This window comes from Streptomyces purpureus, assembly GCF_014648195.1.
Taxonomy (GTDB): domain Bacteria; phylum Actinomycetota; class Actinomycetes; order Streptomycetales; family Streptomycetaceae; genus Streptomyces; species Streptomyces purpureus.
Genome location: NZ_BMQQ01000003.1, coordinates 58931 through 279115 on the forward strand (window position 1 = coordinate 58931; position 220185 = coordinate 279115).

The 220185-nt window shown below is 70.5% G+C and carries 198 protein-coding genes and 6 tRNA genes; 98 read left to right on the forward strand and 106 right to left on the reverse strand.

What is annotated here, in order from left to right:
- The coding region (locus IEZ01_RS34710; protein WP_229832727.1) for a precorrin-8X methylmutase at positions 1–356 on the forward strand (356 nt) is incomplete at its 5' end.
- The gene (locus tag IEZ01_RS05775) at positions 353–1894 is read left to right on the forward strand and encodes a precorrin-2 C(20)-methyltransferase (protein ID WP_189200287.1); all 1542 of its coding nucleotides are present in this window, start codon (positions 353–355) and stop codon (positions 1892–1894) included. The genes IEZ01_RS34710 and IEZ01_RS05775, both read left to right, overlap by 4 nt.
- Positions 1895–2028: 134 nt before the next feature.
- Here IEZ01_RS05775 and IEZ01_RS05780 read toward each other — a convergent pair whose 3' ends face one another.
- Complete coding sequence (locus IEZ01_RS05780; protein ID WP_019887964.1) at positions 2029–2559, reverse strand: hypothetical protein; 531 nt, start codon at positions 2557–2559, stop codon at positions 2029–2031.
- Between the two features lie 334 nt (positions 2560–2893).
- Here IEZ01_RS05780 and IEZ01_RS05785 point away from each other — a divergent pair, with 334 nt between their 5' ends.
- The gene (locus IEZ01_RS05785) at positions 2894–4720 is read left to right on the forward strand and encodes an acyl-CoA dehydrogenase (protein ID WP_189200289.1); all 1827 of its coding nucleotides are present in this window, start codon (positions 2894–2896) and stop codon (positions 4718–4720) included.
- Between the two features lie 155 nt (positions 4721–4875).
- On the opposite strand, the gene IEZ01_RS05790 is transcribed toward IEZ01_RS05785, so the two are convergent.
- A complete protein-coding gene (locus IEZ01_RS05790) occupies positions 4876–5295 on the reverse strand; it encodes a DUF6083 domain-containing protein (protein ID WP_229832729.1) in 420 nt (139 codons plus the stop codon).
- A gap of 178 nt (positions 5296–5473) precedes the next feature.
- On the opposite strand from IEZ01_RS05790, the gene IEZ01_RS05795 reads away from it, so the two are divergent.
- From IEZ01_RS05795 to IEZ01_RS05805, 3 genes are all read left to right on the forward strand, one after another.
- Positions 5474–6766, forward strand: coding sequence for a M18 family aminopeptidase (locus IEZ01_RS05795; protein ID WP_189200291.1), 1293 nt, complete (start codon positions 5474–5476; stop codon positions 6764–6766).
- A gap of 83 nt (positions 6767–6849) precedes the next feature.
- Positions 6850–7074 carry a DUF6458 family protein gene (locus IEZ01_RS05800; RefSeq protein WP_019887960.1) on the forward strand — a complete coding sequence of 75 codons (225 nt, stop codon included), beginning with the start codon at positions 6850–6852 and terminating at the stop codon, positions 7072–7074.
- 69 nt (positions 7075–7143) lie between these two features.
- On the forward strand, positions 7144–7515 hold the full coding sequence (locus IEZ01_RS05805; RefSeq protein WP_019887958.1) for a hypothetical protein: 372 nt from the start codon (positions 7144–7146) through the stop codon (positions 7513–7515).
- On the opposite strand, the gene IEZ01_RS05810 is transcribed toward IEZ01_RS05805, so the two are convergent.
- Positions 7512–9347, reverse strand: coding sequence for a thioredoxin-like domain-containing protein (locus IEZ01_RS05810; protein WP_189200292.1), 1836 nt, complete (start codon positions 9345–9347; stop codon positions 7512–7514). The two genes, IEZ01_RS05805 and IEZ01_RS05810, sit on opposite strands and share 4 nt — an antisense overlap.
- Before the next feature lie 64 nt (positions 9348–9411).
- Complete coding sequence (locus tag IEZ01_RS05815; RefSeq protein WP_229832730.1) at positions 9412–10683, reverse strand: trans-sulfuration enzyme family protein; 1272 nt, start codon at positions 10681–10683, stop codon at positions 9412–9414.
- Between the two features lie 64 nt (positions 10684–10747).
- Here IEZ01_RS05815 and IEZ01_RS05820 point away from each other — a divergent pair, with 64 nt between their 5' ends.
- Entirely contained in the window at positions 10748–12220 is a 1473-nt protein-coding gene (locus IEZ01_RS05820) for an aminotransferase-like domain-containing protein (RefSeq protein WP_019887953.1), read from the forward strand.
- Between the two features lie 123 nt (positions 12221–12343).
- Here the strand turns inward: IEZ01_RS05820 and IEZ01_RS05825 are convergent, their stop codons facing one another.
- A complete protein-coding gene (locus tag IEZ01_RS05825; protein WP_028797754.1) occupies positions 12344–13144 on the reverse strand; it encodes a carbon-nitrogen family hydrolase in 801 nt (266 codons plus the stop codon).
- A 154-nt stretch (positions 13145–13298) separates the two neighbouring features.
- On the opposite strand from IEZ01_RS05825, the gene IEZ01_RS05830 reads away from it, so the two are divergent.
- Entirely contained in the window at positions 13299–14123 is an 825-nt protein-coding gene (locus tag IEZ01_RS05830; RefSeq protein ID WP_019887949.1) for a maleylpyruvate isomerase family mycothiol-dependent enzyme, read from the forward strand.
- A gap of 55 nt (positions 14124–14178) precedes the next feature.
- On the opposite strand, the gene IEZ01_RS05835 is transcribed toward IEZ01_RS05830, so the two are convergent.
- Together IEZ01_RS05835 and IEZ01_RS05840 are read right to left on the reverse strand one after the other, a co-directional pair.
- Positions 14179–15480 carry an MFS transporter gene (locus IEZ01_RS05835; RefSeq protein ID WP_019887948.1) on the reverse strand — a complete coding sequence of 434 codons (1302 nt, stop codon included), beginning with the start codon at positions 15478–15480 and terminating at the stop codon, positions 14179–14181.
- Positions 15477–16118, reverse strand: coding sequence for a GntR family transcriptional regulator (locus tag IEZ01_RS05840; RefSeq protein ID WP_189200294.1), 642 nt, complete (start codon positions 16116–16118; stop codon positions 15477–15479). Before IEZ01_RS05840 ends, IEZ01_RS05835 begins: the two co-directional genes overlap by 4 nt.
- Positions 16119–16264: 146 nt before the next feature.
- Here IEZ01_RS05840 and IEZ01_RS05845 point away from each other — a divergent pair, with 146 nt between their 5' ends.
- A complete protein-coding gene (locus IEZ01_RS05845) occupies positions 16265–17467 on the forward strand; it encodes a DUF418 domain-containing protein (RefSeq protein ID WP_189200296.1) in 1203 nt (400 codons plus the stop codon).
- A gap of 93 nt (positions 17468–17560) precedes the next feature.
- Here IEZ01_RS05845 and IEZ01_RS05850 read toward each other — a convergent pair whose 3' ends face one another.
- From IEZ01_RS05850 to pdhA (IEZ01_RS05860), 3 genes are read right to left on the reverse strand one after another with little or no spacing between them, the layout of a single operon-like run.
- A complete protein-coding gene (locus IEZ01_RS05850) occupies positions 17561–18982 on the reverse strand; it encodes a dihydrolipoamide acetyltransferase family protein (RefSeq protein WP_189200298.1) in 1422 nt (473 codons plus the stop codon).
- Between the two features lie 11 nt (positions 18983–18993).
- Positions 18994–19974 carry an alpha-ketoacid dehydrogenase subunit beta gene (locus IEZ01_RS05855; RefSeq protein WP_019887943.1) on the reverse strand — a complete coding sequence of 327 codons (981 nt, stop codon included), beginning with the start codon at positions 19972–19974 and terminating at the stop codon, positions 18994–18996.
- A gap of 2 nt (positions 19975–19976) precedes the next feature.
- Positions 19977–21149 (reverse strand): pyruvate dehydrogenase (acetyl-transferring) E1 component subunit alpha, encoded by a 1173-nt coding sequence (gene pdhA, locus IEZ01_RS05860; RefSeq protein WP_019887942.1) that lies wholly within the window; start codon positions 21147–21149, stop codon positions 19977–19979.
- Positions 21150–21487: 338 nt separating this feature from the next.
- Between pdhA (IEZ01_RS05860) and IEZ01_RS05865 the strand changes: the two genes are divergently transcribed.
- Together IEZ01_RS05865 and IEZ01_RS05870 are read left to right on the forward strand one after the other, a co-directional pair.
- Positions 21488–22147 (forward strand): response regulator, encoded by a 660-nt coding sequence (locus IEZ01_RS05865; RefSeq protein ID WP_019887941.1) that lies wholly within the window; start codon positions 21488–21490, stop codon positions 22145–22147.
- A 160-nt stretch (positions 22148–22307) separates the two neighbouring features.
- On the forward strand, positions 22308–23309 hold the full coding sequence (locus IEZ01_RS05870; RefSeq protein WP_189200300.1) for a phosphotransferase: 1002 nt from the start codon (positions 22308–22310) through the stop codon (positions 23307–23309).
- A gap of 49 nt (positions 23310–23358) precedes the next feature.
- Here IEZ01_RS05870 and IEZ01_RS05875 read toward each other — a convergent pair whose 3' ends face one another.
- Complete coding sequence (locus IEZ01_RS05875; RefSeq protein WP_189200302.1) at positions 23359–25017, reverse strand: protein kinase domain-containing protein; 1659 nt, start codon at positions 25015–25017, stop codon at positions 23359–23361.
- A 293-nt stretch (positions 25018–25310) separates the two neighbouring features.
- Here IEZ01_RS05875 and IEZ01_RS05880 point away from each other — a divergent pair, with 293 nt between their 5' ends.
- From IEZ01_RS05880 to IEZ01_RS05905, 6 genes are all read left to right on the forward strand, one after another.
- Complete coding sequence (locus IEZ01_RS05880) at positions 25311–26939, forward strand: protein kinase domain-containing protein (protein WP_189200304.1); 1629 nt, start codon at positions 25311–25313, stop codon at positions 26937–26939.
- Between the two features lie 641 nt (positions 26940–27580).
- On the forward strand, positions 27581–27982 hold the full coding sequence (locus tag IEZ01_RS05885) for a hypothetical protein (protein ID WP_189200307.1): 402 nt from the start codon (positions 27581–27583) through the stop codon (positions 27980–27982).
- 95 nt (positions 27983–28077) lie between these two features.
- A complete protein-coding gene (locus IEZ01_RS05890) occupies positions 28078–28791 on the forward strand; it encodes a PadR family transcriptional regulator (protein WP_189200309.1) in 714 nt (237 codons plus the stop codon).
- Between the two features lie 98 nt (positions 28792–28889).
- Entirely contained in the window at positions 28890–29639 is a 750-nt protein-coding gene (locus IEZ01_RS05895; protein WP_019887935.1) for an ABC transporter ATP-binding protein, read from the forward strand.
- Positions 29636–32494 (forward strand): FtsX-like permease family protein, encoded by a 2859-nt coding sequence (locus IEZ01_RS05900; protein ID WP_189200311.1) that lies wholly within the window; start codon positions 29636–29638, stop codon positions 32492–32494. Before IEZ01_RS05895 ends, IEZ01_RS05900 begins: the two co-directional genes overlap by 4 nt.
- A gap of 109 nt (positions 32495–32603) precedes the next feature.
- The gene (locus IEZ01_RS05905) at positions 32604–33140 is read left to right on the forward strand and encodes a bacterial proteasome activator family protein (protein ID WP_019887933.1); all 537 of its coding nucleotides are present in this window, start codon (positions 32604–32606) and stop codon (positions 33138–33140) included.
- Positions 33141–33223: 83 nt separating this feature from the next.
- Here IEZ01_RS05905 and IEZ01_RS05910 read toward each other — a convergent pair whose 3' ends face one another.
- From IEZ01_RS05910 to pdhA (IEZ01_RS05940), 7 genes are read right to left on the reverse strand one after another with little or no spacing between them, the layout of a single operon-like run.
- Positions 33224–34222 (reverse strand): NAD(P)H-quinone oxidoreductase, encoded by a 999-nt coding sequence (locus IEZ01_RS05910; protein ID WP_019887932.1) that lies wholly within the window; start codon positions 34220–34222, stop codon positions 33224–33226.
- Positions 34223–34232: 10 nt separating this feature from the next.
- Positions 34233–35315 (reverse strand): potassium channel family protein, encoded by a 1083-nt coding sequence (locus IEZ01_RS05915; protein WP_019887931.1) that lies wholly within the window; start codon positions 35313–35315, stop codon positions 34233–34235.
- Positions 35312–37042 (reverse strand): molybdopterin molybdotransferase MoeA, encoded by a 1731-nt coding sequence (locus IEZ01_RS05920; RefSeq protein ID WP_189200313.1) that lies wholly within the window; start codon positions 37040–37042, stop codon positions 35312–35314. Before IEZ01_RS05920 ends, IEZ01_RS05915 begins: the two co-directional genes overlap by 4 nt.
- The gene (locus tag IEZ01_RS05925; protein WP_019887929.1) at positions 37039–37911 is read right to left on the reverse strand and encodes an NTP transferase domain-containing protein; all 873 of its coding nucleotides are present in this window, start codon (positions 37909–37911) and stop codon (positions 37039–37041) included. Before IEZ01_RS05925 ends, IEZ01_RS05920 begins: the two co-directional genes overlap by 4 nt.
- A 46-nt stretch (positions 37912–37957) precedes the next feature.
- On the reverse strand, positions 37958–39334 hold the full coding sequence (locus IEZ01_RS05930; protein WP_373287568.1) for a dihydrolipoamide acetyltransferase family protein: 1377 nt from the start codon (positions 39332–39334) through the stop codon (positions 37958–37960).
- The gene (locus tag IEZ01_RS05935; protein ID WP_189200317.1) at positions 39334–40344 is read right to left on the reverse strand and encodes an alpha-ketoacid dehydrogenase subunit beta; all 1011 of its coding nucleotides are present in this window, start codon (positions 40342–40344) and stop codon (positions 39334–39336) included. Before IEZ01_RS05935 ends, IEZ01_RS05930 begins: the two co-directional genes overlap by 1 nt.
- Positions 40341–41531, reverse strand: coding sequence for a pyruvate dehydrogenase (acetyl-transferring) E1 component subunit alpha (gene pdhA / locus IEZ01_RS05940; RefSeq protein WP_019887926.1), 1191 nt, complete (start codon positions 41529–41531; stop codon positions 40341–40343). The genes IEZ01_RS05935 and pdhA (IEZ01_RS05940) overlap by 4 nt, the downstream gene beginning before the upstream one ends.
- Positions 41532–41723: 192 nt before the next feature.
- Here pdhA (IEZ01_RS05940) and IEZ01_RS05945 point away from each other — a divergent pair, with 192 nt between their 5' ends.
- On the forward strand, positions 41724–42203 hold the full coding sequence (locus IEZ01_RS05945; protein ID WP_019887924.1) for an Lrp/AsnC family transcriptional regulator: 480 nt from the start codon (positions 41724–41726) through the stop codon (positions 42201–42203).
- A 44-nt stretch (positions 42204–42247) separates the two neighbouring features.
- Here IEZ01_RS05945 and IEZ01_RS05950 read toward each other — a convergent pair whose 3' ends face one another.
- A complete protein-coding gene (locus IEZ01_RS05950) occupies positions 42248–42841 on the reverse strand; it encodes a TetR/AcrR family transcriptional regulator (protein WP_019887922.1) in 594 nt (197 codons plus the stop codon).
- A gap of 4 nt (positions 42842–42845) precedes the next feature.
- Complete coding sequence (locus tag IEZ01_RS05955) at positions 42846–44351, reverse strand: 3-hydroxyacyl-CoA dehydrogenase (RefSeq protein ID WP_189200321.1); 1506 nt, start codon at positions 44349–44351, stop codon at positions 42846–42848.
- 178 nt (positions 44352–44529) lie between these two features.
- On the opposite strand from IEZ01_RS05955, the gene paaN reads away from it, so the two are divergent.
- Complete coding sequence (gene paaN, locus IEZ01_RS05960) at positions 44530–46224, forward strand: phenylacetic acid degradation protein PaaN (RefSeq protein WP_019887919.1); 1695 nt, start codon at positions 44530–44532, stop codon at positions 46222–46224.
- A 27-nt stretch (positions 46225–46251) separates the two neighbouring features.
- Here the strand turns inward: paaN and IEZ01_RS05965 are convergent, their stop codons facing one another.
- The 3 genes from IEZ01_RS05965 to IEZ01_RS05975 are packed head-to-tail and all read right to left on the reverse strand — an operon-like array spanning position 46252 to position 48901.
- The gene (locus tag IEZ01_RS05965; RefSeq protein WP_019887918.1) at positions 46252–46935 is read right to left on the reverse strand and encodes a TrmH family RNA methyltransferase; all 684 of its coding nucleotides are present in this window, start codon (positions 46933–46935) and stop codon (positions 46252–46254) included.
- Entirely contained in the window at positions 46932–48167 is a 1236-nt protein-coding gene (locus IEZ01_RS05970; RefSeq protein ID WP_189200323.1) for an HTTM domain-containing protein, read from the reverse strand. Before IEZ01_RS05970 ends, IEZ01_RS05965 begins: the two co-directional genes overlap by 4 nt.
- Positions 48164–48901 (reverse strand): DUF5819 family protein, encoded by a 738-nt coding sequence (locus IEZ01_RS05975; RefSeq protein ID WP_189200325.1) that lies wholly within the window; start codon positions 48899–48901, stop codon positions 48164–48166. The genes IEZ01_RS05970 and IEZ01_RS05975 overlap by 4 nt, the downstream gene beginning before the upstream one ends.
- Positions 48902–49031: 130 nt before the next feature.
- Here IEZ01_RS05975 and paaA point away from each other — a divergent pair, with 130 nt between their 5' ends.
- From paaA to IEZ01_RS06005, 6 genes are all read left to right on the forward strand, one after another.
- Positions 49032–50000: a 1,2-phenylacetyl-CoA epoxidase subunit PaaA gene (gene paaA, locus IEZ01_RS05980; RefSeq protein WP_373287569.1), complete on the forward strand. Its 969-nt coding sequence runs from the start codon at positions 49032–49034 to the stop codon at positions 49998–50000.
- Entirely contained in the window at positions 49997–50284 is a 288-nt protein-coding gene (gene paaB, locus IEZ01_RS05985; protein WP_019887914.1) for a 1,2-phenylacetyl-CoA epoxidase subunit PaaB, read from the forward strand. Before paaA ends, paaB begins: the two co-directional genes overlap by 4 nt.
- A complete protein-coding gene (gene paaC / locus IEZ01_RS05990; protein WP_019887912.1) occupies positions 50281–51003 on the forward strand; it encodes a 1,2-phenylacetyl-CoA epoxidase subunit PaaC in 723 nt (240 codons plus the stop codon). Before paaB ends, paaC begins: the two co-directional genes overlap by 4 nt.
- Positions 50997–51491 carry a 1,2-phenylacetyl-CoA epoxidase subunit PaaD gene (gene paaD / locus IEZ01_RS05995; protein WP_019887911.1) on the forward strand — a complete coding sequence of 165 codons (495 nt, stop codon included), beginning with the start codon at positions 50997–50999 and terminating at the stop codon, positions 51489–51491. The genes paaC and paaD overlap by 7 nt, the downstream gene beginning before the upstream one ends.
- Positions 51492–52547, forward strand: a complete 1056-nt coding sequence (paaE, locus tag IEZ01_RS06000) for a 1,2-phenylacetyl-CoA epoxidase subunit PaaE (RefSeq protein ID WP_019887910.1) — start codon at positions 51492–51494, stop codon at positions 52545–52547.
- A gap of 86 nt (positions 52548–52633) precedes the next feature.
- Positions 52634–53776, forward strand: a complete 1143-nt coding sequence (locus tag IEZ01_RS06005) for an acyl-CoA dehydrogenase family protein (RefSeq protein WP_019887909.1) — start codon at positions 52634–52636, stop codon at positions 53774–53776.
- A 14-nt stretch (positions 53777–53790) separates the two neighbouring features.
- On the opposite strand, the gene IEZ01_RS06010 is transcribed toward IEZ01_RS06005, so the two are convergent.
- From IEZ01_RS06010 to IEZ01_RS06035, 6 genes are all read right to left on the reverse strand, one after another.
- Positions 53791–54135: a rhodanese-like domain-containing protein gene (locus IEZ01_RS06010; protein WP_019887908.1), complete on the reverse strand. Its 345-nt coding sequence runs from the start codon at positions 54133–54135 to the stop codon at positions 53791–53793.
- Between the two features lie 39 nt (positions 54136–54174).
- A complete protein-coding gene (locus tag IEZ01_RS06015; RefSeq protein WP_373287570.1) occupies positions 54175–55005 on the reverse strand; it encodes a J domain-containing protein in 831 nt (276 codons plus the stop codon).
- A 114-nt stretch (positions 55006–55119) separates the two neighbouring features.
- Positions 55120–56568 carry a DUF2252 domain-containing protein gene (locus IEZ01_RS06020; protein WP_189200328.1) on the reverse strand — a complete coding sequence of 483 codons (1449 nt, stop codon included), beginning with the start codon at positions 56566–56568 and terminating at the stop codon, positions 55120–55122.
- A 207-nt stretch (positions 56569–56775) separates the two neighbouring features.
- Positions 56776–57453 carry a response regulator gene (locus tag IEZ01_RS06025; RefSeq protein WP_028797752.1) on the reverse strand — a complete coding sequence of 226 codons (678 nt, stop codon included), beginning with the start codon at positions 57451–57453 and terminating at the stop codon, positions 56776–56778.
- Positions 57454–57527: 74 nt separating this feature from the next.
- Positions 57528–59321 (reverse strand): sensor histidine kinase, encoded by a 1794-nt coding sequence (locus IEZ01_RS06030; protein WP_189200330.1) that lies wholly within the window; start codon positions 59319–59321, stop codon positions 57528–57530.
- A gap of 180 nt (positions 59322–59501) precedes the next feature.
- Positions 59502–59588, reverse strand: a tRNA-Leu gene (locus IEZ01_RS06035).
- Between the two features lie 395 nt (positions 59589–59983).
- Here IEZ01_RS06035 and IEZ01_RS06040 point away from each other — a divergent pair.
- From IEZ01_RS06040 to pknB, 6 genes are all read left to right on the forward strand, one after another.
- On the forward strand, positions 59984–60832 hold the full coding sequence (locus IEZ01_RS06040) for an FHA domain-containing protein (RefSeq protein WP_019887899.1): 849 nt from the start codon (positions 59984–59986) through the stop codon (positions 60830–60832).
- 10 nt (positions 60833–60842) lie between these two features.
- Positions 60843–61364, forward strand: a complete 522-nt coding sequence (locus IEZ01_RS06045) for an FHA domain-containing protein FhaB/FipA (protein ID WP_019887898.1) — start codon at positions 60843–60845, stop codon at positions 61362–61364.
- 179 nt (positions 61365–61543) lie between these two features.
- Positions 61544–63031 (forward strand): Stp1/IreP family PP2C-type Ser/Thr phosphatase, encoded by a 1488-nt coding sequence (locus IEZ01_RS06050; RefSeq protein ID WP_189200332.1) that lies wholly within the window; start codon positions 61544–61546, stop codon positions 63029–63031.
- A 27-nt stretch (positions 63032–63058) separates the two neighbouring features.
- The gene (locus IEZ01_RS06055) at positions 63059–64489 is read left to right on the forward strand and encodes an FtsW/RodA/SpoVE family cell cycle protein (protein ID WP_019887896.1); all 1431 of its coding nucleotides are present in this window, start codon (positions 63059–63061) and stop codon (positions 64487–64489) included.
- Positions 64486–65952: a peptidoglycan D,D-transpeptidase FtsI family protein gene (locus IEZ01_RS06060; protein WP_189200334.1), complete on the forward strand. Its 1467-nt coding sequence runs from the start codon at positions 64486–64488 to the stop codon at positions 65950–65952. Before IEZ01_RS06055 ends, IEZ01_RS06060 begins: the two co-directional genes overlap by 4 nt.
- Before the next feature lie 158 nt (positions 65953–66110).
- Positions 66111–68099: a Stk1 family PASTA domain-containing Ser/Thr kinase gene (gene pknB, locus IEZ01_RS06065; protein ID WP_019887894.1), complete on the forward strand. Its 1989-nt coding sequence runs from the start codon at positions 66111–66113 to the stop codon at positions 68097–68099.
- An 88-nt stretch (positions 68100–68187) separates the two neighbouring features.
- Here pknB and IEZ01_RS06070 read toward each other — a convergent pair whose 3' ends face one another.
- From IEZ01_RS06070 to IEZ01_RS06095, 6 genes are all read right to left on the reverse strand, one after another.
- Positions 68188–68865 (reverse strand): class E sortase, encoded by a 678-nt coding sequence (locus tag IEZ01_RS06070; RefSeq protein WP_019887893.1) that lies wholly within the window; start codon positions 68863–68865, stop codon positions 68188–68190.
- 40 nt (positions 68866–68905) lie between these two features.
- Positions 68906–70099 carry a class E sortase gene (locus tag IEZ01_RS06075; RefSeq protein WP_189200336.1) on the reverse strand — a complete coding sequence of 398 codons (1194 nt, stop codon included), beginning with the start codon at positions 70097–70099 and terminating at the stop codon, positions 68906–68908.
- Complete coding sequence (locus tag IEZ01_RS06080) at positions 70096–70734, reverse strand: aminodeoxychorismate/anthranilate synthase component II (RefSeq protein WP_019887890.1); 639 nt, start codon at positions 70732–70734, stop codon at positions 70096–70098. Before IEZ01_RS06080 ends, IEZ01_RS06075 begins: the two co-directional genes overlap by 4 nt.
- The gene (locus IEZ01_RS06085) at positions 70731–70892 is read right to left on the reverse strand and encodes a hypothetical protein (protein ID WP_019887885.1); all 162 of its coding nucleotides are present in this window, start codon (positions 70890–70892) and stop codon (positions 70731–70733) included. The genes IEZ01_RS06080 and IEZ01_RS06085 overlap by 4 nt, the downstream gene beginning before the upstream one ends.
- 72 nt (positions 70893–70964) lie before the next feature.
- Positions 70965–71642: a class E sortase gene (locus IEZ01_RS06090; RefSeq protein WP_189200338.1), complete on the reverse strand. Its 678-nt coding sequence runs from the start codon at positions 71640–71642 to the stop codon at positions 70965–70967.
- 14 nt (positions 71643–71656) lie between these two features.
- A complete protein-coding gene (locus tag IEZ01_RS06095) occupies positions 71657–72433 on the reverse strand; it encodes a DUF881 domain-containing protein (RefSeq protein ID WP_189200340.1) in 777 nt (258 codons plus the stop codon).
- Positions 72434–72573: 140 nt separating this feature from the next.
- Here IEZ01_RS06095 and crgA point away from each other — a divergent pair, with 140 nt between their 5' ends.
- Positions 72574–72831 (forward strand): cell division protein CrgA, encoded by a 258-nt coding sequence (gene crgA, locus IEZ01_RS06100; RefSeq protein WP_019887882.1) that lies wholly within the window; start codon positions 72574–72576, stop codon positions 72829–72831.
- A gap of 282 nt (positions 72832–73113) precedes the next feature.
- On the opposite strand, the gene IEZ01_RS06105 is transcribed toward crgA, so the two are convergent.
- Together IEZ01_RS06105 and IEZ01_RS06110 are read right to left on the reverse strand one after the other, a co-directional pair.
- Positions 73114–74013 (reverse strand): rhomboid family intramembrane serine protease, encoded by a 900-nt coding sequence (locus IEZ01_RS06105; RefSeq protein ID WP_189200342.1) that lies wholly within the window; start codon positions 74011–74013, stop codon positions 73114–73116.
- 110 nt (positions 74014–74123) lie between these two features.
- Positions 74124–74651: a peptidylprolyl isomerase gene (locus IEZ01_RS06110; protein ID WP_189200344.1), complete on the reverse strand. Its 528-nt coding sequence runs from the start codon at positions 74649–74651 to the stop codon at positions 74124–74126.
- 172 nt (positions 74652–74823) lie between these two features.
- On the opposite strand from IEZ01_RS06110, the gene IEZ01_RS06115 reads away from it, so the two are divergent.
- Complete coding sequence (locus IEZ01_RS06115; protein ID WP_189200346.1) at positions 74824–75549, forward strand: DUF5324 family protein; 726 nt, start codon at positions 74824–74826, stop codon at positions 75547–75549.
- Positions 75550–75605: 56 nt separating this feature from the next.
- On the opposite strand, the gene IEZ01_RS06120 is transcribed toward IEZ01_RS06115, so the two are convergent.
- From IEZ01_RS06120 to IEZ01_RS06130, 3 genes are all read right to left on the reverse strand, one after another.
- On the reverse strand, positions 75606–75968 hold the full coding sequence (locus IEZ01_RS06120; RefSeq protein WP_019887875.1) for a DUF6344 domain-containing protein: 363 nt from the start codon (positions 75966–75968) through the stop codon (positions 75606–75608).
- A gap of 243 nt (positions 75969–76211) precedes the next feature.
- Positions 76212–77159: an endonuclease/exonuclease/phosphatase family protein gene (locus IEZ01_RS06125; protein ID WP_229832732.1), complete on the reverse strand. Its 948-nt coding sequence runs from the start codon at positions 77157–77159 to the stop codon at positions 76212–76214.
- A gap of 254 nt (positions 77160–77413) precedes the next feature.
- Positions 77414–78403, reverse strand: a complete 990-nt coding sequence (locus IEZ01_RS06130) for a helix-turn-helix transcriptional regulator (RefSeq protein WP_189200348.1) — start codon at positions 78401–78403, stop codon at positions 77414–77416.
- Between the two features lie 157 nt (positions 78404–78560).
- On the opposite strand from IEZ01_RS06130, the gene IEZ01_RS06135 reads away from it, so the two are divergent.
- Positions 78561–79682, forward strand: coding sequence for an AraC family transcriptional regulator (locus IEZ01_RS06135; RefSeq protein WP_189200350.1), 1122 nt, complete (start codon positions 78561–78563; stop codon positions 79680–79682).
- Here the strand turns inward: IEZ01_RS06135 and IEZ01_RS06140 are convergent.
- From IEZ01_RS06140 to IEZ01_RS06155, 4 genes are all read right to left on the reverse strand, one after another.
- Positions 79655–80725, reverse strand: a complete 1071-nt coding sequence (locus tag IEZ01_RS06140) for an FG-GAP-like repeat-containing protein (RefSeq protein WP_308427135.1) — start codon at positions 80723–80725, stop codon at positions 79655–79657. The two genes, IEZ01_RS06135 and IEZ01_RS06140, sit on opposite strands and share 28 nt — an antisense overlap.
- Positions 80726–80727: 2 nt before the next feature.
- Complete coding sequence (locus IEZ01_RS06145) at positions 80728–81210, reverse strand: C40 family peptidase (protein WP_189200352.1); 483 nt, start codon at positions 81208–81210, stop codon at positions 80728–80730.
- Between the two features lie 145 nt (positions 81211–81355).
- Positions 81356–81664 carry a hypothetical protein gene (locus IEZ01_RS06150; RefSeq protein ID WP_019887868.1) on the reverse strand — a complete coding sequence of 103 codons (309 nt, stop codon included), beginning with the start codon at positions 81662–81664 and terminating at the stop codon, positions 81356–81358.
- A 5-nt stretch (positions 81665–81669) separates the two neighbouring features.
- Positions 81670–81864 (reverse strand): hypothetical protein, encoded by a 195-nt coding sequence (locus tag IEZ01_RS06155; protein WP_189200354.1) that lies wholly within the window; start codon positions 81862–81864, stop codon positions 81670–81672.
- Positions 81865–82153: 289 nt separating this feature from the next.
- Here IEZ01_RS06155 and IEZ01_RS06160 point away from each other — a divergent pair, with 289 nt between their 5' ends.
- Positions 82154–82570: a RidA family protein gene (locus tag IEZ01_RS06160; RefSeq protein WP_019887864.1), complete on the forward strand. Its 417-nt coding sequence runs from the start codon at positions 82154–82156 to the stop codon at positions 82568–82570.
- Between the two features lie 73 nt (positions 82571–82643).
- Here the strand turns inward: IEZ01_RS06160 and IEZ01_RS06165 are convergent.
- Positions 82644–82716: transfer RNA gene (locus IEZ01_RS06165), tRNA-Ala, on the reverse strand.
- 129 nt (positions 82717–82845) lie between these two features.
- Here IEZ01_RS06165 and IEZ01_RS06170 point away from each other — a divergent pair.
- Together IEZ01_RS06170 and IEZ01_RS06175 are read left to right on the forward strand one after the other, a co-directional pair.
- Positions 82846–83394: a helix-turn-helix domain-containing protein gene (locus IEZ01_RS06170; RefSeq protein WP_028797751.1), complete on the forward strand. Its 549-nt coding sequence runs from the start codon at positions 82846–82848 to the stop codon at positions 83392–83394.
- Between the two features lie 43 nt (positions 83395–83437).
- Positions 83438–84793 (forward strand): serine/threonine-protein kinase, encoded by a 1356-nt coding sequence (locus tag IEZ01_RS06175; RefSeq protein ID WP_189200356.1) that lies wholly within the window; start codon positions 83438–83440, stop codon positions 84791–84793.
- 47 nt (positions 84794–84840) lie between these two features.
- On the opposite strand, the gene IEZ01_RS06180 is transcribed toward IEZ01_RS06175, so the two are convergent.
- The 11 genes from IEZ01_RS06180 to dnaA all read right to left on the reverse strand — a co-directional run bounded on the left by IEZ01_RS06180 (position 84841) and on the right by dnaA (position 99251).
- Complete coding sequence (locus tag IEZ01_RS06180; RefSeq protein WP_040875160.1) at positions 84841–86181, reverse strand: hypothetical protein; 1341 nt, start codon at positions 86179–86181, stop codon at positions 84841–84843.
- Positions 86182–86487: 306 nt separating this feature from the next.
- Positions 86488–86622: a DLW-39 family protein gene (locus IEZ01_RS34715; protein ID WP_003958712.1), complete on the reverse strand. Its 135-nt coding sequence runs from the start codon at positions 86620–86622 to the stop codon at positions 86488–86490.
- Between the two features lie 168 nt (positions 86623–86790).
- Positions 86791–86864 (reverse strand) — tRNA-Ile (locus IEZ01_RS06190).
- An 87-nt stretch (positions 86865–86951) separates the two neighbouring features.
- On the reverse strand, positions 86952–87506 hold the full coding sequence (locus tag IEZ01_RS06195; RefSeq protein ID WP_028797750.1) for a DUF3566 domain-containing protein: 555 nt from the start codon (positions 87504–87506) through the stop codon (positions 86952–86954).
- 96 nt (positions 87507–87602) lie between these two features.
- Complete coding sequence (gene gyrA, locus IEZ01_RS06200) at positions 87603–90194, reverse strand: DNA gyrase subunit A (protein WP_019887857.1); 2592 nt, start codon at positions 90192–90194, stop codon at positions 87603–87605.
- Positions 90195–90235: 41 nt separating this feature from the next.
- Positions 90236–92311 carry a DNA topoisomerase (ATP-hydrolyzing) subunit B gene (gyrB, locus tag IEZ01_RS06205; RefSeq protein ID WP_229832762.1) on the reverse strand — a complete coding sequence of 692 codons (2076 nt, stop codon included), beginning with the start codon at positions 92309–92311 and terminating at the stop codon, positions 90236–90238.
- Positions 92312–92803: 492 nt separating this feature from the next.
- Positions 92804–93337: a DciA family protein gene (locus tag IEZ01_RS06210; protein WP_028797749.1), complete on the reverse strand. Its 534-nt coding sequence runs from the start codon at positions 93335–93337 to the stop codon at positions 92804–92806.
- A gap of 44 nt (positions 93338–93381) precedes the next feature.
- Positions 93382–94503 carry a DNA replication/repair protein RecF gene (gene recF, locus IEZ01_RS06215; RefSeq protein WP_019887854.1) on the reverse strand — a complete coding sequence of 374 codons (1122 nt, stop codon included), beginning with the start codon at positions 94501–94503 and terminating at the stop codon, positions 93382–93384.
- A 56-nt stretch (positions 94504–94559) separates the two neighbouring features.
- On the reverse strand, positions 94560–95438 hold the full coding sequence (gene gnd, locus IEZ01_RS06220; RefSeq protein ID WP_019887852.1) for a phosphogluconate dehydrogenase (NAD(+)-dependent, decarboxylating): 879 nt from the start codon (positions 95436–95438) through the stop codon (positions 94560–94562).
- A gap of 109 nt (positions 95439–95547) precedes the next feature.
- Positions 95548–96678, reverse strand: a complete 1131-nt coding sequence (dnaN, locus tag IEZ01_RS06225) for a DNA polymerase III subunit beta (RefSeq protein WP_019887851.1) — start codon at positions 96676–96678, stop codon at positions 95548–95550.
- 806 nt (positions 96679–97484) lie between these two features.
- Positions 97485–99251: a chromosomal replication initiator protein DnaA gene (gene dnaA / locus IEZ01_RS06230; RefSeq protein WP_078513348.1), complete on the reverse strand. Its 1767-nt coding sequence runs from the start codon at positions 99249–99251 to the stop codon at positions 97485–97487.
- Positions 99252–99622: 371 nt separating this feature from the next.
- Here dnaA and rpmH point away from each other — a divergent pair, with 371 nt between their 5' ends.
- The 9 genes from rpmH (at position 99623) to IEZ01_RS06275 (ending at position 106400) form a co-directional block, all read left to right on the forward strand.
- The gene (gene rpmH, locus IEZ01_RS06235; RefSeq protein ID WP_015659252.1) at positions 99623–99760 is read left to right on the forward strand and encodes a 50S ribosomal protein L34; all 138 of its coding nucleotides are present in this window, start codon (positions 99623–99625) and stop codon (positions 99758–99760) included.
- Positions 99761–99778: 18 nt separating this feature from the next.
- Positions 99779–100150 carry a ribonuclease P protein component gene (gene rnpA / locus IEZ01_RS06240; protein ID WP_078513347.1) on the forward strand — a complete coding sequence of 124 codons (372 nt, stop codon included), beginning with the start codon at positions 99779–99781 and terminating at the stop codon, positions 100148–100150.
- A complete protein-coding gene (gene yidD, locus IEZ01_RS06245; protein WP_078513346.1) occupies positions 100147–100473 on the forward strand; it encodes a membrane protein insertion efficiency factor YidD in 327 nt (108 codons plus the stop codon). The genes rnpA and yidD overlap by 4 nt, the downstream gene beginning before the upstream one ends.
- Positions 100474–100476: 3 nt before the next feature.
- Entirely contained in the window at positions 100477–101742 is a 1266-nt protein-coding gene (yidC, locus tag IEZ01_RS06250; RefSeq protein WP_019887846.1) for a membrane protein insertase YidC, read from the forward strand.
- 13 nt (positions 101743–101755) lie between these two features.
- The gene (locus tag IEZ01_RS06255; RefSeq protein WP_019887845.1) at positions 101756–102265 is read left to right on the forward strand and encodes a Jag family protein; all 510 of its coding nucleotides are present in this window, start codon (positions 101756–101758) and stop codon (positions 102263–102265) included.
- A 98-nt stretch (positions 102266–102363) separates the two neighbouring features.
- Positions 102364–103080 carry a 16S rRNA (guanine(527)-N(7))-methyltransferase RsmG gene (gene rsmG / locus IEZ01_RS06260; protein WP_019887844.1) on the forward strand — a complete coding sequence of 239 codons (717 nt, stop codon included), beginning with the start codon at positions 102364–102366 and terminating at the stop codon, positions 103078–103080.
- A 234-nt stretch (positions 103081–103314) separates the two neighbouring features.
- Positions 103315–104391, forward strand: a complete 1077-nt coding sequence (locus IEZ01_RS06265) for a ParA family protein (protein ID WP_078513345.1) — start codon at positions 103315–103317, stop codon at positions 104389–104391.
- On the forward strand, positions 104388–105488 hold the full coding sequence (locus IEZ01_RS06270) for a ParB/RepB/Spo0J family partition protein (protein WP_189200361.1): 1101 nt from the start codon (positions 104388–104390) through the stop codon (positions 105486–105488). Before IEZ01_RS06265 ends, IEZ01_RS06270 begins: the two co-directional genes overlap by 4 nt.
- 294 nt (positions 105489–105782) lie before the next feature.
- Complete coding sequence (locus IEZ01_RS06275; protein WP_019887841.1) at positions 105783–106400, forward strand: GNAT family N-acetyltransferase; 618 nt, start codon at positions 105783–105785, stop codon at positions 106398–106400.
- A 76-nt stretch (positions 106401–106476) separates the two neighbouring features.
- Here the strand turns inward: IEZ01_RS06275 and trxA are convergent, their stop codons facing one another.
- The 7 genes from trxA to IEZ01_RS06310 all read right to left on the reverse strand — a co-directional run bounded on the left by trxA (position 106477) and on the right by IEZ01_RS06310 (position 116127).
- Positions 106477–106821: a thioredoxin gene (trxA, locus tag IEZ01_RS06280; RefSeq protein WP_189200363.1), complete on the reverse strand. Its 345-nt coding sequence runs from the start codon at positions 106819–106821 to the stop codon at positions 106477–106479.
- A gap of 48 nt (positions 106822–106869) precedes the next feature.
- Entirely contained in the window at positions 106870–107844 is a 975-nt protein-coding gene (trxB, locus tag IEZ01_RS06285) for a thioredoxin-disulfide reductase (RefSeq protein ID WP_189200365.1), read from the reverse strand.
- Between the two features lie 124 nt (positions 107845–107968).
- Positions 107969–108868 (reverse strand): RsmA family anti-sigma factor, encoded by a 900-nt coding sequence (locus tag IEZ01_RS06290; RefSeq protein ID WP_189200367.1) that lies wholly within the window; start codon positions 108866–108868, stop codon positions 107969–107971.
- The gene (gene sigM, locus IEZ01_RS06295; protein WP_019887837.1) at positions 108865–109569 is read right to left on the reverse strand and encodes an RNA polymerase sigma factor SigM; all 705 of its coding nucleotides are present in this window, start codon (positions 109567–109569) and stop codon (positions 108865–108867) included. The genes IEZ01_RS06290 and sigM overlap by 4 nt, the downstream gene beginning before the upstream one ends.
- Before the next feature lie 144 nt (positions 109570–109713).
- Complete coding sequence (locus IEZ01_RS06300) at positions 109714–111441, reverse strand: protein kinase family protein (RefSeq protein WP_019887836.1); 1728 nt, start codon at positions 111439–111441, stop codon at positions 109714–109716.
- A gap of 117 nt (positions 111442–111558) precedes the next feature.
- Entirely contained in the window at positions 111559–113742 is a 2184-nt protein-coding gene (gene murJ, locus IEZ01_RS06305; RefSeq protein WP_019887835.1) for a murein biosynthesis integral membrane protein MurJ, read from the reverse strand.
- 45 nt (positions 113743–113787) lie between these two features.
- Positions 113788–116127 carry a DUF6049 family protein gene (locus IEZ01_RS06310; RefSeq protein WP_028797746.1) on the reverse strand — a complete coding sequence of 780 codons (2340 nt, stop codon included), beginning with the start codon at positions 116125–116127 and terminating at the stop codon, positions 113788–113790.
- Between the two features lie 182 nt (positions 116128–116309).
- Between IEZ01_RS06310 and IEZ01_RS06315 the strand changes: the two genes are divergently transcribed.
- Entirely contained in the window at positions 116310–117776 is a 1467-nt protein-coding gene (locus tag IEZ01_RS06315) for a CCA tRNA nucleotidyltransferase (RefSeq protein WP_189200369.1), read from the forward strand.
- A gap of 89 nt (positions 117777–117865) precedes the next feature.
- Here the strand turns inward: IEZ01_RS06315 and IEZ01_RS06320 are convergent, their stop codons facing one another.
- The 3 genes from IEZ01_RS06320 to IEZ01_RS06330 form a co-directional block, all read right to left on the reverse strand.
- Positions 117866–119146 (reverse strand): MFS transporter, encoded by a 1281-nt coding sequence (locus IEZ01_RS06320; protein WP_189200371.1) that lies wholly within the window; start codon positions 119144–119146, stop codon positions 117866–117868.
- A 108-nt stretch (positions 119147–119254) separates the two neighbouring features.
- Positions 119255–120337 carry an inositol-3-phosphate synthase gene (locus IEZ01_RS06325; RefSeq protein WP_019887831.1) on the reverse strand — a complete coding sequence of 361 codons (1083 nt, stop codon included), beginning with the start codon at positions 120335–120337 and terminating at the stop codon, positions 119255–119257.
- Between the two features lie 50 nt (positions 120338–120387).
- Positions 120388–121068, reverse strand: coding sequence for a PadR family transcriptional regulator (locus IEZ01_RS06330; protein WP_019887830.1), 681 nt, complete (start codon positions 121066–121068; stop codon positions 120388–120390).
- 526 nt (positions 121069–121594) lie between these two features.
- On the opposite strand from IEZ01_RS06330, the gene IEZ01_RS34720 reads away from it, so the two are divergent.
- The 3 genes from IEZ01_RS34720 to IEZ01_RS06340 all read left to right on the forward strand — a co-directional run bounded on the left by IEZ01_RS34720 (position 121595) and on the right by IEZ01_RS06340 (position 125764).
- Complete coding sequence (locus tag IEZ01_RS34720) at positions 121595–121771, forward strand: hypothetical protein (protein ID WP_019887829.1); 177 nt, start codon at positions 121595–121597, stop codon at positions 121769–121771.
- Positions 121768–124170, forward strand: a complete 2403-nt coding sequence (locus IEZ01_RS06335; RefSeq protein WP_019887828.1) for a transglycosylase domain-containing protein — start codon at positions 121768–121770, stop codon at positions 124168–124170. The genes IEZ01_RS34720 and IEZ01_RS06335 overlap by 4 nt, the downstream gene beginning before the upstream one ends.
- Before the next feature lie 112 nt (positions 124171–124282).
- Positions 124283–125764: a glycosyltransferase family 87 protein gene (locus IEZ01_RS06340; RefSeq protein WP_189200373.1), complete on the forward strand. Its 1482-nt coding sequence runs from the start codon at positions 124283–124285 to the stop codon at positions 125762–125764.
- A 13-nt stretch (positions 125765–125777) separates the two neighbouring features.
- Here IEZ01_RS06340 and IEZ01_RS06345 read toward each other — a convergent pair whose 3' ends face one another.
- The 3 genes from IEZ01_RS06345 to IEZ01_RS06355 form a co-directional block, all read right to left on the reverse strand.
- Positions 125778–126809 (reverse strand): alanine racemase, encoded by a 1032-nt coding sequence (locus tag IEZ01_RS06345; protein WP_019887826.1) that lies wholly within the window; start codon positions 126807–126809, stop codon positions 125778–125780.
- Between the two features lie 73 nt (positions 126810–126882).
- A complete protein-coding gene (locus IEZ01_RS06350) occupies positions 126883–128001 on the reverse strand; it encodes a lipid II:glycine glycyltransferase FemX (RefSeq protein ID WP_019887825.1) in 1119 nt (372 codons plus the stop codon).
- A gap of 140 nt (positions 128002–128141) precedes the next feature.
- Positions 128142–128456: a hypothetical protein gene (locus IEZ01_RS06355; protein ID WP_028797745.1), complete on the reverse strand. Its 315-nt coding sequence runs from the start codon at positions 128454–128456 to the stop codon at positions 128142–128144.
- A gap of 272 nt (positions 128457–128728) precedes the next feature.
- On the opposite strand from IEZ01_RS06355, the gene rpsF reads away from it, so the two are divergent.
- The 4 genes from rpsF to rplI all read left to right on the forward strand — a co-directional run bounded on the left by rpsF (position 128729) and on the right by rplI (position 130427).
- The gene (gene rpsF / locus IEZ01_RS06360; protein ID WP_004950685.1) at positions 128729–129019 is read left to right on the forward strand and encodes a 30S ribosomal protein S6; all 291 of its coding nucleotides are present in this window, start codon (positions 128729–128731) and stop codon (positions 129017–129019) included.
- Between the two features lie 74 nt (positions 129020–129093).
- Positions 129094–129666 (forward strand): single-stranded DNA-binding protein, encoded by a 573-nt coding sequence (locus IEZ01_RS06365; RefSeq protein ID WP_019887823.1) that lies wholly within the window; start codon positions 129094–129096, stop codon positions 129664–129666.
- A gap of 59 nt (positions 129667–129725) precedes the next feature.
- Complete coding sequence (gene rpsR, locus IEZ01_RS06370) at positions 129726–129962, forward strand: 30S ribosomal protein S18 (RefSeq protein WP_005315025.1); 237 nt, start codon at positions 129726–129728, stop codon at positions 129960–129962.
- An 18-nt stretch (positions 129963–129980) separates the two neighbouring features.
- On the forward strand, positions 129981–130427 hold the full coding sequence (gene rplI / locus IEZ01_RS06375) for a 50S ribosomal protein L9 (RefSeq protein ID WP_019887822.1): 447 nt from the start codon (positions 129981–129983) through the stop codon (positions 130425–130427).
- Between the two features lie 103 nt (positions 130428–130530).
- Here rplI and IEZ01_RS06380 read toward each other — a convergent pair whose 3' ends face one another.
- Complete coding sequence (locus IEZ01_RS06380; protein WP_019887821.1) at positions 130531–131868, reverse strand: MATE family efflux transporter; 1338 nt, start codon at positions 131866–131868, stop codon at positions 130531–130533.
- Between the two features lie 423 nt (positions 131869–132291).
- Here IEZ01_RS06380 and dnaB point away from each other — a divergent pair, with 423 nt between their 5' ends.
- On the forward strand, positions 132292–133779 hold the full coding sequence (gene dnaB, locus IEZ01_RS06385; RefSeq protein ID WP_078513343.1) for a replicative DNA helicase: 1488 nt from the start codon (positions 132292–132294) through the stop codon (positions 133777–133779).
- 75 nt (positions 133780–133854) lie between these two features.
- A complete protein-coding gene (locus IEZ01_RS06390; protein WP_189200375.1) occupies positions 133855–135225 on the forward strand; it encodes a serine hydrolase domain-containing protein in 1371 nt (456 codons plus the stop codon).
- 98 nt (positions 135226–135323) lie between these two features.
- Here the strand turns inward: IEZ01_RS06390 and IEZ01_RS06395 are convergent, their stop codons facing one another.
- On the reverse strand, positions 135324–135776 hold the full coding sequence (locus IEZ01_RS06395; RefSeq protein ID WP_189200377.1) for a GNAT family N-acetyltransferase: 453 nt from the start codon (positions 135774–135776) through the stop codon (positions 135324–135326).
- A 23-nt stretch (positions 135777–135799) separates the two neighbouring features.
- A complete protein-coding gene (locus IEZ01_RS06400) occupies positions 135800–136258 on the reverse strand; it encodes a MarR family winged helix-turn-helix transcriptional regulator (protein WP_019887818.1) in 459 nt (152 codons plus the stop codon).
- 140 nt (positions 136259–136398) lie between these two features.
- Between IEZ01_RS06400 and IEZ01_RS06405 the strand changes: the two genes are divergently transcribed.
- Positions 136399–137613 (forward strand): MFS transporter, encoded by a 1215-nt coding sequence (locus IEZ01_RS06405; RefSeq protein ID WP_189200379.1) that lies wholly within the window; start codon positions 136399–136401, stop codon positions 137611–137613.
- 18 nt (positions 137614–137631) lie between these two features.
- On the opposite strand, the gene IEZ01_RS06410 is transcribed toward IEZ01_RS06405, so the two are convergent.
- Together IEZ01_RS06410 and IEZ01_RS06415 are read right to left on the reverse strand one after the other, a co-directional pair.
- Positions 137632–138528: a GNAT family N-acetyltransferase gene (locus tag IEZ01_RS06410; protein ID WP_189200381.1), complete on the reverse strand. Its 897-nt coding sequence runs from the start codon at positions 138526–138528 to the stop codon at positions 137632–137634.
- 5 nt (positions 138529–138533) lie between these two features.
- Positions 138534–139070 carry a hypothetical protein gene (locus tag IEZ01_RS06415; RefSeq protein ID WP_019887815.1) on the reverse strand — a complete coding sequence of 179 codons (537 nt, stop codon included), beginning with the start codon at positions 139068–139070 and terminating at the stop codon, positions 138534–138536.
- 77 nt (positions 139071–139147) lie between these two features.
- Between IEZ01_RS06415 and IEZ01_RS06420 the strand changes: the two genes are divergently transcribed.
- Together IEZ01_RS06420 and IEZ01_RS06425 are read left to right on the forward strand one after the other, a co-directional pair.
- Positions 139148–139789 carry an HAD family hydrolase gene (locus tag IEZ01_RS06420; RefSeq protein WP_028797743.1) on the forward strand — a complete coding sequence of 214 codons (642 nt, stop codon included), beginning with the start codon at positions 139148–139150 and terminating at the stop codon, positions 139787–139789.
- A gap of 207 nt (positions 139790–139996) precedes the next feature.
- Positions 139997–141541, forward strand: coding sequence for a globin domain-containing protein (locus IEZ01_RS06425; protein ID WP_189200383.1), 1545 nt, complete (start codon positions 139997–139999; stop codon positions 141539–141541).
- Between the two features lie 29 nt (positions 141542–141570).
- On the opposite strand, the gene IEZ01_RS06430 is transcribed toward IEZ01_RS06425, so the two are convergent.
- The 4 genes from IEZ01_RS06430 to IEZ01_RS06445 form a co-directional block, all read right to left on the reverse strand.
- Positions 141571–142050 (reverse strand): NUDIX domain-containing protein, encoded by a 480-nt coding sequence (locus IEZ01_RS06430; protein WP_028797741.1) that lies wholly within the window; start codon positions 142048–142050, stop codon positions 141571–141573.
- Between the two features lie 61 nt (positions 142051–142111).
- Complete coding sequence (locus IEZ01_RS06435) at positions 142112–143008, reverse strand: LysR family transcriptional regulator (RefSeq protein ID WP_189200385.1); 897 nt, start codon at positions 143006–143008, stop codon at positions 142112–142114.
- Between the two features lie 227 nt (positions 143009–143235).
- Complete coding sequence (locus IEZ01_RS06440; RefSeq protein WP_189200387.1) at positions 143236–144378, reverse strand: cystathionine gamma-lyase; 1143 nt, start codon at positions 144376–144378, stop codon at positions 143236–143238.
- 2 nt (positions 144379–144380) lie between these two features.
- Entirely contained in the window at positions 144381–144761 is a 381-nt protein-coding gene (locus IEZ01_RS06445) for a phage holin family protein (RefSeq protein WP_019887809.1), read from the reverse strand.
- Positions 144762–144816: 55 nt separating this feature from the next.
- Between IEZ01_RS06445 and IEZ01_RS06450 the strand changes: the two genes are divergently transcribed.
- The 4 genes from IEZ01_RS06450 (at position 144817) to IEZ01_RS06465 (ending at position 147107) form a co-directional block, all read left to right on the forward strand.
- Complete coding sequence (locus IEZ01_RS06450; protein WP_019887808.1) at positions 144817–145134, forward strand: cupin domain-containing protein; 318 nt, start codon at positions 144817–144819, stop codon at positions 145132–145134.
- 193 nt (positions 145135–145327) lie between these two features.
- Positions 145328–145540 (forward strand): DUF5326 family protein, encoded by a 213-nt coding sequence (locus IEZ01_RS06455; protein WP_028797740.1) that lies wholly within the window; start codon positions 145328–145330, stop codon positions 145538–145540.
- A 268-nt stretch (positions 145541–145808) separates the two neighbouring features.
- Positions 145809–146579, forward strand: a complete 771-nt coding sequence (locus IEZ01_RS06460; RefSeq protein ID WP_078513342.1) for an IclR family transcriptional regulator — start codon at positions 145809–145811, stop codon at positions 146577–146579.
- 93 nt (positions 146580–146672) lie between these two features.
- Positions 146673–147107 (forward strand): SsgA family sporulation/cell division regulator, encoded by a 435-nt coding sequence (locus IEZ01_RS06465; RefSeq protein ID WP_028797739.1) that lies wholly within the window; start codon positions 146673–146675, stop codon positions 147105–147107.
- 15 nt (positions 147108–147122) lie between these two features.
- Here the strand turns inward: IEZ01_RS06465 and IEZ01_RS06470 are convergent, their stop codons facing one another.
- A complete protein-coding gene (locus tag IEZ01_RS06470) occupies positions 147123–148424 on the reverse strand; it encodes a YibE/F family protein (protein ID WP_189200389.1) in 1302 nt (433 codons plus the stop codon).
- 198 nt (positions 148425–148622) lie between these two features.
- On the opposite strand from IEZ01_RS06470, the gene thiC reads away from it, so the two are divergent.
- Complete coding sequence (thiC, locus tag IEZ01_RS06475) at positions 148623–150395, forward strand: phosphomethylpyrimidine synthase ThiC (protein WP_189200391.1); 1773 nt, start codon at positions 148623–148625, stop codon at positions 150393–150395.
- Positions 150396–150463: 68 nt separating this feature from the next.
- On the opposite strand, the gene IEZ01_RS06480 is transcribed toward thiC, so the two are convergent.
- The 3 genes from IEZ01_RS06480 to IEZ01_RS06490 all read right to left on the reverse strand — a co-directional run bounded on the left by IEZ01_RS06480 (position 150464) and on the right by IEZ01_RS06490 (position 153775).
- Complete coding sequence (locus tag IEZ01_RS06480; RefSeq protein WP_019887802.1) at positions 150464–151285, reverse strand: hypothetical protein; 822 nt, start codon at positions 151283–151285, stop codon at positions 150464–150466.
- Positions 151286–151433: 148 nt separating this feature from the next.
- A complete protein-coding gene (locus IEZ01_RS06485; protein ID WP_028797738.1) occupies positions 151434–152495 on the reverse strand; it encodes a metallophosphoesterase in 1062 nt (353 codons plus the stop codon).
- 173 nt (positions 152496–152668) lie between these two features.
- Complete coding sequence (locus IEZ01_RS06490; protein WP_028797737.1) at positions 152669–153775, reverse strand: LacI family DNA-binding transcriptional regulator; 1107 nt, start codon at positions 153773–153775, stop codon at positions 152669–152671.
- Positions 153776–154155: 380 nt separating this feature from the next.
- Between IEZ01_RS06490 and hisC the strand changes: the two genes are divergently transcribed.
- Positions 154156–155250 carry a histidinol-phosphate transaminase gene (hisC, locus tag IEZ01_RS06495; RefSeq protein WP_189200393.1) on the forward strand — a complete coding sequence of 365 codons (1095 nt, stop codon included), beginning with the start codon at positions 154156–154158 and terminating at the stop codon, positions 155248–155250.
- Positions 155251–155279: 29 nt separating this feature from the next.
- Here the strand turns inward: hisC and IEZ01_RS06500 are convergent, their stop codons facing one another.
- The gene (locus IEZ01_RS06500) at positions 155280–155654 is read right to left on the reverse strand and encodes a cyclophilin-like fold protein (protein ID WP_019887798.1); all 375 of its coding nucleotides are present in this window, start codon (positions 155652–155654) and stop codon (positions 155280–155282) included.
- Between the two features lie 202 nt (positions 155655–155856).
- Between IEZ01_RS06500 and IEZ01_RS06505 the strand changes: the two genes are divergently transcribed.
- From IEZ01_RS06505 to IEZ01_RS06520, 4 genes are read left to right on the forward strand one after another with little or no spacing between them, the layout of a single operon-like run.
- Positions 155857–157365, forward strand: coding sequence for a cytochrome ubiquinol oxidase subunit I (locus IEZ01_RS06505; RefSeq protein WP_019887797.1), 1509 nt, complete (start codon positions 155857–155859; stop codon positions 157363–157365).
- Positions 157366–157383: 18 nt separating this feature from the next.
- Positions 157384–158388 (forward strand): cytochrome d ubiquinol oxidase subunit II, encoded by a 1005-nt coding sequence (gene cydB / locus IEZ01_RS06510; RefSeq protein WP_019887796.1) that lies wholly within the window; start codon positions 157384–157386, stop codon positions 158386–158388.
- A gap of 16 nt (positions 158389–158404) precedes the next feature.
- The gene (gene cydD / locus IEZ01_RS06515; RefSeq protein WP_189200395.1) at positions 158405–162277 is read left to right on the forward strand and encodes a thiol reductant ABC exporter subunit CydD; all 3873 of its coding nucleotides are present in this window, start codon (positions 158405–158407) and stop codon (positions 162275–162277) included.
- A 20-nt stretch (positions 162278–162297) separates the two neighbouring features.
- Positions 162298–164016, forward strand: a complete 1719-nt coding sequence (locus IEZ01_RS06520) for a GAF domain-containing sensor histidine kinase (RefSeq protein ID WP_028797736.1) — start codon at positions 162298–162300, stop codon at positions 164014–164016.
- Between the two features lie 23 nt (positions 164017–164039).
- Here the strand turns inward: IEZ01_RS06520 and IEZ01_RS06525 are convergent, their stop codons facing one another.
- Positions 164040–164888 (reverse strand): Cof-type HAD-IIB family hydrolase, encoded by an 849-nt coding sequence (locus tag IEZ01_RS06525; protein WP_189200397.1) that lies wholly within the window; start codon positions 164886–164888, stop codon positions 164040–164042.
- 116 nt (positions 164889–165004) lie between these two features.
- On the opposite strand from IEZ01_RS06525, the gene IEZ01_RS06530 reads away from it, so the two are divergent.
- Positions 165005–165898: an LLM class flavin-dependent oxidoreductase gene (locus IEZ01_RS06530; RefSeq protein ID WP_189200399.1), complete on the forward strand. Its 894-nt coding sequence runs from the start codon at positions 165005–165007 to the stop codon at positions 165896–165898.
- Between the two features lie 49 nt (positions 165899–165947).
- Here the strand turns inward: IEZ01_RS06530 and IEZ01_RS06535 are convergent, their stop codons facing one another.
- From IEZ01_RS06535 to IEZ01_RS06555, 5 genes are all read right to left on the reverse strand, one after another.
- Positions 165948–166403, reverse strand: coding sequence for a hypothetical protein (locus IEZ01_RS06535; protein ID WP_189200402.1), 456 nt, complete (start codon positions 166401–166403; stop codon positions 165948–165950).
- Between the two features lie 64 nt (positions 166404–166467).
- Positions 166468–167010, reverse strand: a complete 543-nt coding sequence (locus tag IEZ01_RS06540) for an RNA 2'-phosphotransferase (protein ID WP_019887790.1) — start codon at positions 167008–167010, stop codon at positions 166468–166470.
- Positions 167011–167177: 167 nt separating this feature from the next.
- A complete protein-coding gene (locus IEZ01_RS06545) occupies positions 167178–168119 on the reverse strand; it encodes a MerR family transcriptional regulator (RefSeq protein WP_189200404.1) in 942 nt (313 codons plus the stop codon).
- Between the two features lie 205 nt (positions 168120–168324).
- Complete coding sequence (locus tag IEZ01_RS06550) at positions 168325–170088, reverse strand: SDR family oxidoreductase (protein WP_019887788.1); 1764 nt, start codon at positions 170086–170088, stop codon at positions 168325–168327.
- Entirely contained in the window at positions 170088–170930 is an 843-nt protein-coding gene (locus tag IEZ01_RS06555) for a M24 family metallopeptidase (protein ID WP_028797733.1), read from the reverse strand. The genes IEZ01_RS06550 and IEZ01_RS06555 overlap by 1 nt, the downstream gene beginning before the upstream one ends.
- A 235-nt stretch (positions 170931–171165) precedes the next feature.
- Here IEZ01_RS06555 and IEZ01_RS06560 point away from each other — a divergent pair, with 235 nt between their 5' ends.
- From IEZ01_RS06560 to lpdA, 5 genes are all read left to right on the forward strand, one after another.
- Positions 171166–172131 carry an ABC transporter ATP-binding protein gene (locus IEZ01_RS06560; RefSeq protein ID WP_019887786.1) on the forward strand — a complete coding sequence of 322 codons (966 nt, stop codon included), beginning with the start codon at positions 171166–171168 and terminating at the stop codon, positions 172129–172131.
- Entirely contained in the window at positions 172128–173024 is an 897-nt protein-coding gene (locus IEZ01_RS06565) for an ABC transporter permease (protein WP_019887785.1), read from the forward strand. Before IEZ01_RS06560 ends, IEZ01_RS06565 begins: the two co-directional genes overlap by 4 nt.
- Entirely contained in the window at positions 173021–173932 is a 912-nt protein-coding gene (locus IEZ01_RS06570) for an ABC transporter ATP-binding protein (protein ID WP_019887784.1), read from the forward strand. Before IEZ01_RS06565 ends, IEZ01_RS06570 begins: the two co-directional genes overlap by 4 nt.
- Positions 173933–173946: 14 nt before the next feature.
- Positions 173947–174666, forward strand: coding sequence for an ABC transporter permease (locus IEZ01_RS06575; protein WP_189200408.1), 720 nt, complete (start codon positions 173947–173949; stop codon positions 174664–174666).
- 169 nt (positions 174667–174835) lie between these two features.
- Entirely contained in the window at positions 174836–176239 is a 1404-nt protein-coding gene (lpdA, locus tag IEZ01_RS06580) for a dihydrolipoyl dehydrogenase (RefSeq protein ID WP_019887782.1), read from the forward strand.
- Positions 176240–176527: 288 nt separating this feature from the next.
- Here the strand turns inward: lpdA and IEZ01_RS06585 are convergent, their stop codons facing one another.
- The 9 genes from IEZ01_RS06585 to IEZ01_RS06625 form a co-directional block, all read right to left on the reverse strand.
- Complete coding sequence (locus IEZ01_RS06585) at positions 176528–177343, reverse strand: HAD family hydrolase (protein WP_019887781.1); 816 nt, start codon at positions 177341–177343, stop codon at positions 176528–176530.
- On the reverse strand, positions 177340–178617 hold the full coding sequence (gene serS / locus IEZ01_RS06590; RefSeq protein WP_019887780.1) for a serine--tRNA ligase: 1278 nt from the start codon (positions 178615–178617) through the stop codon (positions 177340–177342). The genes IEZ01_RS06585 and serS overlap by 4 nt, the downstream gene beginning before the upstream one ends.
- A gap of 606 nt (positions 178618–179223) precedes the next feature.
- On the reverse strand, positions 179224–180159 hold the full coding sequence (gene pheA, locus IEZ01_RS06595) for a prephenate dehydratase (protein ID WP_019887779.1): 936 nt from the start codon (positions 180157–180159) through the stop codon (positions 179224–179226).
- Positions 180160–180191: 32 nt separating this feature from the next.
- Positions 180192–181442 (reverse strand): iron uptake transporter deferrochelatase/peroxidase subunit, encoded by a 1251-nt coding sequence (efeB, locus tag IEZ01_RS06600; RefSeq protein WP_028797732.1) that lies wholly within the window; start codon positions 181440–181442, stop codon positions 180192–180194.
- A gap of 9 nt (positions 181443–181451) precedes the next feature.
- Positions 181452–183419, reverse strand: coding sequence for a copper resistance CopC/CopD family protein (locus IEZ01_RS06605; protein ID WP_189200410.1), 1968 nt, complete (start codon positions 183417–183419; stop codon positions 181452–181454).
- Between the two features lie 26 nt (positions 183420–183445).
- Positions 183446–183925, reverse strand: coding sequence for a copper chaperone PCu(A)C (locus tag IEZ01_RS06610; RefSeq protein WP_019887776.1), 480 nt, complete (start codon positions 183923–183925; stop codon positions 183446–183448).
- Complete coding sequence (locus IEZ01_RS06615; protein WP_019887775.1) at positions 183922–184617, reverse strand: SCO family protein; 696 nt, start codon at positions 184615–184617, stop codon at positions 183922–183924. The genes IEZ01_RS06610 and IEZ01_RS06615 overlap by 4 nt, the downstream gene beginning before the upstream one ends.
- Before the next feature lie 50 nt (positions 184618–184667).
- Complete coding sequence (locus IEZ01_RS06620) at positions 184668–185396, reverse strand: YcnI family copper-binding membrane protein (RefSeq protein WP_189200412.1); 729 nt, start codon at positions 185394–185396, stop codon at positions 184668–184670.
- Between the two features lie 99 nt (positions 185397–185495).
- Complete coding sequence (locus IEZ01_RS06625; protein ID WP_189200414.1) at positions 185496–186311, reverse strand: hypothetical protein; 816 nt, start codon at positions 186309–186311, stop codon at positions 185496–185498.
- A 206-nt stretch (positions 186312–186517) separates the two neighbouring features.
- On the opposite strand from IEZ01_RS06625, the gene IEZ01_RS06630 reads away from it, so the two are divergent.
- Positions 186518–187039, forward strand: a complete 522-nt coding sequence (locus IEZ01_RS06630) for an ATP-binding protein (protein WP_019887772.1) — start codon at positions 186518–186520, stop codon at positions 187037–187039.
- Between the two features lie 103 nt (positions 187040–187142).
- Here IEZ01_RS06630 and IEZ01_RS06635 read toward each other — a convergent pair whose 3' ends face one another.
- Both IEZ01_RS06635 and IEZ01_RS06640 read right to left on the reverse strand, forming a co-directional pair.
- Positions 187143–188603, reverse strand: coding sequence for an aminopeptidase P family protein (locus tag IEZ01_RS06635; protein ID WP_189200416.1), 1461 nt, complete (start codon positions 188601–188603; stop codon positions 187143–187145).
- A gap of 125 nt (positions 188604–188728) precedes the next feature.
- Entirely contained in the window at positions 188729–190234 is a 1506-nt protein-coding gene (locus tag IEZ01_RS06640; RefSeq protein WP_078513339.1) for a PP2C family protein-serine/threonine phosphatase, read from the reverse strand.
- 452 nt (positions 190235–190686) lie between these two features.
- On the opposite strand from IEZ01_RS06640, the gene IEZ01_RS06645 reads away from it, so the two are divergent.
- Both IEZ01_RS06645 and IEZ01_RS06650 read left to right on the forward strand, forming a co-directional pair.
- A complete protein-coding gene (locus IEZ01_RS06645) occupies positions 190687–191370 on the forward strand; it encodes a bifunctional DNA primase/polymerase (protein ID WP_019887769.1) in 684 nt (227 codons plus the stop codon).
- A gap of 274 nt (positions 191371–191644) precedes the next feature.
- Positions 191645–192232 (forward strand): hypothetical protein, encoded by a 588-nt coding sequence (locus IEZ01_RS06650; RefSeq protein ID WP_189200418.1) that lies wholly within the window; start codon positions 191645–191647, stop codon positions 192230–192232.
- A 261-nt stretch (positions 192233–192493) separates the two neighbouring features.
- Here IEZ01_RS06650 and IEZ01_RS06655 read toward each other — a convergent pair whose 3' ends face one another.
- From IEZ01_RS06655 to IEZ01_RS06665, 3 genes are all read right to left on the reverse strand, one after another.
- The gene (locus IEZ01_RS06655; protein WP_019887767.1) at positions 192494–193462 is read right to left on the reverse strand and encodes a DUF5926 family protein; all 969 of its coding nucleotides are present in this window, start codon (positions 193460–193462) and stop codon (positions 192494–192496) included.
- A gap of 386 nt (positions 193463–193848) precedes the next feature.
- Positions 193849–194454 (reverse strand): ATP-binding protein, encoded by a 606-nt coding sequence (locus IEZ01_RS06660; RefSeq protein WP_078513338.1) that lies wholly within the window; start codon positions 194452–194454, stop codon positions 193849–193851.
- Positions 194455–194544: 90 nt separating this feature from the next.
- A complete protein-coding gene (locus tag IEZ01_RS06665) occupies positions 194545–195351 on the reverse strand; it encodes a glycerophosphodiester phosphodiesterase (protein ID WP_189200420.1) in 807 nt (268 codons plus the stop codon).
- 237 nt (positions 195352–195588) lie between these two features.
- Here IEZ01_RS06665 and IEZ01_RS06670 point away from each other — a divergent pair, with 237 nt between their 5' ends.
- The 4 genes from IEZ01_RS06670 to IEZ01_RS06685 all read left to right on the forward strand — a co-directional run bounded on the left by IEZ01_RS06670 (position 195589) and on the right by IEZ01_RS06685 (position 199767).
- The gene (locus IEZ01_RS06670) at positions 195589–197070 is read left to right on the forward strand and encodes a S1C family serine protease (protein WP_189200422.1); all 1482 of its coding nucleotides are present in this window, start codon (positions 195589–195591) and stop codon (positions 197068–197070) included.
- A gap of 442 nt (positions 197071–197512) precedes the next feature.
- Positions 197513–197923 (forward strand): hypothetical protein, encoded by a 411-nt coding sequence (locus tag IEZ01_RS06675; protein ID WP_189200424.1) that lies wholly within the window; start codon positions 197513–197515, stop codon positions 197921–197923.
- 82 nt (positions 197924–198005) lie between these two features.
- The gene (locus IEZ01_RS06680) at positions 198006–199364 is read left to right on the forward strand and encodes a VanZ family protein (protein ID WP_189200426.1); all 1359 of its coding nucleotides are present in this window, start codon (positions 198006–198008) and stop codon (positions 199362–199364) included.
- A gap of 318 nt (positions 199365–199682) precedes the next feature.
- Positions 199683–199767, forward strand: a tRNA-Ser gene (locus IEZ01_RS06685).
- Positions 199768–199858: 91 nt separating this feature from the next.
- On the opposite strand, the gene IEZ01_RS06690 is transcribed toward IEZ01_RS06685, so the two are convergent.
- The gene (locus IEZ01_RS06690) at positions 199859–200737 is read right to left on the reverse strand and encodes a bifunctional DNA primase/polymerase (RefSeq protein ID WP_019887762.1); all 879 of its coding nucleotides are present in this window, start codon (positions 200735–200737) and stop codon (positions 199859–199861) included.
- 306 nt (positions 200738–201043) lie between these two features.
- Here IEZ01_RS06690 and IEZ01_RS06695 point away from each other — a divergent pair, with 306 nt between their 5' ends.
- The 8 genes from IEZ01_RS06695 to IEZ01_RS06730 all read left to right on the forward strand — a co-directional run bounded on the left by IEZ01_RS06695 (position 201044) and on the right by IEZ01_RS06730 (position 208863).
- Positions 201044–201349, forward strand: a complete 306-nt coding sequence (locus tag IEZ01_RS06695; RefSeq protein ID WP_189200428.1) for a hypothetical protein — start codon at positions 201044–201046, stop codon at positions 201347–201349.
- Positions 201350–201553: 204 nt separating this feature from the next.
- Positions 201554–202768: an acyl-CoA dehydrogenase family protein gene (locus tag IEZ01_RS06700; RefSeq protein ID WP_019887759.1), complete on the forward strand. Its 1215-nt coding sequence runs from the start codon at positions 201554–201556 to the stop codon at positions 202766–202768.
- Positions 202765–203652 carry a bifunctional MaoC family dehydratase N-terminal/OB-fold nucleic acid binding domain-containing protein gene (locus IEZ01_RS06705; RefSeq protein WP_019887758.1) on the forward strand — a complete coding sequence of 296 codons (888 nt, stop codon included), beginning with the start codon at positions 202765–202767 and terminating at the stop codon, positions 203650–203652. Before IEZ01_RS06700 ends, IEZ01_RS06705 begins: the two co-directional genes overlap by 4 nt.
- A gap of 1 nt (position 203653) precedes the next feature.
- On the forward strand, positions 203654–204763 hold the full coding sequence (locus IEZ01_RS06710; protein ID WP_189200430.1) for an acyl-CoA dehydrogenase family protein: 1110 nt from the start codon (positions 203654–203656) through the stop codon (positions 204761–204763).
- A complete protein-coding gene (locus tag IEZ01_RS06715; RefSeq protein ID WP_019887754.1) occupies positions 204760–205155 on the forward strand; it encodes a MaoC family dehydratase in 396 nt (131 codons plus the stop codon). The genes IEZ01_RS06710 and IEZ01_RS06715 overlap by 4 nt, the downstream gene beginning before the upstream one ends.
- Entirely contained in the window at positions 205152–206318 is a 1167-nt protein-coding gene (locus IEZ01_RS06720; protein ID WP_019887753.1) for a lipid-transfer protein, read from the forward strand. The genes IEZ01_RS06715 and IEZ01_RS06720 overlap by 4 nt, the downstream gene beginning before the upstream one ends.
- A 147-nt stretch (positions 206319–206465) precedes the next feature.
- Complete coding sequence (locus tag IEZ01_RS06725; RefSeq protein WP_189200432.1) at positions 206466–207020, forward strand: SigE family RNA polymerase sigma factor; 555 nt, start codon at positions 206466–206468, stop codon at positions 207018–207020.
- A gap of 193 nt (positions 207021–207213) precedes the next feature.
- On the forward strand, positions 207214–208863 hold the full coding sequence (locus tag IEZ01_RS06730; RefSeq protein WP_189200508.1) for a long-chain fatty acid--CoA ligase: 1650 nt from the start codon (positions 207214–207216) through the stop codon (positions 208861–208863).
- Positions 208864–208985: 122 nt separating this feature from the next.
- On the opposite strand, the gene IEZ01_RS06735 is transcribed toward IEZ01_RS06730, so the two are convergent.
- A complete protein-coding gene (locus tag IEZ01_RS06735; protein ID WP_189200434.1) occupies positions 208986–212888 on the reverse strand; it encodes a response regulator in 3903 nt (1300 codons plus the stop codon).
- A gap of 242 nt (positions 212889–213130) precedes the next feature.
- A complete protein-coding gene (locus IEZ01_RS06740; protein WP_019887745.1) occupies positions 213131–213568 on the reverse strand; it encodes an SSI family serine proteinase inhibitor in 438 nt (145 codons plus the stop codon).
- A 305-nt stretch (positions 213569–213873) separates the two neighbouring features.
- Between IEZ01_RS06740 and IEZ01_RS06745 the strand changes: the two genes are divergently transcribed.
- From IEZ01_RS06745 to IEZ01_RS06780, 8 genes are all read left to right on the forward strand, one after another.
- Positions 213874–213964 (forward strand) — tRNA-Ser (locus tag IEZ01_RS06745).
- 242 nt (positions 213965–214206) lie between these two features.
- A tRNA-Arg gene (locus tag IEZ01_RS06750) sits at positions 214207–214279 on the forward strand.
- A 169-nt stretch (positions 214280–214448) separates the two neighbouring features.
- Entirely contained in the window at positions 214449–215213 is a 765-nt protein-coding gene (locus IEZ01_RS06755) for a DUF2797 domain-containing protein (RefSeq protein WP_267907252.1), read from the forward strand.
- A 140-nt stretch (positions 215214–215353) separates the two neighbouring features.
- Positions 215354–215689, forward strand: a complete 336-nt coding sequence (locus tag IEZ01_RS06760; protein WP_019887743.1) for an antibiotic biosynthesis monooxygenase family protein — start codon at positions 215354–215356, stop codon at positions 215687–215689.
- Positions 215670–216653: an amidohydrolase family protein gene (locus tag IEZ01_RS06765; RefSeq protein WP_229832736.1), complete on the forward strand. Its 984-nt coding sequence runs from the start codon at positions 215670–215672 to the stop codon at positions 216651–216653. The genes IEZ01_RS06760 and IEZ01_RS06765 overlap by 20 nt, the downstream gene beginning before the upstream one ends.
- A 55-nt stretch (positions 216654–216708) precedes the next feature.
- Entirely contained in the window at positions 216709–217449 is a 741-nt protein-coding gene (locus IEZ01_RS06770; protein ID WP_308427140.1) for a response regulator transcription factor, read from the forward strand.
- A gap of 278 nt (positions 217450–217727) precedes the next feature.
- Positions 217728–219236 carry an MFS transporter gene (locus tag IEZ01_RS06775; RefSeq protein WP_189200438.1) on the forward strand — a complete coding sequence of 503 codons (1509 nt, stop codon included), beginning with the start codon at positions 217728–217730 and terminating at the stop codon, positions 219234–219236.
- Between the two features lie 29 nt (positions 219237–219265).
- On the forward strand, positions 219266–220033 hold the full coding sequence (locus IEZ01_RS06780; RefSeq protein ID WP_019887736.1) for a TetR/AcrR family transcriptional regulator: 768 nt from the start codon (positions 219266–219268) through the stop codon (positions 220031–220033).
- Positions 220034–220185: the final 152 nt, after the last annotated feature.

The following is a 220185-nucleotide window of genomic DNA, read 5'->3' on the forward strand; positions in this document are numbered from 1 at the left end:
TGATCTGCACGCTCTCCGACCCGTCCGTCCCGGCGCTCGCCGCCGAGTTGGGGACCACCCGCAGCGCGGCCGCGCTGGAGCTGTGGCGCGACCGCCTCGAAGGGTCCGTGGTCGCCATCGGCAACGCCCCCACCGCCCTCTTCCGGCTCCTGGAGATGATCGATCAGGGCGCGCCGCGCCCGGCCGCCGTCCTCGGCATACCGGTCGGCTTCATCGGCGCGGCCGAGTCCAAGGACGCGCTCGCCGCGCACGTCTCGGGCGTCGAGCACCTCGTCGTACGGGGACGGCGCGGCGGCAGCGCGATGGCGGCGGCCGCGATCAACGCGATCGCCCACGAGGCGGAGATCCAGGCATGAGCGGAAACATGAGCGGAAAGCTGTACGGCGTCGGGCTCGGCCCCGGCGACCCGAACCTGATGACGGTCGCGGCGGTGCGCGCCATCGAGTCGGCCGACGTCGTCGCCTACCACTCGGCACGCCACGGCCGGTCCATCGCCCGCTCGATCGCCGGCGCGCACATCCGTGAGGACCACATCGAGGAGCGGCTGATGTATCCGCTCACGGTGGAGACGACGGACCACCCCGGTGGCTACCGCGGCGCGCTCGACGACTTCTACGAGGAGGCCGCGGCGCGGCTGGCGAAGCACCTGGACGCCGGGCGCACGGTCGCCGTCCTCGCCGAGGGCGACCCGCTCTTCTACGGCTCGTACCAGCACATGCACAAGCGCCTGGCTCACCGTTACGACACGGAGGTCATCCCTGGCGTCACGTCGGTCAGCGCGGCAGCGGCCCGGCTCGGGAAGCCGCTGTGCGAGGCCGAGGAGGTCCTGACGATCATCCCTGGCACGCTGCCGGAGGACGAGCTGACGGCCCGGCTGGCCGCCACCGACTCGGCGGTCGTGATGAAGCTGGGGCGGACGTTCCCGACCGTGCGGCGCGCTCTGGAGCGGGCGGGGCGGCTGGAGGACGCGCGGTACGTGGAGCGCGCGTTCATGGCGGGCGAGCGTACGGAGCCGCTGGCCTCGGTCGACGCGGACAGCGTGCCGTACTTCTCGGTGGCGGTCCTGCCGTCCCGGATCGACGAGGTGGCGCCCGAGGAGCGGCCGCGCGGCGAGGTCGTGGTGGTCGGCACGGGCCCGGCCGGCGCGCCCTGGCTGACGCCCGAGTCGCGGGGTGCCCTCACCGGCGCCGACGACCTCGTCGGCTACACCACCTACCTGGACCGGGTGCCGGTCCGGCCCGGTCAGCGGCGCCACGGCTCCGACAACAAGGTCGAGTCCGAGCGGGCCGAGTTCGCCCTCGACCTGGCCCGCCGAGGGCGGCGGGTCGCGGTGGTCTCCGGCGGCGACCCCGGTGTCTTCGCGATGGCGACGGCGGTCCTCGAGGTGGCGTCGCAGCCGCCGTACACGGATGTGCCGGTACGGGTCCTGCCGGGGGTGACGGCCGCGAACGCGGCGGCGGCCAAGGCCGGGGCGCCGCTCGGCCACGACTACGCGACGATCTCGCTCTCCGACCGGCTCAAGCCCTGGGACGTGATCGCCGGGCGGCTGCGCGCGGCGGCCGCGGCGGATCTGGTCCTCGCGCTGTACAACCCGGGCTCCCGCTCCCGTACGCACCAGGTCGCGGCCGCCCGCGAACTGCTCCTCGAACACCGCTCGCCGACGACGCCGGTGGTCGTGGCCAGGGACGTGGGCGGGCCGGAGGAGTCGGTACGGGTGGTGACCCTCGGCGAGCTCGATCCGGCCGAGGTCGACATGCGGACGCTGCTGCTGATCGGGTCCTCGCAGACCCGGATGGTGACGCGCGGCGCGGGCGCTTCGGACGAGGCTGACGGGACTGTCGGGGCGGGCTCGACCATCGCCTGGACACCGCGGCGGTACCCCGAGACGCCGTAGAGGCCTGGACGACGTCGTAGCGCTGTAGCGCGACTCACGCCCGTCGGCGGCGTGCTCCCTTGGAGGATGGAGCACGCCGCCGACGGGCGTGTGCGTGTGCGCGTGGGCGCGTACGTGTGCGTCTGGTCAGCGCGTCACGTCAGGCTGGGAAGGTCGATGCCCAGGAGGTCCTCGATAAGGCTGAGGTCGAGGAGCCTGCCGAGGAGGTCACCGAGGTCGGGGAGAGCGATGTCCTCGTCCGTGGCGTCGTCGTCGGTGATCTCGTCGGTGATGTCGGCGAGGTCCTGCTCGATCTCGTCGGTGAGGTCCTCGTCGAGGTCGTCGAGTTCGGCGAGGTCGTCGCTGACGTCCGGCAGCACGTCGGCGGGCACCTCGCTCGGGGCGAGCTGGCGCATGTCCGCGACGAGTTTGTCGACGGCGGCCTGGATGCCGCTCATGTCGCCGGCGCCGCCGGTGGGGTTGGCGAGGATGGCGTCGACGTATTTGTCGATGCTCGCGTCCAGTGCGGCGAGATCGGCGTCGAGGTCGTCGTCGAGGTCTCTCGACGAGGTCGCGGGCCGCTCCGGCGCGGTGGCTGCGACGGCCGGCCCGGCGAGTCCGAGTACCAGCGCGCCCCCGCAGAGGGCGAGCGCCGCGGACGTGGTGACGGTGTGGAAGTTACGCATGCGCGCTCCCTTGGATCCCCCCTGGTGATCGCTTGCCTTCACCGTCGGGCGCGCGCCGGTCCCCCGCAAACGACCTGGCCCCTCCCCGCGGCCGCGCCACTACCTCTGACCTGGGGTGTTGGCTCGCGGTGGCGCCGGTGTCCGTTACATCCGAACGGGTAGCGAACCGGATACGGAGAGGTGCCACGGCGGACCGCGGTCATTGAGCCGCGTCACAGATCGCCCGATAGGGGTTGCTCTTATTACCGACGGGTAGCATCATCGTAGAAGTCTTAGCTACTTGCTGGTATGTGTACGAGGTCCCTGCCTCCCCGATCCTTACGGAGCCATCGCCATGGGGCACTACAAGTCGAATCTCCGCGACATCGAGTTCAACCTCTTCGAGGTACTCGGGCGGGACAAGGTGTATGGCACCGGTCCGTTCGAGGAGATGGACGTCGAGACCGCCAAGAGCGTCCTCGAAGAGCTCACCCGCCTCGCCGAGAACGAGCTCGCCGAGTCCTTCGCCGACGCCGACCGGAACCCCCCGGTCTTCGACCCCGAGACGAACACCGCCCCCGTACCGGCCAGCTTCAAGAAGTCCTACAAGGCCTTCATGGACTCCGAGTACTGGCGCCTCGGCCTGCCCGAGGAGATCGGCGGCACCACCTCGCCGCGCTCCCTGATCTGGGCGTACGCGGAGCTGATCCTCGGCGCGAACCCGGCCGTCTGGATGTACTCCTCCGGCCCGGCCTTCGCCGGCATCCTCTTCAACGAGGGCAACGAGGCGCAGAAGAAAGTCGCGCAGATCGCCGTGGAGAAGCAGTGGGGCTCCACGATGGTCCTGACCGAGCCGGACGCCGGCTCGGACGTCGGCGCCGGCCGCACGAAGGCGATCCAGCAGGAGGACGGCTCCTGGCACATCGAGGGTGTGAAGCGCTTCATCACCTCCGGTGAGCACGACATGGAGGAGAACATCCTCCACTACGTCCTCGCCCGCCCCGAGGGTGCCGGTCCGGGCACCAAGGGCCTGTCGCTCTTCCTCGTGCCGAAGTACAACTTCGACTGGGAGACCGGCGAGCTGGGCGAGCGCAACGGCGTCTACGCCACCAACGTCGAGCACAAGATGGGCCTCAAGGCCTCCAACACGTGCGAGATGACCTTCGGCGACAAGCACCCCGCCAAGGGCTGGCTGATCGGCGACAAGCACGACGGCATCCGCCAGATGTTCCTCATCATCGAGTTCGCCCGCATGATGGTCGGCACGAAGGCGATCTCCACCCTCTCGACGGGCTACCTCAACGCCCTCGAGTACGCCAAGGAGCGCGTCCAGGGCACCGACCTGGCGAACTTCATGGACAAGGCCGCGCCGAAGGTCACCATCACGCACCACCCCGACGTCCGCCGCTCGCTGATGACGCAGAAGGCGTACGCCGAGGGCATGCGCGCCCTGGTCCTCCACACGGCCGCCGTGCAGGACGAGATCCAGCTCAAGGAGGCCGCGGGCGAGGACGCGAAGGCGCTGCACGGCCTGAACGACCTGCTGCTCCCGATCGTGAAGGGCTACGGCTCCGAGAAGGGCTACGAGCAGCTCGCGCAGTCGCTCCAGACCTTCGGTGGCTCCGGCTTCCTGCAGGAGTACCCGATCGAGCAGTACATCCGGGACGCCAAGATCGACACCCTCTACGAGGGCACGACGGCCATCCAGGGCCAGGACTTCTTCTTCCGCAAGATCGTCCGCGACCAGGGCGCGTCCCTGAACGCGCTGGCCGAGGAGATCAAGAAGTTCCTCGCGCTCGGCACCGGCGGCGAGGAGCTGGCCGGCGCCCGCGACACGCTCGCCAAGGCCGCCGTGGACCTGGAGGCGATCGTCGGCGCGATGCTGACCGACCTCACCGCCACCGGCGAGGACGTCAAGAACATCTACAAGGTCGGCCTCAACACCACCCGCCTGCTGATGGCCTCCGGCGACGTCGTCGTCGGCTACCTGCTGCTGCGCGGCGCCGCCGTGGCCGCCGAGAAGCTGCCGAACGCGTCCGCCAAGGACAAGGCCTTCTACACCGGCAAGATCGCGGCCGCGAAGTTCTTCGCCGCCAACGTCCTGCCCGGCGTCTCGACCGAGCGCGCGCTCGCCGAGGCCGTCGACGGTTCGCTGATGGACCTCGACGAGGCCGCGTTCTAAGACGCCCTCCGTCGCTGTCCTTCGGTACGGCCCGCTCCCGGTACGCCGGGTGCGGGCCGTTCCCGTAGGACCCGGCGCAGGCCCGTGCCCGTACGTCACACGGGGCCGGGCCCGTACCCGTACGCCCGGCCCGTGCCCGTACCGGGACCCGTACGTCACCGCGCCCGGCAGAGGAAGAAGTGGGTCACCCGGCAGGTGTCCGTCGGTGACGCGCCCCGGAGATTGACGGCCGTGCCGTCGCCCGCGATGTACCAGCGCTCACCTCGCGGCACCCCGGCGACCGGCCGCTCGCCCGGTTCTATCGCCACCCAACGGCCGTTGACCGTCCGATGCCACAACGCCTGGGCTCCGCAGCGCCGGCACGTCATCGGGGAACCGGCCCGCTGCGAGGGCACCGAGACCCGCAGCGCCGCCGTGGTCACCGGCAGGATGTCCCCCAGTCGCACGGGATCGCGCTCCCGGCCGCCGGTGGCGGCCGTCGTGCACGACGAGCACAGGACCATCCCCAACTGCCCGTTCCACTCGGCGGCGGGAGCGTCGCAGGCGGCGCAGGCAGGGGCTGTCGCGGTCTTCACCAGGGCACCTCCGGTCACGATCGGTCGACTTCCCCGATACTGACAGGCACCACTGACAACGCCCCCGGCCAGCGCGAGCCCGGCCGCGCACGGGGCCCTCAACGCCCGCCCGCCCGGCGGTCCACGCAGTGACCGGAGTCATCCTCCGCCGTCGGTGGCCGCCCGTAAGGTGAACCCCATGAGCAGCGAACCCGCCCGCTTCGACCGCGGCCACACCGACGACCTGATGACCTTCCTCGCGGCCTCCCCGTCGCCGTACCACGCGGTGGCGAACGCCGGGGAGCGGCTGGAGAAGGCCGGCTTCCGGCAGGTCGAGGAGACCGCCGCCTGGGACGGGACCAGCGGCGGCAAGTACGTGATCCGCGGCGGCGCGATCATCGCCTGGTACGTGCCGGAGGGCGCGTCCGCGCACACCCCGTTCCGGATCGTCGGCGCCCACACCGACTCCCCCAACCTGCGCGTCAAGCCGCGGCCCGACATGGGCGCCCAGGGCTGGCGCCAGGTGGCCGTGGAGCTGTACGGCGGCACGCTGCTCAACACCTGGCTCGACCGCGACCTCGGGCTCGCCGGCCGGCTCACCCTGCGCGACGGCAGCCACCGGCTGGTGAACATCGACCGCCCCGTGCTGCGCGTACCGCAGCTCGCCGTCCACCTCGACCGTCAGGTCAACGAAGGTCTGAAGCTGGACCGTCAGCGCCACATGCAGCCCATCTGGGGCCTGGGCGACGTCCACGAGGGCGACCTGATCTCCTTCGTCGCCGACGAGGCCGGCGTGGACGCCGAGGACGTGGCCGGCTGGGACCTGATGGTGCACGCCGTCGAGCCGCCGACCTACCTCGGCCGCGACCGCGAACTGGTCGCCGGGCCCCGGATGGACAACCTCATCTCGGTCCACGCGGGCGTGGCCGCGCTCACCGCGGTGTCCGCCCGCCCGGACCTGGAGTTCATCCCGGTCCTCGCCGCCTTCGACCACGAGGAGAACGGCTCCGAGTCGGACACCGGCGCCCATGGCCCGCTGCTCGGCACGGTCCTGGAACGGTCGGTCTTCGCGCGCGGCGGCGGCTACGAGGACAAGGCCCGCGCCTTCGCCGGCACGATCTGCCTCTCCTCCGACACCGGCCACGCCGTGCACCCCAACTACTCCGAGCGGCACGACCCGACGCACCACCCGCGCGCCAACGGCGGCCCGATCCTGAAGGTGAACGTCAACCAGCGGTACGCCACCGACGGCAGCGGCCGGGCCGTGTTCGCCGCGGCCTGCGAGAAGGCGGGCGTTCCGTGGCAGACGTTCGTCTCCAACAACGACATGCCGTGCGGCACGACGATCGGCCCGATCACCGCGGCCCGGCACGGCATCGCGACGGTCGACATCGGCGTCGCGATCCTCTCCATGCACAGCGCCCGTGAACTGTGCGGCGCGGACGACCCGTTCCTGCTGGCGAACGCGCTGGTGGCGTTCCTGGAGGGGTGAGGGCGGGGAGCCGAGGCGTGTAGCGGACGGCCGCCCGGGTAGCCGAGGGTTCTACCCAACCAGCCGACAAGGAGGCGGGTTTCATGGGCCTGGGCGGCTGCATCATCCTCATCGCGGTGGGGGCCATCCTCACCTTTGCCACCGACTGGAAGATCGACAGTGTCAACCTCGACCTGGTGGGTCTGATCCTGATGGCGGTCGGTCTCATCGGGGTCGCGACGTTCACCAGCATCGCCCGGCGCCGGCGGGCGGTCGTCCCGCCGGTCGCGCCGACCGTCGTCGACCCGCACGAGGAACGGCGCTACTAGGACCGGGCCGGAGCGCGGTCGACGCGAGCGAAACATCTGCGAAAGCCGGCGCCTGAAACGCTGTCGGCCATGGTTCTGTTGGGACAGCAGACGGCGCTCGTACGGCACTCCGGTCCGCCGCGGAAGGCGCTCTTCACCTGGATCGCCGTCGCCGCGGCCCTCTGCACGGCCGTCGGGGCCGCGATCGCCTGGCGGTACAACGACCGGCCCCCGTGGGGCAGCGAGATCGCCTACGAGGCCGGGTACATCCACGCGACCCGGATCCGGCAGGCCGACGTCAAGGGCGACCGGGTGCCGGAACTGCTCGGCGGGGGCTGCGTACAGATGGAGTTCTACGGGGTGGGCGGCCAGAAGGCCACCCACGACCCGGGGGCGTGGGTGGCCGGCTGCCTGGACGGGGCGGCCGGCCGGCCCTCCAGCCACCAGGGCCTCGCGTACTAGACCGCGGGCTGCTCCTGGGCCTCGGGGGCGTCGAGACCGGCCAGGATCAACGGGAGCCGGTCCGCGCCCTGTTCGGTGACCTTCACCGGAACACCCCAGTCCTGCTGGTGGACATGGCAGGCGGGATACTCGTTGGCGGGGTCGTCGTCGCAGGACGCGGCCATCGCCGAGACGTGCAACACCCCTTCGGTGACCTCGGGGTTCAGCGTCAGCTCACGGAACAGGTCCGTTCCCGTGCCCTCGCCCGCCGCGAGCAGCTCGGGCGGCGTCGAGGAGACGAGGAGCCGGGTCGAGGGCCCGTACCGCTCGTCCAGCTTCTGCCCGGTCGGCGCCTGGAAGACGACGTCGAGCCGCAGCCGGCCGGGGGCGACCTCGGTCGCCTCGCGCCGGGTGCGGTGGGCGACGGCCTCCACGGTGACCGCCTCCTCGGGCAGCCGCAGCCGGGTCAGCCGGTGCCGGGCGGACTCGACGACGACGATGTCCTCGCCGACGAGGACCGCGTCGCTGGGCTCGCGCAGATCGGTGGCGAGGGTGGAGACCTCGCCGGTGGCCGGGTCGAAGCGGCGCAGGGCGTGGTTGTACGTGTCGCAGACGGCGACGGAACCGTCCGGCAGGGCGGTGACGCCGAGCGGGTGCTGGAGCAGGGCCTGGGCGGCGGGGCCGTCGCGGTGCCCGAAGTCGAACAGTCCGGTGCCGACGGCGGTGTGCACGGATCCGTCCGGCTCGATCCAGCGCAGCGCGCTCGTCTCCGAATCGGCGACCCACAGCCGGTCCTCGGTCGCGGCGAGCCCGGACGGCTGCGCGAACCAGGCCTCGGCGGCGGGCCCGTCGACGAGCCCTTCGTTGGTGGTTCCGGCGGCGACCTGGACGGAGCCGGCCTCGGGGTCGTACGTCCACAGCTGGTGCACACCCGCCATGGCGATCCACACCTTGCCCTGCCACCAGGCGACGTCCCACGGCGAGGACAGCGCCACCTCCAGGGCGGGCCCGGAGGTGGGCGAGCCCTGCCACCACTGCCGCCCGGTACCGGCGATCAGCTCGATCGCGCCGGTGGCGGGGTCGAAGGTGCGCAGCGCGTGGTGCACGGTGTCGGCGACGACGACCTTCCCGTCGGGCAGCAGGGCCAGCCCCTGCGGCTCGCGGAACTCCCCCTCCCCGATGCGCCGCAGGACCGTCTCGCCGTCGGGGGCGAGCTCGACGAGCTGGTGCCGGGTGGTGTCGGAGACGAGGTAGTTCCCGCTGCCGAGGACGACGGCCTTGCCGGGGAACCGCAGATCGCTCGCGACGGGCTCCGGCGGTACGTACGGCCCGTCCCCGCGCCGCAGCGTCCCCTTCGCCTCGTGCTCGGCCTCCAGCTCCTCGACCAGCGTGGCGATGGCCCCGGCGTGCCCTTCGCCGGCGTGCTGCGCGACGACGTACCCCTCGGGGTCGATGACGACCAGCGTGGGCCAGGCCCGCACGGCGTACTGCTTCCAGGTGGCCAGCTCGGGATCGTCGAGCACGGGGTGGTGCACCTCGTACCGCTCGACGGCGTCGACGACGGCGCTGTGCTCCGCCTCGTGCACGAACTTCGGCGAGTGCACCCCGATGACGACGAGGGTGTCGCGGTGCTTCTCCTCCAGCTCGCGCAGCTCGTCGAGGACGTGCAGGCAGTTGATGCAGCAGAAGGTCCAGAAATCAACAACAACGCACTTACCTCGCAGGTCGGCGAGGGTCAGCTCTTTGCCTCCGGTGTTCAGCCAGCCACCCTTGCCGATCAGCTCGGGGGCGCGGACACGGGCACGCTTGCGGGGTGCGGGCGCGGGGGTGGGCGCCGGGGCAGCATCGTTCATGCTTCAAGCTTGCCATTGGCCCATGAACGGCCGGTCTCGGCCGTACGACGCGGGGCGCCCGCCCTCAGGCTGCCTTCAGGGCCTGGTCGAGGGCGGCCGCGAGGTCCTGCCAGAGGTCCTCGACATGTTCGATGCCGGTCGAGAGGCGGACCGTTCCCGGGCCGATGCCCGCCGCCGTCAGGGTGGCCTCGTCCATCTGGCGGTGGGAAGTGCTCGCGGGGTGCATCACGAAGGTCTTCACATCGCCGAGCGACGGGCTGAGCGAGGCGAGCCGTACGGCCTCCACGAACGCGCGGCCCGCCGCACGGCCGCCCGCCAGGTCGAAGGAGATCACGCCGCCGCCCGCGCGCAGCAGGCGCCGCGCGGTGTCGTGGTCCGGGTGGCCGGCCAGGAAGGGGTGGCGGACGGCCGCGACGGCCGGGTGCGTGGCGAGGCGCTCGGCGAGGGTCAGGGCGTTGGCGCACTGGCGCTCGACGCGCAGCGCCAGGGTCTGCATGCCGCGCAGGGTCAGCCAGGCCGCGAACGGGTCCGTGGTGGCGCCCTGTTCGACGGCGTAGTGCCAGATCCGGCGGTGCAGTTCCGCGTCGCGGAAGACGGCGACGCCGCCGAGGACGTCGGCGTGGCCGGCGAGGTACTTGGTCGCCGAGTGGATCACGACGTCGGCGCCGTGCTCCAGCGGCCGGCACAGCAGCGGCGAGGCGAAGGTGTTGTCGACGACGCTCGGCACGCCTGCGGCCCGGGCCTCGGCGATCAGCGCGGGCAGGTCCGCGACCCGGGTGGTGGGGTTGGCGACGGTCTCCAGGTAGAGCAGCGCCGTGGTGGGGCGCAGCGCCTGCCGTACCTCCTCGGGGTCGTCGCCGGAGACGTACGTGACCTCGACGCCCCAGCGGGCGGCCAGGTCGGTCAGGACGGCGTAGGTGCCGCCGTAGAGGCAGCGCTGGGCGACGACGTGGCCGCCGGTGGAGACCAGGCCGAGGAGTACGGCGTTGATGGCGCCCATGCCGGAGGCGAAGGAGACCCCGGCGGCGCCGCCCTCCAGGCGGGTGACGGCCTCTTCCAGGGCTCGTACGGTCGGGTTGCCGAGGCGGCTGTACAGGAACGCCCCGCCGCCCTCGAAGGCCTCGGCCATCGTGTCGGCCTCCTCGAAGGCGAACACATGCCCCTGGTACAGGGGGACCCCGAGCGGCCGGCTTCCCTCGGGGATCCGCACCTGCGGCGGGTGGACGGCGAGGGTCTCGGTACGCGGGGACGGCAGAGGCGAGGGCGGAGACGACGGCAGAGGCGGCTTCGGCGGCTGGTTCGGCTGCGACGGCTGGTTCGGCTCGTGGAGGCTCATGGACGTAAGTCTGGGGAGAAAGGACTTGCCTCCACAGGCCCAATCCCAGCAGATTGGTCTGCCCATGGAACCAATCGACGATCTCGTCGGCCGTCTCGGCCGCTGGTCGGCGGGCCGCGGCCCGCTCTTCCTGTTGCTCGCCACCCGCCTGCGGCAGCTGATCGACGACGGCGTACTGCCGCCCGGCGCGCTCCTGCCGCCCGACCGGCGCCTGGCCGGCGCGCTCGCCGTGGGCCGTACGACGGTGGTCGCCGCCTACGACACCCTCCGCCAGGAGGGCCGGGTCGTACGCCGCCAAGGCAGCGGCACCCGGGTCGCGCCCGCCGTCCCCACCCCCGGGCCCCGGGTCGCCGAGACCTCCAACCCGCTCTTCCTGCACCTGCTCGACGCCCCGGACGACGTGATCCTGCTGAGCTGCGCCGCGCCCCTGGGGCCGCCGCCGGAACTCACGCGCGCGTACGCCACGATGACGCTGCCCGCCGACGACCTCGGCTACCACCCGGCGGGACTCGGCGCGCTGCGTACCGCTATCGCCGGGCGGTACCGCTCCCAGGGCGTCGCGACCGTGCCGGAGCAGATCCTCGTGACCACCGGTGCCCAGCAGGCGCTGTCGCTGCTGACCAGGCTGCTGGTCGCGCCGGGCGACGGGGTGCTCCTGGAGGCGCCCACGTACCCCGGCGCACTGGACCTCTTCCGCGAGGCGTCGGCCGGCCTCCTGCCCGTGGCCGTCGGCCCGGACGGCCTGGACGTGGACGCCGCGCTGCGGCTCATGGAACGGCACCGCCCGGTACTGGCGTACGTCGTCTCCTGCTACCAGAACCCCACCGGCGCGGTGCTCCCGCCGCTCAAGGGCCGCCGGCTCGTCGAACGGGCGGCCGCGCTGGGCGTACCGCTCGTCGACGACGAGGTCCTCGCCGATCTCACCCTCCCCGGTGGGGACGGGCCCGCGCCGTCGCCGCTCGCCGCGTACGAGGGCGGCAGCGGGGAAGGCGGCGTGATCGGTGTCGGGTCGCTCAGCAAGGTCGTCTGGGGCGGGCTGCGCGTCGGCTGGATCCGCGGCCCGCAGCCGCTCATCGCCCGCCTGGCCCGGCTGAAGGCCGTCCACGACCTCGGCAGCGACGTCCCCGCGCAGCTGGCGGCGGTACGACTCCTCGCGGGCTTCGCGCCGGTCCAAGCCGCCCGGACCCGTGCGCTGCGCACCGGCCACGACCATCTGCGGGCCGAGCTCGGGCGTCTGCTGCCGTCATGGACGTGCCCGCCGGCCGCCGGGGGCCAGACCCTGTGGGTACGGCTCCCCTACGGCGACGGGGTCTCCTTCGCGCAGGTCGCGTTGCGGCACGGGGTGGCGGTCCTGCCGGGCCGCACCATGGACGCGCTCGGCGGCAGCGGCCCGTACCTGCGGCTGCACTTCCTGCTGGGCCCCGAGGCCCTGACGGAGGCGGTACGCCGGCTGGCCCGCGCGTGGGAGGAGTACGAGCCGCAACCGGCGGCCCCGCACGCGGTGGCGCCGGGGGCGGTACCGGCGATCGTGGTGTGAGGGGCGGGGTCCGGCCCGGGGCCGGGCCGCCGTTACCTGTCAGCTGTCATCGGCCGACCGTTATCTGTCAGCTGTCATCCGTCAGCCGCGACCGGTCACCCGTCAACTGTCAGCCGTCACCTGTCAACGGGGCGTACGCGGCGGGGCCAGCCCCAGCAGGCGGTCCTTGAGCGCCGGGAACTGATCCCGGGTCACCGTCACCTTCTCCGGATCCAGTTCGACCCGCAGGGTCTCCTCGCCGGCGCCCGCCTCCGCCAGCACCTCGCCCCACGGGTCGACGACGATGCTGTGGCCGGCCTGTTCGACGTCCGCGTGGGTGCCGGCCGTCCCGCAGGCCAGCATGTAGGCCTGGTTCTCGACGGCACGCGCGCGTGCCAGCAGCGTCCAGTGGGCGCGGCGGCGCTCGGGCCAGCCCGCGGGGACGACGAACGCCTGGGCGCCAGCGTCCACCAGGCCGCGGAAGAGCTCGGGGAAGCGCAGGTCGTAGCAGGTGCCGAGGCCGAGGGTGAGGGCCGGGAGGCGTACGGTCGCGAGCTCCTGGCCGGGGGCCATCATCACGGCCTCGCCCTTGTCGAAGCCGAAGCGGTGGATCTTGCGGTAGGCGCTGACGAGCTCACCGGCGGGGGAGAAGACGAGCGAGGTGTTGTAGAGCGGGCCGTCCGGGTCGCGTTCCACGATCGAGCCGGCGTGCAGCCAGACGCCCGCGTCGCGCGCGGCCTTGGACATCACCTCGTGGGTGGGGCCCTCCAGGGGTTCGGCCTCGTCGGCGAAGGACTCGTACGCGAACGCCCCCACGGGCCACAGCTCCGGCAGGACGACCAGGTCGGCGTCCCGTTCCGCGCGTACGAGCTCGGCCACCCGCTCGCGGCGGTCGGCGACCGTTTCGTCAGGGTCTACAGCAATCTGGAGCAACGAGGCGCGCACACTACCACCGTCCTGGCATTCGAGCCGTCAACACGGCCTACGATCGTCACACGAAAGCACTGCCGGGGTGCCTTCGGGCAGCGTAACTTAGCGTCCGAGCCTCCCACGCCGTCTTGTTTTCAGCCCGCGCACCGCAGAACCGCCGAGGGGTCCCGTGACCGTCCATCCCAGCCTTCAGACCTACGCCGATGCCTGGACCCACTCCATCGAAGCGATAGCCGAGCTGGTGCAGCCGCTCGTGGAGGGCGAGTGGAACCGCCCCACGCCGTGCCCGGGCTGGTCGGTGCGGGACATCGTGTCGCACGTCATCGGCATGGAGTGCGAGATGCTGGGCGACCCGCGGCCGATCCACACCCTTCCCCGGGACCTCTACCACGTGCGCAGTGAGTTCGCTCGCTACATGGAGATGCAGGTCGATGTGCGGCGGCACCACACCGCTCCGGAGATGACCTCCGAGCTGGAGTACGTCCTCATCCGGCGGGCCCGGCAGCTGCGCAACGAGAACCGGCAGCCCGACCACATGGTCCGCGCGCCCCTCGGCTCCGAGCAGACCCTCGAAGTCGCCTACCGCATGCGGGCCTTCGACGTCTGGGTGCACGAGCAGGACCTGCGTACGACCCTTGGCAAGCCGGGCAACCTCGACTCCCCCGGCGCGCTGGTGACCCGGGACAACCTGCTCGCCGTGCTGCCCCGGGTGGTCGCCAAGGACGCGGGCGCGCCGGCGAATTCGGCGATCGTGTTCGATGTGCACGGGCCGGTGGAGTTCCTCCGTACGGTACGGGTCGACGCGGAGGGCCGGGGTTCGGTCGACGGGGCGCCGTCGCTGGGTCCGGCGGCGACGCTGGCCCTGGACTGGGAGACGTACGTGCGGCTGGCGTGCGGCCGGGTGAAGCCGGCGGCGGTGGCGGACCGGGTGAAGGTCGAGGGGGACGCCGACCTGGCGTGGGCGATCCTGGACAACTTCGCGGTCACGCCGTGAGGCATCACGCGGTCGTACGGCGTCCTGGCGCTGCGAGAGCCTGACGGGGCCCCCGCTACGCCGGGACGTGCACCGCCTCCACCCGGCTCGCCACGAGCCGTTCCCGTTCCAGGCGGACCGTGCGCGCCTTCAGCCGCAGGATCTGGGCGACGCCGAGGGCCTCCAGGACGAAGACGGAGGAGAAGGCGATGCGGTAGTTGTCGCCGGTCGCGTCGAGGAGGATGCCGACGGCGAGCAGGGTCGTCATCGAGGCGACGAAACCGCCCATGTTGACGATTCCGGAGGCGGTGCCCTGACGCTGCGGCGGGTTGGCGGGACGGGCGAAGTCGAAGCCGATCATGGAGGCGGGTCCGCAGGCGCCGAGGACGGTGCACAGGGTGATGAGCAGCCACATCGGGGCGTGGGTTCCGGGGTAGACGATGGTGGTGGCCCACAGGGCGGCTGTGACGGCTATGGTGCCCAGCGCCAGGGGCGCCCGTGCGGTGTGGTGCCGGGCGATGATCTGGCCGTAGACGAGGCCGACGACCATGTTGGAGAGCACCACAAGGGTGAGCAGTTCTCCGGCGGTCTCCCGGGACAGGCCTTGTGCCTCGACGAGGAACGGCAGTCCCCACAGCAGCAGGAACACCATGGCGGGGAACTGGGTGGTGAAGTGCACCCACATGCCGAGGCGGGTACCGGGCTCGCGCCAGGATTCGGCGATCTGACGGCGGACGAAGGCGGCGCCGGCGTGCTCGGCGGGGGCGGGTTCGTGGCCCTTGGGGTGGTCCTTGAGGAAGAGCAGCAGCAGGACGAGGACGACCCCGCCGGCCGCGGCGCTGCCCGCGAAGGCGGCGGTCCAGCCGACGCCGTGCAGGAGCCGGGCGATGACGATCGTGGAGACGAGGTTGCCGGCCATGCCGACGAGTCCGGCGAGCTGGGCGATCAGCGGTCCGCGGCGGGCGGGGAACCAGCGGTTGCCCAGGCGCAGCACGCTGATGAAGGTCATGGCGTCGCCGCAGCCGAGGAGGGCGCGGGCGGCGAGGGCCATGCCGTAGGAGGGGGAGAGGGCGAAGCCGAGCTGTCCGGCGGTGAAGAGGATCACGCCGAGGGTGAGGACCTTCTTGGTGCCGAGCCGGTCGACCATCAGGCCGACGGGTATCTGCATGCCCGCGTAGACGAGCAGTTGGAGGATGGAGAAGGTGGAGAGGGCGGAGGCGTTGACGTGGAAGCGGTCGGCCGCGTCGAGTCCGGCGACGCCGAGTGAGGTACGGAAGATGACGGCGACGAAGTAGACGGCGACGCCGACGCCCCAGACGAGGGCGGCCCGTCGGCCGCCGGGCGGATCTCCGGGCAGGGACACCGCCGCCGCACTCATCGTTCCTCACCCCTGACGAGGATCTTGACCCAGCTCAGGTGCCTGCGGACGCAGGTGGCGGCGCCTTCGACGTCGCCGGCCTTGATCCGCTCCAGGATCTCGGCGTGCTCGGTGATGTTCTTGGCGATGCGGTCGGGTTGGGACTGCATCACGGCGACGCCCATCCGCAGCTGGCGGTCGCGCAGCTGGTCGTAGAGGCGGGCGAGGATCTGGTTTCCGGCGTGGCGGACGATCTCGGCATGGAAGGAGCGGTCGGTGGCGGCGACTTCGGCGAGGTCGCCGGTGTCGGCGTGGTGCTGCTGCTCCTTCAGGAGTTCTTCGAGCCGGGTGATGAGGGAGGGTGGGGCGGGTACGGCTCGGCGGACGGCGAACTCCTCGACGAGGAGGCGGGTTTCGACGACGTCGGCGATCTCCTGCGCGGAGACGGCGAGCACGAGCGCGCCCTTCTTGGGGTAGAGCTTGAGCAGCCCTTCCATCTCCAGTTTGAGCAGCGCCTCCCGGACGGGCGTGCGGGAAACCCCTACGGCTTCGGCCAGTTCACCTTCGGTGAGGAGGGTTCCCCCCTCGTAGCGGCGGTCGAGGACGGCCTGCTTGACGTGCATGTAGACGCGGTCGGCGGCGGCAGGGGCGGAAGGCATGCGCACAGCATAGATACAAGTGAGGTACATGTCAGAGGCCCATCCACGATGTGGACGGCACACCCGCTCTGCTGCATCGAAGGATGTACGCCGCTTTCGTTCAGCCGCAGGACGAAGCGCCGCCCGCCCGCCGGGACGCTGGTGGCATGGCGAACACCCTCGGCTTATCCGCTGCTCCGGCGCCCCTGGCCCGCCGGCTTCCGCTCCTCGACGTCCTGCGCGGCGCGGCCATCCTCGGCACCCTCATGACCAACGTCTGGATCTTCGCGTCGCCGGGGTCGGAGTGGTCGGTGCTGAACGGGCTCGTCGATGTCGACCCGCTGCACGACCCCTCCGTGGCCAGCGTCGCCGAGTCCCTCTTCCGCTTCCTCGCCGACGGTAAGTTCCTCGCGCTGCTCACGATCCTGTTCGGCGTCGGGCTGGCCATCCAGTACGACTCCGCCGCCCGCCGGGGCGAGCCGTGGCCCGGACGGTACTGGCGGCGGGCCGCCTTCCTCTTCCTCGAAGGGACCGTGCACTTCCTGCTGGTCTTCGCCTGGGACGTGCTCATGGGGTACGCGGTCACCGCGCTGCTGGTTTCGCGGCTGCTGGCCCGCTCCGAACGGGTCCGCAACCGGGTGATGTGGACGGCGGCCGTGGTGCACCTGTCGCTGGTCTCGCTCGCGACGCTGGCCCTGGTGGCCGCCGGAGACGGCGGCGAGGGCGGGAACGGCGGGGAATCGGCGCTGTCCGGCGAGGTCGTGGACCTGTACGCGCACGGCAGCTACGCCGAGCAGATCGCCTTCCGGTTCTCCAACGCCATCGTCCTGCGCCTCGAACCCATCGTCTCCTTCGGTCTCCTGGTCTTCCTGTTCCTGCTCGGCATACGGCTGTACCGGGCCGGCGCCTTCACGGACACCGGCGCCGGGCGGCGCATCCGGGCCCGGATGGCTGCCTGGGGCCTGGGGCTCGGGCTGCCGCTGAACGCCGTCGTCACCCTCGCCGGGCCCGACTTCTTCGCGCTGGGCCGCTACGGCGCCGCCCCGCTGGTCGCGATCGGCTACATCGGGCTGATCGGCTGGGCCCTGGACCGGCTGCCCGTGCCCTCCGTCGTGACCGGGGGCCTGTCGGCGGTGGGCAGGACCGCCCTGTCCTGCTACGTCCTGCAGAACGTGCTCTCCACGCTCGTCTGCTACGGCATCGGGCTCGGCCTCACCGAGCACTTCGCCGGACAGGGGCCGTGGTGGGTGATGACCCTGTGGGCCACGATCTCGCTCACCCTGATCGCGGGCTCCTGGCTCTGGCTGCGCCGCTTCTCGCACGGCCCGCTGGAGTCCGTACAGCGCTGGGCCCTCACGCCGCGGCGGTGACACCCGCCCAGCACGACACCGACGGCCGTCCCCCCGCTGGGGGACGGCCGTCGGTGTTTCACGTGAAACAGCCTGCCGGGAGCGTCAGGTTCGTCAGCTCCAGGTCATCAGACGCTTCGGCTGCTCCAGGATCGCGGCGACGTCCGCCAGGAACTTGGAGCCGAGCTCGCCGTCGACCAGGCGGTGGTCGAAGGAGAGAGCCAGCGTGGTGACCTGCCGCGGCTTCACCTTGCCCTTGTGGACCCACGGCTGGAGCTTGATCGCGCCGACCGCGAGGATCGCGGACTCGCCCGGGTTCAGGATCGGCGTACCGGTGTCGACGCCGAAGACGCCGACGTTGGTGATGGTGAGCGTGCCGCCCTGCATGGCCGCCGGGGTCGTCTTGCCCTCACGCGCGGTGGAGACGAGCTCGCTGAGGGACCGGGACAGCTCCGGCAGGGTCTGGGCGTGCGCGTCCTTGATGTTCGGCACGATCAGACCGCGCGGGGTGGCGGCGGCGATGCCCAGGTTGACGTAGTGCTTGAGCACGATCTCCTGGTTGGCCTCGTCCCAGGCGGCGTTGATCTCCGGGTTGCGCCGGACGGCGACCAGGACGGCCTTGGCGATGAGCAGGAGCGGGTTGATCCGCAGCCCCGCCATGTCCTTGTCGGCCTTGAGTTCGTCGACCAGCTTCATCGTGCGCGTGATGTCGAAGGTGATGAACTCGGTGACGTGCGGCGCGGTGAAGGCCGAGCCGACCATGGCGGCGGCGGTGGCCTTCCGTACGCCCTTGATGGGGGTACGGGTCTCCCGCTCGCCGCCCGCGAGGACGGGGGCGGGCGCGGTCGGCGCCGGGGCGGCCGCGGGGACGGCGGCCGGTGCGGGGGCCGGGGCCTCGGCCGGGGCGGCCGCGGCGTGGACGTCCTCGCGGGTGATGATGCCGTCCGGGCCGGTCGGGGTGACCGTGGCCAGGTCGACGCCGAGGTCCTTGGCGAGCTTGCGAACCGGCGGCTTGGCCAGCGGGCGGGTGCCGGTGGCGGCGCCGGTGTGGCCGTTGAGCTCGCCCTGGATCGCCGCCGCTGCCTGCTCCGGGACGGAGACGGCGGCGCCCTTGCGGGGGCGGCGCTTGGTGGAGGTGGCGGCCACGCCGTAGCCGACGAGGACGGGCTGGCGACCCTGGGGCTCGGCCTCCTCGGCGGGCGCCGGGGCCGCCGGGGCCGGCTCAGAGGCCGGGGCCTCTGCGGCGGGCTGTACGGGCGTGGGGACGTCACCGCCGCCCACGTTCACCGAAATGATCACCTCGCCGACGTCGACGGTGGTGCCCTCGGGGAAGCGCAGCTCGTGCACGATGCCGTCGTAGGGGATGGGCAGCTCCACGGCGGCCTTGGCCGTCTCGACCTCGCACACCACCTGTCCGTCGGTGACGGTGTCACCGGGCTGGACGTACCACTTGAGGATTTCGGCCTCGGTGAGTCCCTCGCCCACGTCGGGCATCTTGAACTCGCGTACGGAAGACGCAGTCGTCATGATCGTCACGTCCTCTTCCCTCAGTACGCCAGCGAGCGGTCGACGGCGTCGAGCACCCGGTCCAGGCCCGGCAGGTACTCCTCCTCCAGGCGCGCCGGCGGGTACGGCGCGTGGTAGCCGCCGACCCGCAGGACGGGGGCCTCCAGGTGGTAGAAGCAGCGCTCGGTGATCCGGGCGGCGATCTCCGCGCCGGAGCCGAAGAAGACGGGGGCCTCGTGGACGACGACCAGGCGGCGGGTCTTCTCGACCGACTTCTGGATGGCGTCGAAGTCGACGGGGGAGACCGAGCGGAGGTCGAGGACCTCGACGGACTTGCCCTCTTCCTGGGCGGCCGCGGCGGCCTCCAGGCAGACCTTCACCATGGGGCCGTAGGCGGCCAGGGTCAGGTCGGTGCCGTCGCGGACGACGCGGGCCTTGTGGAGCTCGCCGGGGATCGCCTCGGTGTCGACCTCGCTCTTGTCCCAGTAGCGGCGCTTGGGCTCGAAGAAGATCACCGGGTCGTCGCTCTGGATGGCCTGCTGGAGCATCCAGTAGGCGTCGCTGGAGTTCGACGGCGAGACGACCTTGAGGCCGGCGACGTGGGCGAAGAGCGCCTCGGGGGACTCGGAGTGGTGCTCGACCGCGCCGATGCCGCCGCCGTAGGGGATGCGGACGACGACCGGCAGCTTGATCTTGCCGAGGGCGCGGGCGTGCATCTTGGCGAGCTGGGTGACGATCTGGTCGTACGCGGGGAAGACGAAGCCGTCGAACTGGATCTCGACGACCGGGCGGTAGCCGCGCAGGGCCAGGCCGATCGCGGTGCCGACGATGCCGGACTCGGCGAGCGGGGTGTCGATGACCCGGTCCTCGCCGAAGTCCTTCTGCAGGCCGTCGGTGACGCGGAAGACACCGCCGAGCTTGCCGACATCCTCGCCCATGATCAGGACCTTGGGGTCGGTCTCCAGGGCCTTGCGCAGCGACTCGTTCAGCGCCTTGGCGAGGGGGAGCTTCTGTACAGCCATGGTTACTTGGCCTCCTCGGGCGCGGAGTCGGCGAACGACGCCTGGTAGGCGGCGAACTGCGCGCGCTCCTCGTCGACGAGCGCGTGTCCGTCGGCGTAGACGTTCTCGAAGATCGCCATGTGGTCGGGGTCGGGCATGGCGCGGACGGCTTCGCGGACGCGCTTGCCGAGGGCCTCGCTCTCGGCCTCCAGCTCCTCGAAGAAGGCGGCGTCGGCGTGGCCCTCGTTCTCGAGGTAGGCCTTCAGGCGCAGGATCGGGTCCTTGGCCTCCCACGCGGCGCGCTCCTCGTCGGCCCGGTACTTGGTCGGGTCGTCGGAGGTGGTGTGGGCGCCCATGCGGTAGGTGAAGGCCTCGACGAGGGTGGGGCCCTCGCCGCGGCGGGCGCGCTCCAGCGCGGAGCGGGTGACGGCCAGGCAGGCGAGGACGTCGTTGCCGTCGACGCGGACGCCGGGGAAGCCGAAGCCCTGGGCGCGCTGGTAGAGCGGGACGCGGGTCTGCTTCTCGGTGGGCTCGGAGATGGCCCACTGGTTGTTCTGGCAGAAGAAGACGACCGGGGCGTTGTAGACCGCGGAGAAGGTGAACGACTCGGCGACGTCGCCCTGGCTGGACGCGCCGTCGCCGAAGTAGGCGATGACGGCGGAGTCGGCGCCGTCCTTGGCGACGCCCATGGCGTAGCCGGTGGCGTGCAGCGTCTGCGAGCCGATCACGATCGTGTACAGGTGGAAATTGTTGCTGTTGGGGTCCCAGCCGCCGTGGTTCACGCCACGGAACATGCCCAGGAGGTTGGTCGGGTCGACCCCGCGGCACCAGGCGACGCCGTGCTCGCGGTAGGTGGGGAAGACGTAGTCGTCGTCCCGCAGGGCCCGGCCGGAGCCGATCTGGGCGGCTTCCTGGCCGAGCAGCGATGCCCACAGTCCGAGCTCGCCCTGGCGCTGCAGGGCGGTGGCCTCGGCGTCGAAGCGACGGGTGAGGACCATGTCGCGGTAGAGCCCGCGCAGTTCCTCGGCCGTCAGGTCGATGTCGTACTCAGGGTGCTGGACGCGCTCCCCCTCGGGCGTCAGCAGCTGTACGAGCTGGGGCTCGGAACTCTGTGGCTTCTTCGCGCCCGCGCTGGCGGTGCGCTTGGTGCCGCTGCTGCGTCGCGGCTTGCGCGCGGCAGTGCTCTCCACGGTCACGTGCGTGCTCCTCCGTCTGTCCGGCCCCCGGGGTCCGCCGGGAACCAGTGCGGCTCGCCTGTATCCGTACCCGTGGCACGGGGTGGGTGCGACTCGGCCGGGAACAGGCGTGACAGGTGCCCCGGCGAGTGCCCTGTCACAGGCACGTTACCCAGTGCTTCGCATTACTGCGAAACCCCATTTGACCTGCGATTTTGCTTGGATTTCCAAGTAAATCGAGGAATGCGGGAACAGCAGCTGGTCAGAGCGCTGGTTACAGCCTTGCAGGCCGCCGGAACACCGGCACGTTATCCCGGTCACCCCGGGCACGGGAAGAGTGAATATGTGAGACTGACTCCGTGCGCGAAGAAGGAAAAATCACCGTATTTCTACTGGATGACCACGAGGTCGTCCGGCGTGGCGTTCATGAACTTCTCTCCGTCGAGGACGACATCGAGGTCGTCGGTGAGGCCGGCACGGCGGCGGATGCCCTGGTCAGGATCCCTGCGACGCGCCCTGACGTGGCTGTGCTCGACGTCCGGCTGCCCGATGGCAGCGGTGTGGAGGTGTGCCGCGAAATCCGGTCGTTGGACGATGGCATCAAATGTCTGATGCTGACCTCCTTCGCGGACGACGAGGCCCTCTTCGACGCGATCATGGCGGGGGCCTCGGGTTATGTCCTGAAGGCGATCCGAGGCAATGAGCTGCTGCAGGCCGTACGGGACGTGGCGGCGGGCAAGTCGCTGCTGGATCCGGTGGCGACCGCGCGGGTGCTGGAGCGCCTGCGGGACGGAAACAGCCCCAAGGGGGACGACCGGCTGGCGAACCTGACCGAGCAGGAGCGCAAGATCCTGGATCTGATCGGGGAGGGGCTGACCAACCGGGCGATCGGCGAGCGGCTGCATCTCGCCGAGAAGACGATCAAGAACTACGTGTCCAGCCTGCTGTCCAAGCTGGGCATGGAGCGGCGGTCCCAGGCCGCCGCGTATGTGGCGCGAATGCAGGCCGAGCGCCGCTGACCCAAGATCGCACGAAAGGGTGCGGGCGCCGCGGCGGGTGGACCGAGAAGCTTTCGATCTTATCTCCATGAGAATCGAACCCCAGTTCGTCACTGTACGTAAGATCGAGCACTTCGGGGAGCGACAATCGGACCACGTTCCGTGATCTAACATCTGGCGAGTGCCGCGCTCATATGCACCCTCCCCGCCCGTCCCCGCTCTGCTCCGCCGCTACGCCGACGCCGGCGAACCGCTCTCGTGCGAACCCGTCACCCTCGGCCTGCTGAACCGCGGCTACCGCCTCGCCACCACCCGTGGCGCCTATTTCCTCAAGCACCATCTCGACGGCGATCACGAGGCCATCGCCCGCCAGCACCGCGCCACCCAGCGGCTCCAGTCGCTCGGGGTGCCGGTCGCCCCGCCCCTGGAGGACACCGACGGCGGCACGGTCACGGTGATCGGCGGACGCTGCTACGCCCTGCATCCCTGGGTCGACGGCCGCCACCGCGACGGCGCGCAGCTGACGACCGTGGAGTCGCGGCGCCTCGGCTCACTCCTGGGGCTCGTCCACACCTGCCTGGAGCGGGTGATGGAGCCGGGCCCGCGCCGGCGCTACGAGAGCGCCGACCCCGCCGACACCTACGGCGTCATCGACGAACTCCTCGGCCAGGTGCGCGCCCGGGTGCCCCGCGACAACTTCGACGAACTCGCCGAACACCGCCTGCTGGAGCGGCGGATCCTGCTGCGGGAGCACGCCCACCGGCGTCCGCCGCCCGCGGACGCCGGCGGCTGGGTGCACGGCGACTTCCATCCGCTGAACCTGCTCTACCGGGGAGCGGAGCCCGCCGCCATCGTCGACTGGGACCGGCTCGGCGTACAGCCCCGCGCGGAGGAGGCGGTACGGGCCGCTGCCATCTTCTTCGTACGGCCCGCGGGTGAACTGGAGTTGCCGAAGGTACGGGCGTATGCGCGCGCCTACCGGCGGGCCGCCAGTGCGGACGCGGCCGAACTGGCCGCGGCGGTGCACCGGGTGTGGTGGGAGCGGCTCAACGACTTCTGGATACTGCGCTGGCGGTACCAGCTGCACGACCGCAGGGCCGACCCGCAGTTTCCTGCGGTGTCGGCCCTGGCGGTGTGGTGGACCCGTGAGTACGCGGCCGTGTGCGAGGCGTTCACCGGGTGACGCACGGGGTGGGGCACCCGGTGAGAGGCGTGGCGCCGCCGGCGTCGGGTCAGCCGCTGCCCGTGCCGGCGGTGGTGCCCTTGGTGTCGGCGCCGGCGACCGTGCCGGTGCTGGTGCCCGTGCCGCTGCTGGTCCCGGTGTTGGTGTTGCTGCCGTTGCCGCCCTCGGAGGTTCCCTCGGTCGTCCCCTCCGTGGTCCCTTCCGTGGTGCCCTCGGTGGTGCCTTCCGTGGTCCCCTCGGTCGTCCCCTCGGTGGTGCCTTCCGTGGTCCCCTCCGAGGTGCCCGTACCGCCCTCGGTCGTTCCGGGCGACGAGGAGCTGCTGCCGGACGGCGTCGGGGGCTCGGTCTTGGGGTCGGACGGCCTCACCGGCGGCGGGTTGTGGTTCCAGTCGTCGTCGCCCGTGGAGGGGTCCTCCGGCTCGTCCGACGGCTCCTCCGACTTCTCCGAGGGGCTCGGCGAAGTCTGCGGCGTGCTCGGGCTGGTGGAGATGGTCGGCTTGTTCGTCGTCCCGCCCGAGGGCTGCTGCGCCTTGTTGACGGCGTAGACGACACCGGCGGTGATCGCGATCAGGGCGAGGGCGACGAGCAGCAGCAGCTTGCCCCGGCCGTCCTTCCCGCCCTGGCGGGCGTAACCGCCGTCGTAGCCGCCGTCGTCCGGGTTCATCGGCGGCAGGATCGCGCCCTGCGAGGTGTCGCCGTGGACCGGGTGCCCCATGACGGCGGTGGCCGCGGCCGTACCGCCGACGGGGGTGCCAGCGGCGTCGTGCATGTCCACCGGGCCGGTGTTCCACATGCCCGTGTGGCTGCCCTGCTGCTGGAGTCTGTCCAGCCCGTACTGGACCAGTCCGCGCATCTCCTCGGCGCTCTGGAACCGGTCGTCCGGGTCCTTGGCGAGGGAGCGCATGACCAGGCCGTCGAGCTCCGGCGGGCAGCCGCCGGCCACCTTCGACGGCGGCACGGGCGCGTCCTGGACGTGCTGGTAGACCACCGACAGCGGGGTCTCGCCGGTGAACGGCGGCCGCAGGGCCAGCAGTTCGTAGAGGAGACAGCCCGTGGCGTACAGGTCGGAGCGGTGGTCGACGGCCTTGCCCAGCGCCTGCTCGGGCGAGAGGTACTGCGGGGTGCCCATGACCATGCCGGTCTGGGTCATCGTCGACTGCGCGCCGTGCAGGGCGCGCGCGATGCCGAAGTCCATCACCTTCACCGCGCCGCTGTTGGTGATGATGACGTTGGCGGGCTTGATGTCACGGTGCACGATGCCGTGCTGGTGCGAGTAGGCCAGCGCCTCCAGCACCCCGGAGACGATGATGAGCGCCTGCTCGGGGCCCGGTGCCTCCGCGCTGATCAGCAGATCGCGGATGGTGCGTCCCTCGACCAGCTCCATCACGATGTACGGCACCGGGTGGCCGCTCACGATGTCCTCGCCGGAGTCGTACACCGCCACGATCGCGTGGTGGTTGAGCCCCGCGACGGACTGCGCCTCACGGGTGAAGCGGGCCTTGGAGACCGGGTCCTCGGCGAGGTCCGCGCGCAGCAGCTTCACGGCGACCGTGCGGCCGAGCCGTACGTCCTCCGCGGCGAAGACCTCCGCCATGCCGCCGCGTCCGAGACGGTGCGTCAGCCGGTAGCGGCCGTCGCCGACCAGCCCGCCGACGCCCCATGACTCCGCATCCGACACGCCGCCGCCTGCTTCGGGTTCGGGTGCCATCAGTCCTCGCCGTCGTTTCTGTCCGCGTGCTGTGTTCGCCTGCGCGGTTTCGAGTGCTACGCCATGTCACGCTACAGGCTTCCTACGACACCCCGGTCCGAGATGGGCGGGCCATCCAACCGGTTCCCCGTACACCGGTGCAAATTCGGTCCGGTTCCGGTAACGCTTCCGAGACGCTTCTTGTGCGTACGGTCACGGAACGGGCACCCGGCTTGACGTGTCGGTGCCCTGGGGCAGACTTGGCCCGTAAATTAAGGATCATCGCCGCCACGCGCGCGTAGGGGGAAGCAAGAATGAGCCAGGACGGCGCACAGGGCCGCTACGCAGGCGGTTCCGTCGCGGGCGGCCGGTACCAGCTTCGCGACCTGCTCGGCGAAGGCGGCATGGCGTCGGTCTATCTGGCCTACGACAGCGCGCTGGACCGGCAGGTCGCCATCAAGACGCTCCATACGGAGCTCGGGCGTGAGCAGTCGTTCCGGGAGCGCTTCCGCCGTGAGGCGCAGGCCGTCGCGAAGCTGTCACACACCAACATCGTGTCGGTCTTCGACACGGGCGAGGACGAGCTCGACGGCTCGCTGATGCCGTACATCGTCATGGAGTACGTCGAGGGGCAGCCCCTCGGGTCGGTGCTCCAGGCGGACATCCAGTCCTACGGCGCGATGCCGGCCGACAAGGCGCTGAAGGTGACGGCCGACGTGCTGGCCGCGCTGGAGACCAGCCACGAGATGGGCCTGGTCCACCGCGACATCAAGCCGGGCAACGTGATGATGACCAAGCGCGGCGTCGTCAAGGTGATGGACTTCGGTATCGCGCGCGCCATGCAGTCGGGTGTCACCTCGATGACGCAGACCGGCATGGTCGTCGGCACTCCGCAGTACCTCTCGCCCGAGCAGGCCCTCGGGCGGGGCGTGGACGCCCGGTCCGACCTGTACTCGGTCGGCATCATGCTCTTCCAGCTGCTGACGGGCCGTCTGCCGTTCGACGCGGACTCGCCGCTCGCCATCGCGTACGCACACGTCCAGGAGGAGCCGGTCGCGCCGTCCTCCATCAACCGCTCGGTGTCCCCGGCGATGGACGCACTCGTCGCCCGGGCCCTGAAGAAGAACCCGAACGAGCGCTTCCCGAGCGCGGCCGCCATGCGCGACGAGTGCCTGCGGGTGATGTCGGCCGGGCAGACGGGCGCGCCGGTCATCGTGGCGGGCGGTCCGGTCAGCAGCGGCTCGGGCGTGGGCTCGGCGGTGTTCCCGCCGGTCGGCCAGGGCACCCCCGCGCCGGGCCCGCACAGCGTGCAGACGCCGTACCAGGCGCCGCAGACGCAGCCCCCCGGCCCGTACGGTCCGCCGACCCCGGCTCCGACGCCGAGCTACGGCTACCCGCAGGCCGCCCCGACCCCGGCGCCCGGCCCGGCGTACCAGACCCCGGCTCCGTACAGCACGATGCCGCAGCAGCCCGTCGCGCGGTCGGGCGGCGGCGCGGGCGGCGGGAAGCGGAACATGCCGGTCGTCGTGGGCGCGATCGTGGTGGCGCTGATCGCCGTCGGCGGTGTGATCACGGCGATCTCGATGAAGGGCGACAACACGGAGGCGGGCTCCGGCGGGAACACCGGCGGGACGTCGGCGGCGCCCGGTCACAAGGGCCCCGACCTGACGAAGACGATCGACAAGAAGGAGTGCACCGAGCCGACCGAGTCCAGTGAGGACCCGGAGAAGTTCGAGCTGCCCGACTTCCGCTACAAGAACATCCAGTCGGTGAAGGAGTGCGTCCAGGCCGCCGGCTGGAAGATCATGAAGCAGACGCCGGTCGACGAGGCCACCTACGGCGAGGGGACGGTCCTCAACCAGTTCCCGCCGGCGGACTCGGACGTGAAGAAGGAAGAAATCGAGCTGACGCTGGAGATCTCCACGGGCAACCCGCCGCAGTAGCGGACCCCGGGGCGCCGTCGGCACGGCAGGCCCGGAGAGCCCGAAAGACAACCTGGTCGAAGGCCCGGCGCGGATGAGGCGCGCCGGGCCTTCGCTGCGTTTTGCCTCATTTGGCCCTGTATCGGGCGCTCTTCACGAGATGCCGGAAGTGTTCCGGCGTGTGACGCTGAGCGGGAACCTCGGCGGCTCGGCAGGGAGGGGGTCACCCGGTGACTCCAGGACTCCGCAGGCGCGCGACGGCACGGTGGGCGCGCTGGTCGCTCGCTCCGGCGGTCGCGGCGCTGCTGCTGTCCGCTCCCCCCGTCGCGTACGGGGCGGAGAGCGGGCCGCCACCGAACGGGCCGCATACAGCACAGGGCGGACAGGCGACCGGGCGCGGGCCGGGGGCTGGGCAAGGGTGGGGGGCCGGGACGCGGGTGCCGGGGGGCGCGTCACCGACGGGGGCCGTGTGGGGCCCGGGGGCGGGATCAGGCGCTGGGGCCGGGGCCGCTTGGCCTTCCGTACCGGCGTCGGCATCCGCGACGACCTCCACCTCGGCATCGGCATCGGCGCCGGCATCGGAACCGGCCGGTGGCGTCACCGGCCCGCCGGCCGGGGCCGCCACGCCGCCGGGGGCCCGGCCCGCAGCCGGTCCGGCGGCCGTGTCCAGGAAGCCGAGCCCGCCCGCCGAGCCGTCCGTCTCCGCGTCGCTCGCGGGGCGTCCGGCCGGGGAGGGGCGCGTACGGCCGGGGCGCAAGCCGGCGTCTCTCCAGAGCGCGGTGCCGGTGCGCCCGTCCGCCCCCGAGGACCCGGTTGGTACCAGAACCGCAACAGAGGAGGACCGCGAGGAGCAGCCGGACGCGACCGCGGAAGCGGTACCGGAGAGGGAGGAGACGCCTGCCGTCTCACCGCCGGCGACGGCTCCCGCGGCGGCCCGGGCGCATCTTCCGCGCACCGTCGCCACCCCTTCCGACCGGCAGGTTCCTGTGCTGACACTGGGCGCGGGGCTCACGATGGTCGGTCTCGGCATCGGTTTCCTCGGGGTGCGGCTCAGGCGCCGCTGAGCGCTCGCGGCGCCCCGCGTCCTCCTTGCGACGGACCTCCGCGTTCCCTCTCAGGTCGGTTGTCCACGAGGACATACTCGGTATACATACTGAGTATGTCGATCCGCCACGGCCTTCTGGCCCTCCTCGAACGCGGCCCGCGTTACGGCTCTCAGCTCCGTACGGAGTTCGAGTCCCGGACCGGCGCGACCTGGCCGCTCAACGTGGGCCAGGTCTACACGACACTCGGCCGCCTGGAGCGCGACGGCATGGTCGCCCAGAGCGGCGAGGACGACGCCGGCCACGCCCTCTACACGATCACCGAAGCGGGCCGGGAGGAGCTCAGGACCTGGTTCGAGCGCCCCGTGGACCGCACCAGTCCGGCCCGCGACGAGCTGGCCATCAAGCTGGCCATGGCGGTCGGCGCCTCGGGCGTCGACATCCGGGCCGTGATCCAGTCCCAGCGCCGGCACACCGTGAAGGCGATGCAGGACTACACCCGGCTCAAGTTCCAGGCGATCAGCGCCCTGGAAGGCGGCGGTCGGCAGGAACGCGACGACGTGGCATGGCTGCTCGTCCTGGAACAGCTGATCTTCCAGACCGAGGCCGAGGCCCGCTGGCTCGACCACTGCGAGGCCCGGCTGATCCGGCTCTCCCTGGCCGCCGCGCGGTCCGGCCCGACCGCCGCGGCAACACCGGCTGCCTCGACCGCCGTGACTGCCTCGACCACTTCCACAACCTCGGCCCCGGCAACCGCACACGACGCTGTGGCCACACCGACAGCCACGCCCGAACCCACCGCCGAGGTGGGCCGGACCCCACGGCGCTGACGCCGCCCGCGTCACCACCCGTCAATCCGCTCCGTAAACCGCTCCGTACGTCCCGTACGTCCCGTACGTCGGCGTACGTCCAAGGGGGACCCCTCTCCATGTCCGAACGATCGCAGCAGGCACAGCAGCCCGTGCTGCAGCTGCAGCAGCTGACCCGCGTCCACGGCTCCGGCGCCACCGAGGTGCACGCCCTGCGCGGCATCGACCTCGACGTCTTCCCCGGTGAACTCGTCGCCGTCATGGGCCCGTCCGGGTCCGGCAAGTCCACCCTGCTCACCATCGCGGGCGGGCTCGACTCCCCCACCTCGGGGCGGGTGATCGTCGAGAACACCGACATCACCTCCGGCGACCGCAAGGTCCTCTCGGCGCTGCGCCGCCGCAGCATCGGCTACGTCTTCCAGGACTACAACCTCATCCCGGCGCTCACCGCCGCCGAGAACGTGGCCCTGCCGCGCGAGCTCGACGGCGTCTCCGCCCGCAAGGCCCGCGTCGAAGCCCTCGCGGCGCTGGAGGAGATGGAGCTCGGCCACCTCGCCGACCGCTTCCCCGACGAGATGTCCGGCGGCCAGCAGCAGCGCATCGCCATCGCCCGCGCCCTCGTGGGCGACCGGCGCCTGGTCCTCGCGGACGAGCCGACCGGCGCCCTCGACTCCGAGACCGGCGAATCGGTCCTCGCCCTGCTGCGCGCCCGCTGCGACGCCGGAGCCGCCGGTGTCCTGGTCACCCACGAGCCCCGGTTCGCCGCCTGGGCCGACCGTGTGGTCTTCCTGCGCGACGGCGCCGTCGTCGACCAGACCGTCCGCAGCGACGCCGACTCGCTCCTGACCGGCCAGGCGGGCCAGCGGTGACGAACTGGTTCCACTCCTGGCGCGCCGCGGTGCGTATCGCCCGCCGTGACGCCTGGCGCTTCAAGGGACGCAGCTTCCTCGTCCTCGCGATGATCGCCCTGCCCATCCTCGGTGTGAGCGCCGCCGACCTCACCCTGCGCAGCTCCGAACTCTCCACGCAGGAAAAGCTGGAGCGCTCCCTGGGCGCCGCCGACGCCCGCCTCTCCGACCCCGAACTCGGCGGCGCTGCGATCCTGCAGAGCCCGGACGCCGAGAACTACGCCCCCGCCAAGGACTACGAGAACGCGCCCTGGCCCAGTGGCGGCACCGATGTCAGCAAGGCCGTCCCGGCCGGTGGCACCACCCTGGTGGACAGCTCGGGCGGCGCCAAGCTGCGTACGGCGCACGGTCTGCTGCAGACCGAGATACGTGAGCTGAAGGCCGCCGACCCGATGGCCCGGGGCATCATGACCCTCCAGCAGGGCCACTTCCCCAAGAAGTCCGACGAGGTCGCCGCGACCACCGCGTTCCTGGAGGCCAGCGGCCTGAAGGTGGGTCAGACCCTGACGGCCCGTGGCTTCGACCGTACGTACCGCATCGTCGGCGCCTACGAACTGCCCAGCGACCTGAAGAACAGCCAGGTCAACGCGCTTCCCGGCGCCTTCCTCGCGCCGTACGGGAAGGCCCTCGAGGCGGCCGGGCTGCAGTCGCAGGGGGTCTCCACCACGTATCTGCTCAAGATCGACGGTGGTTTCACGTGGAACATGGTCGTGGAGACCAACAAGAAGGGCGTGCTGGTCGCGTCCGCGGCCGTTCAGCTCAACCCGCCCGCCGACGCCGATGTGCCGCTCTTCCAGAAGGAGGGGTGGAACAACTACGAGCTGAGCGCGGGAGCGCAGGCCGCCGCGCTCGCCGCCATCGGCACGGTCGTCGGTCTCGCCATGCTGGAGATCTGCCTGCTCGCCGGTCCCGCGTTCGCCGTGGGCGCCCGCCGCTCGCGCCGCCAGCTCGGGCTCGTCGGCGCCAACGGCGGTGACCGCCGCCACATCCGCGCCATCGTGCTGGCCGGCGGACTGGTCATCGGTGTCGCCGCGGCCGTCATCGGCACGGTCCTCGGCATCGTCCTCACCTTCGCCCTCCAGCCGGTCCTCGAGGACTCCATGGGCAAGCGGTTCGGCAGCTTCGACGTCCGGCCGCTGGAACTGCTCGGCATCGCCCTGCTGGCCGTCCTCACCGGTCTGCTCGCCGCGATCGTCCCGGCGATCACCGCCTCCCGGCAGACCGTCCTCGCCTCGCTGACCGGCCGCCGTGGCGTACGCCGCAGCAGCCGCGTCCTGCCCGTCGTCGGACTCGTCGCGGTCGCGACCGGTGCCGCCATCGCGCTGTACGGCTCCGTCGTCAGCGACCAGTTCGTCATCGTCGCGGCCGGCAGCGCCCTCGCGGAGCTGGGCGTCGTCGCTCTCACCCCCGCCCTGGTCGGCCTCTTCGGCCGGCTCGGCCGCTGGATGCCGCTGTCGCCGCGGCTCGCCCTGCGGGACGCGGTCCGCAACCGGGGCCGTACGGCTCCCGCCGTCGCCGCCGTCCTGGCCGCCGTCGCGGGCACCGTCGCCGTCGCCACGTACGCGGCGAGCAGGGACGCCCAGGACCGGGCCACGTACCGGGCCGAACTGCCCTACGGCGCGGTCTCCGTGATGATCGACGAGGACGGCGGCCGGGACGTCCCGGCCGTACGCGAGGCGGTGCAGCGGCACTTCCCCGTCGACCTGCGCGCCGATGTCGACCGGATCGCGGTCGGCAAGGCGAACTGCTCCTCGATGTACTCCGGCGAAAAGGGCTGCGGGCGCTACGAGATCGTCGTCCCGAAGGCCAACGTGTGCCCGCTGTGGGCTTCGACCACCGACGGTTCGGACCCCTCGGAGCGGTTCACCAAGGAGCAGCGGCGTGACCTCGCCAAGGACTGGCGCTGCGCGTCGAGCAACGAAGGCGGCGCCTACATCGAGGGCGGGCTGCTGATCGCCGACGCCAAGCTGCTGAAGATCCTCGGCATCAACGACAGCGCGGCCGAGAAGGCCCTCGCCGACGGCAAGATCGTCTCGTTCGACAAGCGCCAGCTCGACAAGGCCGGGAAGATCGGCATCAAGCTGATCACCGACACCGAGGCGGCCGACCGGGCCAGTGAGAAGGGCCTGGAGGCACCCGGCGAGACCAAGACGTTCGGTACGTACCTGATGCCCGACGGCACCAAGAGCTACGGCCTCTCCGGCGTCATCAGCCCGGCCACGGCCAAGGAGGCCGGTCTGCGTGCCGTCCCGTACGGTGCGTTCTACTCCACCGATCAGATGCCCAGCAGCGAGCAGCGGCAGAAGCTCGACGCGGAGATCGCCCGGATCGGCAGCGCCGCCAACCTCCACCTGGAGGAAGGATTCGTCAGCAAGAACAGCATCGTGCTGCTCGCCCTGACGGTCTTCGCCGGTCTCATCACCATCGGCGCCGCCGGTATCGCCACCGGCCTCGCACAGGCCGACGCCGAGGCCGATCTGAAGACGCTCGCCGCCGTCGGCGCGCCGCCGCGGGTCCGCCGTACGCTCAGCGGATTCCAATGCGGGGTGGTGGCCGCGATGGGTGTGGTGCTCGGGTCGGCGGCCGGTGTCCTGCCGGCGGTCGGGCTGCGCCTCACCGAGGAGCGCCAGGAGCTGAAGTTCTACCAGCAGGCCCTGGACGGGGGCTGGGGCGGCGTCAACCCGCCGCATGTGCCCATCGTCGTCCCGTGGGAGACGCTGGCGGCCCTGCTGGTGGCGGTCCCGCTGGGGGCCGCGCTGCTGGCCGCGCTGGTCACCCGCTCCCGTGGCGCGCTGGCCCGCCGCGCGGCGACCTGACGGGCCCGGGCGGCCGTAGGCCCCGGTAGTCGTGCCCCCGTGGGAGGGTGGATCACCGTCCCACGGGGGCACACCGTGTCTGACAGCATGTGTGCGAGAGAATGGCGGCATGGAGATGCCGAGGAGTGAACGGTCGCAGGAGAGCCCCCAGGTCCTGGTGGTCGGACAGGACGGGATGGCGATCGGCGGCGCCGACGACGAGTCGCGCGAGGTTCCCGTGACGGACATGGTCGAACAGCCGGCGAAGGTCATGCGCATCGGCAGCATGATCAAGCAGCTCCTGGAGGAAGTCCGCGCGGCTCCTCTGGACGAGGCGAGCCGGGTCAGACTCAAGGACATCCACGCGAGCTCCGTGAAGGAGCTCGAGGACGGGCTGGCGCCGGAGCTGGTCGAGGAACTGGAGCGGCTGTCCCTGCCGTTCACCGACGAGGCCATCCCCTCGGAGGCGGAACTGCGCATCGCGCAGGCCCAGCTGGTGGGTTGGCTGGAGGGCCTCTTCCACGGCATCCAGACGGCCCTGTTCGCCCAGCAGATGGCGGCCCGCGCCCAGCTGGAGCAGATGCGCCGGGCGCTGCCGCCGGGCGGCTCCCACGAGGACAGCGACGAACCGGGCCACGCCGGGGTGCGGTCGGGGCCGTACCTGTAGCCGTATCCGCCGGACGTGCGGGTCAGGGCCCTGGAGCATCGGCTCCGGGGCCCTGATCCCTTGTTGGGCTGGTTGGCGTTCGCTCAGGCCGGCGCGGGACCCTGCGGGGCCACCAGCAGGACCTTGCCCACGTGGGCGCTCGTCTCCACGGCGCGGTGGCCCTCCGCGGCGTCCTGGAGCGGCAGCGTGCGGTCGACGACAGGCCGGACCGCGCCCGCGCCGATCAGCGGCCAGACATGCTCCCGTACGGCCGCGACGATCGCCGCCTTTTCGTGCAGCGGGCGGCTTCGCAGCGTCGTCGCCGTGATCGCGGCGCGCTTCGCCATCAGGGCGCCGATGTTCAACTCGCCCTTCACACCGCCCTGGAGACCGATGACGGCCAGGCGTCCGCTGACCGCGAGGGCGCGTACGTTCCGGTCCAGGTACTTCGCGCCGACGATGTCGAGGATGACATCCGCGCCCGCCCCGTCGGTCGCCTTGCGCAGCTCCTCCACGAAGTCCTGCTCGCGGTAGTCGATCAGGATGTCCGCGCCCAGCTCGGCGCAGCGGGCCAGCTTCGCCGGGCTGCCCGCGGTGACCGCGACCCGGGCGCCGACGGCCTTGGCGAGCTGGATCGCCATGGTGCCGATACCGCTCGCCCCGCCGTGCACCAGCAGCGTCTCGCCCGGCCGCAGGTGGGCGATCATGAAGATGTTGGACCAGACGGTCGCGGTCGCCTCCGGCAGCGCGGCCGCCGCGACCAGGTCGACGCCCTCGGGCACGGGCAGCAGCTGGCCGACGGGGACGACAACCCTCTGCGCGTACCCGCCGCCCACCAGCAGGGCGCACACCTCGTCGCCGACGGACCAGCCGGAGACCCCGGGACCGAGCTCGGCGATGCGGCCGGAGCATTCGAGGCCGGGGTACGGGGAAGAGCCGGGCGGGGGATCGTAGAAGCCCTGCCGTTGCAGCAGATCGGCGCGGTTGACGGCGGTGGCCGCCACCTCGACGAGCACCTCGCCCTCGCCGGGCACGGGATCGGGCACCTCGGACCAGACGAGCGCCTCGGGGCCACCGGGTTCCGGAATCGTGATCGCATGCATGGCGGCGAGGCTACTCGGGCGGGGTGGAGAGCGACGGGACCGGTCGCGCGCGCACGATCGTGATCAGCCGGTCGGTGAGCTGGAGCGGGTTGGCGGCCGGGTCGTCGTAGCCGAGCAGCCGGTGTCCGCGCAGCACGCTCACCACCAGGTCGTCGGTCTCCCGGGGGCTCTTGCCGACCTCGCTCTTTATCACCGGCCGCTCGACCAGATCGAGGCCCGATCCCTGCTGGATCAGGTCCTCCATCACCGTGCCGGCGCTGGGGCTGAGGACCGACAGGCCGAGCAGGCGGCCGGCGGCGCTCGCGCTGGTGATGACGGCGTCCGCACCGGACTGGCGCAGCAGCGGCGCGTTCTCCTCCTCACGGACCGCGGCGACGATCTTCGCGCCGCGGTTGAGCTGGCGGGCGGTGAGCGCCACCAGTACGGCCGTGTCGTCGCGCTGGGTGGCAATGACGATCTGGCGGGCCTTCTGGAGCTCCGCGCGCAGCAGGACGTCGCTGCGGGTGGCGTCGCCGATCACGCCGACGAAACCGTCTGCGTTGGCGGCCTCGATCACCTTGCTGCTGGGATCGACGATGACGATCTGGTCCTTCCGGAGACCGGTCGCGCAGAGCGTCTGGATGGCGGAGCGGCCCTTCGTGCCGAATCCGACGATGACGGTGTGGTCGCGCAAGGTGGCCCTCCAGCGGTTCAGCCGCCACTCCTCCCGGGTCCGTTCCGTGAGGACCTCGAGTGTCGTGCCGACCAGGATGATCAGGAATAGCACCCGCAGCGGGGTCACCAGCAGCACGTTCACCAGCCGTGCGCTGTCGCTGTGGGGAACGATGTCGCCGTAGCCCGTGGTGGAGAGGGTGACGGTCGCGTAGTAGACGGCGTCGAGCAGGTCGACGCTGCCGTCGGCGTTGTCGTGGTAGCCGGCGCGGTCGAGATAGACGATGACGACGGTCAGTACGAGTACCCCGAGGGCCATCAGCAGCCGCTTGCCGACCTGCCGCAGCGGGCGTTCGACGAGTTTGCGGGGGATTTTGACCCGCGCGGTGTCGATGTGCTCGTCGGCGGTGCGCGCGATGGCGTCGTGGCCGTGAAGTTTCACGTGAAACACACCCCTTCGGCCGGCCCCGTCGACGTCGCCGACCCCGCCGACCAGGGTAGGTCGAGGATCTCCAGTTCGTCCCCTGGCCGGGCGCCTCCGGGCGGTACGACGGCCAGACCGTCGGCGGCGGCGATGCCGCGCAGCATGGCGGGCCCGTTGTAGTGCAGCGGCAGGACCCCGCCCCGGCGGTGGGAGACCGGCACAAGCCGGGTGTCGTACGGGTGCCCCTGGACCTCTTCGTGCACGGGCACCCGGTACGGCTCCGGCTCCGGCCGGGCGGCCAGGGCGCGCAGCAGCGGTGCGGCGAGGGTGAGCAGGCCGGAGACGGCGGCGAGCGGGTTGCCGGGCAGTCCGACCAGATGCCTGCCGTCGGTGAGACGGGCGAGCAGCATGGGATGACCGGGGCGCACCTTCACGCCGTCGACGAGCAGTTCGGCGCCGGCCTTGCGCAGCACCGGGTGGACGTGGTCGACGGGTCCGGCCGCCGTGCCGCCGGTGGTGACGACGAGGTCCGCACCGGAGCCGGTGACGGCCTCGTGGAGGGCGTCGGCGGTGTCACCGACGCGCCGGACCGCGATGACGTCGGCACCGAGCGCCCCCAGCCAGGGGCCGAGCATCGGACCGAGTGCGTCGCGGATGAGCCCGTCGTGGGGGAGGCCTTCGGTGAGCAGTTCGTCGCCGAGGACCAGTACCTCCACGCGGGGGCGGCCGGCGGTGAGCAGCTCGTCGTACCCGGCGGCCGCGGCCAGGCCGAGTACGGCGGGACTGACCACGGAGCCCGCGGGCAGCAGCGGATCGCCGGTGCGGCACTCCTGGGCGCGCGGCCGGATGTCCTGGCCGGGGACGACGTCCCGCAGGGCGTGGAGCCGGCCGGCGGCGTCGATGCGGGAGTGCTCCCTGCGGATCACGGCGGTGGCGTCCTGGGGGATCCGGGCGCCGGTCGCGATCCGTACGGCGGTGCCGTCGGCGAGGGGCTCGGTGGGCGCGTGTCCGGCCAGGACGGAGTCGTCCTGGCGCGGCTCCCAGGGCCCGGGTCCGGCGACGACCCAGCCGTCCATCGCGGAGGTGTCGAACGACGGCAGGTCGGTGAGCGCGACCAGCGGCCCGGCCAGCACGCGCCCGAGCGCCTCCGCCAGGGGTACGGCAACCGCCTCCCGCGCGCTCCCGCGCCCGGCCCGCGCGGCGACGGCCCGGGCCTCGGGCCAGGTCGTGGAGCGGTGCGGCGCGACCGCGGAGGGCGAGGCGGGGGACGGGGCGGCCGCGGGGGCGGGGCCGGCGCCGGCCGGTGTGCTCTCCGGGTCTCCTGCGGGGGCGGCGGGCTGGGACGTCTCGTTCCTCGGGCCGGTGGGGCGGCCAGGGTCGGACGCGTCCGCGTACGGGCGCCGATCCGCCGCTGCCGGGGCGGGCCCGAGCAGGGCGAGGGCGTCGTGCATGCCGTCGGAGTCGTGCGGGGCGAGGGGGTCGGTCAGGGAGACGTGGGGGGCGGGCAGGGACGCCTGGGAGCCGGGCAGGGACGGGTTGGGGCCGGGCTGGTGGGCATGGGGGCCGGGCTGGTGGGCGTCCAGGCCGTGGGCGGCGTGGGCGGCGCGAGGGTCGGTCAAGGCGTGGTCCGAGCCGTGCGCGGCCTGGGCGGCGTGGGCGGCGCGAGGGTCGGTCAAGGCGTGGTCCGAGCCGTGCGCGGCCTGGGCGGCGAGCCCGTTCTGGGGGGCGTGCTCCTGGGACGTCATCCGGCCTCGGTGCCCTTGGTGTCGCCCGGCTGTGACTCGGCCGCCCAGCGGTTGGCGAGCGCGGCGGCCTTGCGCGCCGCGTCGGCGACGGCTTCGGGGCCACCGCCCGCCCCGGCCAGCCCGGCCGCGTAACCGACCAGGAAGGTCGTCAGCGGCGCGGCGGGCCGCGCCACGCCGTGGGCGGCGTCACGGGCCAGATCGAGCAGCACGCCGGTGTCGACGTCGATCTCGATGCCCAGTTCGTCCTTGACTGCGGTGATCCATTCGTCCAGCACGTTCCCATGCTCCCTGATGCGGGCGCGGGCCGCGGCAATGTCCCCCCAGGTGTCGCAGTCGAAGGAGGCCAGGGGCCGGGCGGCGACCCGGACGATTCGGAGTTCCTGGGTCAGAAGCCGCAGCGGCAGCCCCGAGAGGCTGCCGTGTTCGGTGGCGGCGAGGGCCAGCTCCCGCCGGAGCGGCTCCGTCCGGTACGCCGCGACGAGCGGCTGGTCCCGGCCGTCCGGGTCCACGCAGAGCGCCGCTTCCGCGCCGGCCTCCCGCCGCAGGGCGTGGAGCAGGTCCGCCACCGTCTCCTCGCCCAGGAAGGGCAGGTCGGCGGAGAGTACGAGGACGGTGTCGGCCCGGGCCTGCCGGACCCCGGCGTCGAGGGCGGCGAGCGGTCCGCCGCCGGGCGGGTCCTCGCGGGCCCAGACGACGGGCCGGGCGGTAGGCCTTCGCCCGCCGACGACGACGGTGCGCCCGGCGGTCCGGCACGCGGTCAGGACGCGGTCGAGCAGGGCGCGGCCGCCCACGCTCAGCGCGGGCTTGTCCGCCCCGCCGAGCCGCTTCGCGGCGCCCCCGGCGAGCACAATGGCGTCATACGCGGTCACCCCAGCAGTATGGTCCGCGCCCCGCCCGCCGGGGGAGCCGGTGCGGCTAAAGCGTCCTCAGCAGCACCACCGGCTGTTCCACGCAGTCCGCGACGTACCGCAGGAAGCCGCCCGCCGTACCGCCGTCGCAGACGCGGTGGTCGAAGGTGAGCGACAGCTGGACCACCTGGCGGACCGCCAGTTCGCCCTGGTGGACCCAGGGCTTGGGGATGATCCGGCCGACCCCGAGCATCGCCGCCTCCGGGTGGTTGATGATCGGTGTGGAGCCGTCGACCCCGAACACGCCGTAGTTGTTCAGCGTGAACGTCCCACCGGTCAGATCCGCCGGCGTCAGCGTGCCCTGCCGGGCCACCTCGGTCAGCCGGGCGAACTCGTCGGTGAGCGATTCGGCCGAGCGGGCCTGCGCGTCGCGGACCACCGGCACGACCAGGCCGCGGTCGGTCTGCGCCGCGAACCCGAGGTGCACGGCGGGCAGCCGGACGATCTCCCGCGTGGCCATGTCGACCGTGGAGTTGAGCTCCGGGTGGCGGGCGAGCGCGGCCGTGCAGATACGGGCGAGCAGCGCCAGCAGCGAGACCTTCGGCCCGCCCGCCGCGTTCATCGCGGCGCGGGCCGCCATGAGTTCGGTGGCGTCGGCGTCCACCCAGCAGGTCGCGTCCGGGATCTCCGTACGGCTGCGGGAGAGCTTGTCCGCGACGGCGCCGCGTACGCCGCGCAGCGGGATCCGCTCGCCGGTGAGCCCGGCGCCGGCCGCCGGGGCGGTGGCTGCGGGCGGCGCGGTGACGGGTGCCTCGGCGGCGCGGATCGCCTGCTCGACGTCCGCCCGCAGGATCAGCCCGTCGGGCCCGGAGCCCTGCAAGGACCGCAGGTCGAGGCCCTTCTCCCGGGCGAGCTTGCGAACGAGCGGCGAGATCACCGGGACGGGCCCGGACGCCTCGCGCACCGCCGCTACGGAGGGCGCGGGGGCCGTGGAGGCTACGGGGGCTGCCGGAGCGACGGGAGCTGCGGACGTGGCGGGCCCGGTGAGGCTGGTGGGGCGTACCCGGCGGCGGCGGGCGGCAGGAGCGCCGGTGCCGTAGCCGACGAGCACATTGCCGGAGCCTTCGCCGGACGAGCCGGCAGCCGTCGGCGGGGCGGAGGCACCCTGGGGCGCCGCGCCGGGCGTTGCTCCGTCGACGGGTCCGACCGCCACGGTCAGCAGGGGCGCACCGACAGGCAGTTCGGTGCCCTCCTCGCCGAAGCGGGCGGTGACCACGCCCCCGTAGGGGCAGGGGACCTCCACCATCGCCTTGGCGGTCTCGACCTCGACGACGGGCTGGTCGATGGCGACGACGTCGCCGACGGCTACGAGCCAGCGCACGATCTCCGCCTCGGTGAGTCCCTCACCGAGGTCGGGCAGCTTGAACTCCAGGACCTGGGCCATCAGCTCCCCGCCTCCCACTGCAGGCGCGCAACCGCGTCCAGGACCCGGTCCACGCCAGGCAGGTGGTGCCGCTCCAGCATGGGCGGCGGATAGGGGATGTCGAAGCCGGCCACCCGCAGCACCGGGGCCTCCAGGTGGTGGAAGCAGCGCTCGGTGATCCGTGCGGCGATCTCGCCGCCGGGTCCGCCGAAGCCGGTCGACTCATGGACGACGACGGCCCGGCCGGTGCGCCGTACGGAGGCGCAGACGGTCTCGTCGTCGAACGGCACCAGCGAACGCAGGTCGACGACCTCCAGGTCCCAGCCCTCGGCCTGGGCGGCCTCGGCGGCCTCCAGGCAGACCGGCACGGACGGACCGTAGGTCACGAGGGTCGCGCTGCGGCCGGTGCGGCGCACGACCGCCTTGCCGATCGGCTCGACGGCGGTGGGCGCCTCGGGCGACCAGGCCGCCTTGGACCAGTAGAGCCGCTTGGGCTCCAGGAAGACCACAGGGTCGTCGGAGGCGATGGCCGCCCGCAGCAGCCCGTAGGCGTCCTCGACGGTGGCGGGGGTGACGACATGGAGCCCCGGAGTCGCCATGTAGTACGCCTCGGAGGAGTCGCTGTGGTGCTCGACGCCGCCGATCCCGCCGCCGTACGGCACCCGGATGACCATCGGCATCGGCATCGCGCCGCGCGTGCGGTTGCGCATCCGGGAGACGTGGCTGATCAGCTGCTCGAAGGCGGGGTAGGCGAAGGCGTCGAACTGCATCTCGACCACGGGCCGCAGCCCGTACATGGCCATGCCGACGGCCGTCCCCAGGATGCCCGCCTCGGCGAGCGGTGTGTCGGTGCAGCGGTCCTCACCGAACTCCTTGGCGAGGCCGTCCGTGACCCGGAAGACGCCGCCGAGCGTGCCGACGTCCTCACCCATCACATGGACGGTCGGGTCCTCGGCCATCGCGTCGCGCATGGCGCGCTGCAGCGCCTGCGCCATCGTGGCGGGCTTGGCCGCTGCCAGCGTCGTCGTCATCGCACATCACCTTCGGTGCCTGCCGAGGCGTCGTCGCCCGCGGCGTCCAGCTCGGCGCGCAGCTGCGCGGCCTGCTCACGCAGCTGGGCGGTCTGCTCGGCGTAGACATGGGCGAACAGGTCCATCGGGTCGAGGACCGGCTCGGCGTTCATCCGCTCGCGCAGCGCCGCGGCCATCGTCTCGGCGGCCTCGGCGGCCTGCCGCTTGCCTTCCTCGTCGAGCATCCCGCGCTCCGTCAACTCCCGCTCGAGGAGCAGGATCGGGTCATGGGCCCGCCAGGCCTCGACCTCGCTGTCCCCGCGGTAGCGGGTGGCGTCGTCGGCGTTGGTGTGGGCGTCGATCCGGTACGTCACCGCCTCCACCAGCGTCGGTCCGCCGCCGCGCCGGGCGCGGGCGACCGCCTCGGAGAGCACCTGGTGGACCGCGACGGCGTCGTTGCCGTCGACGAGCCGGCCAGGCATGCCGTATCCGACGGCCTTGTGGGCCAGGGAGGGGGCGGCGGTCTGCTTGGCGAGCGGTACGGAGATCGCGAAGCCGTTGTTCTGTACGAGGAAGACCACGGGGGCCTGCCAGACGGCGGCGAAGTTCAGTGCCTCGTGGAAGTCGCCCTCGCTGGTGCCGCCGTCGCCGACCATGGCGAGGGCGACGACGTCGTCGCCCTTGAGGCGGGCCGCGTGCGCCAGACCGACGGCGTGCGGCAGCTGGGTGGCCAGCGGCGTGCACAGCGGTGCGACGCGGTGCTCGTGCGGGTCGTAGCCGGTGTGCCAGTCGCCGCGCAGCAGGGTGAGCGCCTGGACGGGGTCGAGGCCGCGCGCGACGGCCGCGAGCGTGTCGCGGTAGGAGGGAAACAGCCAGTCGCGGTCCTCGAGGGCCAGCGCGGCCGCGACCTCGCAGGCCTCCTGGCCGGTGCTCGACGGGTAGACCGCGAGCCGCCCCTGCTTGGTGAGGGCGGTCGCCTGCGCGTTGTAGCGGCGGCCGCGCACCAGCTCGGCGTAGAGCCGCCGCAGCAGCTCGGGGTCGGCCGTGGCGACGGCGTCCGTGCCGAGCACCCGGTGGGGCTCGGCCTCGGGGAGCAGCGGCGCGGGGTCCGTGCGCGGCTTCCACGCCGGGGGCGGGGTGGGCCGGTAGGCACTGGCGGCACCGGGCAGCTCTTGGACTGTCGAACTGCTCTGTTTCAACGAGTCCACCTCCTCATGGGAGCGGGCATAAGACCCGAAGGCGGTGGGCGCGAGTGTGGCGCGCCTCACCTACCGATTGTTCGGTCGTGGACGCATTTTGGCTACAGGCGCCTCCAGCCTGTGGACAAACGGTTCTCCACAGCCTGGGATAGAGACAGGTCGTCCATGGCGGAGAGGTGGGGGGACATGGTGGATGAACAAATGGCCGACGGCTGGGAGGGGAGGCCTTCGGCGCGCCCGCTGGACGCGATCGACAAGGACATCCTCCGCATCCTGCAGACGGACGGCCGCGCGTCGATACGCTCGGTGGCCGAGCGGGTCCATGTGTCGCGGGCGAACGCCTACGCCCGGATCAACCGACTGATCGACGACGGGGTGATCCGGGGCTTCAGCGCCCGGGTGAACCACGAAAGGGCGGGGCAGGGCGCGTCGGCGTACATCACGCTGAAGATCGTCCAGAATTCCTGGCGCACGGTGCGCGAGCAGCTCCAGGCGCTGCCGGGGGCCGCCCACATCGCCCTGGTCAGCGGAGATTTCGACGTCCTGCTGCTGGTGCACACACCGGACAACCGCACCCTGCGGGAACTGGTCCTGACCAGGATCCAGTCGATTCCCGAGGTGCTCTCGACCCGCACCCTGCTGGTGTTCGAGGAGACGGACCTGGACCCCGAGCGGGACTAGACCCCGAGCGGGATCAGGCGCTCGGCAGTCCCGCCCGGGCCGGCTCAGAGGGCCGTACGCAGCCCGTCGAAGGCCAGGTGGACGACGGTGTCGGCCACCTGGGCGCGCTCGGCGTCCCCGTCCGGGTGCGGCCGGTACCACTCGACCAGCGAGTTGACCATGCCGAAGAGCAGCCGGGTGGCGAGCCGGATGTCGACATCAGCCCGCAGGTCGCCGTCGGCGACGGCCGCCTTGAGGAGTTCGGCCACCCGGTGGTCGAACTCGCGGCGGCGCTCCATGGCCCAGCGTTCGGTGGTGGTGTTGCCGCGGACGCGCAGCAGCAGCGTGACGTAGGGCAGCTCCGCGATCAGCACCTCGACGGTCCTGCGGGTGACGTACTCGACGCGCTCGACGGCCCGCCCCCGCACCGCACCCGGTTCGTCGAGGATGCCGAACAGGCCGTCGAGGGCGCGGCTGACGGCGCGCCGGAGCAGCTCCTCCTTGCCCGCCACGTGGTGGTAGATCGACGACTTCGAGATCCCCGCCGCCTTGGACAGGTGCTCCATGGAGGTGCCGTCGTAGCCGCGCTCGTTGAAGACCCGGACGGCGACGGAGAGCAGCGTCTCGGGGGTGTACGTGTCGCGCTTGGCGGTTGTCATGGACCTACTCGCTCTTCATCTCGACGTACGTCTGGCGGTAGAGCGCCAGGGAGGGGGCGTAACGGCCGGTGGGCACGCGCGCGTGGAGCTCGTCGAGCAGCTCGTGGGCCCAGCCGTGACCGAGCCTGCGGCCCCACTCGACCGGGCCGAGGGGGTAGTTGACGCCGAGCCGCATCGCCGTGTCGATGTCCTGCTCGGAGGCGACACCCTTGGCGACGGCGTCCGCGGCGAGGTCCACGAGCATCGCGACCGTCCGGGCGACGATCATGCCGGGTACGTCGCCGATGACGCTGACGTTCTTGCCGAGGGCCTGGAACAGGCCGATCGACTCACGCAGCGTCTCCCAGGCCGTGACTTCGGAGGCGGAGAGCGCGACCCGGGTGGCCTTGCGGTAGTCGAGCGCCAGGTCGAAGTAGACGACGTCCCGGAACTCGGCGGAGGTCTGGCCGTCGGCGAGCACGAGCTGCCCGCCGCCGGGCAGCAGGATGCGGGTGCCGCGGTCCTCGTCCTGCTCGTGCACCGTGATGCCGGCCTCGCGGCACAGGGCGACCAGCTCACCGGCCGGGCCGAGATCGCCCTCCACGGTGATGTGGGCGGGCGGCTCGGTCGCCGGAGCGGTGTGCGGCTCGGGAACCTCGGCTCCCTCGGCGTACGAGAACCAGCCCTGGCCCGACTTGCGGCCCAGGCGGCCCGACTCGACCAGCCGCCGCTGGGCGAGGGAGGGGGTGAACTTGGGGTCCTGGTAGAAGGACTCCCACACCGACCGGGTCACGGCCTCGTTCACGTCCTGGCCGATCAGGTCGGTCAGCTCGAAGGGGCCCATCCTGAAGCCGCCGCACTCGCGCAGGACGGCGTCGATGGTGGCGGGGTCGGCGCCGCGCTCCTCGTGGACCCGCAGGGCCTCGGCGTAGAAGGGCCGGGCCAGCCGGTTGACGATGAACCCGGGGGTGTCGGCGCAGCGCACCGGCGTCTTGCCCCAGGCCTTCGCCGTCTCGTACGCGCGCGTGGCGGCCGGCTGGGCCGTGGCGTGGCCGCTGACCACCTCGACGAGCGGGAGCAGCGGGGCCGGGTTGAAGAAGTGCAGGCCCACGAAGCGGTCGGGGACCCGCAGGGGGCCCGCGATGGCGGTCACGGAGAGGGAGGAGGTGTTGGTGGCGAGGAGGCAGTCGTCGGCGACGATCTCCTCCAGGGCCGTGAAGAGCTCCTGCTTGACCTCGAGCCGCTCCACGATCGCCTCGACGACGAGTGCGGCGTCGGCGAGGTCGGTGAGCGCGGCGGCCGGGTGGAGCCGGGCGAGGGCGGCGGACCGGGCGTCCGCGTCCAGCCCGCCCTTCTCGACGAGCCGGTCCAGGCGGCCGGCGATGGCCTCGGCAGCCTGCCGCGCCCGCTCGGGGAGGGCGTCGTAGAGCCGTACGGGATGGCCGGCGACCAGGGCGACCTGGGCGATGCCCTGCCCCATGGTGCCGGTACCGACGACGGCGACGGTACGGCTCTGCTCGATGGCGGTCATATGGATGATCCTCCCCTACCAGTTATCCACAGCTTCTGCGGACCCCCTTGTCCCGACCGATCGTTCGGTTACTCTAGCTCTGACCACCTTTGACTGCCCACCCGTCACACATCACCACCCATTCGTTGGGGAGCGCTTCGCGCGCGACTGATTTGGCTCACCGAGGAGTTGGTCCGTAATGGCCGCCGCTCAGCTGACCACCGACCGCCTGGCCGAGACCCACCGGCCCACGCTGGACCAGGCTCTCGAAACGATCCGTACGCGCGCGTACTGGTCGCCCCATCCGGAGCATCCGAAGGCCTACGGCGAGAACGGCTCGCTGAGCGCCGCCGACGGTCTCGCCGCCTATGAATCGCTGCTGAACAGCCGCTTCGAGCTGGACCAGCCGGGCACGGACGGCTGGACGGGCGGCGAGGTCTCCCCGTACGGCCCGGCGCTGGGCATCGAGTACCCGCACGCGGACATCGAGGTGCTGCTGCCGGCGATGCGCGCGGGCATGGCTGCCTGGCGGGACGCGGGGCCGGAGACACGGGCCCTGGTCTGCGTGGAGATCCTGGCCCGGATCAGTGCCCGCACCCATGAGTTCGCGCACGCGGTCATGCACACCAGCGGCCAGGCGTTCATGATGGCGTTCCAGGCGGGCGGCCCGCACGCCCAGGACCGCGGCCTGGAGGCCGTGGCGTACGCCTACGCCGAGCAGGTCCGCACCCCGCAGGACGCCGGCTGGTCCAAGCCGCAGGGCAAGCGGGACCCCCTGGAGCTGCAGAAGGCGTTCACGCCCGTCGCGCGTGGCATCGCGCTGATGATCGGCTGCAACACCTTCCCGACCTGGAACGGCTACCCGGGCCTGTTCGCCTCCCTCGCCACCGGCAACGCCGTGCTGGTCAAGCCGCACCCGCGGGCGGTGCTTCCGCTGGCGCTGACCGTGCGCGTGGCCCGTGAGGTGCTCGCCGAGGCCGGTTTCGACCCGAACCTGGTCGCGCTGGCCGTCGAGCGGCCCGGTGAGGGCATCGCCAAGACCCTGGCCGTCCGCCCCGAGATCCGGATCATCGACTACACCGGCTCCACCGCCTTCGGCGACTGGCTGGAGGCCAACGCACGCCAGGCGCAGGTCTACACCGAGAAGGCCGGTGTGAACACCGTCGTCGTCGACTCCACCGACGACTACAAGGGGATGCTGTCCAACCTGGCCTTCTCGCTGTCCCTGTACAGCGGCCAGATGTGCACCACCCCGCAGAACCTCCTGATCCCCCGCGAGGGCATCACCACCGAGCAGGGCCCGAAGTCGTACGACGAGGTGGTGGCCGACCTCTCCGCCTCGGTCGCCGGTCTGCTGGGCGACGACGCCCGGGCGAACGCGCTGCTGGGCGCGCTGGTCAACCCGGACGTGAAGACCCGGCTGGAGGCCGCCGCAGCGCTCGGCGAGGTGGCCCTGCCCTCCCGCGAGGTCGCGAACCCCGAGTTCCCGGACGCCGTGGTCCGTACGCCGGTGATCGTCAAGCTGGACGGCGCCAAGCCGGACGACGAGGCGGCGTACATGTCCGAGTGCTTCGGGCCGGTGTCCTTCGCCGTCGCCGTCGACTCGACGGCCGACGCCCTGGAGCTGCTGCGGCGCACGGTGCGCGAGAAGGGGGCGATGACGGTCGGCGCGTACACCACCTCGGCCGACACCGAGCGCGCCGTCGAGGAGGTCTGCCTGGAGGAGTCCGCGCAGCTCTCCCTCAACCTGACGGGCGGGGTCTATGTGAACCAGACGGCCGCGTTCTCCGACTTCCACGGCTCGGGCGGCAACCCGGCCGCCAACGCCGCCCTGTGCGACGGCGCGTTCGTCGCCAACCGCTTCCGAGTGGTGGAGATCCGCCGCCAGGCCTGACGTGCGCCCCCGTGCCCGGGCCGGTTCCTACCGGCCCGGGTCCGGGATGTCGGCGTAGCGCTGCACCCACGCGTGCATGGCGATCGCGGCCGCGGCGCCCGCGTTGATCGACCGGGTGGAGCCGAACTGCGCGATCGAGCAGACCATCGACGCGTGCTTACGGGCCTCCTCGGTGAGGCCCGGCCCCTCCTGGCCGAACAGCAGCACACAGCGGCGCGGCAGCTCGGTCCGCTCCAGCGGCACAGCGCCGGGCAGGTTGTCGATGCCGATGATCGGCAGCCCCTCGGCCGCCGCCCACGCCGTCAGCGACTCGGTGTCGGGGTGGTGGCGCACATGCTGGTAGCGGTCGGTGACCATGGCCCCGCGGCGGTTCCAGCGCCGCCGGCCGACGATGTGGATCTCCTTCGCCAGGAAGGCATTGGCGGTGCGCACGACCGAACCGATGTTGAAGTCGTGGCCCCAGTTCTCCACCGCCACATGGAAATCGTGGCGCCGGGTGTCGAGGTCGGCGACGATCGCCTCCCGCGTCCAGTACCGGTAGCGGTCGACGACATTGCGCCGGTCGCCTCCCGCCAGCAGCTCTGGGTCGTACGGCTCACCGCTCGGCCAGGGCTCAGGATGCGGGCCGACACCGATCTCGATGCCGTAGCCCTCGTCGTACTGGACCGGCTCCTGGCCGATGGACGGGTCCGTGGGGGTCTCGCTGCTCACCTGACGAGGGTAGGGCTACCGCCGTCGCCGTGTGCGGGGGCCTGCTCCTCCCACGGCGCGGGGCGCTCCTCGGGCAGCCGCCTGCCGCGTACGCGCGCGATCAGGCGCTCCCTGCCCTGGCCGGCCCGGGCACCCAGCCAGACCAGGAAGGCGGTCGGCAGGAACACGGCGTCGGCGGAGATCATCGCGAGCGAGAAGAAGGGCAGTCCGAGCAGGAGGGCGATGCCCGCGTGCTCCAGGATCATCGCGACGAGCAGGGCGTTCTTCACCCGCCGGTTGAACAGGGTGAAGGGGAAGGCGACCTGCACGAGCACGGTGCCGTAGGTCAGCAGCATCACGATCAGGCCGCTGGAGGCGAGCACGTCGGACAGGGCGGGCCAGGGGGTGAAGTAGTCGAGCTTGAGCGGGTAGTACAGCGCGGTGCCGTCCTGCCAGCGCGTGCCCTGGATCTTGTACCAGCCGGCCGTCGCGTAGATCAGGCAGACCTCGGCCATGATCACGGCCAGGGTGGCGTTGTGAAGGAGGTTGGCGAGGACGTCGAGCAGCACCCGCGGCTGACCGGGCGCGAAGCGGCACGCCACCCACCACAGCCCCTGAGCCACCCACAGGCCCCACAGCAGCACCAGCAGCCACGTCTCGCCGGTCCGGTCGATGTGGAGCGTCGCGGGCGCCAGGAAGCCGCCGAGGACCACCCAGAGCAGCGGGCCGACCCGGTCCGGCCGGCCCTCGCCCCGGGCGGCACGGCGGGCGTCCAGCGACCAGACCTGCGAGCAGCGGGTCAGCAGCAGGTAGAGGGCGACGAGGTGGACGACGTTGTCGCCGCCGTCGCCCATGAAGATGGACCGATTCTGCAGCGACAGGACACCGGCCATGAAGACGGCGGACGTGGCTCTGGTGCGCCAGCCGAGCATCAGCAGCAGGCTGGAGAGCACGGCGGCGGCGTAGACGATCTCGAACCAGACGGGGCTGTCCGACCACATCAGGACGGTGAACGAGTCGTTGGTGCCGATCAGCTCCCGGGCCATGTCCCAGCCCCAGGGGCTGTCGGGGCCGTAGAGCTCGCTGCGGTGGGGCAGCTCGCGCAGCAGGAAGATCAGCCAGGTCGCGGAGAAGCCGATCCGGACGACGGCGCTCTGGTACGGGCCGAGCGCGGTGGCCGTCACGCGCTGGATGGCGCCGGCGAGCCGCCGGCCGCGCGTCTGCGGCCGGGCGGGCCGGGGGTACGTGCTCACTGGCCGGCCTCCTTGCCGTCGCGTACGCCCGCGGGCAGATCCGCGGCGGTCACCGTCCACCAGGGGACGACCCGCAGGAAGGGGCGGGTGTCGATCTTCTCCTGGCTCCACGGGGGTGCGCTGACCGCGCTGGTCGAGGACCGCAGCTGGATCCGCTCGACCTTGCCGCCGAGGGCGTGCGCGTCCAGGCGCTGCATCACGATACGGCGCAGGTAGCGCTCGGAGAGCCGGCCGCGTAGTCCGTTGGGTTCGTTCTTGTCGTTGTGGCTGTTGACGTAGAAGTCCCAGCCGCGGCGGAGCTCGTTCTGCTCGGTGTGGCTGGGCAGCAGGCTGCCCCGGATCGCCGCGCCGTCCTCGGCGGACAGATCGATCCAGTCGGTGGTCCTGCGGGTGCCGCCGGCTCCGACGACCTCGGCGCGGACCTGGACCGAGATGTTCTGCTGGAGGGGGTTGGGGGCGAACAGCTTCCAGTTCTGCTCGAACTCCGGGTAGACCCAGCCGTCGATCGCCTCGCCGTTCTGCTTGGTCAGCGTGTTCGAGGGCGCGACGTGCAGAAACACCATCGAGACGTGGAAGCAGGCCAGGACCGCGACGACGGCCAGGGCGACGGCCGCGGTGACCTGGTAGGGGAGGGACAGGGCGGCTATCCCGGCCGGTGGGCCGTCGGCCGTTTCCGGCGAGCCGGCAGCTTCACCGCGCTCGCCGCGCCCGCCCTCGTCGTCGTACGCGTCCATCCCGCCCCGATCCCCATCGGCCCACAGCAGTTATCCACAGGGTTGACACCTTACGGGCCGCCGACCCACCATTGAAGTCATTCAACCGAACGATCGGTCGGTAGGGGTCTGCGATGAGGCGGTGGCGGCGGTGACAGCAGTGACGACGGACACGCAGGAAGCCGAGGCACAGGCAGCACACGAAGCGGCGTTCGACGCCGCCGTGGCAGCCGAGGAGCGCATCGAGCCACGCGACTGGATGCCGGACGCCTACCGCGCCTCCCTGGTGCGCCAGATCGCACAGCACGCCCACTCCGAAATCATCGGCATGCAGCCCGAGGCCAACTGGATCACCCGCGCGCCCACCCTGCGCCGCAAGGCGATCCTCATGGCCAAGGTCCAGGACGAGGCCGGACACGGCCTGTACCTGTACAGCGCGGCCGAAACGCTCGGCACCAGCCGCGACGAACTCCTCGACAAGCTGCACGCCGGCCGCCAGAAGTACTCCTCGATCTTCAACTACCCCACGCTGACCTGGGCCGACGTAGGCGCCATCGGCTGGCTCGTGGACGGCGCGGCGATCACCAACCAGGTCCCGCTCTGCCGCTGCTCCTACGGCCCGTACGCCCGCGCGATGGTCCGGATCTGCAAGGAGGAGTCCTTCCACCAGCGGCAGGGCTACGAATCACTGCTCGCCCTGTCCAAGGGGACACCGGAGCAGCACGCGATGGCCCAGGACGCGGTCGACCGCTGGTGGTGGCCCTCGCTGATGATGTTCGGCCCGCCGGACGGCGAATCCGCGCACTCGGCCCAGTCGATGGCCTGGAAGATCAAGCGCCACTCCAACGACGAACTGCGCCAGCGCTTCGTGGACATCTGCGTCCCGCAGGCCCAGGCGCTCGGACTCACCCTCCCCGACCCCGACCTGCGGTGGAACGAGGAGCGGGGGCACTACGACTTCGGCCCGATCGACTGGACCGAATTCTGGGACGTCCTCAAGGGCAACGGGCCCTGTAACGAGCAGCGGCTCGACAGGCGCCGCCAGGCACACGAAGAAGGCGCCTGGGTCAGAGAAGCAGCGGCGGCGTACGCCGCCAAGCACGGGGAGGCACGGGCATGACGACCGACGGTTGGCCGCTGTGGGAGGTCTTCGTACGCTCCCGCCGAGGGCTGTCCCACACCCACGCGGGCAGCCTGCACGCGCCGGACGCGGAGATGGCCCTGCGCAACGCCCGCGACCTCTACACCCGGCGCAACGAAGGCGTCTCCATCTGGGTGGTGCCCTCCACGGCGATCACCGCCTCCTCCCCCGACGAGAAGGACCCCTTCTTCGAGCCGTCGGCGGACAAGCCCTACCGCCACCCGACGTTCTACGAGATCCCGGAGGGGGTGAAGCACCTGTGACCACCGCCCCCACCACCCACGCGGCAGCCCTCGCCCTCGGCGACGACGCCCTCGTGCTCTCCCACCGCCTCGGCGAGTGGGCGGGCAACGCCCCCGTGCTGGAAGAAGAGGTCGCCCTCGCCAACATCGCCCTCGACCTGCTCGGCCAGGCCCGGGTGCTGCTCTCCCTCGTCGGGGACGAGGACGAGCTCGCCTACCTCCGCGAGGAGCGGTCCTTCCGCAACCTCCAGCTGGTCGAACAGCCCAACGGCGACTTCGCCCACACCCTCGCCCGCCAGCTCTACTTCTCCACCTACCAGCGCCTGCTGTACAGAGAGCTCGCCACCGGCGACACCCCGCTGACCGGTCTGGCCGCGAAAGCGGTCAAGGAAGTCGCCTACCACCAGGACCACGCCGAACACTGGACGCTCCGCCTCGGCGACGGCACCCCCGAAAGCCACCGGCGGATGCAGCAGGCCTGCGAGGCCCTGTGGCGCTACACCGGCGAGATGTTCCAGCCCCTCGACGGCCTCGACATCGACTGGCCCCAGCTGGAGGCGGACTGGCTCACCTCCGTCACCGGCGTACTGGAGCGGGCCACGCTGACCGTGCCCGAAGGACCCCGGACGGGCGCCTGGGCGGCCGGCGCGGGACGCCAGGGCCTGCACACCGAACCGTTCGGACGGATGCTCGCCGAAATGCAGCACCTGCACCGCAGCCACCCGGGGGCGACATGGTGACCATGACGCCGCTCGAGGAGGAACTGAGCCGCCTCGCCGGCTCCGTCCCCGACCCCGAGCTGCCCGTCCTCACCCTGGAAGAGCTCGGAGTCCTCCGGGGCGTACAGGTCCTCGGCCCCGGCAAGGTCGAGGTCGCCCTCACCCCCACCTACACCGGCTGCCCCGCCATCGAGGCGATGTCCTCCGACATCGAACAGGTCCTGCACGAACACGGCATCCCCGAGGTGTCCGTGGTCACCGTCCTGTCCCCCGCCTGGTCCACCGACGACATCAGCGACGAAGGCCGCCGCAAGCTCTCCGAGTTCGGCATCGCCCCACCACGCCACCAGAGCGCCGGCGCCCCCGTAGCCCTCACCCTCGCCATCCGCTGCCCCCACTGCGGCTCCACCGACACCGAGCTGCTCAGCAGGTTCTCCTCCACGGCCTGCAAGGCGCTGCGCCGCTGCGCCTCGTGCCTCGAACCGTTCGACCACTTCAAGGAGTTGTAGATGTTCCATTCGCTCCGCGTGAGTGAGGTCGAGCGGCTCACCGACGACTCGGTCGCCGTCACCTTCGAGGTGCCGTCCGAGCTGCGCGACACCTTCCGCCACATCCCCGGCCAGCACCTCGCCCTGCGCCGCGTCGTCGACGGCGAGGAGATCCGGCGCACGTACTCGATCTGCACCCCCGCCGCCCCGGCCGGCGAGGACCCGGCGCTGCGCGTCGGCATCCGGCTCGTGGACGGCGGCGAGTTCTCGACGTTCGCGCTCAAGGAGCTCGCCGTCGGGCACACCGTCGAGGTCATGGAGCCGATGGGACGCTTCGTCCTGGAACCCCGGCCCGGACACTTCGCGGCCGTCGTCGGCGGCAGCGGGATCACGCCCGTGCTGTCGATCGCCGCGACCCTGCTGGCCCGCGAACCGGAGGCCCGGTTCTGTCTCATCCGCAGCGACCGCACCGCCGCGTCGACGATGTTCCTGGACGAGGTCGCCGACCTCAAGGACCGCTTCCCCGACCGGTTCCAGCTGGTCACCGTCCTCTCCCGGGAGGAACAGCAGGCCGGCCTGCCCTCCGGCCGGCTCGACCAGGAACGGCTGACCGCGCTCCTCCCCACGCTGCTGCCGGTCGCCGAGATCGACGGCTGGTTCCTCTGCGGACCCTTCGGACTGGTGCAGGGTGCCGAACGCGCGCTGCGCGGGCTCGGCGTGGCGCGCAGCCGGATCCACCAGGAGATCTTCCACGTGGACGACGGCTCGGCACCCGCCGCGGTGGCGACCATGGCCCCTGAGCACGCCACGGTCACCGCGACCCTGCACGGCCGGTCGGGCACCTGGCCCGTGCCCGAAGGCGACTCGCTCCTGGAGGCGGTGCTGCGGGCCCGTTCGGACGCGCCGTACGCCTGCAAGGGCGGCGTCTGCGGGACCTGCCGGGCGTTCCTCGTGCGCGGCGAGGTCCGGATGGACCGCAACTTCGCCCTGGAGGACGAGGAGACCGACGCCGGATACGTCCTGGCCTGCCAGTCCCATCCGGTCACCCCGGAGGTGGAGTTGGACTTCGACCGCTGACCCCCGGCCCATTCCCTTCCCCTAGAACCTGTTCTATCTTGACGGTCCGTCAGGCACCGGTGGTTCGTGGGAGGAAGGACAGGGCTGTGGACTTCACCTTCACCGAGGAGCAGCAGGCGGCCGTCGAGGCGGCGAAGGCGGTCTTCTCGGGCGTCGCGCCCGACTCCGTACCGAGCCCCGCGCTCACTCCGGGCGCGGTCGCCGAGGAGCACGACCGGCCGCTGTGGGCCCGGCTCGCCGCGGCCGACCTGCTCGGCTTGGTCATCACCCCCGCCCACGGCGGCGCCGGACTCGACCCCATCGCGCTCTGCCTCGTCCTGCGCGAAGCCGCCAAAGCCCTGGCCCGCGTACCGCTCCTGGAACACAGCACCGTCGCCATGACCGTCGAGCGGCACGGCAGCGCCACGCTCAAGGACACCGTCCTCGGCCCCGCCGGCCGCGGCGAACTCGTCCTCACCGCCGCCGCGAACGGCCGCACCGGCCACGACCCCGCCGAACTTGCCGTCACCGCCCGCCAAGACGACCAAGACGGCCACGACTGGGTCCTCGACGGTGTCCAGACCGGCGTCCCCTGGGCCCACAGCGCCGACCTCATCGCCGTGCCCGCCCACACCGCCGACGGCCGCACCGTCCTCGCCCTCGTCCCCCGGGCCGCGCCCGGCCTCACCCTCGCCGACCAGTTCTCCACCAGCGGAGAGCTGCTCGCCGAGGCCCGCCTCGACTCGGTCCGCCTCCAAGGCCACGACGTGATCGACACCGTCGGCGCCTGGGAATGGCTCCGCGAACTGCTCGCCACCGGCACCTGCGCGCTGGCACTCGGCCTCGGCGAAGCGGTCCTCGGCCTGACGAGCCGGTACACCGGAACCCGCGAACAGTTCGGCCACCCCATCGCGACCTTCCAGGCCGTCGCCGTCCAGGCCGCGGACCGCTACATCGACCTGCGCGCCATGGAAGTCACCCTCTGGCAGGCCGCCTGGCGCATCAGCACGGACGCCCCCGGCGCCCTGCCCACCGCCGGCGACATCGCCGTGGCCAAGATCTGGGCATCCGAAGGCGTACGCCGAGTCGTCCAGACCGCGCAGCACCTGCACGGCGGCTTCGGCGCGGACACCGACTACGTCCTGCACCGCTACCACGCCTGGGCCAAGCAGCTGGAACTCTCCCTCGGCCCCGCGGCCGCCCACGAAGAGGCCCTCGGCGACCTGCTGGCCGCCCACCCCCTCGGCTGAGACGCCCGCGGCGCCTACAGGACGTAGGCCTGCTTGCCGTCGGCGGCGACCATCGGGCGCCCGGCGCCCTCCCAGGCCAGCATGCCGCCGTCGATGTTCACGGCGTCGATGCCCTGCTGCACCAGATACTGCGTGACCTGCGCCGAACGGCCGCCCACCCGGCACATCACATGCGCCCGGCGCCCGTCCGCGACAGCCTCGGTCACCTCACCGAAGCGGGCCACGAAGTCGCTCATCGGCACATGCAGGGCCCCCTCGACATGACCGGCCGCCCACTCGTCGTCCTCCCGGACGTCCAGCACCAGCCCGTCGGCCGGCACCGACGCGGCGTCCACGGAGGGCAGGGACGCGAAATTCATGGGATCAGGCCTTCTTCCGTCGTTACGAACCCAGAAAAACTACTGCACCAGCCCGGCCAGCTCGGCCTCCCGCTCGGAGACCTGGGCGAGAAGCTGCTCGGCGATCTCGTCGAGCAGCCGGTCCGGATCGTCCGGCGCCATGCGCAGCATCGCGCCGATGGCGCTCTCCTCCAGCTCACGGGCGACCACCGACAGCAGTTCCTTGCGCTGCGCCAGCCACTCCAGCCGGGCGTACAGCTCCTCGCTCTCGCTGAGCCGCGCCGCCTCGGGCGCTGGCCCGGCCGCCCACTCCTCGGTCAGCTCGCGCAGCAGCTCGGCGTCGCCGCGGCCGTAGGCGGCGTTCACCCGCGTCAGGAACTCCTCACGCCGGGCCTGCTCCTTCTCGTCCCTGGCCAGGTCCGGATGGGCCTTGCGGACCAGGTCGCGGTAGAGCTTGCGGGCCTCCTCGCCGGGCCGCACCCGCTTCGGCGGCCGTACCGGCTGCTCCGTGAGCATCGCCGCGGCCTCCGGCGAGAGCCCGTCGGCGTCCATCCACTCGTGGAAGAGCTCGTCCACGCCGGGCATCGGCAGCACCATCGCCCGCGCCTCCTGCGCCTTGCGCAGGTCCTCCGGGTCCCCGGTGCGGGCCGCCCGGGCCTCCGCGATCAGCGCGTCCAGCTCGTCGAGGCGGGTGTACATCGGGCCGAGCTTCTGGTGGTGCAGCCGGGAGAAGTTCTCCACCTCGACCCGGAAGGTCTCCACCGCGATCTCGAACTCGATCAAGGCCTGCTCCGCCACGCGCACAGCCTTCTCCAGGCGCGCCTCGGGCCGCTCATCCGCCTGGCCGCTGTCGATCACGGGTTCGTTCACGTCATCGCTCCGGGTCGTCACCGAACCAGCGTACGGGCCTCCCCGGGGGACGGGGGCCCGCCCCCGCCCCCCTCCCTCCCCCTCCCCCTTTTTTCGTCCCCCTCCCCCTGCTCCCCCCAGGCCTCGTTTTCGGCGTCAGACGCCCAGTTCCGCGGCGATGCGGCCGGTTCTGACCGCGGTGACGAGGTGCGTGTGGTCGGATTCGGTGCGGTCGGCGTAGGCGACGGCGAAGGTGGCGATCGCCTCGTCGAGCTCGTCGTTCTTGCCGCAGTAGCCGGCGATGAGGCGCGGGTCTGCGCTGTGGGCGTGTGCGCGGGCCAGCAGGGCGCCGGTCATGCGGCCGTAGTCGTCGACCTGGTCGGCTGCGAGGGCGGCGGGATCCACGCTGCCCTTGCGGTTGCGGAACTGGCGGACCTGGAAGGGTCTGCCTTGGACGGTCGTCCAGCCGAGCAGGATGTCGCTGACGACCTGCATCCGCTTCTGGCCGTGCACGACGCGCCGTCCCTCGTGGCCGGCGTCGGGTATCGGGAACCCGGCGGCCGCCAGGTGGGGCAGCAGGGCGGTGGGGCGGGCCTCTTTGACCTGGAGGACCAGTGGTTCTCCGCGGTGGTCGAGGAGGAGCACCACGTAGGACCTGGTGCCGACGCTTCCGGTGCCGACGACGCGGAAGGCGATGTCGTGGATCGTGTAGCGGGCGAGCAGCGGCAGTCGGTCTTCCGGCAGGGTCGTCAGGTATTCGCCGAGGGACGCGGCGACGGCGGCGGCTTCGGCGTCCGGTACGCGCCGCAGGACGGGCGGGGCGTCGACGAAGCGTCGGCCGGTGGCGCCGTCGGGGCCGGTGACGGCCTCGGTGGATCGTGCGGCGAACCGGGCGCTGGTGTTCTGCCGGGCTTTCTGCGAGACCCGTTCGAGGGTGCCGAGGAGGTCCCGGGCGTCGGTGTGGGAGACGAGTTCCTCGTCGGCGATGGCGTTCCAGGCGTCGACCACGGGCAGTCTGGCGAGCAGCCGCATGGTGCGCCGGTAGGCGCCCGCCACGTCGAAGGCGGCGGCCCGGCAGGTGTCCTCGTCGGCGCCCGCTTCCCGGCCGGCGAGGACGAGGGAGGTGGCGAGCCGCTTGAGGTCCCATTCCCAGGGGCCGAAGACGGTTTCGTCGAAGTCGTTGAGGTCGATGACGAGCCGGCCGCGGGCGTCTCCGTAGAGGCCGAAGTTGGCCGCGTGGGCGTCGCCGCATATCTGGGCGCCTATGCCGGTGACGGGGGAGCCTGTGAGGTCGTGGGCCATGAGTCCGGCGGAGCCGCGCAGGAACGCGAAGGGGGTGGCGGCCATTCGGCCGACCCTGATCGGGGCGAGTTCCGGGACGCGGTCCCGGCTGGATTCCTCGACGGCCCGGACGGCGTCCGGCCGGTCTGCGGGGAGGACGAGTTCGGCGTGTGAGGTGCGGGTGATCCGGTCCCGGAGGGCCTTGCCGCGTTCCTTGGGGGAGTCCGACGCTCCTGGCGGGGTGCGCCGTGCGAATCCGGCCACTGCCGGGATGCGCTCGGTGTCCGTTCGCTGTGCCGGTACCGCTGCCAGTGCCTCGCCCATGGGACCCCCCGTGACCTCGATCAACATCGACTGCCCTGACGGTACAGCCGGGGGGCCGAGGCCGTCTGCCCCTGTGGACAACGGGAGGATCCGGTCGGAAAATCGGGGCGCGCCTTGTGGAAAACTCGGCCGTTTTCCTGGTTGACCTGGGTCTTGCGCTCACCGGAGACCACCCTCACGGCCCGGTGCGCCGCCTCTCTACCGGCTCTACCGGCCTTCGTCGCGTACGACCCCGGCGTCCCGCGCCAGCAGCGCGGCCTGGACCCGGTTCTCGCAGCCCAGCTTCGCGAGGATCCGGCTCACATACGTCTTCACCGTGGCCTCGCTCATGTGGAGCCGTTTTCCGGCGTCCGCGTTCGACAGCCCTTCGCCGAGCACGGCGAGCACGTCCCGTTCGCGCTCGCTCAGCCCCGCCACCCGGGACCGGGCCTCCTCGCTGCGGGCGGCGGCGCGGCCGGAGGCCAGCTGCTCGACCACGTGCCGGGTCGCGGCGGGCGAGAGGTACGCGTCGCCCGCGGCCGTGGCCCGGACCGCGCCGATCAGCTCGGCCGGCGCCGTGTCCTTCAGCAGGAACCCGGCTCCGCCGTGCTCCAGCGCCCGCAGGACGTTCTCCCGCTCACCGAAGGTGGTCAGCACGATGACCCGGGCGTCCGGGACCGCCCTGCGCAGCTCCGGCAGGGCGGACAGCCCGTCGAGGACCGGCATCTGGATGTCGAGCAGCACCACGTCCGCCGCGTGGGCGCGGGCCTGTTCGACGGCCTCCCGGCCGTTCGCCGCCTCCGCGACCACCTCGATCTGCGGATCCGAGGTGAGGATCATCCGGATCCCGGCCCTGATCAGGGGCTCGTCGTCGGCGATCACGACTCTGATGCGCGGCCCTGCCACACCTACCCCCAACACCTACCGGTAACGGCGGGCCGGAGGCAGCGGCGGCCCCCCGGCCGCCGCTGCTTCCGACCTCAGCGCCTGACGTCGTACGACTTCTTCTCGATCAGCTTGCCGTCCTTGAAGCAGAACCGGAAAACCGGCTCCGTCTCGAAGGTGTCCGTGGTGGCCGAGGACATCAGCACCAGGCACTGCGACCCCTCCGGCTCCTTGGGTCCCTTGGAGCTCAGCCCGCTGGTCCAGATGGTGTCCCCGCTGGGCAGCCGGTCGCGCGCCTCGCTCTCGGCCGTGCCGACCGATATCGCCTCGTACTCCTTGGGATCGATCATGCCCTTGTTCATCGAACCCATCAGGAAGTAGATGCCGAACCCGCCGGCCACCATCAGCAGCACCAGCGCCGCGAACGCGATTCCGCATCCGATCGCCACGCCCTCGCCCCGGGTCCTTCCCCCGCGAATCGCCATCGCCAACTCCCGCTCCGTGATCGTCCAGTCCAAGCCAGGACCGCCCGCGCCCGGGCTCCAGTCCATGACGGGACCGGCCGCGCCGGGGCCGCCGCCCTTGGCACGACCACGGTCGCGGAGCGGGCGGGTCCGTGACTGCTGCCGGAAGTCGTCGGCCGCATCGACCAAAGGCGCGGCCTCGGCCCGGGACGCGGCCTCCACGACCCCGTACGGCAGGACGCCGGCGACCCGGAAGCCGCCGCCCGGCACAGGTCCGGCGTGGACCATGCCGCCGACGAGCCGGGCCCGCTCGTGCAGCCCGGTCAGGCCCTGGCCGCCGCTGACGACGTCTCCTGGGCTGCCCGAGGGGGCCGCGTTGACGACCTCGACGACGAAGGAGTCCGGTTCGTAGCGCAGCTCGACGCTGATCCGCGCCCCCGGAGCGTGTTTGTAGGCGTTGGTCAGCGCCTCCTGGGCGATCCGGTACGCGGCGTGGTCGGCGGCGGCGGCGAGCGGCCGGGGTTCACCGCTGCGGCGCAGCTCCACCCCGTGCCCGGCGACCCGGGCGGCGTGGGCGAGGCCGTCTATGCCGGCGATCCCGCGGGCGGCCCTGGCCGCCTCGTCGGCGGCGCCGGCCCCGGCGGGGTGGGGGGCCTCGACGCCGTCGCGGAGGATGCCGACGACCTCGCGCAGTTCGTGCATGGCGGTCACCGAGGCGTTGCGGAGCACGCCGACCGCGGTGCGCTGGCGCTCGGTCAGTTCTGGGTCGACCTCCAGGGCGCCGGTGTGGACGGAGATGAGGGCGAGTTGGTGGCCGAGGCTGTCGTGCATGTCCTGGGCGATCCGCTGCCGTTCGCGGAGCCGTACCTGCCCCTCCACCATCGCGCGTTCGCGCAGGAGTTGGGCGTTGCGCTCCTGGAGGGTGTGCAGGAGGGTCCGGCGCTGGGTCCAGTAGCGGCTCGCCAGGCCGGGTACGACGGTCGTCGCCAGGAAGTACAGGGCGTTGAGGAAGGCCAGGGTGAGGGCTTGGTTACGGTCCCAGGAGTGGACGAGGCTCACGCTGAGGAAGAGGGCGAACGAGGCGGTGAACGCGCCGAGTGCGCGTCCCGCGCCCGCGATGAACCGCCCGGACGACCAGCCGACGAGGATCAGCAGCATCGAGAAGCCGCCCAGGGGCGGCGTGAGCGCCCCGGTGATCACCAGTACGGTCGCGGGCAGTCGGCGTCGTAGCAGGGAGAGCACGGCGGCGGCCAGGGCGACGGCGGCCGGGCGCCATCCCTCGCCGCCGCTGATGTCTTCGATCCCGGCCGCGAGCAGCCCGATGAGGACGGCGAGTACCGCCTCCCCCGCGGTCTGCCGCCGCGACCACAGTTCGGGCGCCGCGAGCCACTGCCATGCGGCCCTGATCTTCGATGACACGTCCACGCTCGCACCCTAGGCAGCCGGCCGCCCGGGCTGCGGTCCTCTTTCGTCTCGTCCCGGTGCGACGAAGGTCGCGACCGGCGCACCGATCCGCGAAGTGAAGCAAGCCGCCCCGATGGCCCCCGATGGTCGCGGTGCACAACGCGGAAGCCCCGTAGGTCGATGACCTACGGGGCTTCCGTCTGGTGCGCGAGGGGGGAGTTGAACCCCCACGCCCTTGCGGGCACTGGAACCTGAATCCAGCGCGTCTGCCTATTCCGCCACCCGCGCATTGGGTGTGTCGTGTGGTTCCCGCATCTTTTCGCTGCGTTCGCCTGGCGACATCAGAAGATTAGCACGCTGCCGAGGGTGGATTCACATCCGTTGTTTCGGGCCCCCTCCCGGGGTGCAGCAGAACAGAGGAGAGTCGAGATCCCGGGAGGCACCGAAGGAACACCGCGGAAGTGAGTGAATGGGGAGGGGAAGGGGAGGGCCCGAGGAGAGCCGACGCCCCCGCTCCTCCAGACCTGACCCCGGGTGCGGGACACTGTCAGGAGGCCGCCTCTACGATCCGTGTGAGAGGTGACACTCGTCCACAGGGCAGAGAAGGGGAACCAGCCGATTTCCCGACGCGTGGATACGATCAGTAAGCAGTACCAGGACGGCAACGACGGAGGAGGTGCCCCATGGGAGTCATGAAGCGTTTCGAGCAGCGTCTCGAAGGTCTGGTCAACGGCACCTTCGCCAAGGTCTTCAAGTCCGAGGTCCAGCCGGTCGAGATCGCGGGCGCCCTCCAGCGTGAGTGCGACAACAACGCCACGATCTGGAACCGTGAGCGGACCGTTGTCCCCAACGACTTCATCGTGGAGCTGAGCGCTCCTGACTACGAGCGCCTGAGCCCGTACTCGGGCCAGCTCGGCGACGAGCTGTCGGGCCTGGTCCGCGACTACGCGAAGCAGCAGCGCTACACCTTCATGGGCCCGATCAAGGTCCATCTGGAGAAGGCCGACGACCTCGACACCGGTCTGTACCGGGTGCGCAGCCGTACGCTCGCGTCGAGTACGTCACAGCCGCAGGCGCCCGACCGCGCTCCGGCCGGTCCGGCGGCGCCGCACGGCCCGCAGCCGGGCCGTCCGGGCGGCTACGGCTATCCGCCGGCCGCGGCTCCGCCGATGCCTTCCGCGCCGCCTCCGGGCGCGCACCGTCCCGGCCAGGCGCCCGGCGCCGGCCGTCCTGGTGCGGTCTCCGGCGGGCAGGTGCGTCGCTGGATCGAGATCAATGGCACACGCCACCAGATCTCCCGCCCGACGCTGGTGCTGGGTCGCAGCACCGACGCCGATGTGCGGATCGACGACCCCGGCGTCTCGCGCCGGCACTGTGAGATCCGGACCGGAACGCCCTCGACGATCCAGGATCTCGGGTCCACCAACGGCATCGTGGTGGACGGGCAGCACACCACCCGCGCTACGCTCCGCGACGGCTCGCGGATCGTCGTGGGCAGCACCACCATCGTTTACCGGCAAGCCGAAGGGTGAAGCGGGGGCAATGTCAGAGCTGACCCTGACGGTCATGCGGTTGGGTTTCCTGGCCGTTCTGTGGCTGTTCGTTATTGTGGCCGTCCAGGTCATTCGCAGCGACCTGTTCGGCACACGTGTCACGCAGCGCGGTTCGCGCCGCCAGGACACGCGGCCGCAGCAGAACGCGCGCCAGGCGGCGCCCGCCACACCCCCGCAGCAGCGGGGGCAGCAGGGCGGTGGGCGGCAGCGCCGTGGTGCGCCGACCAAGCTGGTCGTGTCGGAGGGGACCCTCACGGGTACGACGGTGGCGCTGCAGGGGCAGACCATCACCCTGGGCCGGGCGCACGACTCCACGATCGTGCTGGACGACGACTACGCCTCCAGCCGGCATGCCAGGATCTACCCGGACCGTGACGGCCAGTGGATCGTCGAGGATCTCGGGTCCACCAACGGCACGTATCTCGACCGGACCCGGCTCACCACCCCGACCCCGATTCCGCTGGGCGCGCCGATCCGCATCGGCAAGACCGTCATCGAGCTGCGGAAGTAGTGCTACGTCATGAATGAGTGCGAGCGGAGCGAGCGAGCCGCGGCGGTCCCCACAGCGGACCGACCGGCCCTGGCGGCGGGCCTGCGGGTGCCGGCGGCGGGCCTGAGCGGGCTCCCGACCGGAGGGTGGGCAGTGTGGCTCGAGACCGGTTGTACCCGGACCCGACTGGCGAGGTGCGCATGAGTCTGTCCCTGCGCTTCGCCGCCGGTTCGCACAAGGGCATGATCCGTGAGGGCAATGAGGACTCGGGTTACGCGGGTCCGCGTCTGCTGGCCATCGCCGACGGCATGGGCGGCCAGGCCGCCGGTGAGGTGGCCTCGTCCGAGGTGATCTCGACGCTGGTCACGTTGGACGACGACGTGCCCGGCTCGGACATCCTCACGTCGCTCGGTTCGGCTGTGCAGCGCGCCAACGACCAGCTGCGGATGATGGTCGAGGAGGACCGTCAGCTGGAGGGCATGGGCACGACGCTCACGGCGCTCCTGTGGACGGGCCAGCGGCTGGGTCTGGTGCATGTCGGCGACTCGCGTGCGTATCTGCTGCGGGACGGTGTCCTGACGCAGATCACGCAGGACCACACCTGGGTGCAGCGGCTTGTCGACGAGGGCCGGATCACCGAGGAGGAGGCCACCACGCATCCGCAGCGTTCGCTGCTGATGCGCGCGCTGGGCAGTGGTGATCATGTCGAGCCGGATCTGTCGATCCGTGAGGTCCGTGCCGGTGACCGGTACTTGATCTGTTCGGACGGTCTGTCGGGGGTGGTGTCCCATCAGACGATGGAGGACACCCTGGCCAGCTACCAGGGCCCGCAGGAGACCGTCCAGGATCTGATCCAGCTGGCGTTGCGCGGCGGCGGCCCCGACAACATCACGGTGATCGTGGCCGATGTCCTCGACGTCGACGGCGGTGACACGCTCGCCGGGCAGCTGAACGACACCCCGGTCATCGTGGGCGCGGTCGCCGAGAACCAGGCGCAGCTGAACGACGGCGGGGCGATGCAGACTCCGGCGGGCCGGGCGTCCGGCCTTGGCCGGCAGGCGCCGCAGCCGCCGGCGGGCGGGTTCGGTCCGCCCGGCAGCGGGGACGACGTGGGCTACGGCGGGATGCCGCCGCAGGGCGCGTTCGGCGCGTACGCGGACGACGACTTCGTGAAGCCGCGTACCGGCCGCAAGTGGCTGAAGCGGTCCTTCTTCACGGTGCTGGCGCTGGCTGTGGTCGGCGGCGGTCTGTACGGCGGCTACCGCTGGACGCAGACGCAGTACTACGTCGGCGCGAATGACGATCATGTCGCGCTGTACCGGGGCATCAGCCAGGATCTCGCGTGGGTCTCGCTCTCGAAGGTCGAGAAGGATCATCCCGAGATCGAACTCAAGTACCTGCCGCCCTACCAGAAGAAGCAGGTCGAGGACACGATCACGGGCGGCAGCCTCTCCAGGGCGCAGGCCAAGATCGATGAGCTGGCCTCGCAGGCGACGGCCTGCAAGAAGGACGAGCAGCGCCGGGCGGCCGCCGACAAGGCGACCCCGCCGCCGCCGACGGACGGCGACGCCGCCCCGGCGAACGGCACGAAGCCGACCGACCCCAAGCCCACCGCAGCCGCTCCCTCTCCGGGCCCCACCCTCTCGGAGGAGGAGCAGAAGCTGGCCTCGAACTGCGGCAAGCAGTAAGGACCCGTAGGGGGGCCTTTCACCACCATGAGCGTTGTCACCAATACGACCACCATCGGCGCGATCGAGTTGCCGAGCCGGCGCAACACGGAGTTGCTGCTGCTCGGTTTCGCGGTCGTCATCCCGGTGTTCGCGTACCTGAACGTGGGCCTGGCCATCGACGGCAAGGTCCCGCCGGGCATGCTCGGTTACGGGCTGGGTCTGGGGCTGCTGGCGGGCGTGGCGCATCTGGTGGTGCGCAAGTTCGCGAAGTACGCGGATCCGCTGCTGCTGCCGCTGGCGACGCTGCTGAACGGCCTGGGGCTGGTGCTGATCTGGCGGCTGGACCAGTCGCCGCGGATCATCGCGCGGTACAAGACGTTCAGTCCGGACGCGCCGAACCAGCTGATGTATTCGGCGATCGGTGTGGCGCTGTTCCTGCTGGTGCTGATGTTCCTCAAGGACCATCGGGTGCTGCAGCGCTTCACGTACATCTCCATGATGGTGGCCATCGTCCTGCTGCTGCTGCCGCTGGTGCCGGGGCTGGGCGCGGATGTGTTCGGCGCCAAGATCTGGATCCGGATCGGGCCGTTCTCGATCCAGCCGGGAGAGTTCGCGAAGATTGTGATCGCGGTCTTCTTCTCCGGCTATCTGATGGTGAAGCGCGACGCGCTCGCGCTGGCCAGCCGCCGTTTCCTGGGGCTGTATCTGCCGCGTGGCCGTGACCTGGGCCCGATCCTCACGATCTGGGCGGTCAGCCTGCTCATCCTGGTCTTCGAGAACGACCTCGGTACGTCGCTGCTGTTCTTCGGCATGTTCGTGATCATGCTGTACGTGGCGACGGAGCGGACCAGCTGGATCGTGATGGGTCTGCTGATGGCGGTGGGCGGCGCGGTCGTCGTCGGCTCGTTCGCCACGCACGTGCAGTCCCGTGTCGCCGCGTGGCTCGACCCGTTCGAGTGCCTGAAGACGGCCCCCGAGAGGTCGAACATGGCGGCCGCGTGCGACCAGATGACGCAGGTGCTGATGTCGTTCGGCTCCGGCGGTGTGCTCGGCACCGGCCTGGGGCAGGGCAATTCCGACCTGATCGGCTTCGCCGCCAACTCGGACTTCATCTTCGCCACGGTCGGCGAGGAGCTCGGCCTGACCGGTGTGATGGCGTTCCTGCTGATGTACGGCCTGATCATCGAACGCGGTATCCGTACGTCCCTGGCGGCCCGCGACCCGTTCGGCAAGCTGCTCGCGATGGGTCTTTCCGGCGCCTTCGCGCTGCAGATCTTCGTCGTCGCCGGCGGTGTGATGGGGCTCATCCCGCTGACCGGTATGACGATGCCGTTCCTGGCGTACGGCGGTTCCTCCGTGATCGCGAACTGGGCGCTGATCGCCATCCTGATCCGTATCAGTGACACCGCCCGCCGCCCCGCGCCGGCTCCCGCCCCGTCCCCCGACGCCGAGATGACCCAGGTGGTCCGACCGTGAACAAGCCCCTGCGCCGGGTCGCGATCTTCTGCGGCCTGCTGGTCCTCGCCCTGCTGCTGCGGGACAACTGGCTCCAGTACGTCCGGGCCGACGAGCTCAACTCGCACCAGAAGAACCGCCGGGTCACGATCGAGCGGTACGCCAACGAGCGCGGCAACATCATCGTGGACGGCAAGCCGATCACCGGCTCCGTCGACTCCAAAGACCCGTACTACCGGTTCAAGCGGACCTACACCGACGGTCCGATGTGGGCGCCGGTGACGGGCTACGCCTCGCAGGCCTACGACGCCAGCCAGATCGAGAAGATCGAGGACGGCATCCTCACCGGCAACGACGACCGGCTCTTCTTCGACCGCACGCTGGCGATGTTCACCGGTGAGAAGAAGACCGGCGGCAACGTCGTGACGACCCTGAACGGCGCCGCCCAGAAGGCCGCCTTCAAGGGGCTGGGTGACAAGAAGGGCGCGGTCGCCGCGATCGACCCGAAGACGGGCCGGATCCTGGCGCTGGCGTCCACGCCGTCGTACGACCCGTCCTCCTTCGCCGGCTACTCCGGCAAGGACGAGAAGGCCTGGGTGGCGCTGGAGAACGACCCGGACAAGCCGAAGCTGAACCGGGCGCTGCGTGAGATCTACCCGCCCGGTTCCGTCTTCAAGGTGGTGACGGCGGCCGCGGCGCTGGAGCACGGCCAGGTCACCGACATCAACGCGGCGACCGACACCCCCGAGCCGTACAACATCCCGCTGTCGCGGGTGCCGATGAAGAACCACGCGCAGGGCTGCAAGAACGCCAGCCTGAACAAGGCGCTGGAGGTCTCCTGCAACTCCGTCTTCGCCAAGCTGGGTGACGAGGTCGGCCGCGAGAAGATGGTGGAGACGGCGGAGAAGTTCGGTTTCAACGCCGAGCAGTTCGTGCCGATCCGCGCGGTGGCCTCGGTCTACGACAAGAAGATGGACCGCGGTGGCAACGCGCAGTCCTCGATCGGCCAGTTCAACACCGCGACGACGCCGCTGCAGATGGCGATGGTGGCCGCGGCGGTCGCCAACGACGGCAAGCTGATGAAGCCGTACATGATCGACAAGCTGGAGTCTCCCAAGCTCGACGTGGTCAAGACGACCGAGCCGGAGGAGATGAGCCGGCCGATGTCGCAGAAGAACGCGCAGCTGGTGCAGCAGATGATGGAGAACGTCGTCAGCAACGGCACCGGTGGCAAGGCCGACGTCGACCGCCCCGGTGTCAAGGTCGGCGGCAAGACGGGTACGGCGCAGCACGGTGTCGGCAACAAGAAGCGCCCGTACGCGTGGTTCATCTCATACGCCAAGACGGACAGCGGCTCCCCGGTCGCCGTCGCCGTGATCGTCGAGGACTCGGCCGGCACCGCCCGTGACGACATCAGCGGTGGTGGGCTGGCCGCGCCGATCGCCAGGGACGTGATGGAGGCGGTTCTCGACAGCGGGAAGTGACGGCGGGCCGTTACGGGCGCGGTCGTGTACCGGTGTGGTATCAGGTGCCGGTCGCGGACGAAGCGGCTGCCTGTGGCCGGTAGCGTATGCGCGAACAGCACACCGCCGGATCACACACACGGGTGCGGTCGGGACAGACGGAGAGGGCTGGATTAGCTATGGAAGAGCCGCGTCGCCTCGGCGGCCGGTACGAGCTGGGCTCGGTGCTCGGCCGCGGTGGCATGGCCGAGGTGTACCTCGCCCACGACACCCGGCTCGGCCGCACCGTCGCCGTGAAGACGCTGCGGGCCGACCTCGCCCGTGACCCGTCCTTCCAGGCCCGGTTCCGCCGAGAGGCCCAGTCGGCCGCCTCGCTCAACCACCCGGCGATCGTCGCGGTCTACGACACCGGCGAGGACTACGTCGACAACATCTCCATCCCGTACATCGTGATGGAGTACGTCGACGGCTCGACGCTGCGGGAGCTGCTGCACTCCGGTCGCAAGCTGCTGCCGGAGCGGACGCTGGAGATGACGGTCGGCATCCTGCAGGCGCTGGAGTACTCGCACCGCGCCGGCATCGTGCACCGGGACATCAAGCCGGCGAACGTGATGCTGACGCGTACCGGCCAGGTCAAGGTCATGGACTTCGGTATCGCCCGCGCGATGGGCGACTCCGGCATGACCATGACGCAGACGGCGGCCGTCATCGGCACGGCGCAGTACCTCTCCCCGGAGCAGGCCAAGGGCGAGCAGGTCGACGCCCGCTCCGACCTGTACTCCACCGGCTGTCTGCTGTACGAGCTGCTGACGGTCCGGCCGCCGTTCGTGGGTGACTCCCCGGTGGCGGTCGCGTACCAGCACGTACGGGAGGAGCCGCAGCCGCCCAGCAACTTCGACCCCGAGATCACGCCCGAGATGGACGCGATCGTGCTGAAGGCGCTGGTCAAGGACCCGGACTACCGCTACCAGTCGGCCGACGAGATGCGGGCCGACATCGAGGCGTGCCTCGACGGTCAGCCGGTCGCTGCGACGGCGGCGATGGGCGCGGCCGGCTACGGCGGCTACCCGCCGGAGGACCAGCCCACCACGGCGCTGCGGCAGGCCGACCCGGCCGGGCAGACGTCGATGCTGCCGCCGATGGGCCCGGACGACGGCTACGGCTACGACGACCGTCCGGCGCGCCGCCGGCAGAAGAAGTCGAGCACGTCGACGGTCCTGCTGGTGCTCGCGGGCATTCTGGTGCTGGTGGGCGCGGTGCTGATCGGCCGCTCGCTGTTCGACGGCAAGGACGGCGCGGATCAGGTGGCGGTGCCACAGCTGATCGGCAAGACGGTGAAGCAGGCCGAGGAGCTGGTCGGCAATGCCGGGGTGAAGGTGGCCCAGTCCGGGTCGGAGCGCTGTGACCAGCCCAAGGGCAGCATCTGCAAGCAGACCCCGGCGGCGGACAACGGCGCGATGATGGACACCGGCGCGACGATCCAGGTGATCGTCTCGGAGGGTGCGCCGACGATCGAGGTCCCGGACGTCACGGAGAAGTCCGAGGAGAACGCCAAGCAGCTGCTCGAGGCAAAGGGCTTCAAGGTCGAGGTCAAGCAGGAGGAGTCGGACGAGGAGCAGGGCACGGTCCTGAGCCAGAACCCGACCGGTGGCTCCCAGGCCGAGAAGAACACCCCGGTGACGATCACGGTCGCCAAGAAGGCCCTGAAGACGGTTCCGCCGGTCGTCGGCTCGAACTTCGACTCCGCCAAGCAGCAGCTGGAGACGTTGAAGTTCCAGGTCGCCAGGGTCGACGTGGACTCGGACAAGCCGAAGGGCGAGGTCCTGGAGCAGGACCCGGCGGGCGACTCCAAGGCCGCCGAGGGCACGCAGGTGACGCTGAAGGTCTCCAAGGGCCCGGCGCAGCAGCAGGTGCAGATCCCGGCGGACATCGCCACGAAGAAGTACCGGGAAGTGAAGAAGATCCTGGAGGACATGGGTCTGGTCGTCACCCTGGCCCCGGGCTCGGTGGACAAGCCGGGCGCGACGGTCGTGACCAGCAACCCGGCCCCGGGTTCGACGGTCAACACCGGTACCTCGGTGGCCCTGCTCACCGCGGAAAGCGGGGACGGCGGGGACGGCAACGGAGGCACGATCTTCGGCCAGGGCTTCGGCCGCGGCGGGGACTAGGCCCAAAGCAGAAGGAAAGGGCCCCGGTATCCGTTCGACACGGATACCGGGGCCCTTTCCTTCTGCGTCGTGAGCGCGTGCCGCCCGGTCAGAGCCGGAGCTCGGCGGGCGGGGTGCGGTCGCGGTCGACCTTCTCCGTGCGTTCCAGCTCGCCCCAGACGATGTAGCGGTAGTCGGAGGTGTAGATCGGCGTGCAGGTCGTCAGGGTGATGTACCGGCCCGCCTTGGTCCTCCCCGATTCCTTCGGTATCGGGTCGAGGACCTTCACGTTGTACTTCGAGGTCTCCGGCAGCGTCTTGTAGACCTTGTAGACGTACCAGACGTCCTTCGTCTCAAAGACGATCGAGTCACCGTTCTTCAGCTTGTGGATGTTGTGGAACTTGGCGCCGTGCCCGTCGCGGTGTGCCGCGAGCGTGAAGTTGCCGCGCTTCGCCGACGGGAGGGCGGCGGCCACCGGGTCCGTGTAGTAGCCGGCGACGCCGTTGTTCAGGGTCTTGGGGTCGGTGCCCCGCTTGACCAGGACCTCGCCGTTGCCCATCGCCGGTACGTGCAGGAAGCCGATGCCGTCCTTGGTGTCGAGGGCGCCCGGGCCGCCGGCCCAGCGGTCGCGGACCTGGCTGATCTCCTTGTCGGCCGCCCGGTCGGCGATGACGTTGGTCCACCACAGCGAGTAGACGACGAAGAGGCCGAGCACCACACCCGCGGTGATCAACAGTTCGCCGAAGACGCTGATGATGCCGGCGATCCGGTCGCGCGCACGTGCCACTCTTCTGTCCCGTCGTTTCAGGCCCAGGGTTTCTGGGGTGTCAGCCTACGAGCGCGTCCGGTTTCCCCTTGCTGCGCGGGCGTTCCTCGACCATCTTGCCCCACACGATCATTCGGTACGTACTGGTGAACTCGGGGGTGCAGGTGGTGAGTGTGATGTAGCGGCCGGGCTGGGTGAATCCTGAGCCCGGCGGGACCGGGCCGATCACCGCGACGTTCGACGGTGAGGTCTGCGGGAGGATGCTCGCCATCGCGTAGGTGTAGTACGCGTCCTGGGTCTCAACCACGATCGGGTCGCCCGGGGAGAGCTGGTTGATGTAGCGGAACGGCTCGCCGTGAGTGTTGCGGTGGCCCGCGACCGCGAAGTTGCCCTGTTTGTCGGAGGGCATGGCGGTCTTGAGGGCGCCCTCGGAGTAGTGGCCGACCATGCCCCGGTCCAGGACCTGGGACTTGCTGATGCCTTCGGCGATCGGCACGACGACGTCAAGCTTGGGGATGTGCATGAGGGCGAAGCCCTGACCCGGCTCGAAGGCATCCGGTTTACGGCCCTTGGCCCAGTCGTCGGTGATGCGGTTCTTCGCCTTGTCGACCTCGAGACCGGCCTGCACATTGGTCCACCACAGCTGGTACGTGACGAACAGCAGCATCACCACGCCGAAGGTGATGAACAGCTCGCCGACGAACCGGCTGGCGATCACGCCGAGGCTCTCCTTGGCCGCCCGGGCGGCCCGCCGGGCCTCCACCCGGGTCAGCGGTCTCCCCGGGGCCGGATCGGGCGGTGGAGGGGCGGCGGCGCCCCTGCGGCCGCGCGCCTTGGCGGCCCTGCGCCGCTCGGCCCGCCCCGGCCCGAGGTCCGGCAGGGGCGCGGGCTCCGGCTCCGGGGCGGGGGCCGGATCGGGTTCGATTACCGGCTCCGGGCTCGGCCAGGGCTCCGGCTCCGGGGTCCCCTGGCCGTAGGCGTCCGGTTCGTACGGACCGGGGTCGTACGGACCGGGGTCGTACGGGCCCGGTGGTATCGGGTCGTAGGCCTGCGGCGCGGGCTCGTACGGCTGCGGGGCCGGCTGCCCGTACTGCTGCGGGGCCGGCTGCTCGTACAGCTGCGGGGTCGGCTGCTCGTACAGCTGCGGCACGGGCTGTACGGGCTCGTACGGCTCCTGCCCGTACGGTCCGGGGTCCGGCCGCTGGGGCTCCTGCGGGGGATTCGTCGCCCGGAACCACGGCGACCCCGTCGTCACGCGATTGCCTTGCCCACCACCGGCGCGAGCCCGGCCGATCGCTCGACCGCCCCCCGGTCGCCGCACTGCTCCAGCCAGTTGGCGAGCATCAGGTGGCCGTGTTCGGTGAGCACCGACTCGGGGTGGAACTGCACGCCTTCGACGGCCAGTTCACGGTGGCGCAGCCCCATGATGATGCCGTCCTCGGTGCGGGCCGTGACCTCCAGCTCGGCCGGCAGGTCGGCCGGCTCGGCCGCCAGGGAGTGGTAGCGGGTCGCGGTGAACGGCGAGGGGAGCCCGGCGAAGACGCCCTTGCCCTCGTGGGTGACCGGGGAGGTCTTGCCGTGCAGCAGCTCGGGGGCGCGGTCGACGACGCCGCCGTACGCCACCGCCATGGACTGCATGCCCAGGCAGACGCCGAAGACCGGGACACCGGTGTCGGCACAGTGCCGGACCATGTCGATGCAGACACCGGCCTGTTCGGGCGCGCCGGGGCCGGGTGAGAGGAGGACCCCGTCGAAGCCGTCCTGGGCGTGTTCGAGGGCCACCTCGTCGTTGCGCAGCACCTCGCATTCGGCGCCGAGCTGGTACAGGTACTGCACGAGGTTGAAGACGAAGCTGTCGTAGTTGTCGACGACGAGAATCCGCGCGCTCACTGGCCGTCCACCGTCACATCGTTGAACGGAAGCAGGGGCTCCGCCCAGGGGAACACATACTGGAACAGCACGTAGACAACCGCGAGGGCGAGCACGAGTGAGGTGAGTGCCTTCACCCACGCGTTGCCCGGCAGATGCCGCCAGATCCAGCCGTACATGACGTCCGCTGGTCCTTCCTGTGGTGTCCCTTCGGTACCGCACCAGACTAAGGGGCGAGAGGGTCTCGTGGGTCAGCTGTCCAAAGCTTCGGGTCTTCCGGCCGTCACGGGCCTGGTCGCGTCGAGGTGGGCCCAGACGATCAGCCGGTGGCTGCTGCCCCATTCGGGCTCGCAGGTGGTGAGGGTGAGGTAGCGGCCGGGTCCGGCGTAGCCGGAGGCGCGGGGGACGGGGTCGATGACGCCGATGTCGGTGGGGACGGTCCGGTAGGGCTTCGTGTCGACGCGGTACGTGAACCAGGTCGTGCCGTCGGTCAGGACGATCGCGTCGCCGGGGCGGAGCCGGGGGACGTCCTTGAAGGGGTCGCCGTGGGTGCGGCGGTGGCCGGCGACGGCGAAGTTGCCCCGTTCGCCGAGGCGGGCGGTGGGGGTGTAGTGGCCGAGTCCCTTCTTCAGGGTGGCGGTGCGGGTGCCTTCCAGGACGGGCCATTCCCAGTCCTTGCCGAAGCGGGGTACGTACATGACGGCGAGGCCCTTGCCGTCCTCGTAGGGCTTGGGTGGCGGGGGTCCCGCGGCGGGCTGCCGGGCGGGGACGTCCTGGCCGGCCCACTGGCGCTGGAGGGTGTCGAGCTGTCCGTCGGTGGCGGCGCCGGCCTGGACGCCGGTCCAGTGCAGGACGTAGACGACGAAGAGGAGGATCAGGGTGCCGGTGGTGATGCATGCCTCGCTGAAGGCCTTCACGACCAGTCGCACCGGGGCCTCCCGCGCTAACTCACCGGTTTCGCGTAGTGGAGATCCACTGTGCCCGAGTAGCCGGGAAGAGTCACCGCCTCGTGCTCGTCGACTTTCCAGCCGAGGCCGTAGGCCTTCACGTAGAGCTGGTAGTTCTGGATGGCCGGGGAGGCCGTGAGGGCCTTGTTGAGCGTCCGGGTGTCACCGACTGCGGTGATCTTGTAGGGCGGGGAGTAGACGCGGCCCTGGAGGATCAGGGTGTTGCCGACGCAGCGGACGGCGCTGGTGGAGATGAGCCGCTGGTCCATGACCTGGATGCCGGTGGCGCCGCCCTTCCACAGGGCGTTGACGACGGCCTGCAGGTCCTGCTGGTGGATGACCAGGTCGTTGGCCTGCGGTTCGGGGTAGCCGGGGGCGGCCTGGGCGCCGGGCGGGGCGTCGTTGAGGGTGACGGTGAGGCCGGAGCCGGCGACCTTGGTGGTGCCGGCGGCCTGCTCAAGGGCTGCGAGCTTGCGGTCCTCGGCCTTGGTGGAGCCGTCCTGGCGGCGGGCGGACTCGGCGGCGCGGTCGACCTCGGCGCGGACCGCGGCGGTGGACTTGTCCAGCTCGGCGTTCTTGTGGCTGCGCTCCTGGATCAGGTCGGAGAGGCGCAGCAGGGAGGCGTCCGTGCGAATGTTGGTGCCCTTGGCGGTGTTGAAGCTGGTGACGAAGATCAGACCGGCGAGGGCGAAGACGGCAGCGGTGAGCAGCCGGACGGGCCTCCAGAATGGACGCCGGACCGGCCCTTGGGGGGTGTCGGCAGAATTGCTCAACGTACCCTTCTCCTACTCGGCGCCGCGGAAGCACTACGCTAACGGACGCCCGGGGGAGGCAGAGATCCCCCTTGCTCCCGCCCCGGCGCCAGCCACATTTATCTGCGCGGTCACGCAGCGCATCGACAGGAGAGTCCCTCGTGCCGAAGTCACGTATCCGCAAGAAGGCCGACTTCACGCCGCCGCCCGCCGCGAAGCAGGCGACCAACATCAAGCTCACCTCGCGCAGCTGGGTGGCTCCGGTGATGCTGGCGCTGTTCCTGATCGGGCTTGCCTGGATCGTGGTCTTCTATCTCACCGACGGCACGCTGCCGATCAAGTCCCTGCGGAACTGGAACATCGTGGTGGGCTTCGGCTTCATCGCCGGTGGCTTCGGTGTCTCCACGCAGTGGAAGTAGCGGCCGCGGCGGCCTGTTGCCGGTAGCGGTCCGGCAGGCTGCCGGTCAAGCCTTGCCCTGAGGTTATCCACAGCGTTGTCCACACTGGGGAAAAGGTCAGACGATCTGTGGATAACTCACATGGCGTTGACGCCGGTGTGACTGCGGCGGCCTCTTGGGTGAATCGCTTCGCCCCTTGCCCCTCCTGGGAAAACCCAGTTCAGGGGCGAGGGGCGCAGCTGTTTCCGGCGCAGTGCACAAGATCCGCCACACGCTGTGGACAACTTTGGGGAAAGCTTGCGCTCAGCTGAGCGCGCCGGTCCTCAGGAGCACCATCACCACGTTCGCCAGCAGGATCAGCCCACAGGCCGTGTACTGCACCAGTCGGCGCCGCTCGCGCGGTGCGTGCACCAGGGCGGCGGCCACCAGCGCGCCGCCGACCAGGCCGCCGATGTGCGCCTCCCAGGAGATCCCGGGGCGGGTGAAGGTCAGCAGCAGGGCGAGGGCGACGAACAGCAGCACGGGCCCCATGTCGTGCGCGCGGCGGCGGGCGAGCACGGCCATGGCGCCGATCAGGCCGAAGACGACGCCCGAGGCGCCGAGCGAGGGCTGGTTCGGCGCGGCGATCAGATAGACGAGGGCGCTGCCCGACAGGCCGGAGAGCAGGCACAGGGCCGCGTAGCGGGCGCGGCCGAGCTCCGGCTCGACCATGCCGCCGATGACCCACAGGCCCAGCATGTTGAAGGCGAAGTGCATGAACTCCTGGTGCAGCACCGTCGCGGTCAGCAGCCGGTACCACTCGCCGTCGGCGACGCCGACGACCTCACCGAGGGCCGGGCTGAAGGCGTAGCCGATCAGCTCGGTCTCCGCGACGAAAACCTCACCGGCGGCGAGCACCGTCAGGAACACGGCGAGATTGATGCCGATGAGGATCTTGGTGACGAAGCGGGGGTCGGCGGCGATGGTGCCGCCGGCGATCGTGCGCGGCTTGTTGGCGTCGCGCGCATGGCCCGTACCGGATCCGCCGCGGACGCAGTCGGGGCACTGGAAGCCGACCGAGGCGGAAACCATGCAGTCGGGGCAGATCGGCTTCTCGCAGCGCGTGCAGCGGATACCGGTCTCCACGCCCGGGTGGCGGTAGCAGCTCGGCAGTGAATGCGCGCCGCCCTGCGGCTCCTGCCCACTGCCCGGCGCCTGCTCCATCGAGCTCCCCTTCTTCCTGCGGTCAGCCAGCACACCGCCCCGCTCATCCATACGGACGGGCGGGGCGAAAAGGTTCCCGGTCGGTCAGCGGGTTTCGGCCTGCTGGCCGGTCAGCGGGTCTCGATCTCGACCGACTCGATGACGACGTCCTGGACCGGGCGGTTGGTGCTCGGGTTGGTGTCGACGGCGGCGATCTCGTCCACGACCTTCCGGCCGGCCGCGGTGCTGACCTCGCCGAAGATCGTGTGCTTGCGGTTCAGCCAGGTGGTGGCCCCGACCGTGATGAAGAACTGGGAGCCGTTGGTGCCCGGGCCGGCGTTGGCCATGGCCAGCAGGTACGGCTTGTCGAAGGCGAGCTCGGGGTGGAACTCGTCGGCGAACTTGTAGCCGGGGCCGCCCGTGCCGTTGCCCAGCGGGTCACCGCCCTGGATCATGAACCCCTCGATCACGCGGTGGAAGACGGTGCCGTCGTAGAGGCGGTCCGTGGTCTTCTCACCGGTCTCCGGGTTGGTCCACTCACGCTCGCCGAGGGCCAGCTCGACGAAGTTCTTGACGGTCTTCGGAGCGTGGTTCGGCAGAAGCCGGATCTCGATGTCGCCCCGGTTCGTCTTGAGGGTGGCGTAAAGCTGCTCGGCCACGGTGCGCCTTCCGGTGAGTCTGATCGGTCGTCCTGACGTCTTCGACGTCCTCAGATCCTCGCACGATTGCCCCGGATGCCCGTCCCGCATGCCGGAGCCGGAGTCACGAGGCATGATTTCAAAATGGGTGGAAAGGCGAAATACCGACACCACCACCGAGGAGGAGGATCCCGTGACCCGCAAGGACAGCGTGCGCGCCGCGACCGCCACGGCCAAGGACAGCGTGCGTCATGCCGCGGACGTGGTGGCGCCCTACGCCGAGACGGCCAAGGACCAGGCTTCGCACTACGCGCATGAGGCGCGCGTGCGGCTGGGGCCGAAAGTCTCCATGGCGGCTCATCAGGCCGCTTGTCAGGCCAAGGCGCAGTATGGCGCCCATGTGGCACCGCTTGTTCCGGAGCGGATCGACGAGGCCGCGCACCGTGCCGCGGTCCGGACCCGCAGGGCCGCCCGTCAGGCGGCCGATTTCACCGTTCCGCGTGTCGAGCACGCGGTCGCCACGGCCCAGCCGGTGATGGCGGAGGCCGGATCGCGTTCCACCGCGGCACTGGCCGCGCTGCGCGGTCAGGTCACGGCGAAGGACATTCGTAAACTCGTCAAGATGCATGAACGCCGGGCCAGGGCCGGGCGTATCGGCAAGGGGCTCGCCGTCCTCGGCGTCCTCGCCGGCGGCGCCTTCTGCGCCTGGAAGTGGTGGGACAAGCAGGCCAACCCTGACTGGCTGGTCGAGCCGCCCGCGCCTACCGAGCTCTCCGAACGGGACACCATCTCCTCAGTCGACGGCACGGACCGTACCGAGCGGACCACGCTCGACCCTGAGGTGGAGGCGAAGCAGGCCGAATCCGATTCCGGGTCCGAGCCGGGGAAGGATTCCCCGAAGCGGGACGACCGCCGCTGAGTGCGACTGGGGATGTCCGGGGCTTCCGCGGCCGAGTGAGGCCGGGTGGGGCCTGCTCAGACCGCGGCGAGCGCCGGCTCGTCCAGGGCCGGGTCGGTCTCGGCCGGCCCGGCGGGCAGGTGACGGACCGAGGGCGAGGAGCCGTGCGCCTCGGCGCCGATGCGCTGCTTGATCGTGGGCGGCAGGGACCGGTCGCGGGGCATCGGCGCCCGGTACACCGCCTGGGCGGGTACGGGAGCGGCGGCGCGCTTCGACCGTACGGGCGCGGCGGGGGCGGTGGGGCTGGTGGGGCCCTCCGGGCGGCGTACGGGCGTCCGGAGGGCCGGGGCGGCGGTGCCCGTCAGGCCGACGGAGGCGAACAGGGCGACGAGAAGAGAGACGAAGGCGGTCCAGAACTGCTTGACCTTGACGGCGGCCATGGCTCCTCGCTTTCGATCGAGACCGGTTTATATGGCTTAGTTCGGGTTGCGCGATCTACATACCTTTCTCATGATGTGTACGCCTCCGGGGATTCCGGGGAGCGACGCCGTGCGCGCGCAGATCTTCCGATGAACACCACCCGTACGGCGCAGCCCGGGTGCGGAACCGGTCCCCCGGCTGTATCGCGGGTCCTGACTGAGCGGCCCGTCAGCCGTACACGACGGACCAGGGGCGGGCGCGGCTCAGAGGCGGATGCGGGACCCGATGGGGAGGTGGTCGCTGCCGGTGGCGGGCAGCGTCCAGACGTCCGTGACGGTCGCTTCCCTGGTCAGGACGTGATCGATCCTGGCCAGGGGGAAGGTCTCGGGCCAGCTGAAGGCGAAGCGGGAGCGCGGCCCGGTGACGTGCGCGGTGACCGGCCGGAGGCCGCGGTCGTCCAGGGTGCCGTTGAGATCGCCGAGGAGGATCACGCGGTCCAGCGGCTCGGCGTCGAGCGCCGCGCCCAGCAGGCCGGCGCTCTCGTCCCGCCAGGCGGAGCGCAGCCCGCCCGCCCCGATCCGTACGGACGGCAGGTGCGCCACGTAGACCGCGACCTCGCCGTGCGGGGTGCGGGCGGTGGCCCGCAGTCCGCGCTGCCAGCCGGCCGGGATGCCCTCGGGCTTGATGTCGAGGGGCCGTACGTCGCTGAGGGGGTGGCGGGACCAGAGGCCGACGGTGCCGGCGGTCGCGTGGTGGGGGTACTCCGCCGCAAGGGCCCGGGCGTACTCGGGCAGGGCGGCGGGGGTCAGCTCCTCCAGGGCGATCACGTCGGGCCTGGCCCGCAGCAGAGCGCGGGCGGTGCCGGAGGGATCGGGGTTCGCGTCGTCGACGTTGTGCTGGACCGCGGTCAGGTCGTACGGCCGGTCGGTGTGCGTGAGCGACGGTACGGCGAAGAGCACGCACCACGCCGCCAGGGGGACCAGCGCAGCCCCCAGCGCCACGGCCGACCGCCGCCGGGCCGCCAGGGCCAGCAGCACGGGCACGGCGAGCCCGAGCCACGGCAGGAACGTTTCCAGCAGGCTGCCCACCCGGCCGACCGCGTTGGGTACGGCACCGGGGAAGACCAGCAGAGCGGCGACGAGGACGGCCGCCACGGCAAGAACCACCGTGGCGCGACCACCTGCCCGCCGGCCGGCTCGGCATCCGTTCATATGGCTCCCCCCCCTGCGCCCCGGGCATACGAAGAGACCCCTCCCACCGCGTCGCGGATCGGAGGGGTCCTGCTTGTGGAGCCTAGGGGAGCCGGAGATCCCGCTCGATCCCGCCCCCGTGCTGACATGTCAGCACGCCCCCTTGATCGTTTGCGGTACGGAATCAGCTCCATACCATGGAGGCAACCTACCTGTGGAACATGGCCTTCTCATCACCTTCTGATGATGCGCTGATCACCCGATCGGCATCGGGGTCAGAGCCAACCGCGCTGGGCGGCCTTCAGACCTGCCTCGAAGCGGCTGGTGGCGTTCAAGCGCTCCATCAGGGCGGCCATCTGACGGCGTACGGTGCGCAGGGAGACGCCCAGGCGCTTGCCGGCGGCCTCGTCGGTCATGCCGGACGCCAGCAGCTTGAGCAGCTCCTGTTCCATCGGGGACACCCCGGTGGCCTCCGACGCGCTGCGGTGGTCCGAGCCGAGCGGGACGGCCGTCTCCCACGTCTGCTCGAAGAGCGTGACCAGCGGGGCCACGATCCCGGGTGCGCTCGTGCACAGGGCGCCCAGGCGGGTGTTGGCCGGGTCGATGGGGACGACGGCGGTCAGGCGGTCGAAGATCAGCATCCGTGGCGGCACGATCGGACTGGTGCGCACCTTCCCGCCGAGATCGCTGATCCAGCGTGCGTACGCAAGGGTGGCCGGGTCGTTCCTGGCGCTGTCCTGGTAGATGGTCGACAACTGCACGCCACGGGTCAGGGCGCGCTCGTCCAGCGGACGCGAGGCGTCCAGGCTCGCCTGCGACTGAGCGCCGCCCGGCTCGATGGCGAGGCATTCCTGGGTGAGGTCTCGCGCCAGCGCCTCCAGACGCTGCTGGATGGCGTCGAGACCGACCAGCCGCTCCGCACTGTCCACGACGGTGTTGGGCCGCAGCGTCGCGAACTCGGCGACGGTGCGCGCCATGGCCTCCCTGCTGCGGGCGAGTTCCGCCTGACGGCGGAGCAGGTCCGCCTCCTGACGGCGCAGCATCAGGTCGAAGCCGAACTCCGGGCTGACGGCCCGGTACATTCCCGGAGTCTCCCGGGAGGGCTGGAGCAGCTCCAGGGCCACCAGCCGGTCCAGGCAGTCGCGCACCTCGCTCTCGGACAGCGCCAGACGGTCGCTCAACTCGGCGACCCCGTCGGCCGGATGGCACAGCAGACCTCGGTAGACGGACTCCAGGGCCGGATCGAGGCCCATTTTCTTCAACACGTTCCCCCCAGGATCGTTGGCTCTGCAGGCCTTCGCTCTCGTGGGAGCCTCACCGACAGAACGATCCCCACGCTATTGCTGACAGGGCTGCCTGTCGCAGGGCACCACACGCCATCCAGGGGACCGTGCGCGCCAAGCTGCTCTATGCTCGGCAGCCGTGGTTTCACATGGACACCAGGGGACGACCTCCTCCGCTCTCACCCGACTGAACGTCAAGGCCGCGCATCTGCTCGGCGTACCCCCGAACGGGTATGGAAACCTGCTGGGTCTGTCCCCTGAGTACCTCGACGACGATCTGTGCCGGACCCCCACGGTCACGACCATCCGGATCGCGGAGCTGAGCACCGTCCGCACCCCCTGGACAGAGCTGTCCGCGCTGCTGGCGCAGCAGTCGGGCATCGGCACCCTGGGGGTCTGGGACTACCTGATCACCTCCGCAGCCACCCCGCTCGAAGGGATCCAGGACGCCTCGACCTACCTGGCCACCATCGCCGACGTCGGCACAGACACCCTGACCATCGACGAAGACGGCGATCAGATCACCATCAGCCATGTGAACGGGGCCGACCTGACTCACGAGGCGGCCAGCGCCATCCACGCCTTCGTGCTCAGCCTGTGCCAGCGGCGTCTCAGTGAAAGCGCACAGCGCCGCCTCGTTCCCGTCAATGTCGCCCTGGCCACCGAAGCGCCCCGGCGGCACGACACCCTGACCGAGCTGTACGGCACCCGCACCATCGACTTCGAAGCACCGGTCAGCTCGGTCACCTTCCTCTCCACCGAGCTGAAGCGCCCGAACCCGCACGCCCAGCCGGGCCTGTCGGCCGTGCTTCGAAGACACGCCGAGCAGACGCTCGCCTCCTCGATCCCCCTGCACAACTGGCTGGACGTCTTCCGCACCACCCTGGCCTCGGCCCAAGGCGAGACCGCTCCGACGCTGTCCACCGCGGCGCGGCGCATGGCCGTCAGCACCCGAACCCTCCAACGCCGCCTCGACGAACACGGCACCACATGGAGCGACGAAGTCGAGACCCTGCGGCGAGCCCGTGTCACACGGCTGCTCCACGACACCGATCTCGGCATCGACGCGATAGCCGCCCGAAGCGGCTACGCAGACGCCCGCGCCCTGCGCCGGGCCGTCCAACGCTGGCACGGCACCACACCCACCGCCTTGCGCCGCACCGGCCGCGTCGCAACGACCCCTGGGATCCGCCCAGGGCGGGTTCCAGGGGTCGGGAGTGGCGGAATCGTCGCTCAGAAGAGGAGCTCTCCGGCCGGGTAGCCGTAGCCGATCTGGGTGCGGGGGCTGTAGTAGCTCGCGCCGTCGCCCTTGTACAGCCACAGGACGCCGTCGTTGGCACGGCCCACGAGGTCCGCCTTGCCGTCGCCGTCGAGGTCGCCGGGCGAGGCGAGAGCGGTGTAGATCTGCCAGCCGGTGCCGATCTGGGTGCGGGGGCTGTAGCCGTTCGCGCCGTCGCCCTTGTACAGCCACAGGACGCCCGCCGTGTCCCGCGCGATCAGGTCCGCCTTGCCGTCGCCCGAGAAGTCACCCGGGGCGACCAGGACGTCGTACCCCTGCCAGCCGGTGCCGACCTGGACGCGGGTGCTGCCTGAGAACGTGCCGTTGACGGCGTCTGCCGGGTAGCGCCACAGGGTGCCGGTGCCATCGACGGCGACGACGGCCGAGCCGTCGCGGGCGACCAGCTTCATGCCGCTCCAGCCGGTGCCGACCTTGCAGGCGCCGGCGACGCTGCCGTCGGTGCGGCCCGCGTACCGGAAGAGCCCGCCGTTCGCGTCACGCCGGAAGACCGCACCGGCGTCGTCGGCGGAGGGCCCGCAGTCCGCCCAGTACGCGGCGCCGCGCACCAGCCTGTGGTCGGAGACCGAGGTGTCCTGGGGCAGGACGTCCGCCCTGGCGCCCTTGAAGTCACGGGCGGAGAGGAAGAGGTAATCGATCTTCGAGGTGCCGAAGGTCGGCTCGCCGCTGCGGCAGCGGGTGCGCCCGTCGGAGCAGGGGGTGCCGACGAAGTGGTCCTTGTCCGTCTCGTCGGCCTCGACGAAGGCACCCCAGCCGCCGTCGTCGATCCCGGGTTCGTAGAAGTACGAAGCCGTCTTCGTGCGCGGGCTGCCGTTGAAGTCGCCGCCGAGCACCACCGGGATGCCCGCGTCCTGCCACTGCCTGGCCTGCTCGGCGAGCTTGGCGGCCTCCTGCTCACGCAGGGTGGACTGGTTCCAGTAGAGGTGCACCGAGCAGGCCCAGTTGGCGCGGCTCTGTGTGTACGTCTTCACACAGGGCACCGTGATGGGCTCGTTCTCACCGCCCACGGTCAGGTCGGCCGGGCGTGTTCGATGATGTTGGCGACGGTGTGGCTGGAGTCGGTCCAGCCGGCGAAGAGCACGACGTGCGCGTTGATGTTGTTGAGCGCGTCACCCGGCTTGAGGTCGTCCAGGCTGGCCAGCTGCGTGGAGTAGTTCGGCAGGGTCCAGGTGGTGGCGCTCGTGGGCAGATGCCATGCCATGGACACCAGGCCGGAGCAGTCGGTGCGGTACGTGCGGCCCTGCGGGTCCTTGTAGTAGGCGCGCTGGCTGTACGGGACCCCCCGGTCCACCCTGTACTGGGCGCGCTGGATCATCTCGGTGCGGCTGATCGAGCCACCGACGGTCGAGGTGGCCGTCGCCGCGGCGGTGGCGGCGGGCGTCAGCTCAGGTGACGCGGCCTGGCTCGGGGCGGTGAGGCCGAGGACGACGGCGGCCAGGGAGGCGACGACCAGGGCGGAACGGGCGGAGGTACGACGTGCGGACGTGCGCAATCTCCTCTGGGACAGGCAGGTTGAAGACATGCAGGGGGACGCCACGGCACACGGAGGCGCGGGAAAGCACGGGAAGGCGTGGAAGCCGCGGGGAGAGAGGGACTCCGGATTCTCGGAGGTGGAGTGACGAGCGGGCCGCCGGGGCTCAGGCTCGGTCGTCGTGCTCCGGGTGCCCACCGAGCAGGGAGGGAAGGAGGGCCGCGTAGCCGTGCGCGGCGATCGGTCCACGCGCCCGGGCGAGCAGGTCCCGCGCGCAGTCGAGCGCATGGGTGTCCGAGTCGGCCCTGACGAAGAGCACGGCCTCCATGCCGGCCCGGATGGGGCGGACGGTGATGTGCTCAAGTCCGATTGACGGGACCGCGTGGGCCCACAACAGGTCGTGCAGGAGGGGGGAGAAACTGCCGGCGTCGCGGCCGACGGGCTCACCCTGGAGCATGGCGCTGACGACACGCACCGAGATCAGTCCCAGCTGATGACGTCGCCCTCGGAGGCGAGCACGACGACCGACGTCGGCCGCACGTCCGACCCGATGACGTCCTGCGCCACGCCAGAACCGGCGAGGGCGAGGGCGAGGGCGCCCATGCCGGCTGCGACGGAGCGGCCGGCGGAGCAACGAACGGTGAGGCGAGCGGTCAGGCGAGCTCTGCGGAACATCGGGGTCCTCCCAAAGACACGAACGACGGTCGAATGACGGCTTTCCGGTGCCGGACTGGCGGGATTCCGTTCCCGCAGCCCCTCTCGGTGATCACCATCCTGGCGCCCGTGGAAAGCCCCGGGGAAGGGCAGACGCATGGCACCAACGAGCCTGGCACCGAGGTGCCACGAGGTGCCGCGCGGGGCGCACAGGAATGGATCTCGACGCCCCGCGGCTGTCGTGAGTGGATCACGTCGGATGGCGCCCGCCACCGAATCCGCACAGGTTCCCTGAGGGAGTGTCAGCAGAATGTCCGTTACACAGCCCCCCGTCGAGCGGGTACGCGTCACAGCGGAACCCGACTGGTACGAGTCGGCCGGTATCTCTCTCGGTATCCGCGTCGGGAACCTGGTCTTCACATCGGGACAGGCCCCGGTCGACGCCCGGGGAGCCACGGTCGGCGCCGGCGACTTCGAGGCGCAGGCCCGCCAGGCTCTCGCGAACCTGTCGACGGTACTGACGAACGCCGGCTCCAGCCTCGCCGACGTGATCAAGGCGACCGTCTTCGTCACCGATATCGCCCAGCAGGACGTCTTCGCCAAGCTGCGCGCGGAACACTTCCCGGCGAAGCCCCACCTCGCGGAGTCGTTCGTGGAGGTCTCCTCGCTCGCCAACGCCGAGTGGATGATCGAGATCGAGGCGATCGGGCTCGTCCGGGGTGCCTGAGCAGACCGCACGGCAGGCATGAAAAACACCCCTTCCGAACCACGTTTCCGCAGTTCAGAAGGGGTGTAAGGAGTGGAGCCTAGGGGAGTCGAACCCCTGACATCTGCCATGCAAAGACAGCGCTCTACCAACTGAGCTAAGGCCCCGGAACGAGACCAGAGTACCGGGTCACCCCCTGTATCCCGCAAAAGGTTTGGGACTCCCGATGAACGACCACGCTCCGTAAGATGCTCGTCGAGGTTCGCAGTGGCGAACCGCAGGGATGGGGAGACGTGATGGATGCCACACAGCAGGAAGCCACCGCCAGAGCCAGAGAGCTCCAGCGCAGTTGGTACGGGGAGCCGTTGGGGGCGCTCTTCCGTCGGCTGATCGACGATCTCGGGCTGAACCAGGCCCGGCTTGCGGCTGTGCTCGGACTGTCCGCGCCCATGCTCTCCCAGCTGATGAGCGGTCAGCGGGCCAAGATCGGCAACCCTGCCGTGGTCCAGCGGGTCCAGGCCCTCCAGGAGCTGGCCGGGCAGGTCGCCGACGGCAGCGTCAGTGCCGCCGAGGCCACCGACCGGATGGACGAGATCAAGAAGTCCCAGGGCGGCTCGGTCCTGACCGGCACCAGCCAGACCACCAACAGCTCCGGTGCGCCGACCGTGCGCCGCGTGGTGCGGGAGATCCAGTCGCTGCTGCGCTCGGTCGCGGCGGCCGGGGACATCATCGACGCGGCGGACACCCTCGCACCGAGCCACCCGGAGCTGGCAGAGTTCCTCAGGGTGTACGGGGCCGGGCGCACCGCGGACGCCGTCGCCCACTACGAGTCGCACCAGAACTGAGAGAACGCCGGGCCGGAACGGAACTGGGAGCGGGCGCAGCGCCATGGGTGAGGTCTTCGCGGGTCGGTACGAGCTGATCGACCCGATCGGACGTGGTGGGGTCGGCGCGGTCTGGCGCGCCTGGGACCACCGCCGCCGTCGCTATGTCGCGGCGAAGGTTCTGCAGCAGAGCGACGCGCACACCCTGCTCCGTTTCGTCCGCGAGCAGGCGCTGCGCATCGACCACCCGCATGTGCTCGCCCCGGCCAGCTGGGCCGCGGACGACGACAAGGTGCTGTTCACCATGGATCTGGTGAGCGGCGGGTCGCTGGCGCACGTCATCGGGGACTACGGCCCGCTGCCGCCCCGGTTCGTCTGCACCCTGCTCGATCAGTTGCTGTCCGGGCTTGCCGCGGTGCACGCGGAGGGGGTCGTGCACCGCGACATCAAGCCGGCGAACATCCTGCTGGAGGCGACCGGAACCGGGCGTCCGCATCTGCGGCTGTCCGACTTCGGCATCTCGATGCGCAAGGGCGAGCCGCGCCTGACCGAGACCAACTATGTGGTCGGAACGCCCGGTTACTTCGCACCCGAGCAAATGCTGGGCGCGGAGCCGGACTTCCCGGCCGATCTGTTCGCGGTCGGCCTGGTGGCGCTCTACCTGCTCCAGGGTCAGAAGCCCGACGCGCAGGCGCTGATCGAGTATTTCGCCGCGCACGGCACCCCCGGGGCGCCGCAGGGCATTCCGGAGCCGCTGTGGCAGGTCCTGGCGGGCCTGCTGCAGCCGGACCCGGGGGCGCGGTTCCGTACGGCCACGGGGGCGCGTAAGGCGCTCACGGCGGCGGTCGAGATGCTGCCGGAGGCGGACGGGGACGAGGAGCCCGTCGAGGTCTTCGACCAGATCGGCCCGCTGCCTGCGGGCTTCGGCCCCACCGGCCCCGAGGCCGCGGCCAGGCCCGCGCCGGCCGCCCAGGCCGACGTACCCTCCGTGGCCGGCCCGGCCGTCGCCTCGCCGCCGCCCTCGCCGTCGGAGACGGGCAGCTTCCATCTGCCTCCGCCGCCCCAGCAGCAGCCGCAGCCACACCACCAGCAGCACACACCCCCCACGCAACCGGCCGCCCCGGTCACTCAGGTCCCCGCGCATTCGGCCTCCCCCCAACCCGCCGCGCCGGACTTCTTCCAGGCCCAGACGGCCGCGGTGCCGTATCAACAAGCTCCTACTCGTCAATACACCGCCCACGGCTCTCAGGTTCCCGTCCCCGCGACGGGAGTTCCGCCCGTCGCCCAGCCGCCGGTCGCCCAGCCACCCGCACCGGCCGTGGCGAAGCGGCCGGGACCGCCCCCGAAGGTGGCGATCCCGGTGCTGTTCGTCGCGCTGGTCTGTTTCGCGGTCGGTATCTGGGCGCTGACCCAGGCCTGACGGCACGGCCCCGGAGGACGAGGCCAAGCGGCCACGGCCAGGCCGGGCTACCAGCCGGCCGGAGGGCCGTACTGCTGCGAGCCGCTCTGCGGCGCCGCGGCGCCCGCCCGTCGCCGGGCCAACAGCATCCAGCCGCCGAGGCCGAGCACGAGCACGGTCCCCGCGCCGATCCCGGACGCCGCGATCAGCTTCATGGAGTCGCTGCGCGCCGCGCCGGGCCCGCTCTGCCCGCTCGCCGCGGCGTCCTGGTCGTCGTCGGTGACCTGGAAGATCCCGGCGGGACCGTCGTACGCGGGCGGTGCCTCGGCCTTCCCGTCGACGTTGATCCGCAGCGTCAGCGGCACGGGCTTGTCGCCGTACGACTGGGCGAGTTCGGGACTCAGCGTGGCCGAGAGGTAGTACCAGCCGGCGAACCGCATCGCGCTGACCTCGTCGGAGGAGTCGAAACGATTCTCGTAGGCGACCGGCGGCTTCGGGTCGAGCGACATCTGGCTCGGCCTGCCGTCGTACGACGCCGTCTTCTGGTCGACATGGCCGTGGGCCGGGTTGGTCAGCGTGAGCACCAGCGCGTTGCCGATGTATTTGCTGCCCGCGGAGCTGCTGCCGAGGGAGGCGGTGGCGTAGATCTGCTGTCCCCAGCGGACCGGAACCCGGTAGAACAGCGTCTGGCCGGGCTTGATGTCGTCACGCCACTCGCCCTGGGTCAGGCCGGTGGCGGTGTGGAAGCTGGTGCCGCCGGTCCGCTTCTGCGGGCCGCCGGCGGGCGGCGGGGGCGAGCTGGACGGCCAGCTGTCCGGCGCGTCGGTGGGGCCCGCCGCCTTCAGCGCGGGCTCGGCGACGTGCCGGATCTCCAACTGCCAGTCGTCAGCGGTGGAGATGGCCTTGCTGGTCCGCTCGACCAGGACGTAATAGGCGCCCTGCTTCTGGCAGTCGGTCTCGCCGGGCTCGATCGTGCGATGGGCGTAGGCGGCGAGGGGGCGGGTGTATCCGGCGGACTCGAAGCGGGCGTCCTCGCTGCCGCACTCCGTGCCGGAGCCGTCCTGCAGGCTCACCTCGATGCCGTCGCCGTACTCGGCCCTGCCGCCGGGCTTCGGCACGGCGACGACCGACACATAGGCGTTGGTGCGGTCGTCGAGGTCGACGCGGTAGTAGAGCTTGCCGTCCTTCGCGATCGTGTCCTTGTAGACCGATCCGGCCGCCAGGCTCTGCGCGTCGCTGTTCGACACGGCGCCCTTGACGGGCTTCGCCTCGCCGTCGAACTCGTACGGGCTCTCGCCGGCCGCCCAGGCCTGCCCCGGCAGCGCCACCGCGCACAGCGCCGCGCACACCACTGCGGACACCCTCGCCACGGCGGCCGTCCCCCGGCCCCTGCCGCGCTGCCTGCTCACGCGCCATCTCCTCGTCGTCTCCGTCGCCGCCCTGCGCCCTACCGGCGCGATCACCGCCCCCGCGATCAGGACGACCGCGCGGCCGTGCCGCGGCGGCCGCGGTGCCGGTCCATCCTGCCCCGCCCGTCCCACCGCTGTCTGCGCGCGAGGCCCATCATCAGCACCCCCTGACCGCGATCACTCGACTTTGCGCATGCAAGCCAGAGATTTGCGGAGTAGAACTCAAGGGGCTTCGGTCCCAGCTCAACGCGAAGCCCCGGCCCGCACAAGGCGCGGCCGGGGCTTCGTCAGCAGACTTGATGGGTGTTACACACCGGAACCTGCGGGCACGGAGTCGGTCGCCTCCGTCCACAGATCCTGCTCGGCGCGATCCGCCTGGATCTGGCGGTACACGAGGAGCCCGCCGATGGCGGCCAGTGCGACCAGGAGGAGCTTCTTCACCGCGCGACCTCGTCTTTCCTTGACGTAGGGGACTTCTGGCGCCCGACTATACACACCGACCGATATCGATTGGTGACCTACCGGGGGGTCAACTACCGCCCGTACGCAGCGCCACACCACAAAGCAATCGGCCCGGACGGAGAATTCCGTCCGGGCCGATCATGTCTGTGGGGCTAACAGGATTTGAACCTGTGGCCTCATCCTTATCAGGGATGCGCTCTAACCAACTGAGCTATAGCCCCGCCGCGCTCTGCGGTGTATGTCCCGCGCGCTGACCTCTGAAGATTAGCGCACGTCGGGGCCAGTCCCAAAATCGGTGGTCCGCGACCTCACTCGTCCTCGGCGAGCGTGAGCTCCACACCGCCCACGAAACCGGCCGACAGGTTGTAGATGAACGCCCCGAGCGTAGCCAGCGCTGTGGCGAGGACCACATCGATGACCGCGATCACCGAGGTGAACATGAGCACCCGCGGCAGCGACAGGAACGACTGCAGATCGAAGCCGTTGCTCTCGTTGGAGCCGGTGGCCTCGCTGATCGTGCCGCCGACCGTGGAGAAGACGCCCATGGCGTCCATGACCATCCACAGCACCGCCGCCGCCACGACCGTGCAGATGCCCAGCGCGATGGAGAGCAGGAAGCTGACCTTCATCACCGACCACGGGTCGGCCTTGGCGACCCGCAGCCGCGCCTTGCGTGTGCGCGGCGTCGTCTTCGCACCCGTACGCGGCCGGCGCACCGCCGAGGCGGCGGCGCCGCCCTGGCCGTCGTACGCCTGCGGCGGGTGATAAGGCTGGGCCTGCTGCTGCGCGGGCTCGCGCTCGCCGGGCAGCGGCCCGTTCGCGTACGTGTCGTACGAGGGGTTCGACCCCCGAGTGTCCGTCACCACAACCCCCTGGGAGTCCGTGGCGGGGCCACGGGCACCTTTCGCTCCAGCAGCTCCAGCAGCGGCCGATCCGGCGCCCGTGGCTCCACTCACGCTCTACTCCTCGTGCTCTCCGACCGAGGGCTCGGCGCCCTCGACGGCCTCGGTCTCGACACCTTCGGCTTCCTCGGCGCCGTCGACCTCTACGGCTTCGGCGCCGGCCTCGGCATTGCGTGCGATACCGACGACGGCATCGCGCTTGCCCAGGTTGATCAGCTGGACGCCCATGGTGTCACGTCCGGTCTCCCGGACTTCGTTGACTCGCGTACGGATCACACCACCGGAGAGCGTGATGGCGAGGATCTCGTCGGTCTCCTCGACCACCAGCGCACCCACGAGCGAGCCGCGGTCCTCGACGATCTTGGCGGCCTTGATACCCAGACCACCGCGACCCTGGACGCGGTACTCGTCGACGGCGGTGCGCTTGGCGTACCCGCCGTCGGTGGCGGTGAAGACGAACGTACCCGGCCGGACGACATTCATCGACAGCAGCTCGTCGCCCTCGCGGAAACTCATCCCCTTCACGCCGGACGTGGCGCGTCCCATCGGGCGAAGGGCCTCGTCCGTCGCGGTGAAGCGGATCGACTGCGCCTTCTTGCTGATGAGCAGCAGATCGTCCTCGGCCGACACCAGCTCCGCGCCGATCAGCTCGTCGTCGCTGCCGTCCTCCGTCTCCCGGAGGTTGATCGCGATGACACCGCCCGAACGCGGCGAGTCGTAGTCCTTCAGCGCGGTCTTCTTCACCAGACCGCCCTTGGTGGCGAGCACCAGGTACGGCACGGCCTCGTAGTCGCGGATCGCCAGGATCTCGGCGATCTGCTCGTCCGGCTGGAAGGCCAGCAGGTTGGCCACGTGCTGGCCGCGGGCGTCCCGGCCGGCGTCCGGCAGCTCGTAGGCCTTCGCGCGGTAGACCCGGCCCTTGTTGGTGAAGAAGAGCAGCCAGTGGTGCGTGGTGGAGACGAAGAAGTGGTCGACGATGTCGTCCTGCTTCAGCTTCGTACCGCGCACGCCCTTGCCGCCGCGCTTCTGCGAGCGGTAGTCCTCGGTCTTGGTGCGCTTCACATAGCCGCCACGCGTGATGGTGACGACGATGTCCTCCTCGGCGATCAGGTCCTCGATGGACATGTCACCGTCGAAGGGCACCAGCTTGGAGCGGCGGTCGTCGCCGAACTTCTCGACGATCAGCGCCAGCTCCTCGCTGACGATGGTGCGCTGCTTCTCCGGCGAGGCCAGGATCGCGTTGTACTCGTTGATCTTCGACTGGAGCTCGTCGTGCTCGGCGACGATCTTCTGGCGCTCCAGGGCGGCCAGTCGGCGCAGCTGCATCTCGAGGATGGCGTTGGCCTGGATCTCGTCGATCTCCAGGAGGCCCATCAGGCCCTCGCGCGCGACATCGACCGTGTCGCTGCGCCGGATGAGGGCGATGACCTCGTCGATCGCGTCGAGCGCCTTGAGCAGGCCGCGCAGGATGTGGGCGCGCTCTTCGGCCTTGCGCAGCCGGAAGCGGGTGCGCCGCACGACGACCTCGATCTGGTGCGTCACCCAGTGGCGGATGAACGCGTCCAGGGAGAGCGTGCGCGGCACGCCGTCGACGAGCGCCAGCATGTTGGCGCCGAAGTTCGTCTGGAGGTCGGTGTGCTTGTAGAGGTTGTTGAGGACGACCTTGGCGACCGCGTCCCGCTTGAGCACGATGACCAGGCGCTGGCCCGTACGGGAGGAGGTCTCGTCGCGGACGTCGGCGATGCCGCCGATCTTGCCGTCCTTGACGAGGTCGGCGATCTTCTGCGCGAGGTTGTCCGGGTTGGTCTGGTACGGAAGCTCCGTGACCACCAGGCACTGGCGGTTCTGGATCTCCTCGACCTCGACGACCGCGCGCATCGTGATGGAGCCGCGGCCTGTGCGGTACGCCTCCTCGATGCCCTTGCGGCCCACGACCAGCGCGCCGGTCGGGAAGTCGGGGCCCTTGATCCGCTCGATGAGCGCGTCGAGGAGCTCCTCGTGGGTGGCCTCGGGGTGCTCCAGCGCCCACTGGGCACCGGCCGCGACCTCGCGCAGGTTGTGCGGCGGGATGTTGGTGGCCATACCGACCGCGATACCGGCGCTGCCGTTGACCAGCAGGTTCGGGATACGGGCCGGCAGGACCGTCGGCTCCTGGTTGCGGCCGTCGTAGTTGTCCTGGAAGTCGACGGTCTCCTCGTCGATGTCCCGGAGCATCTCCATGGACAGCGGCATCATCTTGCACTCGGTGTACCGCATGGCGGCGGCCGGGTCGTTGCCCGGGGAACCGAAGTTGCCGTTGGAGTCGACGAGCGGCATCCGCATCGACCACGGCTGGGCCAGCCGGACCAGCGCGTCGTAGATCGAGGAGTCGCCGTGGGGGTGGTACGTACCCATGACGTCACCGACGACACGGGCGCACTTGTAGAAGCCCTTCTCGGGCCGGTAGCCGCCGTCGTACATCGCGTACAGCACACGGCGGTGGACGGGCTTGAGACCGTCCCGTACGTCCGGCAGCGCACGCGACACGATGACGGACATCGCGTAGTCGAGGTAGGAGCGCTGCATCTCGGTCTCGAGCCCGACGGGCTCGATCCGCAGCTGCTGCTCTTCCTCTTCGGTGGTGGTGGCGGGGGTGTTCTCGTCGGCCATTGCTGGTCGTCAGTCCTTTCGTACGGTCAGCTGAGACCGACTCAGATGTCGAGGAAGCGAACGTCCTTGGCGTTGCGCTGGATGAACGAGCGCCGCGCCTCGACGTCCTCACCCATCAGCACCGAGAACAGGTCGTCGGCCTGCGCCGCGTCGTCCAGGGTGACCTGGCCGAGCACGCGGTGCTCGACGTCCATGGTCGTGATGCGCAGCTCCTCGGCGTTCATCTCGCCGAGCCCCTTGAAGCGCTGGATCGAGTCTTCCCGGATCCGCTTGCCGTTCTGCTTGCCGAGCTCGACGAGGGCGTCGCGCTCCCGGTCCGAGTACGCGTACTCGAAGTCGTCGCGGCCCCACTTGATCTTGTAGAGCGGCGGGCGGGAGAGGAAGACGTGCCCGGCCTCGACCAGCGGCCGCATGAAGCGGAAGAGGAAGGTCAGCAGCAGGGTGTTGATGTGCTGGCCGTCGACGTCGGCGTCCGCCATCAGAATGATCTTGTGATAGCGGAGCTTGTCGATGTCGAAGTCCTCGTGGACTCCGGTACCGAAGGCCGAGATCAGCGCCTGGACCTCGGTGTTCTGCAGGATCTTGTCGACGCGGGCCTTCTCGACGTTCAGGATCTTGCCGCGGATCGGCAGGATGGCCTGGTACATCGGGTTACGGCCGGACTTGGCCGAACCGCCGGCGGAGTCACCCTCGACGATGAAGATCTCGCACTTGGTGGGGTCGTTCGACTGGCAGTCGGAGAGCTTGCCCGGCAGGGACGCCGACTCCAGCAGGCCCTTGCGGCGGGTCAGGTCGCGGGCCTTGCGGGCGGCCACGCGCGCGGTGGCGGCCGTGATGCCCTTGCGGACGATGTCCGCGGCCTCGTTCGGGTTGCGGTCGAACCAGTCCGTCAGGTTCTCGTGCACGACCTTCTGCACGAAGGTCTTCGCCTCCGTGTTGCCCAGCTTGGTCTTGGTCTGGCCCTCGAACTGCGGCTCGCCGAGCTTGACGGAGATGATCGCCGTCAGACCCTCGCGGATGTCCTCACCGGTGAGGTTGTCGTCCTTCTCGCGCAGCAGCTTCTTGTCGCGGGCGTAGCGGTTGACCAGGCCCGTCAGCGCGGCGCGGAAGCCCTCCTCGTGGGTACCGCCCTCGTGCGTGTGGATCGTGTTGGCGAAGGAGTACACACCCTCGCTGTACTGCGAGTTCCACTGCATCGCGATCTCGACCGAGAGCATGCGCTCCTTGTCCTCGGCCTCGACGTCGATGACGGTGGGGTGGATCAGCTCGCCCTTGCGCGAGTTCAGGTACTTCACGAAGTCGACGATGCCGCCCTCGTAGTGGTACGAGACGGTCCGCGCCGGCGCCTCCTCCGCGGTCTCCGCGGCGTCGGGGTCGTCGGCGTTCATCGTCGCCTTCGCCGACTCGCGCTCGTCGGTGAGGCTGATCCGCAGGCCCTTGTTGAGGAAGGCCATCTCCTGGAAGCGCCGCGAGAGCGTCTCGAAGGAGTACTCGGTCGTCTCGAAGATGTCCGGGTCGGCCCAGAACGTCACGGACGTGCCGGAGTCCTCGACCTCCTCGTGCTTGGCGAGGGGGGCGGTGGGGACGCCGAGCTTGTAGTCCTGCGTCCAGCGGTAGCCGTCCCGCTTGATCTCGACGGAGACCCTGGTGGACAGCGCGTTGACGACGGAGACACCCACGCCGTGCAGACCGCCGGAGACGGCGTAGCCGCCGCCGCCGAACTTGCCGCCCGCGTGCAGGACGGTGAGCACGACCTCGACGGCCGGCTTCTTTTCGACGGGGTGAATGTCCACCGGGATGCCACGACCGTTGTCGATCACGCGCACCCCGCCGTCGGGGAGGATCGTGACGTCGATCGTGTCCGCGTGGCCGGCGAGGGCCTCGTCGACGGAGTTGTCCACAACCTCTTGCACGAGGTGGTGGAGTCCACGCTCACCGGTCGAGCCGATGTACATGCCGGGACGCTTGCGGACCGCGTCCAGACCCTCGAGGACGGTGATCGCGCTGGCGTCGTACGACGAGGCGTTGACCTCGCCGTTCTCGCCGGCGGCAGTGGACGGAGTGTTCTCGTTGGGGTTGCCGGAATCGGCCACGAAGCGCCCTTTCTGGCACAGCACAAGCCGTTCTCCGGGCATGCGGGAGCGGCTGCGTCGTTCGACATGTTCCGCAGGGTGGCGGGATTATCGACCAGTCTACCGGTAGCGCCGACACGAATGGGGGTTTGCCGGTCCCTGAGTCCTCATGTGCCGCCCTGAGCGGGAGCGCCCCGACTCCCCATATTCGGGACGGGGCTCCAAGAGGCTCTGACGGCCACCTAGAGCTTCGAGCCGTTACCTGTTGTGGGCAACCGGCGCCGGGGTGGGAGAGGCGGGTGGTACGACGGCCCGGAAGCCGGGGAATCGGCCGGATCGGACGCCCTGATCGGGGGCTCGGCCGGGGATCGGTCGGGGCTCGGCGGGCTGCCTCTGTGAGGCGGGAGTGAGGGGATGTACGAGAGGTGCGGGCCGTCGCAGCTGTGGCTCAGTCGCGGCTGGGCTGTGGCTCACATCTCGCTCAGCTGTGGTTCAGCTGTGGACGGAAAGCCGTGGCCGCCTGAGGCCGGCCGTGGCTCAGCCGTAGGTGTCGCCGGGGCCGACGCTTCCGGGTGCGCGCAGCGGCCCGTACCCCCGCCGGGGGCCGCCGGGTCCGAGCACCTTGATCATCCGGACTGTCCCCTGCCCGAGGTCCTCGTTGAGCCGGGCCACCAGCCGGGGCGCCAGCAGGCGCAGCTGGGTCGCCCAGGCCGTGGAGTCGCACTGGACGGTGAGGACCCGCTCGTCCGGCTCCTCGTCGTACTTCAGGGGCACGCAGTGCTTGGCGAGATCGTCACCGACGATCTGCGGCCAGCGGCCCATCACGCCACCCACCGCGGCGGGCGTCTCCCAGCCGCGCTCGGTGATCAGCCGGTTGATCGCGGCGCCGAGCGCCATCGGGTCCCGGCCGTCCGCGCGCGCACCGGACCTGAGCCCGCCGCCGCGCTTGGCCTGCTTCTTCTGCTGTGCCGCGGCGCCGCGCGCCTTGGCCTGCTCCTTGGCGGCGCGCAGCGCCACGCGCGCGAGGTCGACGCCGGAGGTCTCGGCGGTACCGGGCGCCCCGGGAGACATGGGGGTCACGGAGGAGCCTGAGGGCAGGGGGGAGTGCTCGTCGTTCATACCCGCTCCACCGTCCCGCCCGCCACCTCGTACCGCGCCCCGGCCAGCACGCCGGGTACGTCGTCGTCGACCGCCGCCGTGACGAGCACCTGCTCGCCCGGGGCCACCAGCTCGGCCAGCCGCTCCCGGCGGCGTGCGTCGAGCTCGGCGAAGACGTCGTCGAGGACGAGGACGGGCTCATTGCCCTCGGCGCGCAGCAGGTCGTACGAGGCGAGCCGGAGCGCCAGAGCGTACGACCAGGATTCGCCGTGGCTCGCGTACCCCTTCGCCGGGAGCTCGCCCAGCTTGAGCAGCAGCTCGTCGCGGTGCGGTCCGACCAGCGTCACTCCGCGCTCGATCTCCTGCTTGCGTGCCTCGGCGAGCGCCGCGATGAGCTGCTCGTAGAGCTCCTCGCGGGTGTGGCCGGTGCCGGGGGCGGACGGCCGGTACTCCAGCAGAATCGGTCCGCCACCCGGTGCGAGCTGCTCGTACGCCTTGTCCGCCAGCGGCTGCAGGGTCGCGACCAGGTCCAGCCGCTGGGCCAGCAGCTCCGCCCCGACCCGGGCCAGATGCTGGTCCCACACGTCGAGGGTGGACAGGTCCATCGTCCGGCCGCCGTGCCGCCGTGCCATGGCGGCGGACTTGAGGAGGGTGTTGCGCTGCTTCAGAACGCGGTCGTAGTCGGAGCGCACGCCCGCCATCCGCGGCGACCGCGCCGTGATCAGCTCGTCGAGAAAGCGGCGGCGCTCGCCCGGGTCGCCCTTGACGAGGGCGAGATCCTCCGGGGCGAACAGCACGGTCCGTACAATCCCCAGCACGTCACGCGGCCTGACCTGCGACGACCTGTTGATACGGGCGCGGTTGGCGCGCCCCGGGTTGAGCTCGAGCTCGACCAGCTGGGAGCGTTCGCCCTGGGTGACGGCCGCCCGGATGACGGCCCGCTCGGCGCCCATCCGCACCAGGGGCGCGTCCGAGGAGACCCGGTGGCTGCCGAGGGTGGCGAGATAGCCGACGGCCTCGACGAGGTTGGTCTTGCCTTGTCCGTTGGCGCCCACGAAGGCGGTGACGCCCGGGTCGAGCGGGACCTCGACCCGGGCGTACGAGCGGAAGTCGGCCAGCGACAGATGCGTGACGTGCATGGTGTGCGCCGACCTTCCCCCGGCTGCTGTGCACCCCGGGGTGCACAGCCTGTGGATTACTTCTTGGACTCGACCGCGTGGCCACCGAACTGGTTGCGCAGCGCGGCGATCATCTTCATCTGCGGGGAGTCGTCCTGACGGGAGGCGAACCGCGCGAAGAGCGACGCGGTGATCGCCGGCAGCGGCACCGCGTTGTCGATGGCGGCCTCCACCGTCCACCGGCCCTCGCCGGAGTCCTGGGCGAAACCACGCAGCTGGTCCAGGTGCTCGTCCTCGTCGAGGGCGTTGACGGCCAGGTCGAGCAGCCAGGAGCGGATGACCGTGCCCTCCTGCCAGGAGCGGAAGACCTCGCGCACATCGGTGACGGAGTCGACCTTCTCCAGCAGCTCCCAGCCCTCGGCGTAGGCCTGCATCATGGCGTACTCGATGCCGTTGTGGACCATCTTCGCGAAGTGCCCGGCGCCGACCTTGCCGGCGTGCACGGAGCCGAACTCGCCCTCGGGCTTGAGCGCGTCGAAGATCGGCTGGACGCGGGCGACGTGCTCGGCGTCGCCGCCGTACATGAGCGCGTAGCCGTTCTCCAGGCCCCAGACACCGCCGGAGACGCCGCAGTCGACGAATCCGATGCCCTTGGCGGCGAGCTCCTCGGCATGCTTCTCGTCGTCCGTCCAGCGGGAGTTGCCGCCATCCACGACGATGTCGCCGGGGGAGAGCAGGTCCGCCAGCTCGTCGATGGTCGACTGGGTGGCGGCACCGGCCGGGACCATCACCCACACGACGCGCGGACCCTTGAGCTTGCCCACAAGCTCCTCGAGGCTGTGGACATCGGCGAGGTCCGGGTTGCGGTCGTATCCGATGACGGTGTGGCCTGCGCGGCGGATGCGCTCGCGCATGTTGCCGCCCATCTTGCCGAGACCGACGAGACCGAGCTCCATCAGAGATTCCTTAAGCGTCGTGTGCGGTTCGTACCCGCGTCCGAGCCTACGCCCGGACGCGGGTGCACACCTGTGGGGTCGGGCGCTCAGTCGGCGAGCCGCGGAGCGGTCAGCCGCTGAGCCGCACCGGCATGATCAGGTACTTGTACGCGTCGTCCGCCTCGGCGTCCACGGCCGGCTTGCCGCTGAGCAGCGCCGGCTTGGTGGAGGTGGTGAAGGAGAGCTGGGCGACCGGGGAGTCGATGGCGCTCAGGCCGTCGAGCAGGAAGGTCGGGTTGAAGGCGATCGAGATGTCGTCGCCCTCCAGCTGCGCGTCGACCCGCTCCACAGCCTGTGCGTCGTCGCTGGAGCCGGCCTCCAGGATGAGGACGCCCTGCTCGAAGCTGAGCCGCACCGGGGTGTTCCGCTCGGCGACCAGGGCCACGCGCTTGACTGCCTCGACGAACGGGGCGGTCTCGATCACCGCGACCGAGTTGAACTCGGTGGGGAAGAGCGTGCGGTACTTCGGCAGGTCGCCTTCGAGCAGGCGGGTGGTGGTCCGCCGGCCCGCGCCCTCGAAACCGATCAGGCCCTCGCCCGCACCGGAGCCGGAGAGCGCCAGAGTGACGGTGTCGCCGCTGGTCAGCGCCTTGGCAGTGTCCAGGAGGGTCTTCGCGGGCACCAGGGCGACGGCCGAGGCGTCCGGGGACTCCGGCTTCCACAGGAACTCACGGACCGCGAAGCGGTAGCGGTCGGTGGAGGCGAGGGTGACGGTGTCGCCCTCGATCTCGATCCGCACACCGGTGAGGACGGGCAGCGTGTCGTCGCGGCCCGCGGCGATGGCGACCTGCTGGGCGGCGGAGGCGAAGACCTCGCCGGGGACGGTACCGGTCGCGGTCGGCATCTGGGGCAGCGCCGGGTACTCCTCCACAGGCAGGGTGTGGAGGGTGAAGCGGGAGGAGCCGCAGACCACGGTCGCCCGTACACCGTCTGTGGAAATCTCCACCGGGCGGTTGGGGAGGGCGCGGCAGATGTCGGCGAGCAGGCGGCCGGAGACCAGGACCGTGCCGTCCTCCTCGACCTCGGCCTCCACCGAGACCCGCGCCGAGACCTCGTAGTCGAAGCTCGAGAAGCTGAGGGCGCCGTCCTCGGCCTTCAGGAGAAGGCCCGCGAGTACGGGCGCCGGCGGACGGGCCGGGAGGCTCCGGGCCACCCAGGCCACCGCCTCCGCGAGTACATCGCGCTCCACCCGGATCTTCACCGGAACCGCCTCCTGCTGTTGCTGGCTCTTCGTCGACTGGCGGGAACCAGTCTGACGTACGCCGCCGACAGTCGGTGCGGCTCGGGGTCAAGTCGCGACGAGAGGCACCAGAGGCTCCGGGCCCGAGTTGTGCACAGCCCCCTCTTCGAAGCGAATTCCCCGGTAACTCTAAGTGGGAGTAGTAGTAGGGCCTGTGGAAACCGTGGATAACGTCATCCACGCAGGTCAGACCCATTTTTTTGTCCACCGGGCCTGTGGGCGGTGCCGGTGGACAACCGGGTGCTTCTGTGGACACCGGAAAGTTCTGCACACCCGATGCACAGGCCACTGGGGTTTCTCCCCAGCGCCGTCCCCAGCTTTACCCACGTTCCCCACAGCCCAACCGTCTCCCTTGGTGTGACCGCTTTCACTCGGCACGGTGAAGCTGGGTGTTTCCTTGCCGAACAGTGGACAGCGGTGTGGAGAAGCTGTGGGCAACGGGCCGCCGCCTGTGGGCCGCCCGTGGACAACCGAGATCACACCCTGTGGACGAATCCTGTGTCCACAGGGTGTGGAGCATGCTTGGCCACAAATCCACACCCCTCTGACCTGGGATGATCAAATCTCCGCAGGGGGACCTGTGGACACGACCTGGACAACTCGGGAGTCCCCAGGCTGTGGATGGAAGATCATCCCCTGGTCTGTGGAGAACCTGCCTCGGCCTCGGCGTATTCGAACACTCTGAGGCGTGTACGCCTGTGCACAAAGGCGAAGGGCGCCCGGGGACGGTGTCCCTGGACGCCCTTCGAGGGGGTGCGGCGGCCTTGTCAGCCGTTCTTGATGCGGTTGGTGAGCTCGGTGACCTGGTTGTAGATGGAGCGGCGCTCGGCCATCAGCGCCCGGATCTTGCGGTCCGCGTGCATGACGGTCGTATGGTCCCGGCCGCCGAACTGCGCACCGATCTTCGGCAGCGACAGATCGGTGAGCTCCCGGCAGAGGTACATCGCGATCTGGCGCGCCGTCACCAGCACCCGGCTGCGCGACGATCCGCACAGGTCCTCGACCGTAAGACCGAAGTAGTCGGCGGTGGCGGCCATGATGGCGCTCGCCGTGATCTCCGGGGCGGCGTCCTCACCGCCCGGGATCAGATCCTTCAGCACGATCTCGGTGAGCCCGAGGTCCACCGGCTGACGGTTGAGGCTCGCGAAGGCCGTCACCCGGATGAGGGCGCCCTCGAGCTCACGGATGTTCCGCGAGATGCGCGAGGCGATGAACTCCAGCACCTCCGGCGGAGCGTTGAGCTGCTCCTGCACCGCCTTCTTGCGCAGGATCGCGATACGCGTCTCCAGCTCGGGCGGCTGCACGTCGGTGGTCAGGCCCCACTCGAAGCGGTTGCGCAGCCGGTCTTCCAGGGTCACCAGCTGCTTGGGCGGCCGGTCCGAGGAGAGCACGATCTGCTTGTTGGCGTTGTGGAGCGTGTTGAAGGTGTGGAAGAACTCCTCCTGCGTCGACTCCTTGCTCGCGAGGAACTGGATGTCGTCGACCAGCAGGATGTCCACATCGCGGTAGCGCTTGCGGAACGTGTCGCCCTTGCCGTCGCGGATCGAGTTGATGAACTCGTTGGTGAACTCCTCGGAGCTCACGTACCGCACCCGCGTGCCGGGGTAGAGGCTGCGCGCGTAGTGCCCGATGGCGTGCAGCAGATGGGTCTTGCCGAGCCCGGACTCCCCATAGATGAAGAGGGGGTTGTAGGCCTTCGCCGGCGCCTCGGCCACAGCGACCGCGGCCGCGTGCGCGAAGCGGTTCGACGACCCGATGACGAAGGTGTCGAAGAGGTATTTGGGGTTCAGCCGGGCGTGCGGTTCACCGGGGCCGGGGGCCTTGGCCGACTGCCCGCCGAGCGTGCCCGGACCGCCGCCAGGGGCGCCCGCGGGGCCGCCGGGGCCGCCGTGACGGGAGGGCTGGGAGTCGGGGAGCTCGGCCCGCTCCGGTCGCTGCGGTTCGTACGGCGACCGGTCGGAGGACTGCGGTCCCGGACCCCGGTAGTCGCGCTGCGGCTGCTGCGGACGCGGGCCCGCGTACGGGTCCCGCTCCTGGAAGCCGCTCAGCCGCTGCTGCTGCCAGGAGATGTCCTCCGTGGTGCGCGGCCATGCCCCGGAGTCGGGGCGCTGCTGCTGGTAGTCCGGGTAGGCGGGGCGCACGGTCGGCAGCCCGTCGTCGAGCGGCCGGTGGCTGTAGGTCTCGTACGAGTCCTGCTGCGGCCGCTCGTCGTAGCGCGGCTGCTGCTGGACCGGGGGCGCCGGGGCGGCGGGCGGCTCGCCGACCGAGTCGTCGACGGTGATCGCGATCCGGATCGGGCGGCCGCACTCGCGGCTGAGGGTGTCGCTGATCAGCGGAGCCAGCCGGCCTTCCAGGACGCGCTTGCCCCATTCGTTGGGCACGGCCAGGAGCGCGGTGTCGGCCACCAGGGCGAGCGGCTGGCAGCGCTCGATCCACTGCTTGTCCTTGGGCTCGATGCCTTGCTGGCCCTCGCCGAGCAGCTGCTCCAGCACGCGTGGCCACACTGCGGCAAGATCAGCAGGTACGTCAGCCACAGGGCACGCTCTCTCGCAGGTCCCACGAAGGTGTGGTTCTCGGGACGGGTCGGTTAGGGCAGGTAATGCCACAAAGGAAAAGATTCGGAGTTCAGTCACGGTAGTCGGGCCGACTGACGTGGTTCAAGTTGTTGTCCACAGCCTGTGCACAGCGGGACCCCCTGAGCGGTCGGTTTGACCGGATGGCGTAGCCGCGCGTACCGTAACCAGGTCGAGTTGTCGATGGCTGCTGCCGCCTGCCTCCGATGGGCAAAGATCATGGTCAATGATCGTGAAGCGGTGCACTCGGGCGTATTGCGAGCTACTCGTGGGCGCACGGTGACAGCCAGGCGATGTCCCGCCACCACACGAATCATTTCTGGAGCCCCCGAGTGAGCAAGCGCACCTTCCAGCCGAACAACCGTCGTCGCGCGAAGACCCACGGCTTCCGCCTGCGCATGCGCACCCGTGCCGGCCGCGCCATCCTGGCGAACCGCCGTGCCAAGGGTCGCGCGAGCCTGTCCGCCTAATCGCGTTCAGGTTGTGACGTGCTGCCTACCGAGAATCGGCTGAGGCGGCGCGAGGACTTCGCAACCGCGGTACGCCGAGGACGCAGGGCTGGCCGCCCTCTACTCGTCGTCCATCTACGCAGCGGTGCCACGGACCCGCACGCGCCTGGGGAGAGCGCTCCCCCGACGCGTGCGGGTTTCGTCGTGAGCAAGGCAGTAGGCGGTGCGGTCGTCCGTAACCAAGTCAAGCGAAGACTGCGCCACCTGGTGCGCGACCGGCTGCCCGAGCTGCCCCCCGGTAGCCTGGTTGTCGTACGGGCGCTGCCTGGAGCGGGCGACGCCGACCACACACAGCTGGCCCGAGACCTGGACGCCGCCCTCCAGCGGCTGCTGGGAGGGGGCGCGCGATGAAGTACCCGTTGCTGGCGCTGATCAAGCTGTACCAGTGGACGATCAGCCCGCTTCTGGGGCCTGTCTGCCGGTATTACCCGTCGTGCTCCCACTACGGATTCACGGCCATCGACCGGCACGGTGCGGTGAAGGGCACGGCTCTCACCGCCTGGCGCATCCTGCGGTGCAACCCGTGGTCGCCCGGTGGGGTCGACCACGTGCCACCACGTAAGCGCCCTCGTTGGCACGAACCGCTGCGCAACGCACTGCGCGGTGGCAAGGGCGGGCGCTCAGCCGAGACGAGCCCGGCCGCAGAGACCCCGCCCCATGCTCAAGGAGCCTGATTAGTGGACACGATTGCCAGTCTGTTCAGCTTTATCACCACACCCGTTTCCTGGATCATCGTCCAGTTCCACAAGCTGTACGGGGCGATCTTCGGCCCGGACACCGGGTGGGCCTGGGGTCTGTCCATCGTGTCCCTGGTGGTGCTGATCCGGATCTGTCTGATCCCGCTTTTCGTGAAGCAGATCAAGTCGACCCGGAACATGCAGGCGCTCCAGCCGAAGATGAAGGCGATCCAGGAGCGCTACAAGAGCGACAAGCAGCGTCAGTCCGAAGAGATGATGAAGCTGTACAAGGAGACGGGTACCAACCCGCTCTCCTCGTGCCTTCCCATCCTGGCGCAGTCCCCGTTCTTCTTCGCCCTGTACCACGTACTGAGCAAGATCGCCTCGGGTGAGAAGATCGGCGTCCTCAACCAGAGCCTGGTGGACAGCGCCCGTGAGGCGCACATCTTCGGCGCTCCGATCGCGGCGAAGTTCATGGACAGCCCGGAGAAGGTCGAGGCGCTCAACGCCTCCCTGACGGATGTCCGCATCGTCACCGCCGTCATGATCGTTCTGATGTCGGCGTCGCAGTTCTTCACCCAGCGCCAGCTGATGATGAAGAACGTCGACCTGTCGGTGAAGACGCCGTACATGCAGCAGCAGAAGATGCTCATGTACATCTTCCCGGTCATCTTCGCCGTGATGGGTATCAACTTCCCGGTCGGTGTCCTCGTCTACTGGCTGACCACCAACGTGTGGACCATGGGCCAGCAGATGTACGTGATCAACCAGAACCCGACCCCGGGCAGCAAGGCGCAGGCCCACTACCTGGACCGTCTGCTGAAGAGCGTCACCTCTCACAGTGAGGTCCGCGGCCGCCGCCGTCGCAATGTCGTCCAGGCGATCGTGGCCAAGGGCAGCGACCGCAACGACAACGAGCGTCGCTTCATCGCCGGGCTGGCCAAGGCCGGCTTCGCCGCCCAGGCCAACGGCACCGTCGAGAAGAGCACCGACGCCACGGCCGAGGCCGAGGCCGCCGGCGGCGCCCGCCGCCAGCAGCCCAAGCGTCAGACCAAGGCTCAGCGCCAGTCCGCCGCTGCCCAGCAGGGCGCGGCCAAGGGCGACGAGGCCTCCTCGGAGGAGCCCAAGACCTCGCTTGAGAAGGACGCGCCGCAGGACGCCAAGCCGAAGCCGGCGGGCAAGTCCCCCTCCGGCGCCGCACGCCAAGCCAAGTCCGGACAGCGCAAGGGCCAGCAGCGGTCCAAGCACCAGTCGTCCAAGAAGTAGAAGGAGTCCATCCGTGACGGAAGGCACCACCTCCGCCGCCGAGGGTGGCGACACCCTGACCCGCCTGGAGCAGGAGGGGGAGATCGCGGCCGACTACCTCGAGGGTCTGCTCGACATCGCCGATCTTGACGGCGACATCGACATGGACGTCGAGGCGGACCGCGCTGCGGTCTCGATCGTCAGCGACGCGGGCGGCCGTGACCTGCAGAAGCTGGTCGGCCGTGACGGCGAGGTCCTGGAGGCGCTCCAGGAGCTGACGCGCCTGGCCGTGCACCGGGAGACCGGGGACCGCAGCCGGCTGATGCTGGACATCGCGGGCTTCCGGGCCAAGAAGCGTGCCGAGCTGGCCGAGCTCGGTGCCCAGGCCGCCGACGATGTCAAGAAGTCCGGTGAGCCGGTCAAGCTGGCCCCGATGACGCCGTTCGAGCGCAAGGTCGTGCACGACGCGGTCGCGGCCGCGGGTCTGCGCAGCGAGTCGGAGGGCGAGGAGCCGCAGCGCTTCGTCGTCGTCCTGCCCGCCTGACCCTTCTTGTACTGTCGGCCCCGTCTGTTCGCAGGCGGGGCCGATCTTTGTCAGCCTGATATTCAGCCACCCCAGTGCGGTACGGAAGGACGGTTCCCGTGACGGAGGAAGCGGAGCTCCCCCAGGCGCCCGAACAGGCGCGGACGGTATTCGGTGAGTTCTTCCCGGAGGCCGTCCGGTACGCGGAGCTCCTTGCGGATGCCGGAGTCAAGCGCGGCCTGATCGGCCCGCGTGAAGTTCCGCGGCTGTGGGAGCGGCACCTGCTGAACTGCGCTGTGCTCTCCGAGGTCGTACCGGAGGGCGTCACGGTCTGCGATGTCGGCTCGGGAGCTGGTCTGCCCGGCATCCCGCTGGCGCTGGTCCGTCCGGACCTGAAGATCACGCTGCTTGAGCCGCTGCTGCGCAGGACGAACTTCCTCCAGGAGGTCGTCGAGCTGCTGGGCCTGGACCATGTGACCGTGGTGCGCGGCCGTGCCGAAGAGGTTCTTGGCACGCTGCCTCCGGTGCATGTGGTGACGGCGCGGGCGGTGGCTCCGCTGGACCGGCTGGCCGGCTGGGGCGTTCCGCTGCTGCGCCCGTACGGCGAGATGCTGGCGCTCAAGGGCGACACCGCCGAGGAGGAGATCAACGGGGCGAGGGCCGCGCTGAGCAAGCTCGGTGTGGTGGACGCCTCAGTGCTGCATGTCGGCGAGGGCGTCGTGGACCCGCTGTCGACGGTGGTGCGGGTGGAGGTCGGCGAGAGCCCCGGTGGCGTGCGGTTCGCCGCGAAGCGTGCCAAGGCCGCTCGGCCGAGTCGCTCACGTCGCCGCCGTTGACGCCTGGTTGATCCTCATACGTACGCATTTCGGAGTGTCGTGAGCGGGTGACACTGCGCCAGGGGCATCGTGTTTCACGTGAAACGTCGCTCACTGCTGCAGGGAATCATCAGCCGCGGCCGTGCGGCTGCCACGCCGCGCGGAATCAAACCACCCGCGAGGGTCATGGGGTTGTCCACAGAGGTGGATTCATCCACAGATCCACGGGCCTCGCTGGTTCACGACCCCGAAAGCATGGCAGGCTCTCCCCATCGAGAGCTTGAAGTCGAGGAGAGTGAATCCTTGCGGTCCAACGCCAACATCGCGGGACCGATGACCGACCCGGTCCCCGGTCCCCGCACCGAATCGGCGGGGGAGGATGTTTCACGTGAAACACCGCCTCCGATGGATGACACCCCCATTGGTCGTGCCGCCCAACTGGCGGTAGAGGCGCTGGGCCGTGCCGGCGAGGGGCTTCCCAGGCCTGCGCAGACGCGAGTGATGGTGGTTGCCAACCAGAAGGGCGGCGTGGGGAAGACGACCACCACGGTCAACCTCGCCGCTTCGCTGGCCCTGCACGGTGCCCGGGTTCTGGTGATCGACCTCGACCCGCAGGGAAACGCCTCCACGGCTCTCGGAATCGACCACCACGCCGAGGTCCCCTCGATCTACGACGTCCTGGTGGAGAGCAAGCCGCTCGCCGACGTGGTCCAGCCTGTCCCGGACGTCGAGGGCCTCTTCTGTGCCCCGGCAACCATCGATCTGGCCGGTGCCGAGATCGAGCTGGTGTCGCTGGTGGCCCGTGAGAGCCGGCTGCAGCGCGCCATCCAGGCCTATGAGCAGCCGCTCGACTACATCCTCATCGACTGCCCGCCGTCCCTCGGTCTGCTGACCGTGAACGCTCTCGTGGCCGGCGCCGAGGTGCTGATCCCCATCCAGTGCGAGTACTACGCGCTGGAGGGCCTCGGCCAGCTCCTGCGGAACGTCGACCTGGTCCGGGGGCATCTCAACCCGGCGCTCCATGTGTCCACGATCCTGCTCACCATGTACGACGGCCGCACCCGGCTCGCCTCCCAGGTGGCGGACGAGGTGCGCAGCCACTTCGGTGACGAGGTGCTGCGGACCAGCATTCCTCGATCCGTCCGGATCTCGGAAGCACCGAGCTACGGGCAGACCGTGCTCACCTACGACCCGGGCTCCAGTGGCTCGCTGTCGTATCTCGAAGCGGCCCGGGAGATCGCGCTGCGCGGAGTAGGAGTGCACTACGACCCGCAGCAGGCCCATCTGGGCAGCCAGAACAACCAGCGAAGCATGTCGGAGGGGATCCAGTGAGCGAGCGACGTAGAGGGCTGGGGCGTGGGCTCGGTGCCCTGATCCCCGCCGCTCCCCAGGAGCGCCCGGCGGCCGCGGTCGGAGCGGGCTCCACTTCTCCGGGTGCCATTCCCACCCTTACGGCGGAGCGGGGTGTCGCCGCGGCCAAGGTCGCGACTCTTCCGCAGAGCCCGCAGTCCCCGGATGCGGCGGTCATGGCGCCGGAGCCGGAGCCGGTTCCGCAGGAGGCCCCGGCGGGAGCGCACTTCGCCGAGCTGCCGCTGGACTTCATCACCCCCAACCCGCGCCAGCCTCGTGAGGTCTTCGACGAGGACGCGCTGGCCGAGCTGGTCACCTCCATCAAGGAGGTCGGCCTGCTCCAGCCCGTGGTCGTACGGCAGCTCGCTCCCGAGCGCTACGAGCTCATCATGGGTGAGCGTCGGTGGCGGGCCTGCCGGGAGGCGGGCCTGGAGCGGATTCCGGCGATCGTCCGCGCCACCGAGGATGAGAAGCTGCTCCTGGACGCGCTCCTGGAGAATCTGCACCGTGCTCAGCTGAACCCGTTGGAAGAGGCTGCGGCCTACGACCAGCTGCTCAAGGATTTCAACTGCACCCACGACCAGCTGGCGGACCGGATCGGTCGTTCGCGCCCTCAGGTCTCCAACACCCTGCGTCTGCTGCGGCTGTCGCCGCCGGTGCAGCGTCGGGTGGCGGCCGGTGTGCTGTCCGCCGGTCACGCCCGCGCGCTGCTCGCGGTCGACGACCCGGAGGCGCAGGACAAGCTGGCGTACCGGATCGTGGCCGAAGGGCTCTCGGTACGGGCCGTCGAGGAGATCGTGACCCTGATGGGCTCCGAGCCCACCGTGGCCACGAAGCCCAAGGGACCGAGGGCCGGTGCCCGTGTCTCCCCCGCTTTGAACGATCTAGCCTCGCGCCTCTCGGACCGCTTCGAGACCCGGGTGAAGGTCGACCTCGGGCAGAAGAAGGGGAAGATCGTCGTCGAGTTCGCCTCGATGGAGGATCTGGAGCGGATCCTCGGCACCCTCGCCCCCGGTGAGGGCCGGGTGCTGGAGCAGGGACTCTCCGAGCAGAACGCCGAGGAGGACGGCGAGCGCTGAGCCGTTCGTATGAGCTGAGGGCGGGTCGTGTCCGGTCGTTACCGGAACACGGCCCGCCCTTTGCTCTCGTACGGTATGCGGGTCATCGCCCGCTGGATACGATGCGTTGAGGTAGGCGCATCCGTCAGCCATCACAGAGGAAGGCGCGGGCATGCGAGAGGTGAGCCGCAGCCACATGGTGACAGCAGCCCTGGGACTGGGAGCGGTCGGTGGATTCATCGGCAGTCTGATCCAGGAGCGGAGCGCGCTGTCCGCCGCGCGTGATGCGGCCGGTAAAGGAAGTGAGGATCAGCCTTGGGCCGTCGGCTCGTACCGCTCACGCTGGACAACCTTCCGGACCTTCCCAAGCGCTGCCGCGCGTGTGTCTTCTGGGAGCTTGATCCGGTCAGCGGGGAAGCAGCGGTAAAGGCGGGCACGCCCGAACTGGAGAAGGAAGCGTGGATCTCCGCGGTCCTGCTGGAGTGGGGATCCTGCGGCCGGGTCGTCTACGTCGATGATGTGCCGGTCGGCTTCGTTCTCTACGCTCCGCCCGCTTATGTACCGCGCTCCTTGGCGTTCCCCACGAGTCCGGTGGCACCGGACGCCGTTCAGCTGATGACGGGCTGGATCATGCCGGGCTATCAGGGGCAGGGCTTGGGCCGGGTGATGGTGCAGACCGTTGCCAAGGACCTGCTGCGGCGGGGGTTCAAGGCCATCGAGGCCTTCGCTGACGCCCGCTGGAAGGAGCCTGCCTGCGTTCTGCCGGCGGAGCATTTGCTGGCCGTGGGCTTCAAAACGGTCCGCCCGCACCCCATCTATCCCCGGCTGAGGCTGGATCTGCGGACGACGCTGTCCTGGAAGGAAGACGTCGAGCTGGCGCTGGACCGTCTCCTGGGAGCCGTGCAGAAGGAGCCTGCCCTGCGGCCGCTGTAGCGTGCAGCATCAACGGCGACGGCCCGCCCCCGTTGGGGGGCGGGCCGATCGTGTTTCACGTGAAACAGCGAAGGCGTCAGGCCTTGGCCTCTTCGTCGATGAAGTCGGCGAGGTCGCGCAGGAGCGCGGCCTTCGGCTTGGCGCCGACGATGGTCTTGGCGACCTCACCGTTCTGGTAGACGTTCAGCGTCGGGATCGACATCACGCCGTACTTGGCGGCCGTGGCCGGGTTCTCGTCGATGTTGAGCTTGACGATCTCGATCTGGTCGCCGTGCTCGGCAGCGATGGCCTCGAGCGACGGGGCGATCTGGCGGCACGGCCCGCACCAGGCGGCCCAGAAGTCCACCAGGACAGGCTTGTCGCTCTTGAGGACGTCGTCCTCGAAGCTAGCGTCGGTCACGTTCTTCAGGGCGCCGGCCACGGCGGCCTCCTTCACTTCACGGGGTGTGGGGGTGGGGCGGGGGTGAGGTCAGACCACGGCGGTCTTCTCGGGCTCGGCGGCGTTCTCGCCATCGGCGAGCGCGGCCAGGAAACGCTCGGCGTCGAGCGCGGCGGAGCAACCGGTGCCGGCGGCGGTGATCGCCTGGCGGTAGGTGTGGTCCACCACGTCACCGGCGGCGAAGACACCCGGGAGGTTGGTGCGCGTGGAAGGAGCGTCGACCTTCAGGTAGCCCTCGTCGTCCAGGTCCAGCTGGCCCTTGAAGAGCTCGGTGCGCGGGTCGTGGCCCACGGCGATGAACAGACCCGTCGCCGGGAGCTCGGACAGCTCGCCGGTCTTGGTGTTGCGCAGCGTCAGAGCGGAGAGCTTCTGGTCGCCGTGGATCGTGGCGACCTCGCTGTGCCAGGCGAACTTGATCTTCGGGTCGGCGAAGGCACGGTCCTGCATGGCCTTGGAGGCGCGCAGGGTGTCACGGCGGTGGACGATGGTGACCGACTTGGCGAACCGGGAGAGGAAGGTGGCCTCCTCCATCGCGGTGTCACCGCCGCCGACCACGGCGATGTCCTGGTCCTTGAAGAAGAACCCGTCGCAGGTGGCGCACCAGGAGACACCACGGCCCGACAGCTCGTCTTCCTTGGGGAGACCGAGCTTGCGGTGCTGGGAGCCGGTCGTCACGATGACGGCCTTGGCGCGGTGGACGGTGCCGGCCGTGTCCGTCACGGTCTTGATGTCGCCGGTGAGGTCCACGGCGACCACGTCGTCCGGAACGAGCTCGGCGCCGAAGCGCTCCGCCTGGGCCCTCATGTTGTCCATGAGGTCGGGGCCCATGATGCCGTCGCGGAAGCCGGGGAAGTTCTCCACGTCGGTCGTGTTCATCAGCGCGCCACCGGCGGTGACTGCACCTTCGAAGACCAACGGCTTCAGCGACGCACGCGCCGTGTAGAGCGCAGCGGTGTAACCCGCGGGCCCGGAGCCGATGATGATCACGTTACGGACGTCGCTCACGGGTTTCTTCCTCGTCTCTGCAGACTGCCTACTGCCTACGGGGCCGGGTCAATGACTCTCACCCCACCCAACGGATCCTACGGGGCGAGCATTCCCGGACCGCCCGGAGGCGCGGCAGTGTGGGTCAGGAGCGAGGGTACGCGTGGCTCACCAGAACCTCCGCTTTGCCGGATCCGCCGGTGTCCACGCAGGTGGCGTCCACGACGTAGGCCTGGACCTGGCCGCTGTCCGTGGAGTGGGGGAGAACGACGAGATAGGCCTGTTCACCCTGATAGACGCCTCGCTCGATGCCCAGGGCGGCATCGTTGCGGCCGATGCCGGCCTGGATGCACGGCGGCACCGCCGGATCCTTGGCCAGCTTGCTCTTGTCGGGGCCGGTCTCGGCGGAGAAGGGGGAACCTCGATCCGATTCCTTGGTGGCCGGCGCCTCGTCGGCCGCGAGCAGCTCATCGACGCGGCTGGAGAGCTTCTCTCCGGCGAAGGTCAGGCTGTCGGGGGCGCTCACCGAGGTCTTGGTGTCGCCGGCGCTTCCGCCGGGGCCCTGGGTGGTCTGGAGGAGCAGCACGCTCACTCCGACGGCAGCCATGCCGAGTACGGCGCTCAGCGCGGCGACACGGCGACGCCGGGCCCGGTGCGGGCGTCCCGGGCCGGTGGCGGCGCGGGGGTGCCCGGCCGGGCGGGGGGCGGCCGGGATGGACGGCGCGGGACGAGGTTCGGGGGTCTCGGTCGATGTTTCACGTGAAACATCGACCGATGATTCGGGAGCGGTGGCGTCCAGGAGCGCCTCCGCGGCCAGAGCGGCATCGATGCGGCCGGCGATCTCGGCAGGCATACGGACAGGGCCGGGGAGGGTGCCGAGCAGGCCGCGGATCTCCTCCAGCGAGGTGCGTACATCGGCGCAGAGCGGGCAGCCGTCCAGATGGCGTCGTACATCGGCCGTGCGGGACGGCGAGAGCAGCCCTTCGGTGAGGTCGGAGATCTCCGAGACATCCGGGTGCTGAGTCGTGTCGGTCGTCGATGTCACGTGCGCCCACCTCCGCCCTTCACAGCAGCAGGACCACTTGGTCCCGTTTCCCTTGGTCCCGACACCGGTGGGACGGATGCCCCCGGCGTCCGGTTCCTTCCCCGGTCAGGACCGGCGCTATCCATGGAGTCGGCGCGCAGATGAGTGAGCATGGGCAGCAGCCTGGCCCGGCCGCGGGCACAGCGGCTCTTCACCGTGCCGGTGGGGACATCGAGGATGCGGGCGGCTTCCGCCACCGGGTAGCCCTGCATGTCCACCAGCACGAGCGCCGCCCGCTGGTCGGGAGGAAGCTTGGCCAGCGCCGCGAGAAGCTCCCGGTGGAGGTCCTGGCGCTCCGCAGGCGCCTCGGCGGACTCGTGGGGCTCCAGGAGCTGCTCGAGCCGCTCGGTATCCTCCACGGGCGAGGTCTTGCGCGAGGCGGCCTTGCGGGCCCGGTCGAGACACGCGTTGACCGTGATCCGGTGCAGCCAGGTGGTGACGGCGGACTGACCGCGGAAGGTATGAGCGGCCCGGAAGGCGGAGACCAGCGCGTCCTGCACGGCGTCGGCGGCTTCCTCCCGGTCCCCCAGCGTCCGCAGGGCGACAGCCCAGAGCCGGTCGCGATGGCGACGTACGAGCTCGCCGAAGGCATCCGGGTCGCCGGCGACGTGGCGCGCCAGCAGATCCTGGTCGCTGGCGCCCTCGGGGGCGGCATGCTCCAAGAGACCCTCCCCTGACCGCGATCAACACTGGGTACTGTCACACACCGGCGGTGCAATGATATGCGACCTGGTCAATGGGCCGACGGGGCGCGGCACGGCGCACGGCACCGCCTGGCCTCGACCGCGCGGCCCCGACCGCCCGGGTCAGCCGCGCACCGTGATCTCGGAGATCCCTCCACGGAAGTCGTTGGCGGAGCCGTCCGGAGCCAGCGACGTGATGTGGATCAGCACGTACCGGGTGCGCAGCGGCTTCTCCAGGGTCTTGTGGATCTCCTTGCCCGCCGGAGCGAGCTCGGTGAGGCGCTGCGGGAAGTCGGAGAGCGCGTGCTCGGCCTCCGAGGAGTCGGCGGCCGCGGCCAGGACTTCCACGGTCTGGCCGGGACGCTCCATCACCACATCGATCCCGGCGACGTTCTGCACGGATCCGAGGTCCACGACTATCCCGCTGCCCTGCTTCCGGTACGGGAGATTGCCGAAGTTCGCATAGCCCTTGTACTGGTTGGTGGTCCACGCGGTTTCGGGAGAACCGTCGATGGCCTGCGGTACCTGGTTCTCCTGTATGCCCGACCCGTCGGGCATGAACTCTTCCGCGTCCTTGATGGACAGCGGCTTGCCGGGCGCGGGAGTGCTCTGCGGCTTCTCGTCGCCGTTGGCGGGTGCCGTGTCCTCCGGGGTGGTCCTGTCCTTGCGCCCGTCCAGCAGGGTGTCCGCCACCTGCCAACTGCCCAGGCCGAGCGCGGCGATGAGCAGTGCGGAGACCGCCCACTTGAGGACCTTGCCGGCACGGCCCTGCAGCGGCGGTGGCGGGGGCGCCACGGGCTGGACGGTGGTGACACCGGGGCGGGGCTGCGGACGCCCGTAGGTGCCCTGCTGGTAGGTGGTGCGCTGGTACTCCGCCGGGGCGGGGAACTCGGGCTCCGGCGGACGGATCCGCGGCAGTGCGGCGACGGCCTTGGCCAGCTCGTCCGGTGTGGTGCACGGCGGTTCCTGGCGTGACGCGGTGGCTCCGTCGTTGGCCAGGGCACGCATGGCGATCTCGGCCAGGCCGCGGTGGACGCCCGCGCGCACCTGGTCGGGGGCGATGAGCCCGACACCCTTGGGAAGGCCCCGAAGGCCGTAGGCGTCGCTGTCGTACGGCCAGCGCTGGGTCAGCGCCGCGTACAGCAGGGCACCGATCGCTTCGGTGTCGGTGCGCTGCGGGCTGTCGGAACTGATCCCGCGCAGCGCGGCGTTCACGGCCAGTCCTCGGATGCGGTACTGGCCCGTCGAACTGCGCAGGACCGCGCTGGGCGTGAGCCGCAGGTGGGCCAGGCCTTCGCGGTGGGCGGCGGCCATGGCCTGGGAGACCTGGGTGACGAGCTGGTACGCGTCGTGCGGCCCCAGCGGTCCGGAAGCCAGGAGCCCGGTGAGCTCGGTGGCGTCCGGGAGCCATTCATGGACGACGTAGACGAGGTCGTTCTCCTCGACGGCGTCGAGGACCTGCACGAAGCGCGGGTCGCCGAGCAGCGCCGAGGAACGCGCCGCGGCCAGCACCGAGCGGGCCCGGGGATGATCCGCGCACAGCAGATGCACCCCGACGGCGCGGCGCAGTTTCTCGTCGACGGCTCGCCAACTGCTGAAACCGTCCAGACGGGTGACGCACTCCTCCAGCCGGTAGCGTCCGGCGAGTTTGTGGCCGCTGTGCAGTTCCGGGCTGCCCAGAGCCGGCTGCTCACCGCCGGGCTCGTCCTCGCCCTCGTCCTGCGCGGTCGGTTCCGCCGCGTCCTGCGCTTGTGCCACCCCGTCGGTCGCGGCCTTGTCCGCCTTGGCGGTCAGCGGGTCGTCCCCGCTGCTGTCGGCCACGTCGACGGCAGCCGTGCTACGTTCCGCCACCGTCGTTCCTGCCTCCCCATCCGTTGCGCATATTCAACGCCATGCCAATTGTGCCCACAGTCCGGCGCTATGCACGACACACGGCAGCCGACGAGGGTTGTGCGGGATGGTTGCGGTTCAGCGACCGAGCCGACCGCGCACCATGCCGACCATGGAGTTGAGCTCCTGGATGCGCATCCGCTTCGCCGCGACGAAGAAGACGGCGCCCAGCACCAGGCCGCCGGCGAAGAGCGCGGCGAGGGAGCCGAGTGCGCCTTCTCCGAGTGCGGTGAGGACACCGAAGCCGGCCGCGCCGCCGAGGACGGCGGCGGGCAGTGCGGCCAGGCAGAGCCGGGCGTAGGTGCGCAGCACATGCGCGCCGTCCAGGTCGCCGCCGAGCCGGTTGCGCAGCCGCCGCCAGGCAACTCCCACGCCCACCGCGTAGGCGAGGCCGTAGGCACCGGCCATACCGACGACGGCCCACTGGGCCGGCAGCACGAAGTAGCAGGCCGCGGAGACGGCCGCGTTGACCGCCGCCACAATGACTGTGTTGTAGAAGGGCGTCCGGGTGTCCTCGTAGGCGTAGAAGCCGCGCAGTACGACGTACTGCACGGAGTACGGGATCAGGCCGAGGCCGAAGGCCATGAGGATGAAGCCCATGCTCCGGGCGGCCTCGACGCCGCTGGAGGCGTAGAGCAGGGTGCACATCGGCACGCCGAGCGCGAGGAACGCGAAGGCCACCGGCACGATCGCGACGGCCGAGTTGCGCAGACCCTGGGAGATGTCGTCGCGGACCGCACCCGGGTCGTCGTCATGGGCGGCGCGGGAGATCCGGGGCAGCAGGGCGGCCATGACGGAGACCGTGATGATGGCCTGCGGCATGCCCCAGATCAGCTGGGCGTTGGAGTACGCGAGGAAGCCGGTTCCGTCCTTGCCGGACGCCTCGCCCGCGGCGGTGGCGAGCTGGGTGACGACCAGGACACCCGCCTGGTTGGCGAGCACGAACAGCACGGTCCACTTGGCGAGTTTGACGGTCTTGCCGAGGCCGTGGCCCTTCCAGTCGAAGCGGGGGCGAAAGCGGAAGCCCGTCTCGCGGAGGTAGGGGATCATCGCCAGGGCCTGGACCACCAGGCCGAGCAGGGTGCCGATGCCGAGGAGGCGGATTCCCTCGTCGGGGATGGTCTGGACGCCCAGCTGGGATTCGGCGGAGGTGCCGTAGACCCAGATGAAGAGGCCGAACGTGACGATCATGACGATGTTGTTGAGGACCGGGGTCCACATCATCGCGCCGAACTTGCCACGGGCGTTGAGGATCTGACCCATCACCACGTGCACACCCATGAAGAAGATGGTGGGCAGGCAGTAGCGGGCGAAGGTGACGGCGACGCTGTTGGCGGCCTGGTCGTCGGCGATGGTGCTCGACATCGCGCGGATCAGCAGCGGGGCCGCGAACACCGCGACGGCCACGATGGCGCCGAGGGCCACCATGACGAGGGTCAGCAGCCGGTTGGCGTAGGCCTCGCCGCCATCCGCGTCGTTCTTCATGGAACGGACCAGCTGCGGCACGAAGACCGAGTTGAGACCGCCGCCCACCGTGAGGATGTAGATCATCGTCGGCAGGGTGTAGGCGACGGTGTAGGTGTCACCGAGCAGGGCGGCGCCCAGGGCGCCGGTGATCACCAGGCTGCGTACGAAGCCGGTCAGACGGGAGACCAGCGTGCCGGCCGCCATCACGGCGCTGGACTTCAGCAGGCCCGAGGCCCGGCCTCCCGACTTCTTCGGAGCCGCCGGGGGCGGCGAGGCGGGTGCGGGGACCGGCGCGGGCGAGGAGGGCTGCCCAGGGGACTGCTGGTCGCGGTAGAGATGGGCGAAGGCGTCCGGCTCCGGCTGCTCCTCGCCGGCGCGGGTCACCAGGTCGTCGACGCCGGTGAACTGGACCGTCCGCGGGTCGTCGCCGTACGGGAGGTGGCGCGAGGGCCCGTCGGGCTCGGGCGCGGGCGTCTGGGCCCACACCCGCGGGTCCGGGGCGTGCTGGGGGGCCGCCGGCTGCTGGTAGAGCGGCTGCGGCTCGGGATACGTGCCCGGCGGCGGTGGGGGGTGGGCAGCGCGGTCGTACAGCGCCTCGCCCACCGGGTCCTGGGCGGACAGGTCCTGTGCCCGGTACGGATCGTGGCTGTAGGCGTCCTGGACGTACGGGTCCGGAGCGGGCGGTGATGACGGGTGGGGCACGTGGCCCGCTCCCGGTGCAGCCTGGGGCCCGGGGGAAGGCGCGGTGCCGCCGCCCGCGCCCTGCCCGCGGTCACCGTCGTACGGCGCGTTCATGGTTACCCCACCTCATCGTCCCCGGCCGACCGGCCACGACATCGCTCAACGGTCCACTTTCTCACCCGTGCCCGACGGGTCGCCGCTTTCGGGACCGGTGTCCGGTGTCGGGTCACTCGGCTGCCCGGGATCGGGGTCCTGGACGGGCCCGTCCAGTGCCACCGGATCGCCGTTCCCGGTCTCGGTCCCGGCCTCGGACTCCTCCGCCGCCTCTCGCTCGGCGGCGCGCTTGCGCTGGGTGTACATCCTGATGCCCGCGAGGACGAGCAGCAGGACACCGCCGGCGAGGACGAGCATCACGGTCGGGGTGATCTCGGAGACCTTCACGGTGAAGGTCATCGGACGACCGTAGGGCCTGCCGTCCGCGGTGAACAGCTGGGCCGTCATCGGCACGGGGCCGTTGGCGTTGGCGGAGGCCGTGAACTTCACCGACTGGCTGTGCCCGCCGTTGATCTTGACGGGCTGCTTGGCGACCGCCTTGCCGTCGTTGAGCTTCAGACGGGTCGGCTTCGTGGACTCCAGGTGCAGGACCAGGTTGTCGACGCCCTGCAGGAGCTTGTTCTGCACGGTCACCGGGATGGTGGCGCTGCGGCCGGAGAGCGTCAGGTCCGACTTCTCGATCAGCTGGACCTCGGTGGTCAGGCCCTTGAGGTCGTCGAGCACATCGGTGCGGTAACCGGCCGCCGCGGCGGGATCGCCGCGCCAGGACGCCGACATCTCACGACTGATCGCATTGCCGAAGGGCGTCACCACGCGGTACGCCGCGGTGAGGATGACCTTGAAGTTGTCCAGGGTCTCCTGGGTGGTCTTCATGTCGTGGAACGCCTGGACCGGCAGCTCCCGCTTGCGGAGCCGGTCCGGGTAGTCGGAGGAGCGGGGCACCCTCGTGGTGGCGTCGGCGTCCGGCTTCACGGCGGCGGCCGCGATCAGGTCGAGGGGCTCGGTCCAGCGCTGCGAGGACAGGCCCGCCATGGCGGTCGCCATGGTCTGCGCCTGGGCGGCGGACGGCATCCGCTGCGGGGCGACGACGATGCTGCGCTGCTTGTCCGGCACCTGCTGGGTGAGCGCCAGGCTCTGGGCGAGGAATCTCTGCACGGCCAGCGTGGAGGACTCCGCCTGTGCCATGTCGCCCTGGAAGGCGGTGGAGAGTGAGGCGTCCGAGACGATCGCGGTCCGGCCGCCGCCGATCGGGCGCGCGGCGGTGGGTGTGTACGACAGGTCGTCGCGGAGGCTGTCGCTGCGGGCGATCACCTTGTGCGCACCGGCCGACGTGGCCACGTCCACGATGGACGGGTCGATCGCGCCCTCCACCGGCCAGGCGAAGTCGGTGGACGGCTTGACGTGGAGGATCGTCTCGACGGTCGTCTCGGCCACGGCGGTCGCGGGCTGGAGATGCCTCAGCGAGCCGGAGACGTCCTTGCCCCGGTGGGCGAGGGAGGCCAGGTCCGGGTCGGCGAAGGGCAGCGCGACGACCTTGCGGCCCTCCACGGCCTTCTCCAGGGCGCTGAGCCACTGCTCGGCGACGGCCTGGTTCCTTCCCGCGACCTCGCCCGTGCCTTCCTTGACGCGGTAGTTCCTGGTCATCGCGTCGACGGTGGCGAGCAGGTCGGGGTCGATCACCCAGGTGACCGGGAGTTCCTTGCCCAGCGAGACCATCCGCTCCAGGCGCCCGCCGGGGGCGAGCTCGGCGGCAAGGTCGTCGTTGGCGAAGACCGGGGTCTGCTGGTCGTCGGAGCCCGTCTCCGCGGACAGGTGAGCCGAGGAGATCAGCGGCCACAGATAGGTCAGCTGGGTCTTCTTCTCCACCGCCTCGGGCTGCCAGGGCAGGAACGTGCGCTCGATGCCGAGGACCCGGTCCCCGCGCTGGCTCTGCGTCTGCCCGGACAGGGAGACACCGACCTGGTAGACGCCCTCGTCGTCGAGGCCGAGCTTGTCGACCGGGACGGCGATCGTGAAGTCCTCGCTGATCCCGGCGCCGAGCGGCGGCAGCTTCACGGTGTAGGAGTCGTCCAGCACGCCCGGGTCGCTCCCGGGCCGGAAGCCGGTGCGGGACGCCGCCTCGTCGATCGAGCTGCGGTTGCTCAACGGGGGACCCACACGGAGATCCACATGGCTGCCCGTGACGGTCTGCTTACTCTTGTTGGTGACCGTGCCGCTGATCGTGAGCGTGTCCCCCTTCACGGGGGCGCTCGGTGAGAACGTGTTCAGAGACACATCGACGGTGCGGGAGCCGGAGGGCTCCTCGGCGGCGGACGCGGGGGGCGCCGCGGGCCCGTTCAGCAGGCCGGCCAGCAGGGGCGCACCGGCGACCAGGGAGGCCGCGCGCAGCAGCCACCGGCGGGCAGGAGAGGGACCGTTGCCCTGGATGTCTGCCGCCTCGGCCACGCGTTCGCCCATCCCTCGTTGTTGTCAGTGGTGCCGGTGGTTGTCGGTTGCTGTGTCCACGCATGGTAACGAGGCACGCTGTGGCTAAGTGCCGCGGACTGCTCCACGTGATCACAAACAGGCCCGGGCCCCGGCGAAAACGCGGACGCTCCGGTCGGCCGGGGCACGTACCCTTTTCTGTTGTGCCGAACGCCAACGAAGACAACCTCACCGCACTGAGCCAGGTGCAGCGTCGAGCAGTCAGTGAGCTGCTGCGCGTCTCCCCTGTCGCCGACGATCTCGCCCGCCGTTTCCAGGAGGCCGGGTTCAGCCTCGCGCTGGTCGGCGGCTCGGTACGGGACGCCCTTCTCGGCCGGCTCGGCAACGATCTCGACTTCACCACGGACGCCCGCCCCGAGGACGTTCTGAAGATCGTCCGGCCCTGGGCCGACGCCGTCTGGGAGGTCGGCATCGCCTTCGGCACGGTCGGCTGCCAGAAGAACGCCCGGGTCGAAGGCGTCGAGCAGCGCTTCGAGATCGAGGTCACGACGTACCGGTCCGAGGCGTACGACCGCACCTCGCGCAAGCCGGAGGTGTCCTACGGCGACTCCATCGAGCAGGACCTCGTCCGCCGGGACTTCACCGTCAACGCGATGGCGGTCGCCCTCCCGGAGAAGGAGTTCATCGATCCGCACGGCGGTCTCGAAGATCTCGCCGCCCGGGTGCTGCGTACCCCCGGCACCCCGCAGGAGTCCTTCTCGGACGATCCGCTGCGCATGATGCGGGCCGCGCGCTTCGCCGCTCAGCTGGACTTCACGGTCTCGCCCGAGGTCGTCAGCGCCATGAAGGAGATGGCCGAGCGCATTGAGATCGTCTCGGCCGAGCGGGTCCGGGACGAGTTCAACAAGCTGATCCTCTCCGCCAACCCCCGTCAGGGCCTCGGCCTCCTCGTGGACACCGGCCTCGCCGGTCATGTGCTGCCCGAGCTGCCCGCCCTGCGGCTGGAGAGCGACGAGCACCACCGGCACAAGGATGTGTACGACCACTCGCTGATCGTGCTCGAGCAGGCCATCGACCTCGAAGAGGACGGGCCTGATCTGGTGCTGCGGCTCGCCGCCCTGCTGCACGACATCGGCAAGCCCCGCACCCGGCGCTTCGAGAGCGACGGACGGGTCTCGTTCCACCACCACGAGGTGGTCGGCGCGAAAATGACCAAGAAGCGGATGACCGCGCTCAAGTACTCCAACGAGCTGGTCAAGGATGTCTCGCGACTGGTGGAGCTGCATCTGCGCTTCCACGGCTACGGCACCGGTGAATGGACCGACTCCGCCGTGCGGCGCTATGTGCGCGACGCCGGCTCGCTGCTGTCCCGGCTGCACAAGCTCACCCGCTCGGACTGCACCACGCGCAACAAGCGCAAGGCTGCCGCTCTCTCCCGTGCCTATGACGGCCTGGAGGACCGGATCGCCCAGCTCCAGGAGCAGGAGGAGCTGGACGCCATCCGTCCCGACCTGGACGGCAACCAGATACAGGAGATCCTCGGTGTCGGCCCGGGTCCCGTAATCGGTAAGGCATACAAGTTCCTGCTGGAGTTGCGGCTGGAGAACGGCCCGATGGAGCACGACGCCGCGGTGGCCGCGCTCAAGGACTGGTGGGCGTCGCAGGAGTGAGCGAGGGCGGGTCATGTTTCACGTGAAACATGACCCGCACCCGATGAACGAGGGGCGATGTTTCACGTGAAACATCGCCCCTCGGCGTATCAGGCCCGGGGCTGGGCCGGTGGCCTCCGCCGAGTCCAGCGACAGAGCAGGAGTGCGGTCGCCGCATAGAGGAGGGCGACCATGGTGATCAGAGGGACCGACCTGCCGTCCGGCGGCAGCATCAGGGCCGCGACTCCGGCAGCGCCGACGAAGGCCACGTTGAACAGCACGTCGTAGAGCGAGAAGACCCGGCCCCGGTAGGCGTCGTCGACCGAGGTCTGCACCACGGTGTCGGTCGCGATCTTCATGCCCTGGGTGGTGAGCCCCAGGACGAAGGCGGCGATCAGCATCGGGGTGGGGGCGAAGGGCAGCCCCAAGCTGGGTTCCAGCAGGGCGGCAGCGGTGGCGCACAGGGTCATCCAGCCGAACGGTCCGAGCCGCCCCACCGCCCAGGGGGCGATGACCGCGGCCGCGAAGAAGCCGGCGCCTGATACGGCGACGGCCAGTCCGAGCAGGGCGAGACCCTCCTGCTCCGTCGAGGCCCAGGCGTGCCTGCAGAGCATGAGCACCGTCACCAGCAGCGCCCCGTAGCAGAAGCGCATCAGCGTCATGGCGGTCAGCGCCTGTGCGGCAGGCCGCCGCTCCGCCAGATGACGAAGGCCCGCCACGAGCCCGTGCGCGGTGGAGGCAAGCGCCGCCCGCAGTCGGGGCTGCAGCACCTCGGGATCGGGGCCGAGCAGCTCACGTGCCATCCGGAGAGAGGCGAGCGCGGCACAGAGGTAGAGCACGGCGCCCAGCAGAACCACGGCGGCGTCCGAGTCGTCGGCGGCCAGCCGCACCGCGAAGGCCAGCCCACCGCCGGCGGTCGCGGCGAGTGTGCCCGCCGTGGGCGACACCGAGTTCGCCATCACCAGCCGCTCGGCGTCGACGACCCGGGGAAGGGATGCCGACAGTCCCGCGAGGACGAAGCGGTTGACGGCGGTGACGGAGAGCGCCGAGGCGTAGAAGAGCCAGTCGGGCACCGAGACGAGGATCAGTACCGCGGTGCCGGTGGCGAGCAGGGCCCGGAGCAGATTGCCGTAGAGGAAGACCTGCCGCCGCTGCCAGCGGTCGAGCAGGACGCCGGCGAAGGGGCCGATCAGCGAGTAGGGCAGCAGGAGAACGGCCATCGCGGAGGCGATCGCGACGGGGGAGGTCTCCTTCTCCGGGGAGAAGACGACGTACGTGGCGAGCGCGACCTGGTAGACGCCGTCGGCGCACTGGGACAGCAGCCGTACGGCGAGCAGGCGGCGGAAGTTCTTCAGGCGCAGGAGTACGCGCAGATCACGTACGACAGGCATGTGGGCAAGCGTCACATATACGGAGAGTCCCCGGACACATTGTCCGGGGACTCTCCGAGGAAGAGCGGGGGAAGCGCGGGCGATGCCCGTGCCGTGCCGAGCTCTGGCTTAGCGCTCGACCTCGCCCTTGATGAACTTCTCGACGTTCTCGTAGGCCTCGTCGTCGAAGTACTGCACCGGCGGGGACTTCATGAAGTACGAGGAGGCGGAGAGGATCGGGCCGCCGATGCCCCGGTCCTTCGCGATCTTCGCGGCGCGCAGGGCGTCGATGATGACACCGGCGGAGTTCGGGGAGTCCCAGACCTCGAGCTTGTACTCGAGGTTCAGCGGGACGTCACCGAAGGCGCGGCCTTCGAGGCGCACGTACGCCCACTTGCGGTCGTCCAGCCAGGCCACGTAGTCCGACGGACCGATGTGGACGTTCTTCTCGCCCAGGTCGCGGTCGGGGATCTGGGAGGTGACGGCCTGCGTCTTGGAGATCTTCTTGGACTCCAGGCGCTCGCGCTCGAGCATGTTCTTGAAGTCCATGTTGCCGCCGACGTTCAGCTGCATGGTGCGCTCCAGGCGGACACCGCGGTCCTCGAAGAGCTTCGCCATGACGCGGTGCGTGATGGTGGCACCGACCTGCGACTTGATGTCGTCACCGACGATCGGGACGCCCGCCTCGGTGAACTTGTCCGCCCACTCCTTGGTGCCGGCGATGAAGACCGGGAGCGCGTTGACGAAGGCGACCTTGGCGTCGATGGCGCACTGCGCGTAGAACTTCGCGGCGTCCTCGGAGCCGACGGGCAGGTAGCAGACGAGAACGTCGACCTGCTTGTCCTTGAGGACCTGGGTGACGTCCACCGGAGCCTCGGGGGACTCCTCGATGGTCTGCTGGTAGTACTTGCCCAGGCCGTCGAGCGTGTGGCCGCGCTGGACCGTCACGCCCGTCGACGGCACGTCGCAGATCTTGATGGTGTTGTTCTCGCTCGCGCCGATGGCGTCCGCGAGGTCGAGGCCGACCTTCTTCGCGTCCACGTCGAAGGCGGCCACGAACTCCACGTCGCCGACGTGGTAGTCGCCGAACTGGACGTGCATAAGACCCGGCACCTTGGTCGCCGGGTCGGCGTCCTTGTAGTACTCGACGCCCTGCACCAGCGAGGCGGCGCAGTTGCCCACGCCGACGATGGCTACGCGAACCGAACCCATTCCGGTTGCTCCCTGTGTGATCTCGACGAAGCCCTGCAGGTCGCAGAGCCTCACTTGGTGGTGTCGTCGGACGGATCCGGCCGGGTACTGCCCCCGTGCCGGGGCAGGCCGCCCGTTTCTCCAGATGTGTTGTCCTGCTGAGCGGTGGCATCGGACCCGGATCGTCGATCCCGGCCTGCCCGCTCGCTCTCGATGAGCTCGTTCAGCCAGCGCACTTCGCGCTCCACGGACTCCATTCCGTGGCGCTGCAGCTCAAGCGTGTAGTCGTCCAGCCGCTCGCGCGTACGGGCCAGAGAGGCGCGCATCTTCTCCAGGCGCTCCTCCAGCCGGCTGCGGCGGCCTTCCAGCACCCGCATCCGCACCTCGCGCTCCGTCTGGCCGAAGAAGGCGAAACGGGCCGCGAAGTGCTCGTCCTCCCAGGCGTCCGGGCCGGCGTGGGTGAGGAGCTCCTCGAAGTGCTCCTTACCTTCCGGCGTCAACCGGTAGACGATCTTGGCGCGGCGTCCTGCGAGGGAGGCGGCGAGTGCGTCCTCCGGGGCGCTGCCCGGCTCCTCGATCAACCAGCCGTTGGCGACCAGCGTCTTGAGGCAGGGGTAGAGGGTCCCGTAACTGAACGCCCGGAAGATCCCCAGTGAGGTGTTGAGCCGCTTCCGGAGCTCGTAGCCGTGCATCGGCGCCTCACGGAGCAGCCCGAGGACGGCGAATTCAAGGATCCCGGAGCGCCTGCTCATTCGTCGCCTCCTCTGCCGTCCAGGACTCTTATGCCGCTCTGATGTATCGACTCGATACATCCCGACGATAGAACGGCGGTCCTGCTGCGACAAGAGGGGCTGTCGTGACCGGCGTCACATCGACAATTCGCAGTAATCGACTTGCCTGATTTGGGGTGAACTTCAGCGCTAGGTGGGTTTTGACCGTGCGTAGTCTGTGCGGCATGCAGACCACCGGGAACCATGCGACGGCAGGGGGCGTCAGTGCTCTCGGTGCCATGGCTGCACTGCGGATGAGCCCGTGGCCGGGCATGTCCGTATTCATTTCGGGGGGACCGGAACCAGCTGCCGTTTCCAGGCGTACTCGCCTGCCCGAGGAGTAGTCGTTCGATGAGCGAGCACCGTCGCAAACAGCCGCCGCAGCCGCAGGGCGGCGGACGTGCCGCGGCCCGGCGCGCAGCCCAGCAGCCGCAAGGCCGCCGGGCATCCCAGGCCCGGGACGTCAGTACAGGATCGCCCTCCGAGCCGTACGGTCAGGAGCGTCCCTATGGTGGCCGTGCCGAGGCCCGCCGCGCCGCGCAGCGTGGCGGACGCCGGCGCGCGGCCGAGGGAGGCGGCGTCGGTGCGGGTGGCGGCCGGCGCGGTGGCGGCGGTGGCGGCGGCGGTCACGAGAGCGGACCCGGTCGTGGCCGCGGCGGTCGGCCGCCCGGCCGGAAGCGGATGATCGACTATCCGCGGTACGGCAAGTACGGCTGGCGCCGCTGGGTGCCGTCGTGGAAGCTCACGTCCGGCCTGTTCCTCGCGTTCTTCGGCAGCCTGATGGGCGCGGCGACGCTCGCGTACGCCATGGTGGAGGTCCCCAAGGAGGATCTGGCCGCCAAGGCGCAGAACAACGTCTACTACTGGGCCGACGGCACGCAGATGGCCGCCACCGGCGGTGAGGTCAACCGCCAGATCATCGGGATCGACCAGATTCCGAAGGCCATGCAGAACGCGGTGGTCTCGGCCGAGAACAAGACCTTCTGGACCGACCCGGGTATCGACCCGATGGGTATCGGCCGTGCTGTGTTCAACATGGCCAGGGGTGGTCAGACGCAGGGTGGCTCGACGATCACCCAGCAGTATGTGAAGAACAACCGGCTCAACGACCAGTCGCAGACCCTGAGCCGGAAGATGAAGGAGCTCTTCATCTCCATCCGGGTCGGCAACGAGCTGGACAAGCCCGTGATCATGGCCGGCTACCTCAACACCTCGTACTACGGGCGTGGCGCCTACGGTCTCCAGGCCGCGGCCCGGACGTACTACGGCAAGGACGCCAAGGACCTGAACCCCAGCGAGTGCGCCTTCCTCACCTCGCTGCTCAAGGGCGCCACGTACTTCGACCCGGCCGGTGCTCCCGAGATCGACCGCAAGGCCACCCCCGAGGCCAACCTGGACCGGGCCACCAAGCGCTGGCGCTGGGTCCTCGACGAGATGGTCAAGGACAAATACCTCCCCGCGGCGGAGCGGGCGAAGTACGCGGCGTTCCCGATGCCCAAGAAGCCGCAGAAGAGCGCCCAGCTGAGCGGTCAGACCGGTTATCTGGTGAGCCTCGCCAAGGCCTACTTCATCAACAACAACGATCTCGGCATCGGGGAGAAGGAGCTCTCCCAGGGCGGCTTCGAGATCTACACGACCTTCGACAAGAACAAGGTCAAGAAGCTCGAGGCGGCGGTCAAGAAGGTCTACGACGCGCACATCGACCCTGTGAAGCGTCCCAAGACCGACACACACGTCCAGTTCGGCGGTGCCTCGGTGGACCCGCGGACCGGCGCGATCGTCGCGATCTACGGCGGTACCGACGCCACCAAGCACTTCACCAACAACGCGGACCAGACCGGTGCGCAGGTCGGATCGACCTTCAAGCCGTTCGTCCTGGCCGCGGCCATGCGCGACGGTGTGCGCAACCCTCAGGGCGAGCGCCGCATCCTCGACCCGGACAAGAGCCGTTACAGCGGCAAGAACAAGCTGAAGATCAAGAACTACGACGGCACGGTCTGGCACAACGAGGAAGGGAAGGAGTGGCTGCAGGTCAACGACGACGACGCGGACTACAAGGACATCGACCTGCGCTACGCCATGGTCCGCTCCGCGAACTCCCCCTTCGTGCAGCTGGGCATGGACGTCGGCATCGACAAGGTCCGCAATGCCGCCGTCGACGCCGGTCTCCTGGAGTCCTCGCTCGTCAAGTCCGACGTCCCCTCGTTTTCCCTCGGTATCTCCGACCCGAGCGCCATCCGCATGGCCGGCGCGTACGCGACCTTCGCCGCCAACGGCAAGCAGCGTGACCCGTACTCCGTGACCAAGGTCAAGAACCGCGGCACGGAGGTCTACAAGCACAAGGACGAGGCCGATGAAGCCTTCTCCTCCGCCGTCGCGAGCAATGTGACCGATGTGCTGCGGGACGTCGTCGAGCACCCCAAGGGCACCGGCCGCAAGGCCGCGATCCCCGGCCGGGACGTCGCGGGCAAGACCGGTACGACCGACGGCAACGAGTCCGCCTGGTTCGTGGGCTACACGCCGCAGCTGTCGACCGCCATCGACATGTACCGCTTCGACGACAACGCCGAGAACACCAAGCGTGAGTTCCTGGAGATGTTCGGCACGGGCAACCAGCCGAAGATCCACGGCTCGTCGTTCCCGTCCCAGATCTGGCACGACTACATGGTCGACGCGCTCGAGGGCGAGAAGGTCATCGAGTTCCCCGAGCCGGGGTCCCTGGACGACGCCGAGGCCGTCTTCGGTGGCGGGGCGTCCAGCCCGACCCCGACGCCGTCCATGTCGACCTCCCCGTCGCCGTCCGTGTCGACCTCGCCGTCCCCCTCGAAGTCTGCGTCCACCAGCCCCAGCCCCGGCAACTCCTGTGGTGTCTGGGACTTTGACTGCAACGACGGCGGAAACAGCAAGGGCGGTGCCGACAACGGCGGCGCTGACGGCGGCACAGCCGACGGCGGCTCCACCGGCGGGCCTTCGAACAGTCCGAGCCCACCCACCGGAGGCACCGACACCGGCGGCCCCGGCAACGGCAGCGCCGGCAAGAACGAAGGCACGAGCAGCGGCTTCTTCGGCGGAACGGAGAATTGACGCCGCTCCCGCCCCGCTGACCTGGGCCGTCGCCCCCGCCCCGTACGGAACGTACGGGCACGGGAGCGGCGGCCCTCGTCGTATCTCCGGCGCCGTACGGCAGGATGTCCCCATGCCGAGCCTGGAGAAGACGAGCCCGCAACAGGACCGTCCGGTCGTGTCCCCCACACAGAGGGACGAGGTCGCCGCCGCGGGCAGCGAGCTGTTCGGCGGCCCGCTCGGCCGCTGGGCCCGGCCGGGCGGCAGCCCGCTGACGCCGGTACGCGTGGTCGCACTGGTGGCGATCGGGATGTTTGCGCTCGGCATGGTGCAGAAGCTGCCCTGTTACAACTGGGCCTGGTTCCGCGGTGCCAGCTCGCAGTACACCCACGCCTGCTACTCGGACATTCCGCATCTCTTCATCGGACGGGGGTTCGCCGACGGGCTCATCCCCTACTTCGACCGGCTCTCGGGCGACATGGAGTACCTCGAGTACCCCGTGCTGACCGGCCTGTTCATGGAGGTTGCCGCCTGGCTGACCCCCGGTGGCACCGACATGATGCACCGCGAGCAGATCTACTGGCTGGTCAACGCGGGCATGCTGATGGTCTGCACCGCCGTCATGGCCGTCTGCGTTGCCCGGACGCATCGTGACCGCCCCTGGGACGGCCTCCTGGTGGCCCTCGCGCCCGCCTTCGCGCTGACCGCCACCATCAACTGGGACCTGCTCGCGGTCGCCCTCACCGCCGCCGCGATGCTGATGTGGTCGCGCGGTCGTGCCCTCGCCTTCGGCATCCTCATCGGGCTCGCGACCGCCGCCAAGCTCTACCCGGTCCTCCTGCTCGGGCCGCTGCTGCTGCTGTGCTGGCGGGCGGGACGATGGCGGGAGTACGGGACGGCGGTGCTCGGCGCGGCGGGTGCCTGGCTCGTGGTGAACGTGCCGGTGATGCTGCTCGCGCCCGAGGGGTGGAAGAAGTTCTACACCTTCAGCCAGGAACGCAATGTGGACTTCGGCTCCTTCTGGCTGGTCATCACGCAGCGCACCGGTGAGCCGATCGCGCCCGAGACGGCCAACACCTACGCGATCGTGCTGATGCTGCTCGCCTGCGCCGGGATCGCCGCGCTGGCCCTCATGGCCCCCCGGCGGCCCCGCTTCGCCCAGCTGGCGTTCCTGGTGGTGGCCGCGTTCATCCTGACCAACAAGGTCTACTCGCCGCAGTACGTGCTGTGGCTGATCCCGCTCGCCGCGCTGGCCCGGCCGCGCTGGCGGGACTTCCTGATCTGGCAGGCCTGCGAGGTCATGTACTTCCTCGGCATCTGGATGTACCTCGCCTTCACGACCAGCGGGAACAAGCAGGGGCTGCCCACCGACGGGTACCAGTTCGCGATCGTCCTGCACCTGCTCGGCACGCTCTACATCTGCGCGCTGATCGTCCGGGACATCCTCACGCCGGAGCGGGACAAGGTGCGCCAGGACGGCGCCGACGACCCGTCCGGAGGCGTGCTGGACGGGGCCGGGGACGTCTTCGGCCTGGGGCCGGCCGCCCACCCGCCCCGGCACGCCGCGCACGCCGTCGAGGGGCCGCGGGTGGATTGGGGCGCGGTCCGGGAGTAGCGGTGGGGAACGCTCAGCGCTCCACGATCCGGTCGAACTGCGTCGTGGTGTGCCGCAGATGGGCCACCAGCTCGTCGCCGACCTTGGGTTCCTGGGCGTCCGCGGGGACGAAGAGGATCGACACCTGCATGTGCGGCGGCTCGGCGAACCAGCGCTGCTTGCCCGCCCAGACGAACGGCGAAAGGTTCCGGTTCACCGTCGCCAGGCCGGCCCGCGCCACGCCCTTGGCGCGCGGCATCACGCCGTGCAGCGCCTTCGGAGCCTCCAGGCCCACACCGTGCGACGTGCCGCCGGCCACCACGACCAGCCAGCCGTCCGACGCGGCCTTCTGCTGGCGGTAGCCGAACCGGTCGCCCTTGGCGACCCGGGTCACGTCGAGGACCGAGCCGCGGTACTCCGTCGCCTCGTGGTCGCCCAGCCAGAGCCGGGTGCCGATACGGGCGCGGAAACGGGTCTGGGGGAACTGCTGCTGCAGACGCGCCTGTTCTTCCGCCCGCAGGTGGCTCACGAACATCGTGTGCAGCGGAAGCCGCGCGGCGCGCAGCCGGTCCATCCAGCCGATGACCTCCTCGACCGCGTCCGACCCGTCCGTGCGGTCCAGCGGCAGGTGCAGCGCGAACCCTTCGAGGCGTACGTCCTCGATGGCCGCATGCAACTGCCCCAGTTCGTGCTCTCCGATGCCGTGGCGCTTCATCGAGCTCATGCATTCGATGACGACGCGCGCGCCGACCAGGGCGTGCACGCCGTCGACCGAGGAGACCGAGCGGACGACCCGGTCCGGCAGCGGCACCGGCTCCTCGCCCCGCCGGAACGGCGTGAGGACCAGCAGGTCCCCGCCGAACATGTCCTTGACCTTCGCGGCCTCATAGGTGGTGCCGACGGCGAGCATGTCCGAGCCGAAGCGGGCCGCCTCGTCCGCGAGACGCTCGTGGCCGAAGCCGTAGCCGTTTCCCTTGCAGACCGGCACGAGGCCCGGGAACTGGTCGATCACGGACTTCTGGTGCGCCCGCCAGCGAGCGGTGTCGACGTAAAGGGAGAGCGCCATGGCCGGTCCGGAACCTTTCTGGTGGCTGCGGTGTATCAAAGATATGTACGAGAGCTACGAGAGTACGGAACCGTCAGCGGCGCGACATGTAGATGTCGAGCGCCTTGTGCAGCAGCTTGTTGAGCGGGAAGTCCCATTCGCCGACGTACTCGACGGCCTCGCCGCCCGTGCCCACCTTGAACTGGATGAGGCCGAAGAGGTGGTCGGACTCGTCGAGCGAGTCCGAGATGCCGCGCAGGTCGTAGACGGTCGCGCCCATCGCGTAGGCGTCGCGCAGCATCCGCCACTGCATCGCGTTCGAGGGCCGGACCTCGCGGCCGATGTTGTCCGACGCGCCGTACGAGTACCAGACGTGCCCGCCGACGACCAGCATCGTCGCGGCGGAGAGGTTCACGCCGTTGTGCCGCGCGAAGTACAGCCGCATGCGGTTGGGGTCCTCGTTGTTCAGGACCGTCCACATGCGCTGGAAGTACGAGAGCGGGCGCGGGCGGAAGTGGTCACGGATCGCGGTGATCTCGTACAGCCGCTGCCACTCGGCGAGGTCCTCGTAGCCGCCCTGGACGACCTCGACACCGGCCTTCTCGGCCTTCTTGATGTTGCGGCGCCACAGCTGGTTGAAGCCCTTGAGGACGTCGTCGAGCGACCGGTTGCCCAGGGGCACCTGGAAGACATAGCGGGGCTGTACGTCCCCGAAGCCGGCGCCGCCGTCCTCACCCTGCTGCCAGCCCATCTTCCGCAGCCGGTCCGCCACCTCGAAGGCGCGGGGCTCGATGTGCGTGGCCTCGACGTCCCGCAGCCGCTTCACGTCCGGGTCCTGGATGCCGGACTTGATCGCGGCCGCGTCCCAGCGCCGGATGACGACCGGCGGGCCCATCTTCACGGAGAAGGCGCCCTGCTGCTTGAGATGCGCGAGCATCGGCTGGAGCCAGTCGTCCAGGTTGGGGGCGTACCAATTGATGACCGGGCCCTCGGGCAGATAGGCCAGGTAGCGCTTGATCTTGGGCAGCTGCCGGTAGAGGACGAGGCCGGCGCCGACCAGCTCACCGTTCTTGTCGAACCAGCCGAGGTTCTCCGAGCGCCACTCGGTCTTCACGTCCGCCCACGCCGGGACCTGGCAATGGCTCGCCGAGGGCAGGCTCTGGATGTATGCCAGATGCTGCTCACGGCTGATGGTCCTCAGGGTCAGGCTCATGCGGGGCGCTCCTCGGCAGGTGTGTCCCCATGGGTACAGGGGCTCCGGCTCTCGCGCCGAAGCCTACTGTGACTGGGGATCGCCCCGGCTGGCCGCGTACGGTGCCGGGGCCGGGCATCCGAGGATCCGCCCCGTCCGCGCTAACCGAGGACACCGCCGAAGAGTCCGCCATGGGCCATGCCGAGGAAGAAGCCCACCGCCGACGCGCCCAGACCGATGATCAGGGGGAAGCGCTCGCGCGTCGTCTCCGAGATGTACTGCCCGTACGCACCGGTGATGATCCCGATCAGTCCCGTCCACGAGCTCAGCAGGTGGAGGTGGTGGAACATCGCCGTGATGAAGGCGACGGCGCCCAGTACCAGCGTGACCACGACCAGGGTGTCCTGGAGCGGGTGGGGCTTGCCGTCGGTGGCGAAGAGGGAGATGGACGACCGGGACCGCATTGCATGAGCCATGGGGCACCTCCAGGCTTAGCCGGCGGGCCGGGCATCCTAGTTCTGCCCGCACCCGATGTGTCCAGATTGCGGCCCGTGGCCTCAGGATTTCAACCGGAAGCCGCTGTGCGGGTACTCTGTACGGTCTGCACCGGTGTCTGCCCTTGTCCTGACCAGCAGCCCTCACTCGCTGAGGGGGATTGTCAGTGGCGGCGGATACCGTTGCTCACGCATCACGACCCTCCTGCCACGGAACGACCGTGGCCGCTGAGTCCAAAGGAGGTGGGTTCCACATGCGTCACTACGAGGTGATGGTCATCCTCGACCCCGATCTCGAGGAGCGCGCTGTCTCCCCGCTGATCGAGAACTTCCTCTCCGTCGTCCGTGAGGGCAACGGAAAGGTGGAGAAGGTCGACACCTGGGGCCGTCGTCGTCTCGCTTACGAGATCAAGAAGAAGCCCGAGGGCATCTACTCGGTCATCGACCTGCAGGCCGAGCCTGCGGTCGTCAAGGAGCTCGACCGCCAGATGAACCTGAACGAGTCGGTCCTCCGGACCAAGGTCCTCCGTCCCGAGACCCACTGAGCGCCTAGCTCAGAGGTCATCGGGTTCGAGTAGCAGCAAGCAGCCAGAAGCAATCCCGCCGAGAGGTTCATCCAATGGCAGGCGAGACCGTCATCACGGTCGTCGGCAATCTCGTCGACGACCCCGAGCTGCGCTTCACCCCGTCCGGTGCGGCGGTCGCGAAGTTCCGTGTCGCGTCCACCCCCCGCACCTTCGACCGTCAGACCAATGAGTGGAAGGACGGCGAGAGCCTCTTCCTCACCTGCTCGGTCTGGCGTCAGGCGGCGGAGAACGTCGCCGAGTCGCTCCAGCGAGGCATGCGCGTCGTCGTGCAGGGCCGGCTGAAGCAGCGGTCCTACGAGGACCGCGAGGGCGTCAAGCGCACGGTCTTCGAGCTGGACGTCGAGGAAGTCGGCCCCAGCCTCAAGAACGCCACGGCCAAGGTCACCAAGACCACCGGTCGCGGTGGCCAGGGTGGCTACGGTGGCGGCCAGCAGGGCGGCGGCAGCTGGGGTGGAAACTCCGGCGGTGGCCAGCAGGGCGGCGGCGGTGCACCCGCCGACGACCCGTGGGCGACCAGCGCGCCGGCCGGTGGCGGCCAGCAGGGCGGCGGGGGTAATTGGGGCGGAAGCTCCGGCGGCGGCTACTCGGACGAGCCTCCCTTCTAAGCCTTCGGGCCTGAGGGACAGCTCGTACCCCCACTTCTTGATCACACAGGAGATACACCATGGCGAAGCCGCCTGTGCGCAAGCCGAAGAAGAAGGTCTGCGCATTCTGCAAGGACAAGACCGCGTACGTGGACTACAAGGACACGAACATGCTGCGGAAGTTCATTTCCGACCGCGGCAAGATTCGTGCCCGTCGCGTGACCGGCAACTGCACGCAGCACCAGCGTGACGTCGCCACGGCCGTCAAGAACAGCCGTGAGATGGCGCTGCTGCCCTACACGTCCACCGCGCGCTAAGGGAAGGGTGACCGAAAAATGAAGATCATCCTCACCCACGAGGTCTCTGGCCTCGGTGCCGCCGGTGACGTTGTCGACGTCAAGGACGGTTACGCTCGCAACTACCTGGTCCCGCGTGGTTTCGCGATCCGCTGGACCAAGGGTGGCGAGAAGGACGTGGCGCAGATCCGCCGCGCCCGCAAGATCCACGAGATCGCGACCATCGAGCAGGCCAACGAGATCAAGGCCCAGCTCGAGGGCACGAAGGTGCGTCTGGCTGTTCGCTCCGGCGACGCCGGCCGTCTCTTCGGCTCCGTGACCCCGGCCGACATCGCCACGGCGATCAAGTCGGCGGGTGGCCCGGAGGTCGACAAGCGCCGCGTTGAGCTCGGTTCGCCGATCAAGACCCTGGGCTCGCACCAGGTGTCCGTGCGTCTGCACCCCGAGGTTGCCGCGAAGCTCGGCGTCGAGGTCGTCGCCGCGTAAGCGCTGCTCTGAGCAGAACAGAAGGGCCGCACCCCTGGGTGCGGCCCTTCTGTCATGCCCGCCGTGGTGGGGATGTTTCACGTGAAACCCCCCATGGATGGCGTCAGCGGGTGGCGCCGGTGACGATCCAGTTCCCCGACCGGGTCCGGGCCCAGAGGGTGGCCATCCGGACGGTCATCATCAAGGTCATCGCCCACCACAGCGCGGTCAGTCCGCCGCCGAGCGCAGGGACCAGCAGAGCCACGGGGGCGAAGACGGCGAGCGTGAGCAGCATTGCCCAGGCGAGGTAGGGGCCGTCGCCCGCGCCCATCAGGACGCCGTCCAGGACGAACACCACACCTGCGATCGGCTGCGAGAGCGCCACGACCAGCAGGGCGGGCAGCAGGGTGTCATGCACGGTGGTGTCGCTGGTGAAGAGCGGGATGAAGAGGGGGCGGGCCAGCACGATCAGCGCCCCGAGCGCGACGCCGGACAGGATGCCCCACTGCACCATTCGGCGACAGACCTGCCGGGCGCCGTCGGCGTCGTCGGCTCCCAGGTAGCGCCCGATGATGGCTTGACCGGCTATGGCGATGGCATCGAGGGCGAAGGCCATCAGGCTCCAGAGCGACAGGATGATCTGGTGGGCGGCGACGTCCGTGTCGCCCAGGCGGGCCGCGACGGCGGTGGCGATCATCAGGACAGCGCGCAGGGAGAGCGTACGGACCAGGAGCGGGACGCCGGCCTGGGCGCTGGCCCGAATCCCGGCGGCGTCGGGCCGGAGGGAGGCGTGGTGCCGTCGGGCGCCGCGGACGACCACCACCAGGTAGGCGGCCGCCATGCCGAACTGGGCGATGACCGTGCCCCAGGCGGAACCCGCGATCCCGAGGCCCGCGCCGTAGACCAGGCCCACGTTGAGTGCGGCATTGGCGGCGAAGCCCGCGATGGCGACGTAGAGCGGCGTGCGGGTGTCCTGGAGTCCGCGCAGCACGCCGGTGGCGGCGAGAACCACCAGCATCGCCGGGATGCCGAGGCTGGAGATGCGCAGGTAGGTGATCGCGTAGGGGGTGGCGGTGTCGGAAGTGCCGAAGAGGTCGATCAGCCAGGGAGCGGTGGGCAGGGTGAAGGCGATGACGGCGACGCCCAGCAGGAGGGCGAGCCAGATGCCGTCCATGCCTTGGCGGATGGCCGCGGGGAGATCGCCGGCTCCGACACGGCGGGCGACGGCGGCGGTGGTGGCATACGCGAGGAAGACGAAGACGCTCACGGCGGTGGTCAGCAGGGCGGCCGCGACCGCGAGGCCGGCGAGCTGAGGGGTGCCGAGGTGGCCGACGATGGCGCTGTCGACCATCAGGAACAGAGGCTCGGCGACGAGGGCGCCGAAGGCCGGGACGGCGAGGGAGATGATCTCGCGGTCGTGTTGCCGGCGGACGGCCTTGGGGGTCGCGTGGGCCTGGGTCATGGGGTCAATCTAATCTTCCACAGGTAAGAGATGCAATGGCCCTGTGATCCTTACTCAGGGCTAGGGTGCAGCTTCGGGTGTGCGCCGTTTGTTCTGATCTTGGTCTGGTGGGGAAAGTTTTTCTCCCCCACAGCCGGTGGATGTGAAAACAGCAGGTCAGGGCCGCTCTGTCGAGTCGGCTATGAGTTTGTCCACATGGCTGTCCCCCGGTCCGTGCACAGGATCCGCAGGGTTCTCCACAGCATCTGGTCCTTCACCCACAGGCCCTGTGGATAACCAGATTGGCTGACGGTGCCCGCGGGCCTACCGTGGTCCGGCGCCCGACGCACCAGAAGCGGAGTAGAGCCTCTCGTTTTGTCAGAGCCGTGGCGTAAGAAAGAGTGGCACGGTGAGGTCCGCGGTGCGGACGGAGGAGGTGGCCGGGTGAGCATTCCCGAGCCCTTGGACGACCCCTGGGCCGACACCGGTCCGGGTGACCGTCTGCCCGTCACCCGGCAGCGGGGCGAGAGCCGTGGACGCGGGCGGGGCAGGGACGACCAGCACGACCGGGGCGGCGACGGCGGCCCCTGGGACACCGGCTCGGCCGGCTTCGAGCGGGTGCCCCCGCAGGACCTCGACGCCGAGCAGTCCGTGCTCGGCGGAATGCTGCTCTCCAAGGACGCCATCGCGGACGTCGTGGAGATCATCAAGGGCCATGACTTCTACCGTCCGGCGCACGAGACCGTCTTCCAGGCCATCCTCGACCTCTACGCGAAGGGCGAGCCGGCCGACCCCATCACCGTCGGCGCCGAGCTGACCAAGCGCGGCGAGATCACCCGCGTCGGCGGCGCCTCGTACCTCCACACGCTCGTGCAGTCGGTGCCCACCGCGGCGAACGCGGCGTACTACGCGGAGATCGTCCACGAGCGGGCGGTGCTGCGCCGGCTGGTCGAGGCCGGCACGAAGATCACGCAGATGGGATACGCCGCCGACGGGGACGTCGACGAGATCGTGAACTCGGCGCAGGCGGAGATCTACGCGGTCACCGAGCAGCGCACCAGCGAGGACTATCTGCCGCTCGGCGACATCATGGAGGGCGCCCTCGACGAGATCGAGGCGATCGGCTCCCGCAGTGGTGAGATGACGGGTGTGCCGACCGGGTTCACCGACTTCGACTCGCTGACCAACGGTCTGCACCCCGGCCAGATGATCGTCATCGCGGCCCGACCCGCCATGGGTAAGTCCACGCTGGCGCTGGACTTCGCCCGGGCGTGCTCGATCAAGCACAACCTGCCCAGCGTGATCTTCTCCCTCGAAATGGGCCGCAACGAGATCGCGATGCGCCTTCTGTCGGCCGAGGCCCGGGTGGCGCTGCACCATATGCGCTCCGGCACCATGACGGACGAGGACTGGACGCGGCTGGCCCGGCGTATGCCGGACGTCTCGCAGGCCCCCCTCTACATCGACGACTCGCCCAACCTGTCGATGATGGAGATCCGCGCCAAGTGCCGTCGCCTCAAGCAGCGGAACAATCTGAAGCTCGTCGTCATCGACTACCTCCAGCTGATGCAGTCCGGCGGCTCCAAGCGCGCCGAGAGCCGCCAGCAGGAGGTCTCGGACATGTCGCGAAACCTCAAGCTGCTCGCCAAGGAGCTGGAGCTCCCGGTGATCGCTCTGTCGCAGCTGAACCGTGGCCCCGAGCAGCGTACGGACAAGAAGCCGATGGTCTCCGACCTGCGTGAGTCCGGCTCGATCGAGCAGGACGCCGACATGGTCATCCTGCTCCACCGCGAGGACGCCTACGAGAAGGAGTCGCCGCGGGCCGGCGAGGCGGACCTGATCGTGGCCAAGCACCGAAACGGCCCGACGGCCACGATCACGGTCGCCTTCCAGGGCCACTACTCGCGCTTCGTGGACATGGCGCAGACCTGATCCGCCGGCCACCCAGGGGCGGGACGCGCGGGAAATGCGGTCGACGTGGCCAGGGGCCGCGTATAGACCTGGGGCATGACTTCTGAAGCACTCCTGCCGAGTACGGAACGTGCCCTGTTGCACCGCGTCGCCCTTGCCCAGTCGGAGGGTCGGGCTCCCTCTTTCGTCGGGGCGGTGGGGCGGGACGGGCGGACCGTCTGGGCGGGTTCGCGCAGTTGTGTCGAGGGACACGCGCCCGACGCGGACACCCAGTACCGGATCGGTTCGATCACCAAGGTCTTCACCGCCGTCCTCGTCATTCGGCTGCGTGACGAGGGACTGCTCGATCTGGACGATCCACTGGAGAAGCACCTGCCGGGCACCGGTGTCGGCGAGGTAACGATCGCTCAACTCCTCACGCACAGCGCGGGCCTGGCGGCCGAGACGCCGTCGCCCTGGTGGGAGCGCACCTCCGCGACGCTCCGGCCGACGCTGGACGCCGTCCTGGGGGAGCGGCCGCTGGTGCATCCCGTGGGGCGGCGGCACCACTACTCCAACCCTGGCTACACACTGCTCGGTTCGCTGGTGGAGGCGGTGCGCGGGCGGTCCTGGGAGGAGTCGCTGCGGAGCGAGATCCTGGAGCCGCTGGGCCTGCACCGTACGAGCGTGCAGCCGCAGGCCCCGCATGCCGGGGGCTGGGCCGTGCACCCGTGGGCCGATGTGATGCTTCCCGAGCCCTCCGAGGACCTGGGGCTGATGGCCCCGGCCGGGCAACTGTGGTCCACGGCCGACGACCTGTTGCGTTTCGCGCTCTTCCTCGCCGAGGGGGACGACCGGGTGCTCAGCGCACGCTCCCTTCAGGAGATGCGTACGCCCGCGTCGCCCGCCGAAGCCGGTACGTGGGACGGCACGTACGGGCTCGGGCTCCAGATCGTCGGTGGGGCGGGGCGGACCCTGGTCGGGCACAGCGGCTCGCTGCCCGGCTTTGTCGCCGGTCTCTGGGTGAGCGTGGAGGAGGGCGTGGCGGGCGTCGCGCTCGCCAACGCGACCTCGGGACCGATGGCCGCGGTGGTGGCCGCCGAGCTCCTGGGGATCGTCGCGGACGCGGAGCCGCGCCTCCCCGAGCCCTGGCGCCCGCTGTCTGAAGTCGATCCGGAGCTCTTGGCGCTCACCGGCCCTTGGTACTGGGGCACCTATGCCTACGGTCTGCGCCTGGCCGCAGACGGCGGTGTGGCCCTGGAGCCGCTGCGCGGCGCGGGCCGTAACGCCCGGTTCCAGGCGCGGCCTGACGGCACCTGGAGCGGCCTCGACGGGTACTTCGCGGGGGAGACGCTACGAGTGGTGCGAAGGGAGGACGGTTCCGTGAGCCATCTGGATCTGGGGTCGTTCGTCTTCACCCGGGAGCCCTACGAGCAGGGCGGGGCGGTGCCGGGCGGGGTCGACGAGGGCGGCTGGCGCGGTCTCTAGGAAGAGGCCGCAGCGCGACGGCGATGTTTCACGTGAAACAGGGCGCCAGGGGAGCGATCCCCCGGCGCCTGTCGTACGACGGCCGCCTTGAACGACGCTCAGAGAGCCAGCTTGAAGCCCACGTGCGAGGCCGTGAAACCGAGCCGCTCGTAGAAGCGCCGGGCGTCGGCGCGCGAGGCGTTGGACGTCAGCTGGACCAACTGGCAGTCCTGCTTGCGGGCTTCGTCGATGGCCCACTCGATGAGCTGGGTACCCAGTCCCCTGCCGCGTTCGTCGGCGTGGATCCTGACGCCTTCGATGAGCCCTCGCGTCGTGCCGCGGAGTGACAGTCCGGCGATGACGGTCAGCTGGAGAGTGCCGACGATGCGCCCGTCGCGCACGGCGACGACCAGATGCTGGTTCGGGTCCTGCGCCAGATGCGCGAAGGCGGTGAGGTACGGCGCGAGATCGTCCGGCGACTCACGCTGGGCGCCCAGGGCGTCGTCGGCCAGCATGGCCACGATCGCGGGTATGTCGTGGGCGGTCGCCGGCCTGATCTCAAGATCGCTCATGGGTCGCAGGCTACGCGGCCTGATCACGCCGGCACATGGAGGTCTTCGACAACCCTGACGAGCGGTGCCAGAGCGGGGTTCTTGGCCGCCTCGTCGAGGGCCTCGCGCAGGGCCGTGTCGTTGGTGGGACGGGCCTCCGCGAGCAGCCGCTGACCGGCCGCGGTGACGTCGGTGTAGATGCCGCGCCGGTCGGTGTCGCAGAGATAGCGCGTGAGCAGCCCGCGGTCCTCCAGTCGGGTCACCAGACGGGTGGTGGCGCTCTGGCTGAGCACGACGGCGTCCGCGACCTGCTTCATCTGAAGGTGGCCGCCCGGGCCGTTGTGCTGGCGGCTGAGGACGTCCAGGAGCGAGTACTCGCGCATGCTCAGCCCGTGCCGGGTCTCCAGCGCACGCTCGATGTGGCTCTCGATCTTCCCGTGGAGCAGAGAGAGTGCGCACCAGCCCTGGGAGAGGGCGGTGAGTGCCGGGTCTGTCGCTGTCATGGGTCTCTCCTCGGTCCGGAGCGGCTGGCATCCAGAATAGACGACCACCGCAATAGCCCGCGCTTGCAATTAATCGGCGCCTGCAATTATTGTGGACGCTCGTAAGGCGCTAGCGCAAACTCCTGGGAAGGTGTAACCCCATGCCACTCGCGCTCCTCGCCCTCGCCATCGGGGCCTTCGGGATCGGAACCACCGAGTTCGTGATCATGGGTCTACTCCCCGAGGTCGCCGGCGACTTCCACGTCTCGATCCCCACGGCCGGGTACCTGGTCACCGGCTACGCCCTCGGTGTCGTCCTCGGCGCTCCGCTGATGACCGTGCTCGGCACTCGCATCTCCCGCAAGCGGATGCTGATGCTGCTGATGGGGCTGTTCATCGCGGGCAACGTGCTCTCCGCACTGGCCCCGACTTTCGAGCTGATGCTGGCGGGACGCGTCGTCGCCTCGCTCGCCCACGGCGCCTTCTTCGGCATCGGTTCGGTCGTGGCGGCCGACCTGGTCGCCCCTGAGAAGAAGGCCGGCGCCATCGCGATGATGTTCACCGGCCTGACCGTCGCCAACGTCGTCGGCGTGCCGCTCGGCACCTTCATCGGCCAGACCGCCGGCTGGCGGGCAACCTTCACCATCGTGGCCGCGCTCGGCGTCCTGGGTCTGGTGGGCGTCGCCAAGCTGGTGCCCGAGCAGCCCAAGCCCGAGGGCGTACGGATCCGCCACGAGCTGGCCGCGTTCCGCAACATCCAGGTCCTGCTGGCCATGGCCATGACGGTGCTCGGCTTCGGCGGTGTCTTCGCCGCGATCACCTACATCACGCCGATGATGACCGACGCCGCCGGCTTCGCCGACTCCTCCGTCACCTGGCTGCTGGTCCTGTTCGGCCTCGGCATGGTCGGCGGCAACCTCGTCGGCGGAAAGTTCGCGGACCGCGCGCTGATGCCGATGCTGTACATCTCGCTCGGTGCCCTCGCCCTGGTCCTGGGGCTCTTCACGGTCACCGCCCACAACAAGATCGCCGCGGCCGTCACCATCACCCTCATCGGCGCCCTCGGCTTCGCGACCGTACCGCCGCTGCAGAAGCGCGTCCTCGACCAGGCCTCCGGCGCCCCGACCCTCGCCTCGGCCGTCAACATCGGCGCCTTCAACCTGGGCAACGCCCTGGCCGCATGGCTGGGTGGCATCGTCATCGCCGCCGGTCTCGGAATCACTGCCCCGAACTGGGTCGGAGCCGTGCTCGCAGCCTCGGCGCTCGCTCTCGCGGTGCTCTCCAGCGCGCTGGAGCGCCGTGACGTCCGCCGGGACAGCCGGATCGTGGCCGCAGGCGTCCCGGAGCCGGTGGCCGTGCCGGCCGGCCGCAGCTGATCCGGCCGGCGAAGGGCGTCAGCCCGCCGCGACCGTGAGAGGAGCGAAGCGGCGGGTCCAGTCCCCGGGCAGGCCGGGGACGCCATAGGTCATCACCGCGTTGAAGGCGATCGGATCCAGGCCGTTCGCCTTCAGCCATGCCAGCAGCTCTTCGTGGCGTACGTCGATGTCCGTGCGCAGAGGCCGGTCGGTGTGCGCGGCGAGGGAGGCGACCAGTGCTTGCGCAGTGGCGGTGTCCCGGGCGATCAAGGGGCCGACGACGTGGGTCTCCATATTGGGCCATGCCGCGGCGAAGCCGGTGATCTCGCCGCTGTCCTCGGCCACCCGGAGCTGGTCCGTGAAGGCGGGCAGGCGGGTCAGCACATGGGTCCGGTCGAGTCCGAAGACCTCGGCGTCCAGGCGCAGAAGGGCGGGAAGATCCTCCGCGGTGGCCGGTCGGGTGGTGACTGGGGGAGCGGCGGCCACGGCGGTGAAGCGCCCCTGGACCATCTCCGCTCGCCCTGTCACGACGAAGCCGAGCTGCTCGTAGAGCGGGCGCCCGGCCGGGGTGGCATGCAGGGTGAGGGGTGTGTGCCCCGCCTCGGCCATGGCATGGCGCATCAGGCGGCGGCCGATGCCCTGGCGGGCGTACCGTTCGGCGACCAGGACCATCCCGACGGCGCCCAGCCCGAGCCTGGCGTGTGCGCCCGCGCCGGGGCCGTACGACGTGAGGACACAGGCCGTCGCCAGGCCCTTGCCCGACGGGTCGCCGATGCCGTATCCGGTGCCGGCCGCGAGCAGCAGGCTCCACTTGTGTTCCTCGCGTGGCCAGCCGCGGTTCTCGGAGAGGTCGGCACAGGCGGTGAGATCTTCCAGCGTCAGCCGGCGGATGGGGAGCGACAGAGGGGAGGGAGCGTCGGGCAGCGGTGTCGGCATGGTCTTCAGGCTGTCGGACGGGAAGATCCCACGTCCACCCGATTTCGCCGGACGGGAGACGCCGAAGAGGCGCGCAGCCGACGCCCACGTCGCGTGAGCCCCCATGGCTTGAGCACGGAGATCGCCGTCATGAAGAGATAGGCGGCCGTGGCCACGCTGGGCGCGGCGAGCAGGCTGCTGTCGGGTACTCCGGCGGCTGCGGCGCGGTCGATCTCCGGCCGCAGGGAGAAGATCGTGGCGCCCGCGGTGATCACCGTGAGCCAGAACTTGATCCAGACCCAGCGGTGCCGGGCCAGTCCCCAGGGCGTGCCGAGCGCCAGTACCAGCCCGCTGACCAGCGTCGTCAGAGCCACGGGTGCAAGCAGCCAGTCGCCGAAAACCTTCATGGCGCGATAGGCCGCCTCCGTCAGGGAGGAGTCGCGGGTGGTGTACGCGGTGGTGCCGAGCGTCAGCAGGCCGAGAGTGAGGCCCAGCCAGCTCACGGAGACGGCGACATGGACGACGAGGAGGGCCCGGCGGACCGGGCGCTGGATTGGTTTCACGTGAAACACCGTCCCGTCCCGGCCGGTCATCCCGCGTCTGACGCCGGGAGTAAGTGCACGTACTAGCCTCGGCGTACATGGCGACCTCGCGCAGACTGCATCTCTTCGACCTCGACGGGACCCTGATCCGCGGCTCGGCGGCCGCAGTGGAGATCTCGCGCCAACTCGGCCTGAGCGAAGAGATCGCCGAGCTGGAGCGGAGCTTCCTGCTCAAGGGCCTGGCGCCGGCCGATTTCGCCGTCCAGGCAAGGGAGCTGTGGGCCGAGCTGACCGAGGCGCAGGTCGTGGCGGCCTTCGAGGGTGCTCCATGGCTGCACGGCATACGCGAAGTGTGGGCGGAGATCAGGGCGGGGGGCGACTACTGCGCGGTCATTTCGCTCTCCCCCGACTTCTTTGTGGAACGGCTTCTGGACTGGGGCGTTCATGCCGCCCATGGGTCCCGCTGGCCTGCGGTTCCGTTTACCGCACCGGTGGATCGGGAGGGCATTCTCAACGCCGCGGCCAAGGTGAAGATCGCGGACCGGCTCTGTGCAGAGTTCGGGGTGACTCTGGACGACTGCGTTGCATACGGTGATTCCATGTCCGACGCGGAGATTTTCGCGGCGGTCCCGCAGGCAGTGGCGGTGAATGCGGACCACCATCTGTCCGGACTCGCCACGTTTACCTATATGGGGGGCGATTTGCGCGAAGTCTATGAACTGGTGCGTGGGCACGGATAGTTCATAGGCCCCTTGGGACGGACATGCCTTCAGGGAGCCCAGGACAGGGGCGTGAGGGGATGCAGCCTAACCGGAATGCGGGCGTGAATGCCCGGGATCTCCGCTTTCTGTTCGGCGCGAGGGCCAAGCCTGGCATCCTTCGAAGACGACAGCCATGGGCACAGTCATCAACGGACCGACTGAAAGATGTTCGAGGCGAGGCACACGATGGACGCTCCGACCACCACGTCGGCCGACAGCGGCACTCTCGACGACGGCAACGACAGCGGAAGCACCGGTAATTCCGGCGGGGGTTGGTTCACCCCGCGGAAACCGCCCACGCCGGCCGGTACGACGCCTCCGGCGACGGCAGCGGGAGCCGAGGACCGCGCGCGGCCCGACGACCGGGAGACACCGCCCCGAATAGCCATGCCGCGCCGCCCCGTCACCGCCATACGGCCGGTGGGCAGCGGCGCGGACCGCATACCGCAGAGCCCCTGGCCTGCCTCTGCGCAGCCGGAGCCCCGACCGGAGCCTGAGCCGCAGTCCGAGGCAGAGGCCCACCCCATACCCCGCCCCCGGAGCGAATCCCGACCGGAGCCGAGGCCGGAGCCTCAACCGGAGCCGAAGGCAGAGCCGCGGCCCGAGCAGGGCTCCCCCGACGCGATCCTCGTCCGCCGCACCCTTGCCGAGGTCGCCCCCGTCGCGGACAAGGTCACCTCGTACTTCTACGCGTTGCTCTTCGTCCGCCATCCCGAGCTGCGGTCCCTCTTCCCCGCCGCCATGGACGCCCAGCGCGACCGGCTCCTCAAGGCGCTGCTGACCGCCGCCGAGCACATGGACAACCCCGCCGTGCTCACGGACTACCTGCGGCACCTGGGCCGGGGCCACCGCAAGTACGGCACCCAGGCCTCGCACTATCCCGCCGTCGGCGAGGCCCTGATCGGCGCGCTGACCCGGTACGCGACGACCACCTGGGACGAGGAGAGCGAGGCCGCCTGGGTCCGCACGTACACGACCATCTCGCAGATCATGATCGACGCTGCCGCGGAGAACGAGCTGACCGCTCCGGCGTGGTGGCATGCGGAGGTGGTGTCGCACGATCTGCGGACCCCGGACATCGCGGTGGTCACCGTCCGGCCCGACCAGCCGTACCCCTTCCTCGCCGGGCAGTACACCTCCCTGGAAACGCCCTGGTGGCCCCGGGTCTGGCGGCACTACTCCTTCGCGTCGGCGCCCCGCCCGGACGGACTTCTCTCCTTCCACGTCAAGGCCGTCCCGGCCGGCTGGGTCTCCAACGCCCTGGTGCATCACGCCCGCCCCGGTGACGTACTGCGGCTCGGCCCGCCCGCCGGGTCGATGACCGTCGACCACTCCACCGACAACGGTCTGCTCTGTCTGGGCGGCGGCACGGGCATCGCGCCGATCAAGGCGCTCGTGGAGGATGTCGCCCAGCACGGCGAGCGGCGCGCGGTCGAAGTGTTCTACGGCGCGCGCAGCGACCACGACCTCTATGACATCGACACCATGCTCCGGCTCCAGCAGGCCCACCCCTGGCTCGCCGTGCGGACGATCGTCGACGACCGCGCGCACCGGTCTCTGCTGCTTCCGGACGCGGTGCGGGAGTACGGGCCGTGGGACGAGTTCGACGCCTATCTCTCCGGGCCGGTGGGCATGATCCGCAGCGGTGTCGACGCGCTCCGAGGCATCGGTATCCCCTCCGACCGGATCCGCCACGACTCCCTCGAAGAGCTGGTGGCGGCCGCCGACTAGCGGCGCGCCGTATCAGAGCAGGTCGGTCATCAGCCCAGGTCGGGCGCGTGCATCGCACGGACGCCCTCGATGTTGCCGTCCAGGTAGTGGCGCAGTGACAACGGGACGAGATGGACGGCGGCGATGCCGACACGGCTGAACGGCACCCGGACGATCTCGTACTCCCCACAGGGCTCGTCGACCTCGGGGCCGTGACGCTGGGCGGGGTCCATCGACTCCAGGCGGCAGACGAAGAAGTGCTGCACCTTCACGCCGGAAACACCGCCGTCGACGATGTGCTCGACGGTGTCGACGAAGCAGGGCACCACATCGCTGATCTTCGCCCCGAGCTCCTCGTGCACTTCGCGGTGGAGGGCGTCGACGACGGTGGCGTCCCCCGGCTCGACCCCGCCGCCGGGGGTCAGCCAGTACGGATCGACTCCGGGCTTGGTCCGCTTGATCAGGATGAGGTCGTCGCCGTCGAGCAGGATGGCACGGGCGGTGCGCTTGACCACTGGACGTTCGGTCATGGCATGAAAATGGCCCGTGGAAGGCCCTCTGAAACCCCTGGGAACCTTCCCGGTCGGTGTCTCACCAGTCGGCGGCCGCCCGCAGCAGCCAGTCGTGCGCCCGTGCGATGTGGGGCAGGGCGAGTGTCCCGGTGCGTACGACCAGGAAATAGGTGCGCAGCGGAGGGACGGGAGGGTCGAGGAGGGCCACCACACGTCCCTGCTCAAGGGCCTCCTCGCACAGATAGCGGGGCAGAACGGCGAGCCCGGCGCCCGAGGCGGCGGATTCCAGGACGGCGCGCAGGTCGGGCGCGATGACCGTGGCGGCCGCCGCGCATCTGGACTCGAAGACCGCTGCCCAGTAGCGGGCCACGAACGGCAGCGACTCATTCACCTCGACGACCGGCAGCTGGTCCAGGACGACGGCGCCCTTACGCAGCAGGACACCGGGCCCGAGGCGGGCCGCCCAGCGCGGCGAGGCGACCAGCAGATGCTCCTCGTCGCAGAGCGGGGTGGCGGTCAGCAGTCCCCCGCGGGGGCGGGTGGTGGCGATGGCCAGGTCGTGGTGGCCGGCGGCGAGACCCTCCAAGGCCTCCTCGGCGTTGCCGATGAGGGACGTGCGCAGGGCGAGCCCCTGGGAGGTCAGTGGGGTCAGGGCGGGCAGGGCGCGCAGGGAGGTGAACTCGGGCGGTCCGGCGAGATGGAGCGTACGGATGCCGCTCTCCTCGTCGAGACCGGTCTCCGCGATCTCCACCAGGGCGTCCAGGTGCGGGGCGGCCCGGTGGGCGAGTTCGTCGCCGATGGTGGTGGGGGTGACGCCGCGGGCCCGGCGCAGGAACAGGGGGCGGCCCAACTGGCGTTCGAGGGTGCGGATCTGGCTGGTGACGGCCGGCTGGGAGAGACCGAGAAGGGCGGCGGCCCGGGTGAAGGAGCCCGCTCGGTGCACCGTGACGAATGTGCGCAGCAGGGACAGATCCATGCCCGCCCCTCTCCTGGCTCCACGGTCCGGCCCCGGCTCCACGGTCCAAGGTCCAACGGCTGACGCCGACTCAGGACCGTCCAACTATAAATAAGTCGATAGGTCTCTGTCGCTACCGTGATTGGACACTGACGCTGAGTCAACTAGCCTTGTTCACGCGGTCTTCCACCGCGCGGAACCGGGCGGTCCGAGCCACGAGGGGGGAGGCTCGGACCGCCCTTTCGAGCCTACTTGTCGCTTTCAGCCGCCTCGTCGAGGGCGCGCAGGACGTCCGCCACCAGGTCCTGCGGGTCCTCCGCGCCGACCGAGAAGCGGATGAATCCTTCCGGCACGGCGTCACCGCCCCAGCGCCCACGGCGTTCCGCCGTGGAGCGCACACCGCCGAAGCTGGTCGCGTCGTCCACCAGCCGCAATGCGGCGAGGAACCGCTCGGCCCGGTCGCGGTCCGGCAGGACGAAGGAGACCACGGACCCGAAGCGCCGCATCTGCCGCGACGCCACGGGATGGGACGGGTCGTCAGGCAGGCCGGGGTGGCGCAGCCCGGTGACGTCCGCGCGGCCGCGCAGCGCCTCGGCGAGGGTGAGGGCGGTGGCGCACTGCCGGTCCACCCGCAGGGCGAGGGTTGCCAGCGACCGGTGGGCGAGCCAGGCCTCCATCGGTCCGGGGATGGCTCCGGCGATCTTGCGCCAGCGCCGTACCTCGGCCATCCGCAGCGGGTCCCGTCCGCTGACATGACCGAGCAGGATGTCCCCGTGACCCGTCAGCCCCTTGGTGTCGCTGGCGACGGAGAAGTCGGCGCCGAGCTCCAGGGGCCGCTGGCCGAGGGAGGTGGCCAGGGTGTTGTCGACCGCCACCAGGGCGCCGGCGTCGTGCGCCGCGTCGGTCAGCCGCCGGATGTCGCAGACGTCGAGACCCGGGTTGGACGGGGTCTCGAGCCACAGCAGGCGGGCGCCGTCGAGGACGGAGAGCTGGGCGTCGTCGCCGGTCGGAGCGGTGCGGACCTCCACTCCGTACGCCTCCAGACGCTCGCGCGCCAGCGGCAGCGCCTGGTAGCCGTCGGAGGGGAGGACGACCGCGTCGCCCGCGCGGAGCTGGGAGAAGAGGACCGCGGAGATCGCGGCCATGCCGGAGGCGAAGGCGACCGTCTCGACGGGCTCCCCCGGTCTGGTGGCGGGTGCCTCGAGTTCGCCGATGGCCTGTTCCAGGAGGGTCCAGGTCGGGTTCTCGTCGCGGCCGTAGGTGTACGGGCCGGTGGGGTCGCCGGGCAGGTGGTAGTGGGCGGCGAAGACCGGGCCGGGGAGGGTGGGGGCGTACTTCTCGGGGTCGGGCAGGCCCGCCCGTACCGCGCGGGTGCCGTCACCGATGGCCATGGTCAGTCCTTGCCGTCGGGGAGGATGACGTTCAGGGCCCACGACACGATCGAGATGATCAGACCGCCGAGCACCGCCGTCCAGAAGCCCTCGACATGGAAGCTCAGTTCCAGCTTGTCGGCGAGCCAGGAGGTGAGCAGCAGCATCAGGGCGTTGACCACCAGCGTGATCAGTCCGAGCGTGAGAATGAACAGCGGCAGCGTGAGCAGCTTCACGACCGGCTTGACGAGGAAGTTCACCACGCCGAAAACCAGCGCCACAAGAATGAGCGTCAGGGCCTGCTTGCCGGTGTTCTCGCCGGTGAGGGTGATGTCTGGGACCAGCCAGATCGCGACCGCCAGGGCACCCGCGTTCGCGATCGTCTTGACTACAAAATTCTTCATGTGTCTGATCGTGGCAGACATGATCGGGCCGAGCGCAGGGGCGGACGGACGAAAAATGAAGGCATTCCGACTGGACGAGCTGGAGGCGGAGCGCGCCGCGAACGAGGGCGCGTATCTGCAGTTCCTGCGCGAGCGCCATATGTCGGTGGGGCTTTACGCGCTGAACGCGGGCGAGCTCGATCCGCAGCAGCCGCACAACGAGGACGAGGTGTACTTCGTGGTCAGCGGCCGGGCGTCGATCACGGTGGGGACGGAGACACAGCAGGTCGGCCGGGGCAGCGTGGTGTACGTGCCGGCCGGGGTGCCGCACAAGTTCCACCATGTCACCGAGGACCTGCGGGTGATGGTGGTCTTCTCGCCGCCCGAGAGCTGACGCTCACCCGCTGCCGGTTGGAGTCCCGGTGGTGGGGGTTGTACCCCGGGAATCCCTAGGGGTTCGTTCAGGGGAGAGCAAGGGCTCCGAGCCGCCCGGAGCCCCCTGGCCGCCCCTAGCATCGAGGGTGTTCGGTGCGGAAGGCGCCGGGCGGACGCGCATGACTCATGGAGACGAGGTAAGGACCATGGCGGTGAAGGAGATTCTCGCGGGGATGCCCTGGTGGGTGAAGTGGGTGGCCATACCCCTCATCGCGGTGATGGTGTTCGGCGGAATGATCGTCAGCGTCGTCGGATTCTTCATCGGGCTCCTCTTCAAGGTCCTGGTCTTCGCGGCCTTGGTCGGCGGTCTCATTTACGTCGTACGGAAGTTCATGTCGTCGTCCACCTCACGCGGCGACTGGTGACGCGATCTCCTGGCTCCGCCGGGGCCAGGAGAGGCGTTAGCCCGGCCGGGGGAACGCCCCAGAAGAAACCGGTGCGGCCCTAGGGCGCTGCCATACAGTGGAAAACCGCTGGCGCCCGGGTGAAACAGGCATCGAAATAGAGCCCTGACCTGCGGTTGTACGACGATCCTGGCGGGTCCTCCTGTGGACCACACCAAGCGGCCGGCGCGCGGGGGAGGCCCCCGCGGGCGGGTGAATCATCACCCGTCGAAACGCCTGGGGGTGACCTTTGGCCACGGCTCAACAGACCGCTGCCCCTACCCTGATCGGCTCGGTGCAGCGTGCCCTGAGACTCCTGGAAGCCGTGGGCTCCCATGAGGACGGGGCCCCCGCCAAACAGCTCGCGCGCGAGGCGGGAGTCGCGCTTCCCACCGCGTACCACCTGCTTCGCACCCTGACTCATGAGGGCTATCTGCGCCGTGAGAAGGGTGTGTTCGTCTTTGGCGACGCGGCCGGTCGTCTGGCGGGCGGCGGAGCACTGCAGAATCGTCGCACCAAGATCGAGGACTCGCTGTCGCACTGGCGGGACGCGATCGGTGTCCCGGTCTATTTCGCCATCTACCGCGAGGGCGAGATCGAGCTCGTCGCCGTCGCGGACACCCCCGCCGCCCCCGCGGTCGACGAGTGGGCCGACTTCCGCGAGACCGGACACGCCCATGCGATCGGTCAGTGCCTGCTCAGTCAACTCGACGAGAAAAGCCGTCAAGACCACCTTGACCGCCATCCGGTGGAAGCCATCACGCCATATACGGTGCGTAACCGCCGGATGCTTCTGGAACGTTTGGGCGGTACGGGGCGGATGGAGCCCCTGGTGGAGCGTCAGGAATATGCGCTCGGCACGGTCTGTGCCGCGATTCCCATTACTGCGGGCTCCACAGCGGCCGCGATGGCGATTTCCCTTCCTCTCCACCAGCAGCACCGGTTGCTGCCTGCAGTTGAGCAGCTACGCAACGAAATCGGAAGACTCTTCAGCTCGCTCGCCTTCTCTATCAGTATCTGAAAAATCACTCCTTGTGATCTGTTAGTGGGTGCATCACGATGGCGTCAAGAGGGCAGGGGGGACCACATCTGCTTCTTCTAATGCGGGGTACACATGCGCGAGTCGGTTCAGGCTGAGGTCCTGATGAGCTTCCTCGTCTCCGAGGAGCTCTCCTTCCGGATCCCGGTGGAACTGCGGTACGAGATGCGAGATCCCTACGCGGTGCGCATGACCTTCCACCTGCCCGGCGACGCGCCTGTTACCTGGGCCTTCGGCCGTGAACTGCTTCTGGACGGCATCAACGCCCCGAGCGGGGACGGGGATGTGCGCATCGCGCCGACCGGCCCCGAAGACCTGTCCGACGTTCACATCCGGCTTCAGGTCGGCGCCGACCGGGCGCTCTTCCGCGCCAGCGCTCCGCCGCTCGTCGCGTTCCTCGACCGCACTGACAAGCTGGTGCCGTTGGGGCAGGAGTGCACGCTCGCCGACTTCGATGAGCACCTGGAGGAGGCGCTGGGCCGCATCCTCGCCGAAGAGAACGCCGGCTAGCGAAGCCGGCCACCCTCACTTCGCGCGGCGTCGCCGGCCGCCGCGCGACGTGCGTGGCTGGGATCCCGGCCGGTCGGCCGAGACGACCAGCGCGGCCAGCGCGGTGGTCACCGGCACCGAGGCGACCAGTCCGATCGAGCCCACCAGCGTCCGTACGATCTCCTGCGCCACCAATTCGCTGTTGGCCACGGTGCCCACGCTGCTCTGGGCGATCGAGAACAGCAGCAGCAGGGGCAGGGCAGCGCCCGCGTAGGCGAGGACGAGCGTGTTGACCACGGATGCGATGTGGTCCCGGCCGATCCTGATCGCCGCCCGGTACAGAGCCCGGGGCCCCATCGAGGGGTCCGCCTGGTGGAGCTCCCACACCGCGGACGTCTGAGTGACCGTCACGTCGTCGAGGACGCCGAGCGAACCGATGATGACGCCCGCGAGCAGCAGGCCGGACATGTCGATGTCCGGGTAGAGGCCGTGGATCAGGCCGGTGTAGTCGTCGGTGTTGCCGGTCAGCGAGGCCCAGCCGATGAACAGGGAGCCCAGCAGGCCGATCAGCAGCAGCGAGATCAGGGTGCCGAGGACCGCGACCGACGTACGGGCCGACAGGCCGTGGCACATGTAGAGCGCGATCAGCATGATCGCGCTGGCCCCGACCACCGCCACCACCAGGGGATTCGAGCCTTGGAGGATGGCGGGCAGGATGAAGAACGTCAGGACCAGGAAGCTGACAGCCAGCGCGATCAGCGCCATGACGCCGCGCATCCGGCCGACCACCACCACGGCCAGGGCGAAGATCGCGGCGAGGACCGCCATCGGGATCCCGCGGTCCACGTCCGTCACCGAGTACTGCAGGTCACGCGGCGCGTCGGGGGCGTAGGCGACCACCACGCCCTGGCCCTCCTCCAGTTGGCGCGGGGCGTCCGGCTGCACGATCTCGGTGAAGGTGCGGCCCTTGTCAGGGCCGGTGGTGACCTCGACCGTCGCCCTCGCGCACGTTCCCTGCTGGGCGTTGACCGCCTCGCGTCCCTCCGGTGTGGAGGTGTCGCCGGTCGGCGGGACCTGCGCGGCGTTCACCTCCTTGCAGTCGACCCGCACGACCTTGGTGACCTTGCCCTGCTGGGTCTGGCGGTCGAAGCCGACACCGGTGCGTTCGTGTGCCGGGGTGCCGCCCGGCCAGAGGAGCGCCACGCCCACCAGTACGGCGGTGGCGAAGGGGATCAGGACGGCGGCGATGACCTTGCGCAGGTGCCGTGAGACGGGTGCCGCCGGCCCGTGGCTGTGCGTGTGGCCGTGGGGTTCGGGAGTCCGCTGCGAAGAAGTCACCGACCGATCATCGCAAGAACGGAGGGGCCCCTCTGTTCAGCACGCCAGGAAGGACGCTAGCGTGGTGGCACCTTTGCACACGCGGGAGCTCGGAGCACCGGGCTGAGAGGGCGCTGATCACCGTACATATGTACGGGAGGAGGCTGCGCCGACCGCCGAACCTGTTACCGGGTAATGCCGGCGTAGGGAGTAGGTCTCATGACCATTCAGGATGCACGCACGCCTGCCGCCGATCAGGCCGAGCGGAAGCCGGGCTGGCACAAGGGGTACATCGAGGGCTCGCGCCCCGACCTCCGGGTGCCGGTCCGGCAGGTGCACCTCACCAACGGCAAGGACGTGACGCTGTACGACACGTCCGGGCCGTACACCGACCCCACCGTCGACACCGATGTCCGCCGGGGCCTGCCGCCGCTGCGGGAGAACTGGATCATCGGGCGCGGCGACACCGAGGAGTACGCCGGCCGCCCGGTCCGCCCCGAGGACGACGGCATCAAGCACACCTCGCCGCGCGGTGGCCTCAAGAACCTCGACGCGGTCTTCCCGGGACGGCCGCGGCTGCCGCGCCGGGGCCGGGACGGCCAGGCCGTGACCCAGCTCGCGTACGCCCGCCGGGGGGAGATCACCCCGGAGATGGAGTACGTCGCCATCCGCGAGAACGTCTCCCCCGAGGTCGTACGAGAGGAGATCGCGGCCGGGCGCGCGGTGCTGCCGGCCAACGTCAACCACCCGGAGATCGAGCCGATGATCATCGGCAAGCGGTTCCTGGTGAAGGTGAACGCCAACATCGGCAACTCCGCCGTCACGTCCTCCATCGAGGAGGAGGTGGAGAAGATGACGTGGGCGACCAAGTGGGGCGCCGACACCGTCATGGACCTCTCCACCGGCCGGAACATCCACACCACCCGCGAATGGGTGCTGCGCAACTCCCCCGTGCCGATCGGCACCGTCCCCCTCTACCAGGCGCTGGAGAAGGTCGACGGCAAGGCCGAGGAACTGACCTGGGAGATCTACAAGGACACGGTCATCGAGCAGGCCGAGCAGGGCGTCGACTACATGACCGTCCACGCCGGTGTCCTGCTGCCGTACGTGCCGCTGACCGCACGCCGCAAGACCGGCATCGTCTCCCGCGGCGGCTCGATCATGGCCGCCTGGTGCCTCGCGCACCACAAGGAGAACTTCCTCTACACGAACTTCGAGGAGCTCTGCGAGATCCTGGCGACGTACGACGTCACCTACTCGCTGGGCGACGGGCTGCGTCCCGGCTCGATCGCGGACGCCAATGACGCCGCGCAGTTCGCGGAGCTGAAGACGCTGGGCGAGCTCAACACGATCGCCAAGCGCCACAACGTGCAGACCATGATCGAGGGCCCCGGGCATGTCCCGATGCACAAGATCAAGGAGAACATCGACCTCCAGCAGGAGATCTGCGAGGAGGCGCCGTTCTACACGCTCGGCCCGCTGACCACGGACGTCGCCCCGGCGTACGACCACATCACCTCCGGTATCGGCGCCGCGATGATCGCCTGGTGGGGCACCGCGATGCTCTGCTACGTCACGCCCAAGGAGCACCTGGGCCTGCCCAACCGCGACGACGTGAAGACCGGCGTCATCACCTACAAGATCGCGGCTCACGCGGCGGACCTGGCCAAGGGCCACCCGGGTGCCCAGGAGTGGGACGACGCCCTGTCGGACGCCCGCTTCGAGTTCCGGTGGGAGGACCAGTTCAATCTGGCGCTCGACCCGGACACGGCCCGGGAGTTCCACGACGAGACGCTCCCGGCCGAGCCGGCCAAGACCGCCCACTTCTGCTCGATGTGCGGTCCGAAGTTCTGCTCGATGAAGATCTCGCAGGACATCCGGCGCGAGCACGGCGGCGATCTTCAGGCGGACCAGATCGAAGCAGGAATGGCGGAGAAGTCCAAGGAGTTCGCCGCCGCCGGCAACCGGGTCTACCTGCCGCTCGCGGAGTAGGCCCTTCTCCGGCCCAGTGGTTCCACGGGCCGGATGTTTCACGTGAAACATCCGGCCCCGAGGACCGGTCATTCCGGCTGGTGCTCGGGGCCGCCGAAGTCGGGACTGGTGAAGTCCGGGCTGGTGAACATCGGCCGGGTGCCGGTCGCGCCTTCGCTCGGGCTGGAGAAGTCCGGTCCGCTGAACCCGACCTTGGGAATCCGGCTCATCGGCCGCGGGGGTGCCGATGAACCCGGATCGGCGCTCGGATCGGCCAGCGCGGCGCGCAGGAACGGGACTATGCCCCGCTCCAGGAGCGCGATGCGCCAGGCCTCGCGGGCCCGGGACACCTCGTCGGGCTCACCGCCCGGCTCCTGCGCGGGCACCTGGGTGGCGCCGTTGCGCAGGGCCGTGACGAGCAGTCCGACCGCGGCGGCCAGGATGCCCACCGCGGTGACGGCGCCGAAGAACCAGCCGGTGGCCAGCAGGGTGTCCGCGAAGGCCGGTGGTTCGTCGAGAGCCTTCAGCAGATAGCCGACGAGCAGAAAGATCAGCGCGGCCGTACCGGCGAGGACCGGAGCGAGCACGGTCACGACTGCGCCGAGCCCGGCGCCCGTACCGTCTACGGACTCGCCGCCCGACGAGGTCCGTGCCGAGTCCAGTGCGCTCCCGCCGGACGGCGCACGCAGCTCCTCGCGGACCTTGACGAAGTGGTCGTACTCCGCGGCGGCCGACGAAGTGATCAGCGTTGTCGCGTTCAGTGCCATGGTGCGTAGCTGTTCGGTGTTGAGCCGTTCGCCGACCGCGGCGAGATCCGGACGGTCGTGTGCGTTACGCAGTGCGTCGTCGAGGATGCGCTCGAACTCGGCGCGGTCCTCGGTCAGCAGGTGCGGAGCCACGTTCATGTGCATCCCCCGATGCTCCGTAGGGCCTGTGTGCCCGCGGACCGCGGGCAGTTGGGCGGAAACGGAGGAGAGCCTGCTACGGATAAGCCGATGGTAGAGCGGTTACCGCAGGGGGTGACAGGGGGTTTCCGGAAATCGCCTTTCCCCGCTCCGCTCAGTGACGCAGGGGGAGTTGGACGACCAGCAGCTTTCCGGCCATGGTCACGCCGCCGTCCATCGCGATGGCGAGACCGTCGGCGTACACATGCGGCTCCTCGACGATCGGCCGGGCGGCCTCGCCCTCGGCGTCCTCGGTGCCGACCTCACCCAGCAGGTACGGGATGGGGCTGTGACCGTGCACCACCCGCCCGCCGCCGTAGGTCGACAGGAGCTCCTGCACGGCCTGGGGGCCGCCTTCGTCGCGGAAGGCGAAGCGCTTGGTGAACTTCCGGAAGAGGTCCCAGCACTCGTCGGCGTCGCCGCGGTTGAGGATCTCGTGGACGGTCTCGTTGACGTCCTCGATGGTCGAGCCGTAGTCGAGGTAGGCGGTGGTGTCGGAGTGCAGCAGGAGATGGCCGTCCTCCTCCACCACGGCGTCCAGCCGGGACATCCACTGGAGGTGGACGTCCTGGAGGCGGTCCATGTCGTGCTTCTGTCCGCCGTTGAGGAGCCAGGCGGCCTGGAAGGTGGCGGTGCCGGCGCCGGAGTTCACCGGGGTGTCGGCGAAGCGCTTGGCGCCGATGAGCAGCAGCTCGTGGTTGCCCATCAGGGCCTTGCAGTAGCCGCCGGCCGCGGCGGCCTCGGCGGACAGCCGCATGACGAGGTCGATCACGCCGATGCCGTCGGGGCCCCGGTCGGTGAAGTCGCCGAGGAACCAGAGCCGGGAGTTGCCGGCCGCCCAGTTCCCGTCGGCGTCGATCAGCTCCTGCTCACGCAGGGCGGCGACGAGTTCGTCGAGATAGCCATGGACGTCGCCCACCACGTAGAGCGGGCCGAGGCCCTCGGGGGCGACGGGCACCTCGGAGGGGGAGACCCTCACCTGCACGGTGTCACCTCGGTTGATCACCGGAAGGTCCCGCGCGGTGGGGGTGTAGCCCTCCGGGAACTGGTCGTCGGGGAAGGCGTCGCCAGGGTGGCCGACGTGTCCCTGCACGGGCACGCGCGCGTACGGCGGTACCCGGAAGTCACGCAACGTGGCCGTCCGCACCACGGCTTCCTGCCCGGCCCCCTGAGTCATCGACCCCTCCACCACCGTCGTGACGCCCTGCACACGTGGACCGGCCTGGTCGGGGTCGTCCACGGTGTCGTGCGCCCATCATAGGAATGAGGCTCCTCCTGTGTGACGCACCAGGGGTGGTGAATCATGGTCCACCCCTGGTTCACCGGTTGTTTCGCCCCAATTGAGAAGGTCTAGTCCTGCGAAGGAGACCGGGGCGGGCTGACCGTCGTCCGTGGCGAGCGTCTCTGCGAGGACGTCCGGACGATGAGTTCGGTCGGTATCACCTGCTCGACCGGGCCGTCGGTGTCGATCCCCTCGATGGCGTCGATGAGGAGCTGGACGACGGCGGTACCGATCCGGCGTGGTTTGAGCGAGAGCGTGGTGATGGGCGGTTCGGTGTTCGCGTAGACCGTGGACTCGCTGCAGCAGACCAGCAGGAGATCGTCGGGGACGCGCAGGCCGTACCGGCGGGCGGCGGCCAGCAGATCGGTGCCGTTCGGGTCGAAGAGACCGTAGACGGCGTCGGGGCGGTCGGGGCGGGCGAGGAGCCGGTCGGCGGCGACGGCGCCCGCACACGGGTCGTGCGCGGGGTAGGCCTCGTAGACAGGGTCCTGTCCGACCCGCTCGCACCAGTTGAGGTAGGCGGTGGTGGACAGGCGGGTGTACGTGTCGGTGGTGGTGCCGGTGAGCAGACCGATCCGGCGGGCGCCGGCGGCGGCGAGATGGTCGAGCAGGTCGAGGACGGCGGCTTCGTGGTCGTTGTCGACCCAGGCGGTCACCGGGAGGGTGCCGGCCGGGCGTCCGTCGGAGACGACGGGCAGGCCCTGGCGGACGAGCTCGGTGACGACCGGGTCGTGGTCGGAGGGGTCGATGACGACGGTGCCGTCGAGGGCGACGTTCGACCAGACGTCATGGCGTGAGGTGGCGGGCAGGATGACGAGTGCGTAGCCGCGCGCGAGCGCGGCCGAGGTCGCTGCTCTCGCCATCTCTGCGAAGTACGCGAATTCGGTGAAGGTGAAAGGTTCATCCCCGTAGGTCGTCACGGTCAGGCCGATGAGCCCTGACTTGCCGGTACGGAGCGTTCGGGCCGCCGCGGATGGGCGATAGCCCAGCCGGTCGGCGACCTCGCGGACGTGGCGGCGGGTGGCATCCGGGAGCCGGCCCTTGCCGTTGAGCGCGTCGGAGACAGTCGTGATGGAGACTCCGGCTGCGGCGGCCACGTCCCGGATGCCCGCTCGGCCCTGCCGGCTTCCCCGGGTCTGTGCCCGGCTCACCTGGTGCTTCCCTGCTGCTGTCATGGCGAGCCGATAGTAGGGCGAGGGCGGGTGGTTGGGCCGGTCGCATATTCACTCGTTGACAGGCACGTTTCTGCATGATCGTTCATGGTCAAAAGCCATAGAACAGCAGGTAGTTGGGGGTGTGGACATGGGGCCTGAGGTTGTCGACACGCATGGGCCTACCAAATGCCGGATGTTGCGAAGAGGTCTCAACTCACTACTACGGGCGACGCGCGCCAGGGCGCTCGCCACCGGCGCGCGCCAGGATGGCTAGCGCTCCCCCTTCGTCGCGCCCTGGCGCGAGGTTCCGCACAGGTTGCCTGCGGCAGCCCATTCGCAGGGGAGGCGAATCCTCATAAGGTGAGGAGTATTGGTGGTACGGACGGTCGAGGAGGACCACAGTGAGCGAGACGAGCCCGCGCGGGACGAGCCCGAAGCTGCGCGCCGAGCTGGACGGCATTCCCACCTACAAGCCGGGCAAGCCGGCTGCCGCGGGTGGGCCGGTCGCGTACAAGCTGTCCTCCAACGAGAACCCGTACCCGCCGCTGACCGGCGTCATGGAGAGCGCGCTGGCGGCGGCCGCCGGCTTCAACCGCTACCCGGACATGGCCTGCACGGGTCTGATGAACGAGCTCGCGGAGCGCTTCGGGGTGCCGGTGTCGCACTTGGCGACCGGCACCGGCTCGGTCGGGGTCGCCCAGTCGCTGCTGCAGTCCACCTCGGGCCCGGGCGACGAGGTGATCTACGCCTGGCGGTCCTTCGAGGCGTACCCGATCATCACCCAGATCTCGGGCGCCACCTCGGTGCGGGTGCCGCTGACCGATGGTGACGTGCACGACCTGGACGCGATGGCGGAGGCGATCACCGACCGGACCCGGCTGATCTTCGTCTGCAACCCGAACAACCCCACCGGGACGGCTGTGCGCCGCGCCGAGCTGGAGCGGTTCCTGGACCGGGTGCCGTCGGACGTGCTGGTCGTGCTGGACGAGGCCTACCGCGAGTTCGTGCGGGACGTCGAGGTGCCGGACGGCATCGAGATCTACCGGGACCGTCCGAACGTGGCGGTGCTGCGGACCTTCTCCAAGGCGTACGGCCTGGCCGGGCTGCGGGTCGGTTTCGCGGTGGCCCATGAGCCGGTGGCGGCGGCGCTGCGCAAGACCGCGGTGCCGTTCGGGGTGAGCCAGCTCGCGCAGGACGCGGCGGTGGCCTCGCTACGGGCGGAGGACGAACTGCTGGGCCGGGTCGGCTCGTTGGTCTGCGAGCGGACCCGGGTCTACGAGGGCCTTGTGGGCCAGGGCTGGACCGTTCCCGACACGCAGGCGAACTTCGTCTGGCTGCGGCTGGGTGAGCGGACCGTCGACTTCGCGGCGGCCTGCGAGCGGGCCGGTGTGGTGGTGCGGCCGTTCGCGGGCGAGGGTGTGCGGGTCACCATCGGGGAGACCGAGGCCAACGACCTGTTCCTGAAGGTGGCCGAGGGCTTCCGCAAGGAGGGCTGAGTCCGACGGGGGCCGGCCGGGAGGTCGGCTCAGTCGTCGGCGAGCTCGACGCGGATCGGGTCGCCGTCGCGGACGGTGGCGAGATGGCGCGGGTCGCCGTCGATCTCTCCGAGGAGGTTGCAGGGGCTCGCGAGGCGGCATTCGTCGCCCCGGGAGATCGGTGTGGGGCCGTAGGGGAGCGCGAGCGCGTCGCCGTCGGTCCAGAAGGCGACGGTGCCCGGCTCCACCACCTGTTGTGCGCCGGCTTCGCGTGCGGCGGAGACCGGAGTGTCGAAATAGACCTCCTCGCCCCAGGTGCGGGCGGTGGAGGAGATCGGGAGAACCCCCGCGAGCGCTTTGCTCGTGGGGGTTTCTTCGAGGGTCGCGGTGAGGTGCCCGGCGGGCCAGGAGATACGGATCTTCATGGGCCGGATTCAACAATATGTTGAAGTCCCTGGGAAGAGGTACCCGCCGGTAACGCACCCCCCTTGCCAGTACGGATTTCGTATGAGACATAATGCTTGTGAATGTGAACGCGTTCACAAGCGTGTCCTGGTCATCCCGAAATGGGCGGGATCAAGAGTGGCAAAACCCCGACGTGACCACGCGATGTGAGGAGAAGACGACGTGGATCTAGCTCTGGCGCCAGAAACACTGGCGCGATGGCAGTTCGGCATCACCACCGTCTACCACTTCCTTTTCGTCCCTCTGACGATCTCGCTCGCCGCGCTCACGGCGGGTCTCCAGACCGCCTGGGTGCGCACGGAGAAGGAGAAGTACCTCAAGGCGACCAAGTTCTGGGGCAAGCTGTTCCTGATCAACATCGCCATGGGTGTGGTCACCGGCATCGTCCAGGAGTTCCAGTTCGGCATGAACTGGTCGGACTACTCGCGCTTCGTCGGTGACGTCTTCGGTGCCCCGCTCGCCTTCGAGGCGCTGATCGCCTTCTTCTTCGAGTCCACGTTCATCGGCCTGTGGATCTTCGGCTGGGACAAGCTGCCGAAGAAGATCCACCTGGCGTGCATGTGGATGGTCTCCATCGGCACGATCCTGTCCGCGTACTTCATCCTGGCCGCCAACTCCTGGATGCAGCACCCGGTCGGCTACCGCATGAACGAAGAGCGCGGCCGGGCGGAGCTCACGGACTTCTGGCTGGTGCTCACCCAGAACACGGCCCTGACCCAGTTCTTCCACACCATGACGGCGGCCTTCCTCGTCGGCGGCGGCTTCATGGTCGGCATATCCGCCTTCCACCTGGCCCGCAAGAAGCACGTCACCGTGATGCGGACCTCGCTCCGGCTCGGCCTGATCACGCTGATCATCGCCGGACTCGGCACCGCCATCAGCGGTGACCTGCTCGGCAAGGTCATGTACAAGCAGCAGCCCATGAAGATGGCGGCCGCCGAGGCGCTCTGGGACGGCGAGGCGCCGGCACCCTTCTCGGTCTTCGCGTACGGCGACGTCGACAAGGGCCACAACAAGGTCGCGATCGAGATCCCGGGCGTGCTGTCCTTCCTGGCCAACGGCGACTTCACCTCGCACGTCCCGGGCATCAACGACGTCAACAAGCAGATGCAGGAGAAGTACGGCCCGGGCGACTACCGGCCCAACATCCCGGTCGCCTACTGGGGCTTCCGCTGGATGATCGGCTTCGGCATGGCGTCCCTCTCCATCGGAATGCTCGGCCTCTGGCTGACCCGGAAGAGGTTCCTGCTCCCGTCGGCGCTGCGGACCGGCGAGGACGAGGTCCCGCACCTGGTCCTCTTCCGCAAGAAGGCTCTCGGCCCCCGGTTCAGCAAGCTGTACTGGCTGGTGGCGCTGTGGACCATGGCCTTCCCGCTGATCGCCAACTCCTGGGGCTGGATCTTCACCGAGATGGGCCGGCAGCCCTGGGTCGTCTACGGCGTGCTGCGCACCCGGGACGCGGTCTCCCCCGGTGTCTCGCAGGGCGAGGTGCTCACCTCGATGATCGTCTTCACCCTGCTGTACGCCGTGCTCGCCGTGATCGAGGTCAGGCTGCTGGTGAAGTACGTGAAGGCCGGACCCCCGGAGCTCACCGAGGCCGACCTCAACCCGCCCACCAAGATCGGCGGGGACGACCGTGACCCCGACCGGCCGATGGCCTTCTCGTACTGAGGCTGAGGAGAGCGACCCATGGAACTCCACAACGTTTGGTTCGTGCTCATCGCCGTCCTCTGGATCGGCTACTTCTTCCTCGAAGGCTTCGACTTCGGGATCGGCGTCCTGACCAAGCTGCTCGCCCGCGACCGGGCCGAGAAGCGTGTCCTGATCAACACCATCGGCCCGGTCTGGGACGGCAACGAGGTGTGGCTGCTCACGGCGGGCGGCGCGACCTTCGCCGCCTTCCCCGAGTGGTACGCGACGCTGTTCTCCGGCTTCTACCTGCCGCTGCTGCTCATCCTGGTCTGTCTGATCGTGCGCGGTGTCGCCTTCGAGTACCGGGTCAAGCGCTCCGGGGAGAACTGGCAGCGCAACTGGGAGCACGCGATCTTCTGGACCTCGCTCATCCCGGCCGTGCTCTGGGGGGTGGCCTTCGGCAACATCGTGCGCGGCGTGAAGATCGACGCGCAGAAGGAGTACGTCGGCAGCCTCTTCGATCTGCTCAACCCGTACGCGCTCCTCGGCGGGCTGGTCACGCTCTTCCTCTTCACCTTCCACGGCGCGGTGTTCGCCGCGCTCAAGACGGTCGGTGACATCCGGGAGCGGGCACGCAAGCTGGCGTTCACACTCGGTCTGGCCACGGCGGCGCTGGCGCTGCTGTTCCTGCTGTGGACGCAGGTCGAGAACGGCGACGGCAAGAGCCTGGTCGCCCTGGCGGTCGCGGTGGCGGCGCTGGTCGGTGCCATCGGAGCGATCAGGGCCGGGCGCGAGGGATGGTCGTTCGCGCTGTCGGGCGTCACGATCGCTGCCGCGGTGGCGATGCTCTTCCTCACGCTCTTCCCGAACGTCATGCCGTCCTCGCTGAACGCCGAGTGGAGCCTCACGGTCACCAACGCCTCGTCCAGCCCGTACACCCTGAAGATCATGACCTGGTGCGCGGCCGTCGCCGCGCCGCTGGTGATGCTCTACCAGGCCTGGACGTACTGGGTGTTCCGCAAGCGGATCGGCACGCAGCACATCGCCGACTCCGCGCACTAGTGGGGGAATGTTTCACGTGAAACCGATCGACCCGCGTCTGCTCCGGTACGCCCGGGCCACCCGTCTCTTCCTGGCGGCGGTGGTGGCCCTCGGATTGGCCGGGGCGGCGCTGGTCGTCGCCCAGGCGATGCTCATCGCCGAGGTGGTGGTGGGTGCCTTCCAGCGGGGCCTGTCGTTCTCCGGACTCACCACCGAGCTGGGCCTGCTCGCGGCGGTTGCCGTGGGGCGGGCGCTGGTCTCCTGGCTGACCGAGCTGGCCGCCCATCGCGCGGGCGCGGCGGTGAAGTCGGAGCTGCGCAGGCGGCTGCTGGAGCGTTCCGTGGCGCTGGGGCCGGGGTGGCTGAGCGGGCAGCGGACGGGATCGCTGGTCGCGCTCGCGACGCGGGGTGCGGACGCCCTGGACGACTACTTCTCGCGCTATCTGCCGCAGTTGGGGCTCGCGGTGGTGGTGCCGGTGGCGGTGCTGGCGCGGATCGTCACCGAGGACTGGGTGTCGGCGGCGGTCATCGTGGTGACCCTGCCGCTGATCCCGCTCTTCATGATTCTGATCGGCTGGGCCACGCAGGCCCGGATGGACCGTCAGTGGAAGCTGCTGTCGCGGCTCTCGGGGCACTTCCTGGACGTGGTCGCCGGGCTCGCCACGCTGAAGGTCTTCGGCCGGGCCAAGGCGCAGGCGGAGTCGATCCGGGCGATCACCTCGGAGTACCGGCAGGCGACGCTGCGGACGCTGCGGATCGCGTTCCTGTCGTCGTTCGCGCTGGAGCTGCTGTCCACGCTCTCCGTGGCGCTGGTCGCGGTCGGGATCGGTATGCGGCTGGTCCACGGCGACCTGGACCTGTACACGGGGCTGGTCATTCTGATCCTTGCGCCCGAGGCGTATCTGCCGATCCGCCAGGTCGGGGCGCAGTACCACGCGGCGGCCGAGGGGCTCGCGGCGGCGGAGGAGATCTTCGACGTCCTGGAGACGCCGGTACGTGGCGGTGGCACGGGGGAGCCGCCGACGGCGGCGAGGCTGGAGCTCGACCGGGTGACGGTACGCCATGCCGGCCGCGCGCAGCCCTCGCTGGACGCGGCCTCGCTGGTCGTCGAGCCGGGCGAGACGGTGGCCCTGGTCGGACCGAGCGGGGTCGGCAAGTCGACGCTGCTGGATGTGGTGCTCGGGTTCGTCGCGCCGGACGAAGGCGCGGTACGGGTCGGTGGCGCCGACCTCGGGTCGCTGGACCTGGAGCGGTGGCGCGAGCGGATCGCATGGGTGCCGCAGCGGCCGTATCTCTTCGTCGGCACGATCGCCGAGAACGTGCGCCTCGCGCGGCCGGACGCCTCGGACGAGGAGGTGCGGCGGGCGCTGACCGACGCCGGGGCCTGGGAGTTCGTCGCCGGGCTGCCCGAGGGCGCGGCGACACCGCTGGGCGAGGACGGCGCCGGGCTCTCGGCCGGCCAGCGACAGCGGCTCGCGCTGGCCCGGGCGTTCCTCGCGGACCGGCCAGTCCTGCTGCTCGACGAGCCGACGGCGGCGCTGGACGGGGAGACGGAGGCGGGCGTCGTCGACGCGGTCCGGCGGCTGGCCGCGGGCCGTACGGTCCTGCTGGTCGTTCACCGGCCCGCCCTGCTGGCCGTGGCGGACCGGGTGGTGATGCTCGGGGCGCTCGCGGCCTCCGGCCAGGGCGGCGAGCGCCGTCCGGCGGCGGCCGTGGTGCCGGACGGGCAGGCGGGCGCCGCGACTGTGGTTGCCGCCGGGCTGAGCGCTGGGCCGGACGCTGGAACGGCCGTCGGGCCGGGCGCCGGGGCGAGCGAATGGCCGATCGCCGTCCCGGCCACAGAGCCGGACGCTCGGCTGCGTGGCGGGCTGGACGCCGGGCCTACCGCTGGAACGGTCGTCGGGCCGGACGCTGGGACGAGTGAACGGCCGATCGCCGGGCCGATCGCCGTCCCGGCCACAGAGCCGGACGCTCGGCCGCGTGGCGGGCTGGACGCCGGGCCTCCTGCTGGAACGACCGTCGGGCCGGACGCTGGGACGAGCGAACGGCCGCGGGCCGGAACGGTTACCGGGCCGGACGCCGGGACGCGGGGCGGGAACGTGCTCGCGCGGGTGCGGGGGATGGCCGGGGCGCTGCGGGGGCGGCTGGGGCTGGCGCTCACGCTGGGGAGCCTTGCCCTGGGTTCGGCCGTGGGGCTCATGGCCGTCTCCGGCTGGCTGATCTCGCGGGCTTCCGAACAGCCGCCCGTGCTCTATCTGATGGTCGCCGTCACCGCCACGCGCGCGTTCGGCATCGGCCGGGCCGTCTTCCGCTACGCCGAGCGGCTCGTCTCGCACGACGCGGTGCTGCGGATGCTCGCCGAGCTCCGCGTCACGGTCTACCGCCGCCTCGAGCGGATCGCCCCCGCGGGGCTGCGCCTGACCCGGCGCGGGGACCTGCTCTCCCGCCTGGTCTCCGACGTGGACGCCCTCCAGGACTACTGGCTGCGCTGGCTGCTGCCTGTCGGCGCCGCCGTGGTCGTCGGCGCCGGGTCCGTCGGGTTCACCGCTTGGCTGCTGCCTGAGGCCGGAGCCGTCCTCGCCGTGGGTCTGCTGACCGCCGGAGTCGCCGTACCGCTGCTCAGCGGCGCCCTCGCGCGACGGGCCGAACGACAGCTCGCGCCCGCGCGCGGCGCTCTCGCCACCACCGTCGTCGACCTGCTGCGCGGCTGTGGCGAACTGACCGTGGCCGGGGCCCTCAAGGGCCGGGCGGAGCGGGCCCGGGACACCGACGGGAAGCTCACCGCGATCGCCTCGCGGCAGGCGGCGGCCACCGCGCTCGGGGCCGGGCTCTCCGCGCTCGCCTGCGGGGTCACCGTGGCCGCCGCCGCGCTCGTCGGCGTACAGGCCGTACGGGAAGGACGGCTGGAAGGTGTCGCACTGGCCGTCGTCGTCCTGACCCCGCTCGCCGCCTTCGAGGCCGTCACCGGCCTGCCGCTCGCCGTGCAGTACCGGCAGCGGGTCCGGCGCAGCGCCGAGCGGGTGTACGAGGTGCTGGACGCGCCCGTCCCCGTGCACGAGCCCCGGCGGCCGGCCGAGCCGCCGCGGAGCCCCTTCCCGCTGGAGCTGCGCGGCATCGGCGCGCGGTACGCCGGGCAGGGGCGGGACGCGCTGCACGGCTTCGGCCTGACGATCGAGGCGGGCCGGCGCATCGCCGTCGTCGGCGCCTCCGGGTCCGGCAAGACCACCCTCGCGCAGGTGTTGCTGCGGTTCCTGGACGTCACCGACGGCATCTACCGGATCGGCGGTGTGGCGGCCGACTCGCTCGACGGGGACGCCGTGCGCCGACTCGTCGGACTCTGCGCCCAGGACGCGCACCTCTTCGACAGCTCCGTCCGCGAGAACCTGCGGCTCGCCCGCCCCGGTGCGAGCGACGAAGAGCTGCGCCGCGCCCTCGACGAGGCACGGCTGCTCGACTGGGTGGAGGCGCTGCCCAGCGGCATGGACACCCTCGTCGGCGAGCACGGCGCCCAGCTCTCCGGCGGCCAGCGCCAGCGCCTCGCCCTGGCCAGGACGCTCCTCGCCGACTTCCCCGTCCTCGTCCTGGACGAGCCCGCCGAGCACCTCGACCTGGCCACGGCCGACGCGCTCACCGACGACCTGCTGCGGGTGACCGAGGGGCGTACGACCGTCCTCATCACCCACCGGCTGCGTGGACTGGACGCGGTGGACGAGGTGGTGGTCCTGGACGCCGGACGGACGGTGCAGCAGGGGCCGTACGCAGAGCTGGCGGCGGTGGACGGACCGCTGCGGCGGATGCTGGAGCGGGAACGGGAGACCGAGGCGCTCGTCCCCCGCCCGTCGGCGGGACTCGTGAAGCGGCCTGCGGCGCCCGTGAACCCGCCGGTCGAGCCGACTTTCCTCGCTAAATAGGACTTACTAGTCTCAAGGGCATGACAGTGCCCGAACGCCAGGATCCCCTCGACGCCGCGACCCGGGCGACCCGCAGCCTTCAGGGCCTGTCCACCGAGCTCACCGCGCGCGTGCCCCAACTCCTGGAGGCCATGCGCTCGGTGGGCACCGGCCTCGAACTTCACTCCACCCTGGACCGGATCTGCCAGACCGCGGCCGAGCTCGCCGGGGCCCGCTACGCCGCGATCGGCGTGGTCGACGAGGAGGGCAGCGGGCTCTCGGACTTCGTCACCCACGGCGTGTCGGACGAGGTCGCCGAGCGCATCGGACGTCGGCCGGACGGTCACGCGGGGCTGCTCGGCGCGCTGATCCACCATCCGGATCCGATGCGGCTCGCCGACCTGACGAAGGATCCGCGCGCGGCGGGCTTCCCGCCCGGGCATCCGCCGATGCGGACCTTCCTCGGTGTACCCATCCGCGTCCAGGGCGAGATCTTCGGCAACCTCTATCTGGCCGAGAAGAGCGGCGGCGGCGTGTTCACCGACTACGACCTCCACATGGTCCGCGTCCTCGCCACCGAGGCCGGGATCGCCATCGGCAACGCCCGGCTCTACGAGGCGGCCCGCCAGCGCGAGCGCTGGATCGACGGCTCGGTCGCCGTCACCACGGCGCTGCTGTCCGGCGGTGACGCCGACGACGCGCTCGTGGTCGTCGCCGAACAGGCCCGCCGGCTCGCCGACTCGGCCGCAGGGATCGTGCTGCTGCCCGCCGAGGAGGGCGGTCTGGAGATCGTCGCCGTCTCCTGCGACCATCCCGCCACCTCGATGGGTGTGGTGATTCCGGAGGACAGTCCTGTGGTCCGGGAGCTGCTCGCCGGGGACGCGGTCTTCGTGGCCGACGCGGCCACCGACCCGCGGATGATCAGCAGGCTGTCGGAGCAGTACGGGCCCGCCATGCTCCTTCCGCTGCACAGCGGCGGCCGGGTCCTGGGCGCGCTTGCGACGCCACGCGCGCGTGGCGCCCGTCCGTTCACCGACGCGGAGCGGACCCTGGCCACGCAGTTCGCCTCACAGGCGGCGCTCGCGCTGATGATGGCGGACGCGCAGCGGGACCGGGAGCGCCTCGCGGTCTACGAGGACCGCGACCGGATCGCCCGGGACCTTCATGACCTGGTCATCCAGCGGCTGTTCGCGACCGGGATGATGCTGGAGAGCGCCCAGCGCAAGTCGGTCGTCCCCGCCGTGCAGGACGGGGTCGGCAAGGCGGTGGACGAACTGGACGTGACCATCCAGGAGATCCGTACGGCGATCTTCGCGCTTCAGCAGGGACCGGCCGAGGCGCCGTCCGGGCTGCGGACCCGGGTCCTGCGGGAGATCAACATGGCGGCCGTGCCGCTCGGCTTCACCCCCGCCCACCGGTTCGTGGGCGCGATCGACACGACCGTCGGCGATCTCACCGGCAAGAACCTCATCGCCGCGCTGCGCGAGGCCCTCTCCAACGCCTTCCGGCACGCCCGGGCCGGCCGGATCGAGGTCGTCGTCGACGCCACCGTGACCCTCGCCGACGGCGCGCCCGGGGTGCGGCTGTCGGTCGGGGACGACGGTGTGGGCATCCCGGCGGGCGGGCGGCGCAGCGGGCTGCGGAATCTCGCGCGGCGCGCCGAGTCGCTGGGGGGATCGAGCTGGTGCGGGCCCGGTATCGGCGAGGACGGCGGCGGTACGACCGTGGTGTGGCAGGCCCCGCTGCGGTCCCCGGAGTAGGGGCCGCGGGCAGAGCCCGCGCCTCAGAGCCCCTCGAGGATCCGTTCGATGACGACGGCGACGCCGTCCTCGTTGTTGGCGACCGTACGCCCGGAGGCGGCGGCGATCACATCGGGATGGGCGTTGGCCATCGCGTAGGAGGTGCCCGCCCAGGTCAGCATCTCCACGTCGTTGGGCATGTCACCGAAGGCGACGACCTCCTCGGCCGAGATCCCGCGCTCCGCGCAGCACAGGGCAAGCGTCGAGGCCTTGGAGACTCCGAGGCCGCTGACCTCCAGGAGGGCGGTGGGGCTGGAGCGAGTGATCGAGGCGTGTTCCCCGGCGGCCACGCGGGCCAGGATGAGGAACGCGTCTGGGTCCAGGTCGGGGTGGTGGGCGAGCAGCTTCAGCACCGGTGCGCCGGATCCGGGCCGGTCTTCGTGCAGCAGCTTCTCCGCGGTGGCGATGGTCGCGCCCGGGTCCAGGTGGAAGGGCGGGTAGTCCGGCTCGTAGTGGATGCCGGTGGCCAGCTCGACGGCGAAGGTGGTGCCGGGGGCCTCGGCGCGCAGCGTCCGTACGACCGTCAGGGCGGTCTCCCGGTGCAGCGGACGGGCCTCGATCACCTTGCCGCCGGCGTGCAGGTCGACCACCGCGGCGCCGTTGGCGCAGATGGCCAGGCCGTGGCCGTGGACGTGGTCGCTGACGACGTCCATCCAGCGGGCCGGCCGGCCGGTGACGAAGAAGACCTCGATCCCGGCCTCCTCGGCGGCGGCGAGGGCCGCGACCGTGCGCTCCGAGACGGACTTGTCGTCGCGCAGCAGGGTGCCGTCCAGGTCGGTGGCGATGAGCCGGGGCGTATGGGCGGGCAGGCGCGGAGAGTGGGATGAGATCACAGATCCATTCTCACGTACGGGGTGCACGGGCGTGCGGGTGGGCGCACATTTGAGTGCATGGACCGTCGCTGTGCGTGCGCGCCATGATTGTCAGTGCGGCCGCGTAGGGTCGTTCCATGCGTCTGAGTACCGTGATCCTCCCGTCCCGTCGTTGGCACGAGGGTGGCCGCGAGGAGTGGGTCCGAGCCGAGCGGCTCGGTTTCCACGCCGCGTACACCTATGACCACCTTTCCTGGCGGACCTTCCGTGACGGCCCCTGGTTCGGGGCCGTACCCACCCTGACCGCCGCGGCCGCCGCCACCGAGCGGCTGCGCCTCGGCACGCTGGTGACCTCGCCGAACTTCCGGCACCCGGTCACGCTCGCCAAGGAACTGATCTCCCTCGACGACATCTCCGGCGGCCGGATCACCCTCGGCATCGGCGCCGGCGGCACCGGCTTCGACGCCACGGCGCTGGGGCAGGAGCCGTGGACGCCGCGGGAGCGGGCGGACCGGCTGGCCGAGTTCGTGCCCCTGCTCGACCGGCTGCTGACCGAGGACGTCGTCTCCCACCGCGGCACGTTCTACTCGGCCGAGGAGGCCCGCAACATCCCCGGCTGTGTGCAGCGGCCGCGGCTGCCCTTCGCGGTCGCCGCGACCGGGCCGCGTGGGCTGAAGCTGGCCGCGCGGTACGGCCAGGCGTGGGTGACGACGGGGGATCCCAAGCTCTTCGAGACGGGGACGCCCGAGCAGTCCGTGGAGGCGATCCGTGGTCAGGCCGAGAAGCTGGAGAAGGCGTGCGTGGACATCGGCCGTGATGTGCGGGAGCTGGACAAGATCCTGCTGACAGGCTTCACGCCGGACCGTCCGCTGGAGTCCTTCGAGGCCTTCGTGGACTTCGCGGGCCGTCACTTCGAGCTGGGCTTCACGGAGATCGTGATCCACGCGCCGATCGCGGACTCGGTCTTCGCGGCGGATCAGGCGGTGTTCGAGCGGATCGCCACGGAAGGCCTCTCCCAGCTGGGCGGGTGAGGACCCTTCGCTCAAGAGGCGGTCGGGTCGGTCCGAGCGGTCGGGGCCCTCAGCGGCGGACCCGGCTGCTGAGCCAGCGGGTGAGCGTGCCGGTGAGGATGAGTTCCTTGTACGTCTCGTCCCCGGGCAGCGGCACGATCAGCCACCAGCCGGGCGGGAAGAACCTGCCCTTCACATAGGCCAGCTCGCTGTAGACGGAGCGGAGGAAGGCGGGGACGGAGTCGCGGGGGATGTCGTCGAACTCCGCTCCGTCGACGACGATCTTGGCGTCGTCCTCGGGGAAGAGCCGGACGGTGACGACGGGGGCGCCGCCGAGCTCGACGAACGCCTCGTGCGGGAGGGAGCCGTCCGGGTCGAAGACGGTGAAGGCTCCGGCCGACGTGCGCCGCGAGGTCTGGTCCGCTCCGATGTCCTCGGTGACCGCCATCTCGCGGTGGTACTCCTCGGCGACCTCGCGGATGGCGCGGACGGCGGACTCGGTGGTCGGCAGGTGCGGATGTCCCATACGGACGATCATGCCTGAGCGAGCATCACGGCGATGGCCGGGGAGCTGTGGAGTCGATCAGGCCTCAGCCGGGGAAGCGGAGGTACTCAGGTGGAACGGCCTCGGTGAGCCAGACGCCGTTGGCGCTGACGTGGAAGACGTGGCCGGTGCGGTGCATGGCTCCGGCGTCCACCGAGAGGACCACCGGGCGGCCGCGGCGGGCGCCGACCCGGGTCGCGGTCTCCCGGTCGGGGGAGAGGTGCACATGGTGGCGGGCCATGGGGCGCAGGCCCTCGGCACGGATCGCGTCCAGGGAGGCGGCCACCGTGCCGTGGTAGAGGTACGCGGGGGGCTCGGCGACCGGCAGGTCGAGGTCGACCTCGACGGTGTGGCCCTGGCTGGCGCGGATTCGGACGCCGTCGACGGCGAAGCGCCGTTTGTCGTTGACGGCGACCACATGATCCAGTTCGGCGCGGCTGATCGGGAAGCCGTGCGCGGCGGCGGCCCGCAGCAGTTCCTCGACCGGCACCCAGCCGTGGGGATCGAGAGTCAGCCCGATCCGTTCCGGCTGGTGGCGCAGGTGTTTCGAGAGGTATTTCGACACCTTCACGGTGCGTCTGTCGTCCATCGGGCCAGGATGCCGGAGCCCGGCGTCCGTCGGCCACGCAAAAAACGCCTCGGAAGAGAGGTGCGTGAAAGGGACATGGTCGAATAGGAGTGAAGATGTTTGGTCCACAACCAAGTGGAGTTATCCACAGGGGAATTGGCGATTCTGTGGACAACCGGCCAGTGTTATCAGGGCCTTTGGTCAACTTGACTGCTCTGGCGATGCTTTGACGAGAGTGCGTCCAATGTCCGGGACTGCACCTCTCGTTCAGTCGCTGCGGCGATGAACGCGGCGACATTGTCCGGGCCAACCAGAGCCTGTACGGCCCGGATTGTCGATGCCGGGAGCGCCACCGGACGGGGCTCGTCGTCCGGCAGGGGCGGGGCATGCGGCGCGAGGTGGTGCTGGAGGTGCCGGGTGGCGAACAGCCGCATCGCGCGGGCGAGTTCGGCGTCGACGGTCTGCTGGGCGAGCGGCCTCAGACGCCGCACCATCGACGCGGCCTCGGCCGCATCCGCGTCCGTCGGAGGCCGGTGCTCCAGATAGCGGGCGAAAACGTGCTCGGTGGTGAACTCCAGGAAGCGGGAGGCGATGTGCTCCACCTGGCCGCGAAGTTCCTTCAGGTGACCGGCGATCGCTGCGAGCGGGACGCCCGCCGCGTACAACTCGGCTGCGACCGCCAGCTCTTGGGGGCTCGGCACGAGGAACTCGCCGTCCGTGCCCGGTATCGGCTCCAGGACGCCGAGCTCGACCGCCTCGCGTACGGCCTCCTCGTCCGGTGAGCCGCCGAAGGTGGCGTCCAGCTCGGCCCGGGAGATGCGGTCGGCCTTCTCGTCCGTCCACGGGCCGTCGACCTCGGCGACCAGGCCGAGCACCCCGCCGAGTCCCCGTCCCGCGTCCCAGGCCTCCAGCAGCTCCTTGATGGAGGCGAGCGTGTAGCCGCGGTCCAGGAGATCGGCGATCTGGCGCAGCCGCGCGAGATGCGTGTCCCCGTACACGTTGGACCGGCCGCGCCGCTGCGGCTTCGGCAGCAGGCCCCGGTCCTGATAGGCCCGAATCGTGCGGACCGTGGCGCCGCTGTGGTGCGCCAGGTCCTCGATCCGGTACTCGGCTGTGATCTGGTCGGACACGCCCGCTCCCTCTACCCCGTCGCGGCGCGGCCCACCGCTCCCGCCGCCGCCAGGGCCACAGGCCAGGACGCCGGGCATCCGGCGGCCTCGCTCGGCGAACCCTCCTGCGAGGGATGGTACGACCGCCGGAAGACGCGGGGTATGGCCGCGCCCGGCCGGCACCGGCCGGGCGGCAGCCCCTTGACGTCAACAGGCCGGGCGCCGCTCATGACGGTGGCGTCAGCCGCGCGAGCGCGCGCAGGGCCTTGGGCGTCAGCCGGGACAGCAGGTGCGCGCCGCGCGCCTCCGGGGTCACCGGCACCACCGCCTGGTTGCGCACCACGGCCCGCAGGATGGCATCGGCCACCTTCTCCGGCGGATAGTTCCGCAGGCCGTAGAGCCTGGACGCCTGCTTCTGCCGGCGCTTCTGCTCCTCCTCGCCGACTCCGGCGAACCGGGCCGTGGCGGTGATGTTGGTGTTGACGATGCCCGGGCATATCGCCGTGACCCCGATGCCCTGGCCGGCCAGCTCGGCGCGCAGGCACTCGCTCAGCATCAGGACCGCCGCCTTGGAGGCGCCGTAGGCGGGCAGGAGGCGCGAGGGCTGGAAGGCTGCGGCGGACGCGGTGTTGACGATATGACCGCCCTGTCCCCGGTCGGCCATCTGCTTGCCGAAGACGCGGCAGCCGTGGATGACCCCCCAGAGGTTGACGTCGAGGACCCTCTTCCAGTCCTCGCTCGTCGTGTCGAAGAACGACCCCGACAGGCCGATCCCGGCGTTGTTCACCAGCACGTCGACCACGCCGTACTCGCCGGCGACCTTCTCGGCGAGCTTCTCCATCGCCTGCTCGTCACTGACGTCGACGGTCTCGGCCCATGCCTCGGGCGCGCCGATCAGCCGCGCCATCTCGGCCGTGCGGAGCGCGCTCTCGCCGTCGCGGTCCACGGCGACGACCCGCGCGCCCGCCTCGGCGAAGGCGAAGGCGGTGGCCCGGCCGATGCCGCTGCCCGCACCCGTGACCAGCACGAGCTGCCCGCCGAACCGCTCGGCGTACGTGCCGCGAGGGGCCGTGGCCGGGGCCTTGGCGGCCGGGTCCTCGTGGGTCGTCACGAACTCCGCGATCCAGGCCGCCAGCTGGTCGGGCCGGGTCCGCGGCACCCAGTGCTTGGCGGGCATGGTGCGCCGGGTGAGCTGGGGCGCCCACCGCTCCAGGTCGTCGTAGAGCCGCTCGGAGAGGAAGGCGTCGCCGGTGGGAGTGATCAGCTGCACCGGGGCGTGGGCGTACGCGTCCGGGCGGGGGCGGCGCAGCCGGGCGCGGACGTTGTCGCGGTACAGCCAGGTGCCGTGTGCGGCGTCCGTCGGCAGCGAGGAGGTCGGGTAGTCGCCGGTCGCGATCTTCTCGACCCGCTGGAGGATCTTCGGCCACCGCTTGCCGAGGGGGCCGCGCCAGGCGAGCTCCGGCAGCGCCGGGGTGTGCAGCGCGTACACGTACCAGGACTTGGCGCCCTGGCCGAGGAGCTGGCCGACGCGCCGCGGCGTGGGGCGGGTCATCCGCTGCTTGATCCAGTGCCCGAAATGGTCGAGGGAGGGCCCGGACATCGAGGTGAAGGAGGCGATCCGGCCCTCGGTGCGCTTGACCGTCACGAACTCCCACGCCTGCACGGAGCCCCAGTCGTGGCCGACGAGATGGACCGGCCGGTCCGGGCTGACCGCGTCCGCGACCGCCAGGAAGTCGTCGGTGAGCTTCTCCAGCGTGAAGCCGCCGCGCAGCGGGGCCGGCGCGGTCGAGCGGCCGTGGCCGCGGACGTCGTACAGCACCACATGGAAACGGTCCGCGAGCCGGGCCGCGACCTGCGACCAGACCTCCTTGGAGTCCGGGTAGCCGTGCACCAGCAGGACGGTGGGCCGGCTCTCGTCGCCCAGCTCGGCGACGCACAGCTCGATCCCGCCCGTCCGCACCCAGCGCTCCCGCGCGCCCTCCATCGGCATCACAGACCCTCCGCCCAGCGCCGCACATGCGGCAGATCGTCATCCAGCCAGAACGCGCTCTGCCCGGGATCCCTGGAGTCCGTGACGACCAGGATCTCCTCGAACTTCGCGCCCGTACCCCGGAATCCGAGGTGGGGCTCGACCGCCCACAGCCCCGGCCGGGGCGGGTGGTCGGAGAACTTGTACGGCGACCACAGCGGCGACCAGCCGTCCCGGTGGCCATGGACCGCGTCGCTCGCCAGGCCCTTCAGCGACTGGGTGCCGAACCCGAACAGCGTCGGCGACCAGCGGCGCTCCTTCACCCGGTCGATCTTGTGGGCGATCACGCCGAAGGGATAGGCGCGGTGCCGGTTGGCATAACCCTGGCGGACCATGAGCCGGTCCACGTCCTCGTAGATCTCCCGCAGCGTGCGGCGCTCGCGCACCTCGCGCAGGATCAGCTCGCGGTGGTCCTTGAGATCGGCGAGCAGCTTGTCGTGCACGGGGTTGAGGCCCAGGCAGCCGGAGTACCCGATGTCGGCGGTGTAGCCCTTGTGGACCGGGGCCATGTCGAGGATGAACGGCATCCCCGGCTCCAGCCTCCGGTTCGTCGGGAAGAACTGCAGTGGTATCCGGAAGTTGACGAAGGCCGTGCGGTCGCCGAACCACGCGAAGGGGAGGTGGAACCAGTCGCGCACGCCGCGCTCACGCAGCCACTCGCGCTGCATCCGCGCCGCCTCGCGCTCGGTGACGCCCGGCTTGAGCTGCGCCGCGACCGCCTCCGCGCACTCGTAGGAGAGGCGCTGCACTTCCCTGAACCCCCGCAGTTCCGCGGTCAGTTCGCTCTTCACTGCTGAGGCCATGCCACCCGTCCGTCCCTTGCGGTACGTGGTCGTAACTTGACACTGATGAATGTGACAATGCCCGGCGGCTACGTCAAGAGCCGTGCGGAAGCCTGTGGAAACCCGTCGCCGCCGAGGTCCGGGAACGACTTTCGTAGGTTTCCCCTTACGGGTTCGTACACCTGAGGTCGGAGAGGGATCGAGCCGTTGGGCTGACGCCCGCTGTGGTCTGCGCCACTACCTTCGAAGGGTGACTGTGATCGCGACCGAAAGCCTCAGCAAGCGGTTCCCCCGGGTGACCGCTCTCGACCGGCTCTCCCTGGACATCGGGCCCGGTGTGACCGGACTGGTGGGTGCCAACGGAGCCGGCAAGTCCACAATGATCAAGATTCTGCTCGGTCTGTCCCCCGCCACGGAGGGCCGCGCCGAGGTGCTCGGCCTCGACGTCGCCACCTCCGGCGCCGCCATCCGCGAGCGGGTGGGCTACATGCCCGAGCACGACTGCCTCCCGCCCGACGTCTCGGCCACCGAGCTCGTCGTCCACATGGCCCGGATGTCCGGCCTGCCCGCCACGGCCGCCCGTGAGCGGACCGCCGACACCCTGCGCCACGTCGGTCTGTACGAGGAGCGCTACCGCCCCATCGGCGGCTACTCGACCGGCATGAAGCAGCGCGTGAAGCTCGCGCAGGCCCTGGTCCACGACCCCAAGCTGGTCCTCCTCGACGAGCCCACCAACGGCCTCGACCCGGTCGGCCGCGACGAGATGCTGGGCCTGATCCGCCGGGTCTGGACGGACTTCGGGATCTCTGTCCTGGTCACCTCGCACCTCCTCGGTGAGCTGGAGCGCACCTGCGACCACGTGGTCGTGATCGACGGCGGCCGGCTGCTGCGCTCCAGCTCCACCAGCGACTTCACCCAGACCACCGCCACCCTCGCGGTCGAGGTCACCGACTCCGACACCCACCCCGACGGCACGCGGGCCCTGCGCGAGGCCCTGACCGCCGCCGGCATCACCCTCCATGCGGGCGTGGAGGACGGACTGCCCGGCGCCGGGCACATCCTGCTCCTCGAGGCCACCGGCGAGGAGACGTACGACCTCGTCCGCGACACCGTCGCCGACCTGGGCCTCGGGCTCGTACGCATGGAGCAGCGCCGCCACCACATCGCCGAGGTGTTCCGCCCCCAGCAGGCGAACCAGCAGGAGGAGGTGCCGACGCGATGAGCATCGAGACCACCCGCACGGAAACCACCCAGATCCACAACATCGGCTACCGCAACTACGACGGGCCGCGCCTCGGCCGCGCCTACGCGCGCCGTTCGCTCTTCTCGCAGTCCCTGCGCGGTGCGTACGGCCTCGGCCGGAGCGCCAAGTCCAAGGTGCTGCCGATGATCCTGTTCGCCGTGATGTGCGTGCCGGCGGCGATCATCGTGGCGGTGGCGGTCGCCACCAAGATGAAGGACCTGCCGCTGGACTACACGCGGTACGCGATCTTCACGCAGGCCCTCATCGGCCTCTACCTGGCCGCCCAGGCGCCCCAGTCCGTCTCCCGCGACCTGCGGTTCAAGACGGTCCCGCTGTACTTCTCCCGCCCGATCGAGCGCGTCGACTACGTCCTCGCCAAGTTCGGCGCGATGGCCGGCGCGCTGTTCATCCTCACCGCGTCGCCGCTGGTCATCCTGTACATCGGCTCGCTGCTGGCGAAGATGGACTTCGCCGACCAGTCCAAGGGATTCGGCCAGGGCCTGGTCTCGGTGGCGCTGCTCTCGCTCCTCTTCGGCGGAATCGGCCTGGTCATGGCCGCGCTGACACCGCGCCGCGGATTCGGCGTCGCCGCCGTCATCGCCACGCTGGTGATCTCCTACGGCGCGGTCACCACCCTCCAGGGCATCGCCTACGGCACCGACAACATCGACGCCATCAAGTGGATGGGCCTCTTCTCCCCCATCACGCTGATCGACGGGGTCCAGACCGCCTTCCTCGGCGCCACGTCCTCCTTCCCGGCGGGCGCGGGACCCTCCGCCGGGCTCGGCGCGCTCTATCTGCTGGTCGTCCTCGCGCTGATCCTTGGCTCGTACGCCGTGCTGATGCGCCGCTACCGAAAGGTCGGGCTGTGACAACCCTCAACATCGAGCACGCTTCGCGGTGGTTCGGGAATGTCGTGGCCGTCAACGACGTGACCATGACCATCGGCCCCGGAGTCACCGGCCTCCTCGGCCCCAACGGCGCCGGGAAGTCCACCCTCATCAACATGATGGGCGGCTTCCTCGCCCCCTCCACCGGCACCGTCACCCTCGACGGGGAGACGATCTGGCGCAACGAGTCCGTCTACCGCCAGATCGGCGTGGTGCCCGAGCGGGAGGCGATGTACGACTTCCTCACCGGCTACGAATTCGTCGTCGCCAACGCCGAACTCCACGGCCTCGGCAAGGCGGAGGCGCGCAAGGCCCTCGCGACGGTCGAGATGGAGTACGCCCAGGACCGCAAGATCGGCACGTACAGCAAGGGCATGCGCCAGCGCGTGAAGATGGCCTCGGCCCTTGTCCACGATCCCGCGGTGCTCCTGCTCGACGAGCCGTTCAACGGCATGGACCCGCGCCAGCGCATGCAGTTGATGGATCTGCTGCGACGGATGGGCACGGAGGGGCGCACGGTGCTCTTCTCCTCGCACATCCTGGAAGAGGTCGAGCAACTCGCCTCCCACATCGAGGTGATCGTGGCGGGACGGCACGCGGCCTCCGGCGACTTCCGCAAGATCCGCCGCCTGATGACGGACCGCCCGCACCGCTATCTCGTACGGTCCAGCGACGACCGGGCGCTGGCCGCCGCGCTGATCGCCGACCCGTCGACGGCCGGCATCGAGGTGGACATGGCCGAGGGCGCGCTGCGCATCCAGGCCGTGGACTTCGGCCGGTTCACCGAGCTCCTGCCGCGGGTCGCCCGGGCGCACGGCATCCGGCTGCTGACGGTCTCGCCCTCGGACGAGTCCCTCGAGTCGGTCTTCTCGTACCTCGTAGCGGCCTGAAAGGAGCCTGACCGATGTACAACCCCACAGTCGCCCGGCTCACCTACCGGGCCCTCCTCGGCCGCCGACGGGCCCTGATCCTCTTCGCCCTGCCCGCCCTGCTGATCGTGATCGCCTCGGCGGTCCGCGCCTTCAACGGCGTTGACGACCAGGTCGCCGCCGATGTCCTCGGCGGGTTCGCGCTGGCCACGATGGTGCCGCTGATCGGTGTGATCGCCGGAACGGGCGCGATCGGACCGGAGATCGACGACGGCTCGATCGTCTATCTGCTGGCCAAGCCGGTGAAGCGGCCGACGATCATCGTCACCAAGCTGACCGTGGCGATCGCCGTCACCATGGTCTTCTCCGCCGTCCCGACCTTCGTCGCGGGCATGATCCTCAACGGCAACGGCCAGCAGGTGGCCGTGGCGTACACCGTCGCTGCGCTGGTCGCCTCCATCGCCTACAGCGCGCTGTTCCTGCTCCTCGGCACGGTCAGCCGCCACGCGGTCGTCATCGGCCTGGTCTACGCCCTGCTCTGGGAGGCGCTGTTCGGCAGCCTCATCGCCGGAGCACGCACGCTCAGCGTCCAGCAGTGGGCCCTGTCGGTGGCGGAGAAGGTCGCGGGCGACGGTCTGGTCGCCTCCGACGTGGGTCTGCCGGTGGCGGTGGCGCTGCTGGCCGGTGTGACCGTCGCGGCGACCTGGTACGCCGGACAGAAACTGCGCACGCTGACCCTGGCCGGCGAGGAGTAGTCCGGCGAGGAGCAGTCCTGCGCGGAGGAGTCCGGGCGGAGTGCACGCGCGTGTGACGGACAGCCCAGTCACCTTTGACTGGGCTGTCGTGCTGCCGCGCCGCCCACGGGATTACTGTGGGCCCGTATTGGGGCAACGCGCACGACACTTACAACCTGGGGAGTCAGTCATGTCAGACCGCTTCGACGTCGTCGTACTCGGAGCAGGCCCCGGCGGTTACGTCGCCGCCATCCGCGCCGCCCAGCTGGGCAAGCGGGTCGCGGTCGTGGAGGAGAAGTACTGGGGCGGCGTCTGTCTGAACGTCGGCTGCATCCCCACCAAGGCGCTGCTGCGCAACGCCGAGCTCGCCCACCTCTTCACCCATGAGGCCAAGACCTTCGGCATCAAGGTGAACGGCGAGGTCTCCTTCGACTACGGCGAGGCCTACCGGCGCAGCCGCACCGTCGCGGACGGCCGGGTCAAGGGCGTCCACTTCCTGATGAAGAAGAACGGCATCACCGAGTTCGACGGCCGGGGCACCTTCCTCGACGCGAACACGCTGCAGGTCGCCCTCTCGGACGGCACCTCCCAGACGATCACGTTCGACAACTGCATCATCGCCACCGGCGCCACCCCGCGACTGCTTCCGGGCACGGCCCGCAGCGAGCGCGTGGTGACGTACGAGGAGCAGATCCTCGCCGAGGACGTGCCGCAGTCGGTGGTCATCGCGGGCGCCGGCGCGATCGGCATCGAGTTCGCGTACGTCCTGCACAACTACGGCGTGAAGGTCACCATCGTCGAGTTCCTGGACCGGATCGCGCCGTTGGAGGACGCGGACGTCTCCAAGGAGCTGGCCAAGCAGTACCGCAAGCTCGGCATCGACGTGCTCACCTCCACCCGCGTGGAGTCCATCGACGAGTCCGGGCCGCAGGTGCGGGTCACCGTCACCGGCAAGGACGGCGCCCAGAAGGTCCTGGAGGCGGACAAGGTCCTGCAGGCCATCGGCTTCGCGCCCAACGTGACCGGCTACGGCCTGGAGGCCACGGGCGTGGCGCTCACCGAGCGCGGCGCCATCGAGGTCGACGGCCGCTGCCGCACCAACGTGCCGCACATCTATGCCATCGGTGACGTGACCGCGAAGCTCATGCTGGCGCACACGGCCGAGTCCATGGGTGTCGTCGCCTCGGAGACGATCGCCGGCGCCGAGACCATGGAGCTCGACTACCCGATGATCCCGCGCGCCACCTACTGCCAGCCCCAGATCGCCAGCTTCGGCTGGACCGAGGAGCAGGCGAAGGAGAAGGGCTTTGACGTCAAGGTCGCGAAGTTCCCCTTCACAGCGAACGGCAAGGCGCACGGCCTCGGGGACGCGACCGGCTTCGTGAAGCTCATCAGCGACGCGAAGTACGGCGAGATCATCGGCGCCCACCTGATCGGCCCGGACGTCACCGAGCTGCTGCCCGAGCTGACGCTGGCCCAGCAGTGGGACCTGACGGTCCACGAGGTCGCGCGGAACGTGCACGCGCACCCGACGCTGGGTGAGGCCGTGAAGGAGGCCGTCCACGGCCTCGCGGGCCACATGATCAACTTCTGAGCCGTCTGAGCGGTCTGAGCCATGGGCGGCGTCCCGCCCCTCCGTAAATCGGTGGCGTTCGAACACTGTTCGGGAGCACAGTGGAGGAGCACCGAGACCGGGGGGAGCGGGACGTCGACCGAGGAGAGATCGGTCCGTCGGACTCCCAGCAGGGCGGGTTCATCACCCGCCCGGGGCGGCCGCTTCGAGCGCGCGGACGTTACGACGTCCGCGCGGGCCGCCCTCCCGGGGGGCCTTTGGGGCGTCTGCGAGACGCCCCCGGCCCTCAGGACCCGCAAGCGCTCGCCGTCAGGACCCGCTGCGGGACAGCAGCTCTTCCAGGACGACGGCGATGCCGTCGGACTCGTTCGACGCCGTGATCTCGTGGGCCACGGCCTTGAGGTCGTCATGGGCGTTGGCCATGGCCACGCCGTGCCCCGCCCAGGCGAACATGGGGATGTCGTTCGGCATGTCCCCGAAGGCGATCGTCTCCGCCGCCTTCACCCCCAGACGGCGGGCCGCCAGGGAGAGACCGGTGGCCTTGCTGAGCCCGAGCGGCAGGATCTCGACTATGCCGGGGCCCGCCAGCACGATGTCGACCAGGCTGCCGACGGTTTCGCGCGCGGCGGCCGTCAGCGCGTCGTCGCTGAGGTCGGGGTGCTGGATGTAGACCTTGTTCAGCGGGGCCGACCACAGCTCCGTCGGGTCCTCCATGGGCCGGGCCGGCAGCGGGCCGTCATGGAGCCGGTAACCCGGGCTGACCAGCACCTCTCCGTCCAGGCCGTCACGGCTCGCGGCGAGGTCCACCGGGCCGATCTCCGCCTCGATCTTGGCGAGCGCCAGCCCCGCCAGCTGGCGGTCGAGCGTCACGGAGGTGAGCAGCCGGTGCTCACCCGCGTGGTAGACCTGCGCGCCCTGGCCGCACACCGCGAGGCCGTCGTAGCCGAGGTCGTCGAGGATGTGCCGGGTCCAGGGCACGGAACGGCCCGTGACGACGATGTGCGCCGCGCCCGCCGCCGTGGCGGCGGCCAGCGCGTCGCGCGTACGGGCCGAGACCGTCTCGTCGCCACGCAGCAGCGTGCCGTCGAGGTCCGTCGCCACGAGACGGTACGGGAACGGACTCACTTGGCGACCGGCTCCAGGACCTCACGGCCGCCCAGGTAGGGACGGAGCATCTCCGGCACCCGGACCGAGCCGTCCGCCAGCTGGTGATTCTCCAGGATCGCCACGATCGTGCGCGGTACGGCGCACAGCGTGCCGTTCAGCGTCGCCAGCGGCTTGACCTGCTTGCCGTCGCGCATCCGGACCGACAGGCGGCGCGCCTGGAAGCCGTCGCAGTTCGACGCCGAGGTCAGCTCGCGGTACTTGCCCTGGGTGGGGATCCACGCCTCGCAGTCGAACTTCCGCGAAGCGGAGGCGCCCAGGTCGCCGGTGGCGACGTCGATCACCTGGAAGGGCAGCTCAAGGCCGGTGAGCCACTGCTTTTCCCACTCCAGGAGCCGCTTGTGCTCGTTCTCGGCGTCCTCCGGGGCGACGTACGAGAACATCTCGACCTTGTCGAACTGGTGGACGCGGAAGATGCCCCGGGTGTCCTTGCCGTACGTGCCGGCCTCGCGGCGGAAGCACGGCGAGAAGCCGGCGTAGCGCAGCGGCAGCTTGTCCGCGTCGACGATCTCGTCCATGTGGTACGCGGCGAGCGGCACCTCGGACGTACCGACGAGGTAGTAGTCGTCCTTCTCCAGGTGGTACACGTTCTCCGAGGCCTGGCCGAGGAAGCCGGTGCCCTCCATGGCGCGCGGGCGGACCAGCGCCGGGGTCAGCATCGGCGTGAAGCCGGCCTCCGTGGCCTGGGCGATCGCCGCGTTGACGAGCGCGAGCTCCAGCAGGGCGCCGACGCCGGTCAGGTAGTAGAAGCGCGAGCCGGACACCTTGGCGCCACGCTCGACGTCGATGGCGCCGAGCGCCTCGCCGAGCTCCAGGTGGTCCTTGGGCTCGAAGCCCTCGGCGGCGAAGTCACGGATGGTGCCGTGCGTCTCCAGGACGACGAAGTCCTCCTCGCCGCCCACCGGCACGTCCGGGTGGACGATGTTGCCGAGCTTGAGCAGCAGGCGCCTGGTCTCTTCGTCGGCCTCGTTCTGCGCGGCCTCGGCGGCCTTCACATCGGCCTTCAGCTGCTCGGCCTTGCCGAGCAGCTCGGCGCGCTCCTCCGGAGTGGCCTTGGGGATGAGCTTGCCGAGCGACTTCTGCTCGGAGCGGAGCTCGTCGAAGCGGACGCCGGACGACCTGCGCCGCTCATCGGCGGAGAGCAGGGCGTCGACGAGGTCGACGTCCTCTCCACGGGCGCGCTGGGAGGCGCGAACACGGTCGGGGTCCTCACGGAGCAGGCGAAGGTCAATCACCCCACCAGGCTACCGGTGTGGACTCGCACCACCCCAACCGATATCCACACCCGTGTCGCTATGTCCGTATTGCCGGAATTCAGGAACGTGCCGAAAACCGGCCGCCGGTGGCGTCAATGAAAGGGGCGCTATTCCCTGAAAGGGGACAGAGGGGTGGATCGATCTTGACCCGGCGGGGCCTGTGCCGCCTGGTCGGGCGCGCTGCTGTCCACAGAAATGCACACCTCCGCAGAGTTATCCACAGGCTGTGGGGAAGATCTGTGGACTCCGGAAAGGATCATTCCCAAAGCCGTGAATGGGGCAAAGGATTCCCCGGTCAAACCTCGCCCACACCCTCATTCGGGTGGGAATTCCTCGCTCTAAAGAGTTGATCGATGGAATTGAGGTGACGTGCGGCGACGTACCGCCATGTGGAGGGAACTGGGGCGCTGAGGGTGATTTGTCGACTGTGTCGGCTTGTGTTGTCGACTTGTCCCCAGGTCGAGAAGCAGGCCTGTGGATAACCCCTGTGGGTAACGGAAAATATGCTGGTAGGACTGGCTGAGAGCCTGGGGATAGTCGCCGGCCCAGAGACCCAGGAAACCTGGAAGTTGGCAGCCTGACGTCCTACGCCCGGCCGTCCTGGGCCCGCGCCAGCCAGTCCGACGCCGCCGTGAACTCCTCGTCCGACGTTCCTGCCCGCAGCGGCCGTACGTCCTCCACCGCCACCCCGGCCCGCGGATAGGACCCGAGGAACCGCACCTTCGGACAGATCCGCTTCAGACCCATCAGCGCCTCGCCGACCCGGCGGTCGGAGACATGGCCCTCCGCGTCAACGGCGAAGCAGTAGTTGCCGATGCCCGCGCCCGTCGGCCGCGACTGGATGAGCATCAGGTTGACGCCCCGCACCGCGAACTCCTGGAGCAGTTCGAGCAGCGCACCGGGATGGTCGTCGCCCAGCCACAGCACGACCGACGTCTTGTCCGCGCCCGTGGGCGCCGCCGGCCGGGCCGGCCGGCCGACCAGGACGAACCGCGTCGCCGCGTTCTGCGCGTCATGGATCTCGGTGACCAGCGGCTCCAGGCCGTACGTCGCCGCCGCGAACTCGCCCGCGAAGGCGGCGTCGAACCGGCCCTCCTGGACCAGCCGCGCCCCGTCCGCGTTGGACGCGGCCGACTCCCACAAGGCGTCCGGCAGGTGCTTGCGGAGCCAGTTGCGCACCTGCGGCTGCGCGACCGGATGGCCGGTGACCGTCTTGATCTCGGACATCTTCGTGCCGGGCCGTACGAGCAGCGCGAAGGCGATCGGCAGGACCACCTCGCGGTAGATCATCAGCGGCTCGCCGGAGGCCAGTTCGTCGAGGGTCGCGGTGACCCCGCCCTCCACCGAGTTCTCGATCGGCACGAGCGCGGCCGCGGCCTCCCCGTTCCGTACGGCGTCCAGCGCCGCCGGTACGGAGACCATCGGAATGAGCTCGCGGGTCGCGGCTTCCGGGAGCGTGCGCAGGGCCGCCTCCGTGAAGGTGCCCTCAGGACCGAGATAGGTGTAGCGGGTGGCCGACATACCGTCACCCTAACGCCCGCCGCACACCCGCCTCACGACTCCAGCAGACGCTGCCCCACGTACTCGCCCTCCGCCGGGCCGCCCGGGACCGCGAAGAGGCCGCTCGCCTCGTGGCGCAGGAACGGCGACAGCGCGTCGCCCCGGTCGAGCTTGCGCTGCACGGGTACGAAGCCCTTGAGCGGGTCCGCCTGCCAGCAGATGAAGAGCAGCCCCGCGTCCGGCGTCCCGTCCGGGGCGATGCCGTCGTGGAAGGAGAACGGCCGCCGCAGCATCGCCGCGCCGCCGTTCTGCTCGGGGGCGGAGATCCGGGCATGGGCGTTGTCCGGAATGACCAGCTTTCCGTCCGGGCCCATCTTGTTCAGATCGAGCTCGGTGGTCTCCGAGCCGCCCGTCAGCGGGGCGCCGTCCGACTTGCGCCGCCCGATGACCCGCTCCTGCTTCTCCAGCGGCAGCTTCTCCCAGTCGTCCAGGAGCATCCGGATGCGCCGCACGACCGCGTACGAGCCCCCGGCCATCCAGGCCTGCGGACCGGACGCGCCGTCCGGGACGAAGATCCGCCGGTCGAAGTCCGGCTCGGACGGCTTCGGGTTGCCGGTGCCGTCGACCTGGCCCATCAGGTTCCGGGCGGTCATCGGCCGGGCGGTGGCGCCCGGCGAACGGTTGAATCCGTTCATCTGCCAGCGCACCCGGGCCGCGTCACCCGCGTCCTTCTGCAGCGCGCGCAGCGCGTGGAAGGCGACCAGGGCGTCGTCCGAGCCGATCTGTATCCACAGATCGCCGTTGGAGCGTTTGGGGTCCAGGGCGTCGGCGGAGAAGGCCGGCAGCGCGTCCAGCTCGGTCGGGCGGCGCGCGGTCAGGCCCGTACGGCCGAAGAAGGAGTGGCCGAAGCCGAAGGTGACGGTCAGCGAGGACGGGCCCGCGTCCAGCGCGATCCCGGTGTCCTGTCCGCCGTCCGCGGGCTTGCCCGCCATCAGCGCCCTCGCCGTCGCCGACCAGCGGCGCAGCAGCGCGGTGGCCTCCTTGCGGCCCGCCCCCGGCGCCAGGTCGAAGGCGAGCAGATGGCCCCGGGCCTGAAGCGGAGTGGTGATCCCCGCTTGATGTTTCCCGTGAAACATCGCCTCGGTGGAGCCGACGCTGGTCAGGGCGGTGCCGTCGGCGGACGGTCCGGCCGCCGCCGCGTACACACCGGCGCCGCTCGCCGCACCCAGGGCGAGGCCCGCGGCGCCTGCCGCGCCCACGGTGCCGAGCATCCGGCGCCGGGAGATTTCAAGGTTCTCAGTCACGGTCGTACGTCAGCCGATCTTCACGGTCTTTTCGATGGTGGTCTGGTCGATGTCCGAGGTCCGCACGGTGACCTGGATGAGCCACTCGCCCGGCATCGGGATCTGCACGCCGTTGGCGCTCCAGTGGCCGGTGGCGATCCGGTCCGGCGCGGCCGGCAGTGGGCCGATCTCCTTGGCCGTCAGGGTGAAGGAGACCTTCAGCTCGGGGACGTCCAGCGGGCGTCCGTTGGGCCGTTCGACGAAGACATGCAGGGCGTTCGCGCCGGAGCGGCCCGGGTCGAGGCTGAGCCGTACGGTCCCTTTGCCGTCCTGGCCGCCGGTGTCGAAGGGCAGCCGGATGTCGACGGGCCGGTCGGGCACGGCGGGCGAGCCCGCGGCGGTGGACTGGGACCGGCCGGCCTCTTCCTCCGTACGGCCCGGTTCGGTCGAGGTCAGCACGGTCGTCACCGCCAGCAGGACGACGGCGACGGCGGCCTCGGTGAGCACCGAGCGCCGCAGCCCCGCCCGCTGGGGGTCCGCGTCCCGTACCCGCTTCTTACGGGCCGTCGCCATGGCGGCCTTCTGCCGGGCGAGCTGCGCGGCCCGCTCGGGGTCGGCCGACTGCTGGTCGTCGGCCGACTCGGAGCCAGGGGTGGAGTCGGCGTCGGCGTCCGGGCCGGAGCTGTCCGTATCCGCGTCCGGGGCCGAGTCGAGGGCCTCCGGGCCCGCGTCGGCCGTCTCCGGGGCGGCCGTCTCCGCCAGCCGCGCCGTCCACCGCCGCGAGAACCAGGCGACCCCCACGAGCACGGCGACCAGGGCCACCTTGAGCAGCAGCAGCTGCCCGTACGCGGTGCCGGTCAGGGCCGACCAGGAGCCGACCTGGCGCCAGGACTGGTAGAGGCCGGTGGCGGCGAGGACGACCACCGACCAGAAGGCGACCGTCGAGAACCGCCGTACGGCCGCCCGCTCGACGCCCGGCACCGGCGCCCGGTACAGCGCCACGAGCAGCGCGGTCAGCCCGCCCAGCCAGGCCGCCACCGCCAGCAGATGCAGGATGTCGACCGGCATGGCGATCCCGGGCTGGATGCCGGTGGAGGCGTGCTCGGACAGCGCCCACGTGCCGGCGATGCCCCCGGCGACGACCGTGCCGCCGATGGCGAGCCCGAAGGTGAGGTCCTTCTTCTCCTGCTCGTCCTCGCGGCGCGTGTACGCACCGAAGAGGACGGCGACGAAGAGGGCGGCGGCGCCGAGCAGCAGCAGCCGGGAGATCAGGGCGGCCCCGGTCTTGGTCTCCAGGACCGTCTTGAGGCCGCCGAGGTCGAAGGCGTCGCCGAGGTTCCCGGACCCGGTGTACGGATGACGCAGCAGCAGCATCGCCAGTGTGGCGGCGGTGAGTACCACCCACCCCTGCACGACGAGCCGTTGCAGCGGCCGTACGCCCGCGCCCCGCGGCCAGCAGGCGAGCAGGAACGCGGCGCCGCCGACGAGGACGACGAAACCCGCGTACGAGAGGTAGCGCGCGATCCCGTACAGCGCGCCGACCAGGCCGCCGCCCGCCGGGTCCGCGGGCAGCGCGACGGAGGTCTTGGACGGTGCGCCGATCGAGAAGGTGAACGCGCCGGAGATGGGGTGGCTGTCGGCGGAGACCAGGTGCCAGGCGACGGTGTACGTGCCGTCCGGCAGCCCGGAGTGCAGCCCCACCGCGTATTTGACGACCGATCCGCTGCACAGGTCGTGCAGCTCGCCCGTGTCGACGCGCTTGCCGCTCGGGTCCAGCACGCGGATGGCGTCGTCGCCGAGGGCGACCTGTTCGGAGAAGGTGAGGCTGACGGACTTGGGGGCCGTGGCGACCACCGCCCCGTCCTTCGGGTCGCTCCCGGTCAGCGCGGCGTGCGCGGACGCGGGAGAGGCTCCGGCGAGCAGCGCGCCGAGGAGCGTGGCCGCGACGAGCAGGAGCCGGGCCAGGGTGGTTCCGAAGCGCGGGGCGGTGGCTGTCATGGTGTCGTGTCAGTCCCTCAAGTAGCTCAGTGCTGCTTCGGGTTGTGGTTCGGAGCCTCGACGGGAAGCTCGACCTTGATCGGGCCGGACTTCTCGAAGCGCAGCTCGACACTCACCTTGTCGCCCTGCTTCGGCTTCTGCTTGATCTTCATGAACATGATGTGGTTGCCGCCGCGTTCGAGCTTCAGCTCCCCGTTGGCAGGGATGTCGAACGACTTCACCTGCCGCATCTTCTGGTCCTTCGTCTCGTGGATCTGTACGTCGTCGGAGAGCGGGCTGCTCACCGAGGTGAGCTTGTCCGCCGTACCGCTGTCGTTCTTGATGACGAGGAACCCGCCCGCCATGTCCATCACGGGCTGCGGCATGAACGCGCCGCTCACCTTCAGCTGCGGCTTGCCGTCCTTGGCGTCGCCGTCGGACGAACAGCCGGTCAGGGCAAGCCCTGAGGCCAGGGCTATGGAGGCGGCGAGGGTACGGGTGGCGGTACGGGTGGTGCGGCGGTTCACGGGTTCTCCCCCTTGATGATCTTCGGCAGGTCCTTGGTGTACTCCTCGGCGGTGGTGTCCTCGCCGTACAGGACGTAGCCCTGGTCGGTCTTGGGCGAGAAGGCGATCACCTGTGCGCCGTGCATGGAGACGACCGAGCCGTCCTTCTCCTTCTTCGCCGGGTCGATGCCGATGCCCAGCTGGCGCGCGCCGGCCTGGATCTTGGCGAACGGTCCGGTGAGTCCGGTGAAGGACGGGTCACCCGCCGCGGGCAGCCACTTGCCGAGTTCGGCGGAGGTGTCCCGTTCGGGGTCGGTGGTGACGAAGACGACCTGGAGCCTGTCCTGATCTGCCTTGGGGAGCTTCTTCTTGGCGATGGCGATGTTGCTCATCGTGAGCGGGCAGACGTCCGGGCAGTGCGTGTAGCCGAAGTAGATCAGCGTCGGCTTGCCCTTGGTCATCGCCTTGAAGTCGTACGGCTTGCCCTTGGTGTCCGTGAGGACGAGGTCGGGCTTCTCGAACGGCCGGTCCAGTACGGTGCCCGGCTTGGCGCTGTCGCTGTTCCCGGAGACGTCGGTGACCACGCTCTTGGCCGTGTCGTCACCGCCGCCGCAGGCGGACAGGGTGAGCGCGGCCGCGGCGGCGAGGGCCGCCGCGACCAGCGGAGTGCGCCGGGTGCGGCGGGGCCGCTCGGCGCGCTTCAGGGTGTGCATGAGGGATCTCTCTCGAAGACTCTCGAAGGTGGTGGGCTGGCGCGGCCCGGTCAGGCCGAGCGGCGGCGGCCGGCGAGGACGCCGAAGGCGACACCCGCGGCACCGACGACGATGCCGACGACGCCGAGGACGCGGGCCGTGGTGTCGGAGGACGCACCGGCGGCCTCGGTCTGCTTGTCGTCGTGGCCGTCGGCCTTGTGGCCGGCCTTGTCGTCGCTCTTGCCGCCGCCGTGGTGGTCGTCGCCGGCCTCGGACAGCGTGAGTACGGGCGCCGGGTGCTCGGGCTCCGCCGCGCCTTCCTTGGGCTCCTCGATCCAGCGGACGACCTCGTTGTTGTCGTACGTCTGGACGGCCTTGAGCACCAGCTTGTCGGTGCTCTCGGGCAGGCGCCCCAGCGAGAGCGGGAACTGCTGGAACTGCCCCGGGCCGATCTTCGAACCGGCGGCGGTCCAGGTGACCTTGGAGACGGCCTCGGTGATCTTCTTGCCGTGCATCTCCAGCGGCTTGGCGAGCTTGGTCTTGGTGACCGTGGGGTTCCAGCCCGGGACCGGCTGCGGCATCACGGACGCGAGCGGGTGATCGGCCGGGAAGTTGATCTCGACCTTGACGGTGGAGGCGTTGTCGCGCTCGTTGGGGACCTTCACGTTGACGGTGGCGTAACCACCCTTGGCGGCCTCGCCCTGCGGCTGCACGCCGACATGGGCGAAGGCGGTGCCGGAGAGCAGCAGGACGGAGGAGACGGCGACGCCGCCGGCGACCGCGAAACGCGAGACGTTCATGTGAGAACACTCCAGGAAGCAGTAAGGGGAGGCGCCCGGCGCGCACGGCGCATGCGTGCACACGGACACGGCGGCCCCACTCCCGTCGAGTGGGCCGCGTCAGGCTGCGAGGACGCACACGGCGGGCGGACCGCGCCGGATCACCGTGTGCTGGAGTGCCCCCGCGAGCGGCGGGGGTGAGACGTCCCGGCGGGGCCGGGGCGGCCGCGGGCCGGTGGCCGGCGTGCCGGGGAGTCCGGCGAGCAGGGCGCGTAGGTAGGAGAGGGCGGAGCGCAGGGCCCGTACGAGCGCCCCCTCCGCGATCTCGGTGGCGCCCTGGCCGGACAGCGTGGCGAGCCGGCCGAGGGCCAGGTCACCGCGGCGCAGCAGCCAGCCGGTGGCCAGGGCGGCGAGCAGATGGCCGAGCACCATGGACAGGCTCGGGAACAGCGACGCGGACTCGGCGGCGCGCGCGGCCGGTACGAGATGCTCGTGGCCGCCCGTCGCGGTCGCGGTGGCGGTCGCCGGGTCGAGGCCGGAGTCGGCGATGATGCGGCTGGCGTCGGCCGGGGTGAGCGAGGCGGCGCCCGCCCCGCAGACCAGCTTGGTGGCCATCCGGATCAGCGCGTCGTCGGTCGCCTGTCCCGCGTTCATACCGAGGTGGCGCTGGCCGAGTCCGAACACGGCGTGCAGGGCGAGCTGTCCGACGGCCAGCGCCGTGGTGATCACCGGCAGGGACCGCTCGCGGCCGGCGAACGGCGCGGTGAGCGCGAAGACCCCGGCGAAGCCGAGCAGCAGCGTCCACCAGGGGACCGTCGCACAGGCGGCGAGCACATGTCCCAGCGCGGACAGCACGACGCAGACCGCGGTGAACACCGCGGCCCTCAGAAGCCGTGAACCGGCTCCGGCGCGTGCGATCGACGAGGGCGCAGACATGGCGGGGCCATCATCGCACTGCGCTTATACCGTCCACACGGCAGGTCCGGAAGATCACCGTTTGATGTCAGAGGCCCGACATACACCGGCACGAGGGAAGGTGTGTACCCGCCGAACGGGCGCTGTGTTGTCGGCCGGTGGCTTACATGTCCCAAGGAGCGGCAATACGTAGGGGTATGTCGAGCGGGGGCCCGGGAGGCTGGAGCATGAGCATCTGGTGGTCTCTCCATCTGCGGCGTGAGGCGGCCAGTGTGCCGCTGGCTCGCCGTCTTCTCCTCGGCACGATGGAGACCGCGGGCGTCGATCCGGACGTCTCCTACGACCTGTCGGTCGCGCTGAGCGAGGCCTGTGCCAACGCGGTTGAGCACGGCGGCGGCGCGGCACCGGACCAGGCGTCGGAGGCGTATCGCGTGACCGCCTACCTCGACGGGGAGACCTGCCGGATCGAGGTCGCGGACTCGGGTCCCGGCTTCCCGCCCGGCGAGCCGTACGAGCCCTCCGGGGCGGTCGCGACGGGTGCGGCGGCCGGTGCCTCCACGACGCGTGAGGCGCGTGTGAGCCGCCCATCCGTGCCGGACACCGCCGAGCACGGCCGAGGCCTGCGGCTGATCGAGGAACTCGCCGACCATGTGCACTTCGGGAACCGCGCGGGCGGCCGGAGCGGCGCGGTGGTCAGCTTCGACAAGATCGTCAAATGGCGCCCGGACGCGCCGCTCGCCCTGACCTGAGCCCCGTCCTCCGAGCTGCCTGAGCGCCCGGCACGGAGACGGCCCTCGTCGCGACGGGGGCCGTCCGGCGTGAGCGTGGGGCCGGAGGTCGGCCCTTGAGCGGTCAGCCCTTGAGCCGCGCCATCCACGCCTCGACCTCGTCGGCCTGACGGGGCAGCGAGGCGGAGAGGTTCCGGTTGCCGTCCTCGGTGACCAGGATGTCGTCCTCGATCCGGACGCCGATGCCGCGGTACTCCTCCGGCACGGTCAGGTCGTCCGCCTGGAAGTACAGCCCCGGCTCGACGGTCAGGCACATGCCCGGCTCCAGGGTGGCGTCGACGTACGACGCGGTGCGCGCGGCCGCGCAGTCGTGGACGTCCATGCCGAGCATGTGGCCGGTGCCGTGCAGGGTCCAGCGGCGCTGGAGGCCGAGCTCCAGGACCTTCTCCACGTCGAGGTCGCCGAGCAGGCCCCACTCGACGAGCTTCTCCGCGAGCACGCGCTGCGCGGCGTCGTGGAAGTCGCGGTAGTCGGCGCCCGGCTTCACCGCCGCGATGCCGGCCTCCTGGGCCTCGTACACGGCGTCGTAGATCCTGCGCTGGATCTCGTTGAAGCGGCCGTTGATGGGCAGCGTGCGGGTGACGTCGGCGGTGTAGAGCTCGGTGGTCTCCACGCCGGCGTCGAGCAGCAGCAGTTCGCCGGAACGGACGGCGCCGTCGTTGCGGACCCAGTGCAGGGTGGTGGCGTGCGGGCCGGCGGCGCAGATGGAGCCGTAGCCGATGTCGTTGCCCTCGACGCGGGCGCGCAGGAAGAACGTTCCTTCGATGTAGCGCTCGCTGGTCGCCTCGGCCTTGTCCAGGACCTTGACGACGTCCTCGAAGCCGCGGGCGGTCGAATCGCAGGCCTTCTGCAGCTCCGCGATCTCAAACGCGTCCTTCACCAGGCGCGCCTCGGAGAGGTACACACGCAGCTCTTCGTCGCGCTCGGCGGTCACCTTGTCGGTGAGCGCCGCCTCGATGGCCGCGTCGTGGCCGCGGACGTTGCGGACCGGACCGGTGGCCTCCTGGAGCGCGGCGGGCAGCTCGCGGACGTCCTTGGCGGGGATGCCGAGCAGCTGCTCGGCCTCGGCCAGCGAGTGGCGCCGGCCGACCCACAGCTCGCCCTGGCCGTCGAGCCAGAACTCGCCGTTCTCGCGGTTGGAGCGCGGCAGCAGGTAGATCGTCGCCCTGTGGCCGCCGGCGGTCGGCTCCAGGACCAGGACGCCGTCCTGCGTCTGGTCGCCGGTCAGGTAGGCGTACTCGGTGGAGGCGCGGAAGCTGTACTCGGTGTCGTTGGACCGGGTCTTCAGGTTGCCCGCGGGGATCACCAGACGCTCGCCCGGGAAGCGCGCGGAGAGCGCGGCGCGGCGGGCGGCGGTGTGCTCGGCCTGCGCGATCGGCGCGAGGCCGGTCAGCTCGGTGTCGGCCCAGCCGGACTTCATGTTCTCGGCGAGCTCGTCCGACACTTCCCGGTACAGCCCGTTCTTGCGCTGCTTGATCGGCTCTTCGGTCTCTTCCGGGGTTGCCGGGGTGAGCTCTTCGGCCACGGGTCCGCCTCCTTGTTGGTACGACACTGAACCCCTTCCATCGTACGGTCGCGCGGAAGGGGTCCCAGGGCCCAAAGACCCGTTACCAAGATCGTCGGAATTCACCCGGCTCTTCTGCCGGTCCCTCAGTCGAAACGTGCCGCGAGCAGGACGACGTCCTCTCCGTCGTCGGCGCTGTCCAGGCCCTCCGGCAGGACCGTCCGCAGGATGTGGTCCGCGATGGCGCCGGGATCGCCGCGGTCGGCCTTGGGCACGCCGACCGCCGCCGCGTGCAGCCGCGCGAAGGCCCGGTCCATGGGGTCGCCGGTACGGCGCAGAAGCCCGTCCGTGTAGAGCAAGACCGTTTCTCCGGGTGTGGTCGAGATCTCCACGCTCGGTGCCTCCCAGCAGGACAGCATGCCGAGAGGGGCCGACAAGGACGTCTCGACGAACTCGGTGCGGCGCTCGCCGATGATCAGCGGCGGAGTGTGCCCCGCCCCGGCGAGCACGATCTTGCGCGCGGCCGGTTCGGCGTACGCGAAGAGCGCGGTGGCCGAGCGGGCGGGCTCGGTGAGCCGCAGCAGCAGCTCCAGGTCGGAGAGGACGGCGACGGGGTCCTCGCCCTCCATCACGGCGTACGCGCGCAGGCTGGCCCTGAGCCGTCCCATCGCGGCGAGCGCGCTGGGCCCGGAGCCGGAGACGGAGCCGACGGCGAGGCCGAGAGCGGCCTCGGGCAGCGGCAGGGCGTCGTACCAGTCGCCGCCGCCCTGCGGACCGCAGTGGTGCCGGGCGGCGAGCTGTACGCCCGGCACCCTCGGCAGCCGGCTGGGCAGCAGTTCCTCGGCGACGGTGGTGACCGTGGCGCGGGCCCGTTCCAGTTCGAGGAGACGGGCGAGATGTTCGGTGGCGTAGCGCCCGTAAAGACCCACCAGATGGCGCTGGCGCTCGATCGGTTCGGCCGGTTCGTCGTAGAGCCAGACCAGGGCGCCGAGTCTGCCCGCGGCCTCGGTGGCGAGCGGCAGGGCGTAGCTGGCGGCGTAGCCGAGGCGGGCGGCCACCTCGCGGTGGCGTGGGTCGAGTTCGGTGTCGCCGAGGAGGTCGGGGACGGCGATCGGGCCGGGTACGGCGACCGGATCGGGCAGGCCCTCGAGGATGCGGCCGTAGGAGGTGGCGCTGCGCGGCACGGTCTCGATCGTGCCGAGGTCGGCGTGGGCGAGGCCGAGGCCGATCGTGGTGACCGGGCCGTGCCCGTCGGCCGGTTCGAGGACGGCCATGCCCCGGCGGGCGCCCACCAGGGCGGCTCCGGCGCGCAGCACCTCGTTCAGGGCCTCGTCCAGCGACGCGGTCCTGGCAAGGCGCTCGGTCAGTTCATGGAGGGTGGTGAGGTCGGAGACCCAGCCGGCCAGCCGGTCCTGGAGCAGCGCTCCGGGCGGGGCGGCCGCGGCCGGGACGCCCGGCAAGGGCGTCGCAGTGTGCGTGGGGGCCGGAACCGTTGAATCGATTCCGGCCACTTTCGGCAGGTGAGGGGCGCTCATACCGGTCGGCTTTCCGACCGGTGCGTTTCGTGCAATAGCATCGCAAACCCCCATGTCATTCTGCGCCGCTATCGATGCATCCACATGTACACGCACAAGTGAGGCGATGTCCAGCATTGTCCTCGCGGGACTTGCGGTGTCTGTGGGGTGTGTGACCGGTAACGAAGTTGGCTGAAAAATGCACCCTATGCCCGCTATTTGCGGTCGACTGACGGCGATTGAAAGCGCGTCATTCCGATCGGGATGGGTACGTACACGGTGATGGCCAGGGGCGGTTGGTACGGCCCCGGAACCTGGCGAAGGGCCCCGGCGTCTTAGTCGCCGACGGCCGCGCCCCATCCGAAGTGACCATCCCGAGTGGCGAGGAAAGTTCAGCGGGTCGGTAAGCGCCAGGCGCGCGCCACCCCTCGCCATGCGTTTAATGGACGAGAGCCCCTGAGCCCACGCTCGGGCCCGAGCTCGACGCCCCGCCGAAGGGGCGATGACGCGCCGTTTTGCACGCACAGTGAAGCAACGCACACGTGATGTGATGTGGACCCTCGGCGTTCAACGGAAAGGAACGAGCGCTCATGCGCGAGATCCTCGGAAGGCGACGCAGGCTCCGGTTCCGGCGCAAGGGGAGGTCTGCCCAGCTCGGCGCCGCCCTCACCTGCGCCACCGAGTGGCACTGGCCCGTACTCCCCGGCGTGGGACTGACGGCGGCCGGCGGCCGTGGCGACCGCGGGCGCGGCTGCGCCTGCCCCGACCCCGAGTGCGTCGTCCCCGGCGCGCACCCCTTCGACCCCGGACTCCTCGCCGCCTCCACCGACGAGCGCCTGGTCCGATGGTGGTGGTCCAACCGGCCGGACGCGCCCCTTCTGCTCGCCACCGGAGGCCGCGCCCCGTGCGCGGTCAGCCTGCCCGCCGTCGCCGGCGCGCGGGCGCTTGCCGCGCTCGACCGGATGGGCATGCGGCTCGGCCCGGTGGTGGCGACGCCGACCCGCTGGTCGCTGCTGGTCGCCCCGTACAGCCTGGAACAGCTCGGCGAACTGCTCTACGCGAAGGACAGCGTGCCCAGTTCGCTCCGCTTCCACGGCGAGGGCGGATATCTGGTGCTGCCGCCCTCGGTCGTCGGGACCGGACAGGTCCGCTGGGAGCGCGCCCCGCTCGCCGGATCGGCGACCCCCTGGCTGCCGGACGTCGAGGCGGTGGTGGACGCGCTGGTCGAGGCGAGCACCAGCGCACCGGGCGGCGGCAGCCGGCTCGCGTACTGATCCCCGCTCTCGCCTCGACCCGCCTGTCGATCTCCGTGTGATCTCCCTGCCGCAGGGTTGTCGCGGCCTTCCGTCCTCGCCTATCGCCATGGCGAGGAGGAGTGAGTATCCCCGATGGGGATATTCATCTGGCAGATCACTCGTACGGGTGTGACCGGGAGCGAGTTGTACGGGAATTGGGCGCGGGGCTCACCGGCCGCCCGCAATCCGCCGTTATCGTCGGCCTGTCGTCATGAATTCCCGGGCAGTTGCAGGTTTGGCAGGTGGGGCCACGATGAATGTCCGCACGATCCGCATGATCGGACTCGGGGCCGCCGTCGTGATCGCCGCCTGCGTTCCGCTGGCCGCCTCCGCCGGGCAGGCCGGGAACCCGCCCGGCGGAGCCCCTGACGCCGACTCCCGCCCCGGATCCTCACAGGACCCGGGGCTGCTCGGGATGATCGGCGCGCCCCGACCCGGGGCGTCCGCCCCGGCCGCCGGCGCGTCGGAAGGGCCCGCCGCCGCGGCCGCCCGCTCCAGCCGCTGCGGCCCCGAACTCACCTCGCCGGACGGGATCGAGGCGCAGACCTGCGTCATGACGGGGTCGGGCGACACGTGGGGGCGTACGTACTTCCGCAACGCGACGGGCGAGGCGCTCACAGCCGTACTGACTCTGATGGGGCCCGGCGGGCGCACGGTGCAGACGCAGTGCGCGGTGGCGGCGGGGGACGAGCCGGGCGTCTGCGAGACGCCACGCGAGCGGTCCCAGGGGCGGCCCGAGGCCTATACGGCGGTCGCCGAGTTCGCCGGAGCCGGCGAAGGGGCGGAGACTCCGCTGCTGCTGAGGGTGGGAAGCAACGGTGTGGACGCCGAGGTGAGTTGACATATTCGGGCGATGCCCGGAAACGCGAACGCCCGGTCGCTGGCGACGGGGGATGCACCAGCGACCGGGCTTCTAGAACGGTAACAAGAGATCTGCTGTTCGCAAATTCGATCTCGGATATTCGGACAGGAATTTGAGCCACGGAAGGGGAGTTGTGGCGGAAGTCACCGACCGGCTGGTCTGTCAGTGATCGTCCGCGACCCTCCGCCTCCGCCGCGCGACCCCCTGTCCGGGCGGGCCGGCGCGGCGTGACGCGGCGACTCAGCTCAGCGTCACCTGGCGGTTGGTGAGGCCGCCGCGCGCCCGGCGCTCCTCCGCGGTCAGCGGCGCGTCCGAGGCGAGCGCGGTGGCGAGCCGCTCGGCGAACTCGGCCGCCGGCTTCTCGCACTCCTCCGCGCCCATCCCGGTCGGCAGGTCCCACACCGGCACCATCAGCCCGTGCGCCCGGAAGGAGCCGACGAGACGGGTCCCCTCGCCCAGCGACGACGTACCGGCGGCGTGCAGCCGCGCGAGCGCGTCGAGAAGCCGCTCCTCGGCGTGCGGCATGACCCAGCGCAGGTGGTTCTTCTCCGGGGTCTCGCACCAGTACGCGGAGTCCACGGAGGACAGCTTGACCGTGGGGATCGCGGCGGCGTTGGCCCGCTCCAGCGAAGCGGCCACCTCGGGGGTGGAGTTCTCCGCCGACTCCGGGATCCAGAACTCGAACCCGGAGTGGACGGTCGGCGCGAAACCGGCCTCCTTGTCCAGCAGATCCTGCAGCCGCGGACCGTCGGCGGCCGCCCGCTGCGCGGCGACGGGCGTGCCGGGCTCGGCGGTCAGCGCGCGCGTGAGGGTGTCCGCGAGGTCACGGCTGAGGTCGCCGGAGGAGGTGTCGTTCTGCAGCGCGAGCAGGACGGAACCGTCGTCGCGGCGCAGCGCGGGCCAGGCCATCGGCAGGACGGTGGCGAGCGTCACCGACGGCACGCCCTCCGGGAGCCCGCCCTTCAGGGACAGCTCGGCGGTCGCGGCGGGCACCAGCTCGCGGAGCGCGACCCAGTCGCACTCGCCAGGCAGCCCCTCGAAGGGGCGCTGCACCAGCTCGGTCACGGCGTGGGCGGCCTCCCGGCCGTGGCACGCCTTGTAGCGGCGGCCCGAGCCGCACGGGCAGGGTTCGCGGGCACCCACCACGGCGATCTCGCCGTCCTTGAGCTGCGGCTTCCCGGCCTTGGTCTGGGGGCGCTTCTTGGCCATGGTGTGGCTTTCTCCCGATTACGACAGTGCTGTGTCGGGCGCGAGCCTAGCCGTAGGGAGCGGTCGCCGGTCGGCGTACGAGCCGATGGCTGGGGTGCGGATGGTGCGGGGAGCGGCGGAGGCGGGGCCGGGTGCCGGGTGGACCGGGCTGGGCCGGTCGGGCCGGGTGCCGGGTCCGGGTTCCACCCGGGGGCGGCGGGCGCTCGGCGGACCGGGCCGGGCCGAGGGTGCGTGGTGCGCCGGGGCGCGGGCGCTGGGGGACCGAGGGCCTTCGGGGGTCGCCGAAACGCCGGGCCTTGCTCCGAGCAGCCGGGCCGCGGTCGGGCGGGCCGGGATCCGGCCCCGCAGGGCCGCATGCGCCGGTCCCACCTGTTCGCGCCCCCGCCTCAGCTCTCGTACGGATCGTCGTAGGTGTCCAGGAACTCGAACCCCGGGCCGGTGACGCGCGTAGCAAAATCGTCGCGGCGGTGCCCTTCCGTCACGACCACCCAGACCGTGACCTCGCCGGCCGCGCCGTCCCGTACGCCCCAGTCCTGGGCGAGCGCGCTGATGATGTTCAGCCCGCGGCCACCGCGCGCGGTGACCGAGGGTGTGGCCGGAACAGGGCGGGTCGGGCCGCCTCCGTCCGTCACCTCGACCGTCAGGCCGCCCCGCTTGTCCAGCCGCCAGGCGGCACGGATGTCGCCGTCGCCCACATCGGCCCGGCCCAGCGGCCTGCCGTGCCGGCAGGCATTGCTGAGCAGTTCGGAAAGGATCAGTACCGCGTCGTCGACGACCGATTCGGACATGCCGCTGCGGCGCAGCTGCTCCCGCATACGGTGTCTTGCCTCACCCACGCCCGCAGGGCCATGGGGTACGGCCATGCTCGACGACGTGGGCACCTCCTGTGCCACCACCAACGCCACCCCCGAGACCTCCTTCGCCCCACGCCACGGTGTGGATGCCCCAATGGACTGGACCGGAAACCGGCCAGTACGCCTCCGGTGACGCACTCGTGACGATCGAATACGGTCCGAACGCGCCGGGGCACACCCTGTTACCAGAGGGGCGGGTGTGACGCCGTGGGCGAGGGTTGGCGAGTGTTACAGGCGTCCCAGCTGGGTGAGGACCTGCTTCGGCCGGTTCGTGATGATCGCCTCGACGCCGAGCCGGGAGCAGAGCTCCACGTCTTCCGGTTCGTCCACGGTCCATACATGGACCTGGTGGCCGGCCTGCTGGAGGCGGAGGATCAGCGCGGGATGGTGACGGACGATCCGCATCGAGGGGCCGGCGATCCGGGCACCGGCCGGCAGCCTCGCGTCACGCAGTCTCGGGGTGACGAACTGGGCCAGGTAGACCGTGGGCAGGGTGGGCGACGCCGCCGCGATCCGGTGCAGCGAACGCGCGGAGAAGCTCATGACGCGGACCGGCGAGCTGCCCGGCGCGGGGTCGGCGAGATTGAACCGCTTCAGCTGCTGGAGCAGCTTCTCCTCCACCTGTCCGGCCCAGCGGGTCGGGTGCTTGGTCTCGATGGCCAGCTCGACGCGGCGGCCGGCGTCGGCCACCAGCTCCAGGAGCCGCTCCAGGGTCAGTACGGAGGTGAGCTCCGGGTCCCCCCGGTCCGGGCTCTCGCTGGAGTCCTCGCGCCCCTTCCAGGTGCCGAAGTCCAGCGCGGCGAGATCGGCGAGCTCCAGCGCGGAGACGGCTCCACGGCCGTTGGACGTACGGTTGACGCGGCGGTCGTGGACACAGACGAGATGACCGTCGGCCGTGAGCCGCACATCGCACTCGAGGGCGTCGGCGCCGTCCTCGATCGCTTTCATGTACGCGGCAAGGGTGTGTTCCGGCGCGTCCTCGGAGGCGCCTCGGTGGGCGACGACTTGAATCGTGTGCTGCCGTGCGTGGGTCACGGCGTCATGGTGCCATTGGCGGATGGGACACCCCTACGGAGGTGTCCGTTCTGTCGGATATAAGGAATGAGGTCCGGACGCACAGCTCCCGCTTACAGTGGCCTGACGGCCAGTGGGAAAAGCTGACCGCAGACGAGACTTCCGTCATCACTGTCCGTCGACCAGTGCGACGCCCGTACGGCGACCCGCACGACGACCAGTGCGACAACCTGTGCAGTGAACCGAGGAGAGAGAGCTGTGAGCACCGAGAACGAGGGCACGGCGGTTCCGGCGGACCCGACTGCCCCGTCCGCACCGCCTGCACCTCCCGTCCCTGCCGCCCCCGCCGTCCCCCCGGCGCCTCCCGCCTCGCCCGCGCCGTCGGCGCCCGCCGCTCCGGTCGAGTCCGCGGATCCTGCCGGGCCGGTGGCGGCCTCCGGGGCCGAGGAGCCCGCCACTGCGCCGATGCCGGTGACACCCCCCGCTCCGCACACCCAGGGCGGCGAAGGCTGGCCGCCGCCCCCGCCCGCACAGCCCGCGTACGCCGCAGGCGGCGCCGGGGGCCCCGTGTGGGGCGCGCCCCACACCGCCGCGGCTCCCCCGTCCCCGGGCCGCCGCGGCGGGCTGGTCGCGGCCGTTCTCGCGGCCGCACTGGTCGCGGGCGGCGTCGGCGGCGGCATCGGCTACTGGGCCGCCGAGCGTGGCGACAACGCGATCAGTTCGACCACGGTCTCCTCCGGAGACTCCCCGGCCGACTTCAAGCGCGACCCCGGTACGGTCGCCGGCGTCGCCCACCAGGCGCTGCCGAGCGTGGTCACGATCAAGGCGAAGTCCGGTGGCGCCGACGGCGAGGGCGAGGGCGGTACGGGCACCGGCACCGGCTTCGTCTACGACAAGGAAGGCCACATCCTCACCAACAACCACGTGGTGGCCTCGGCGGCGGAGGGCGGCACGCTCTCGGCGACCTTCTCCGACGGCAAGACGTACGACGCGGAGGTCATCGGCCGGGCCCAGGGCTACGACGTCGCCGTGCTGAAGCTGAAGAAGGCGCCCGCAGGTCTGGCCCCGCTGCCGCTCGGCGACTCCGACAAGGTGGCCGTCGGCGACGCGACGATCGCGATCGGCGCCCCCTTCGGCCTGTCCAACACGGTCACCACGGGCATCATCAGCGCCAAGAACCGCCCGGTCGCCTCCGGTGACGGCTCCGGCGCCAAGAACTCGTACATGAGCGCCCTGCAGACCGACGCCTCGATCAACCCGGGCAACTCCGGCGGTCCGCTGCTCAACGCGCGCGGTGCGGTCATCGGCATCAACTCCGCGATCCAGTCGGCGGGCAACGGCTTCGGCCAGTCGCAGGCGGGCTCGATCGGTCTTGGCTTCGCGATCCCGGTGAACCAGGCGAAGAACGTCGCCGAGCAGCTGATCAAGACGGGACAGCCGGTGTACCCGGTCATCGGCGCGACGGTGAACATGACGGACAAGGGCGCCGGCGCCACCATCGCCGACCAGGGCGCGGGCGGCACACCGTCGGTCCCGGCCGGCGGCCCGGCGGCGAAGGCCGGTCTGAAGCCGGGCGACGTCATCGTCCGCTTCGGCGACAAGCAGATCGACAGCGGCCCGACCCTGATCAGCGAGATCTGGACCCACAAGCCGGGCGACACGGTCAAGCTGACCTACGAGCGCGGCGGCAAGGAATCCACGGTCGACGTCACCCTGGGCCAGCGCAAGGGCGACAGCTGACCACCCACCACATGACCGGATAGGCTGTCCCCGCGTCACCCCGACAGGGGGTGGAGCGGGGTGGGTTGCCCGAGCGGCCTATGGGAACGGTCTTGAAAACCGTGATCAGGTTCGCCGTCGGATTCGGGTCGACCGCGCGAACATTCCGCAGCTGGGAAAGCTGCACTTGAGAGGGGCTGCCGAGCAGATCGGCAGCCCCTTCGACGTGTCCGGCTGTCCGCGGTGTCCCACCTGGCTGCAGGGTGGATCAGTGTGTGTGGCCAGCTCGTGGCCACCCGGGGGCGGTCTGGAGTTCCCCGAATCGGCAGCAATCCCAGCGCCCGGCCCACCCCACTAGTGTGACTGAGCAGCAACTTTGACTGATAGTCATGTGCTGGTGAATGCCAAGACGAACGTAAGATCAGAGAGTTTGCTTCTTGATCAACTAGCGAAAGAGACTCTCGTGAGTTCTGGTATACGTGCGGCTGTCATCGGTGCAACCGCGGCCGCGATGCTCGGCCTGGGCACGGTTCCGGCATACGCGGGTGGTGCGACCTCATGCCCCAGTGACGGCTGGATCACCAAGGGGGGCCGGTGCACCAAGATGTCCAACGGCATCCTGTCCGCCTACACCACCAATACGGGCAACTACATCAAGGTGAACTACTACCGCACGGGCGGCGGTGCCCTCACGGCAAAGCTTGGCTATGAGCGCCACAGTGCCAACAACTGGTGGGGGTTCCAGAACATGAACAGTGTGCCCTTCCACTACGAACAGTCCACGGGGCTCACCGCGAGCTGCAGCGCAATCATCGGCAAGCTCTACACCAGTGGTGGCGCTACCTACACGACGCCAGCCGCCCAGCCCTGCTAAAGGGCCGGCACGCTGCCAGGGCCTGCATCGCTCCTAGCCCGCTGGGGTCGATGCGGGCCCTTCCTACGAACAGGCACCTTAAGTGATCAAAGCCGTCTTTCAGGACCATCTCGCCTTTCTCGCGTTCGCCATCTCCGTGACCCTCGTCGTCGGTGCTGCCGTGGGCCTCGCTACCGCCCGGCGCCTTGGTCGTGCACGCGGGGCTCTCTACGGGTTGTGGGCCTCCTCGACCATCGGGCCCATCTTTCTCACGACCTGGGGCGGGAGCGGGATCCTCACCTACCAGTGCAGCATCAACCCCGCTGTGACCGAGGCGTTGACGACGACGCAGGGGCAACTCAACGTCCTCCTCTTCGCCCCTTTCGGCCTGTTCGCGGTCCTGGCTACCCGACGGCCGTTGTTTGGTGCCCTAGGCGGTGTTCTGTTCACCGCGACGGTGGAGACCGCCCAGGCCACTCTCCTCTTCATCACCCGTCTCTGTGACACCGACGATCTGTTCACCAACACTGTTGGCGTCCTCATAGGCGCAGCCATGGGAGCCCTCATAGGCCGCAGAGTCAACAACGGCAAGCCTCTTGATCAGATCGTGGTCCGGCGTGCTGCCATCTCCGGCGTCGCTACCTCGTTGCTCATCGCCTTGACGTGGGCCACGGCTATTGAGCCGGTGCGCGCTGTTCTGCCCACAGAGGCGCCTACGGCGAGCGCGCAGCACGTTCAGGCGCTCAACACGGCACTCAAGGAGGCGTTCAACGGCACCTACACCGTCGACAAGGCGAACGTCCACAACAACATTGGCGGCCCCAGCACGATCAACGCGCCTCTGCCAGGGGGCTTTGCCGAGTTGACCTGGCCGGATCGCGAGAAGCTTACGGTCCACTTCACGCCGACTGGTCAGGGTGAGGGAACGCACGCCTACTGGATTCCGGGGGGCAGCCGCCCAGTGCGCACGGCGGAGGAGGCCCGCTCTGTAGCAACCGTCTTCGCTCAGCGCTATGCGCCCTGGGCGCTGCTCGACTCGAACGTCAAGGTCTGGCCGGTTGATTCAAGTGCGAAGGACCTCGGCTGGGTCGTCGAATGGCGCCGCTGGCAGGGCAAGCTTCTCATGCCGATGCGCCTGGACATCCTGATCGAACCGTCTGGCCGCATGACCGACCTCATCGCCCGACATGTCGATGACCCCACGCTCCCCCAGGCCGTCATTAGTGAGGACGTGGCATGGAAGAAGTTCGAAACCAGTCATCAGCTCAAGCCCGGCCAGAGCCAGCGTGAAAAGCCCGTCTACCTGGTCGAGCGGCACGGAGACGAGTGGCGAGTCCACTGGCGTCTGGCAGCCCGCAGAGGTGACACGTTGCTGTCGGCCACGGTGGATGCCACTTCAGGTGACGTCCGGAACGCGGTAGAAGCTCCGGCTGGCGGCCAGCCTCCTGTTGCGAGAGGGTAACGGTCCCTGAAGTCTGCGATCGGCTTTCTGGGACGGATACGGGTTGATGAGAGAGTATTTCCGCATCTCGGGGGAACCTCACGGTCTTCTCCGGGATGGTGTGCCGGATGCCTCGGCGACGTAGGAATTCGCGGACATGGCCGTTGCTGTATGCCTTGTCGGCCGCAGGCCGCGGGCGGGGCCGGGGAGCCACTGGTCGTTTACGCGCCTTCTGCGGCCAGTCAATGGACCTGTGGCCACCCTCTGGCCGGGCCACCCCGCCCGGTGCGCCCAGCCGGTAGGCTGTAGCCCGCTCCGCAGCAGGCGAAGTGGGGCGCAGGTGGGTTGCCCGAGCGGCCTAAGGGAACGGTCTTGAAAACCGTCGTGGCGCGAGTCACCGTGGGTTCAAATCCCACACCCACCGCGTGCCGGTCAGCATGAGTGCTGGTCGTAAGGGGTGCTCCTGAAAAGGGGCGCCCCTTTTTCGTCGTTCCGGCCGTGCCGCGGCGGGGAGTTCAGGCGTCGCCGGTGGGGTGTGGGCGGGCCGTCATGCGGGCCGCCGAGGCGATCGTGGCGCGGGCCTCGCGTTCGGTGAGGCCGGTGCGGAGGGCGGCCGTGGTGAGGGCCGGGGCGAGGGTGTCGCCGATGCCGTTCTCGTAGGCGCGGCAGGCCGCCCAGAACAGGCGGGTGTTGCGCTGGCCCTCGTGTGCCGCGAGGACGAAGTGGATCAGTCCCTGCCCTTGGGGCGGGTGCGGGGACGCGGGGTGGTGCGGGCGCGCGGGGGGCGCGATCAGGCGGAGCAGCGCGCGGGGGCAGGGCGCAAGAGGGAGATCGGCGGTGCCGGGGGCGAGGCGGTAGGCGCCGTGGGCGGTGACGGAGCCGGGGCCGACGAGGTAGCCACCGGCGCCGCGGATGTCGATGCCCGGGGCCAGGCGGCTCGCGGAGTTCGGGACGACGGTGTCGGGCGGGCCGGTCAGCCAGAGGTGGCGGCCGCCGCTGGGGGTGAGGACCGTGACCGTGGGCGGCAGCGTGAACAGATGCCGCAGCGCCAGGTGCTGGAGGGCCGCGAGGGAGTCCGTGGAGGACTTGGTGTCGAGGTCGACGCCGATGAGGTGGTGCGGGGGCCGGCCGCAGGCGATGCCGTAGCCGGTGGCCCAGGGCGCGGCGGCGAACAGGGCCCGTACGGCGGCGGGGTCGGTGGTGGCGTCATGGACGCCGTGCCCCGGGCGGCCGCACTCGCCCCGGCAGGCGGAGGGCTCGCTTTCGTCGCGGTGCGGGGTGGGCAGGGCGGGGAGCTTGGTCGGGGACAGGGGGATGACGGGGAGCCCGCGCTCGGCGGCGGAGAGCGCGTGGGCGAGGGCCAGGGTGGCGATGTGCCGGTCGTGAGTGGCCATGGCTCCATCTTCGTACAACTGTTCGAAGATGGGAAGGGGGGAAGATTGGCTGAAAATGTGCCGAAACGCTTCACCCCTGGTAATGGCCCGTTTCCTTGGCCGAAACGCGCTGAGCTGCGGGTTCGGCGCGGCAAAGGGGGTTTATCGACTTGTTCTCACGCTTGAGAGGGAATCGGGTGGTGAGGGGTGGTTCGCCGGGGATTCGGTGGGCAACTCTGGAGTCGCGACGTCGTGAACTCGACCGAGGCGGTCGGCCAGCTGCCTTGGATCAAGCCCTACTTCCTTACCGTTCCTGGAGGAACACACATGGCAAGCATCCGTACCGCCCGCGTCATCGCCGCTGTCGCCGCTCTCCCGCTGACCGCCGCGCTCTTCGCGGGGGTCGCCCAGGCCGACAACGGCGCTCTCGCGGACGACGGATCGAACGCGACCGTGGCCTCGATCGTGGGCAGCGGAGTCGGCAACGACAACAACGGCAACTCGACCACCACCCAGCAGGTGGCCAGTGGTGCCGGCGCCTCCAACCAGGCCAACACGGCCAGCGTGAACGGTTCCGGTTTCACGGCGATCGACCAGGACAACGCCGTCGTGACCTTCACGAACCTCTGGTAAGGACCGGCCCGACGGGGGGCACGTCTGTGAGGTGAACAGCGGCCTGTGCGGCGGTGCTTCGGCATCGGCGCACAGGCTGTTCCCATGTGCCCGCGAGCCCGCCGCCCGTCCCGCCGCCTCGTCCCGGCGCCGCGCCTCTTGACTCCGCCGCTATTTCTGACGGACAGTCAGAAATCTTGACTGGTCCGTCCGAGAGGCCCCGCCGTGCACCTCGCCCCGACCGAACGGCAGCTACGGCTGCGCTCCGAACTCCGCGCCTACTTCCGCACTCTGCTGCCGGACGGGCCACCACCCGCCGACGACACGGCCGATCAGCGCCGACTGCTGCGCCGGATCGGCGCCGACGGCCTCCTCGGCCTCGGCTGGCCCGAGGAGTACGGAGGGCAGGGCAGGGGCGCCGACGAGCAGTTCGTCTTCTTCTACGAGGCCTACCGCGCGGGCGCACCCGTCTCCATGGTCACCCTCAACACCGTCGGCCCCACCCTCATGGCATACGGCACCGAGGAGCAGAAGGCGTACTTCCTCCCCCGGATCCTGCGGGGCGAGACCGTATTCGCCATCGGCTACAGCGAGCCCGAGGCCGGCACGGACCTCGCGGCGCTGCGCACCCGCGCCGTACGCGACGGCGACGACTGGCTGATCGACGGACAGAAGGTCTTCACCTCCAACGCCCACAACGCCGACTGGATCTGGCTCGCCTGCCGCACCGACCCGGACGCCCCCAAGCACCGGGGCATCTCCATCGTGCTCGTGCCCACCGGCTCACCCGGCTTCTCCTGGACGCCGATCCACACGGTCGGCGGGCTGATGACCACCGCGACGTACTACGACGCCGTCCGCGTCCCCGTGGGGAACCTCGTCGGCGAGGAGAACGGCGGCTGGGGGCTCATCACCAACCAGCTCAACCACGAACGGGTGGCGCTGGCCGCGATCGGCATGCAGGCCGAGGACTTCTACGCGTCGGCGCTCGCCCGGGCCCGCACCCCCGATCCAGTGACGGGGAGGCGGCGCATTGACGAGCCGTGGGTGCGGATCCGGGCCGCCGAGGCCCACGCCCGGCTGGCGGCGACACGCCTGCTCAACTGGCGTCTTGTGGGGGCGGCAGGCGCTGGCGGGCCCGACCCGGGCGAGGCGAGCGGCGTGAAGTTCGCGGGAACCGAATCGGCGGTCGCGGTGTATCGAATATGTCAGGAGATCGCGGGGGAGGCGGCGCTCGTCCGGGCCGGATCGCCAGGAGCGCTCGGGGCGGGCACGGCCGGGGACGGCGAGCTCGAGCGGATGAACCGCGCCGCGCAGATCAACACCTTCGGGGGCGGGGTGAGCGAGGTGCAGCGGGAGATCGTCGCGACGATGCGGCTCGGCATGCGGAGCGCGAAGACCATGAAAGATGTGAAGACCGTGCAGAGGGGGCGGCGGTGACGGAGCTCTACGAACAGCTGACGACGTACGAGGGGCGGCCGACTTCCACCTCGGGCGTCGGCAAGGACCTCGTCAACACCCCCATGATCAGGCACTGGTGCGAGGCCATGGGGGACACGAACCCGGCGTACGACGGACCGGGGGCCGTCGCCCCGCCGACGATGCTCCAGGCGTGGACGATGGGGGGCCTGTCCGGCCACACGGACCGTTCGGGGGCGTACGACGAGCTGTCCGCCCTGCTCGACGGCGCCGGATACACCTCGATCGTCGCCACGGACTGCGAGCAGGAGTATCTGAGACCGCTGCGGCCCGGCGACCGGATCACCTTCGACGCGGTGATCGAATCGGTCTCGCCCCGCAAGACGACCAAGCTCGGCACCGGCCACTTCGTCACGACCCGGATGGACATCAGGGCCGACGGACAGCTCGCCGGGACGCATCGCTTCCGCATTCTCAAGTACGCGCCCGCCGCCCGGGAACCGAAGGGCACCCGGCCCCGGCCGGTGATCAACCGCGACAACGCCGGATTCTGGGAGGGCGTCGGCCGGCACCGTCTGCTGATCCAGCGCTGCGGCGGCTGCGGGACGCTGCGCCTGCCCTGGCTGCCGGGGTGCAACGACTGCGGCTCCCCGGAGTGGGACACCGTCGAGGCCTGCGGCGCCGGCACCGTCTACTCGTACGTTGTCATGCACCACCCGCCCTTCCCCGCCTTCGACCCGCCCTACGCGGTGGCCCTGATCGAGCTCGCCGAAGGCGTACGGATGATCAGCAACGTGGTCGGTGTGCCGTACGACAAGGTTCGCATCGGGATGCCCGTCCAACTGGAATTCCTCCGCGTCGATCCCGAGTTGGAGCTGCCCGTCTTCCGAGGAGGCGAGGTCTGACATGGACTTCACGCCCACGGAGGAACAGACCGCGGCCCAGCGGCTGGCCGCGCGGATCTTCACCGACCTGTCCACCCACGAACAGCTCAAGGCCGCCGGGACCGGCAGCGACAGCGAGCTGTGGAAGGCGCTGTGCGGGGCCGGACTCGTCGAGGCCGTGGAAGCCACCGGACTCCTCGGACTGGTCCTCCTCCTCGAGGAACAGGGCCGGACCACCGCGCAGGTGCCCTTCGCGGCGAGCTGCGTGTACGGAATCCTCGCCGTCACCCGGCACGGCACCGACGCACAGCGCGAGCGGCTGCTTCCCGCCCTGCGCGACGGGTCGGCCGTCGTGACCGGGGCGTTCCCGGCACGGCCCGCCGTCAGGGCGGTGCCCGCCGGCACCGGCACTGGTGTCGCGGCTGGGAGTGGGGAGACCGGGGCGAGGACCGCGCGGCTGAGCGGCACGGTCGACCAGGTGCCCTGGCTGCGGGACGCCACCCATGTCCTCGTCCCCGACCAGGACCACACCTTGTGGCTCGTACGGACCGAGGACGCCGGCGTCGAGCCTGTCGAACTCACCGCCCCCTGGTCGGCGGGACGGCTCGTCCTCGACGGCGCCCCCGGCGAACGACTGGGATCCGAGCGCATGGTGTCCGAGCGCCCGGGATCCGGCCGGGCCTACGAGGACGTGCAAGCCGCCGCCCGCATCGCGTTCGCCGGCCTCCAGGCCGGAGTCTGCGCCGGCTCACTCGCCCACGCCGTCGCCCACACCACCACCCGCGAACAGTTCGGACGCCCGCTCTCCACCCACCAGGGCGTACTGCTCCGGGCCGCCGACGCCCACATGGACACCGAAGCCATCCGCGTCACCGCCTACGAGGCCGCCTGGAGGTACGACGAAGGGCTGCCCTGGGAGGAGGCCGCGCTCACCACCGCCTGGTGGGCCTCCGAAGCGGGCACCCGGGTCGTCCACACGGGACAGCACCTCCACGGCGGCCTCGGGGCCGACCTGGACCACCCTGTCCACCGGCACTTCCTGTGGGGACGCCAGCTCGACGCCCACCTCGGCCACGCCACCGAACTCCTCGCCGAGCTCGGCGACGCGATCGCGAAGGGAGGAGACCGATGAGAGTCGGCGACCGACTGCCACCCCTGGAGATCCCGATCACCCGCACGCTGATCGTCGCCGGAGCCATCGCCTCCCGCGACTACCAGGACGTGCACCACGACGCCGAGCTGGCCCGGCAGAAGGGCTCCCCGGACATCTTCATGAACATCCTGACCACCAACGGCCTGGTCGGCCGCTACATCACCGACCACTTCGGCCCCGGGGCCGTCCTGCGCAAGGTCGCCATCCGGCTCGGCGCGCCCAACTATCCCGGCGACACGATGACCCTGACCGGCACGGTCACCGACCTCGACGGAGCCACCGCCCAGGTCCGCGTCGTCGGTGCCAACGGCCTCGGCCACCACGTCACCGGCACCGTCACCCTCACCCTGCCCGAGGAGGCGGGCTCATGAGCGTCCGCAACCGCGACTCCCTCGGCGGCCGGGCCGCCATCGCCGGCATCGGTGCGACCGCCTTCACCAAGGACTCCGGGCGCAGCGAGCTGAAGCTCGCCGTCGAAGCCGTGCACGCCGCCCTCGACGACGCCGGGCTCACCCCCTCCGACGTCGACGGCATGGTCACCTTCACCATGGACACCAGCCCCGAGATCACCGTCGCCCAGGCCGCCGGCATCGGCGAGCTGTCCTTCTTCTCCCGTATCCACTACGGCGGCGGAGCCGCCTGCGCCACGGTCCAGCAGGCGGCGCTCGCCGTGGCGACCGGAGTGGCCGAAGTCGTCGTCTGCTACCGCGCCTTCAACGAACGCTCCGGCCGCCGCTTCGGCTCCGGCGTCCAGCGGCGCGAGCCGTCGGCGGAAGGCGCCGCGCTCGGCTGGCAGCTGCCGTTCGGGCTGCTCACCCCGGCCTCCTGGGTGGCCATGGCCGCCCAGCGGTATCTGCACACATACGGGCTGACCACCGAGGCCTTCGGGCACGTCGCCGTCATCGACCGTCGCCACGCGGCCACCAACCCGGCCGCCTACTTCCACGGGAAGCCGATCACCCTCGCCGACCATGCCGCCTCACGGTGGATCGTGGAGCCCCTGCGGCTCCTCGACTGCTGCCAGGAGACCGACGGCGGCCAGGCGATCGTCGTCACCACCCCCGAGCGGGCCCGGGACCTGAGGCATCCCCCCGCGCTGATCGCCGCAGCCGCCCAGGGCGCCGGACGCCGCCAGGAGGCGATGACCAGCTTCTACCGCGACGGGCTCACCGGCCTCCCCGAGATGGGCGTGGTCGCCCGCCAGCTCTGGCGGACCTCAGGGCTGGCCCCGGCCGACATCGACGTGGGCATCCTCTACGACCACTTCACCCCGTTCGTGCTGATGCAGCTGGAGGAGTTCGGGTTCTGCGCACCGGGCGAGGCGGCCGGCTTCGTCAAGGACGACGCGCTGCCGCTCAACACCCACGGCGGACAGCTCGGCGAGGCCTATCTGCACGGGATGAACGGAATCGCCGAGGCCGTCCGCCAAGTCCGCGGCACATCGGTGAACCAGATACCCGGCGCGGCCAGGACGCTGGTCACGGCCGGCACCGGAGTCCCCACCTCCGGGCTGATCCTGGCCGCGGACGGCTGAGACACGAGCCGCATACGACCCCGAGAACCCTGAGCCTCCCTCCACCTTCAGGAGGTGGAGACAGCCCCACCCCTACAACCTGAGGCGGACTCGGGTTCGGGACCTGGGGCCGATCCCTGGAGTAGTGGGCGCTCCTAGCTTGGAGGTATGACCACTGCCGTCTGCATCGGCGCCAACCAGGCCGCCACCGTAGCCACCGGATTCCCGTCGTACCCGTCGTTCTCGTCGTACGTACGGGCGCGGGGGCCCGTGCTTCTGCGAACCGCGCGCTCGCTGACCGCGAACCCGTGCGACGCCGAGGATCTCCTGCAGACCGCGCTCGCCAAGACCTATGTGGCCTGGGAGCGGATCGAGGACCACCGGGCGCTGGACGGCTACGTCCGGCGGGCGCTGGTCAACACCCGGACCTCGATGTGGCGCAAGCGCAAGGTCGACGAGTTCGTCTGCGACGAGCTGCCCGAGCCGCAGGGGCTGCCCGAGCCGGACCCGGCCGAGGAGCAGGCGCTGCACGATGCGATGTGGCGTGCGGTGATGAAGCTCCCGGACCGGCAGCGGGCGATGGTCGTCCTCAGGTATTACGAGGACCTCAGCGAGGCGCAGACGGCGGAGGTGCTCGGCGTGTCCATCGGCACGGTCAAGAGCGCGGTGTCCCGGGCGCTCGGCAAGCTCCGCGAGGACCCGGAGCTGTCGCCGGTGCGATGACCGTCCACCCGGCTCGACGCATCGACGGTGACCGCAGGTAACAGTTGCACCGGAATGATCAGTGCACTGACCATGGAAGTGATCAGCGCTAGTTTTCGGAGGCAAATCTACTCTTGGGTAGTGACATACCGCCCGGTACGCGCGCAGAATCTCCACACCCTTGTCGCAACGCAGCGCCCACCGGGAGGACGCCGTGCTGAGCACCATGCAGGACGTACCACTGACTGTGACCCGCATCCTGCACCACGGGATGACCATCCACGGGGACTCGCAGATCACCACATGGACCGGCGAGGCGGAGCCGCACCGCCGTAGCTTCGCGGAGTCCGGGGCCCGGGCCACGCAGCTCGCCAACGCCCTGCGCGACGAGCTCGGAGTGGCCGCCGACGACCGGGTCGCCACACTCATGTGGAACAACTCCGACCATGTCGAGGCATACTTCGCGATCCCGTCGATGGGTGCCATCCTGCACACCCTCAACCTGCGGCTCCCCGCCGAGCAGCTGATCTGGATCGTCAACCACGCCGCCGACAAGGTCGTGATCGTCAACGGCTCGCTGCTGCCGCTGCTCGCACCCCTCCTCCCCCATCTGCCCACCATCGAACACATCGTGGTCTCCGGCCCCGGCGACCGCTCGACCCTCGACGGCGTCACGCCCCGCGTGCACGAATACGAGGAGCTGATCGCCGGCCGCCCGACCAGATACGACTGGCCCGAGCTGGACGAACGCCAGGCCGCGGCCATGTGCTACACCTCCGGCACCACCGGCGACCCCAAGGGCGTCGTCTACTCCCACCGTTCGATCTATCTGCACTCCATGCAGGTCAACATGGCCCAGTCGATGGGCCTGACCGACAAGGACACCAGCCTGATCGTGGTGCCGCAGTTCCACGTCAACGCCTGGGGCCTGCCGCACGCCACGTTCATGGCCGGCATCAACATGCTGATGCCCGACCGCTTCCTGCAGCCCGCCCCGCTCGCCGACATGATCGAGCGCGAGAAGCCCACGCACGCCGCGGCCGTCCCCACCATCTGGCAGGGCCTGCTCGCCGAGGTCACCGCCAACCCCCGCGACCTCTCCTCCATGGCCAGCGTCACCATCGGCGGCGCGGCCTGCCCGCCCTCCCTCATGGAGGCCTACGACAAGCTGGGCGTCCGCCTCTGCCACGCCTGGGGCATGACCGAGACGTCCCCCCTCGGCACGATGGCCAACCCGCCGGCCGGTCTCACCTCCGAGGAGGAGTGGCCCTACCGCATCACCCAGGGCCGCTTCCCGGCCGGCGTGGAACCGCGCCTGGTCGGCCCCGGCGGCGAACACCTCCCCTGGGACGGCGAGTCGGCGGGCGAGCTGGAGGTCCGCGGCCCCTGGATCGCGGGTGCGTACTACGGCGGCGCCTCGGGCGAGCCGCTCCGGCCTGCCGACAAGTTCAGCGACGACGGCTGGCTGAAGACCGGCGACGTCGGCGTCATCAGCCCGGACGGCTTCCTCACCCTCACGGACCGGGCCAAGGACGTCATCAAGTCCGGCGGCGAATGGATCTCCAGCGTCGAGCTGGAGAACGCCCTGATGGCCCACCCGGAGGTCGCCGAAGCCGCCGTGGTCGCCGTGCCCGACGAGAAGTGGGGCGAGCGCCCGCTCGCCACCGTCGTCCTGAAGGACGGCGCGACGGCGGACTACAACAACCTGAAGGCCTTCCTCGGCGAATCGATCGCCAAGTGGCAGCTGCCCGAGCGCTGGGCGGTCGTGCAGGCGGTGCCGAAGACCAGCGTGGGGAAGTTCGACAAGAAGGTGATCCGCAAGCAGTACGCCGAGGGCGAGTTGGAGGTCACCGAGATCCGGTGACGGCAGCTGTCATCTGTCAGCCGTAATCCATCAGTCGTGATCTGTCAGCCGTGATCCGTCAGTCCTGAACTGTCATCGGTGATCCGTCAGTCGTCATCCGTCCACCGGGCGGATGACGACTGTCAGTTGGTGCCGATCTTGGCGAGCAGATCCACGATCCGGGACTGGACCTCCGCGCTCGTCGAGCGTTCCGCGAGGAACAGCACCGTCTCGCCCGACGACAGCTTCGGCAGCTCCGCCTCGTTGAGTCCGGCGGACGTGTAGACGACGAGCGGCGTGCGGTTCAACTGTCCGTTGGCCCGCAGCCAGTCGATGATTCCGGCGCGCCGACGGCGTACCTGCATGAGATCCATCACGACGAGGTTCGGCCGCATCTGCTGGGCGAGGGTCACCGCGTCGGCGTCGGCCCCGGCGCGGGCGACCTGCATGCCGCGCCGTTCGAGGGTCGCCGTCAGCGCCGTGGCGATGTCGTCGTGTTCCTCGATGAGCAGGACCCGGGAGGGGTGCTGTTCGCTGTCGCGGGGGGCCAGGGCCTTGAGGAGGACGGCGGGGTCGGCGCCGTAGGCCGCCTCGCGGGTGGCCTGGCCGAGGCCGGCCGCGAGCAGTACGGGGACCTCGGCGGCGACCGCCGCCTGGCGCAGGGACTGGAGCGCGGTACGGGTGATGGGCCCGGTGAGCGGGTCGACGAACAGGGCCGCGGGGAACGCGGCGATCTGGGCGTCGACCTCCTCGCGGGAGTGCACGATCACCGGTCGGTAGCCGCGGTCGCTGAGGGCCTGCTGGGTGGCGACGTCCGGGGCGGGCCACACGAGGAGGCGGCGGGGGTTGTCCAGCGGCTCCGGGGGGAGTTCGTCGTCCACGGGCAGCGGCTGAGGCTTGTTGGTGACCTCGACCGCGCCGCCGGGGCCGTCCAGCGGCTCGGGGCCTTCGGGGCCGTCCTCGTCCGGGGCTCCTATGGCGTAGGCGCGGCCCTCGGGCGGCGTGGAGAGCAGGGGCTGCGGCGGGGTGGCCGGCTGGGGGTGGGGGCGCGCGGTGGTGTCCGGGGGCGTGGGGCGCTCGCCCTCGGGGGGTGCGGCGAGCTTGCGCCGTCGGCCGACGGGCGCGGTCTGCTGCTGGCCGGGCAACGGCGGTTGGGGGGCGAGCTGCTGGGCGAAGGGGACGCCCTGGCCGAGCGTACGGACGCTGAAGGCGCGGCCCTGGGTGGAGGTGACGTCGCCGGTGGGCGCCGGGTTCTCCGCGGGCAGGGGCTGCGGCTGGGGCCGCTGCGGGGTCGCCGCCGCCGTAGTGGGAGTGGGCGCGGGAGCCGGCGCCGGGGCGGGCTGGGGCTGTACGGGCGGCAGAGGCTGCGCGGCCGGGCGGCCCGCCGGTGCCGCGGGGGCGGCCGGGGCGAGGGGCGGCAGCGGATTCGGCACGGGATTCGGCAGGGGATTGGGCAGCGCGGGAGGCAGCGGTACGGAACCGGTCCCCCCGCGCGTCTCGCCAGGGGCCTCCTGCGCCGTAGGTGCCTGGGGCGCCTGCGGCTCCTGGGTGGCGAGTGCGGCGAGGCCGCCGCCGGTGGTGCCGGTGGTGCCGTTCTCGGCCCATTCGGGCGCGGGGGCGGGTGCGGGGGCGTCCGTACGGGCGCGGCGGCGTCCGGTCGGGGCGGGCAGCGGGTGCGGCTGCGGCGGGGTGTGGTCGGCGTCCGGCGCGGTGCGTACGGCGTCGTGGCGGCCTTCGTCGTCCGCCGTCGCCTCGGGGGCGCGGTCGGCGGCGGCGGGCGGCAGTGCGAACGGGCTGCGCGGCGCCTCGGCCTGTGCCGGTGAGGCGGCCGCGGGCCCGGCGGTGCCAAGGGCGCGGCGGGCGCGGCGGCCGGTGGGCTGGGGCTGGGCCTGCGGGTTCTCGGGCTGGGGCGGGGTGGCCGCGGCGGGGAGCGCGGGCAGGGCGCCGCCCTGGGGTTCGGGGCGGCGGGCGCGGCGGCCGGTGGGGGGTACGGGGTCGGTGGGTACGCCCTGCGGGGGCACGGTCTCGCCGAGTGCGGCCCGTCCCTGGGCGCCTTCGGCCGCGGTGACGACGGAGCCTTCGGCGGGGCGGGGGGCGTCTTCGGCGGGGCTGGGGCGGCCTCGGCGGCGGCCGGTGGGTTCGGCGGCCGGGGCGCCGGTGTTCTGGGCGGGGATGAGTTCGGGGGCGGGGGGCACGGCGTCGGCCGTCCGGCCCCGGCGGCGGCCGGTGGGCTCGCTGCCGCCCTCAGGGGCGACGGCGGGCTCCAGGAAGGCGTCGGTGGAGGCGCGCCGGGCGCGACGGCGTCCACCGCCGACGGTGGCGCCTGCGCTCGTACCCGCGACCGTGCCACCGTCCGTCGCCTGATCCCCGGCGGGGGAGCCGGAGCCGGGGCCGGTCTGCTGGGCGGGCAGGGCGGGGGTGTTGGCCTGGGCGGCGGCGGGGGCCGGCGGCGGGGTGACGGTCCCGGCGCCGCTGCCGAGCGGCACCTCCAGGACGTACGCGCTGCCGTTCATGCCGGGCACCTCGTGCGTCTGCAGGACGCCGCCGTGGGCCGTGACGATGCCGCGCACGATCGGTTCGTGGACGGGGTCGCCGCCCGCGTAGGGGCCGCGGACCTCGATCCGTACGACGTCGCCGCGCTGGGCGGCGGCGACGACGATCGTGGAGTCGGCGTATCCGCCGCCGGGTACGAGCTTGGCCTTGCCGGTGGAGTCGACGCCCGCGACGTCCGCGACGAGGTGGGCGAGTGCGGTCGAGAGCCGTGCCGCGTCGACCTCGGCCTCGATGGGCGGGGCGTGTACGGCGAACTGCGCGCGGCCGGGCCCGATCAGTTCGACGGCTCCTTCGATGCCGGCGCTGACGACGGCGTCGAGGAGGGTGAGGTCCTTGTGGAGTTCCTCGGCGCCGGAGTCGAGGCGCTGGTAGCCGAGGACGTTGTCGACGAGGGTGGTCATCCGGGCGTAGCCGGCGGCGAGGTGGTGGAGGACCTGGTTGGCCTCGGGCCAGAGCTGGCCGGCGTCGTCGGCGGCGAGGGTGCTGAGCTGGGCGCGCAGCTCCTCGAGGGGGCCGCGCAGCGATTCGCCGAGGACGGCGGTGAGCTGTTCGTGGCGGGCGGTGAGGGCGGCGTGGGCTTCGGCCTGTTGTTCCCGTTCGGCGCTGTGGCGTTCGCTCTTGTCGGCGAGTTCGGCCTTGTGGCGTTCGGTGAGGGCGGCGAGTTCGGCGGCGTGCTTCTCGGCCTGTTCCTCGTAGGGGCGCCGGTCGGTGAAGGTCATGACGGCGCCGACGAGCTGGTCGCCGTCGCGGACGGGTGCGGTGGTGAGGTCGACGGAGACCGGGGAGCCGTTCTTGGCCCACAGGACCTGGTTGCGTACGCGGTGCTTGCGGCCGGACTTGAGGGTGTCGGCGAGGGGGGATTCGTCGTACGGGAAGGGTTCGCCGTCGGCGCGGGAGTGGAGGATCAGCTGGTGCAGGGCCTGGCCGCCGAGGTCGCTGGCGCGGTAGCCGAGGATCTGGGCGGCGGCGGGGTTGACGAGGACGACGCGGCCGTCGGTGTCGGTGCCGACGACGCCTTCGGAGGCGGCGCGCAGGATCATCTCGGTCTGCCGCTGGGAGCGGGCGAGTTCGGCTTCGGTGTCGAGGGTGCCGGAAAGGTCGCGTACGACCAGCATGAGTAGTTCGTCGCCGGTGTAGCTGCTGTACGAGTCGTAGGCCTCGCGGCCGTCCTCGAGGTTGGCGCTGGTGACTTCGACGGGGAATTCGCTGCCGTCGGTGCGGCGGGCGACCATGCGGGTGGGTTTGGTGCGGCCTTGGTCGTCGGCGCCTTCGGGGCGGCGCATGGAGCCGGGGATGAGGCGGGAGTCGAAGGCGGGGAGGAGGTCGAGCAGTCCGCGGCCGACGAGTGCCGTGCCGGGGGTCTCGAACATGCCGAGGGCGATGGTGTTGGCGTTGACGACCGTGCCGTTGCAGTTGACGAGGACGAGCCCGTCGGGGAGGGCGTCGAGTATGGCTGCGAGGCGAGCAGCGCCTCGGGATGGCCTGCTGCTCACGACGACGCTTCCTCCCTGACCTACTGCATCTTGCGGACGGCCGGCCCCATCTTGCCCCTCGGGCCGCAGCCTGTCACTGAAGGAGTCTAAGGGCAGGGCGGGGGCGTGCGACGGTGGATGAGGGGGAGCTCTCACCAATGTTCTGTGCACGCGGCGCACGCCTTGGGCACGTGACCTGCGCGTATGACGGAGCCGGACGGACCTGGGGCCTTGCTTGGCGCTTGGCCGGGTCCGGTGGCGGTTCAGCGGCTGAGGATGGGCAGGACGGGCTGGAGCTTCTCCCAGCGGTCGACCTCGCAGCCGTCGGTGCGGCTGAAGTGGGCCTCGATGGTCCGTCCCTGCCAGGTGCCGGTGACGTGGGCGGTGGCGGGTCCGCCGTACATCTGGGTGCACATCTGGTCCTGCGGCAGCGGTGCGAAGGGGTCTTCGTTCTGCTGGGCGAGCTCGTCGAGGCGGGCGCAGGCGGCCTTGGCGGCGGGGTGGTTCCCCTCCGGGGTGGTGCCGCACGTCAGCTCGAAGGTTCCGTCGGCGTTCGCGTACCCGGTCTTGGAGACGGTCACGGTGAGGGAGTCCTCGGCCGGGGCCAGCAGGGGTGGCAGGGGCAGTGCGGTGGCCGTGGCGGGGGTGAGGGTGAGGGCGGCGAGGGATCCGGCGGTGGTGAGGGCGAGACGGCGCAGCATGAGAACTCCCGGGGGCGGAGCGGATACGGGTGGTGCCGGTGGTACGGCTCCGGGGAGGGCGCCCGGAACTCCGACACGTCTAACGCTCCGCACGGCGGTGCGTTGCGCAAGCCGGCCGCCTCCGGCGGGGTGGGTCGGGGGCGGGTCCGGGCGCCGCAGGTGGGGCCGGGTGGAGGGTGGGCCGGGGCGGGGGAAAGGTCTTTGCCCTGCGGGCGGGGTGCCTAGTACCGTGGGGTGCGATTGGTGGCATCCCACCCGGCTGTGTCATCATCTGCACGCACCACTCGCGCTCGCGCGGGTGTGCTGGAGGCGTCGCCTAGTCCGGTCTATGGCGCCGCACTGCTAATGCGGTTTGGGTCTTAAAGCCCATCGAGGGTTCAAATCCCTCCGCCTCCGCGCATGATCACCGAAGCCCCGGCCTCACGGCCGGGGCTTCGGTCGTTCCCGGGATCCTGTCGGGTCGCTCTTTCGGGGGATCCGCCGCGTCCGGATGACGCCCGGGTCTGGGCGCCGAAAGTGCCCAGGATGGCGTTTCCGCAGGTCAGGGGTGGTTTGGGGAATGGATTTCGCGTCACGGCGCAGGTCATGTAATGTTGTTCCCGCAACGCCGACCGGCAAGAAAACGCCGGGAAGCACAAGCACTCGTAGCTTAACGGATAGAGCATCTGACTACGGATCAGAAGGTTGCAGGTTCGAATCCTGCCGAGTGCACAGCCTGAGAGGCCCCCGGAGAAATCCGGGGGCCTCTTGCGTTTGGGGTGAGTGGGAGGCTGGTCGGGTGGGACGTGGAGTGTGGGGGTGTCGGGGGCTCAGGTGGGGTGAGGGTGCGCCTGTGTTGCAGTGGGAGGGCGGGCGGGGGTCCCGGCTGGAGTACGGGCAGGTGGTCGCGTTCCGGGGCGTCGGGGAGCGGGTGTGTCTCGGGGTGCGGGGGCGGGGGTGTCCCTTCGGGGCTGTCGTCGGGGGGCGGAGCACCGGTGGGCAGTGTGAGGAGTGTGCGCGGCTGGATCGGTCGCGGTCCGTGGCGGCGGACACGCTGGTCGATGATCCGCGGACGTACCGGGTGTATCTGGCGTGGTTCGGGCCCGGCATGGTCAAGGTGGGGATCACGGCCGAGGAGCGTGGGGCGGCGCGGCTGCTGGAGCAGGGGGCCGTTGTGTTCGGCTGGCTGGGTCGGGGGCCGTTGATGGCAGCGCGGCGGACCGAGGAGCTGCTGCGGCATGCGCTGGGGGTGCCGGACCGGATTCCGTACGCGCGTAAGCGGGCCGTACGGGCGGTGCTGCCCGGGCCTGGGGAGCGGCGGCGGGAGGTCGAGGAGCTGTACGGGCGGGCCGTGGGGCTGGCGGGGTGGGCGGAGACGCTGGAGGTGCTTGAGCTGGGGGTCGTCGATCATGCCGGGGTGTTCGGTCTGGACGCGGTGACGGGTGTGGACGGGGTGGTCACCGAGCTGGTCGACGACGGGTCCGTCGTGGGGGAGCTCGTCGCGGCGGCGGGTCCCGATCTGCATCTCGTCGCCGGGGGCGGGCGGCGGCTGGTCCTGGACACCCGGCTGATGGCCGGGTGGGGGCTGGTGGCGGCCGGGGCCGGCGACGGGGTGTCCGTGCCGGTGAAGGCGGTGGCCCCCGGGGTGCAGGGCGGGCTGTTCTAGCGGCGCCGGCCCGGTCCGGCGGATGGTCCGGTGTGGCCCGGTCCGGTCCAGCGGCCGGTCCGGTCCAGGGCGGCCGGTCCCGGAACTTTGTTTCCTTCGGCGCTGGACAGGGGGCGCGGGCGCGGCGGAGGGTGATCCACATGAGCGACGATCTCGTGCGCGGACTTGAACCGCCGTACTACACCGTGGTGTTCACCTCCCACCTCGAAGGCGATGCCCCCGGCTACGCGGAGACCGCGGACCGGATGGATGAGCTGGTCAAGGAGGTGCCCGGGTTCCTGGGGCAGGAGTCGGCCCGGGTGCCCGGCGGGCTCGGCATCACCGTCGGGTACTTCCGTGACGAGGAGGCCATCGCGGTCTGGCAGCGCAATCTGGAGCATCAGGCCGCGCAGCGGCGGGGGCGGCAGGAGTGGTACCGGCGCTACAGCATTCACGTCGCCAAGGTGGAGCGGAGCTATGACTTCGAGCGGGAGTGACGGGACGGATGGGGGTGACGGGACTGACAGGCGCGAAGGGCGCGAGGGACGCGAGGCGGAGGACGTACGGGCGTTCTGTGCCGGGCTGGGGATTCCCGGGCTGATCGACGTCCACACCCACTTCATGCCCGAGCGGGTCCTGGACAAGGTGTGGGCGTACTTCGACGCGGTCGGGCCGCTGACCGGCATGGAGTGGCCCATCACCTACCGCGAGGAGGAGGACCGCCGGGTCGAGATCCTGCGCGGGTTCGGGGTGCTGCGCTTCACCTCGATGCTCTACCCGCACAAGCCCGGCATGGCGCGCTGGCTGAACGGCTGGGCGGCGGCTTTCGCGGCCCGTACGCCCGACTGTCTGCACACCGCGACCCTCTACCCGGACGCCGACGCCACCTCGTACGTGACGGAGGCGGTGGAGGCCGGGGCGCGGGTGTTCAAGTCGCATCTCCAGGTCGGTGAGTACGACCCCAACGACGGCCGTCTCGACGGCGCCTGGGGGGTGCTCGCGGACGCGGGTGTGCCGGTGGTCGTCCACTGCGGGTCGGGGCCGGCGCCCGGGAAGTACACGGGGCCTGGGCCGGTGGGGCGGCTGCTGGCGCGGTATCCGGGGCTGCGGCTGATCGTCGCCCACATGGGCATGCCGGAGTACACGGAGTTCCTGGATCTCGCGGAGCGGTATCCGCAGGTGCGGCTGGACACGACGATGGCGTTCACCGACTTCGCCGAGCGGCTCGCGCCCTTCCCGGGCCGGGAGCGGGGGCGGTTGCGGGAGCTGGGCGGGCGGATCCTGCTGGGGAGCGACTTTCCGAACATTCCGTACGGGTACGTGCACCAGCTGCGGGCGCTGGAGCGGCTCGGGCTCGGGGAGGAGTGGCTGCGCGGGGTGTGTCACGGCAACGCCCACGCGCTGTTCGGGCCGCCGGACGCCGTGCCGGCGTCCCGGAGGACCGGTTCCGGGGATTCTTAGGGAAATCACAGACTCGGGAAAGGGTCTTCTCAGCCTGCCGTTCCAGCGTGGTGGTATGACCACGACCTCGCCCCAGGGGCGTACCGATCTGCTCAGGCCCGACGGATCCGCCGTGCGGGTGCTCGTCGTGGACGACGAGGCCTCGCTCGCCGAGCTGCTCTCCATGGCCCTGCGGTACGAGGGGTGGGAGGTGCGCAGCGCCGGTGACGGGGCCGGGGCGGTGCGTTCGGCGCGGGACTTCCGGCCGGACGTTGTCGTGATGGACGTGATGCTGCCGGACATGGACGGACCGGCGGTCCTCGGCCGGCTGCGGCGTGAACTGCCGGACGTGCGGGTGCTGTTCCTGACGGCGAAGGATGTCGTCGAGGGCCGGATCGCCGGGCTCACGGCGGGCGGCGGCGACTACGTCACCAAGCCGTTCAGCCTGGAGGAGGTCGTGGCGCGGCTGCGTGGGCTGATCCGGCGGACCGGGTCGGCGACGGCGGCGCGGGCCGGGTCGCTGCTGGCGGTCGGGGATCTGACGCTGGACGAGGACAGCCATGAGGTGACGCGGGGCGGGCGGTCGATCCATCTGACGGCGACCGAGTTCGAGCTGCTGCGCTATCTGATGCGTAATCCGCGGCGGGTGCTCAGCAAGGCGCAGATCCTGGACCGGGTGTGGTCGTACGACTTCGGCGGCCAGGCCAATGTGGTCGAGCTCTACATCTCGTATCTGCGGCGGAAGATCGACGCGGGCCGGTCGCCGATGATCCACACCCGGCGGGGGGCCGGATATCTGATCAAGCCTGGTGAGTAGCGGGCGCGGGCGGCGCTGGAGCTTGCGGACCTGGCTGGTGGTGTCGGCGGTCGCGCTGATCGCGGTGGTCGCGGCGCCACCCGGCCCGGCCCCCGCCCAGGCGGAAACACCAGCTCACAGCTGCTGAGTTGGGTCGAGTCGGGCTTCGCCAAGGTCACCGTCGAAGGTGTGACTCTCCACGACCTGACCAGGCCCGCGTGAAAATCCTTGTACAGCGTATGGGAGAGCCTTGTACGGTGTACGCCGCACAGTCCCGTACACCGTACAAGGAGCGTGGCATGACGGCGACGACCGCCGAGTCCACCACCCCCGCCCCCACCGGCGGCCATCCGCAGCGCTGGCTGATCCTCGGCGTCATCTGTCTCGCCCAGCTCACCGTGCTGCTCGACAACACCGTCCTCAGCGTCGCGATCCCCTCCCTCACCAAGGAGCTCGACGCCTCCACGTCCGACATCCAGTGGATGATCAACGCGTACTCCCTGGTCCAGTCCGGTCTGCTGCTCACGGCCGGAAACGCCGCGGACCGCTACGGCCGCAAACTGATGCTGATGACCGGCCTCGCGATATTCGGCATCGGCTCACTCGCCGCCGGTCTCGCGCAGTCCTCGACCCAGCTGATCGCCGCCCGCGCGGGCATGGGTATCGGCGGCGCGCTGCTGATGACCACGACCCTCGCCGTCGTCGTGCAGATCTTCGACGACAGCGAGCGGGTGAAGGCCATCGCGCTGTGGTCCACGGTCAGTTCGCTCGGTTTCGCGGCCGGGCCGCTGATCGGCGGCGTGATGCTGGACCGCTTCTGGTGGGGCGCGATCTTCCTGATCAACATTCCGGTCGCGGTGCTCGGTCTGGTGGCCGTCGCCGCGCTCGTCCCCGAGTCCAAGCACAAGCAGGGGGAGCGGCCCGACCTGCTCGGCGCGCTGCTCTCCACGATCGGTATGACCGCCGTCGTGTACGCGATCATCTCCGGCCCGGACCACGGCTGGGCGTCGGCCGAGGTGCTGGTCTCGGCCTCGATCGGGGTGCTCGTCCTGGGCGCCTTCACGCTGTGGGAGCTGCGGACCCCGCATCCCATGCTGGACATGCACTTCTTCCGTAACCAGCGGTTCGTCGGCGCGGTCGCGGGCGCGATCCTGGTGGCCTTCGGCATGACCGGTTCGTTGTTCCTGCTCACCCAGCACCTGCAGTTCGTGCTCGGGTACGGGCCCCTGGACGCGGGTCTGCGGACGGCGCCGCTCGCGCTCACGATCGTCGCCCTCAACCTGACGGGGGCCGGTGCCCGGCTGCTGCCCAAGCTGGGCACGCCGCTGACCATCGCGATCGGTATGGCGCTGGTCGCGGCGGGTCTTGCCGCCATCGCCGTCCTCGGCGGGCAGAACGGCTACGGCGGGATGCTGCTGGGGCTCGTGGTGATGGGTGCGGGGATCGCGCTGTCCATGCCCGCCATGGCCAACGCCATCATGAGCGCCATACCGCCGGAGAAGGCGGGCGTCGGCGCGGGGATCAACGGCACCCTGGCCGAGTTCGGCAACGGCCTCGGTGTCGCCGTCCTCGGTGCCGTGCTGAACGCCCGGTTCACCGCGCTGGTCTCCACCGCGGCCGTCTCCCTGCCGGCGGCGCTCGCCGCGGCCGGCGGGCCGGCCGAGCGGGCCAGGATCTCCGACGCGTTCGCCTCAGGACTGGAGACGAGTCAGCTGGTCGGCGCGGTCGCGGTGCTCGCGGGTGGTCTGCTGGCGGCGCTGCTGCTGCGCCGGGCCGAGCGCTCCGACGCGCCGAAGGCGGCGGCATAGCATCGGGGCAGCAGCGCGAGGAGGATCCCATGGTGTCGGCAGCCGAAGGTACGAAGCGTCCGGCGCGGTCGAGTGTGTGGCTGGACGGCAAGGCGGCCCGGGGCCGCCGGGCCGATCAGCCCTCCGGGCTCGACCGGGACCGGATCACCGCGGCGGCGGTTCGGCTGCTCGACGCCGACGGGCTGGGGAAGTTCTCGATGCGCCGCCTCGCGGCCGAGCTGAACGTCACCGCGATGTCCGTCTACTGGTACGTCGACACCAAGGACGACCTGCTGGAGCTGGCGCTCGACGCGGTGATCGGTGAGGTGGAGCTCCCGGACGTGTCCGACGTCGCCGACTGGCGCGGACAGCTCCGGGAGCTGGCCGGCGGCTACCGGGAGATGCTCGTGCGGCACCCCTGGGCCTCGCACCTGACGGGCACGTACCTCAACATCGGCCCGAACGCGGTGGCGTTCGCGGCCCGTGGCCACGCGGTGATGGCCAACACCGATCTGCCGCCGTACGGCCAGATGGGCGGGCTGGCCGCGGTGTTCCAGTTCGTGTACGGCTTCGGCACCATCGAGGGCCAGTTCCTGCAGCGGTGTGTGAGCGCGGGTGTCAGCCAGGACGACTACTACCGCGAGGCCGTGCAGGTGATGACCGAGCAGCCGCGGTTCGCGGAGAACTTCCCGAACGCGGTGGGGCTGCTCGCGGAGCGGAGCGGGGAGAGCGTCGCGGCGATGCGCGAGCGGGACTTCACGTTCGCGCTCGACCTCATCATCAAGGGCATCGAGGCGATGGCCGCCCGCCCGGAGTGAGCGCGCCGCGCCGTGCCCTTGCGCCCGCCCGGAGTGAGCGCGCCGCGCCGTGCCCTTGCGCCCGCCTGGAGTGACCGCGCCGCGCCGTGCCCGCGTGCCCGCCGGTGCGTGTTCAGAGGACGGGCAGGTCTCCCTGGACCGCCTGGATGTCC

What these genes read in the sequence shown, in the direction of transcription:
- IEZ01_RS05775 (WP_189200287.1), top strand. Translation starts at nt 353, where the DNA reads ATGAGCGGAAACATGAGCGGAAAGCTGTACGGCGTCGGGCTCGGCCCC.
- IEZ01_RS05780 (WP_019887964.1), bottom strand. Translation starts at nt 2,559, where the DNA reads ATGCGTAACTTCCACACCGTCACCACGTCCGCGGCGCTCGCCCTCTGC.
- IEZ01_RS05785 (WP_189200289.1), top strand. Translation starts at nt 2,894, where the DNA reads ATGGGGCACTACAAGTCGAATCTCCGCGACATCGAGTTCAACCTCTTC.
- IEZ01_RS05795 (WP_189200291.1), top strand. Translation starts at nt 5,474, where the DNA reads ATGAGCAGCGAACCCGCCCGCTTCGACCGCGGCCACACCGACGACCTG.
- IEZ01_RS05800 (WP_019887960.1), top strand. Translation starts at nt 6,850, where the DNA reads ATGGGCCTGGGCGGCTGCATCATCCTCATCGCGGTGGGGGCCATCCTC.
- IEZ01_RS05805 (WP_019887958.1), top strand. Translation starts at nt 7,144, where the DNA reads ATGGTTCTGTTGGGACAGCAGACGGCGCTCGTACGGCACTCCGGTCCG.
- IEZ01_RS05810 (WP_189200292.1), bottom strand. Translation starts at nt 9,347, where the DNA reads ATGAACGATGCTGCCCCGGCGCCCACCCCCGCGCCCGCACCCCGCAAG.
- IEZ01_RS05815 (WP_229832730.1), bottom strand. Translation starts at nt 10,683, where the DNA reads ATGAGCCTCCACGAGCCGAACCAGCCGTCGCAGCCGAACCAGCCGCCG.
- IEZ01_RS05820 (WP_019887953.1), top strand. Translation starts at nt 10,748, where the DNA reads ATGGAACCAATCGACGATCTCGTCGGCCGTCTCGGCCGCTGGTCGGCG.
- IEZ01_RS05835 (WP_019887948.1), bottom strand. Translation starts at nt 15,480, where the DNA reads ATGAGTGCGGCGGCGGTGTCCCTGCCCGGAGATCCGCCCGGCGGCCGA.
- IEZ01_RS05840 (WP_189200294.1), bottom strand. Translation starts at nt 16,118, where the DNA reads ATGCCTTCCGCCCCTGCCGCCGCCGACCGCGTCTACATGCACGTCAAG.
- IEZ01_RS05845 (WP_189200296.1), top strand. Translation starts at nt 16,265, where the DNA reads ATGGCGAACACCCTCGGCTTATCCGCTGCTCCGGCGCCCCTGGCCCGC.
- IEZ01_RS05855 (WP_019887943.1), bottom strand. Translation starts at nt 19,974, where the DNA reads ATGGCTGTACAGAAGCTCCCCCTCGCCAAGGCGCTGAACGAGTCGCTG.
- IEZ01_RS05875 (WP_189200302.1), bottom strand. Translation starts at nt 25,017, where the DNA reads ATGGCACCCGAACCCGAAGCAGGCGGCGGCGTGTCGGATGCGGAGTCA.
- IEZ01_RS05880 (WP_189200304.1), top strand. Translation starts at nt 25,311, where the DNA reads ATGAGCCAGGACGGCGCACAGGGCCGCTACGCAGGCGGTTCCGTCGCG.
- IEZ01_RS05890 (WP_189200309.1), top strand. Translation starts at nt 28,078, where the DNA reads ATGTCGATCCGCCACGGCCTTCTGGCCCTCCTCGAACGCGGCCCGCGT.
- IEZ01_RS05895 (WP_019887935.1), top strand. Translation starts at nt 28,890, where the DNA reads ATGTCCGAACGATCGCAGCAGGCACAGCAGCCCGTGCTGCAGCTGCAG.
- IEZ01_RS05905 (WP_019887933.1), top strand. Translation starts at nt 32,604, where the DNA reads ATGGAGATGCCGAGGAGTGAACGGTCGCAGGAGAGCCCCCAGGTCCTG.
- IEZ01_RS05910 (WP_019887932.1), bottom strand. Translation starts at nt 34,222, where the DNA reads ATGCATGCGATCACGATTCCGGAACCCGGTGGCCCCGAGGCGCTCGTC.
- IEZ01_RS05920 (WP_189200313.1), bottom strand. Translation starts at nt 37,042, where the DNA reads ATGACGTCCCAGGAGCACGCCCCCCAGAACGGGCTCGCCGCCCAGGCC.
- IEZ01_RS05930 (WP_373287568.1), bottom strand. Translation starts at nt 39,334, where the DNA reads ATGGCCCAGGTCCTGGAGTTCAAGCTGCCCGACCTCGGTGAGGGACTC.
- IEZ01_RS05935 (WP_189200317.1), bottom strand. Translation starts at nt 40,344, where the DNA reads ATGACGACGACGCTGGCAGCGGCCAAGCCCGCCACGATGGCGCAGGCG.
- IEZ01_RS05945 (WP_019887924.1), top strand. Translation starts at nt 41,724, where the DNA reads ATGGCCGACGGCTGGGAGGGGAGGCCTTCGGCGCGCCCGCTGGACGCG.
- IEZ01_RS05950 (WP_019887922.1), bottom strand. Translation starts at nt 42,841, where the DNA reads ATGACAACCGCCAAGCGCGACACGTACACCCCCGAGACGCTGCTCTCC.
- IEZ01_RS05955 (WP_189200321.1), bottom strand. Translation starts at nt 44,351, where the DNA reads ATGACCGCCATCGAGCAGAGCCGTACCGTCGCCGTCGTCGGTACCGGC.
- paaN (WP_019887919.1), top strand. Translation starts at nt 44,530, where the DNA reads ATGGCCGCCGCTCAGCTGACCACCGACCGCCTGGCCGAGACCCACCGG.
- IEZ01_RS05975 (WP_189200325.1), bottom strand. Translation starts at nt 48,901, where the DNA reads ATGGACGCGTACGACGACGAGGGCGGGCGCGGCGAGCGCGGTGAAGCT.
- paaB (WP_019887914.1), top strand. Translation starts at nt 49,997, where the DNA reads ATGACGACCGACGGTTGGCCGCTGTGGGAGGTCTTCGTACGCTCCCGC.
- paaD (WP_019887911.1), top strand. Translation starts at nt 50,997, where the DNA reads ATGGTGACCATGACGCCGCTCGAGGAGGAACTGAGCCGCCTCGCCGGC.
- paaE (WP_019887910.1), top strand. Translation starts at nt 51,492, where the DNA reads ATGTTCCATTCGCTCCGCGTGAGTGAGGTCGAGCGGCTCACCGACGAC.
- IEZ01_RS06010 (WP_019887908.1), bottom strand. Translation starts at nt 54,135, where the DNA reads ATGAATTTCGCGTCCCTGCCCTCCGTGGACGCCGCGTCGGTGCCGGCC.
- IEZ01_RS06020 (WP_189200328.1), bottom strand. Translation starts at nt 56,568, where the DNA reads ATGGGCGAGGCACTGGCAGCGGTACCGGCACAGCGAACGGACACCGAG.
- IEZ01_RS06040 (WP_019887899.1), top strand. Translation starts at nt 59,984, where the DNA reads ATGGGAGTCATGAAGCGTTTCGAGCAGCGTCTCGAAGGTCTGGTCAAC.
- IEZ01_RS06045 (WP_019887898.1), top strand. Translation starts at nt 60,843, where the DNA reads ATGTCAGAGCTGACCCTGACGGTCATGCGGTTGGGTTTCCTGGCCGTT.
- IEZ01_RS06050 (WP_189200332.1), top strand. Translation starts at nt 61,544, where the DNA reads ATGAGTCTGTCCCTGCGCTTCGCCGCCGGTTCGCACAAGGGCATGATC.
- IEZ01_RS06055 (WP_019887896.1), top strand. Translation starts at nt 63,059, where the DNA reads ATGAGCGTTGTCACCAATACGACCACCATCGGCGCGATCGAGTTGCCG.
- pknB (WP_019887894.1), top strand. Translation starts at nt 66,111, where the DNA reads ATGGAAGAGCCGCGTCGCCTCGGCGGCCGGTACGAGCTGGGCTCGGTG.
- IEZ01_RS06085 (WP_019887885.1), bottom strand. Translation starts at nt 70,892, where the DNA reads ATGTACGGCTGGATCTGGCGGCATCTGCCGGGCAACGCGTGGGTGAAG.
- IEZ01_RS06105 (WP_189200342.1), bottom strand. Translation starts at nt 74,013, where the DNA reads ATGGAGCAGGCGCCGGGCAGTGGGCAGGAGCCGCAGGGCGGCGCGCAT.
- IEZ01_RS06120 (WP_019887875.1), bottom strand. Translation starts at nt 75,968, where the DNA reads ATGGCCGCCGTCAAGGTCAAGCAGTTCTGGACCGCCTTCGTCTCTCTT.
- IEZ01_RS06125 (WP_229832732.1), bottom strand. Translation starts at nt 77,159, where the DNA reads ATGAACGGATGCCGAGCCGGCCGGCGGGCAGGTGGTCGCGCCACGGTG.
- IEZ01_RS06155 (WP_189200354.1), bottom strand. Translation starts at nt 81,864, where the DNA reads ATGTTCCGCAGAGCTCGCCTGACCGCTCGCCTCACCGTTCGTTGCTCC.
- IEZ01_RS06160 (WP_019887864.1), top strand. Translation starts at nt 82,154, where the DNA reads ATGTCCGTTACACAGCCCCCCGTCGAGCGGGTACGCGTCACAGCGGAA.
- IEZ01_RS06170 (WP_028797751.1), top strand. Translation starts at nt 82,846, where the DNA reads ATGGATGCCACACAGCAGGAAGCCACCGCCAGAGCCAGAGAGCTCCAG.
- IEZ01_RS06175 (WP_189200356.1), top strand. Translation starts at nt 83,438, where the DNA reads ATGGGTGAGGTCTTCGCGGGTCGGTACGAGCTGATCGACCCGATCGGA.
- gyrA (WP_019887857.1), bottom strand. Translation starts at nt 90,194, where the DNA reads ATGGCCGACGAGAACACCCCCGCCACCACCACCGAAGAGGAAGAGCAG.
- IEZ01_RS06210 (WP_028797749.1), bottom strand. Translation starts at nt 93,337, where the DNA reads ATGTCTCCCGGGGCGCCCGGTACCGCCGAGACCTCCGGCGTCGACCTC.
- recF (WP_019887854.1), bottom strand. Translation starts at nt 94,503, where the DNA reads ATGCACGTCACGCATCTGTCGCTGGCCGACTTCCGCTCGTACGCCCGG.
- gnd (WP_019887852.1), bottom strand. Translation starts at nt 95,438, where the DNA reads ATGGAGCTCGGTCTCGTCGGTCTCGGCAAGATGGGCGGCAACATGCGC.
- yidD (WP_078513346.1), top strand. Translation starts at nt 100,147, where the DNA reads ATGAAGTACCCGTTGCTGGCGCTGATCAAGCTGTACCAGTGGACGATC.
- IEZ01_RS06265 (WP_078513345.1), top strand. Translation starts at nt 103,315, where the DNA reads ATGGCAGGCTCTCCCCATCGAGAGCTTGAAGTCGAGGAGAGTGAATCC.
- murJ (WP_019887835.1), bottom strand. Translation starts at nt 113,742, where the DNA reads ATGAACGCGCCGTACGACGGTGACCGCGGGCAGGGCGCGGGCGGCGGC.
- IEZ01_RS06320 (WP_189200371.1), bottom strand. Translation starts at nt 119,146, where the DNA reads ATGCCTGTCGTACGTGATCTGCGCGTACTCCTGCGCCTGAAGAACTTC.
- IEZ01_RS06325 (WP_019887831.1), bottom strand. Translation starts at nt 120,337, where the DNA reads ATGGGTTCGGTTCGCGTAGCCATCGTCGGCGTGGGCAACTGCGCCGCC.
- IEZ01_RS06330 (WP_019887830.1), bottom strand. Translation starts at nt 121,068, where the DNA reads ATGAGCAGGCGCTCCGGGATCCTTGAATTCGCCGTCCTCGGGCTGCTC.
- IEZ01_RS34720 (WP_019887829.1), top strand. Translation starts at nt 121,595, where the DNA reads ATGGTGGCCGTGCCGAGGCCCGCCGCGCCGCGCAGCGTGGCGGACGCC.
- IEZ01_RS06335 (WP_019887828.1), top strand. Translation starts at nt 121,768, where the DNA reads ATGATCGACTATCCGCGGTACGGCAAGTACGGCTGGCGCCGCTGGGTG.
- IEZ01_RS06340 (WP_189200373.1), top strand. Translation starts at nt 124,283, where the DNA reads ATGCCGAGCCTGGAGAAGACGAGCCCGCAACAGGACCGTCCGGTCGTG.
- IEZ01_RS06345 (WP_019887826.1), bottom strand. Translation starts at nt 126,809, where the DNA reads ATGGCGCTCTCCCTTTACGTCGACACCGCTCGCTGGCGGGCGCACCAG.
- IEZ01_RS06350 (WP_019887825.1), bottom strand. Translation starts at nt 128,001, where the DNA reads ATGAGCCTGACCCTGAGGACCATCAGCCGTGAGCAGCATCTGGCATAC.
- IEZ01_RS06355 (WP_028797745.1), bottom strand. Translation starts at nt 128,456, where the DNA reads ATGGCTCATGCAATGCGGTCCCGGTCGTCCATCTCCCTCTTCGCCACC.
- rpsF (WP_004950685.1), top strand. Translation starts at nt 128,729, where the DNA reads ATGCGTCACTACGAGGTGATGGTCATCCTCGACCCCGATCTCGAGGAG.
- IEZ01_RS06365 (WP_019887823.1), top strand. Translation starts at nt 129,094, where the DNA reads ATGGCAGGCGAGACCGTCATCACGGTCGTCGGCAATCTCGTCGACGAC.
- rpsR (WP_005315025.1), top strand. Translation starts at nt 129,726, where the DNA reads ATGGCGAAGCCGCCTGTGCGCAAGCCGAAGAAGAAGGTCTGCGCATTC.
- rplI (WP_019887822.1), top strand. Translation starts at nt 129,981, where the DNA reads ATGAAGATCATCCTCACCCACGAGGTCTCTGGCCTCGGTGCCGCCGGT.
- IEZ01_RS06380 (WP_019887821.1), bottom strand. Translation starts at nt 131,868, where the DNA reads ATGACCCAGGCCCACGCGACCCCCAAGGCCGTCCGCCGGCAACACGAC.
- IEZ01_RS06390 (WP_189200375.1), top strand. Translation starts at nt 133,855, where the DNA reads ATGACTTCTGAAGCACTCCTGCCGAGTACGGAACGTGCCCTGTTGCAC.
- IEZ01_RS06395 (WP_189200377.1), bottom strand. Translation starts at nt 135,776, where the DNA reads ATGAGCGATCTTGAGATCAGGCCGGCGACCGCCCACGACATACCCGCG.
- IEZ01_RS06400 (WP_019887818.1), bottom strand. Translation starts at nt 136,258, where the DNA reads ATGACAGCGACAGACCCGGCACTCACCGCCCTCTCCCAGGGCTGGTGC.
- IEZ01_RS06405 (WP_189200379.1), top strand. Translation starts at nt 136,399, where the DNA reads ATGCCACTCGCGCTCCTCGCCCTCGCCATCGGGGCCTTCGGGATCGGA.
- IEZ01_RS06410 (WP_189200381.1), bottom strand. Translation starts at nt 138,528, where the DNA reads ATGCCGACACCGCTGCCCGACGCTCCCTCCCCTCTGTCGCTCCCCATC.
- IEZ01_RS06420 (WP_028797743.1), top strand. Translation starts at nt 139,148, where the DNA reads ATGGCGACCTCGCGCAGACTGCATCTCTTCGACCTCGACGGGACCCTG.
- IEZ01_RS06425 (WP_189200383.1), top strand. Translation starts at nt 139,997, where the DNA reads ATGGACGCTCCGACCACCACGTCGGCCGACAGCGGCACTCTCGACGAC.
- IEZ01_RS06430 (WP_028797741.1), bottom strand. Translation starts at nt 142,050, where the DNA reads ATGACCGAACGTCCAGTGGTCAAGCGCACCGCCCGTGCCATCCTGCTC.
- IEZ01_RS06435 (WP_189200385.1), bottom strand. Translation starts at nt 143,008, where the DNA reads ATGGATCTGTCCCTGCTGCGCACATTCGTCACGGTGCACCGAGCGGGC.
- IEZ01_RS06440 (WP_189200387.1), bottom strand. Translation starts at nt 144,378, where the DNA reads ATGGCCATCGGTGACGGCACCCGCGCGGTACGGGCGGGCCTGCCCGAC.
- IEZ01_RS06445 (WP_019887809.1), bottom strand. Translation starts at nt 144,761, where the DNA reads ATGAAGAATTTTGTAGTCAAGACGATCGCGAACGCGGGTGCCCTGGCG.
- IEZ01_RS06450 (WP_019887808.1), top strand. Translation starts at nt 144,817, where the DNA reads ATGAAGGCATTCCGACTGGACGAGCTGGAGGCGGAGCGCGCCGCGAAC.
- IEZ01_RS06465 (WP_028797739.1), top strand. Translation starts at nt 146,673, where the DNA reads ATGCGCGAGTCGGTTCAGGCTGAGGTCCTGATGAGCTTCCTCGTCTCC.
- thiC (WP_189200391.1), top strand. Translation starts at nt 148,623, where the DNA reads ATGACCATTCAGGATGCACGCACGCCTGCCGCCGATCAGGCCGAGCGG.
- IEZ01_RS06480 (WP_019887802.1), bottom strand. Translation starts at nt 151,285, where the DNA reads ATGCACATGAACGTGGCTCCGCACCTGCTGACCGAGGACCGCGCCGAG.
- IEZ01_RS06485 (WP_028797738.1), bottom strand. Translation starts at nt 152,495, where the DNA reads ATGACTCAGGGGGCCGGGCAGGAAGCCGTGGTGCGGACGGCCACGTTG.
- IEZ01_RS06490 (WP_028797737.1), bottom strand. Translation starts at nt 153,775, where the DNA reads ATGACAGCAGCAGGGAAGCACCAGGTGAGCCGGGCACAGACCCGGGGA.
- IEZ01_RS06500 (WP_019887798.1), bottom strand. Translation starts at nt 155,654, where the DNA reads ATGAAGATCCGTATCTCCTGGCCCGCCGGGCACCTCACCGCGACCCTC.
- cydB (WP_019887796.1), top strand. Translation starts at nt 157,384, where the DNA reads ATGGAACTCCACAACGTTTGGTTCGTGCTCATCGCCGTCCTCTGGATC.
- IEZ01_RS06520 (WP_028797736.1), top strand. Translation starts at nt 162,298, where the DNA reads ATGACAGTGCCCGAACGCCAGGATCCCCTCGACGCCGCGACCCGGGCG.
- IEZ01_RS06530 (WP_189200399.1), top strand. Translation starts at nt 165,005, where the DNA reads ATGCGTCTGAGTACCGTGATCCTCCCGTCCCGTCGTTGGCACGAGGGT.
- IEZ01_RS06535 (WP_189200402.1), bottom strand. Translation starts at nt 166,403, where the DNA reads ATGGGACATCCGCACCTGCCGACCACCGAGTCCGCCGTCCGCGCCATC.
- IEZ01_RS06540 (WP_019887790.1), bottom strand. Translation starts at nt 167,010, where the DNA reads ATGGACGACAGACGCACCGTGAAGGTGTCGAAATACCTCTCGAAACAC.
- IEZ01_RS06550 (WP_019887788.1), bottom strand. Translation starts at nt 170,088, where the DNA reads ATGCCGATGGAGGGCGCGCGGGAGCGCTGGGTGCGGACGGGCGGGATC.
- IEZ01_RS06555 (WP_028797733.1), bottom strand. Translation starts at nt 170,930, where the DNA reads ATGGCCTCAGCAGTGAAGAGCGAACTGACCGCGGAACTGCGGGGGTTC.
- IEZ01_RS06565 (WP_019887785.1), top strand. Translation starts at nt 172,128, where the DNA reads ATGAGCATCGAGACCACCCGCACGGAAACCACCCAGATCCACAACATC.
- IEZ01_RS06575 (WP_189200408.1), top strand. Translation starts at nt 173,947, where the DNA reads ATGTACAACCCCACAGTCGCCCGGCTCACCTACCGGGCCCTCCTCGGC.
- lpdA (WP_019887782.1), top strand. Translation starts at nt 174,836, where the DNA reads ATGTCAGACCGCTTCGACGTCGTCGTACTCGGAGCAGGCCCCGGCGGT.
- pheA (WP_019887779.1), bottom strand. Translation starts at nt 180,159, where the DNA reads ATGTCGGCCACCCGCTACACCTATCTCGGTCCTGAGGGCACCTTCACG.
- IEZ01_RS06605 (WP_189200410.1), bottom strand. Translation starts at nt 183,419, where the DNA reads ATGACAGCCACCGCCCCGCGCTTCGGAACCACCCTGGCCCGGCTCCTG.
- IEZ01_RS06615 (WP_019887775.1), bottom strand. Translation starts at nt 184,617, where the DNA reads ATGCACACCCTGAAGCGCGCCGAGCGGCCCCGCCGCACCCGGCGCACT.
- IEZ01_RS06620 (WP_189200412.1), bottom strand. Translation starts at nt 185,396, where the DNA reads ATGAACGTCTCGCGTTTCGCGGTCGCCGGCGGCGTCGCCGTCTCCTCC.
- IEZ01_RS06625 (WP_189200414.1), bottom strand. Translation starts at nt 186,311, where the DNA reads ATGTCTGCGCCCTCGTCGATCGCACGCGCCGGAGCCGGTTCACGGCTT.
- IEZ01_RS06630 (WP_019887772.1), top strand. Translation starts at nt 186,518, where the DNA reads ATGAGCATCTGGTGGTCTCTCCATCTGCGGCGTGAGGCGGCCAGTGTG.
- IEZ01_RS06640 (WP_078513339.1), bottom strand. Translation starts at nt 190,234, where the DNA reads ATGCTGGACATCGCCTCACTTGTGCGTGTACATGTGGATGCATCGATA.
- IEZ01_RS06645 (WP_019887769.1), top strand. Translation starts at nt 190,687, where the DNA reads ATGCGCGAGATCCTCGGAAGGCGACGCAGGCTCCGGTTCCGGCGCAAG.
- IEZ01_RS06650 (WP_189200418.1), top strand. Translation starts at nt 191,645, where the DNA reads ATGAATGTCCGCACGATCCGCATGATCGGACTCGGGGCCGCCGTCGTG.
- IEZ01_RS06655 (WP_019887767.1), bottom strand. Translation starts at nt 193,462, where the DNA reads ATGGCCAAGAAGCGCCCCCAGACCAAGGCCGGGAAGCCGCAGCTCAAG.
- IEZ01_RS06690 (WP_019887762.1), bottom strand. Translation starts at nt 200,737, where the DNA reads ATGGCCACTCACGACCGGCACATCGCCACCCTGGCCCTCGCCCACGCG.
- IEZ01_RS06695 (WP_189200428.1), top strand. Translation starts at nt 201,044, where the DNA reads ATGGCAAGCATCCGTACCGCCCGCGTCATCGCCGCTGTCGCCGCTCTC.
- IEZ01_RS06710 (WP_189200430.1), top strand. Translation starts at nt 203,654, where the DNA reads ATGGACTTCACGCCCACGGAGGAACAGACCGCGGCCCAGCGGCTGGCC.
- IEZ01_RS06715 (WP_019887754.1), top strand. Translation starts at nt 204,760, where the DNA reads ATGAGAGTCGGCGACCGACTGCCACCCCTGGAGATCCCGATCACCCGC.
- IEZ01_RS06720 (WP_019887753.1), top strand. Translation starts at nt 205,152, where the DNA reads ATGAGCGTCCGCAACCGCGACTCCCTCGGCGGCCGGGCCGCCATCGCC.
- IEZ01_RS06725 (WP_189200432.1), top strand. Translation starts at nt 206,466, where the DNA reads ATGACCACTGCCGTCTGCATCGGCGCCAACCAGGCCGCCACCGTAGCC.
- IEZ01_RS06740 (WP_019887745.1), bottom strand. Translation starts at nt 213,568, where the DNA reads ATGCTGCGCCGTCTCGCCCTCACCACCGCCGGATCCCTCGCCGCCCTC.
- IEZ01_RS06760 (WP_019887743.1), top strand. Translation starts at nt 215,354, where the DNA reads ATGAGCGACGATCTCGTGCGCGGACTTGAACCGCCGTACTACACCGTG.
- IEZ01_RS06765 (WP_229832736.1), top strand. Translation starts at nt 215,670, where the DNA reads ATGACTTCGAGCGGGAGTGACGGGACGGATGGGGGTGACGGGACTGAC.
- IEZ01_RS06770 (WP_308427140.1), top strand. Translation starts at nt 216,709, where the DNA reads ATGACCACGACCTCGCCCCAGGGGCGTACCGATCTGCTCAGGCCCGAC.
- IEZ01_RS06775 (WP_189200438.1), top strand. Translation starts at nt 217,728, where the DNA reads ATGACGGCGACGACCGCCGAGTCCACCACCCCCGCCCCCACCGGCGGC.
- IEZ01_RS06780 (WP_019887736.1), top strand. Translation starts at nt 219,266, where the DNA reads ATGGTGTCGGCAGCCGAAGGTACGAAGCGTCCGGCGCGGTCGAGTGTG.